The sequence below is a fragment of the Delftia sp. Cs1-4 genome, assembly GCF_000214395.1.
GTDB lineage: Bacteria > Pseudomonadota > Gammaproteobacteria > Burkholderiales > Burkholderiaceae_C > Comamonas > Comamonas acidovorans.
Genome location: NC_015563.1, coordinates 1,628,432 through 1,856,409 on the forward strand (window position 1 = coordinate 1,628,432; position 227,978 = coordinate 1,856,409).

At 67.2% G+C, this 227,978-nt stretch carries 198 protein-coding genes (2 of these 198 running past the window's edge); 125 read left to right on the forward strand and 73 right to left on the reverse strand.

All coding sequences use genetic code 11. From position 1 onward, the window contains the following. From nuoH to DELCS14_RS07285, 14 genes are all read left to right on the forward strand, one after another. Window positions 1-603, forward strand: partial view of an NADH-quinone oxidoreductase subunit NuoH gene (gene nuoH / locus DELCS14_RS07220; RefSeq protein ID WP_013801064.1) — the 3' portion only. It extends 474 nt beyond the left edge of the window; only the last 603 of its 1,077 coding nucleotides appear in the window; the start codon falls outside the window, past its left edge; its stop codon occupies window positions 601-603. 11 nt (window positions 604-614) lie between these two features. After that, window positions 615-1,124, forward strand: a complete 510-nt coding sequence (gene nuoI / locus DELCS14_RS07225; protein WP_012206971.1) for an NADH-quinone oxidoreductase subunit NuoI — start codon at window positions 615-617, stop codon at window positions 1,122-1,124. A 34-nt stretch (window positions 1,125-1,158) separates the two neighbouring features. Beyond that, window positions 1,159-1,827, forward strand: a complete 669-nt coding sequence (locus DELCS14_RS07230) for an NADH-quinone oxidoreductase subunit J (RefSeq protein WP_012206970.1) — start codon at window positions 1,159-1,161, stop codon at window positions 1,825-1,827. Next, window positions 1,824-2,132, forward strand: coding sequence for an NADH-quinone oxidoreductase subunit NuoK (nuoK, locus tag DELCS14_RS07235; protein ID WP_012206969.1), 309 nt, complete (start codon window positions 1,824-1,826; stop codon window positions 2,130-2,132). The genes DELCS14_RS07230 and nuoK overlap by 4 nt, the downstream gene beginning before the upstream one ends. A gap of 29 nt (window positions 2,133-2,161) precedes the next feature. Further along, a complete protein-coding gene (gene nuoL / locus DELCS14_RS07240; protein WP_013801065.1) occupies window positions 2,162-4,201 on the forward strand; it encodes an NADH-quinone oxidoreductase subunit L in 2,040 nt (679 codons plus the stop codon). A gap of 16 nt (window positions 4,202-4,217) precedes the next feature. After that, window positions 4,218-5,693 carry an NADH-quinone oxidoreductase subunit M gene (locus DELCS14_RS07245; RefSeq protein ID WP_012206967.1) on the forward strand — a complete coding sequence of 492 codons (1,476 nt, stop codon included), beginning with the start codon at window positions 4,218-4,220 and terminating at the stop codon, window positions 5,691-5,693. A 24-nt stretch (window positions 5,694-5,717) separates the two neighbouring features. Next, complete coding sequence (gene nuoN / locus DELCS14_RS07250; protein WP_012206966.1) at window positions 5,718-7,211, forward strand: NADH-quinone oxidoreductase subunit NuoN; 1,494 nt, start codon at window positions 5,718-5,720, stop codon at window positions 7,209-7,211. A gap of 55 nt (window positions 7,212-7,266) precedes the next feature. Continuing rightward, entirely contained in the window at window positions 7,267-7,572 is a 306-nt protein-coding gene (locus DELCS14_RS07255) for a DUF2818 family protein (protein WP_012206965.1), read from the forward strand. A gap of 38 nt (window positions 7,573-7,610) precedes the next feature. After that, complete coding sequence (locus DELCS14_RS07260) at window positions 7,611-8,120, forward strand: DUF1178 family protein (protein ID WP_013801066.1); 510 nt, start codon at window positions 7,611-7,613, stop codon at window positions 8,118-8,120. Between the two features lie 613 nt (window positions 8,121-8,733). Next, the gene (locus tag DELCS14_RS07265) at window positions 8,734-9,504 is read left to right on the forward strand and encodes an ABC transporter ATP-binding protein (protein WP_012206963.1); all 771 of its coding nucleotides are present in this window, start codon (window positions 8,734-8,736) and stop codon (window positions 9,502-9,504) included. Between the two features lies 1 nt (window position 9,505). Further along, window positions 9,506-10,216, forward strand: a complete 711-nt coding sequence (locus tag DELCS14_RS07270) for an ABC transporter ATP-binding protein (RefSeq protein WP_012206962.1) — start codon at window positions 9,506-9,508, stop codon at window positions 10,214-10,216. A gap of 99 nt (window positions 10,217-10,315) precedes the next feature. Next, window positions 10,316-11,512, forward strand: a complete 1,197-nt coding sequence (locus DELCS14_RS07275) for an ABC transporter substrate-binding protein (protein WP_012206961.1) — start codon at window positions 10,316-10,318, stop codon at window positions 11,510-11,512. 57 nt (window positions 11,513-11,569) lie between these two features. Then, window positions 11,570-12,454, forward strand: a complete 885-nt coding sequence (locus tag DELCS14_RS07280; RefSeq protein ID WP_012206960.1) for a branched-chain amino acid ABC transporter permease — start codon at window positions 11,570-11,572, stop codon at window positions 12,452-12,454. Window positions 12,455-12,481: 27 nt separating this feature from the next. Then, entirely contained in the window at window positions 12,482-13,480 is a 999-nt protein-coding gene (locus tag DELCS14_RS07285; protein WP_012206959.1) for a branched-chain amino acid ABC transporter permease, read from the forward strand. A gap of 72 nt (window positions 13,481-13,552) precedes the next feature. On the opposite strand, the gene DELCS14_RS07290 is transcribed toward DELCS14_RS07285, so the two are convergent. From DELCS14_RS07290 to DELCS14_RS07325, 8 genes are all read right to left on the reverse strand, one after another. After that, complete coding sequence (locus DELCS14_RS07290; RefSeq protein ID WP_012206958.1) at window positions 13,553-13,882, reverse strand: type II toxin-antitoxin system RelE/ParE family toxin; 330 nt, start codon at window positions 13,880-13,882, stop codon at window positions 13,553-13,555. Then, complete coding sequence (locus DELCS14_RS07295) at window positions 13,879-14,112, reverse strand: type II toxin-antitoxin system ParD family antitoxin (protein ID WP_013801067.1); 234 nt, start codon at window positions 14,110-14,112, stop codon at window positions 13,879-13,881. Before DELCS14_RS07295 ends, DELCS14_RS07290 begins: the two co-directional genes overlap by 4 nt. A 70-nt stretch (window positions 14,113-14,182) precedes the next feature. Beyond that, the gene (locus tag DELCS14_RS07300; RefSeq protein WP_043795798.1) at window positions 14,183-15,307 is read right to left on the reverse strand and encodes a carotenoid 1,2-hydratase; all 1,125 of its coding nucleotides are present in this window, start codon (window positions 15,305-15,307) and stop codon (window positions 14,183-14,185) included. 3 nt (window positions 15,308-15,310) lie between these two features. Beyond that, window positions 15,311-16,378 (reverse strand): PLP-dependent cysteine synthase family protein, encoded by a 1,068-nt coding sequence (locus DELCS14_RS07305; protein ID WP_013801069.1) that lies wholly within the window; start codon window positions 16,376-16,378, stop codon window positions 15,311-15,313. A gap of 16 nt (window positions 16,379-16,394) precedes the next feature. Then, entirely contained in the window at window positions 16,395-18,962 is a 2,568-nt protein-coding gene (locus tag DELCS14_RS07310) for an ABC transporter permease (RefSeq protein ID WP_013801070.1), read from the reverse strand. A 19-nt stretch (window positions 18,963-18,981) separates the two neighbouring features. Further along, entirely contained in the window at window positions 18,982-19,698 is a 717-nt protein-coding gene (locus tag DELCS14_RS07315) for an ABC transporter ATP-binding protein (protein WP_013801071.1), read from the reverse strand. A gap of 31 nt (window positions 19,699-19,729) precedes the next feature. Next, entirely contained in the window at window positions 19,730-20,704 is a 975-nt protein-coding gene (miaA, locus tag DELCS14_RS07320; protein WP_013801072.1) for a tRNA (adenosine(37)-N6)-dimethylallyltransferase MiaA, read from the reverse strand. A gap of 29 nt (window positions 20,705-20,733) precedes the next feature. Further along, window positions 20,734-21,930 (reverse strand): multidrug effflux MFS transporter, encoded by a 1,197-nt coding sequence (locus DELCS14_RS07325; RefSeq protein WP_043795801.1) that lies wholly within the window; start codon window positions 21,928-21,930, stop codon window positions 20,734-20,736. 204 nt (window positions 21,931-22,134) lie between these two features. On the opposite strand from DELCS14_RS07325, the gene DELCS14_RS07330 reads away from it, so the two are divergent. Both DELCS14_RS07330 and DELCS14_RS07335 read left to right on the forward strand, forming a co-directional pair. Beyond that, the gene (locus tag DELCS14_RS07330) at window positions 22,135-23,100 is read left to right on the forward strand and encodes a sulfurtransferase (RefSeq protein WP_013801074.1); all 966 of its coding nucleotides are present in this window, start codon (window positions 22,135-22,137) and stop codon (window positions 23,098-23,100) included. A 175-nt stretch (window positions 23,101-23,275) separates the two neighbouring features. Beyond that, window positions 23,276-24,526, forward strand: a complete 1,251-nt coding sequence (locus DELCS14_RS07335) for a YeeE/YedE family protein (protein ID WP_013801075.1) — start codon at window positions 23,276-23,278, stop codon at window positions 24,524-24,526. A 6-nt stretch (window positions 24,527-24,532) separates the two neighbouring features. Here the strand turns inward: DELCS14_RS07335 and DELCS14_RS07340 are convergent, their stop codons facing one another. Beyond that, window positions 24,533-26,203, reverse strand: a complete 1,671-nt coding sequence (locus DELCS14_RS07340; RefSeq protein WP_013801076.1) for an ankyrin repeat domain-containing protein — start codon at window positions 26,201-26,203, stop codon at window positions 24,533-24,535. A 311-nt stretch (window positions 26,204-26,514) separates the two neighbouring features. Here DELCS14_RS07340 and DELCS14_RS07345 point away from each other — a divergent pair, with 311 nt between their 5' ends. Further along, a complete protein-coding gene (locus DELCS14_RS07345; RefSeq protein WP_013801077.1) occupies window positions 26,515-27,954 on the forward strand; it encodes an alpha/beta hydrolase in 1,440 nt (479 codons plus the stop codon). Between the two features lie 27 nt (window positions 27,955-27,981). Here the strand turns inward: DELCS14_RS07345 and DELCS14_RS07350 are convergent, their stop codons facing one another. Next, the gene (locus tag DELCS14_RS07350) at window positions 27,982-28,884 is read right to left on the reverse strand and encodes an alpha/beta fold hydrolase (RefSeq protein ID WP_043795804.1); all 903 of its coding nucleotides are present in this window, start codon (window positions 28,882-28,884) and stop codon (window positions 27,982-27,984) included. A gap of 149 nt (window positions 28,885-29,033) precedes the next feature. Here DELCS14_RS07350 and DELCS14_RS07355 point away from each other — a divergent pair, with 149 nt between their 5' ends. After that, window positions 29,034-29,906, forward strand: a complete 873-nt coding sequence (locus DELCS14_RS07355) for a hypothetical protein (RefSeq protein WP_012206945.1) — start codon at window positions 29,034-29,036, stop codon at window positions 29,904-29,906. Window positions 29,907-30,015: 109 nt separating this feature from the next. Further along, on the forward strand, window positions 30,016-31,335 hold the full coding sequence (locus DELCS14_RS07360; RefSeq protein ID WP_013801079.1) for a serine hydrolase: 1,320 nt from the start codon (window positions 30,016-30,018) through the stop codon (window positions 31,333-31,335). 117 nt (window positions 31,336-31,452) lie between these two features. Here the strand turns inward: DELCS14_RS07360 and DELCS14_RS07365 are convergent, their stop codons facing one another. The 3 genes from DELCS14_RS07365 to DELCS14_RS07375 all read right to left on the reverse strand — a co-directional run bounded on the left by DELCS14_RS07365 (window position 31,453) and on the right by DELCS14_RS07375 (window position 35,787). Then, on the reverse strand, window positions 31,453-32,991 hold the full coding sequence (locus DELCS14_RS07365; RefSeq protein WP_013801080.1) for an IPTL-CTERM sorting domain-containing protein: 1,539 nt from the start codon (window positions 32,989-32,991) through the stop codon (window positions 31,453-31,455). A 185-nt stretch (window positions 32,992-33,176) separates the two neighbouring features. Continuing rightward, entirely contained in the window at window positions 33,177-34,520 is a 1,344-nt protein-coding gene (gene gdhA, locus DELCS14_RS07370) for an NADP-specific glutamate dehydrogenase (RefSeq protein WP_013801081.1), read from the reverse strand. Between the two features lie 352 nt (window positions 34,521-34,872). Next, window positions 34,873-35,787, reverse strand: coding sequence for a LysR family transcriptional regulator (locus tag DELCS14_RS07375; protein WP_012206938.1), 915 nt, complete (start codon window positions 35,785-35,787; stop codon window positions 34,873-34,875). A 175-nt stretch (window positions 35,788-35,962) separates the two neighbouring features. On the opposite strand from DELCS14_RS07375, the gene DELCS14_RS07380 reads away from it, so the two are divergent. The 4 genes from DELCS14_RS07380 to DELCS14_RS07395 all read left to right on the forward strand — a co-directional run bounded on the left by DELCS14_RS07380 (window position 35,963) and on the right by DELCS14_RS07395 (window position 43,045). Next, on the forward strand, window positions 35,963-36,823 hold the full coding sequence (locus DELCS14_RS07380; protein WP_012206937.1) for an alpha/beta hydrolase: 861 nt from the start codon (window positions 35,963-35,965) through the stop codon (window positions 36,821-36,823). Between the two features lie 114 nt (window positions 36,824-36,937). After that, window positions 36,938-38,221, forward strand: a complete 1,284-nt coding sequence (locus tag DELCS14_RS07385) for an efflux RND transporter periplasmic adaptor subunit (RefSeq protein ID WP_013801082.1) — start codon at window positions 36,938-36,940, stop codon at window positions 38,219-38,221. Window positions 38,222-38,307: 86 nt separating this feature from the next. Then, on the forward strand, window positions 38,308-41,559 hold the full coding sequence (locus DELCS14_RS07390; protein ID WP_013801083.1) for an efflux RND transporter permease subunit: 3,252 nt from the start codon (window positions 38,308-38,310) through the stop codon (window positions 41,557-41,559). 28 nt (window positions 41,560-41,587) lie between these two features. Next, entirely contained in the window at window positions 41,588-43,045 is a 1,458-nt protein-coding gene (locus DELCS14_RS07395; protein ID WP_013801084.1) for an efflux transporter outer membrane subunit, read from the forward strand. A gap of 7 nt (window positions 43,046-43,052) precedes the next feature. Here DELCS14_RS07395 and DELCS14_RS07400 read toward each other — a convergent pair whose 3' ends face one another. Then, window positions 43,053-44,045: a LysR substrate-binding domain-containing protein gene (locus DELCS14_RS07400; RefSeq protein ID WP_013801085.1), complete on the reverse strand. Its 993-nt coding sequence runs from the start codon at window positions 44,043-44,045 to the stop codon at window positions 43,053-43,055. 143 nt (window positions 44,046-44,188) lie between these two features. On the opposite strand from DELCS14_RS07400, the gene DELCS14_RS07405 reads away from it, so the two are divergent. Both DELCS14_RS07405 and DELCS14_RS07410 read left to right on the forward strand, forming a co-directional pair. After that, window positions 44,189-45,412: a M20 aminoacylase family protein gene (locus DELCS14_RS07405; protein WP_013801086.1), complete on the forward strand. Its 1,224-nt coding sequence runs from the start codon at window positions 44,189-44,191 to the stop codon at window positions 45,410-45,412. Window positions 45,413-45,464: 52 nt separating this feature from the next. After that, the gene (locus DELCS14_RS07410) at window positions 45,465-46,469 is read left to right on the forward strand and encodes a tripartite tricarboxylate transporter substrate binding protein (protein ID WP_013801087.1); all 1,005 of its coding nucleotides are present in this window, start codon (window positions 45,465-45,467) and stop codon (window positions 46,467-46,469) included. A 52-nt stretch (window positions 46,470-46,521) separates the two neighbouring features. Here the strand turns inward: DELCS14_RS07410 and mutL are convergent, their stop codons facing one another. Next, a complete protein-coding gene (gene mutL, locus DELCS14_RS07415) occupies window positions 46,522-48,546 on the reverse strand; it encodes a DNA mismatch repair endonuclease MutL (RefSeq protein WP_013801088.1) in 2,025 nt (674 codons plus the stop codon). A 164-nt stretch (window positions 48,547-48,710) separates the two neighbouring features. Beyond that, entirely contained in the window at window positions 48,711-49,001 is a 291-nt protein-coding gene (locus tag DELCS14_RS07420; RefSeq protein ID WP_013801089.1) for a glycine zipper 2TM domain-containing protein, read from the reverse strand. 273 nt (window positions 49,002-49,274) lie between these two features. On the opposite strand from DELCS14_RS07420, the gene DELCS14_RS07425 reads away from it, so the two are divergent. Next, window positions 49,275-49,925, forward strand: a complete 651-nt coding sequence (locus DELCS14_RS07425) for a DedA family protein (RefSeq protein WP_013801090.1) — start codon at window positions 49,275-49,277, stop codon at window positions 49,923-49,925. 72 nt (window positions 49,926-49,997) lie between these two features. Here DELCS14_RS07425 and DELCS14_RS07430 read toward each other — a convergent pair whose 3' ends face one another. From DELCS14_RS07430 to tsaE, 3 genes are all read right to left on the reverse strand, one after another. Next, the gene (locus DELCS14_RS07430) at window positions 49,998-50,222 is read right to left on the reverse strand and encodes a glycine zipper 2TM domain-containing protein (protein WP_012206927.1); all 225 of its coding nucleotides are present in this window, start codon (window positions 50,220-50,222) and stop codon (window positions 49,998-50,000) included. A 207-nt stretch (window positions 50,223-50,429) separates the two neighbouring features. Then, window positions 50,430-51,923: an N-acetylmuramoyl-L-alanine amidase gene (locus DELCS14_RS07435; RefSeq protein ID WP_013801091.1), complete on the reverse strand. Its 1,494-nt coding sequence runs from the start codon at window positions 51,921-51,923 to the stop codon at window positions 50,430-50,432. Next, complete coding sequence (gene tsaE, locus DELCS14_RS07440; RefSeq protein WP_013801092.1) at window positions 51,920-52,447, reverse strand: tRNA (adenosine(37)-N6)-threonylcarbamoyltransferase complex ATPase subunit type 1 TsaE; 528 nt, start codon at window positions 52,445-52,447, stop codon at window positions 51,920-51,922. The genes DELCS14_RS07435 and tsaE overlap by 4 nt, the downstream gene beginning before the upstream one ends. A gap of 12 nt (window positions 52,448-52,459) precedes the next feature. Here tsaE and queG point away from each other — a divergent pair, with 12 nt between their 5' ends. The 3 genes from queG (at window position 52,460) to DELCS14_RS07455 (ending at window position 57,950) form a co-directional block, all read left to right on the forward strand. Then, the gene (gene queG, locus DELCS14_RS07445) at window positions 52,460-53,515 is read left to right on the forward strand and encodes a tRNA epoxyqueuosine(34) reductase QueG (protein WP_012206924.1); all 1,056 of its coding nucleotides are present in this window, start codon (window positions 52,460-52,462) and stop codon (window positions 53,513-53,515) included. 115 nt (window positions 53,516-53,630) lie between these two features. Next, window positions 53,631-56,678: a diguanylate cyclase gene (locus DELCS14_RS07450; RefSeq protein WP_013801093.1), complete on the forward strand. Its 3,048-nt coding sequence runs from the start codon at window positions 53,631-53,633 to the stop codon at window positions 56,676-56,678. A gap of 225 nt (window positions 56,679-56,903) precedes the next feature. Beyond that, complete coding sequence (locus DELCS14_RS07455) at window positions 56,904-57,950, forward strand: AraC family transcriptional regulator (RefSeq protein ID WP_013801094.1); 1,047 nt, start codon at window positions 56,904-56,906, stop codon at window positions 57,948-57,950. Here DELCS14_RS07455 and speB read toward each other — a convergent pair. After that, window positions 57,947-59,017, reverse strand: coding sequence for an agmatinase (gene speB, locus DELCS14_RS07460; RefSeq protein WP_013801095.1), 1,071 nt, complete (start codon window positions 59,015-59,017; stop codon window positions 57,947-57,949). The two genes, DELCS14_RS07455 and speB, sit on opposite strands and share 4 nt — an antisense overlap. 24 nt (window positions 59,018-59,041) lie before the next feature. Next, entirely contained in the window at window positions 59,042-60,430 is a 1,389-nt protein-coding gene (locus tag DELCS14_RS07465) for a sodium:solute symporter (RefSeq protein ID WP_013801096.1), read from the reverse strand. A gap of 230 nt (window positions 60,431-60,660) precedes the next feature. On the opposite strand from DELCS14_RS07465, the gene DELCS14_RS07470 reads away from it, so the two are divergent. Continuing rightward, a complete protein-coding gene (locus tag DELCS14_RS07470; protein WP_013801097.1) occupies window positions 60,661-61,554 on the forward strand; it encodes a LysR family transcriptional regulator in 894 nt (297 codons plus the stop codon). Between the two features lie 21 nt (window positions 61,555-61,575). On the opposite strand, the gene DELCS14_RS07475 is transcribed toward DELCS14_RS07470, so the two are convergent. Further along, window positions 61,576-62,484, reverse strand: a complete 909-nt coding sequence (locus tag DELCS14_RS07475) for an AEC family transporter (RefSeq protein WP_043782648.1) — start codon at window positions 62,482-62,484, stop codon at window positions 61,576-61,578. A 327-nt stretch (window positions 62,485-62,811) separates the two neighbouring features. Here DELCS14_RS07475 and DELCS14_RS07480 point away from each other — a divergent pair, with 327 nt between their 5' ends. The 3 genes from DELCS14_RS07480 (at window position 62,812) to DELCS14_RS07490 (ending at window position 65,964) form a co-directional block, all read left to right on the forward strand. Then, a complete protein-coding gene (locus DELCS14_RS07480) occupies window positions 62,812-63,774 on the forward strand; it encodes a tripartite tricarboxylate transporter substrate binding protein BugE (RefSeq protein WP_012206917.1) in 963 nt (320 codons plus the stop codon). A 76-nt stretch (window positions 63,775-63,850) separates the two neighbouring features. Further along, window positions 63,851-64,834, forward strand: coding sequence for a site-specific tyrosine recombinase XerD (xerD, locus tag DELCS14_RS07485; RefSeq protein WP_012206916.1), 984 nt, complete (start codon window positions 63,851-63,853; stop codon window positions 64,832-64,834). 131 nt (window positions 64,835-64,965) lie between these two features. Further along, window positions 64,966-65,964 (forward strand): tripartite tricarboxylate transporter substrate binding protein, encoded by a 999-nt coding sequence (locus tag DELCS14_RS07490; protein WP_013801099.1) that lies wholly within the window; start codon window positions 64,966-64,968, stop codon window positions 65,962-65,964. Between the two features lie 78 nt (window positions 65,965-66,042). Here DELCS14_RS07490 and DELCS14_RS07495 read toward each other — a convergent pair whose 3' ends face one another. The 3 genes from DELCS14_RS07495 to DELCS14_RS07505 form a co-directional block, all read right to left on the reverse strand. After that, the gene (locus DELCS14_RS07495; protein WP_012206914.1) at window positions 66,043-67,332 is read right to left on the reverse strand and encodes an HDOD domain-containing protein; all 1,290 of its coding nucleotides are present in this window, start codon (window positions 67,330-67,332) and stop codon (window positions 66,043-66,045) included. Between the two features lie 58 nt (window positions 67,333-67,390). Further along, window positions 67,391-68,668, reverse strand: coding sequence for an HDOD domain-containing protein (locus DELCS14_RS07500; protein ID WP_013801100.1), 1,278 nt, complete (start codon window positions 68,666-68,668; stop codon window positions 67,391-67,393). 188 nt (window positions 68,669-68,856) lie between these two features. Then, window positions 68,857-69,663, reverse strand: a complete 807-nt coding sequence (locus tag DELCS14_RS07505; RefSeq protein WP_013801101.1) for a ferritin-like domain-containing protein — start codon at window positions 69,661-69,663, stop codon at window positions 68,857-68,859. 54 nt (window positions 69,664-69,717) lie between these two features. Between DELCS14_RS07505 and DELCS14_RS07510 the strand changes: the two genes are divergently transcribed. Both DELCS14_RS07510 and DELCS14_RS07515 read left to right on the forward strand, forming a co-directional pair. Then, window positions 69,718-70,242, forward strand: coding sequence for a gamma carbonic anhydrase family protein (locus DELCS14_RS07510; protein WP_012206911.1), 525 nt, complete (start codon window positions 69,718-69,720; stop codon window positions 70,240-70,242). A 35-nt stretch (window positions 70,243-70,277) separates the two neighbouring features. Further along, a complete protein-coding gene (locus tag DELCS14_RS07515; protein WP_012206910.1) occupies window positions 70,278-71,270 on the forward strand; it encodes an Hsp33 family molecular chaperone HslO in 993 nt (330 codons plus the stop codon). A 12-nt stretch (window positions 71,271-71,282) separates the two neighbouring features. Here the strand turns inward: DELCS14_RS07515 and DELCS14_RS31145 are convergent, their stop codons facing one another. The 6 genes from DELCS14_RS31145 to DELCS14_RS07545 all read right to left on the reverse strand — a co-directional run bounded on the left by DELCS14_RS31145 (window position 71,283) and on the right by DELCS14_RS07545 (window position 76,602). Next, window positions 71,283-71,555 carry a hypothetical protein gene (locus tag DELCS14_RS31145; RefSeq protein ID WP_228676859.1) on the reverse strand — a complete coding sequence of 91 codons (273 nt, stop codon included), beginning with the start codon at window positions 71,553-71,555 and terminating at the stop codon, window positions 71,283-71,285. A 331-nt stretch (window positions 71,556-71,886) separates the two neighbouring features. Then, window positions 71,887-72,165 carry a cell division protein FtsB gene (ftsB, locus tag DELCS14_RS07525; RefSeq protein ID WP_012206908.1) on the reverse strand — a complete coding sequence of 93 codons (279 nt, stop codon included), beginning with the start codon at window positions 72,163-72,165 and terminating at the stop codon, window positions 71,887-71,889. A 64-nt stretch (window positions 72,166-72,229) separates the two neighbouring features. Continuing rightward, window positions 72,230-73,516 (reverse strand): phosphopyruvate hydratase, encoded by a 1,287-nt coding sequence (gene eno / locus DELCS14_RS07530; protein WP_013801103.1) that lies wholly within the window; start codon window positions 73,514-73,516, stop codon window positions 72,230-72,232. Between the two features lie 234 nt (window positions 73,517-73,750). Then, window positions 73,751-74,041 carry a DUF1330 domain-containing protein gene (locus tag DELCS14_RS07535; protein ID WP_013801104.1) on the reverse strand — a complete coding sequence of 97 codons (291 nt, stop codon included), beginning with the start codon at window positions 74,039-74,041 and terminating at the stop codon, window positions 73,751-73,753. A gap of 3 nt (window positions 74,042-74,044) precedes the next feature. Further along, window positions 74,045-74,902, reverse strand: a complete 858-nt coding sequence (gene kdsA / locus DELCS14_RS07540; RefSeq protein ID WP_013801105.1) for a 3-deoxy-8-phosphooctulonate synthase — start codon at window positions 74,900-74,902, stop codon at window positions 74,045-74,047. A 41-nt stretch (window positions 74,903-74,943) separates the two neighbouring features. Continuing rightward, complete coding sequence (locus tag DELCS14_RS07545; RefSeq protein ID WP_012206904.1) at window positions 74,944-76,602, reverse strand: CTP synthase; 1,659 nt, start codon at window positions 76,600-76,602, stop codon at window positions 74,944-74,946. Between the two features lie 102 nt (window positions 76,603-76,704). On the opposite strand from DELCS14_RS07545, the gene coaBC reads away from it, so the two are divergent. The 4 genes from coaBC to DELCS14_RS07565 all read left to right on the forward strand — a co-directional run bounded on the left by coaBC (window position 76,705) and on the right by DELCS14_RS07565 (window position 79,899). Further along, window positions 76,705-77,928, forward strand: a complete 1,224-nt coding sequence (coaBC, locus tag DELCS14_RS07550; protein ID WP_013801106.1) for a bifunctional phosphopantothenoylcysteine decarboxylase/phosphopantothenate--cysteine ligase CoaBC — start codon at window positions 76,705-76,707, stop codon at window positions 77,926-77,928. Window positions 77,929-77,945: 17 nt separating this feature from the next. Next, window positions 77,946-78,491 (forward strand): hypothetical protein, encoded by a 546-nt coding sequence (locus tag DELCS14_RS07555; RefSeq protein ID WP_013801107.1) that lies wholly within the window; start codon window positions 77,946-77,948, stop codon window positions 78,489-78,491. A 70-nt stretch (window positions 78,492-78,561) separates the two neighbouring features. Then, window positions 78,562-79,011, forward strand: coding sequence for a dUTP diphosphatase (gene dut, locus DELCS14_RS07560; protein ID WP_013801108.1), 450 nt, complete (start codon window positions 78,562-78,564; stop codon window positions 79,009-79,011). A gap of 63 nt (window positions 79,012-79,074) precedes the next feature. Then, entirely contained in the window at window positions 79,075-79,899 is an 825-nt protein-coding gene (locus tag DELCS14_RS07565) for a hypothetical protein (RefSeq protein WP_013801109.1), read from the forward strand. Window positions 79,900-79,945: 46 nt separating this feature from the next. Here DELCS14_RS07565 and DELCS14_RS07570 read toward each other — a convergent pair whose 3' ends face one another. From DELCS14_RS07570 to DELCS14_RS07580, 3 genes are read right to left on the reverse strand one after another with little or no spacing between them, the layout of a single operon-like run. Next, a complete protein-coding gene (locus DELCS14_RS07570) occupies window positions 79,946-81,394 on the reverse strand; it encodes a sensor histidine kinase (protein WP_013801110.1) in 1,449 nt (482 codons plus the stop codon). Further along, entirely contained in the window at window positions 81,391-82,062 is a 672-nt protein-coding gene (locus DELCS14_RS07575) for a response regulator transcription factor (RefSeq protein WP_012206898.1), read from the reverse strand. Before DELCS14_RS07575 ends, DELCS14_RS07570 begins: the two co-directional genes overlap by 4 nt. Before the next feature lie 6 nt (window positions 82,063-82,068). Next, window positions 82,069-82,374 (reverse strand): PepSY domain-containing protein, encoded by a 306-nt coding sequence (locus tag DELCS14_RS07580; RefSeq protein WP_012206897.1) that lies wholly within the window; start codon window positions 82,372-82,374, stop codon window positions 82,069-82,071. Window positions 82,375-82,630: 256 nt separating this feature from the next. On the opposite strand from DELCS14_RS07580, the gene DELCS14_RS07585 reads away from it, so the two are divergent. Then, window positions 82,631-83,011, forward strand: coding sequence for a PepSY domain-containing protein (locus DELCS14_RS07585; protein WP_013801111.1), 381 nt, complete (start codon window positions 82,631-82,633; stop codon window positions 83,009-83,011). Window positions 83,012-83,156: 145 nt separating this feature from the next. After that, the gene (locus DELCS14_RS07590; RefSeq protein WP_013801112.1) at window positions 83,157-83,744 is read left to right on the forward strand and encodes a glycine zipper 2TM domain-containing protein; all 588 of its coding nucleotides are present in this window, start codon (window positions 83,157-83,159) and stop codon (window positions 83,742-83,744) included. Between the two features lie 67 nt (window positions 83,745-83,811). Here the strand turns inward: DELCS14_RS07590 and DELCS14_RS07595 are convergent, their stop codons facing one another. Beyond that, window positions 83,812-84,333 carry an FKBP-type peptidyl-prolyl cis-trans isomerase gene (locus tag DELCS14_RS07595; protein WP_012206894.1) on the reverse strand — a complete coding sequence of 174 codons (522 nt, stop codon included), beginning with the start codon at window positions 84,331-84,333 and terminating at the stop codon, window positions 83,812-83,814. Between the two features lie 152 nt (window positions 84,334-84,485). Then, window positions 84,486-85,937, reverse strand: a complete 1,452-nt coding sequence (locus tag DELCS14_RS07600) for an aldehyde dehydrogenase (protein ID WP_013801113.1) — start codon at window positions 85,935-85,937, stop codon at window positions 84,486-84,488. A 260-nt stretch (window positions 85,938-86,197) separates the two neighbouring features. Here DELCS14_RS07600 and DELCS14_RS07605 point away from each other — a divergent pair, with 260 nt between their 5' ends. The 3 genes from DELCS14_RS07605 (at window position 86,198) to DELCS14_RS29740 (ending at window position 89,063) form a co-directional block, all read left to right on the forward strand. Beyond that, window positions 86,198-87,157, forward strand: a complete 960-nt coding sequence (locus DELCS14_RS07605) for a helix-turn-helix domain-containing protein (protein ID WP_013801114.1) — start codon at window positions 86,198-86,200, stop codon at window positions 87,155-87,157. A gap of 103 nt (window positions 87,158-87,260) precedes the next feature. Beyond that, entirely contained in the window at window positions 87,261-88,391 is a 1,131-nt protein-coding gene (locus tag DELCS14_RS07610; protein ID WP_013801115.1) for a cupin domain-containing protein, read from the forward strand. A gap of 387 nt (window positions 88,392-88,778) precedes the next feature. Next, complete coding sequence (locus DELCS14_RS29740) at window positions 88,779-89,063, forward strand: hypothetical protein (protein ID WP_012206890.1); 285 nt, start codon at window positions 88,779-88,781, stop codon at window positions 89,061-89,063. 183 nt (window positions 89,064-89,246) lie between these two features. On the opposite strand, the gene bamC is transcribed toward DELCS14_RS29740, so the two are convergent. The 5 genes from bamC to DELCS14_RS07635 all read right to left on the reverse strand — a co-directional run bounded on the left by bamC (window position 89,247) and on the right by DELCS14_RS07635 (window position 93,382). After that, window positions 89,247-90,359, reverse strand: coding sequence for an outer membrane protein assembly factor BamC (gene bamC, locus DELCS14_RS07620; protein WP_013801116.1), 1,113 nt, complete (start codon window positions 90,357-90,359; stop codon window positions 89,247-89,249). Window positions 90,360-90,400: 41 nt separating this feature from the next. Beyond that, complete coding sequence (dapA, locus tag DELCS14_RS07625; RefSeq protein ID WP_012206888.1) at window positions 90,401-91,297, reverse strand: 4-hydroxy-tetrahydrodipicolinate synthase; 897 nt, start codon at window positions 91,295-91,297, stop codon at window positions 90,401-90,403. A gap of 75 nt (window positions 91,298-91,372) precedes the next feature. Beyond that, window positions 91,373-91,942 (reverse strand): class I SAM-dependent methyltransferase, encoded by a 570-nt coding sequence (locus DELCS14_RS07630; RefSeq protein WP_013801117.1) that lies wholly within the window; start codon window positions 91,940-91,942, stop codon window positions 91,373-91,375. 71 nt (window positions 91,943-92,013) lie between these two features. Continuing rightward, on the reverse strand, window positions 92,014-92,163 hold the full coding sequence (locus DELCS14_RS30965) for a hypothetical protein (protein WP_013801118.1): 150 nt from the start codon (window positions 92,161-92,163) through the stop codon (window positions 92,014-92,016). Between the two features lie 13 nt (window positions 92,164-92,176). Beyond that, window positions 92,177-93,382: an MFS transporter gene (locus tag DELCS14_RS07635; protein WP_172642978.1), complete on the reverse strand. Its 1,206-nt coding sequence runs from the start codon at window positions 93,380-93,382 to the stop codon at window positions 92,177-92,179. A gap of 181 nt (window positions 93,383-93,563) precedes the next feature. Here DELCS14_RS07635 and DELCS14_RS07640 point away from each other — a divergent pair, with 181 nt between their 5' ends. The 4 genes from DELCS14_RS07640 to DELCS14_RS07655 all read left to right on the forward strand — a co-directional run bounded on the left by DELCS14_RS07640 (window position 93,564) and on the right by DELCS14_RS07655 (window position 100,746). Beyond that, entirely contained in the window at window positions 93,564-95,546 is a 1,983-nt protein-coding gene (locus tag DELCS14_RS07640; protein ID WP_012206884.1) for a DNA topoisomerase IV subunit B, read from the forward strand. Window positions 95,547-95,549: 3 nt separating this feature from the next. After that, the gene (locus DELCS14_RS07645) at window positions 95,550-96,422 is read left to right on the forward strand and encodes a lytic transglycosylase domain-containing protein (protein WP_013801120.1); all 873 of its coding nucleotides are present in this window, start codon (window positions 95,550-95,552) and stop codon (window positions 96,420-96,422) included. 39 nt (window positions 96,423-96,461) lie between these two features. Further along, complete coding sequence (parC, locus tag DELCS14_RS07650; RefSeq protein WP_013801121.1) at window positions 96,462-98,849, forward strand: DNA topoisomerase IV subunit A; 2,388 nt, start codon at window positions 96,462-96,464, stop codon at window positions 98,847-98,849. A 127-nt stretch (window positions 98,850-98,976) separates the two neighbouring features. Beyond that, window positions 98,977-100,746 carry a methyl-accepting chemotaxis protein gene (locus DELCS14_RS07655; protein WP_013801122.1) on the forward strand — a complete coding sequence of 590 codons (1,770 nt, stop codon included), beginning with the start codon at window positions 98,977-98,979 and terminating at the stop codon, window positions 100,744-100,746. A 40-nt stretch (window positions 100,747-100,786) separates the two neighbouring features. Here the strand turns inward: DELCS14_RS07655 and DELCS14_RS07660 are convergent, their stop codons facing one another. Then, on the reverse strand, window positions 100,787-101,245 hold the full coding sequence (locus DELCS14_RS07660; RefSeq protein WP_012206880.1) for a RidA family protein: 459 nt from the start codon (window positions 101,243-101,245) through the stop codon (window positions 100,787-100,789). Window positions 101,246-101,418: 173 nt separating this feature from the next. Here DELCS14_RS07660 and DELCS14_RS07665 point away from each other — a divergent pair, with 173 nt between their 5' ends. From DELCS14_RS07665 to DELCS14_RS07675, 3 genes are all read left to right on the forward strand, one after another. After that, on the forward strand, window positions 101,419-103,908 hold the full coding sequence (locus tag DELCS14_RS07665; protein ID WP_013801123.1) for a DNA internalization-related competence protein ComEC/Rec2: 2,490 nt from the start codon (window positions 101,419-101,421) through the stop codon (window positions 103,906-103,908). 143 nt (window positions 103,909-104,051) lie between these two features. After that, on the forward strand, window positions 104,052-105,521 hold the full coding sequence (locus DELCS14_RS07670) for a circularly permuted type 2 ATP-grasp protein (RefSeq protein ID WP_012206878.1): 1,470 nt from the start codon (window positions 104,052-104,054) through the stop codon (window positions 105,519-105,521). Beyond that, window positions 105,522-106,490, forward strand: coding sequence for an alpha-E domain-containing protein (locus DELCS14_RS07675; RefSeq protein WP_012206877.1), 969 nt, complete (start codon window positions 105,522-105,524; stop codon window positions 106,488-106,490). A gap of 73 nt (window positions 106,491-106,563) precedes the next feature. Here the strand turns inward: DELCS14_RS07675 and DELCS14_RS07680 are convergent, their stop codons facing one another. After that, window positions 106,564-107,106, reverse strand: coding sequence for an ureidoglycolate lyase (locus DELCS14_RS07680; RefSeq protein WP_013801124.1), 543 nt, complete (start codon window positions 107,104-107,106; stop codon window positions 106,564-106,566). Window positions 107,107-107,309: 203 nt separating this feature from the next. Here DELCS14_RS07680 and DELCS14_RS07685 point away from each other — a divergent pair, with 203 nt between their 5' ends. The 3 genes from DELCS14_RS07685 to DELCS14_RS07695 all read left to right on the forward strand — a co-directional run bounded on the left by DELCS14_RS07685 (window position 107,310) and on the right by DELCS14_RS07695 (window position 110,867). Then, window positions 107,310-108,644 (forward strand): MFS transporter, encoded by a 1,335-nt coding sequence (locus DELCS14_RS07685; protein WP_013801125.1) that lies wholly within the window; start codon window positions 107,310-107,312, stop codon window positions 108,642-108,644. A 106-nt stretch (window positions 108,645-108,750) separates the two neighbouring features. Beyond that, window positions 108,751-109,470 (forward strand): FadR/GntR family transcriptional regulator, encoded by a 720-nt coding sequence (locus DELCS14_RS07690; RefSeq protein WP_043795813.1) that lies wholly within the window; start codon window positions 108,751-108,753, stop codon window positions 109,468-109,470. Between the two features lie 98 nt (window positions 109,471-109,568). After that, window positions 109,569-110,867: a sensor histidine kinase gene (locus DELCS14_RS07695; protein WP_013801127.1), complete on the forward strand. Its 1,299-nt coding sequence runs from the start codon at window positions 109,569-109,571 to the stop codon at window positions 110,865-110,867. 94 nt (window positions 110,868-110,961) lie between these two features. Here DELCS14_RS07695 and bfr read toward each other — a convergent pair whose 3' ends face one another. Continuing rightward, the gene (gene bfr, locus DELCS14_RS07700; RefSeq protein WP_012206872.1) at window positions 110,962-111,438 is read right to left on the reverse strand and encodes a bacterioferritin; all 477 of its coding nucleotides are present in this window, start codon (window positions 111,436-111,438) and stop codon (window positions 110,962-110,964) included. Between the two features lie 368 nt (window positions 111,439-111,806). Here bfr and ahpC point away from each other — a divergent pair, with 368 nt between their 5' ends. The 5 genes from ahpC to DELCS14_RS07725 all read left to right on the forward strand — a co-directional run bounded on the left by ahpC (window position 111,807) and on the right by DELCS14_RS07725 (window position 118,271). Continuing rightward, window positions 111,807-112,370 (forward strand): alkyl hydroperoxide reductase subunit C, encoded by a 564-nt coding sequence (ahpC, locus tag DELCS14_RS07705; RefSeq protein ID WP_012206871.1) that lies wholly within the window; start codon window positions 111,807-111,809, stop codon window positions 112,368-112,370. A gap of 103 nt (window positions 112,371-112,473) precedes the next feature. Next, a complete protein-coding gene (gene ahpF, locus DELCS14_RS07710) occupies window positions 112,474-114,030 on the forward strand; it encodes an alkyl hydroperoxide reductase subunit F (protein ID WP_013801128.1) in 1,557 nt (518 codons plus the stop codon). Between the two features lie 420 nt (window positions 114,031-114,450). After that, window positions 114,451-116,712 (forward strand): TonB-dependent hemoglobin/transferrin/lactoferrin family receptor, encoded by a 2,262-nt coding sequence (locus DELCS14_RS07715; protein WP_228676860.1) that lies wholly within the window; start codon window positions 114,451-114,453, stop codon window positions 116,710-116,712. A 66-nt stretch (window positions 116,713-116,778) separates the two neighbouring features. Beyond that, on the forward strand, window positions 116,779-117,150 hold the full coding sequence (locus DELCS14_RS07720) for a hypothetical protein (protein WP_043796613.1): 372 nt from the start codon (window positions 116,779-116,781) through the stop codon (window positions 117,148-117,150). After that, window positions 117,147-118,271, forward strand: a complete 1,125-nt coding sequence (locus DELCS14_RS07725; RefSeq protein WP_013801131.1) for a hemin-degrading factor — start codon at window positions 117,147-117,149, stop codon at window positions 118,269-118,271. Before DELCS14_RS07720 ends, DELCS14_RS07725 begins: the two co-directional genes overlap by 4 nt. Before the next feature lie 48 nt (window positions 118,272-118,319). Here DELCS14_RS07725 and DELCS14_RS07730 read toward each other — a convergent pair whose 3' ends face one another. Continuing rightward, complete coding sequence (locus DELCS14_RS07730) at window positions 118,320-118,598, reverse strand: DUF2798 domain-containing protein (RefSeq protein ID WP_013801132.1); 279 nt, start codon at window positions 118,596-118,598, stop codon at window positions 118,320-118,322. A 144-nt stretch (window positions 118,599-118,742) separates the two neighbouring features. Between DELCS14_RS07730 and DELCS14_RS07735 the strand changes: the two genes are divergently transcribed. Then, window positions 118,743-119,687: a LysR family transcriptional regulator gene (locus DELCS14_RS07735; protein WP_013801133.1), complete on the forward strand. Its 945-nt coding sequence runs from the start codon at window positions 118,743-118,745 to the stop codon at window positions 119,685-119,687. Between the two features lie 15 nt (window positions 119,688-119,702). Here the strand turns inward: DELCS14_RS07735 and DELCS14_RS07740 are convergent, their stop codons facing one another. After that, window positions 119,703-120,524 (reverse strand): pyruvate, water dikinase regulatory protein, encoded by an 822-nt coding sequence (locus DELCS14_RS07740; protein ID WP_012206864.1) that lies wholly within the window; start codon window positions 120,522-120,524, stop codon window positions 119,703-119,705. A 209-nt stretch (window positions 120,525-120,733) separates the two neighbouring features. Between DELCS14_RS07740 and ppsA the strand changes: the two genes are divergently transcribed. From ppsA to DELCS14_RS07760, 4 genes are all read left to right on the forward strand, one after another. Beyond that, the gene (gene ppsA, locus DELCS14_RS07745; RefSeq protein ID WP_012206863.1) at window positions 120,734-123,124 is read left to right on the forward strand and encodes a phosphoenolpyruvate synthase; all 2,391 of its coding nucleotides are present in this window, start codon (window positions 120,734-120,736) and stop codon (window positions 123,122-123,124) included. Between the two features lie 17 nt (window positions 123,125-123,141). Then, window positions 123,142-123,522, forward strand: coding sequence for a DUF4212 domain-containing protein (locus tag DELCS14_RS07750; protein WP_012206862.1), 381 nt, complete (start codon window positions 123,142-123,144; stop codon window positions 123,520-123,522). Next, window positions 123,515-125,614, forward strand: a complete 2,100-nt coding sequence (locus tag DELCS14_RS07755; protein ID WP_013801134.1) for a VC_2705 family sodium/solute symporter — start codon at window positions 123,515-123,517, stop codon at window positions 125,612-125,614. The genes DELCS14_RS07750 and DELCS14_RS07755 overlap by 8 nt, the downstream gene beginning before the upstream one ends. A gap of 186 nt (window positions 125,615-125,800) precedes the next feature. Continuing rightward, window positions 125,801-126,325 (forward strand): hypothetical protein, encoded by a 525-nt coding sequence (locus DELCS14_RS07760; RefSeq protein WP_013801135.1) that lies wholly within the window; start codon window positions 125,801-125,803, stop codon window positions 126,323-126,325. Window positions 126,326-126,442: 117 nt separating this feature from the next. On the opposite strand, the gene DELCS14_RS07765 is transcribed toward DELCS14_RS07760, so the two are convergent. The 6 genes from DELCS14_RS07765 to DELCS14_RS07790 all read right to left on the reverse strand — a co-directional run bounded on the left by DELCS14_RS07765 (window position 126,443) and on the right by DELCS14_RS07790 (window position 132,899). Continuing rightward, entirely contained in the window at window positions 126,443-126,796 is a 354-nt protein-coding gene (locus DELCS14_RS07765; RefSeq protein ID WP_012206859.1) for an FKBP-type peptidyl-prolyl cis-trans isomerase, read from the reverse strand. A 109-nt stretch (window positions 126,797-126,905) separates the two neighbouring features. Continuing rightward, window positions 126,906-127,211, reverse strand: a complete 306-nt coding sequence (locus DELCS14_RS07770) for a winged helix-turn-helix transcriptional regulator (RefSeq protein WP_012206858.1) — start codon at window positions 127,209-127,211, stop codon at window positions 126,906-126,908. A 220-nt stretch (window positions 127,212-127,431) separates the two neighbouring features. Continuing rightward, entirely contained in the window at window positions 127,432-128,520 is a 1,089-nt protein-coding gene (locus DELCS14_RS07775) for a tripartite tricarboxylate transporter substrate-binding protein (RefSeq protein ID WP_013801136.1), read from the reverse strand. A 156-nt stretch (window positions 128,521-128,676) separates the two neighbouring features. Continuing rightward, window positions 128,677-131,193 (reverse strand): TonB-dependent siderophore receptor, encoded by a 2,517-nt coding sequence (locus DELCS14_RS07780; protein ID WP_013801137.1) that lies wholly within the window; start codon window positions 131,191-131,193, stop codon window positions 128,677-128,679. 126 nt (window positions 131,194-131,319) lie between these two features. After that, window positions 131,320-132,363: a FecR domain-containing protein gene (locus tag DELCS14_RS07785; protein WP_013801138.1), complete on the reverse strand. Its 1,044-nt coding sequence runs from the start codon at window positions 132,361-132,363 to the stop codon at window positions 131,320-131,322. After that, entirely contained in the window at window positions 132,360-132,899 is a 540-nt protein-coding gene (locus tag DELCS14_RS07790) for a sigma-70 family RNA polymerase sigma factor (protein WP_275450221.1), read from the reverse strand. Before DELCS14_RS07790 ends, DELCS14_RS07785 begins: the two co-directional genes overlap by 4 nt. Before the next feature lie 201 nt (window positions 132,900-133,100). Between DELCS14_RS07790 and DELCS14_RS07795 the strand changes: the two genes are divergently transcribed. The 6 genes from DELCS14_RS07795 (at window position 133,101) to DELCS14_RS07820 (ending at window position 140,164) form a co-directional block, all read left to right on the forward strand. Then, window positions 133,101-133,739, forward strand: coding sequence for a PepSY-associated TM helix domain-containing protein (locus tag DELCS14_RS07795; protein ID WP_013801140.1), 639 nt, complete (start codon window positions 133,101-133,103; stop codon window positions 133,737-133,739). A 20-nt stretch (window positions 133,740-133,759) separates the two neighbouring features. After that, window positions 133,760-134,287 carry a DUF2271 domain-containing protein gene (locus DELCS14_RS07800; protein WP_013801141.1) on the forward strand — a complete coding sequence of 176 codons (528 nt, stop codon included), beginning with the start codon at window positions 133,760-133,762 and terminating at the stop codon, window positions 134,285-134,287. Between the two features lie 100 nt (window positions 134,288-134,387). Next, window positions 134,388-135,206 (forward strand): DUF4198 domain-containing protein, encoded by an 819-nt coding sequence (locus DELCS14_RS07805; protein ID WP_013801142.1) that lies wholly within the window; start codon window positions 134,388-134,390, stop codon window positions 135,204-135,206. Between the two features lie 41 nt (window positions 135,207-135,247). Further along, the gene (locus DELCS14_RS07810) at window positions 135,248-136,324 is read left to right on the forward strand and encodes an FAD:protein FMN transferase (RefSeq protein ID WP_013801143.1); all 1,077 of its coding nucleotides are present in this window, start codon (window positions 135,248-135,250) and stop codon (window positions 136,322-136,324) included. Between the two features lie 44 nt (window positions 136,325-136,368). Next, window positions 136,369-137,754, forward strand: a complete 1,386-nt coding sequence (locus tag DELCS14_RS07815; RefSeq protein ID WP_013801144.1) for a sulfite reductase subunit alpha — start codon at window positions 136,369-136,371, stop codon at window positions 137,752-137,754. 229 nt (window positions 137,755-137,983) lie between these two features. Continuing rightward, the gene (locus tag DELCS14_RS07820; RefSeq protein ID WP_013801145.1) at window positions 137,984-140,164 is read left to right on the forward strand and encodes a TonB-dependent receptor; all 2,181 of its coding nucleotides are present in this window, start codon (window positions 137,984-137,986) and stop codon (window positions 140,162-140,164) included. On the opposite strand, the gene DELCS14_RS07825 is transcribed toward DELCS14_RS07820, so the two are convergent. From DELCS14_RS07825 to gabT, 3 genes are all read right to left on the reverse strand, one after another. Continuing rightward, window positions 140,152-141,129: a ketopantoate reductase family protein gene (locus DELCS14_RS07825; protein ID WP_013801146.1), complete on the reverse strand. Its 978-nt coding sequence runs from the start codon at window positions 141,127-141,129 to the stop codon at window positions 140,152-140,154. The two genes, DELCS14_RS07820 and DELCS14_RS07825, sit on opposite strands and share 13 nt — an antisense overlap. A gap of 116 nt (window positions 141,130-141,245) precedes the next feature. Then, entirely contained in the window at window positions 141,246-142,703 is a 1,458-nt protein-coding gene (locus DELCS14_RS07830; RefSeq protein WP_013801147.1) for an NAD-dependent succinate-semialdehyde dehydrogenase, read from the reverse strand. 30 nt (window positions 142,704-142,733) lie between these two features. Beyond that, a complete protein-coding gene (gene gabT, locus DELCS14_RS07835) occupies window positions 142,734-144,044 on the reverse strand; it encodes a 4-aminobutyrate--2-oxoglutarate transaminase (RefSeq protein WP_013801148.1) in 1,311 nt (436 codons plus the stop codon). Between the two features lie 145 nt (window positions 144,045-144,189). Between gabT and DELCS14_RS07840 the strand changes: the two genes are divergently transcribed. Further along, window positions 144,190-145,698 carry a PLP-dependent aminotransferase family protein gene (locus DELCS14_RS07840; protein WP_013801149.1) on the forward strand — a complete coding sequence of 503 codons (1,509 nt, stop codon included), beginning with the start codon at window positions 144,190-144,192 and terminating at the stop codon, window positions 145,696-145,698. Between the two features lie 41 nt (window positions 145,699-145,739). Further along, window positions 145,740-146,246: a GNAT family N-acetyltransferase gene (locus DELCS14_RS07845; RefSeq protein WP_013801150.1), complete on the forward strand. Its 507-nt coding sequence runs from the start codon at window positions 145,740-145,742 to the stop codon at window positions 146,244-146,246. Between the two features lie 27 nt (window positions 146,247-146,273). Here the strand turns inward: DELCS14_RS07845 and DELCS14_RS07850 are convergent, their stop codons facing one another. The 5 genes from DELCS14_RS07850 to DELCS14_RS07870 form a co-directional block, all read right to left on the reverse strand. After that, a complete protein-coding gene (locus tag DELCS14_RS07850) occupies window positions 146,274-146,753 on the reverse strand; it encodes a CYTH domain-containing protein (protein WP_013801151.1) in 480 nt (159 codons plus the stop codon). A 150-nt stretch (window positions 146,754-146,903) separates the two neighbouring features. Further along, a complete protein-coding gene (rpoD, locus tag DELCS14_RS07855) occupies window positions 146,904-149,345 on the reverse strand; it encodes an RNA polymerase sigma factor RpoD (RefSeq protein ID WP_013801152.1) in 2,442 nt (813 codons plus the stop codon). Window positions 149,346-149,608: 263 nt separating this feature from the next. Then, window positions 149,609-151,642, reverse strand: a complete 2,034-nt coding sequence (gene dnaG / locus DELCS14_RS07860) for a DNA primase (protein WP_013801153.1) — start codon at window positions 151,640-151,642, stop codon at window positions 149,609-149,611. A gap of 41 nt (window positions 151,643-151,683) precedes the next feature. Beyond that, window positions 151,684-153,906: a HAMP domain-containing sensor histidine kinase gene (locus tag DELCS14_RS07865; RefSeq protein WP_013801154.1), complete on the reverse strand. Its 2,223-nt coding sequence runs from the start codon at window positions 153,904-153,906 to the stop codon at window positions 151,684-151,686. Continuing rightward, window positions 153,903-154,628 carry a response regulator gene (locus DELCS14_RS07870; RefSeq protein WP_012206841.1) on the reverse strand — a complete coding sequence of 242 codons (726 nt, stop codon included), beginning with the start codon at window positions 154,626-154,628 and terminating at the stop codon, window positions 153,903-153,905. Before DELCS14_RS07870 ends, DELCS14_RS07865 begins: the two co-directional genes overlap by 4 nt. A gap of 276 nt (window positions 154,629-154,904) precedes the next feature. Between DELCS14_RS07870 and DELCS14_RS07875 the strand changes: the two genes are divergently transcribed. From DELCS14_RS07875 to DELCS14_RS07885, 3 genes are all read left to right on the forward strand, one after another. Then, entirely contained in the window at window positions 154,905-156,239 is a 1,335-nt protein-coding gene (locus DELCS14_RS07875; protein ID WP_013801155.1) for an SPFH domain-containing protein, read from the forward strand. A gap of 3 nt (window positions 156,240-156,242) precedes the next feature. Beyond that, on the forward strand, window positions 156,243-157,715 hold the full coding sequence (locus DELCS14_RS07880) for a hypothetical protein (RefSeq protein ID WP_013801156.1): 1,473 nt from the start codon (window positions 156,243-156,245) through the stop codon (window positions 157,713-157,715). Window positions 157,716-158,186: 471 nt separating this feature from the next. Beyond that, window positions 158,187-159,833, forward strand: a complete 1,647-nt coding sequence (locus DELCS14_RS07885; RefSeq protein ID WP_013801157.1) for an acyl-CoA synthetase — start codon at window positions 158,187-158,189, stop codon at window positions 159,831-159,833. 27 nt (window positions 159,834-159,860) lie between these two features. Here DELCS14_RS07885 and DELCS14_RS07890 read toward each other — a convergent pair whose 3' ends face one another. Genes DELCS14_RS07890 through DELCS14_RS07900 form a run of 3 tightly spaced genes read right to left on the reverse strand, consistent with a single transcriptional unit; the run spans window position 159,861 to window position 161,277 of the window. Next, the gene (locus DELCS14_RS07890) at window positions 159,861-160,196 is read right to left on the reverse strand and encodes an SMR family transporter (RefSeq protein ID WP_012206837.1); all 336 of its coding nucleotides are present in this window, start codon (window positions 160,194-160,196) and stop codon (window positions 159,861-159,863) included. A gap of 2 nt (window positions 160,197-160,198) precedes the next feature. Next, a complete protein-coding gene (gene map / locus DELCS14_RS07895) occupies window positions 160,199-161,005 on the reverse strand; it encodes a type I methionyl aminopeptidase (RefSeq protein ID WP_013801158.1) in 807 nt (268 codons plus the stop codon). Further along, a complete protein-coding gene (locus tag DELCS14_RS07900; protein WP_012206835.1) occupies window positions 161,002-161,277 on the reverse strand; it encodes a ParD-like family protein in 276 nt (91 codons plus the stop codon). Before DELCS14_RS07900 ends, map begins: the two co-directional genes overlap by 4 nt. Before the next feature lie 397 nt (window positions 161,278-161,674). Between DELCS14_RS07900 and DELCS14_RS07905 the strand changes: the two genes are divergently transcribed. After that, window positions 161,675-162,997, forward strand: a complete 1,323-nt coding sequence (locus DELCS14_RS07905) for an FAD-dependent oxidoreductase (protein WP_013801159.1) — start codon at window positions 161,675-161,677, stop codon at window positions 162,995-162,997. 16 nt (window positions 162,998-163,013) lie between these two features. On the opposite strand, the gene DELCS14_RS07910 is transcribed toward DELCS14_RS07905, so the two are convergent. The 5 genes from DELCS14_RS07910 to DELCS14_RS07930 form a co-directional block, all read right to left on the reverse strand. Next, window positions 163,014-164,657, reverse strand: a complete 1,644-nt coding sequence (locus DELCS14_RS07910; protein ID WP_013801160.1) for a phospholipase D family protein — start codon at window positions 164,655-164,657, stop codon at window positions 163,014-163,016. A 23-nt stretch (window positions 164,658-164,680) separates the two neighbouring features. Next, window positions 164,681-165,910 (reverse strand): sodium/glutamate symporter, encoded by a 1,230-nt coding sequence (gltS, locus tag DELCS14_RS07915; RefSeq protein WP_013801161.1) that lies wholly within the window; start codon window positions 165,908-165,910, stop codon window positions 164,681-164,683. A 137-nt stretch (window positions 165,911-166,047) separates the two neighbouring features. Then, window positions 166,048-167,682 (reverse strand): alkaline phosphatase D family protein, encoded by a 1,635-nt coding sequence (locus DELCS14_RS07920; protein ID WP_013801162.1) that lies wholly within the window; start codon window positions 167,680-167,682, stop codon window positions 166,048-166,050. A 60-nt stretch (window positions 167,683-167,742) separates the two neighbouring features. Next, entirely contained in the window at window positions 167,743-169,341 is a 1,599-nt protein-coding gene (locus DELCS14_RS07925) for a GGDEF domain-containing protein (protein WP_013801163.1), read from the reverse strand. 58 nt (window positions 169,342-169,399) lie between these two features. Continuing rightward, window positions 169,400-170,380, reverse strand: a complete 981-nt coding sequence (locus DELCS14_RS07930; RefSeq protein ID WP_013801164.1) for an NADPH:quinone oxidoreductase family protein — start codon at window positions 170,378-170,380, stop codon at window positions 169,400-169,402. A 117-nt stretch (window positions 170,381-170,497) separates the two neighbouring features. Here DELCS14_RS07930 and surE point away from each other — a divergent pair, with 117 nt between their 5' ends. The 32 genes from surE to DELCS14_RS08090 all read left to right on the forward strand — a co-directional run bounded on the left by surE (window position 170,498) and on the right by DELCS14_RS08090 (window position 204,465). Continuing rightward, the gene (surE, locus tag DELCS14_RS07935) at window positions 170,498-171,301 is read left to right on the forward strand and encodes a 5'/3'-nucleotidase SurE (protein ID WP_013801165.1); all 804 of its coding nucleotides are present in this window, start codon (window positions 170,498-170,500) and stop codon (window positions 171,299-171,301) included. After that, entirely contained in the window at window positions 171,298-172,086 is a 789-nt protein-coding gene (locus tag DELCS14_RS07940; RefSeq protein ID WP_013801166.1) for a protein-L-isoaspartate(D-aspartate) O-methyltransferase, read from the forward strand. The genes surE and DELCS14_RS07940 overlap by 4 nt, the downstream gene beginning before the upstream one ends. A gap of 13 nt (window positions 172,087-172,099) precedes the next feature. Next, window positions 172,100-172,978, forward strand: a complete 879-nt coding sequence (locus DELCS14_RS07945) for a peptidoglycan DD-metalloendopeptidase family protein (protein WP_012206826.1) — start codon at window positions 172,100-172,102, stop codon at window positions 172,976-172,978. Then, complete coding sequence (locus DELCS14_RS07950; RefSeq protein ID WP_013801167.1) at window positions 172,978-174,048, forward strand: RluA family pseudouridine synthase; 1,071 nt, start codon at window positions 172,978-172,980, stop codon at window positions 174,046-174,048. Before DELCS14_RS07945 ends, DELCS14_RS07950 begins: the two co-directional genes overlap by 1 nt. Window positions 174,049-174,158: 110 nt before the next feature. Continuing rightward, window positions 174,159-174,968, forward strand: a complete 810-nt coding sequence (gene scpB, locus DELCS14_RS07955; protein WP_013801168.1) for an SMC-Scp complex subunit ScpB — start codon at window positions 174,159-174,161, stop codon at window positions 174,966-174,968. Continuing rightward, window positions 174,965-176,368: a pseudouridine synthase gene (locus DELCS14_RS07960; RefSeq protein ID WP_013801169.1), complete on the forward strand. Its 1,404-nt coding sequence runs from the start codon at window positions 174,965-174,967 to the stop codon at window positions 176,366-176,368. The genes scpB and DELCS14_RS07960 overlap by 4 nt, the downstream gene beginning before the upstream one ends. 169 nt (window positions 176,369-176,537) lie before the next feature. Next, a complete protein-coding gene (ndk, locus tag DELCS14_RS07965; RefSeq protein ID WP_012206822.1) occupies window positions 176,538-176,963 on the forward strand; it encodes a nucleoside-diphosphate kinase in 426 nt (141 codons plus the stop codon). Between the two features lie 92 nt (window positions 176,964-177,055). After that, complete coding sequence (gene rlmN / locus DELCS14_RS07970) at window positions 177,056-178,180, forward strand: 23S rRNA (adenine(2503)-C(2))-methyltransferase RlmN (protein ID WP_034396288.1); 1,125 nt, start codon at window positions 177,056-177,058, stop codon at window positions 178,178-178,180. Between the two features lie 97 nt (window positions 178,181-178,277). Then, window positions 178,278-179,090 carry a type IV pilus biogenesis/stability protein PilW gene (gene pilW, locus DELCS14_RS07975; protein ID WP_083829063.1) on the forward strand — a complete coding sequence of 271 codons (813 nt, stop codon included), beginning with the start codon at window positions 178,278-178,280 and terminating at the stop codon, window positions 179,088-179,090. Next, entirely contained in the window at window positions 179,083-180,102 is a 1,020-nt protein-coding gene (locus tag DELCS14_RS07980; RefSeq protein WP_013801172.1) for a RodZ domain-containing protein, read from the forward strand. Before pilW ends, DELCS14_RS07980 begins: the two co-directional genes overlap by 8 nt. 2 nt (window positions 180,103-180,104) lie before the next feature. After that, window positions 180,105-181,388: a flavodoxin-dependent (E)-4-hydroxy-3-methylbut-2-enyl-diphosphate synthase gene (ispG, locus tag DELCS14_RS07985; protein ID WP_012206818.1), complete on the forward strand. Its 1,284-nt coding sequence runs from the start codon at window positions 180,105-180,107 to the stop codon at window positions 181,386-181,388. Window positions 181,389-181,573: 185 nt separating this feature from the next. Continuing rightward, window positions 181,574-182,833 (forward strand): histidine--tRNA ligase, encoded by a 1,260-nt coding sequence (hisS, locus tag DELCS14_RS07990; protein WP_216595210.1) that lies wholly within the window; start codon window positions 181,574-181,576, stop codon window positions 182,831-182,833. 70 nt (window positions 182,834-182,903) lie between these two features. Further along, window positions 182,904-183,587: a tetratricopeptide repeat protein gene (locus tag DELCS14_RS07995; RefSeq protein ID WP_012206816.1), complete on the forward strand. Its 684-nt coding sequence runs from the start codon at window positions 182,904-182,906 to the stop codon at window positions 183,585-183,587. Between the two features lie 20 nt (window positions 183,588-183,607). Then, complete coding sequence (bamB, locus tag DELCS14_RS08000) at window positions 183,608-184,765, forward strand: outer membrane protein assembly factor BamB (RefSeq protein WP_013801174.1); 1,158 nt, start codon at window positions 183,608-183,610, stop codon at window positions 184,763-184,765. 15 nt (window positions 184,766-184,780) lie between these two features. Then, window positions 184,781-186,127, forward strand: coding sequence for a ribosome biogenesis GTPase Der (gene der / locus DELCS14_RS08005; RefSeq protein ID WP_012206814.1), 1,347 nt, complete (start codon window positions 184,781-184,783; stop codon window positions 186,125-186,127). A gap of 102 nt (window positions 186,128-186,229) precedes the next feature. After that, window positions 186,230-186,481, forward strand: a complete 252-nt coding sequence (gene hfq, locus DELCS14_RS08010; RefSeq protein WP_012206813.1) for an RNA chaperone Hfq — start codon at window positions 186,230-186,232, stop codon at window positions 186,479-186,481. A 67-nt stretch (window positions 186,482-186,548) separates the two neighbouring features. After that, window positions 186,549-187,763 carry a GTPase HflX gene (hflX, locus tag DELCS14_RS08015; RefSeq protein ID WP_012206812.1) on the forward strand — a complete coding sequence of 405 codons (1,215 nt, stop codon included), beginning with the start codon at window positions 186,549-186,551 and terminating at the stop codon, window positions 187,761-187,763. Window positions 187,764-187,834: 71 nt separating this feature from the next. Further along, window positions 187,835-189,229, forward strand: a complete 1,395-nt coding sequence (gene hflK, locus DELCS14_RS08020) for an FtsH protease activity modulator HflK (protein WP_012206811.1) — start codon at window positions 187,835-187,837, stop codon at window positions 189,227-189,229. A 12-nt stretch (window positions 189,230-189,241) separates the two neighbouring features. After that, complete coding sequence (gene hflC / locus DELCS14_RS08025) at window positions 189,242-190,132, forward strand: protease modulator HflC (protein ID WP_012206810.1); 891 nt, start codon at window positions 189,242-189,244, stop codon at window positions 190,130-190,132. Between the two features lie 200 nt (window positions 190,133-190,332). Continuing rightward, window positions 190,333-191,481: an ATP phosphoribosyltransferase regulatory subunit gene (locus DELCS14_RS08030; RefSeq protein ID WP_013801175.1), complete on the forward strand. Its 1,149-nt coding sequence runs from the start codon at window positions 190,333-190,335 to the stop codon at window positions 191,479-191,481. A gap of 39 nt (window positions 191,482-191,520) precedes the next feature. Next, window positions 191,521-192,897 (forward strand): adenylosuccinate synthase, encoded by a 1,377-nt coding sequence (locus DELCS14_RS08035; RefSeq protein ID WP_012206808.1) that lies wholly within the window; start codon window positions 191,521-191,523, stop codon window positions 192,895-192,897. Window positions 192,898-192,940: 43 nt separating this feature from the next. After that, a complete protein-coding gene (locus DELCS14_RS08040; protein WP_012206807.1) occupies window positions 192,941-193,465 on the forward strand; it encodes a phosphoribosyltransferase in 525 nt (174 codons plus the stop codon). A gap of 287 nt (window positions 193,466-193,752) precedes the next feature. Beyond that, window positions 193,753-194,880, forward strand: a complete 1,128-nt coding sequence (locus tag DELCS14_RS08045; RefSeq protein ID WP_325100473.1) for a beta-propeller fold lactonase family protein — start codon at window positions 193,753-193,755, stop codon at window positions 194,878-194,880. Beyond that, window positions 194,880-195,698, forward strand: coding sequence for a polysaccharide deacetylase family protein (locus DELCS14_RS08050; protein WP_013801176.1), 819 nt, complete (start codon window positions 194,880-194,882; stop codon window positions 195,696-195,698). Before DELCS14_RS08045 ends, DELCS14_RS08050 begins: the two co-directional genes overlap by 1 nt. Before the next feature lie 39 nt (window positions 195,699-195,737). Continuing rightward, on the forward strand, window positions 195,738-196,718 hold the full coding sequence (locus DELCS14_RS08055; RefSeq protein WP_013801177.1) for a sterol desaturase family protein: 981 nt from the start codon (window positions 195,738-195,740) through the stop codon (window positions 196,716-196,718). 15 nt (window positions 196,719-196,733) lie between these two features. Continuing rightward, a complete protein-coding gene (locus DELCS14_RS08060; RefSeq protein WP_013801178.1) occupies window positions 196,734-197,633 on the forward strand; it encodes an EI24 domain-containing protein in 900 nt (299 codons plus the stop codon). After that, the gene (locus DELCS14_RS08065; RefSeq protein WP_013801179.1) at window positions 197,630-198,448 is read left to right on the forward strand and encodes a molybdopterin-binding protein; all 819 of its coding nucleotides are present in this window, start codon (window positions 197,630-197,632) and stop codon (window positions 198,446-198,448) included. The genes DELCS14_RS08060 and DELCS14_RS08065 overlap by 4 nt, the downstream gene beginning before the upstream one ends. A 236-nt stretch (window positions 198,449-198,684) precedes the next feature. Further along, a complete protein-coding gene (glnA, locus tag DELCS14_RS08070; RefSeq protein WP_012206801.1) occupies window positions 198,685-200,100 on the forward strand; it encodes a type I glutamate--ammonia ligase in 1,416 nt (471 codons plus the stop codon). A gap of 180 nt (window positions 200,101-200,280) precedes the next feature. Continuing rightward, complete coding sequence (locus DELCS14_RS08075; protein WP_013801180.1) at window positions 200,281-200,784, forward strand: hypothetical protein; 504 nt, start codon at window positions 200,281-200,283, stop codon at window positions 200,782-200,784. A 30-nt stretch (window positions 200,785-200,814) separates the two neighbouring features. Next, on the forward strand, window positions 200,815-201,891 hold the full coding sequence (glnL, locus tag DELCS14_RS08080) for a nitrogen regulation protein NR(II) (RefSeq protein WP_012206799.1): 1,077 nt from the start codon (window positions 200,815-200,817) through the stop codon (window positions 201,889-201,891). Window positions 201,892-201,936: 45 nt separating this feature from the next. Continuing rightward, window positions 201,937-203,508: a nitrogen regulation protein NR(I) gene (ntrC, locus tag DELCS14_RS08085; protein ID WP_013801181.1), complete on the forward strand. Its 1,572-nt coding sequence runs from the start codon at window positions 201,937-201,939 to the stop codon at window positions 203,506-203,508. Window positions 203,509-203,652: 144 nt separating this feature from the next. Continuing rightward, a complete protein-coding gene (locus DELCS14_RS08090) occupies window positions 203,653-204,465 on the forward strand; it encodes a hypothetical protein (protein ID WP_224986152.1) in 813 nt (270 codons plus the stop codon). A gap of 15 nt (window positions 204,466-204,480) precedes the next feature. On the opposite strand, the gene xth is transcribed toward DELCS14_RS08090, so the two are convergent. Further along, entirely contained in the window at window positions 204,481-205,257 is a 777-nt protein-coding gene (gene xth, locus DELCS14_RS08095) for an exodeoxyribonuclease III (protein WP_043796617.1), read from the reverse strand. 288 nt (window positions 205,258-205,545) lie between these two features. Between xth and DELCS14_RS29460 the strand changes: the two genes are divergently transcribed. Next, a complete protein-coding gene (locus DELCS14_RS29460) occupies window positions 205,546-206,169 on the forward strand; it encodes a hypothetical protein (RefSeq protein ID WP_013801184.1) in 624 nt (207 codons plus the stop codon). 1,140 nt (window positions 206,170-207,309) lie between these two features. Here the strand turns inward: DELCS14_RS29460 and DELCS14_RS08105 are convergent. From DELCS14_RS08105 to DELCS14_RS08120, 4 genes are all read right to left on the reverse strand, one after another. After that, on the reverse strand, window positions 207,310-208,809 hold the full coding sequence (locus tag DELCS14_RS08105; protein ID WP_013801185.1) for an aldehyde dehydrogenase family protein: 1,500 nt from the start codon (window positions 208,807-208,809) through the stop codon (window positions 207,310-207,312). A 572-nt stretch (window positions 208,810-209,381) separates the two neighbouring features. Next, a complete protein-coding gene (locus DELCS14_RS08110; protein ID WP_013801186.1) occupies window positions 209,382-209,843 on the reverse strand; it encodes a MarR family transcriptional regulator in 462 nt (153 codons plus the stop codon). A gap of 288 nt (window positions 209,844-210,131) precedes the next feature. Further along, a complete protein-coding gene (locus DELCS14_RS08115) occupies window positions 210,132-211,205 on the reverse strand; it encodes a LacI family DNA-binding transcriptional regulator (RefSeq protein WP_172642949.1) in 1,074 nt (357 codons plus the stop codon). A gap of 187 nt (window positions 211,206-211,392) precedes the next feature. Beyond that, a complete protein-coding gene (locus tag DELCS14_RS08120; protein ID WP_013801188.1) occupies window positions 211,393-212,361 on the reverse strand; it encodes a tripartite tricarboxylate transporter substrate binding protein in 969 nt (322 codons plus the stop codon). 286 nt (window positions 212,362-212,647) lie between these two features. Here DELCS14_RS08120 and DELCS14_RS08125 point away from each other — a divergent pair, with 286 nt between their 5' ends. The 16 genes from DELCS14_RS08125 to DELCS14_RS08200 form a co-directional block, all read left to right on the forward strand. Beyond that, window positions 212,648-214,024: an MmgE/PrpD family protein gene (locus DELCS14_RS08125; RefSeq protein ID WP_013801189.1), complete on the forward strand. Its 1,377-nt coding sequence runs from the start codon at window positions 212,648-212,650 to the stop codon at window positions 214,022-214,024. A gap of 19 nt (window positions 214,025-214,043) precedes the next feature. Then, the gene (locus DELCS14_RS08130) at window positions 214,044-214,532 is read left to right on the forward strand and encodes a MaoC family dehydratase (protein ID WP_013801190.1); all 489 of its coding nucleotides are present in this window, start codon (window positions 214,044-214,046) and stop codon (window positions 214,530-214,532) included. A 2-nt stretch (window positions 214,533-214,534) separates the two neighbouring features. Continuing rightward, the gene (locus DELCS14_RS08135) at window positions 214,535-215,695 is read left to right on the forward strand and encodes an acyl-CoA dehydrogenase family protein (RefSeq protein WP_013801191.1); all 1,161 of its coding nucleotides are present in this window, start codon (window positions 214,535-214,537) and stop codon (window positions 215,693-215,695) included. Further along, a complete protein-coding gene (locus tag DELCS14_RS08140; RefSeq protein WP_013801192.1) occupies window positions 215,692-216,171 on the forward strand; it encodes a MaoC family dehydratase in 480 nt (159 codons plus the stop codon). Before DELCS14_RS08135 ends, DELCS14_RS08140 begins: the two co-directional genes overlap by 4 nt. Then, a complete protein-coding gene (locus DELCS14_RS08145; protein WP_013801193.1) occupies window positions 216,168-217,394 on the forward strand; it encodes a CoA transferase in 1,227 nt (408 codons plus the stop codon). The genes DELCS14_RS08140 and DELCS14_RS08145 overlap by 4 nt, the downstream gene beginning before the upstream one ends. Before the next feature lie 61 nt (window positions 217,395-217,455). Next, the gene (locus tag DELCS14_RS08150) at window positions 217,456-218,325 is read left to right on the forward strand and encodes a CoA ester lyase (RefSeq protein ID WP_267234559.1); all 870 of its coding nucleotides are present in this window, start codon (window positions 217,456-217,458) and stop codon (window positions 218,323-218,325) included. A 69-nt stretch (window positions 218,326-218,394) separates the two neighbouring features. Further along, window positions 218,395-219,579, forward strand: a complete 1,185-nt coding sequence (locus DELCS14_RS08155; RefSeq protein ID WP_013801195.1) for an ABC transporter substrate-binding protein — start codon at window positions 218,395-218,397, stop codon at window positions 219,577-219,579. A gap of 25 nt (window positions 219,580-219,604) precedes the next feature. Beyond that, window positions 219,605-220,471, forward strand: coding sequence for a branched-chain amino acid ABC transporter permease (locus DELCS14_RS08160; protein WP_013801196.1), 867 nt, complete (start codon window positions 219,605-219,607; stop codon window positions 220,469-220,471). Continuing rightward, window positions 220,468-221,493, forward strand: coding sequence for a branched-chain amino acid ABC transporter permease (locus DELCS14_RS08165; RefSeq protein WP_013801197.1), 1,026 nt, complete (start codon window positions 220,468-220,470; stop codon window positions 221,491-221,493). The genes DELCS14_RS08160 and DELCS14_RS08165 overlap by 4 nt, the downstream gene beginning before the upstream one ends. Before the next feature lie 4 nt (window positions 221,494-221,497). After that, entirely contained in the window at window positions 221,498-222,331 is an 834-nt protein-coding gene (locus tag DELCS14_RS08170; protein ID WP_013801198.1) for an ABC transporter ATP-binding protein, read from the forward strand. After that, entirely contained in the window at window positions 222,331-223,023 is a 693-nt protein-coding gene (locus DELCS14_RS08175) for an ABC transporter ATP-binding protein (protein WP_013801199.1), read from the forward strand. Before DELCS14_RS08170 ends, DELCS14_RS08175 begins: the two co-directional genes overlap by 1 nt. Window positions 223,024-223,047: 24 nt before the next feature. Then, entirely contained in the window at window positions 223,048-224,415 is a 1,368-nt protein-coding gene (locus DELCS14_RS08180; protein ID WP_013801200.1) for an MmgE/PrpD family protein, read from the forward strand. 21 nt (window positions 224,416-224,436) lie between these two features. Further along, window positions 224,437-225,249, forward strand: a complete 813-nt coding sequence (locus DELCS14_RS08185) for an SDR family oxidoreductase (protein WP_013801201.1) — start codon at window positions 224,437-224,439, stop codon at window positions 225,247-225,249. Window positions 225,250-225,275: 26 nt separating this feature from the next. After that, on the forward strand, window positions 225,276-226,253 hold the full coding sequence (locus tag DELCS14_RS08190) for an NAD(P)H-quinone oxidoreductase (RefSeq protein WP_157158330.1): 978 nt from the start codon (window positions 225,276-225,278) through the stop codon (window positions 226,251-226,253). Between the two features lie 30 nt (window positions 226,254-226,283). Then, complete coding sequence (locus DELCS14_RS08195) at window positions 226,284-227,417, forward strand: amidohydrolase family protein (protein WP_013801203.1); 1,134 nt, start codon at window positions 226,284-226,286, stop codon at window positions 227,415-227,417. Then, window positions 227,414-227,978, forward strand: partial view of a CoA ester lyase gene (locus DELCS14_RS08200; protein ID WP_013801204.1) — the 5' portion only. Its footprint extends 344 nt past the window's final position; only the first 565 of its 909 coding nucleotides appear in the window; its start codon is at window positions 227,414-227,416; its stop codon lies beyond the right edge, outside the window. Before DELCS14_RS08195 ends, DELCS14_RS08200 begins: the two co-directional genes overlap by 4 nt.

The window sequence follows — 227,978 nt, forward strand, 5'->3', positions numbered from 1 at the left end:
GGTGCGCTGCGCGCCTCGGCACAGATGGTCAGCTATGAAATCGCGCTGGGCTTCTGCTTCCTGGTGGTGATCATGGTCACGGGCAGCATGAATCTGACGCAGATCGTGCTGAGCCAGGGCCAGGGCCAATTCGCCAGCATGGGTGTCAGCGTCCTGTCGTGGAACTGGCTGCCGCTGCTGCCGATCTTCGTGGTCTACCTGATCTCGGCCGTGGCCGAGACCAACCGCCACCCCTTCGACGTGGTCGAAGGCGAAGCCGAAATCGTGGCCGGCCACATGGTCGAGTACTCGGGCATGGGCTTTGCCATCTTCTTCCTGGCCGAATACGCCAGCATGTGGCTGGTGTCCATCCTGGCCGTGGTGATGTTCCTGGGCGGTTGGCTGCCTCCGTTCGACTTCCTGTCGTTCATCCCCGGATGGATCTGGCTGGCGGCGAAGACTTTCCTGGTCGTGTCCATGTTCATCTGGATCCGTGCCACCTTCCCGCGCTTTCGCTATGACCAGATCATGCGTCTGGGCTGGAAGATCTTCATTCCCGTCACCCTGGTGTGGCTGGTCGTCGTGGGTGGCTGGATGCACTCGCCTTGGAACATCTGGAACTGAGCGGAGCAAGAATGTCTGCGGTTGCTGCTACCCCATTTTCGATCAAAGATTTCCTCAAGAGCTTCATGCTCTGGGAACTGGCCAAGGGCATGGCCCTGACTGGCCGCTACACCTTCCGCCGCAAGGTCACGGTGCAGTTCCCCGAGGAAAAGACACCCCTGTCGCCGCGTTTTCGCGGACTGCACGCCCTGCGTCGTTATGACAACGGCGAAGAGCGCTGCATTGCCTGCAAGCTGTGCGAGGCGGTGTGCCCGGCCATGGCCATCACCATCGAGTCCGATGTGCGTGACGACGGCTCGCGCCGCACCACGCGCTACGACATCGACCTGACCAAGTGCATCTTCTGCGGCTTCTGCGAGGAAAGCTGCCCGGTGGACTCGATCGTCGAGACGCATATCTTCGAATACCACGGAGAAAAGCGCGGCGACCTGTACTTCACCAAGGACATGCTGCTGGCCGTTGGCGATCGCTACGAACCCGAGATTGCCGCCGCCAAGGCTGCGGACGCCAAGTACCGCTGAAGCGGCTCCTTGATCACTTGAAAAGATTCGATCCATGGACGCCAAAACTGGTTTCTTCTATCTGTTCTCGGTCGTGCTGCTGTTTGCAGCCTTCCGGGTCGTCACGGCACGCAACCCCGTGCATGCCGTGCTCAACCTGATCCTGGCCTTCTCGCAGGCTGCCGGCATCTGGCTTCTGCTCAAGGCCGAGTTCCTGGGCGTGACCCTGGTGCTGGTCTACCTGGGCGCCGTGATGGTGCTGTTCCTGTTCGTGGTGATGATGCTGGACATCCGCATCGACGCCGTGCGCCAGGGGTTCTGGAAGCATTTCCCCTTCGCTGCCCTGATCGGTGCACTGATTGCCTTTGAAATGGGCATGGTGCTGATGGGCGGCTTCAGCGGCGTCGAGGAGCCCAAGGCCATTGCGGCCACGGTCAACGCTGCCGGCCAGACCGTGCAGTACTCCAACACCCAGGCCCTGGGCAAGCTGCTGTACACCGAATACCTGTACCCCGTCGAGATCGCTGCCGTGATCCTGCTGGTGGCCATGATCGCCGCCATCGCCCTGACCCTGCGCAAGCGCAAGGACAGCAAGGCAGTGAACCCGGCCCAGCAGATCCGCGTGCGCGCAAAGGATCGCCTCGAGCTGGTCAAGGTGCCGGTCACCCAGGCGCCGCAGGCACCGGCCGCCGAGGCAACCCCCGCCGTGGAGACAAAAGCATGACGTTGACTTTGGGCCATTATTTGACGCTGGGCGCCATGCTGTTCGCGCTCTCCGTCGTTGGCATTTTTCTGAACCGCAAGAACCTGATCGTGCTGCTGATGGCCATCGAGCTGATGCTCCTGGCCGTCAACACCAACTTCGTGGCGTTCTCCAGCTATCTGGGTGACATGCACGGCCAGGTGTTCGTGTTCTTCATCCTGACAGTGGCAGCCGCCGAGTCGGCCATCGGTCTGGCGATCCTGGTGCTTCTGTTCCGCAACAAGACCAGCATCAATGCGGAAGATCTCAACTCCCTCAAGGGTTGAGTCCGCCGTAACTTGCAAGGTTCTTAAGAATGAGTCAAACACTCTCTGCATCCATGCTCCTGGCGGTGCCGCTGGCACCGCTGGCGGGCTCCGTGCTCGCGGGCATCTGGGGCACGGCCTTCGGCGGCAACAAGATCGGTCGCGGCGGCAGCCATACCCTCACCATCGCGGGCGTGCTGATCGCCTTCATCCTGTCGGCCATCACGTTCAACAGCGTGATCTTCGACGGCGCGCGTTTCGACCAGTCCATCTACACCTGGATGGAAATCGGCGGCCTGAAGATGGAGGTCGGTTTCCTGATCGACAGCATCACGGCCATGATGATGTGCGTGGTGACCTTTGTGTCGCTGATGGTGCACATCTACACCATCGGCTACATGCAGGAAGATGACGGCTACAACCGTTTCTTCTCCTACATCTCGCTGTTCACCTTCTCCATGTTGATGCTCGTCATGAGCAACAACCTGCTGCAGCTGTTCTTCGGCTGGGAAGCTGTGGGCCTGGTGTCCTACCTGCTGATCGGCTTCTACTACAACAAGCCCACGGCCATCTTCGCCAACATGAAGGCCTTCCTGGTCAACCGTGTGGGTGACTTCGGCTTCATCCTGGGCATCGGCCTGATCGCTGCCTACACCGGCACCATGAACTACGGCGAAATTTTCGCCAAGCTGCCCGAGATCCAGAACACCCTGCTGCCGGGCACCGGCTGGCTGCTGGTGACGGTGACGGCCATCTGCCTGTTCATCGGCGCCATGGGCAAGTCGGCACAGTTCCCGCTGCACGCCTGGCTGCCCGATTCGATGGAAGGCCCGACCCCCATCTCGGCACTGATCCACGCCGCCACCATGGTGACGGCCGGCATCTTCATGGTCTCGCGCATGTCGCCGCTGTACGAGCTGTCGGACACGGCACTGAGCTTCATCCTGGTGATCGGCTCCATCACGGCGCTGTTCATGGGCGTGCTGGGCATCATCCAGAACGACATCAAGCGGGTGATCGCGTACTCCACGCTGTCGCAGCTGGGCTACATGACCGTGGCCCTGGGCGCCTCCGCCTACTCGGTGGCCGTGTTCCACCTGATGACCCACGCCTTCTTCAAGGCCCTGCTGTTCCTTGGCGCCGGCTCGGTGATCATGGGCATGCACCACAACCAGGACATCCGCTGGATGGGTGGCGTGCGCAAGTACATGCCCATCACCTGGATCACCTTCCTGCTGGGCAACCTGGCTCTGATCGGTACGCCGTTCTTCTCGGGCTTCTACTCGAAGGACGCCATCATCGAAGCCGTGCACGCCACGAACCTGCCGGGCGCAGGCTTCGCGAACTTCGCGGTGCTGGCCGGCGTGTTCATCACGGCCTTCTACTCCTTCCGCCTGTACTTCATCGTCTTCCACGGCAAGGAGCGCTACGACCAGAACCCGGACGCGCACCACGATGACCATCATGCCCATGACGACCACCACGGCCATGGCCACGATGCCAAGCCGCACGAGTCGCCCCTGGTCGTGACCGGTCCGCTGATGCTGCTGGCCATCCCCTCGGTGGTGATCGGTGCCATCGCGCTGATGCCCATGCTGTTCGGTGACTTCTTCAAGGGCGTGATCCACGTCGATGGCGCAAAGCACGGCGCCATGGCCGAACTGGCCGAGAAGATCCACGGTTGGGTGCCCATGGCACTGCACGGCTTCACGGCCGCGCCGTTCTGGCTGGCACTGGCAGGCGTTGTCGTCTCCTACCTGTTCTACATGGTCAAGCCCGAAGTTCCTGCGGCCATCAAGTCGGCCATGCAGAAGATCGGTGTCTACCAGGCACTGGAAGGCAAGTACGGCGTGGACTGGGTCTACGAAAACATCTTCGCCCGTGGTGCTCGCGCCTTCGGCAGCTTCTTCTGGAAGGTCGGCGACCAGGCCATCATCGATGGCGCCATCGTCAACGGTTCGTGGAAGCTCATCGGCCGCATCGGCCAGTGGGTGCGCAAGCTGCAGTCGGGCTATCTCTATCACTACGCGTTGGTCATGCTGCTGGGCGTGTTCGCTCTCATGACGTATTTCGTGTGGCTCAACAAGTAGTAGAGGAAGAACAAAAATGCATTGGTTGAGTCTTTCAATCTGGGTGCCGATCGCATTCGGCGCCCTCCTGCTGGCCCTGGGCCGCGAGGACCAGGTCAAGGCAGTGCGCTGGCTGGCCCTGGTCGGCGCCCTGGCCGGCCTGGCGGTCACGCTGCCGCTGATCCAGCAGTTCGACAACAGCACGGCTGCGATGCAGTTCGTGGAGAAGGCGCTGTGGATCGAGCGCTTCAACATCTACTACCACCTGGGCGTGGATGGCATCTCGTTCTGGTTCGTGCCGCTGACAGCCTTCATCACCGTGATCGTCGTGATCGCGTCGTGGGAAAACATCACCGAGCGCGTGAACCAGTACATGGGCGCGTTCCTGATCCTGTCCGGCCTGATGGTCGGCGTGTTCAGCGCACTGGACGGCCTGCTGTTCTACGTGTTCTTCGAAGCCACGCTGATCCCGATGTACCTGATCATCGGTATCTGGGGCGGACCCAACCGCATCTATGCGGCCTTCAAGTTCTTCCTGTACACGCTGATGGGTTCGCTGCTGACCCTGATCGCGATCATCTATCTGTACACCCAGTCCGGTGGCAGCTTCGAGATCCTCGACTGGCACAAGCTGCCGCTGTCCATGACGGCCCAGACGCTGATCTTCTTCGCCTTCTTCGCGGCCTTCGCCGTGAAGGTGCCGATGTGGCCGGTGCACACTTGGCTGCCCGACGTGCACGTGGAAGCGCCCACCGGCGGCTCCGCCGTGCTGGCCGCCATCATGCTGAAGCTCGGTGCCTACGGTTTCCTGCGCTTTTCCATGCCCATCGCCCCTGATGCATCGCACAAGTGGGCCTGGCTGGTCATCGCGCTATCGCTGGTCGCCGTGATCTACGTGGGCGTGGTCGCCCTGGTGCAAAAGGACATGAAGAAGCTGGTGGCCTACTCGTCCGTGGCCCACATGGGCTTCGTGACCCTGGGCTTCTTCATCTTCAATCCGCTGGGCGTTGCCGGCGGCATCGTGCAGATGATTGCCCACGGCTTCGTGTCGGGCGCCATGTTCCTGTGCATCGGCGTGCTCTACGACCGCGTGCACTCGCGTGAAATCGCCTCCTACGGCGGCGTGGTCAACACCATGCCCAAGTTCGCGGCCTTCGCACTGCTGTTCGCCATGGCCAACTGCGGCCTGCCCGCAACGGCCGGCTTCGTGGGCGAGTGGATGGTGATCCTGGGTGCCGTCCAGTACAACTTCTGGATCGGCCTGGGCGCTGCCACGGCGCTGATCTTCGGCGCCGCCTACACCCTGTGGATGTACAAGCGCGTCTACCTGGGTCCGGTCACCAACGACAATGTGCGCGGCCTGACCGACATCGGCAACCGCGAGTTCCTGGTGCTGGGTCTGCTGGCCATCGCCGTGCTGTACATGGGTCTGTATCCCAAGCCCTTCACTGACGTGATGGATGTGTCCGTGGCCGAGCTGCTCAAGCATGTGGCCATGAGCAAGCTGCAGTGACCAGACTGAAACGAGAGAATCGAGATGATTGACAACATCAGCTGGCTGGCCATCTATCCGGAGATCCTTCTCCTGGTCATGGCCTGCGTGATCGCCCTGGTGGACCTGGGCGTCAAAAGCCCGCGCCGCACGGGCACCTATGTTCTGACGCTGCTGACCCTGGGCGTGGTGGCCGTGCTGCAAGGCATGTACGCCTCCAGTGGCAACACCTTCTATGGCTGGGGCAACATGGTGGTCTCCGACGCCATGGGCAACTGGCTCAAGTGCTTCGCCACCGTGGCCATGATGGTCACCCTGGTCTACGGCCGCCCCTACGCCGCCGACCGCGACATGCTGCGCGGCGGCGAGCTGTTCACGCTGGCCATGCTCGCGCTGCTGGGCATGTTCATCATGATCTCGGGCAACAACTTCCTGGTCATCTACCTGGGCCTGGAGCTGCTGACGCTGTCCAGCTACGCCCTGGTGGCCCTGCGCCGCGACCACACGGCGTCGGTCGAGGCTGCGATGAAGTACTTCGTGCTCGGCGCCATGGCCAGCGGCTTCCTGCTGTACGGCATGTCCATGCTCTACGGTGCGACCGGCTCGCTGGACATCGGCCAGGTCTTCAAGGCCATCAACTCGGGCGAGATCAAGCACCAGGTGCTGGTGTTCGGCCTGGTCTTCGTGGTCTCCGGCCTGGCCTTCAAGCTGGGCGTGGTTCCCTTCCACATGTGGGTTCCTGACGTCTACCAGGGCGCTCCCACGGCCATCACCACCATGATCGGTGGCGCCCCCAAGCTGGCCGCCTTCGCCATCGTCATCCGCCTGCTGGTGGACGGCCTGCTGCCGCTGGCCATCGACTGGCAGCAGATGCTGGCGGTGCTTGCCATTGCCTCGCTGCTGGTCGGCAACCTGGCCGGCCTGCAGCAGACCAACCTCAAGCGCATGCTGGCCTACTCGACCATCTCGCAGATGGGCTTCGTGCTGCTGGGCCTGATGTCGGGTGTGGTGGATGGCAAGGTCGATCCGGCCACCATCGAGAACGCCTACAGCTCGGCCATGTTCTACGTGGTGACCTACGTGCTGACCACGCTGGCCGCCTTCGGCGTGATCCAGCTGCTGGCCCGCGAAGGCTTCGAAAGCGAAGAGGTCGCCGACTTTGCCGGCCTCAACCAGCGCAGCCCGCTGTATGCCGGCGTGATGGCGATCTGCCTGTTCTCCATGGCCGGTATCCCCCCCCTGGTGGGCTTCTACGCCAAGCTGTCGGTGCTGCAGGCGCTCGTGGCATCGGGCCACAGCCTGTACATCGCGCTGGCCGTGTTTGCCGTGGTCATGTCGCTGATCGGCGCCTTCTACTATCTGCGCGTCGTCAAGGTCATGTACTTTGACGAACCCATCACCGCCACCAGCGTTTCCGCTTCGCTGGACGTGCGCGTGGTGCTGACCCTCAACGGCGCCCTGGTGCTGGGGCTGGGCCTTCTGCCGGGTGGCCTGATGGCCCTGTGCGCCGACGCCGTCGTGCGCGCCCTGGCTTCCTGATCCACTTTCCCGATGCGGGGCCCTGCACGCAGGGCTCCGCGGTGAGGACATCGGCTTGTCGCAAACCGCTTCGATCTGGCTCGTGATATTGGCTGCCCTTGTGGCAGCCAATTTGCCTTTCTTCAACGCCCGCTGGCTTCAACTGGGGCCGCTGCGCGCCCAGCGCAAGCCGCTGGCCATGTGCCTGCTGGAGATGGTGCTGCTGTACTTCATCGTCGGCGGCGTGGCGCTGCTGCTGGAGCGCCGTGTGGGGCAGATCGCGCCCCAGGGCTGGGAGTTCTATGCCGTCACGGGAGCGTTGTTCCTGACGCTGGCCTTCCCCGGTTTCGTCTATCGTTTCCTGATTCACCGCCGCGGCTGAGGCTGCGGTGCCGGTTGTCTCATGGGTGGGGGTGCGTGATGAAAGTGCTCGACCTGCATTGCCCGCACGGCCATCTGTTCGAGGGCTGGTTCGCCTCGGAAGATGATTTCCAGGGCCAGCTGCAGCGCCAGCTGGTGCTGTGCCCCGTCTGCGGCCACAGCGACATCACCAAGCGACTGAGCGCCCCCCGCATCAATCTTGGCGCCAAGCCAGCAGCCTCGCCCCCGACTGCGGCGGCTGAGCCTGCTGCAGCCGCCTCGGCTGCCAGTGCGGCAGCCGCTCCCTCACCGTCCATGCCGCCCCAGGCGCGCGAGCAGCTGCAGGCCATGCAGGCCGCCTGGCTGAAATGGTCGCGCCAGGTGGCGCAGCAGACCGAGGATGTGGGCGAGCGCTTCGCCGATGAAGCCCGCCGCATGCACTATGGCGAGACGGACGAGCGCGCCATCCGCGGCAAGGCCAGCCCCGAGCAGGCCATGCAATTGCTGGATGAAGGCATTGCCGTCCTTCCATTGGCCTTGCCCGAAGGCAGCAAGGAAACGCTGCAGTAAGTGGCGACTGGCACGTGCTGTCTTGGCGACGACAATTGCGCCCATTGCAATGGATTGGCAATTTCCAGGCCAGGCCTTTGCTTGTTGCTATTGATTGAGTAGCGCTAAAGCTGACTTTGTCGCCCTTCAATTGAAGAGGCGACAAACTCAAGCATATCCGCGGCTTTTCGCATAGTGACTGAGCAGGCCACAGGGAGATTGCCGACCTGGGTGTTTCCCGTAAGGCAGCGGACATTGGCCGCTGCCCTGTAAGTCGCAAAAAGGGTAGTTTGCTATCGCTTTGGAAGCGCTCTGGCCTTCCGTGTGGGCCGCGCCGGGCCGAGATGCTGGAGAACCCTAGGCCCTGCCTGCCACCGCGGCACCTTACAGCCCCGTCTGTGCTTGATTATTTCAAGTGTGAGTGGTTGCTTCTTTCGTTTGCGAAGGCCAGGCTTGATGCGCCATGCTGCAGTGCGGGGCAGGGCCTGTGCTTAGGAGCACCTACGTAGGCGTTTTCCCGCTGCGGTGCACAACGTCGGCAAGCCTACGATGCGTCCGACCCTGCACAACGCCCGCCAGAGCCTCTGGCGACGCGTTGGGGGCTGGCAGCATCAACGGAGCAGGCGAAGCGCACATGAGCGACGTTATTCTCGAAACCCGGAACCTGACCAAAGAGTTCAAGGGATTTACGGCGGTGAGCAAGGTGGACCTTTCGGTGCGCCGTGGCTCCATCCATGCCTTGATCGGCCCCAATGGCGCAGGCAAGACCACCTGCTTCAATCTGCTGACCAAGTTCCTGGAGCCCACCTCCGGCACCATCCGTTTCAATGGCGAGGACATCACGCGGGAAGCACCGGCGCAGATTGCGCGCCGTGGCGTGATCCGGTCCTTCCAGATCTCGGCCGTGTTCCCGCATTGCACGCTGCTGGAGAACGTGCGCATCGGCCTGCAGCGCAAGCTGGGCACCGAGTTCCATTTCTGGCGCAGCGAGAAGAGCCTATCGCAGCTCGATGACCGCGCCATGCAGTTGCTGGCCGAAGTGGGCCTGCAGGATCTGGCCGACGAGGTCACGGTCAACCTGCCCTATGGCCGCAAGCGCGCGCTGGAGATTGCCACCACGCTGGCCATGGAGCCCGAGCTGATGCTGCTGGACGAACCCACGCAGGGCATGGGCCACGAAGACGTGGACCGCGTGACCCAGCTGATCAAGAAGGTCTCGGCAGGCCGCACGATTCTCATGGTGGAGCACAACATGAAGGTGATCTCCACCATTGCCGACCGCATCACGGTGCTGCAGCGCGGCGCCGTGCTGGCCGAGGGGCCGTACGAGGAAGTTTCGCGCAACCCGCAAGTGATGGAAGCGTATATGGGCACCACCGACGGCCAGTTGCAGGGAGCGCATTGAGATGACTGCACCGGCATTGGAAATCAAGGGCCTGCAGGCCTGGTACGGCGAATCCCATGTGCTGCACGGCATGGACCTGGTGGTCCAGCCCGGCGAGGTGGTCACGCTGCTGGGGCGCAACGGCGCGGGCCGCACGTCCACGCTGCGCGCCATCATGGGTCTGACGGGCGCGCGCAAGGGCTCCATCCGGATCAACGGCGTGGAGGCCATCCACCTGCCCACGCACCGCATTGCCCACCTGGGCGTGGGCTACTGCCCTGAAGAGCGCGGCATCTTCTCCAGCCTCTCGTGCGAAGAGAACCTGATGCTGCCGCCGCCGCTCAAGACCGGCCAGCCGGGCATGAGCGTGGATGAGATCTACGCCATGTTCCCCAACCTGGCCGAGCGCCGCCACAGCCAGGGCACGCGCCTGTCGGGTGGCGAGCAGCAGATGCTGGCGGTGGCGCGCATCCTGCGCACGGGCGCGCGGCTGCTGCTGCTCGACGAAATCTCGGAAGGCCTGGCACCCGTCATCGTGCAGGCGCTGGCCCGCATGATCACCATGCTGCGCACCAAGGGCTACACCGTGGTCATGGTGGAGCAGAACTTCCACTTCGCGGCGCCCCTGGCCGACCGCTTCTACGTGGTCGAGCACGGCCATGTGGTCGAGCGTTTCGGCGCGTCCGAGCTGCAGGCCAAGATGCCCGTGCTCAACGAACTGCTCGGAGTCTGACCCGGATATCCATCGTGGCCGGCGCCTGGGGCTCGCCGGCTGCATTCCTGCCATGGCCCTGTGACAAAAACCCAAGACATCAACGCGAAGGAGACACCAATGAAAGCAAAACTGACCGCACTGTCGTGCATGCTGGCTGCGGCCGGCCTGGCCAGCCCGCTTGCCATGGCACAGGAGAAGGTGAAGATCGGCTTCGTGACCGACATGTCCAGCCTGTATGCGGACGTGGAAGGCAAGAACGCCGTCACCGCCATGCAGATGGCCATCGATGACTTCGGTGGCAAGGTGCTGGGCCAGCCCATCGAGCTGCTGAGCGCCGACCACCAGAACAAGGCCGACATCGCCGCCTCCAAGGTGCGCGAGTGGGTGGACACGCAAGGTATCTCGCTGGTGTTCAGCGGCACCAACTCCGGCACGGCCCTGGCGGTGTCGCAGGTGGCCAATGAGAAAAAGCGCGTGCACTTCAACAGCGGTGCGGGTTCCTCGGCACTGACCAACGAGCAGTGCAACGCCTATACCGTTCACTACGCCTATGACACCGTGGCCCTGGCCAAGGGCACGGGTACGGCCGTGGTCGAGCGCGGCGGCAAGGACTGGTTCTTCCTGACGGCCGACTACGCCTTCGGCCATGCGCTGGAGAACGACACCACGGCCGTGATCAAGGCCAAGGGCGGCAAGGTGGTGGGCGGCGTCAAGCACCCGCTCAATGCCTCGGACTTCTCGTCCTTCCTGCTGCAGGCGCAGGCCTCCAAGGCCCAGATCCTGGGCCTGGCCAATGCCGGTGGCGACACCATCAACGCCATCAAGGCGGCCAAGGAATTTGGCATCAACAAGAGCATGAAGACCGTGGGCCTGCTGGTGTTCCTGACCGACATCCACAGCCTGGGCCTGAAGAACACCGAAGGCATGCAGTTCACAACCAGCTGGTACTGGGACCAGAACGATGCCACGCGCAAGTTCGGCGAGCGCTTCTTCGCCAAGACCAAGCGCATGCCCACCTCCATCCAGGCTGCCGACTACTCGGCCGTGACCAGCTACCTCAAGGCCGTGCAGGCCGTGAAGTCCACGGATGCCGACAAGGTCATGGCCTACCTCAAGAGCACGCCCATCGACGACTTCTACGGCAAGGGCTCGATCCGTCCCGATGGCACCTTTGCCCACGACATGTACCTGGTCGAGGTCAAGAAGCCCGCCGAGTCCAAGAAGCCCTGGGACTACCTGAAGGTCGTGGCCACGCTGCCCGCCGACCAGGTCTGGACCACCAAGGCCGAGACCAAGTGCGCGCTGTGGAAGTAACGCTGCGCCGCCACTGACCCCCAACCGCCACCCGGCCAACCACGACAGCTGCATCCCATGGAAATCTTTGGTGTTTCCCTGCCAGGCCTGATGAGCCAGCTCCTTCTGGGGCTGGTCAACGGCTCGTTCTACGCCATCCTCAGCCTGGGGCTGGCGGTGATCTTCGGCCTGCTCAACGTGATCAACTTCGCCCACGGCGCGTTGTTCATGCTGGGCGCCATGGTCACCTGGATGGCCATGAGCTACTTCAACATCAACTACTGGGTGATGCTGGTGCTGTCGCCGTTGCTGGTGGGCCTGCTGGGCGTGCTGATCGAGCGCTTTTTATTGCGCTGGATCTACAAGCTCGACCACCTCTACGGCCTGTTGCTGACCCTGGGCCTGTCGCTGCTGATCGAGGGCCTGTTCCGCTCGGTCTACGGCGTCTCGGGCCTGGGCTACGACACGCCTGAGCTGCTGGAAGGCGCGACCAACCTGGGCTTCATGATCCTGCCCAACTACCGCGCCTGGGTGGTGCTGGCCTCCATCGTGGTCTGCGTGGCCACCTGGTTCATGATCGAGAAGACGCGCATCGGCGCCTACCTGCGGGCCGGCACCGAGAACCCGCGCCTGGTCGAGGCCTTCGGCGTCAACGTGCCCGTGATGATCACGCTGACCTATGCCTTCGGCGCGGCGCTGGCGGCGTTTGCCGGCGTGCTGGCGGCGCCCGTCTACCAGGTCACGCCGCTGATGGGGCAGAACCTCATCATCGTGGTCTTCGCCGTGGTGGTGATCGGGGGCATGGGCTCCATCATGGGCTCCATCCTCACCGGCCTGGGCCTGGGCGTGATCGAGGGCCTGACCAAGGTCTTCTGGCCCGAGGCTTCGTCCACCGTGGTGTTCTTCATCATGGTCATCGTTTTGCTCATCCGCCCCGCCGGCCTGTTCGGCAAAGAGAAATAACAAGAACGAGGACAAGGGGCCGACCACATGAAATCCAAGACTCTCGTTCAACGCATCGCCCCCTGGGGCTATGGCCTGCTGCTGCTGGGCCTGCTGGCGGCGCCCATGCTGGGTGCCTACCCGGTGTTCGTGATGAAGCTCATGTGCTTCGCACTGTTCGCCTCGGCCTTCAACCTGCTGCTGGGCTACACGGGCCTGCTGTCCTTCGGCCACGCGGCCTTCCTGGGCGGCGCAGCCTATGTGACGGGCTACGCCATCAAGGGCTGGGGCTTCACGCCCGAGCTGGCCATGCTGGCCGGCACGGCCGGGGGCGCGCTGCTGGGGCTGATCTTCGGCTGGCTGGCCATCCGCCGCCAGGGCATTTATTTCTCGATGATCACGCTGGCGCTGGCCCAGATGCTGTTCTTCGTGTGCCTGCAGGCGCCCTTCACGGGCGGCGAGGACGGACTGCAGGGCGTACCGCGCGGCAAGCTGTTCGGCCTCATCGACCTGACCAGCGACCTGACCATGTACTACGTCACGCTGGTCATCGTGGTCCTGGCCTTCCTGCTGATCGTGCGCACCATCCACTCGCCCTTCGGCCAGGTGCTCAAGGCCATCAAGGAGAACGAGCCGCGCGCGACCTCGCTGGGCTATGACGTGGCGCGCTTCAAGCTGCTGGCCTTCGTGATCTCGGCCGCGCTCACGGGCCTGGCCGGTTCGCTCAAGACCGTGGTGCTGGGCTTTGCCACGCTGTCGGATGTGCACTGGACCACCTCCGGCCATGTGATCCTGATGACGCTGATGGGCGGCCTGGGCACGCTGTCCGGCCCCATCCTGGGCTCGGCCGTGGTGGTCATGCTGGAGAACAAGATCGGCGAGTTCGGCAGCTTCCTTCAGCGCCTCACGGGCGTGGAGTGGTTCTCCACGCTGGGCGAGTCGGTGACCATCGTCACCGGCCTGATCTTCGTGGTCTGCGTGCTGCTGTTCCGCAAGGGCATCATGGGCGAGCTGATCGCCTGGCTGCAGAAAAAGCGTACCCCTTGAGATCCTGAAGACCGCACCGAGCGGCGGGAAGGGCAGGCCACCAGGACCGCATCTGATCCTGGCGGCCTGCCCTTATCCGTTGTCGGGTTCCTGCATCCATGCCGGCAGGTCCCGCTGGCCGTGCAGCACACGCCATACATCGACGTGATGGGCGTGCTCCACATAGAACACCATGTACGGGTAGCGCGTCAGCGGCCAGGCGCGCAGACCGGGCAGATGGAGTTCATGGGCATAGCGCAGCGAGCCTGTGGCGGGGTGGCGGCCTATGTGTGCGTAGGCCTTCTCCAGCGCGTCGATGAAGCCCAGGGCTGCGTTTGCTGCCTCCTCGCCCAGGTACCAGGCAAGTATCTCTTCGACGTCCCGGTTGGCCTGCTCGCGGGGGACGATGGCCTTGGCCTTCACCTCCTGGCCTTTGCCCGCTCACGCAGTCCATCGAAATAGCCCACATCCACCGCGGCAGCCGGCGCCGAACCCGCTCCAGCCAACAGCAGGTTGCGCAGTTGCAGGCGCTCCTGATCCCTGCGGATCAGCTCGCGGACATACTCGCTGCTTGTGCCGTAGCCACGCTGGCTGACCTGCTCATCCACAAAGGACTTGAGGGTGTCAGGCAGGGAAATGTTCATGGTGCTCATGGCGCCAGTGTGGGTCGCTTGGCAAAATTTGGCAAGATTCCCATTCAGCCACTGCAGTTTGAAGAGGTTCTCATAGCTGCAGCGGCCGGGCGTAGCCCGTCATCTCCAGGTATCCCTGACCGGCTCGCGCCTCCTGGCCCGGGCCGGACAGCTTTTGGAGGCTGCACAGGCCCTCCCAGTAGATGGCGCCGGTGGAGACGCTGCTGTCCAGCTCCTGGTCATCGACCAGGGCGTTCACGGTGAAGCGGCCAGCGGGCGTGTCCACCTGCCATTGCACGGGGTAGCGCGCGCCGCTGGCGGGGCTGCTCCAGTGGCGCAGCGGTGTGAACCGCACGGCATCGTGGGCGAAGACCTGTACCTTGCCATCGGCGCCGCGCAGCGAGCCTCCGGCCCACAGCGCGCTGCCATCGCTGCGGCGCACTCGGAAGGCCGTGAGCGCACCGCCGTCGAACAGGTTCATGCCTATCCAGTCCCAGCCCACGGCCTCGGGGTGCATCAGGGCCTGGCTCCATTCATGGTCCAGCCAGGCGCGGTTGTCACCGGGTTCGCGTGCGGCTTCTATCGCCATGCGCTGGCCTGCCAGCTCCAGCGTGCCGCTCACCTGCAGCTGCGGGCGGCTGTAGTAGTAGCTGGCCTGATCGGGTTCGGGACCCTTGCGCGAGAGGCCTGCGCGGCCCTGCAGCAGCGGGTGCTCGCGGGTCTCGAAGCGCAGGTCCAGTGCGAATGCGGTGCTGCGTATGCGGGTGGTGTATCGTTCGGCCTCGCCGTTACCGGTGTCTTCATCGGTGCGCTGCAGCGACCAGTCCTGCAGCCGCACGTCGGCATCGGTCTCGCTGGCCTGGGCAATGCCAAAGCCTGCGCGCGCGATGCGCTGGTCGTGGTGCAGGCGGGCGCCCTGCACATCGCACAGCGCCGCATGGGCAAACAGCAGCTGGCGCGCCGCGAAGGCAGAGCGCAGCTCCTGCGTGGCCTGCACGCGTGACCGGAAGAAGGTGATCTGGAAACCCCAGGCCCGGCCCGCCGCGCGTGCCTGGCCGGTGATGTACCACCACTCGGTGCGCAGCCCGGGATGGCTGCCATGGTCGCGCGGGAAGACCAGCGTGCGTGGCGGCAGTGCCTGGGCGGGCAGTCCTGCCGCCCCCAGGCCCAGGCCTGCAGCCAGGCCCAGCAGATGGCGGCGGGGCAGGGGCATCACGGATCAGCTTTGCAACTGCGCGATGCGCGCCTGGGCCGGCCCGCAGTCGCCGATGCGCTGCATCACCCAGTCCGCATCATGGTAGGTGGGCAGGTAGCGCTCGCCCGCATCGCACAGCAGCGAGAGGATGGAGCCCTGCTCGCCGCGCTGGCGCATCTCGCTGGCCAGCCTGAGCATGGCCACGTAGTTGGTGCCCGTGGACGGCCCCACGCGCCGGCCCAGCAGTGCGGACAGGCTGCGCATGGCGGCCAGGGAATCGCAGTCAGCCACCTCCTCCATGCGGTCCACCAGGGTGCGCACAAAGCTGGGCTCCACGCGCGGGCGGCCTATGCCCTCGATGCGCGAGCCTGGCGCGGTGAGGGTGGAATCGCCCGTGCGGTGGTAGGCGGCGAACACCGAGCCCTCGGGGTCGGCCACGCAGATGCCCGTGGCATGGCGCTGGAAACGCACGTAGCGGCCAATGGTGGCGCTGGTGCCGCCCGTGCCCGCGCCCACCACGATCCAGCGCGGCACGGCATGGCGCTCGCGCCGCATCTGGGTGAACATGCTCTCCGCAATATTGTTGTTGCCACGCCAGTCGGTGGCGCGCTCGGCATAGGTGAACTGGTCCATGTAGTGGCCGCCGGTCTGCGCGGCCACGGCGCGTGCCTCGTCGTAGACCTGGCCTGCGCTGTCCACCAGATGGCAGCGGCCGCCGTAGAACTCGATCAGCGCAATCTTCTCGGCCGAGGTGCTGCGCGGCATCACGGCCACGAAGGGCAGGCCCAGCAGGCGCGCGAAATACGCCTCGCTCACGGCGGTCGATCCGCTCGATGCCTCGACGATGGTCGAGCCCTCATGCACCCAGCCATTGCACAGCGCATAGAGAAACAGCGAGCGCGCCAGGCGGTGCTTGAGGCTGCCCGTGGGGTGGGTGGATTCGTCCTTGAGGTAGAGGTCGATCCCCAGGTCGGCAAAGCCGGGCAGGGGCAGCGGGATCAGGTGCGTGTCGGCACTGCGCTGGTAATCGGCCTCGATGCGGTTGATGGCCTCGTGCAGCCAGGAAGAGGTGGTGTGCGGCATGGCGGCCATTGTCGCAGGCTGCCTCTTACCAATCCTCCTTGACCGCCAGCACCGCCTCGCGCCCTGCAGCCGCACGCCCGGCCAGCCAGGCCGTCAGCGTGCCTGCTGCGATCACGCTGGCAGCCAGCGCCAAAAGGCGGGACCACGGCAGGGACAGCTCCATGGTCCAGTGAAAGCTTTGCGGATTCACCACGTGCACCAGGATCACGGCCACGCCCAGGCCCAGCAGGCTGCCGGCGATGGCGCCCGCCGTGGTCCAGGCCATGCCTTCGCCAGCCACCACGGCCAGGATGTCGCGCCGCGTCAGGCCCAGGTGGGCCAGCAGGCCGAATTCCTTGCGCCGCGCCAGAACCTGGGCGCTGAAGCTGGCGGCAATGCCGAACAGGCCGATGCCGATGGCCACGGCCTGCAGCCAGTAGGTCACGGCAAAGCTGCGGTCGAAGATGCGCATGGAGCGCTCGCGCAGCGCGCCGCTGCTGGCGAACTCCAGTGCCCGCGCGGCGCCCGGCCCGGTCATCAGCGACTGGATGCGCGCCTGAAGCTGCTGCGCCGTGGCTGTGTCGTCGCCGTCCGGCCAGATGGCAATTTCGGTGGGGCCTGCCGTGGTGGCGCTGCCCTTGGCGAGCTGTTGGTAGTCGTCCCAGTCCATGGCGATGGCGCCGAACTGGCGCACATAGTCGCGCCAGATGCCGGCCACAAACACGCGGGAATCTTCGGACGGCAGGGCCTGGGCCAGCAGAGGCCACTCCTGGCCCGGCCGCACGCCATAGAGTTGGGCCACGGCTTCACTGACATAGACGGGCGTGCTGCCAGCGGGCGCTTGCACGGGGCCTTGTATCCACGGCAACTGCTGGCCCTGGGGGCCATGCAGCGGACGCAGCAGCAGGCTAACGGCGGGGCGATCCGGGCTGAGCCACAGGCTGGTGCTGCGCATGGGCTGGGCGCGCTGCGCGCCAGGCAGGGCGGCAATGCGCGCGGCCAGATCGGCGGGCAGGGGTGCGGCATCGGCACGGCCTGCGCTGCCGGCGGTGCGCAGGTACAGCGGGGCGGGCAGCACGGCGTCCAGCCAGGCGATCATGCTGTCCCTGAAGCTGGCCACCATCACGGTCAGTGCCACGGCCAGGCTCAGGCTGGCCACTACGCCGCCCACGGCCACGGTGGTGCTGCGGCGCATGCGCCGCGCACGCTCCACGGGCAGCAGGGCCAGCGGCTGGCGCAGCAGCGATTGCGGCACCAGGCGCAACAGCTGGCCCAGCAACCAGGGCAGGGCGGCCATGCCGCCCAGCAGCAGCAGGGCCACGGCGGCATAGGCGGCCAGGGGAATGCCGGCCACGGGCGGCACAAAGGCCAGGGCCACGCTGGCTGCCATCAGCAGCAGGGCCGGCAGGCCGCGCGCCGCGCGTTCGGAGCCCGCGCCCTGGCCCTTGAGCGTGGCGGCGGGCGGCAACTCCATGGCTTGGCGCGCCGGCCACCAGCCTCCGGCCACGGTGGCGGCCACGCCCAGCAGGCCAAAGGTCAGCGCGGCGCTGGCGCTCCACTGCAGCGCGGGCTGCACGCCGGCAAAGTAGCCGCCGCCCAGGTCACCGCCCAGCAGGTGCAGGGCCAGCCAGGCCAGGCCCGCTCCCAGCGCAATGCCGGCCGCGCTGCCCACCATGCCCAGCAGCAGCGATTCCAGCAGCACCAGGCCCAGGCGCTGGCGCGGCGTCAATCCCAGCACGGCCAGCAGGGCGAACTGCGGCGCGCGCTGGGCCACGCTGAGCGCCAGCACCGAGAACACCAGGAACGCCCCCGTGAACAGCGCCACCAGGGCCAGCACCGTGAGGTTGACGCGGTAGGCGCGCGACATCTCGGCAATTCGCTGCTGATCGTCGCCGGGGCGGCTGGCCAGGGCCTGGGCGGGCCAGTCGGGCAGGCGGCGCAGCTCGGCCAGCAGGGACTCGCGCGTGGCGCCTTCGGCCAGCAGCACATCGATGCGGTCCACCTGGCCCCAGCGCTGCAGGCTGTCCTGCAGCGCGCCGATGTCCATCACGGCCAGCGGCGGGCCGGATGCGGCCACCGTGCCCGCGATGCGCAGGGTCTGCGCGCGCCCGCCCAGCTGCCATGGCAGAGGCGTGTGCCGCGCCTGCTCCGGCGTCAGGCCCAGGGCTTCGAGTGCCGTTGCATTGAGGAAGACCGCATCGGGCGCGAACAGGTCCAGCCGCCCGCCGCCATCGAACAGCCGGGGCATGAGCGCAGGCGCCACGGGCGCCAGCCGCAGCGCATCGCCGCCCAGCACGCGCAACTGCACCGGCGTGGCGGTGCCGGCCAGGGCCGTGGCTTCGATCCAGGGGGCGGCCAGGCTGACCTGGGGCTGCTGCGCAACACGGCCATACAGCGTTTCGGGCAGGCCGCCCTGCATGGCACGCAGCTCCAGGTCCGGTTGGCCGCTGACCGTGCGCACGGCACGCGAGAACTCATCGAGCGCGGACTGGTTGATCACATGCACGGCAAAGCCCAGGGCCACGCCCAGCATGATGGCCACCAGGGCGGTGGCCGTGCGCCAGGGATGCTGGCGCAGCTCCTGCCAGGAAAAGGTGCGAAGCAGGGCGAGCATGGGCGGGCGATCTTTGGCGCTAGGCGGGCTGCATGCCCTGTGCGGTCAGGCGCAGCACGCGGTCGGCACGGCGAGCGGCCTCGATGGAGTGCGTGACCAGCACCAGGGCGGCCTGGTGTTCCCGGGTCTGCTGCAGCAGCAGTTCCATGACCTGTGCGGCCGTGCCGGGGTCCAGGTTGCCGGTGGGCTCGTCGGCCAGCAGCAGGGCCGGTCCGTGGACCAGGGCGCGTGCAATGGCCACGCGCTGCAGCTGGCCGCCGCTGAGCTGCCAGGGCAGGCGCTGCTCCAGCCCCTGCAGCCCGACGGCCTGCAGCAGTTGCTGCACGCGCTGGCGGCCCGCCGCATCCAGCCGCTGCAGCAGCATCAGCGGCAGGGCCACGTTGTGCCAGACATCCAGATGGGGCAGTACATGGAAGGCCTGGAACACGAAGCCCACATGGCTGCGCCGCCACAGCGCACGGCCGGTTTCATCCAGGGCCGACAGGTCCTGGCCTTCGTGCAGCACGCGGCCCTGCTGCCATTCATCGAGCCCGGCCAGGCAGTTGAGAAAGGTGGACTTGCCCACGCCCGAGTCACCCACGATGGCCACGAACTCGCCGCGCGCCACGCTGCAGTCCACGTTCTCGAAGACGGCGGTTTCCGTGCCGCCGTCGTTGCGGTAGCGCCGCGCCAGGCCCTGGACCTGAAGCAGCGGCGGCTGAGTCAGTGGCGTGTTGTCCCGGGGCGCAGCAGTCATGAAGGCGGTTTCCTGTTCAGCCGTTGCGGGCCTAGGTTGCTGCGGCCACCACGGCCATCGCAGCCTGCAGCAGTTGCTGCTGGGCATCGGGCGCATCGCAGGCAATGGCATGGCGGGCGGGCATGCTGCGCAGCCAGGTGATCTGGCGCTTGGCCAGCTGGCGCGTGGCGGCAATGCCGCGTTCGCGCAGCGAGTTCATGGAGTACAGGCCGTCCAGCGATTCCCAGGCCTGGCGGTAGCCCACGCAGCGGATGGAGGGCAGGTCCAGGTGCAGGTCGCCGCGCGCGCGCAGTTGCTGCACTTCGTCGATGAAGCCGGCGTCCAGCATGGCGTCGAACCGCTGGGCAATGCGTGCATGCAGCCAGGCGCGGTCCTGCGGCTCCAGCGAGAAGAAGCCGCCGGGGCTGATCAGGCCCTGTGCCGCATCCTTGCCCGCCCGCGTATGAAAGCTGGACAGCGGTTTGCCCGACACATGCCAGACCTCCAGCGCGCGCTGTATGCGCTGGCTGTCGGCCGGCGCCAGGCGTGCTGCCGTGGTGGGATCGACCTGGGCCAGCAGCGCATGCATGGCGGGCCAGCCGATCTGCGCGGCCTGGGCGTCCAGCCGCTCGCGCACGGCGGGGTCGGCGGCCGGCATGTCGTCAATGCCATCCTGCAGGGCCTTGAAATACAGCATGGTGCCGCCCACCAGCAGCGGCAGGGCGCCGCGCGCGCGGATCTCGGCCACCAGGCGCTGCGTGTCCTGCACGAATTCGGCCGCGCTGTAGGCCTGCAGCGGGTCGCGGATATCGATCAGGTGATGGGGGCAGGCAGCCAGTTCTTCGGGCGTGGGCTTGGCCGTGCCGATGTCCATGCCGCGATAGACCAGGGCCGAGTCCACGCTGATGATTTCTGCGGCCTGGCCGCGTTCGGCCAGCAGCCTGGCCAGGGCCAGGGCGGCAGCGGTCTTGCCGGAAGCGGTGGGGCCGGCGATGGCCAGGCAGGGGAGCGGGGAAGCGGTGGACATTCGAGAAACGGGAACGCAGGAAAGTGGAATCAGCGGTGGCCATCGACCCGGCCGTGGCGGCGCACCAGCCCCCAGGCGACCAGGGCCGTGCACACGCCCCAGAACCAGATGCCGAAGGCCATGGGCCGGGTGGACTGGCCGTCCAGGTGCAGGCCCAGCCAGTGTCCCATGGCAAAGGCGATGAGCATCATGGTGAAGCCGTTCAGCGCCGAGGCCGTGCCCGCCGACTGCGGGAAGGGCGCGATGGCATTGCTCTGGCCGCAGGGCATGTGCACGCCATGGGCGATCTGGAAGATATAGAAGGGCAGGGCATAGGCCCAGAGGCTGCGCGCATCGGCCAGCGCCGCAATGCCGATGGCCGTGGCCGACAGCAGGCTGGCCAGCCCGGCAATCTGCACGGCGCGCCGCACATCCATGCGCTGCAGCAGCCAGCGGCACAGGAAGGTGCCCGCGATGTAGCACAGCGCATTGCTGCCCATCAGCAGGCCGTAGCCCGTGCGGCTCACGCCCAGCACATGGATATAGGTGAAGGAAGATGCGGCCAGATTGGTGAACAGGGCCGCATAGGTGCAGCAGGTCAGCAACTGGTAGGACTGGAATCCCGGGTGGCGCACGATGGTGATCCAGTTGCGCGCCAGGGCCAGCGGCTGCAGCGCCGTGGGATTGGTGCGGGCCAGTGTCTCCGTGAAGCGCAGGGCCACCAGCAGCAGGGCCAGCGCACCCATCACGGCCTGGGCCAGCATGGTCGAGCGCCAGCCCAGCGAATCCACCAGCAGGCTGCCGCTGACGGGGCTCAGGAAGGCGATCACGCCCAGCCCGGTCAGCGCCTTGGACATGACCTGGGCGCCCAGGTGCGGAGCGAACAGGTCGCGCACCATGGCGCGTGCACACATCACGCCGGCGCCCAGCGATGCCCCCTGCAGCGCGCGCCAGGCGATCAGCGACTCCATGGTCTCGGCGCTGGCGCTGCCCAGCGCGGCCAGCACGTAGATGGACATGCCCGCCAGCAGGATGGGCCGGCGCCCGAAGCGGTCGGACAGCGGCCCCCAGGCCAGTTGCGAGCAGCCGAAGGCCAGCAGGAACGCCGTCAGCGTGAGCTGCACCTGTGACACCTGGGTGGAGAAGGCCGCCTGTATCGACGGCAGGGCCGGCAGGTACAGGTCGGTGGCCAGCGGCTGAAGTCCCAGCAGCAGGCCGAGCAGGACGACGACCAGGACGGGGGACATTGCCGGCTGCGCTTGCGCGGCGGCGGGAGACAGGGGCGCTGACATAGGCGACCGAGGGTAGCAGAGAACAAGGGGTGCCGCTGTCCATGTTCGGGCGGTGCATATCCATCTGCGGATTGCGCAGTTGGGAACCGGCCGGGCCCTGCCTACATTGCATTGCAGAGGAATCAACCCGATCAACGCAACTGTGAACAAAGGACCGCAATGGCAACGCTGACCGCTTTCTCCTCCCTTCCCGCCGCGCTGCGCCAGGGGGCGTGCACCCTGCTGTGGAGCGTGGCCCTGGTCGGTGGTGCGGCCCATGCCAATGCGCCTGTGCCCGAAGGCCCGCTGGTCAGCACCGAATGGCTGGCGGCCAACCTCAACCGCGCCGATGTGCGCATCGTCGAGGTCAGCGTCAACCCCGGCCTGTACGAGCGCTCCCATGTGCCGGGCGCCGTCAACTTCTCTTGGCACAACGACCTCAATGACAAGGTGCGCCGCGACATCGTGGGCAAGGAGCAGTTCGAGAAGCTGCTGTCCCAGGCCGGCGTGAAGGAAGGCAACACGGTCGTGCTGTACGGCGATACCAACAACTGGTTCGCGGCCTGGGGGGCCTGGGTCTTCGACATCTATGGCGTGCAGAACGTCAAGCTGCTGGACGGTGGCCGCAAGAAGTGGGAGGCCGAGAACCGCCCCCTCAACAACCGCGCCCCGGAATATGCGGCCACCACCTACCGTGTGGGCAAGGTCAACACCGCGCTGCGCGCGCGCCTGACCGATGCGCTGGCCTCGGCCGAAGGGCGCAGCGACGCCAAGCTCGTCGACATCCGCTCGGCCGACGAATACCAGGGCAAGGTCTTCGCCCCGGCCGGCGTGCCGGAGCTGGCCATCCGCGCCGGCCACATCCCCGGTGCCGTCAACGTGCCTTGGGGGCAGGCCGTGCGCGAGGACGGCAGCTTCAAGTCCGCCGAAGAACTCAAGAAGCTCTATGCGGGCGTGGGCATCGACGGCAGCAAGCCCGTCATCACCTACTGCCGCATTGGCGAGCGCTCCAGCCATACCTGGTTTGCGCTGTCCAAGATCCTGGGCTACCAGGTGCGCAACTACGACGGCTCGTGGACCGAGTACGGCAACTCCGTGGGTGTGCCGATCAACAACCCGGCCGGCACGGTCTGGGCCGCGAAATGATTCTGCAGTCGATCAACCTGTCTTGAAGGCGGGGGCCGGGCGAGGGGTGTCGGTGCTCTTGGTTTGACGGATCAGGGGTGGTGACGAGTGGCTTTGGCAAAAGCTCGGCTCCTTTGGGGCCCGCAGACTGCGGGCCCCTTTTTTTTATGCGTGGATGGCAACAAAGGGGGCAGGAATGACAAGCGTGACCGGTGAGCACACGCAGAACGTGAATGGCAGGCACAGGGCAAGGGACTGGACCAGATGGCTGCCCTTGGCCGCCGTGCTGGCCGCAGCCTGGCCTGTGGCGGCGCAGCTGCAGCTGCAAGGCGGCGGGCGCACCCTGGTCTTTGCGCTGGCGCTGGGCCTGCTGCTGGGGCTGGTGCTGCAGCGCTCGCGCTTTTGCTTTTACTGCCATGCGCGCGACTGGTTCGAGTTCGGCGATCCGCGCGGCGTGCTCTCCATCCTGCTGGCGCTGGCCGTGGGATCGGCGGGCATGACCGTGGTGCTGGGCAGCTGGGTGGCCGTGCCCCAGCCGGGCCAGTTGCCGCCTGACATGCACATAGGTCCCGTGAGCTGGGTGCTGGTCCTTGCGGGCCTGGCCTTTGGAGCGGGCATGTCGGTCTCGGGCTCGTGCATCAGCGCCCACTGGTATCGGCTGGGCGAGGGCTCGCCCGTGGCGCCGTTTGCCCTGATCGGCACGGGCCTGGGTTTCGTGCTCGGTTTTCGCAGCTGGAACCCGCTGTACAGCCTGGCCATTGCCGATGCGCCCGTCATCTGGCTGCCGGCCCATCTGGGCTATGGCGGCGCGCTGGCGCTGCAACTGGCCGTGCTGGGCCTCCTGGCGGCCTGGGTCTGGCGCATTCATGGGCGCTCGGGCCGTGCACAGCCCCGGCCTGCAGCAGAACCGGCGCAGCCACCGGGCCTGCGCCAGCTGTGGCTGTCACTGTGGCAAGGCCGCTGGAATGCCGCGCTGGGCGGCCTGGCCGTGGGCCTGATTGCGGCCGCCGCCATCGTGCGCATGCGGCCACTGGGCGTGACCACCACGCTGGGCAGCACCGTGCGCGGCTGGGCCCAGGCGGGCGGCTGGGTGCCCGAGCGCCTGCATGGCCTGGATACCCTGGGCGGATGCGCCACGGCCGTACTCAACAGCCTGCTCACGCCCCATGCCGTGCTGCTGCTGGGCCTGGTGGCCGGTGCCTGGGGCGCTGCCGTGGCCAGCCGCCAGTGGACGCCGCGCCGCCCCACCTGGCGCGATGCGGCACGCGGCCTGGCCGGTGGCGCCTTGCTGGGCTGGGGCGCCATGACAGGGCTGGGCTGCACCATCGGCACGCTGCTGTCGGGCAGCATGGCGGGCGCGCTGTCGGGCTGGGTCTTTGGCGCGGCCGTGTTCACGGCGTTGTGGGCGGGTTTCGTGCTGCGGCGCTGGCAGGCCAGCCGGGACTGAGGGCCTTCAGCCGGCAGCCACACCCAGCAGCAGATCCGCGATCTCCTCCGGATATCGCTGCCGGCTTCCGTCGATGAGCACGCAGCCGGGCGCCTCGGGGTCGGGCCTGGCCAGGGACATGCCGTGGTCGATGAGGGCCTGGGCGCAGCCCAGCCAGTCGCCGCCGCCGGGTTCCGTGGATTCGGGCCGGTTCAGCGAAGCCCAGCACAGGGTGCCTGCGCAGTTGTCGCCATAGGCGTGGCGTTCGGTCCACTGTGCGCCGTGCTCCAGCAGGAAGCGCGCCATGGCGGCATCGCCACGGAACACGGCCTGGTTCAGTGCGGATGCATCCCAGTCGCCGCCGCGCGCGGCGATGGGCCAGCCCAGTTCCACCATGCAGCGCACGGCGTCCATGCAGGCCAGGGCCGCCAGTTCGGGCAGCATGCGCAGTTGTTCGGGTGCCAGGCCCTGGAGCAGCCCGGGGTGGGCTGCGGCAAGACGGCGAGCCTGTGCTGCGTCGCCCACGGCGCAGGCGGCCAGGAGCTGCTCCTGCGGCGTGGTGGGCTCGCTGCCCGCCGCCTGTTCCAGCAGGGCGGCCACGTCGGCCAGGCCAAAGCGCCGCGCCAGTGCAGCGGCACGCAGGCCCTGCGGCGTGCGGACCGACGGATCGGCGCCGGCATCCAGCAGCGCCTGCACATGGGCGGGCGAGCGGCGCCGGCGGATGGCCCACAGCAGCGGGCGGCCCCATTCGCCCTGGCCGTTGTCCTCGTTCGGATCGGCGCCGTGGTCCAGCAGCAGGCGCAGGGCCTGCACATCGTCCAGGTCCAGCACGCGGAACAGGGCATTGCTGCCGTCCACGCGTGCGCCGGCTTGCAGCAGCAGCCGCGTGCATTCGCGGCTGGCGGGCGTGCCTTCCAGAGAGTGGTAGAGCGATTCGCCATCGTTGGGGTCGGCGCCGGCCTGTAGCAGCATCTGCGTCAGTTGCGCATCATGGTTCTGGCCCGCTGCGCCATAGAGGGCCGACAGCCGCTCGGTATCGGAGGGGGACTGCAGCGAGGCGGGTGGCCAGCGGCTGCCTATGGTCTGCAGCGGGTCGGCGCCCGCGTCCAGCAGCCAGCGCGCGCATGCGTGCAGGTGCTCGGTGAATTCGGGCAGGCGCAGCAGGCAGGAATGGGTGACGGCCATCAGCGGCGGCAGCGCCAACGGCCCGCCTGCACGGCGCAGCCAGCCGGGGTCGTTGCGCCCGGCCTCGCGCAGCACGGCCAGATTGCCGGTGGCGCAGGCCACCCAGGGATCACTGCCATCACTGCCCGCAAGTTCCGGCCGCTCGTCCAGCAGGCGCCGGGCCAGCGCGGGCTGCGCGCGGTGCGTGCCGCCCGCCACATCGCCGGCATAGACCAGGGCCAGCCAGTGCAGCCGGGATTTCTCGGGGTCCGCCGCCAGGCGCTGGCATGCCTCGACGTAGCCTGACAACTCGCTCCATGAAGCGAAACCGTGCTCGCGCGCCACGGCGGACTGGGCGTCGTGCAGCCGCAGGTCCATGGCGGCCAGCGCCTCATCCGTGCGGCCCCGGGCAGCCGGCAGTTGGGCGCGCAATTGCTCCATGGCCTGGGCCGAGCCTGCGCGATAGGCGGCCAGCAGTTGCTTGGCCTGTTTCTTGAGATGGCCCATGTCGGGCCGGGCGGGGATGCGTTTCACAGGGATACCTCCGTGCACGAAGGCCAATGACCTGCAGCTTGGCGCACAAAGGCATGTGGCAAGAGAAAAACGCCGGGAGGCGCATACAGGTGGGTTCAACCCTTCCCGCAGGTCCGGGTGCGGCCTGCACCGCAAGCGCGGATGTTAGCGCAAGGCGACAGTCATCTGGGTGACAGCCGGCAGCCCCTGCTTGCGGGTTCCTACCCGCATGGCGGGCCAGTTGTCTGGCATAGGCTGCGTCGGCAATCCCGCTTGAACCTGATTTTTTGCGCGCGTTTCCCTCAACACCTTCATCCCAAGGAGACAGTCTTATGCGAGCCCTGCGTTGGAATCGTTGGAAGTATCTCGGTCTGCTGGCGGCCACGGGCCTTGCGGCCTGCGGCGGGGGGGACGGTGATGCGCCCGAGGAGACGCGGGCACAGGACAGCCGCAGCTTTGCGCCGGCCAATCCTTCGGCCACCAGCTTCGACGCGCTGGCCGCCGCTTCGGGCGATGTGGTCGACAACGCCAGCACCAGCCGCTGGGCCGGTGTGCTGGAAGGCGCGGCCTACCGCATCGAGGTGCCGGCCAACTGGAATGGCCGCCTGGTGATGTATGCCCACGGCTATGCGGGCGAGGGCAGTGCGCTCAACGTCACCAATCCGTCCATACGCCGGTACCTGATCCAGAACGGCTATGCCTGGGCGGCGTCCAGCTACAGCAAGAACTACTACGACGTGCGCGCCGGCGTGGAGGACACGAATGCGCTGGCGCTGGCCTTCAACCGCCTGGCCGCATCCCACGGCCGGCCGCTGGCGCAGCCGCAGCGCCTGTACATCACCGGCCATTCCATGGGCGGCCATGTCACGGCGGCGGCCATCGAGGCCGAGGCCCAGGCCACCGCGAGGAACAAGGTGCGCTACCAGGGCGCCGTGCCCATGTGCGGCGTGACGGGAGATACCGAACTGTTCGACTACTTCGCCGCGGCCCAGGTCACCGCGCAGGCCATGGCCGGCGTGGCCCAGCGCCCTGTCACCGAGTGGGCCGCCATCCAGGGCCAGGTGACCTCGGCCCTGTTCACCACCTTTCCGGCGGCTCCCACCGCGACGGGGCGCGCCTATCTGTCGGTCATCCAGAACCTCACGGGTGGCCCGCGCCCGCTGTTCGATCTGGGCGTGGCCGTGGGCGGCTCGTTCGCGCCGGTCTGGGGCGTGTTCGGCAGCGATGGCTCGGTCAACGGCATCCTGAACCGCAACGTGACCGACACCAACCGCTTCACCTACCGCATCGACGGGGATGCAGCGGCCTCGGCCGTGCTCAATGCCGCTGCGCAAAAGCGCACGGCCGCGCCCGATGCCAACCGGCCGCGCCGCGACGGCCTGCGCTGGATTCCCGTGACTTCCGGCGATATCAACATTCCCGTGGTGACCCTGCATACGCTGGGCGATCTGTATGTGCCCTTCAGCATGGAGCAGATCTACCAGCGCCGCGTGGCCGACAAGGGCCGGAGCCAGTGGCTGGTGCAGCGCGCCATCCGCGGCGCATCGCACTGCGACTTCACCGTGGCCGAACAGGTGGAAGCCTTCGATGCCATGGTGCAGTGGGAGCAGGGCGGCGCCAAGCCGGGCGGTGACGATGTGCAGACGGCCGCCACGGTGGCCGCGCCCACCTATGGCTGCCGCTACACGCGCAACACGCTGGGCCCGGATGACAGCACCACCACGCGGCAGTTGCGCGCCGTGATCTCGCAGAACGCGGCAAGCTGCCCGTAGCGCGGAAGGCGGCGCAGGCTGCGCCGCTCAGCGCGGGCTTGCTGGCGCTGTGGGCGCCTGTGCGAGCAGGCGCAGCCCGAACAGCTCGTCCAGCGCCTGCCGGTATTGCTCCATGGCGCGCGACTGCGTGTTGTGGTGGTTGCCGCCTTCGATGAGCACGAAGCGCTTGGGCTCGCTGGCCGCGTCGAAAAGCTGGCGGCCCAGCGTGGCAGGGATCAGCGGGTCGGCGCTGCCGTGCACGACCAGCAGCGGCGAGCCTATGCCGGCCACCTTGTCGATGGAGGCAAAGCGCTGCGTGATCAGCGGCCCCACGGGCAGCCAGCCCCAGCGGAAGCTGCGGACCACGTCGGGAATGCTGGTGAAGGTGGCCTCGACCATGACGCCGGCCTCATCCTGGACGCTGCGCGCCAGGTCGATGGCGATGGCACCGCCCAGCGAATGGCCGAAGATGAAGCGCGGCCGGCCCGGAGCGTGCCGGCCCAGCCAGTCCCAGCCTGCGCGTGCGTCCTCGGCGGCCGATTCCTCGGACGGCAGGCCGGCGCTGCTCTTGCCAAAGCCCCGGTAGTCGATGGCCAGCACCGAAAAGCCCAGTTCGTGCAGCCGCCGGATGCGCGGCGAGGAGCCGGCAACGTTCCAGCGCGCGCCATGCAGGTACAGCAGCACGGGGGCGTTGCCGGCCGTGGCCGGCTGGGGCAGCCACAGCGCGTGCAGGCGGGCGCCGTCCTGCGCTGGCATGTCGATCCAGACATCTTCCATGCCGGCCGTGTTGGCGCCGGGCCAGCTGCGGTCGCTGGGCTGGAAGATCCATTCGCGCTGCTTGGTGTCCAGCACGGAGCAGCCGCTGGCCGCCAGCAGCGCGGCCACGCCCAGCGCCGCCGTGATCCGGTGCAGGCGCCTTCGGGGCCACAGAAAGGGAAGCATTGAGAGCATGACGCAACAATGGATGCACGGGCCGGCCAAAAGTTCAGCGCCGCTGCCCTGCGGGCCGGCGCTGTCATGGATTGGCGCTATTCTTGCCGCTGGTTCGCGGGCCGACAAGGCGATGCGGACCTCTCCCCACTGTTGATGAGTGAACCTGTATGCCGATACGCCTGGGCCTGGCCGCCAACCGAATCCACCACCAAACCGAGGATGCCGCACTGTTCGGCTGGCTGCGCGCCTGCGAGTCCGGCATCCGCGAGCTGCAGCTGGGCCTGCATGCCGTGGGCCGTACCTTCGACGCCATCCAGGCCGCCGGCATGCTGGCGTCCTACCGGGGCCTGCGCCGCTATCCCTATGGCCGCGAAGGCGGGCTGATGAAGCTGGTGGCTGAGGTGGTGGGCGTGGAAGGCGACGAGCGCACGATTGACGGCGCCATTTATCTGACCGACCCGGTCGATCCGTCCTCCATCTTCCCCGAGGCCGTGGCGCTCAAGCGCCAATGCGTGATCCACGGCAAGCCCTTCCTGTCCACCGTGGCCTCGGCGCGCGACTGGATCGAGATGGAGCGCATCCATGCCGGCCTTCCCAGGGATGCGGGCGCGCAGCGCTTCCACGACTATGCGCAGCAGACGCTGGCGCTGATCGCCCACGATGCGCTCAAGCCCACCATGCTGGATTTCGCGGCGCGCAACTTCGAGCTGCTGTCGCGCTTTGGCCGGCGCGTGGGCACGGGCACCACGGGCCAGCGGCTCAACGAAATGGCCTGGAGCCGTGGCTGGCCCGAGGACCGGCCCTGGGTGGACCGCTACAACAGCGGCCCGCTGGGTGGCGATGCGCAGATCGCCGACCTGGTACTGGACCGCCGCTGCCAGCGCGTGATCTTCTTCGAGGACCCGCATGTGGCGCGCCAGCACGAGGCCGACATCCAGCTGCTGGAGCGCGCCGTGACCACGGTGACGCACGACACGGTCTGCACCACTTCTCCGGCCGTGGCGCAGCGCTGGTGCGATGCGGCCTTGATGCGCCGCTGAAACCTTCGTCACGCAGACGACAGCCCGCCGGCCTGCGGGTGGGCGAACACCCGTGACCGGCCGAGGGCTTTCTGCAAGACTGGCCGTTTCCAAAACCAAGGAGACAACGATGGTCAGTCCGCTCTTTCGGCGTTCCCGGTATGCCATGGCCCTGCTGGCGCTGCTGCCCGGCTGGGCTGCAGCCCAGGCCCCCGCAGCGCCCGCGCTGCCGCCGCCCGACAGCGTGCGCCTGGAGCAACTGGGGCTGATGCAGGGCTTTCCTCCGGCCGCAGACAAGCGTGTGGATGTGTCCAACGGCTACCGCTATCCGCAACTGCGCTGGGTGGTGCAGCACCTGCGCGAAATCCAGCCCACGCAGAACATCCGGCGTGGCGCGGCGGCGCCCTCGGCCCTGCCCGAAGCGCCCATGGCCCTGGGCGGCCTGCGCTTTGACGACGACAAGGGCCAGCCCGTCACCGTGGACCAGTGGCTGGACCGCACCTATACCGACGCCATCGTGGTGCTGCACAAGGGGCGGGTGGTCTTCGAGCGTTACCAGAACCAGATGCAGGCCAGCTCGCCGCACCTGCTGTTCTCGGTCACCAAATCGTTCACCGGCCTGATGGCCGCGCAACTGGCCCACGAAGGGCGCATCGACCCCCAGGCGCTGGTGACGAAGTACGTGCCTGAGCTGGAAGGCTCGGCCTGGGGCGACATGACGGTGCGCCAGGTCATGGACATGACGGGCGCCGTGCGCTTTCGTGAGGACTACACCGACCCCAAGACCGAGATCTTCGGCTACTCCTGGGCCTCGGGCATGCTGCCGCGTCCGCCCGGCTACGCGGGGCCGACCAATGTGTACGACTTCCTCAAGACGCTGCCCAAGGAAGGCACGCATGGCGAGGGCTTTGTCTACCGCACCGTGCACTCCGAGGTGCTGGGCTGGATCGTCTCGCGCGTCACGGGCCGGCGCTGGAGCGATCTCATGAGCGAGAACATTTGGCAGAAGCTGGGCATGCAGGAAGACGCCTATGTGATGGTGGACAGCACCGGCACGCCGCTGCAGGGCGCGGGCCTGAACGCCACGGCGCGTGACTTGGCGCGCGTGGGCGAGATGCTGCGCCTGGGCGGCAGCTTCAACGGCCAGAAGATCTTCGACAAGGCAGTGCTGGACGACATTGCGCGCGGCGGCGACCGCGAGCAGTTCAAGTTCCGCGGCATCCAGGCCGCGCGGCCCGGCTACAGCTACCGCAACCAGTGGTGGGTGCTGCACAACGCCGATGGCGCCTACGAGGCCGCCGGCATACACGGCCAGTTCATCCACGTGAACCCGGCCGCGCAGATGGTGGTGGTCAAGCTGTCATCGCACCCGGTGGCGGGCGCTGCCTTCACGCATGCGCTGACGCTCAAGGCCTGGGCGGCGCTGGCCGATGCGGTGCGCGACAGGTAGCAGGAACAGGTAGCAGGCAGGAAAAAAGGCAGCGTGCGCAAACACGTTGCCTTCGGCCCGTGGGCAGGCCGGGCCGGCTTCTGACCGCCTGGCACGGCCCGCAATGGAGCGCATGCGTCAGACCTGGCGGCGCCGCATCCGGGTCATGCCGAACAGGGCCAGCAGGGCCGACATGGCTATCAGGCACCACTGCGACAGGGTGGGCACCGCGGTGGTGGTGGCGGCTGCCGCAGGCATGGCCACGACCACGGGGTCGAGGATGGCGCCGTCCTGGGCTCCGTCATCGTCGCCATCGCCGCCGTCCGTGACGGTGTAGCTGGCAGTGCCACCATTGAAGCTGGAAATCTTCACCCACTGGGCAGGCGTTGCCAGCGGCTTCCATTTCAGCAGAACGGCACCAGCGGGCACGTCTGCATGCGTCACCTGCATGGTCAGCGTGTCGCCGATGGTGCAGTCCCGGGTCTCAAACTCCAGCACGGGCCTGGGCATGTCGGGCACGGCTGTGAAGCCGGCGGGCAAGGGGCCGGGCAGGGCGCTGGTGAATGCGACATGGCGGAAGGTGCAGGTGCCATTGGGCTGGCCTTGCGTGAACTGTGTCCTGCTCGTTCCATCGGCGTGCTGTGTGAGGCCGAGAACAGTCACGGAGACGGTGCCGGTTGCGGCTGCGTAGTTCAAGGGATCGCTGCTGGCCTTGGTCCCCCGCACGACGCAGGTGCCGGTGGCCGTGCCGGTCAGATGGTTGCCGCTGACCGTGCATGGCCCGCTCAGGAGCTGGAAGGCGGGGACGGCATTGCCTATGCCGCCGCTCAGGGCCAAGGTAGTGGTTTCGCCCACGGCGACGGCTGTCGGCGTCGCGGTCACGGTGGCTGCCTGGGGCTCGGGGATCTTGATGGGATTGAGCGTGTAGCTGCGGTCCAGCGTATTGGCTTTGCTGTCGGTGACCCGGACCGTGAACGAGGTGCTGCCTGCGGCCGTGGGCATGCCGCTGATCGTGCCTGTGGCGGGGTCCAGTTCAAGGCCTGCAGGCAGCGCTCCGCTTTGCAGTGCAAACGTGTAGGGTGCGCCCAGGCCGCCGGTTGCCGTCAGCGTCCGGGAGTACAGGCTGCCGACCTGGGGGCTGGGCAAGGTCGAGGGGCTGATGCTCAGGGGAGTGAAGGGTTCGACGGAAACGGACTGCAGGTCCACGCCCACGATGTCGGTGGCCGAGAAAGTGATCTTCACGGCGCCGCTGTTGGTGATGGGCTCGTCCAGCGTGATGGTGGAGATGCCCACAGGCGCCGTCTTGCTGTACGTCACGGCGCCCGATGTGATGGTCAGTGGCAACGGATTGGCCGTGCTGTTGCGCATCACGAATGACTGGAAATTGATCTTTCCGGAGAGAGCGGTCACGGACCAGGAGGCAAAGGGATAGGCCGCGCCGCTGATGCGAAAGCTCATCCAGCCGCTGCTGTCGGTTCCGCAGCGGATGACGCCACTGGTCATCTGTGCAGAGAAAAGATAGCTGGGCGATGAAGGCGTCGTGTCAGTCGTGGATATGCAGTAGCCGTTGGCATCCAGATTGGGTTTGAAGCCGAGGGATTCATAGGCGAAGGCATTGCCCAGTGACAGGGCAGCGGCGCCGACGAGCAGCGCTTTGGTGATGGGTCCAGGGAGCATAGGGAACGGGGGTGGAGACAGGGCGCGCTGAGTGTCCTCTCCCGTTAGCCGGCGAATCTGAGCAATTCTGAGAATTGGCTTTCAGTGGCCAAGGCCGTCGCACTTTCTGTGGTGCGGCCCAGCCATGAAAAAAGCCCATGCAGCAGGCTGCATGGGCTTTCGTCAGGGATGGGGAGCGCTGATGCTCAGATCACGCCCTGGGCCAGCATGGCGTCGGCCACCTTGACGAAACCGGCGATGTTGGCGCCGTCGATGTAGCTGACCGTGCCGTCCTCGCGCTTGCCGTACTTCAGGCAGGCGGCGTGGATGCCTTGCATGATCTGCAGCAGGCGGGCATCGACTTCCTCGGCCGGCCAGGACAGGCGGGCCGCGTTCTGGCTCATCTCCAGGCCCGAGGTGGCCACGCCACCGGCGTTGCTGGCCTTGCCCGGGGCGTACAGCACGCCGGCCTTCTCGAAGGCCTTGGCGGCTTCGATGGTCGAGGGCATGTTGGCGCCTTCGGCCACGCAGACCACGCCGTTGGCGATCAGCACCTTGGCGTCTTCCTCGGTCAGTTCGTTCTGCGTGGCGCAGGGCAGGGCCACGTCCACCTTCAGGTGCCACGGCGTCTTGCCGCGCAGGAATTCGGCGCCCACCAGCTTGGCGTACTCGTCCACGCGGCCGTAGCGGTGGTTCTTCACATCCATCAGGATGGCCAGCTTCTCGGTGGTGAAGCCGTCCTGGTCATACACGGTGCCCGAGGAGTCGGAGACCGACACCACCTTGGCGCCCAGTTGCAGGGCCTTCTCCACGGCGTACTGGGCCACATTGCCCGAACCCGAGACGGAGACGGTCTTGCCTGCGAAGGACTGGCCGCGCGTGGCCAGCATTTCCTGGGCGAAGTAGACGGTGCCGTAGCCGGTGGCTTCGGGGCGGATCAGCGAGCCGCCGAAGGACAGGCCCTTGCCCGTGAACACGCTGGCGGCGCTGTTGGACAGCTTCTTGTACATGCCGGCCATGAAGCCCACTTCGCGGCCGCCCACGCCGATGTCGCCTGCCGGCACGTCGGTGTCCGGGCCCACGTGGCGGAACAGCTCGGTGACGAAGGCCTGGCAAAAGCGCATGACTTCAGCGGGGCTCTTGCCCTTGGGATCGAAGTCCGAGCCGCCCTTGCCGCCGCCCATGGGCAGCGTGGTCAGCGCGTTCTTGAAGGTCTGCTCGAAGGCCAGGAACTTGAGCACGGACAGCGTGACCGAGGGGTGGAAACGCAGGCCGCCCTTGTAGGGGCCGATGGCCATGCTGTGCTGGATGCGGAAGCCGCGGTTGACCTGCACATGGCCCTTGTCGTCGGTCCAGCTCACGCGGAACATGACCACGCGCTCGGGCTCGACCAGACGCTCCAGCAGGCCGAGTTCGGCGTACTTGGGGTTCTTCTCGATGAAGGGCCAGAGGCTTTCCATCACTTCGGTGACGGCTTGCAGGAATTCGGGCTGGCCGGGGTTGCGTTGCGCCACTTCTTCAAGGAATTGGCCGACGGACTCGTACTTCATGGAAAAACCTCTGACTAAAAAACGGCTGCGGGAAGGGGTGAGTGCAAACCAAAATTATGCCAAAAAGTTATGCCGTCATGCATCGTTTTGGTGAACGGTGCCCGTGCTTGGTGCCTGAATGCCGTTTTTCGGTGCATTTCCAGAGAGGTGCCGACGGTATTTGGTGCATGGGCAGGGCCTGCGTGCCGCAGTGAGCGGGCAGGCCGCGGCCTGGATCAGCCGTATCCGGTGGCGTGCATGGTCATGGTGAATGGGAATGGCTGGCGCCATGCCAGCTGACATGAAGAGTGGCTAGGAAGGCCTTGCAGCCGGACGGGGCTTGGGCCCGCCCGGCCCTCTCATCTCCGGCCTTTCAGCTGCGCTGCAGCTGGGGATGGCGCGCGAACAGGTCGGCCGCCCAGTCCACGAAGGCCCGCACCTTGGCGCTGAGGTGGCGGTTGGGCGGATAGACGACGTGAATGGGCAGCGGCGGCTGGGTCCATTCGGGCAGGACCTCGACCAGTTCGCCGCTGTCGATCAGCGGCTGGGCAAAGGCCGTGACCAGCTGCGCGATGCCAAAGCCCGCCAGCACGGCGGCCGTGTAGGCATTGCTGTCGTTGGCCGCGATGCGGTAGTTGCCCGCCACCTCGATGGATTCATCGCCCCGCTGGAATTCCAGCGGGTACATGCGCCGCGTATGGCCCGAGAAGAAGGCGACGATCTGGTGCTTCGTATCCAGCTCGGAAGGGTGCTGGGGCACGCCGTGGCGTGCCAGGTAGGCGGGCGAGGCCACGGTGACCCAGTTCATCGAGCCGATGCGCCGCGCCACCAGGGACTGGTCGCTGAGCTCGCCCCCGCGGATCACGCAGTCCACGTTGTCGCTGATCAGGTCCACCAGGCGGTCGCCCACGCCCAGGTCGATCTGTATGTCGGGGTAGCGTTCGCAGAATTCGGTCAGCGCCGGAATGATGATCAGCCGGGCCATGGAGCTGCCCACGTCCAGCCGCAGCCGCCCGCTGGGCGCGGTCTGGGTGTTGACCATGCTGGCTTCGAGATCGTCGAAGTCGTTGAGCAGGCGTGCCGCGCGTTCGTAGTAGGCCGCGCCATCGGGCGTGACGGTGACGCGCCGCGTCGTGCGGTTGAGCAGCTTGACGCGCACGCGCGCCTCCAGCGCCTGTATCTGTTTGGTGACCGTGCCCTTGGGCAGGTCGAGCGAATCGGCGGCGCGGGTGAAGTTGCCGGCTTCCACCACGCGAACGAAGACACGCATGGCCTGGATCTGGTCCATGGAAAGTTGCTCCTGCAGCGCCCGGCAAGGGAATGCCGGCTCGGCGGAATTCTCACATGCGCGGTATCGGGCGATTGTTCGTGAAACGGAAACAGAGCGATGGCTGCGTTGCTATTTCAGACATGGCCGGCGCCGCCTATATTCCAACCATCGACCATTGCCGCAGGTTCGCGCCATGTCCACTTCCCCGTCGCTTCCGAATGGCCCCGCCGCCGGGGCGCAGATTGCCGAAACAGAATTCTCCATCGAGCTGCCCGAGCACGGCACCGTGGCTGCGCGCGCCTATGGCCAGCGCAGGCCCGGCACGGTCTCGCCGCTGGTGCTGCATTTCCATGGCGGCACCTTTGTCTGCGGCACGCTGGACAACGGGCGCTACATCGGCCGGCTGCTGGCCGAGGCGGGCGCCGTCGTGGTGTCGCTGGCCTACCCGCTGGCGCCCGAGCATCCGTTTCCCCAGCCCATCGAGGTGGGCTACGCCGTGCTGCAGTGGCTGTACAAGCACCGCGTGAAGATGGCGGGCAAGGGCGCGCCGCTGTTCCTCGCGGGTGAAGAAGCCGGCGGCAACCTGGCCGCCGCCGTGGCCGTGATCTCGCGCGACCGCGGCCATCCGCCGCTGGCGGGCCAGATCCTGGTGTCGCCCATGCTCGATCCCTGCACCGGCACCGCCTCGCAGCGCGAGGCCACGCCCGAGGCCGGCGAATGCCGCTGGGCCACGGGCTGGCGCGAGTACCTGAGCTGCCCCAAGGACGCCATGCATCCCTATGCCGTGCCCGGCAGCTCGCTGCGCCTGGCCCAGCTGCCGCCGGCCCTGGTGCTGGTGGGTGGTGACGACCCGCTGCGCGACGAGGCCCAGGCCTATGCGGCCCGCCTGCGCGCGGCCGGGGTGACGGCCAGCAGCCATGTGCTGCCCAGCGCGTCGAACTGGCCGCAGGCCCTGTCCGAGGCCGAGGCCTGTACGGCCTGCAGCGCCGCCGTGTTCCAGCATGTGCATGACTTCTTCGAGGCCACCATGAACAAGCCCGCAGCACCGGGCTAGGCCCCGCGCCGCCGCAGCCGGCGACACCTGCTGCCCCGTTTTCCCCTTCCGCCTTCCCGGCGCGTTCAGGCGCCGGGCGGGCATCGTGTTCCCTGAATTTCGCAAAAAAACACCATGTCCACCGAATCCACCTCATCCTCTTCTTCCCCTTCTTTCGCTTCGGCCCAGCGCAAGGGCTGGAGGCTGCCTGCCGCCGCTGCGGCCATCCTCGCCGTCAGCGCCGGCCTGTTCGGCCTGCATGGCTTCGACGCCAAGGCCGATGACGCGCCCGCCAGCGCCCAGCCCGCCGCCACGCCCGTGTCGGTGGCCACGGTCGCCGAAAGCGAGGTCACCGCCTGGGACGAGTTCTCGGGCCGCCTTGAAGCCGTGGAGCGCGTGGACATCCGCTCGCGCGTGGCTGGCGCCGTGCAGGCCGTGCACTTTCGCGAGGGCGCGCTGGTCAAGCAGGGCGATCTGCTGATCACCATCGACCCCGCACCGTATGCGGCCGAGGTCGAACGTGCCGAAGCCCAGGTGGCCTCGGCCCAGGCGCGCCAGTCCTATGCGCGCAGCGAGCAGGAGCGCGCACGCCGACTGTGGGACGAGCGGGCGATTGCCCAGCGTGAGCTGGACGAGCGCATCAACGCAGGCAGCGAGGCCGAGGCCAATCTGCGCGCGGCCCAGGCGTCCCTGCAATCGGCGCGGCTGAACCTGGGCTACACCCAGGTGCGCGCCCCCGTGTCGGGCCGCATCGGCAAGCGCGAGATCACCGTGGGCAACCTGGTGGCCGCAGGCCCGGGCGCGCCGGTGCTGACCACGCTGGTCTCGGTCAGCCCCATCTATGCGAGCTTCGATGCCGATGAGCAGGTCATCACGCGCGCACTCAAGGAGCTGGGCGGCGGCGCGGGCAACCGCGCCAAGATCGACAGCATTCCCGTGCAGATGGGCACGGCCACGGCCGGCAGCACGCCCTTCGAAGGCCGGCTGCAGCTGATCGACAACCAGGTCGATGCCCGAAGCGGCACGGTGCGCGTGCGCGCGGCCTTCGACAACAAGGACGGCGCCCTCATGCCCGGCCAGTTCGCCCGCATCCGCATGGGCCAGGCGCGCGACAGCAGCATGCTGCTGGTCAGCGAGCGCGCCATCGGCACGGACCAGAGCAAGAAGTACGTGATGGTGGTGGGCGGCGACAACAAGGCCGTCTACCGCGAGGTGGCCCTGGGCGCCTCGGTCAACGGCCTGCGCAACGTGACCCAGGGCCTGCAGCCCGGCGAGCGCGTGGTCGTCAACGGCCTGCAGCACATCCGCCCCGGCGCCCTGGTCGCGCCCAAGGAGGTGTCCATGGATGCGCGGGCCGATGCCCGCCAGCCGGGCACCCGGCAGGCAGCCGAACAAGTGGCTGACGCAACCAAGTCCTGATCTAGCCGCACACCTTTCCTGCCTCTGAAATGCCGCCTGACCGCAGGCGGCATGGGCCGCGCTTTGCCGTGGCGGAGCCAAACACCATGAACCTATCCAAATTCTTCATTGACCGGCCGATCTTCGCAGGCGTGCTTTCGCTGCTGATGCTGATCGCCGGCCTGATCGCCATGGGCGGGCTGCCGATCTCGGAATACCCCGAGGTCGCGCCGCCGTCCGTGGTGGTGCGCGCCCAGTACCCGGGCGCCAATCCCAAGGTGATCGCCGAGACCGTGGCCACGCCGCTGGAAGAGCAGATCAACGGCGTCGAAGGCATGCTCTACATGGGCAGCCAGGCCACCAGCGACGGCGTGATGACGCTGACCGTCACCTTCCGCCTGGGCACCGACCCCGACAAGGCGCAGCAGATGGTGCAAAACCGCGTCTCGCAGGCCGAGCCGCGCCTGCCGGAAGAGGTGCGCCGCCTGGGCATCACCACGGTCAAGAGCGCACCCGACCTGACCATGGTGGTGCACCTGGTCTCGCCCAACCAGCGCTATGACATCAACTACCTGCGCAACTACGCGGTGCTGAACGTGAAGGACCCGCTGGCGCGCATCGAAGGCGTGGGCCAGATCCAGATCTTCGGCGGCGGCGACTACGCCATGCGCGTGTGGCTGGACCCGCAGAAGGTGGCGCAGCGCGGCCTGTCGGCCAGCGATGTGGTGGCTGCCATCCGCGGCCAGAACGTGCAGGCTGCGGCCGGCGTGGTCGGCGCCTCGCCGGGGCTGCCGGGCGTGGACATGCAACTGTCCATCAACGCCCAGGGCCGCCTGCAAAGCGAGGAGGACTTCGGCGACATCATCGTCAAGAGCGGCTCCGACGGCGCCGTGACCCGCCTGCGCGACATCGGCCGCCTGGAGATGGGCGCGGCCGACTATTCGCTGCGCTCGCTGCTGAACAACGACCCGGCCGTGGGCATGGGCGTGTTCCAGGCGCCGGGCTCCAATGCGCTGGAGATCTCGGCCAACGTGCGCAAGACCATGGAGGCCCTGAACAAGAACATGCCCGAGGGCCTGGAGTACCGCATCGCCTACGACCCCACGCAGTTCGTGCGCGCCTCCATCGAATCGGTGGTGCACACGCTGCTGGAGGCCATCGTGCTCGTGGTGCTGGTGGTGATCCTGTTCCTGCAGACCTGGCGCGCCTCCATCATCCCGCTGCTGGCCGTGCCGGTGTCGGTGATCGGCACCTTCGCCGTGCTGCATCTGCTGGGCTTTTCCATCAACGCGCTGAGCCTGTTCGGCCTGGTGCTGGCCATCGGCATCGTGGTGGATGACGCCATCGTCGTGGTCGAGAACGTGGAGCGCAACATCGAGGCGGGCCTCACGCCGCGCAACGCCACCTACCGCGCCATGCGCGAAGTGTCCGGGCCCATCATCGCCATCGCCCTGGTGCTGGTGGCGGTGTTCGTGCCGCTGGCCTTCATCAGCGGCCTCACGGGCCAGTTCTACAAGCAGTTTGCGGTGACCATCGCCATCTCCACGGTGATCTCGGCCATCAACTCGCTGACGCTGTCGCCCGCGCTGGCGGCCCTGCTGCTGCGCGGCCACGATGCGCCCAAGGACGCGCTGACGCGCGGCATGGACCGGGCCTTCGGCTGGCTGTTCCGCGGCTTCAACCGCATGTTCCACCGGGGCTCCGAGGCCTACAGCGGCGGCGTGGGCCGCGTGATCTCGCGCAAGGCGCTGATGCTGGCCATCTACCTGGCGCTGATCGCCGTGACCTTCGGTCTGTTCAAGGCCGTGCCTTCGGGCTTCGTGCCCGCGCAGGACAAGCAGTACCTGATCGGCTTTGCCCAGTTGCCCGACGGCGCCACGCTGGACCGCACGGACGAGGTGATCCGCCGCATGGGCGAGATCATGAAGGACAACCCCAACGTGGAGGACACCATCGCCTTCCCGGGCCTGTCCATCAACGGCTTCACCAACAGCTCCAACTCGGGCATCGTCTTCGCCACGCTCAAGCCCTTCGACGAGCGCAAGCGCGCCGACCAGAGCGGCGGCGCCGTGGCCGGCCAGCTCAACCAGGCCTTCGCGGGCATCCAGGACGCCTTCATCGTCATGTTCCCGCCGCCACCCGTGGCGGGCCTGGGCACGACGGGCGGCTTCAAGCTGCAGCTGGAAGACCGCGCCTCCCTGGGCTATGACCAGATGGATGCGGCCGTGAAGGCCTTCATGGCCAAGGCCTACCAGACGCCCGAGCTGACCGGCATGTTCACCAGCTGGCAGGTCAACGTGCCCCAGCTGTATGCCGACATCGACCGCACCAAGGCGCGCCAGCTCGGCGTGCCGGTGACGGACATCTTCGACACCATGCAGATCTACCTGGGCAGCCTGTATGCGAACGACTTCAACAAGTTCGGCCGCACCTACAGCGTCCGCGTCCAGGCCGACGCGCCCTACCGCGCGCGTGCCGAGGACGTGGGCATGCTCAAAGTGCGCTCCAGCTCGGGCGAGATGATTCCGCTGTCGGCGCTGATGAAGGTGGACTCCAGCTTCGGCCCCGAGCGCGCCATGCGCTACAACGGCTACCTCACGGCCGACATCAACGGCGGTGCCGCACCGGGCTTCTCTTCGGGCCAGGCGCAGGACGCCATCAAACGCATCGCGGCCGAGACCCTGCCCAAGGGCATCGACTTCGAATGGACCGACCTGACCTACCAGGAAATCCTGGCCGGCAATTCGGCGGTGATCGTGTTCCCGCTGGCCCTGCTGCTGGTCTTCCTGGTGCTGGCTGCGCAGTACGAGAGCCTGACCCTGCCGATTGCCATCATCCTGATCGTTCCGATGGGTCTGCTGGCGGCCATGACCGGCGTGTGGCTGTCGGGCGGGGACAGCAATGTCTTCACGCAGATCGGGCTCATCGTGCTGGTGGGGCTGAGTGCGAAGAACGCCATCCTGATCGTGGAGTTCGCACGGGAGCTGGAGTTCGAGGGCCGCACGCCCATACAGGCCGCCATCGAGGCCAGCCGGCTGCGCCTGCGCCCCATCCTGATGACTTCGCTGGCCTTCGTCATGGGCGTGCTGCCCCTGGTGCTGTCCACGGGCGCCGGCTCGGAAATGCGCCGTGCCATGGGCGTGGCCGTGTTCTCGGGAATGATCGGGGTGACGGCCTTCGGCCTGTTCCTGACGCCCGTGTTCTACGTGCTGATGCGCCGCCTGGCAGGCAACCGGCCGCTCAAGCAGCATGGTCCAGAGATGGAGGAAGAGGCCCCTGCACATGCACCCGCCCACGGCCATGCCTCGGGTGGCGGCGCGCTACCCATGCCCTCTGCTGCGCGTGGCGAGCATGAATGAGCCCACACCACAAGAACAGGAACCGATCATGAAGATCCCATCGCTTTCGAAACTGTCCAGGCGTCTGCTGCCCCTGGTGGCGGCGCTGGCCCTGGCCGGCTGCGCCAGCGTGTCCCAGAGCCTGCCAGAGCTGCCGGCCGCCCCTGCCTTCAAGGAGCAGGGCGCCGCGCCGCAGGCGGGCTGGACCCAGGCCCTGCCTGCCGAAGCCCAGGCACGCGGCCAATGGTGGCTGGCCTTTGCCGATCCGGCGCTGGACGCGCTGGTGGACAAGGCCACGCTGGACAACCAGAGCATCCAGGCCGCGGCCGCACGCCTGGCCGAGGCCCGCGCCCTGGCGCGCAGCGCCAATGCCGAGCGCCTGCCCCAACTGGGCCTGGGCGCAGGGGCCACGCGTGGCGCGGGGCTGGACAAGGCCTCGGGCACGCGGCCTGCCACCCTGGTCAATGCGGGGCTGAACCTGTCCTATGAGGTCGATCTGTTCGGCCGCATTTCCCAGGCGGCCGACGCATCGAGGCTGGACGCCGAGGGCCGCGAGGCCCTGCTGCAAAGCACGCGGCTGGCCGTGCAGGCCGAGGTCGCGCAGACCTATCTGCAGCTGCGCGCACTGGACGCCGAGCGCGCCCTGATGCGCGAGACCGTGGAGGCCTACCGCGATACGCTGCGCCTGTCGGAGCGAAGGCTGCAGGCCGGCGACATTGCCGAGCTGGACGTGGCGCGCATCCAGGCCGAGCTGTCGGCCACCGAATCGGATGCGCTGGCGCTGGACCGCCAGCGCGCCCAGGTCGAGCATGCGCTGGCCGTGCTGGTGGGTGACTCGGCCTCGCGCTTCGGCCTGGGCGAAGGCGCCTGGACCACGGCGCTGCCCTCCATCCCAGCCGGCGTGCCGGCCACGGTGCTGATGCGCCGGCCCGACATCTCGGCTGCCCAGCGCGCCGTGTTCGCCGCCCAGTCGCGCGTGGGCGTGGCCAAGACAGCCTGGTTCCCCAGCATCTCGCTGACCGGCGCGGCCGGCCACGCCTCGCCCGAGGTTGGTGACCTGTTCAAGTGGTCCATGCGCTCCTGGGGCGTGGGCGCCTTGCTGTCGCTGCCGCTGTTCGACGGCGGCCGGCGCGAGGCCGGCGTGCAGGCCGCAGGCGCACAGCTCGATGCTGCGCTGGCCGCCTACCGCCAGCAGGCGCTGGTGGCCTTCCAGGAGGTGGAGGACCAGCTGTCGTCCATCCGCATCCTGCAGGAGCAGTCCACCGTGCAGGGCCAGGCCGTGGTGGCCGCCCAGCGTGCCACCAGCCTTTCGGACACGCGCTACCGCAATGGCTACGTCAGCCAGCTGGACCTGCTGGATGCGCGCCGCAGCGAACTGCGCAACCGCCGCCAGGCGCTGCAGGTGAAATCCGCTCAGTACCAGGCCGCCGTGGGCCTGATCCGGGCGCTGGGCGGGGGCTGGGATGTGCCGGCTGACGTGCCGGTGGCCCAGGCCGCGCTGCGCTGAGGCACCCTCAGGCCAGCACGTCGATGGAGCGGAACACGCGCTGCAGCACCGGGTCCGGGCTGTGGCGGCAGGCGTGGACCTGCTCCATGAGGTGGTGCACGAAGCGCTCGGCCACCCAGGGCAGGGGGCCGTGGCCGCGCTGGACCACGCCCACCGTGTGGGGCTCGAACTGCTCGCGCAGGGACAGCGGCACCAGGGTGCCCTGGGGCACGCCCGATTCGATCAGCGGCCAGGGGCACAACGAGAGCATGTCGCTGTGCGCGATCAGGTGCAGCAGCAGCGATGCCGAATGCACCAGGTGGATGTGGCCCACGGGCACGGGCAGGCCATGGCGCAGGAACAGGCGCCGCACCAGGTCATCCTCTTCGGGCGGGGTGTAGTTGAGCAGCCAGTCGCAGTCCATCAGCTCGGCCAGCGAGCGCGCGCCTGCCAGCGGATGGCCGGTGCGGGCCACGACGGTGGCGTCATAGCGGAACAGCGGCGTGCCATGCAGGTCGCCGCCTGAGGGCCCCGAGGGCACGCGGCCGATCAGCAGGTCCAGCGTGCCTTCGCGCAGGCGCGGATGGGCCACGGCCGACAGGCCCTCGAACAGCTCCAGCCGCACCTGGGGCAGTTCGGCGCGGAAGGCGCGCAGCACATGGGGCAGCAGGCTCTGGCCCACCCAGGGCGTCACGCCCACGGACAGGCGCGCCACGGCGCAGGTGTCGCGCAGGCGGGCCATTTCATCCTCGGCCTGGGCCATCTGCCCGGTGATCAGTTGGGCGTGGCGCAGCAGCGTGCGCCCGGCCGGCGTGAGGACGATGCCGCTGCTCTGGCGCTCGAACAGCGCAAGGCGGTGGCCTTCCTCCAGTTCGCGCAGGGCCTGGGTGATGGCCGACTGCGTGATGCCCAGCGCGCGTGACGCGGCGCGCACGCTGCCGCAGCCAGCCACGGCGACGAGGTAGCGCATCTGGTGCAGCTTCATGGCGGGACCGGCATCGGGGTGGGGCTGGGAATGCATGGGCCGATCTTGCAGGTTTCGTGCCATGTCTGCCATCCCTGCCATTGCTGTGATCGGCGCATGCCGGGGGATGACCGGCAATGCCTGGCAGGGCAGGCGCTGGCGGTCTTCCACCCGCTGCCCACGCTTCCTAGACTGCGGGCATGAACATTGACCCGCCCGTTTCCACCATGGCCGAAGCCGCCGATCCGGTGCTTGCCGGCATTCGTGCCACGCAGGCCGAGATGGTGGCCCTGCGCCATCACCTGCATGCCCATCCCGAGCTGGCCTTCGAGGAGTTCGCCACCAGCGACTTGGTGGCCGAGCGCCTGGCCTCCTGGGGCTATGAAGTGCACCGGGGCCTGGGAGGCACGGGCGTGGTCGGCACGCTGCGGGTCGGGGCAGGCACGCGCCGGCTGGGCCTGCGCGCCGACATGGACGCGCTGCCCATCCACGAGCAGACCGGCCTGCCCTACGCCAGCCGCCACGCGGGCCGCATGCATGCCTGCGGGCATGACGGCCACACCGCCATCCTGCTGGCCGCCGCGCGCGAGCTGGCCCAGGCGCACGGCTTCGACGGCACGCTGCACCTGATCTTCCAGCCGGCCGAGGAGGGCCTGGGCGGGGGCCGCAAGATGGTGGAGGATGGCCTGTTCGATCTGTTCCCCTGCGATGCCATCTTTGCGCTGCACAACATGCCGGGCTTTGCCGAGGGGCAGTTCGGCTTTCGCGAGGGATCGTTCATGGCTTCGTCGGACACGGTGATCATCACCGTGCGCGGCAAGGGCGGCCATGGCTCGGCCCCCCATCTGTCGGCTGACCCGGTGGTGGCGGCGGCCCACCTGGTGCTGGCGCTGCAGACCGTGGTCTCGCGCAATGTCGATCCGCGCGACATGGCCGTGGTCAGCGTGGGCGCCATCCATGGCGGCGATGCGCCCAACGTGATCCCTGGCGAGGTGGAGCTGCGCCTGTCCGTGCGCGCCTACCGGCCCGAGGTGCGTGCCCTGCTGCGCGAACGCATCACCGCGCTGGCCCATGCCCAGGCCGCCACGCTGGGGGCCGAGGCCGTGGTGGACTACCGCTGGCGCTATCCGGCCTTGGTCAACGATGCGGCCAGCACGGCCTTTGCCCGCGAGGTGGCGCGCGACTGGCTGGGCGAGCAGGGGCTGATCGCCGACCTGCAGCCACTGACGGGCAGCGAGGACTTCTCCTTCATGCTCGAACAATGCCCGGGCAGCTACCTGATCGTGGGCAACGGCGTGGGCGACACGCATGGCACGGGCGGCTGCATGGTCCACAACCCCGGCTACGACTTCAACGACCGCATCCTGCCGCTGGCAGCCACCTACTGGGTGAAGCTGGCCCGGCGTTTTCTGTCCGCCGCCTGAGGCGCCGCGCCCGCACCGGATTCCTTTCACGACTTCACCTGCGATTGCCACCATGCGCACTGCATTTCCTCTCTCCTCCGAGGCCCGCCAGGTCCTGAGCCGCCGCAGCCTTCTGGGCGCCGCTGCGCTGGGGCTGGCCCTGCCGGCTGCTGCACAGGTCGGCTTTCCTGCCAAGCCCTTGAAGCTGGTCGTCGGATACCCGGCCGGTGGTTCGGTGGACCTGGTCGCCCGCGTGGTGGGCGATGCGCTGGCCGCGCGGCTGCGCGGCACGGCGGTGGTGGACAACGTGGGCGGGGCGGCGGGTGCCATTGCGGCCCAGCGCGTGACCTCGGCACCGACCGATGGCTATACGCTGCTGGTGGGGGCCAGCAACGAGCTGGTGGCCACGCGCATCGTCAACCCCGCGCAGCGCTACGACGGCCGCCGCGATTTCACGCCGCTGGGCCTGGTGGCCACCGGCCCGCTGATCCTGGCCGCACGCCCGGGCCTGGGCGTGAAGAGCATGGCCGACTTGCTGGAGCTGGCGAAGCGCCAGCCCGGCAAGCTCAGCTACGGCAGCTCGGGCGTGGGATCGACCCTGCATTTCGCGGGAGAGCTGTTCAAGCAGCGCGCGGGTGTTTCCATCACCCATGTGCCCTACCGCGGCGTGGCGCCGTTGACCAGCGACCTGGCGGGCGGCAGCCTGGACCTGGCCATGCTCTCGCCCACGGCGGCGCAGCCGTTTTTGCAGAGCGGGCGCATCGTGCCGCTGGCGGTCACCAGCGCGCAGCGCCTGTCCGCCTTGCCCCAGGTTCCAGCCATGGCCGAACTGGCGCCGCTGCGCGGTTATGAATTGGTGGGCTGGTTTGCGCTGATGGCGCCGCGCGGGCTGCCCGCCGCCACCGCGCAGCGCATCACGGCGGCCCTGCAGGAGGCGCTGGCCGAGCCCGCCGTGCGCAAGCGCCTGGAAGATGCAGGCATGGTGCCCGCCTCCGGCCGCGAGGACCTGGCGCGCCTGATCGCCGAGGAAGACCGCAAGTACGAGCAGCTCGCGGCCTTCGCGAACATGCGCGACTGACGGTGTAGACGGTGTAGACGGTGCTGACGGCGCTGGCGGCAGCCGCGCAGGTTCAGCGACCGCGCAGGAACAGCGCGTCCAATTCCTTCATGCTCATCTGCCGCCAGGTGGGGCGGCCGTGGTTGCATTGGTCGGAGCGCTCGGTGACTTCCATCTGGCGCAGCAGGGCGTTCATCTCGTCCAGCGTCAGGCGGCGGTTGGCGCGCACGGCGCCGTGGCAGGCCATGGTGGCCAGGATCTCATTGCGCGCGCGCTGCACCACGGTGCTGGCGTCGTGCTGGGCCAGTTCGGCCAGCACGCTGCGCGCCAGCTCCACGGCATCGCCCTGGGCCAGGGTGGCGGGCACGGCACGCACGGCCAGCGTCTTGGGCGAGAAGGGGGAAACCTCCATGCCCAGGGCCTGCAGCGTGTCGCCATGGGCCTCGGCCGTGGCCACTTCCTCGGGTGTGGCGGCGAAGGTGGCGGGAATCAGCAGCGGCTGGCTGGGGATCTGCTCTGCCGCGTTGACGGCATTCTTGAGCTGCTCGTAGACGATGCGCTCGTGCGCCGCATGCATGTCCACCACGACCATGCCCTGGGCGTTCTCGGCCAGGATGTAGACGCCGTGGATCTGGGCGACGGCGCGACCCAGGGGCCAGATGGTTTCCTCGGCAGCGGCAGGGGTGTCCGCTGCCGGGGGCGTGAAGTTCGCAGGTGAAGGCTCGGAGACGGTGACTGGCCGGGGCTGTGCGGCGGGTGCGTAGCTGGCGGGCACATCGCCGGCAGGCCATTGCACGCCGGGCGTGTCCACCCCGACTTCGGCAGCACCGGCAGCCTGCATGGCCGTCTGGGCAGGAAGCGCCACAGGGGCCGGCGCGGGTTCACGCATGGGTGCCCACAGGCCCGCCATGTTGCTGACCTTGTGGCCGCCCTGTTCATCGCCAAAGCTCATGCGCGCCTGGGGCCAGGCGGGAGCCGCCACCTTGGGCGCGGTGGCCGGTGCGGCAGGGGCCAGCTCCGGGGTGCGGGCGGCTTCCTCGGCGGCAGCGGCGGCGGCGGCGGCCGCGCGCGGGGCCGCCAGCGCATTCTCTATGGCGTGGCGCACGGCCTGGTGCACCTCGCGGCTGTCGCGAAAGCGCACCTCGATCTTGGTGGGGTGCACGTTCACGTCCACGCGCGCAGGGTCGATCTCCACATACAGCGCATAGACAGGCTGCTTGTGGCCGTGCAGCACATCCTCGTAGGCGCTGCGCGAGGCGTGGGTCAGCACCTTGTCGCGCACGAAGCGGCCATTGACGTAGCAGAACTGGTGATCGGGCCGGGAGCGCGCCGCATCGGGAATGCCCGCGCGGCCCGTGACGTGGACGGCGCCCGACCAGTGCTCCACCGTCACGGAGTTCTGCACGAAGGCGTCGCCCAGCACATCGCCCAGGCGGCGCGCAAGGGCTTCATCCGACATGCTGCCGGCGGCACGCCACTGCTCGACCAGCTTGCCCTCGTGCCAGATGGCAAAGCCCACGTCGGGCCGGGCCAGCGCATGGCGGCGCACGGACTCGATGCAGTGGGCCAGCTCCGTGGCGTCGCTCTTGAGGAATTTGCGGCGGGCCGGCGTGGAGAAGAACAGCTCCTTGACCTCGACCGTCGTGCCCTGGTTGCGGGCGGCCGGGCGCAGCTCGCCGCTGCGCGCATCGAGCAGATAGGCCGAGTCCTGGCCCGCAGGGCGCGAGAGGATGGACGCCTCCGACACCGAGCAGATGGCCGCCAGCGCCTCGCCGCGAAAGCCCATGGTGGCCACGGTCTCCAGGTCGTGCAGGTCGGTGATCTTGCTGGTGGCATGGCGGCGCAATGCCACGGGCAGCTCATCGCGCGGGATGCCGCCGCCGTCGTCCTCCACCGAGATCAGCCGCACGCCGCCGGCCAGCAGCCGCACGTTGATCTGGCGGGCGCCCGCATCCAGTGCGTTGTCCACGAGTTCGCGCACCACCGAGGCAGGGCGCTCGACGACTTCGCCGGCCGCGATCTGGCTGATCAGCTCGTCGGGCAGGTCGCGGATGGGGCGGCGGGGGAGGGTGTCGGAGGAGGGGATGGATGCGTTCACGCGGCAATTCTAGAGGCTGGCATCCACCGCTTGCGGGCTGTGGGAATGGGGTGTGCGGCGTCGGCGCCCGCAAAAAAAAGGAGCCGCGAAAGCGGCTCCAAGAGGCGTCCCCGGCAACAAAGGCCGGAGCCGGGGGCACTCTTTGAATGAGGGTGGCTGCAGGGTCAGCGGCGGCGGCCTGCGCGGTCGCTGTTGCTGCCCATCTGGTTGCCGACCAGCGCACCGGCAGCGGCGCCGCCCACGGTGCCCAGCGTGGTGCCGAACAGCGCGCTGCCCAGCACGCCACCGGCCACGGCGCCCACGCCCGTGCCCAGTTGCGCATTGTTGGGGCGGTGGGCGCAGCCGCCCATCGCGAGCGCGCCGGTCAGCAGGGCGGCGATGGCCAGGGTGCGGCCCATCGTGGAGCCGGACTGGCGTTCGGACTTGTGCGCGAAAGTGCGAAGGGTCTTGTTCATGGCTTGCTTCCTTGTGTCTTGGCGATGGTGGTGAGGCCGGGCCGGCATTGCCGACGGCATGGAAGCACTTTGCCTGCAAAAAGCTGACGCACTCATGAGTTTTTCGTAGAGTTTTATCAAGTTGTGTAACAAAACAAGCTTGATTTCAAGCATTTGTAGATTCCTGCAAGCGCCGGTGTGTGCGATGGCGTGAACCGCTCCGGCTCGGCCGTGGGGGCATGTCGGCGAAGTACAGTACGGGCCGGTGCGGCGCCCGCCGCGGAGGACTCTCTTTTGGAAATCATTCAGTTCCTGATCGACTTCATCCTGCACATCGACAAGCATCTGGAGGCCTTTGTCGTGGCCTATGGACCCTGGGTGTATGCGCTGCTGTTTCTCATCGTCTTCGTGGAGACGGGCGTGGTGGTCATGCCCTTTCTGCCCGGCGACTCGCTGCTGTTCATCGTCGGCGCGCTGTGCGGCGTGGGGCTCATGGACTATTCGATCGCCTGCACCGTGCTGCTGGTGGCGGCCGTGCTGGGCGACCAGTGCAACTACACCATCGGCCGCTACATAGGGCCCAAGGTGTTCCAGTGGGAGGGCTCGCGCTGGTTCAACCGCCGCGCCTTCGACCAGGCCCACGCGTTCTACGAGCGCTATGGCGGCATCACCATCGTGCTGGCCCGCTTCATGCCGTTCATCCGCACCTTTGCGCCCTTCGTGGCCGGGGTGGCCGCGATGAACCGGGGCAAGTTCACTGCCTTCAATGTGGGCGGGGCGATTGTCTGGGTGTTCGGCATCAGCGCAGCCGGCTATTTCTTCGGCAACCTGCCCTGGGTGCGCGAGAACCTGGAGAAGATCATCTGGGGCCTGATCCTGGTGCCGGGCCTGATCGCGATCTTTGGCGCCTGGCGCGCAGGGCGCGCGCCCAAGACGGCCGCCTGAGCTTTCAGCGCATAGAAAAACCCCTTGCACCTTCATGGCGCAAGGGGTTTTTTCATGGAGCGGGAGTGGGGATCAGCGGCGGTCGTTGCGCTTGCCCACCTCGTTACCGATCAGTGCACCGGCGGCTGCACCGCCCACGGTGCCCAGCGTGCTGCCGAACAGGGCATCCCCCACGACACCACCGGCCACGGCGCCTACGCCGGTACCGATCTGTGCACTGCTGGGATTGGTGGAACAGCCGGCAGAGAACAGGGCAATGGCTGCTGCGGCGGCAATGGAATAAAGGCGTGTCTTCATGTTCATCTCCTGTGATGGCCTGCCTTGTCGCCGTGAGTGGCGTGTGGCGCAAGCACTGTGTGGAACATGTTTGCATGCTCTCATTCAGGGCTTGCGGCAGCGGTAGGAGATCTGCCCGAGCTGCCGCCGGGCGGCTCGGAAGTGTCGCGTCTTTACCGTCCGACAGCGGCTGCGGGCGGCATCGCCCGCGGCCTTCGCTTGGCTCTGTCAGACGGAGCGGCTGCGTGCCAGCGGCGGGTTGTGCGCGAAGTAGTTGCGGATGCCGCGCATCAGCGCGTCGGCCAGTTGCACCTGGTAGGCGCTGCTGCGCAGCCGGGCCTCTTCCTCGGGGTTGCTGATGAAGGCGGTTTCCACCAGCACGCTGGGAATGTCGGGCGCCTTGAGCACGGCAAACCCGGCCTGCTCCACGCGCGGCTTGTGCAGCTTGGCCATGTTGCCGATCTCGCCCAGCAGGGCGCCGCCGAGCTTGAGGCTGTCCTTGATCTGGGCCGTGGTGCTCATGTCCAGCAGCATGCGCTGCACATGCTGGTCCTGCGAGCCCATGTTCAGGCCACCGACGATGTCGGACTGGTTTTCCTTGTTGGCCAGCCAGCGCGCGGCCGTGCTGGAGGCGCCCTTGTCGCTGAGCGCAAAGACGCTGGCCCCACGCGCGGCCGGCGTGGTGAAGGCGTCGGCGTGGATGCTGATGAACAGGTCGGCCTGCACGCGCCGGGCCTTTTCCACGCGCGTGGCCAGGGGCACGAAGAAGTCGGCATCGCGCGTCATAAAGGCGCGCATGGGGCTGCCGCCGATGCGGGTGTCGTTGATGCGGTCGCGCAGCAGGTGGGCGATCTTGAGCACCACGTCCTTTTCGCGCGTGCCGCTGGGGCCGGTGGCGCCGGGGTCCTCGCCGCCGTGGCCGGGGTCCAGCGCCACGATGATGATGCGGTCGGTCTGGCGCGAGGTGGCGATGTTGGGCGCGGCAATGGGGGCAGGAGCCGGAACGGGCGCAGGCGCGGGAGGGCGAGGCGCCGGGGCCGGAGCGGCAGGGGAAGGTGCCTGTGCCACCACGGCGGGCGGTGCAGGCGTCTTGCCGCCGGAGCCGCTGCTGTGCTGGGCGATCAGGTCGCCCAACGGGTCGGGGGCTGGCGCCGTGGGGCCTGAGGGCCGGGGCAGCGGTGGTGGAGGCGGCGGCGGTGCCGATGCGACAGCGGTATCGTCGCCGGAGGCATCGCGCAGGCGCTCGCTGATCAGCGCCTCCAGCGGGTCCACGGCCTTGGCGGGGTACAGGTCGAACACCAGCCTGTGCTTGTAGGCCGCCACGGGCTGCAGCGTGAAGACCTGGGGCTTGGCGGGCTGCTTGAGGTCGATGACCAGGCGCACCACGCTGGGCGAGTTCTGGCCCACGCGGATGGAGGCGATGTTGGGATCGTCGGAGCGGACCTTGGCCACCAGTTCACGCAGCGCGGGATTGAGGTCGATGCCCTCGATGTCCACGGCCAGCCGCGGAGGCTGGTCCACGAAGAACTGCTTGGCAGCCAGCGGCCGGTCGGACTCTATGGTCACGCGCGTGTATTCGGGCGCGGGCCAGACGCGCACGGCCACGATGGTGGCGCCATGCGCGATGTGCTGGCGGCCCAGCAGCAGCACGATGGAGCCCGCCTGCAAAAGATTGCGGCGCGACAGGCCGGACGGATAGGAGGAGGAGTTGGCGTCGCTCATGCCTTGAGTGCTTGGATCACGGCGCGTCCGACGGGCGTGCCGGCGAGCAAGGTCACCTGGCGCTGCGTCTCGTCGATTGCTTCGATATGAATAGCTATATCTGCCGCAGGCGTAAGCGCTGCGGCCTTTTCGGGCCATTCTGCCAGCTTGAGACCTGGGCTGGCGAAAATATCGCGAAATCCTGCATCCTCCCACTCGCGCGGATCATCGAAGCGGTAGAAGTCGAAGTGCCAGATGGCCAGGTCCGGCGCATCATGCGGCTCCACCACGGCATAGGTGGGGCTTTTGATGCGGCCCTGCACGCCCAGTGCGCGCAGCCAGTGCCGCACCAGCGTGGTCTTGCCTGCGCCCAGGTCGCCGTGCAGCGTGACGTAGGCGTTGCGCAGCGCGGGATGGTCCGCGAGCTGCTGCGCAAACCGCTGCGTGTCTTCCTCGCTGCCCCATATCCAGCGACGGCCCGCAGTTTCCGCATCCTGCGGCTGGGCGCTTTCTACAATCGAGGGAGTATGTTGTGCAGCAGTCAATTGGTTCCTTTGATGCAAGGCTGGGCCCGCGAGCTGGGATTTTCCCAAATTGGCGTGGCCGGCGTGGATTTGTCTTCTGCGGAGCCGGGTTTGATGCAGTGGCTGGCCCAAGGGTTCCATGGCGAGATGGACTATATGCAGGCCCACGGCCTGCGCCGCGCCCGGCCTGCCGAGCTGGTGCCGGGCACGGTCAGCGTGATCACGGCGCGCATGGACTACCTGCCGCGCGACACGCCTGCCGATGCGCCGGGCGCCTGGCAAGCGGTGGAGTGGGCGCGGCTGCAGCGGCCCGACGAGGGCATTGTCTCCGTCTATGCCCGGGGGCGCGACTATCACAAGGTGCTGCGCAACCGGCTGCAGAAGCTGGCCGAGCGCATTGCACAGGAAGTCGGCCCCTTCGGGCACCGCGCCTTCACCGATTCCGCGCCCGTGCTGGAGGCCGAACTGGCCCGGCGCAGCGGCCAGGGCTGGCGCGGCAAGCACACGCTGGTGCTCAATCGCGAAGCGGGCTCCATGTTCTTCCTGGGCGAGATCTATGTGGACCTTGCGCTGGAGCCCACGGCGCCGGTGACCGCGCACTGCGGCAGCTGCGCGGCCTGCATCACGGCCTGCCCCACGGGCGCCATCGTGGCGCCGCACCGGGTGGACGCGCGGCGCTGCATCTCCTATCTGACCATCGAGCATGCGGGCGCCATTCCCGAGGAGCTGCGGCCGCTGATGGCCAACCGCATCTATGGCTGCGACGACTGCCAGCTGGCCTGCCCCTGGAACAAGTTCGCCCAGCCCAGCCGCCTGCCCGACTTCGATGCGCGCGAGGCCCTGTCCGGCGGGCAGCTGGTGCACTTCTTTGCCTGGGACGAGCCGACCTTTCTGCGCCTGACCGAAGGCAGCCCCATCCGGCGCATAGGCCATGCGCGCTGGCTGCGCAATGTGGCCGTGGCGCTGGGCAATGCCTGGCGTGAAACCGGCAACGCGGCATTGCAGCAGGCGCTGGCCAGCCGCGCCGAACATCCGGACGCCCTGGTGCGCGAGCACGTGGCCTGGGCGCTGTCGCAAAGATCGGATTGAGCTGATAAGACCAGGGCGCTTGTGTGTGAAACAATTGTTGCGCTCTGTCGGAGTGCCCCCCGGCGGCCTGTTGCGGGCCACTGCCCTTGAAGGCGCGGGGCCTGTGTGACTCAACATGATGTTTGATATGCGCGCAAAGCCTCCCCGCAGCCTGTCCCGCCTGCTGAACGCAGAACCGCTGACCCAGACCACTGTGGCCGTCTGGGTGGGCCTGTGCTGCGTGCTGCTGGCCACGGTGGCGTACTGGACGGTGCTGGTGGACAGCCACCGCACGCAGCGCAGCTTTACCGAGTCCCAGTCCTGGCTGCGGGTGGGGCAAATGTCGCATGCGGTGTCGGTGCAGGTGCAGACCCTGCTGTCCGGCCTGGACTACACCATGCGCGGCCTGGAGTCCGACTTTGCCGATGGCGATGTCGACGGGTTCCGGCGTGCCGTGCAGACCACGTTCGACGCCTACCCGGCCGGCACCTTCCTGCAGATCGCCGTGGCCGACGAGAAAGGGGACATCGTGTACTCCAACCTCCAGCAGGAGGTGCAGACGCGGGCTGCCAAGGTCTCCATCCGGGACCGCGAGCATTTCCAGGTGCATGCCAACCGCGAGAACATGGGCATGTTCATCGGCCGCCCCGTGCAGGGGCGTGTCTCCCACAAATGGACCATACAGCTGAGCCGCGCGCTGTACCGCCAGGGGCAGTTCTCGGGCGTGCTGGTGCTGTCGCTGTCGCCCGAATACATTTCGCGCTATTTCCAGTCCATCTTCGATGGCGCCAACGACGTCATCCTGCTGCTGCGCACCGATGGCGCCTACCTGGCGCGCTCGCAGGGGCAGGAGCAGGTGATGGGCCGCTCGGTCTCCGATGTGCGCGTGGCGCTGTTCGCACCGGCCCTGGAGCGCGGCACCTACGAGGCCGAATCGTCCGTCGATGGCGTGCAGCGCATGTATGCCTGGAGCCGGGTGGAGGGCTATCCGCTGATCGTCAGTGCAGGGCTGGACAAGAAAGCCATCTTCGAGTCGCTGGAGGCATCGCTGGAGCGCGGCCTGCTGCGCAACGGCATAGGCACGGCCGTGCTGCTGCTGGGCATGCTGCTGACGCTGTGGCTGGCGCGCCAGCGCCAGCTCAGCGAGCGCATGCGGCTGCAGGGTGAGCGGCGCTTCGCGCGGCTGGCGCAGGAGGTGCCGGGCGGGCTGTTCCAGTTCCGCATAGGCGCGGATGGACAGTTCCGGTTCCCTTTCACCAGCCCCGGATTCTTCGAACTGCATGGCGCCAAGGCCGATGCCGCCAGGTTTGCCGACCATGAACTGCTCAAGCGGGTCCACCCCGAGGATTTGCCGGCCCTGGCGGCCTCGGTGCAGGCCAGCGTGGGCAGCAAGGGTGTCTGGGAGCACAAGTACCGCGTCTACGGCCCTGCAGGCGAGCTGCGCTGGCTGCATGGTCACGCCCGGCCGCAGCAGGAGGAAGACGGCTCCCTGCTGTGGCATGGCTATGTGCACGATGTGACGCAGGACCAGGCCATGCAGGAATCCATACGCCACAGCGAGGAACGCCTGCGCCTGACCGTGGGCGCCGTGCGCGACGGCCTGTGGCAGTGGGACTGCCGCAGCGGCCATGTGGAATGGGATGCCCGCTGCTACCAGATGCTGGGCTTCGAGGCCGCGCAGTTCCCCATGAACTATGACGCCTTCTGCGCCATGGTCCATCCCTCGGACAGGGCGCGGATGCTGGCGCGGCTGCAGCGCCATGCCGAGGCCGGGGCCGATTTCCGCGTGGAGATGCGGCTGCGCAGCTCGGCCGACAGCTGGCTGTGGGTGGAGTCGCGTGGCGAAATCACCCAGCGCGATGCCGACGGCAAGCCCGTGCGCATGCTGGGCACGCACACCGACATACAGCAGCGCGTGGAGCAGTCCCGGCTCATCAAGGCCTTGCTGGACCGGGGAAGCGCCCTGATCGTCATGGCCGGTCCCCAGCGCGAAATCCTCTATGCCAACGAGCGCGCGGTGCAGACCTTCGAGATCGAGACAGACCGGCTGCCCGGCGGCGTGAACTTTCGCTCCCTGCATGTCAGCGACGAGAGCTCCGAGCGCTTCGGCCAGCTCTACGGACAGCTCAACGCACGCGGCACGGTGCGCACGGAATGGATTTTGCGCATGCCTTCGGGCTCGGGCCACTGGTTCGACATGCAGGGCTCGCTGCTGGACCCCGACGAGGACGACGGCCGCGTCATCTGGACCATGATCGATACCGACGCGCGCCGGCGCGCCGAGACCGCGTTGGCCGAGACCCAGCACCGGCTGGAGGCCATCATCGACCGCTTTCCCGCAGGCATTCTGGTCACCGACGCCCAGGGCCGCCAGGTGCTGGCCGCCAACCGCATGCTGGCGGCCGCGCTGCGGCTGGACATGGCGCCTGCCGCCCTGGTGGGGCTGGGCATGCCGGCGCTGATCCAGTTGCTGCCGCCTTCGGTGGCTGGCGTGCTCAGCGCGGGGCCCGTGGCTGGCCGGTCCCTGCATGCGCTGCCCGACGACCACTATGTGGAGATCGAGGGCATGCAGCTGCGCGACGGTGACCGCTCCATCGGCCACTGCTGGGTCTTCCACGATGCGACGGAGCGGCAGCAGCGCGAATCCCAGCTGGAGACCCTGGCGCTGACCGACGCGCTGACCGGCATTCCCAACCGCCGCGCCTTCATGGAGCGGCTGGCGATGGAGCTGGACCATCTGCGCAGCGGACTGGTGGCGCACTCCACGCTGATCATGCTGGACATAGACCACTTCAAGCAGGTGAACGACGGCTACGGCCACGCGGTGGGCGATATCGTGCTCAAGGAGCTGCTGGCCTCGGTGGCGCAGGAAATGCGCAAGGAAGACATGGTGGGCCGGCTGGGCGGCGAGGAGTTTGCCGTGCTGCTGTCCGACACCGATGCCGAGGTGGGCCTGCGCCGCGCCGAAAGCCTGCGCGAAACCGTTGCCGCGCGCGCCATCGATGCGGGCATGGCCGGCGACCTGCGCATCACCATCAGCCTGGGCGTGTACGAGCTGCAGCGCAGCGATGCCTCGGCCCAGGGCTGCCTGGAGCGTGCCGACGCCGCGCTGTACTACTCCAAGCGCAACGGCCGCAACCAGTCCACGCTGTGGAGCGAGCGGCTGCCTGCCATCGCGCGCTGATACGCGCTGATCCGGGCTGGTGCGGCGCACAGGCCTAGGAATTCACCCCGGTGAATTTTCAGAATCATCCAATGGCCTGATCGGGCCGCAATCCCGAAAATCCTGGGTTCATGCTGTCGCGTGGACCTGCCGCCTCTTGCCTGGCCCCAACACTCGGGTGCGGCCGACTCTCCGTGCAACCCATCACAAAAAGAGGCTGCGCGCCGAGCGCAGGGCGAGGAATGTATGACGTACAACCGCTGGTCCACGGTGCATATCGCGCCGCTTTCGCGAGCGCAGTTCTGGAGCGATGCCAGCCGCGAGGCGCAGATGCCGCACACGCCCTTGGTCGCTCAGCCCGAGCGCTTCGAGGCCGTGCTGACATCGCGCGGCGTGGGCGCGGTGGTGCTCAACCGCATCCAGATGGCGGCCGAACATGGCATGGAGCGCCTGCATGACGATGGCCAGCGCGCAGGCCCGCCCTGCCTGCTGTGCGTGCTCTATGCCAAAGGTGGAGCCCAGGTATTCGCACCGGATGCACCTGACGTGCCGGACGTGCCGGACGTACCGGATGCCTCGGCGTCATCCGGGGAGCCGGGCATGGCGGTTGCGGGCAGGAGGCTGCAGGCGCAACCCGGCCAGCTGTTCCTGCTGGATGAGCGGCGCGGCTACCGCATCTGGCAGAAAGAGGCCGTGGACCTGGTGGTGCTGGCCGTGCCGTTGGCACTGATCGATTCGCGTGGCAGCCTGGCTTCGCAACTGCTGGCACGCAGCCTGCCCGACTGTGCATCGCTTCAACTGCTGGTCCAGCAGATGCAATTGCTGGCCGCGTGGCAGGACCCCTTGCCCGAGGCCGAATCCGCCAGGCTGTCCGACTTGGTCATCAACACCGTGAAGACCGTGCTGCAGGCCAGCGCCGACATGGCGACGGCCCGACCCGGCGCGCCCATGCACGTGCTGTTGCGCAGGGTGCGCCAGCTCATTGCCCGCCAGTACCCGGACCCGGCGCTGGGGCCCGAGCGCGTGGCGTCCAGGCTGGGGCTGTCCGTGCGCTCGCTGCAATCCCAGCTGTCGCGCGAAGGCACCAGCCTCAGCGCCGAACTCATGGCCTATCGCCTGGAACGCGCCCATGCGCTGCTGCGTGGCACGGAGCCGGGAACGCTGGGCATTGCGGAGATCTCGCAGCACTGCGGTTTCAGCTCACCCGCGCATTTTTCCCGCCGGTTCAGGGCACGCTACGGCAGCACGCCGCTGGGGCTGCTGCGGGATGCGGAGGGCGGGCAGGGGGCCTAGGCAGGCTGGGCGGCGCCGCGCCCGGCGTGGCGTGCGCAGATCAGGCCGAGGATTTCGAACATCATCTGCGCGCCTGCGTGGGCGGTGTTGGTGGTGGCGTCGTAGGCGGGCGACACCTCCACCACATCGCCGCCCACGATGTGGATGCCGGCCAGGCCGCGCACCATGGCCTGTGCCTCGCGCACGGTGAGTCCACCGACCTCGGGCGTGCCCGTGCCGGGCGCAAAGGCCGGGTCTAGGCAGTCGATGTCGAAGGAGACGTAGACGGGCGCATCGCCCACCACCTCGCGTGCGCGGGCAATGACGCCGTCCACGCCCAGCGCGGGAAGCTCCTCTGCGTGGATCACGGTCATGCCCGACTCATAGGAAAACTCCCAGAGATATTCGGCCGCGCCGCGTATGCCGATCTGAATGGTCCGCGTGGGGTCGAGCACGCCGTCCAGCACGGCCTGGCGAAACGGGCCGCCGTGGTGGAAGCGGCTGCCGTCGAAGGGGCCCCCGGTGTCGCAGTGGGCGTCGAAATGCACCAGGGCCAGTGGCCGCTCGCGGCCCAGTGCGCGCAATATGGGCAGGGTGATGGAATGGTCTCCGCCAGCGGCCAGCGGAATCACGCCGGCCGCATGGATCTTTGCGAAGGCCGACTCTATGTCGCGGTGCGACTGCTCCAGGCTGTAGCGGCTGGACAGCGGCACGTCGCCGATGTCCGCCACGCGCAGCTCGCGTGTGGGAGCGGATCGAAGCACATGGTTGTAGGGGCCCACGCGTTCGATGGAACGCAGGGCCCGGGGGCCGAAGCGGCAGCCGCTGCGGTTGCTGATGCCCAGGTCCATGGGCACGCCGATCAGTGCAGCCTGGAGGTCGCCAAAATCCGGGCGGCTCCAGTCCATGGGACGCATGGGCGCGTCCAGCAGCGTGGGCATCCCTGCGTAGGGCGCGTTGCGCGTGCCGCTGGCATCGATGATGTGGGCGGCCACGGCGCGGAAATGCGGGTCGTGTATCACGGACTCGTTGGCGCCGCCGAAGCGTGCGCGCAGCGCCTGCAGCCTGTCTGGTGTGAAAAGCGTCATGTCGTCTCCGATTCAGTGCCGGGATCAGGATTGAATGCCCGACAGCGAACGCTGCTGCGTGCGCTGTGCCAGGCTGATGAGGATGAAGCTGGCCGTGCTCACGGCCAGGCTGGCATAGATGGGCGTGTTGGCGGCCAGGCCGTCCCTGACCATGAAGGCGACGGCCGTGGTGCAGCCCAGCAGCATGCTGGCGATGGCGCCCGCCGTGGTGGCCCGGCGCCAGTAGATGGCGCCGATCAGCGGCACCAGCATGCCGCCCACCAGCAGGTTGTAGGCGGTGGTCAGGGCATTGAGCACATCGTCCACCACCAGGGCGATGCCGAGCACGGCCAGCCCCACCAGCAGCGTCAGCAGCCGGTGCCAGCGCACATCGACCAGCGGTCGGCCGCCCCGCAGCAGGGGCACGAGGTCCTCGGCCAGCACGGTGGAACCGGCCAGCATGGCGGCGCTGGCGGTGGACATCATGGCCGCCAGTGCGGCAGCGATCACCAGGCCGCGGATGCCGTCCGGCAGGCTGGCCTGCACGATGGCGGCAAAGGCATTGTTGGCGTTGTCCAGGTCCGGCAGCAGCACGCGCGCTGTCATGCCCACCAGGGCGCCGACCAGTCCGTAGACCACGCAGTACACGCCGGCGAGGCTGCCGGCCACGGCGGCCACCCGTTCGCTGCGGGCCGTGAACACGCGCTGCCACACGTCCTGGCCGATCATGATTCCGAAGAAATAGATGACGAAGTAGGTGGCGATGGTGTCCCAGCCGATGTGTGTGACATCGAAGCTGGACGCAGGCAGCCGTGCAACCAGCTGGTCCCAGCCGCCCACGCGGTACAGGCAGATGGGCAGCAGGATCAGCATCAGGCCCGCGGTCTTGATCACGAACTGCACGATGTCCGTCAGCGTCAGCGACCACATGCCGCCCACGGCCGAGTAGATGACCACGACGCCTCCGCCCACCAGGATGGAGATCCACAGCGGCAGGTCGAACAGCACCTGCATCACGGTGCCGATGGCGATCACCGACGTGGCCGCCAGCATCAGCGAGTAGGCCAGCATCACCAGGGCGCTGGCCTGCTTGGTGCGGGCGCTGTAGCGCCGCTCCAGCACCTGGGTCACGGTGCAGATGCGCAGCCTGAGCAGGGGCTTGGCCAGGAACAGGTTGAGCACCAGCAGGCCCGCGCCCAGCGCCGCGCACAGCCAGAATCCGGAGATACCGTACACATAGCCCAGCCTCACCGTGCCCACGGTGCTGGCGCCGCCTATCACCGTGGCGGCCATGGTGCCCATGTACAGGCCCGGCCCGAGGTTGCGGCCGGCCACGAGAAAGTCCTCCTGCGTCTTCGCGCGGCGCATGCCGTACCAGCCCAGCAGCAGCATGGCCGCCGCGTAGATCACCACGACCGAGATATCGAGCAACATGGTTTGTCTCCCTTTTGTTGCGGCCCTGTTGGCAGGGGCCTCTTGAAACAGCGGTATCCATGGAAGTGAATTCCATGGCCCGCCCCTCTTGTTCTGTATTGCAGTCCCTCTTTGTTCAATCCAGATGTGCTGCAACAGCCGTGGATGCTAGACAGCAGCCCGGATTGCATCCATTTCAAGTTCCATTTACAAACATCGATAAGAATCGATCTTTTCCGAGTGAAAACCCCATGCTCCATACCGTTTCAGATCTGGACCTGCGGCTGCTGCGCGTGTTTCTGGCCATCGTTGACGCGGGCGGCGTGTCGGCGGCACAGGCCAGCCTTGGCGTAGGGCAGTCCACGCTCAGCAGTCAGCTGTCCACGCTGGAGACGCGGCTGGGTTTCAGTTTGTGCGAACGCGGGCGCGGCGGCTTTCGCCTGACGGCCAAGGGCCGGCGCTTCGTCGATATGGCTCGCACGGCCCTGCAGGGACTGGAGGGCTTCAGTGCGCAGGCGCGCAACATGCACCGGCAGCTGGTCGGCAGCCTGGCCATCGGCCTGATCGGCAATGCACCCATGGAATACAACGCGTTGATGGGGCGGGCCATACAGCGCTTTCGCCAGCGCGACGAGGCCGTACGCCTGTCTGTGCTGGTGCGCGGGCCGCGCGAGCTGGAAGAGATGCTGCTGCGCGACGAGCTGCAGGTCGCCGTGGGCTATTTCCTGCACCGTGCGCCGGCGCTGGAATACACGCTGCTGTTCAGCGAAAGGCAGGTGGCCTATTGCAGTGCCAGCCATCCCTTTGCCGCACGCGCGGGCCGCATCGGCGCGCAGGAGGCGGGCGAGGCCGACTGGACCTGGCGCACCTATCCGCTGCCGCAGGCACCGCTGACGGGGCGTCCGCGCTATGTCACCTCAGAGGCGGACAACATGGAGGCGGCCGCCATCCTCATCCTGTCAGGCGCCCACCTGGGCTACCTGCCCGAGCACTACGCGGCGCCCTATGTGGCTGCCGGCCTGCTGCATGCGCTGGACGAATCCCTCTTCAGCTATGACGTGGACATCACCATGGTGGCCAAGAAGCGCGCACGCCAGGATGACATCACGGCCGCCTTCACGGACGACATGCGTGCCGTGCTGTAGGGGCGCCGCGGCACAGCGGCATCAGTACTGCAGCAGGCTCAGAGCAAACGGCAGGCTGAGCACGCCCAGCAGCGTGGACAGCGTGACCAGCCCCGCCACATACGAGCCGTTGTAGCCCATGCGCGCGGCCAGCACATAGCACGACGATGCGGTGGGCAGGGCAGAGAAGGCCATGAGGATCAGCGCCTGCGCACCGCTCAGGCCAAACGCCCGCACCATGGCATAGGCGATCAGCGGCTGCACCAGATGCCGCACGGCCAGCAGACACACGGCCAGCAGCTTGCCGGCGGCCAGCGCGCCGAACTGCATGCCGGCGCCGGCCGACATCAGGCCCAGCGCGATGGAGGCTGCGCCTATGCGGGAGATCGACGGCTCGATCAGCGCCGGCAGCTTCAGCCCCAGCGCGCTGAACACCAGACCCGACAGCGTGCCCACGATCAGCGGATTGCGCACCAGCTGCCCCAGGAAGTGCTGGTTGCTGCCGCGCGCCATGGGCCAGACGGCCGCGATATTGCACAGCGGCACGCTCACGCCGATCAGCACCGAGATGAACAGCAGGCCCTCAGGCCCCGCCAGCCGGCTGGCCAGCGCCAGGCCGATGAAGGAGTTGAAGCGAAACGCCACCTGCACGGCGCCGGCATGCTCGCGTGTGTCGATCCGGCCGCGCAGGCCCGGCCACCAGGGCAGGCTGTAGGCCAGGCCGATGCCGACCAGGGCAGCACACACGCCAGCGGCCAGCAAGTGGGAGGTGGCACCCCAGTCCACCGGGCTCTTGACGATGGAGTGGAACAGCAGCACGGGGAACAGCAGGTAGTACACCAGCGCTTCCACCGCCTGCCAGACCGTGCGGTTGAGCTGTGTGAAGCGGCACAGCACGTAGCCAAGCACGATGAGCGAAAAATCGGGGAAGAGCAGCACGGCGTAGTTCACGGGGGCAGAGCATAAGCGCAACCCCGCAGTCGCCGCGTCTCCCGAGAAACCATGGCGCGAGGCTAGGGGTAAACACCGGGAAATCAGTGCTGCGACAAACTGTGACAACCGGGCCCCGGGCCTTAGCATCGCTGGGGTCCACACAGCCGATCCGAAAGCGCAGGTCCTGACGACCGTCAAGCGCGCAGCGGGCTCCAGGCCCCACCATGGCTGTTCCGTGGCAGCGTTTGCGAGCCTTCGTTTCGCAGACCATCCATCCGCAGGCACGGCCTTGCGGATGTCCATGAAACCTTCTTCGTCAACACGACCCCCAAAAGGAGATCTTGTATGAATCGTCGCAGCTGGATGGGCCTGACCCTGGTCCTCGCAAGCACCGGAGCCCTGGCCCAGGCCTATCCCACCAAGCCGATCAAGCTGGTGGTGCCCTTCGCCCCCGGTGGCACGACCGACATCATCGCCCGCGTGATCGCCGAACCCCTGACCAAGGAACTGGGCCAGCCCGTGGTGGTGGACAACCGCGGCGGCGGCGGTGGCGTCATCGGCGCCATGGAAACCGCGCGCTCGCAGCCCGATGGCTACAGCCTGGGCATCGCCACGGTCTCGACCACGGCGACCAACCCCGCGATCAATCCCAAGATCTCGTACAACACGCTGACGGACTTCACGCCCATCATCAACGTGGCGGCCACGCCCAACGTGATCGCGGTGAACCCCAAGTTCCCCGCCAAGGACTACAAGAGCTTCGAGGCCGAACTCAAGAAGTCCCAGGGCAAGTACTCCTATGCCTCCTCGGGCACGGGCGGCATCCAGCACATGCTGATGGAGCTGTACAAGAGCCTGACCAACACCTTCGTCACCCACATCCCCTACCGCGGTGCCGGCCCGGCGCTCAACGACGTGGTGGCGGGCCAGGTGCCCATGGTGCTGGACAACCTGCCCTCGGCCCTGCCGTTCATCAAGGACAACCGCCTGGTGCCCATCGTGGTGGCCGCGCCCCAGCGCCTGGCCGTGCTGCCCAATGTGCCCACCTTCAAGGAAGTGGGCCTGGAGCCGGTGAACCGCATGGCCTACTACGGCATCCTGGGCCCCAAGAACATGCCCAAGGACGTGGTGGACAAGATCAACGCCGCCGTGCGCAAGGTGCTGCAGGACCCGGCCGTGCGCAAGCGCATCGAGGACACGGGCTCCCTGGTCATCGGCAACTCGCCTGAAGAGTTCGCCAAGCAGATCAAGGACGAGTACGAGACCTACAAGAAGGTGGTTGCTCAGCAGAAACTCACGCTGGAGTAAGCACCGCATTGAGCGGTTGGCTCAGAACCCGAGGCTGCTTGCGGACCTCGGGTTTTTTCGTTGTAGGCTTGATGGGATGTCCCAAGTGCCTGTTGCTTCCATCGCTTCCCCATCGGCTGCCGAAGCCGAATCTGCTGCCGATCCTGCATCCTGGCCGGCGCCGCTGCCTGCCAGCCTGGATGCGCTGGACCTGTTCATGGATGCGCTGCTGCTGGAGGACGGGCTGTCGCGCAATACGCTGGCGGCCTATCGCCGGGATCTGACGGCCTGGGGGCGGTGGCTGGCGCACCAGCAGCCGCCGCTGGCGCTGGATGCGGCGGGCGAGCTGGAGCTGCAGGGCTATTTCGCGGTGCGGGTGGAGCAGACCAAGGCCAGTTCTTCCAACCGGCGGCTGACGGTGCTGCGCCGCTACTACCACTGGGCGCTGCGCGAGCAGCGCATTGCCGCCGATCCCACGGCACGCATGCTGGCGGCCCGGCAGCCCCCGCGCGTGCCGCATACGCTGACGCAGGCGCAGGTGGAGGCACTGCTCAGGGCGCCCGATGTCGATACGCCACTGGGCCTGCGTGACCGTGCCATGCTGGAGCTGATGTATGCCAGCGGCCTGCGCGTGAGCGAGCTGGTGGATCTGCCCTTGCATGGCATCGATCTGCGCTCGGGCGTGTTGCGCGTGACGGGCAAGGGGCAAAAGGAAAGGCTGGTGCCCTTCGGCCAGGAGGCGCACTGGTGGCTGGAGCGCTACCTGGCCACGGCGCGCGGTGCCATCCTGGGCGGGCAGCGCAGCGATGCGGTCTTCGTGACCCAGCGCGGAGCGGCCATGAGCCGCGTGATGTTCTGGGTCATCGTCAAGCGCTGCGCGCAGGTTGCGGGCGTCACGGCACCGCTGTCGCCGCACACGCTGCGCCATGCCTTCGCCACCCACCTGCTCAACCATGGCGCAGACCTGCGCGTAGTGCAGATGCTGCTGGGCCATGCCGACATCTCCACCACCACCATCTACACCCATGTGGCGCGCGAGCGGCTCAAGGCATTGCACGCTTTGCACCATCCGCGTGGTTGATTGGATGTGGAAGGTTCGCCGGTTTGGGTGTTTCTGCCGTTGAAATCGTCGAAGTGGCAAAGCCTGTTCCGGGGATATGCGCCTTGCAGAACAATCACCGCCGTGTTCGATGTGTTTCTGCGGAGTTTTCGATGACTGATTTCCTGCGCCGGCATGTGCTGGTGACTTCCATGCTGGCGGCGACGGTCGCTGCTGCGGCCTTGCCGATGTCCGCGTCGGCCGCCGATGCCGCCTGGCCCAGCCGGCCCATCCGCGTGGTGGTTTCCTATCCGGCCGGTGGCGTCAGCGACGTGGTGGCGCGCGCCCTGGGCGAGAAGCTGGCCGCCCGCCTGGGCCAGCCCGTGGTGGTGGACAACAAGGCCGGCGCGGGTGGCGCCATCGGTCTGGACCTGGTGGCCAAGGCCGCACCTGATGGCTATACGCTGGGCTTTTCCTCCATCAGCCCGCTGACGCTGAGCCCGCACCTGGGCAAGCCGCTGTTCGATCCGCAGCGCGATCTCGTGCCCGTGACCAGCGTGATGTATTCGCCCGTGCTGCTGCTGGGCACGGCCCGCTCCACGGCGACCGATTTCAAGGCACTGGTGGCGCAGGCCAAGGCCCAACCCGGCGAAGTCCGTTGGGCCACGGCCGGCCTGGCCTCGCTGGGCCACATCATGCTCGAGCAGATCATGTATGCCTCGCAGGCCAAGATCACGCACATCCCCTACAAGGGCGGCGGCCAGCAGCTCAATGATGGCCTGAGCGCCCAGTTCGAGGTGCTCTCCACCAACGCCGGGCCGGCCGTGCTGCAGCACATCAAGGCGGGCAAGTTCAAGGCCCTGGCCGTGGGTGCCCCCCAGCGCCTGGAGTCGCTGCCCGGCGTGCCCACGCTGGCCGAGCTGGGCTACAAGAGCGCCAACATGACCTCGGTGTTCGGCATCTTCGCGCCCGCAGGAACGCCCGCGCCCGTGCTGCAAAGGCTCAATGCCGAGATCAACCAGGTGCTGACCCAGCCCGACATGCGTGCCAAGCTGGAGGCCACCGACAACGTGGCCACGGGCGGCAAGGCCGAGGATTTCGCGCGCCAGATCGAGGCCGAGTCCCAGTCCAACGCGCGCATCATCCAGGCTGCAGGCATCAAGCTGAACTGATACCGCTGCGGCGCGTGGCATGCAAAAAGGGCTTGCGGCTTCCCGGCCGCAAGCCCTTTGCCATGGTGGCTGACCCGTTCAGACCGTGGCGTCGTCCGCCGTGAGGTTGTCGGCCCAGGCCAGGGCCTGCAGGTGCGCCCAGTTGACCTGGTGGTTGGACAGCTGCAAGGCGTTGGCGGCGCGCGCAAATCCTTCGTCGTCGCCGCTTTCGCAGGCGCGCGTCAGCTCCAGGAAGGGCGCGAACACGCCCTTGTTGTGCACCAGCGCATCGATCACGGGCTGGGGCAGGGCGATGGATTCCAGCGCCTTTTCCATGGGCTGGCCCAGCATCACGTCCAGCAGCGAGAACACGCCCACCACGAAGGCGTTGTCGCATTCCTCGGGCGAGAGCAGCTCGGCCGTCAGCAGCTCCATCAGGCGTCCGCGCACCACGGCGGTCTGGCCCACGGCCGGTGGCGTGCCGCCCGCGCGCGAGGTGGTCAGCAGCAGCGCGGCCCAGCGGAACAGCTTCTTGAGGCCCAGGATCATCACCGCATGGCGGAACGAGGTGATCTCACAGGACAGGCCGAAGCCCGAGGAGTTGATGAAGCGCAGCAGGTTGAAGGACAGCGTGGGGTCCTTCTTGAGCAGGGCCTCGATCTCGTCCGTGCTCGCCTGCTGGCGCACCAGGTTGATCAGCTGGATGATGGTGGCCTGCGTGGGGCGGATGGTGCGTGCCTGCACGAGTTGCGGCTGGGCGAACCAGAAGCCCTGGAACAGCCGCACGCCCAGGTCGCGCATGCGCTCGAACTGCTCGGAGGTCTCGACCTTTTCGGCCACGATCTGGGCATTGGTATGGGCGCGCGCGAAATTCACCAGGGTCTCGGCATCGGCCAGTGCAAAGGTCTGCATGTCCAGCTTGATGAATGCGGCCGCAGGCAGCCAGCTGGCATAGGCGCGGCGCAGCAGGTGCTGGTTGAAGGCCAGGCGGAAGCCGCGCTGGCGCAGGGCCTGGAAGGTGGGCAGGCGCTCTTCGATATCGGCTGTGGTGGCGTTCTCGCCCAGCGTGGTCACTTCCAGCACCACCTTGTCGGGGTGGATCAGTTCCAGGTGGCCGCCTGCCAGGCTGTCATGCGTGCAGTTGATGAAGACCGTCTTCTTGCCTACCAGCGCCTCGGCTCCCGCATACGACAGTGCGTTGAACAGCAGGGCGGCATCGGAGGCCGCCGTGTGCGCATGCTGGGCTGTGGAGCGATCGAAGAGTTCATAGCCGAAGACATCGCGCGCCTCGTTGACGATGGCCTGGCGCGCAATGACGGCCACCTGTCCGTCCTCCACTCCTTCTGGCAGGGGTGGTGGCGGAGCGGAGGAGTTGTCGTTGGTAGTCATTTGGAAGCTGAGAAAGATGAAGGAGCGGCGGCGTTGAGTTGCGTGCGATAGCTCATGACTATAGCGAGCTGTCTGCCAGTTGATCGGTCCAGGCCAGGGCCTGCAGATGGGCCCAGTTGATCTGTTGGCTGCTCAGGCGCAGTGCGTCTGCGCTGCGGTTGAAGGCTGCGTCGTCGCTGGCTTCGCAGGCCTGGGCCAGGATCAGCAGCTCGCCCAGCACGCCTTCGTGGCGCAGCACGGCTGCGGAGACGGCATCGGGCACGGGGATCAGGCTCATGGCCACGTCCTGGGGCAGGTCCAGCATGCTGCCCAGCAGCGAGAAGATGCCGACGACGAAGGCCTGGTCGGAGTCTTCCTCGCTCAGCGATTCCTGGGCCAGCAGCTCCATCAGCCGCCCGCGGATCACGGCGGTCTGGCCGATGGCCGGCGGCGGGCCGCCGTTGCGCGATGCGGTCAGCAGCATGGCCGCCCAGCGGAACAGCTTCTTGAGGCCCATGAGCATCACGGCCTGGCGGAAGGAGGTGATCTCGCGTTGCACGCCAAAACCCACGGAATTGATCAGGCGCATCAGGTTGAAGGCCAGGCCCGCATCCTTCTTGAGCACATCCTCGATGGCATCGGTGCTGGCCTGCTGGCGCACCAGATTCAGCAGCTGGACGATGCTTTGCTGCGAGGGCGACAGCAGCTTGGTGCGCACCACCGTGGGCCGCGCAAACCAGAAGCCCTGGAACAGCTGAATGCCCAGGCGGCCCACCTGCTCGTACTGCTGTGCGCTTTCCACCTTCTCGGCGATCAGCTCGGCACGCGTGTGGCGGCCAGCGAAGTTGACCAGCACGGCCAACTGGTCAGGGGCCAGCACGGACAGGTCGAACTTGATGTAGTCGGCCAGGGGCAGCCAGGCCGCATAGGCGGACTCCAGCACCGTGTGATTGAAGGCCAGGTTGAAGCCGCGCGCGCGCAGATTGCTGAGGATGGGCAGGCGGGCCTGCACCTCTTGCTGTGCGGCCAGGCCCAGCGGCGGTATCTCCAGCACCACCTTGTCGGGGTTGAGCAGCTCCAGATGTCCGCCGGCCAGGCTTTCATGCGTGCAGTTGACGAACATCAACTTGGTGCCGACCAGATCCTCTTCGCCGGCATGCGACAGGGCCGTGAACACCAGGGACACGTCCGACGCCGCCGTATGGTCCGGGTAGGCGCGCGAACGGTTGAAAAGCTCATAGCCGATGATCTGCTGCACCCCGTTGACGATGGCCTGGCGCGCGATCATTCCCCGGTCTGTGGACGCGGGGCTGGCCGCAGGGGCATCGTTGAAGAGATGGACAGGCAATTCGGTCATGGAGTGTTCGGTCGAAGAGGCACGGTAAGCAGCAGATCTGATTGTAGGAATGTTCTGAATAAATATGCCGACAGGCAGTGTCTGCTGGGACAAGTCCGATTGCGGAGTCGGACCCATCCTAGTTTGTAAACCATTGTGCGGCCATGCGGACGGGACGGGCCTGTCCGCGCGGCTGTGGCGGTCTTTCTTCAGACCTGCTGCAGCCAGGCCAGTTCGGTATCGGTGAAGCCAGCGGCGCGGCGTGCGCGCTCGTTGAAGGGCGGGCGCAGGCGCGGTGCCTCGTAGCGCTGCGTCAGGTGCTGGTAGTGCGCCTCCGGCTCCAGGCCTTCACGCTCGCACAGCCAGCGGTACCAGTGGTTGCCTATGGCCACGTGGCCCACTTCCTCGCGCAGGATGATGTCGAGGATGTCCACGGCCGCCAGCGCATCGGGCGCGCGCGTGTTGCGCAGCTTGTTCTGGATCTGGGGCGTGGCGTCCAGGCCCCGTGCCTCCAGCGTGCGTGGCACCAGGGCCATGCGGGCCACCACGTCATGCGCGGTCTTCTCGCACATGGTCCACAGGCCCTGGTGGGCCGGGAAATCGCCATAGTCGTGGCCCAAGTGCGCGCGCAGATGCTCGCGCAGCAGGCGAAAGTGCTTGGCCTCCTCGGCGGCCACCTGCAGCCAGTCCAGGTAGTACTGCTGCGGCATGCCGTCAAAGCGCCAGACGGCATCCAGCGCCAGATTGATGGCGTTGAACTCGATGTGGGCAATGGCGTGGATCAGCACGGCCCGGCCTTCGGGCGTGGCCGGCGAGCGCCTTGCAACTGCAGTGTGGTGGCGCAGCTCGGGCCGCAGCGGGCGGCCCGGCAGGTCCGGTGCGGGATCGGGCAGGGCCGGTGCCTGCGCTGCTATTGAATAAAGCGCCTGCCGTGCATACATGTCCAACGCGGCGGCGGCCTTTTCTTCGGGGTCCGGGAGGCACAAAACCTCAAGGGCGCGGTGACGTAACTCCATCCCTACAATTCTAGGTTTCCTGCCATCACCAATAATTGACGGAGACAAAGACCCATGGCGATTTATGAACTGGATGGAGTGGCCCCTGAAGTGGCAGCATCGGCCTGGGTGGCCGACAGCGCCGAGGTCATGGGCAATGTGCAGCTGGCCGAAGACGCCAGCATCTGGTTCGGCGCCGTGCTGCGCGGCGACTGCGAGAGCATTTCCATCGGCGAGGGAAGCAACATCCAGGACGCCAGCGTGCTGCATGCCGACCTGGGCAAGCCGCTGGTCGTGGGGCGCCATGTGACCGTGGGCCACCAGGTCATGCTGCATGGCTGCACCATCGGCGACGAATCGCTGATCGGCATCGGTGCCGTGGTGCTCAACGGCGCGAAGATCGGCAGGAACTGCCTGGTCGGCGCAGGTGCCCTCATCACCGAGGGCAAGGAGTTTCCCGATGGCTCGATGATCATCGGCAGCCCGGCCAAGGCCGTGCGCCAATTGACGCCCGAGCAGATCGAAGGCTTGCGCCGCAGCGCCCAACACTATGTCGATAATGCGCGCCGGTTCAAGACCGGGTTGCGCAAGCTGGGCTGAGCGAGGCCCGGCACTTTTTTACGGAATCCATCAGCGTGTCTGAACTGCATAAATTCATCTTCGAAGGCCTGCCCGTGCGCGGCTCCATCGTCCGCCTCACCGACGCCTGGCAGGAAATCCTGCAACGCCGCGCGGGCAACGGCGAGACCGGCGCCTACCCCGCCGCCGTGCGCGAACTGCTGGGCGAAATGGCGGCTGCCGGCGTGCTCATGCAGTCCAACATCAAGTTCAACGGCGCACTGGTCTTCCAGGTCATGGGCGACGGCCCGGTCAAGCTGGCCGTGGCCGAGGTGCAGTCCGACTTCGGCCTGCGCGCCACCGCCACCCTGATCGGGGAGGCGCCCGAAGGCGCAACGCTGGAGCAATTGCTCAATGTGAACGGTGGTGGCCGTTGCGCCATCACGCTGGACCCCAAGGGACGCCAGCCGGGCCAGCAGCCCTACCAGGGCGTGGTGCCGCTGCAGGATGCGCAAGGCCGCAGGTTCTCCAAGGTGTCCGATGCACTGCAGCACTACATGCTGCAGTCCGAGCAGCTGGACACCGTGCTGGTGCTGGCCGCCAATGACCAGTTGGCTGCCGGCCTGCTGATCCAGCGCATGCCGGTCAAGGGCGAGGCCAACCTGGCCTCCGCTACCGAAAGCGAGCAATCGGGCCAGGACGCCATCGGCCTGAACGAGGACTACAACCGCATCGCCACGCTGGCCGCCAGCCTGACGCGCGACGAACTGCTCACGCTGGATGTGGAAACCATCCTGCGGCGCCTGTTCTGGGAAGAGAAGCTGATGCGCTTCGTCCCCCAGCAGGACGAAGAGCGCCCGCGCTTTGCCTGCACCTGCAGCCGTGAGCGCGTGGGGGCCATGCTGGTCTCGCTGGGCATTGAAGAGGTGGACAGCATCCTGGAGGAGCGCGGCAATATCGAGGTGGGCTGCGACTTCTGCGGCAAGCAGTACGAGTTCGATCCCATCGATGCCGCCCAGCTGTTCACCGAGGCCGGCAAGCAGCCACCGACCTCGACGAACGTGCAGTAAATACGCTCGGAGTCAGTCCCGCCCGCTGCGCAGCGCGTCGAACAATCGCCGCTCGCAGTCCGGGTCGCTGCATTGCTCGCAGCCGTAGGGGCGAAGGCGCGCGCTGCGTTGCGCGGGGCTTGCGGGCAGCCAGGACCAGTCCATTTGCGGAGCCTTGAGCCTGAGCGACTCGGCCAGCTGTTGCCATTGCCGGGCGGTATTGCCGTAGAGCACCACGTAGTCGCGCGACTGGCTTTGCAATTGGTCGCGCCAATGCTGGAGCTGTGCGGCAGGGCCATTGCTCACTCCTTCGTGCTCGGAGACGGAGGCTCTCCAATCCAGTCCCAGCAGGTAGACGGCTCCATGTTCCGGTAGAGACTGCCCCGGCTCGGCCGCCAGGCATTGCCAGTCAGCAGGAGATGTTCCGTGGTGCCGCCAGGCCTGGCGCAGTGCATGGGCCATGGAAAGCGCGAGCGCGGGCGGCGATCCCAGAAGAATCACCGGGGGCGGGGGCAAGCGGGCTGTGTCCAAGTACCTGTCTCGGCTTGCGCGCAGGCCCGGTTAAGGGGCGCAGGCGCCTTGTTGCAAAAGCACAAGGCCGGCATGAAGCCGGCCCTGATGCAAAAAATCCCAACCCTCAGCGCCGCACGATCTGCACGAAGATCTCGTTGGGCTTGACCATGCCCAGCTCGCTGCGGGCCTTTTCCTCGACCATGGCCAGGCCGTCCTTGAGATCGTTGACCTCGGAGGCCAGGCGGTCGTTCTCGGCCTTTTCCAGGGCATTGGCCACGTTCTGGTCGTGGATCTGCTGCTGCAGTTCCTTGACGTAGGCCACGCTGCCATGGCCCAGCCACAACTGCGCGTGCACGGCGGCGAGCAGGGCGAGCAGGACAAGGGGGACGACGCGGTTGACCATGGCAGCAGATGTTGCGGAAAGGAAAAAGGCTTGCAGGCCGGATGGCTTGCAAGCCTAACGCTTTTCAGCGCAGGTTGTAGAAAGCCTCGCGGCCGGGGTAGTGGGCGATGTCACCCAGGTCTTCCTCGATGCGCAGCAGCTGGTTGTACTTGGCGATGCGGTCCGAACGGCTCAGCGAGCCGGTCTTGATCTGGCCGGCATTGGTGCCCACCGAGATGTCGGCAATCGTCGAATCCTCGGTTTCACCGGAGCGGTGCGAGATCACGGCCGTGTAGCCTGCGCGCTTGGCCATTTCGATGGCGGCGAAGGTTTCGGTCAGCGTGCCGATCTGGTTGATCTTGATCAGGATGGAGTTGGCGATCTTCTTGTCGATGCCTTCCTTCAGGATCTTGGTGTTGGTGACGAACAGGTCGTCGCCCACCAGCTGGACCTTGGCGGCCAGGCGGTCGGTCAGGATCTTCCAGCCATCCCAGTCGCCTTCGGCCATGCCGTCCTCGATGGAGATGATGGGGTACTTGTCGCACCAGCCGGCCAGCATGTCGGTCCACTGGGTGGCGGTCAGCGTCAGGTTGCCTTCACCAGCCAGCACGTACATGCCGTCCTTGTGGAACTCGCTGGCGGCGCAGTCCAGGCCCAGGGCGATCTGTTCGCCGGCCTTGTAGCCTGCATTTTCGATGGCCTGCAGGATCAGCTGGATGGCGGCTTCGTGGTTTTCCACGGAAGGCGCAAAACCGCCTTCGTCGCCCACGGCCGTGCTCATGCCCTTGTCGTGGATGATCTTCTTGAGCGCGTGGAAGACTTCGGCACCCCAGCGCACGGCTTCGCGGAACGAAGGCGCGCCCACGGGGATGATCATGAATTCCTGCAGGTCCAGGCTGTTGTTGGCGTGCGCGCCGCCGTTGATGACGTTCATCATCGGCACGGGCAGCTGCATGCCGCCCATGCCGCCCAGGTAGCGGTACAGCGGCAGGCCGGCTTCTTCGGCAGCGGCGCGGGCCACGGCCATCGAGACGGCCAGCATGGCGTTGGCGCCCAGGCGGCCCTTGTTGTCCGTGCCGTCCAGGTCGATCAGGGTCTTGTCCAGGAAGGCCTGCTCGGAGGCGTCCAGGCCCAGAACGGCTTCGGAGATCTCGGTGTTGATGTGCTCGACGGCCTTGAGCACGCCCTTGCCCAGGTAGCGGCTCTTGTCGCCGTCACGCAGTTCGATGGCTTCGCGCGAGCCGGTGGACGCGCCCGAAGGCACGGCGGCGCGGCCCATCACGCCCGATTCCAGCAGCACGTCGCATTCGACGGTGGGGTTGCCGCGGCTGTCCAGCACTTCGCGGCCTACGATGTCAACGATTGCACTCATGGCATTTCCTTTGCGGTTTTTGAAATCGGTGTGCAGGCGGGTTCCGGTGAGGTTGCGCCCTGGTGCTTGCCGGGCAAGCGGTATGGGTGGTCGATGGCGTGGCTGGCTGCCGTGCCACCGGGCACAGCCGTGCTCCGCGGCGCAGTATCTGCGATCGGGCGGCGGCTATTGTGCACAAATTGGTTGTATGGCTTTGTATGCGCTGTGCTCTTGACGGGCCGGGGTGGTTGGCCGTCAGACGCCTTCCACGCAGACCATGCGCATGATGGATGCGCCTTCACGCGCCTCGCGGGCACGCAGGTACTCGGGCGTGTCGTAGAAAGCCTTGGCGGCCTCGAAGCTGGGGAACTTGAGGATCACGGTGCGGCCGGGGTTCCAGTCGCCTTCGAGCACTTCGACCTTGCCGCCGCGCACGCAGACTTCGGCGCCATGCACGCGCATGGCCTCGGTGCTCCACTTGCGGTATTCCTCGTACTGCTCGGGCTTGGTGACGGTGACGGACGCAATGATGTAGCCGCTGGCCATGGGTCAGACTCCAAAGTCGTTTTCGAGGAAGCCGTTCTTCTTGGTCACGTCGTCGAGCGCGACCAGGGTTTCGAGCAGTGCCTTCATGTGCTTGAGCGGCACGGCGTTGGGGCCGTCGCTGAGAGCGCAGGGAGGATTGGGATGGGTTTCCATGAACAGGCCCGCCACGCCCACGGCCACTGCCGCGCGCGAGAGCACGGGCACCATCTCGCGCATGCCGCCGCTGCTGGTGCCGTTGCCGCCGGGCAGCTGCACGCTGTGCGTGGCGTCGAAGACGACGGGCGCGCCGGTCTCGCGCATGATGGACAGGCTGCGCATGTCCGAGACCAGGTTGTTGTAGCCGAAGCTGGCGCCGCGCTCGCAGGCCATGAAACTGTCCTCGGGCAGGCCGGCTTCCCTTGCAGCCGCGCGGGCCTTGTCGATGACATTCTTCATGTCATGCGGGGCCAGGAACTGGCCCTTCTTGATGTTCACCGGCCGGCCCGACTGGGCCACGGCGCGGATGAAGTCGGTCTGTCGGCACAGGAAGGCCGGCGTCTGCAGCACGTCCACGACCTGGGACACGGCCGGGATTTCGGACTCGGTGTGCACGTCGGTCAGGATGGGGACCTGCAGGTCCTTCTTCACCTTGGCCAGGATCTCCAGGCCCTTGTCCATGCCCGGGCCGCGAAAGCTGGCGCCCGAGCTGCGGTTGGCCTTGTCGTAGCTGCTCTTGAAGATGAAGTGGATGCCCAGGGCCGCCGTGATTTCCTTGAGATGCCCCGCCACGTCCATCTGCAGCTGTTCGGACTCGACGACGCAGGGGCCTGCAATGAGAAAGAAGCGCCGGTCGAGGCCGACATCGAAGCCGCAGAGTTTCATGGTGGGGATTCCTTGGGAAATGGTGGGCGGCGTTGCGGGGATCAGGGCTTGCGCGGCGCCTTCTGGCGTTCGATCGCAGCCTTCACGAAGGCATTGAACAGCGGGTGGCCGCTCCACGGCGTGGACTTGAACTCGGGGTGGAACTGCACGCCGATGTACCAGGGGTGAACTTCCTTGGGCAGCTCGACGATCTCGGTCAGCTGCTCGCGCTGCGTCAGCGCCGAGATCACCAGGCCCGCTTCGCGCAGCTGGTCCAGATACTGGACGTTGGCTTCGTAGCGGTGGCGGTGGCGCTCGGTGACCACATCACCGTAGATGCTGTGGGCCAGCGTGCCGGCCTGCACGTCGGAGGACTGCGCGCCCAGGCGCATGGTGCCGCCCAGGTCGGAGTTCTCGTCGCGGGTCTTGACCGTGCCGTCGGCATCCTTCCACTCGGTGATCAGGGCGATCACGGGGTTGGCGGACTTGGGGTCGAACTCGGTGGAATTGGCGCCTTCGAGGCCGGCCACATGGCGGGCGTATTCGATGGTGGCCACCTGCATGCCCAGGCAGATGCCCAGGTAGGGCACCTTGTTCTCGCGGGCGTAGCGGGCCGTGGAGATCTTGCCTTCCACGCCGCGCGAGCCGAAGCCGCCGGGCACGAGGATGGCGTCGTACTGCGAGAGCTTGTCGCGCGCGTTGGCGTCGCTGATGGTCTCGGAATCGACGTGGGTGATCTTCACTGCCACATGGCTTTGCATGCCGGCGTGCTTGAGCGCCTCGTTGACGGACTTGTAGGCGTCCGACAGCTCGACGTACTTGCCGACCATGGCGATCTTGACCTCGCCCTGCGGGTGCTCGGTCTCGTGGACCAGGTCGTCCCAGCGCTTGAGGTTGGTGGGTGGCGTGTTCAGGCGCAGCTTGTCGCAGATCAGGCCGTCCAGGCCCTGCTCGTGCAGCATGCGGGGCACCTTGTAGATGGTGTCCACGTCCCACATGGAGATCACGCCCCACTCGGGAACGTTGGTGAACAGCGAGATCTTTTCCTTCTCCTCTTCCGGCACCTGGTGCTGCGCGCGGCACAGCAGGGCGTCGGGCTGGATGCCGATCTCGCGCAGCTTCTGCACGGTGTGCTGCGTGGGCTTGGTCTTGAGCTCGCCGGCCGTGGCAATCCAGGGCAGGTAGGTCAGGTGCACGAAGGCCGTGTTGTTGGGGCCCTGCTTGAGGGCCAGCTGGCGAACGGCTTCGAGGAAGGGCAGGGACTCGATATCGCCCACCGTGCCGCCGACTTCGCAGATGGCGACATCGACAGCGTCAGGCGTGCCCAGGCCGGCGCCGCGCTTGATGTACTCCTGGATTTCGTTGGTCACGTGCGGGATCACCTGCACGGTCTTGCCCAGGTAGTCGCCGCGGCGCTCCTTTTCCAGAACGCTCTGGTAGATGCGGCCGGTGGTGAAGTTGTTGGACTGCTTCATGCGCGTTTCGATGAAACGCTCGTAGTGGCCAAGGTCCAGATCGGTCTCGGCGCCATCATCGGTCACGAACACTTCACCGTGCTGGAAGGGCGACATGGTGCCCGGGTCCACGTTGATGTAGGGATCCAGCTTGATGAGGGTGACTTTGAGGCCGCGCGATTCGAGGATCGCAGCAAGGGAGGCTGAGGCGATTCCCTTGCCCAGGGAAGACACCACACCGCCTGTGACGAAGACAAATTTGGTCATGTCTTTTATTGGTGGTGGTAAAGCAGGATTATAGATGCGCCGCCGAATTCGCCGCGCCGCGCGGGGCTGCTCGGATGCTCCGGCTCTGCTAAATTGCGCGCCATGACTGAAGTGTTCGCAGGTAAACATCTGGTGCTCGGCCTCTCCGGAGGCGTGGCTTGTTACAAATCTGCCCAGCTGGTGCGCCTGCTGGTGCAGGCCGGGGCCACCGTGCAGGTGGTGATGACCGAGGCGGCAGAGCAGTTCATCACGCCGGTGACCATGCAGGCGCTGTCGGGCCGTCCGGTCTATGGTTCGCAGTGGGACGCGCGCGAGCCCAACAACATGCCCCACATCAACCTCAGTCGCGAGGCCGATGCCATGCTGATCGCGCCCTGCAGCGCCGACTTCATCGCACGCCTGGTGCAGGGCCGTTCCGACGAGCTGCTGAGCCTGATGTGCCTGGCTCGCCCCATGGACCGCGTGCCCCTGTTGCTGGCGCCTGCCATGAACCGCGAGATGTGGGCGCACCCGGCCACGCAGCGCAATCTGGCGCAGGTGGCGGCCGACGGTGCGCTGGTGCTGGGCGTGGGAACGGGCGACCAGGCCTGTGGCGAGGTGGGCGACGGCCGCATGCTGGAGCCCGAGGAAATCATGGAGGAGCTGGCTGCCTTCTTCACGCCCAAGCTGCTGCAGGGCCGCCAGGTGCTGGTCACGGCGGGCCCGACCTTCGAGGCCATCGACCCCGTGCGCGGCATCACCAACCATTCCAGCGGAAAGATGGGCTTTGCCATTGCGCGCGCCGCCCGCGAGGCGGGCGCCCAGGTGACCCTGGTGGCCGGGCCCGTGCACCTGCGCACGCCGCGCGGCGTGCAGCGCATCGACGTGCAATCGGCGCAGCAGATGTTTGACGCCGTGCACCAGCAATTGCCGCAAGCCGGCGTGTTCATCGCCACGGCGGCCGTGGCCGACTGGCGCCCGGCCACGGCGTCAGACCAGAAGATCAAGAAGGACGGCTCGGGCCAGACCCCCACGCTGACCTTCGTCGAGAACCCCGACATCCTGGCGGCCGCCGCGCAGTCCGAGCCTGCGCGCAGCGGCCGGCTGTACTGCGTGGGCTTCGCCGCCGAAAGCCATGACCTGCTGCAGCACGCCAGCGCCAAGCGCCTGCGCAAGCAGGTGCCGCTGCTGGTGGGCAATATCGGTCCCGCAACCTTTGGGCGGGATGACAATGCCCTGCTGCTGATCGACGAGGCTGGCACCATGGAGCTGCCGCACGCCTCCAAGTCCCTGCTGGCGCGCCAGCTGGTGGCCGAGATCGCCCGGCGCCTGCCGCCCGTCCGTTGACACCACCGAAGGCCCGCATGTCACAGAACACCTACGAAGGCCCCCGCCACGGCGACTATGTGCGCTATGTGGACGAGCTGCTGCGCGCCAGCCCCCTGTACCGCTCGGCGGCCCACGGCTGGATGGCGCAGGGACGCAGCGATTTCACCGATGCCGTGGCCACGCCGGGCGCGCAGTCCCAGTCCGTGGTCGAGCGCGTGCGCGAGCAGGTGCAGGCTGCGGCCGAGAAGGCGCGCATCGCCGCGCAGCAGGCTTCGGTGCCTGCCCTGCCGGGACGCCAGCCGTCTGCAGGCGATAGGCATGGCGACAGGAACGGCGATAGAAATGGTGGCAGGGCCGATCGCGGCCGGCAGGCGGCGCGGGCACAGCAAGCCCAGGCGTCCTCCGCCGCCAAGGCCGTCAAGAAGACGGTCTTCAAGATAGGTCCGGGCCAGTTGCTGGGTATCGTGATCGGCCTGATCCTGGCCGTGGTGATTCCGGGCATCGGCCCCTTCATCCTGCTGCTCACCATCATCAATGCCATCGTCAAAGGCTTTCGCAGCGGGCTCAAGTCGTCCGGGTGACGGCGCGGGGCACAATGCGCGCTTTGCTTTTCAAGAGAGCCTGCCGTGAGGCGCTCCCCAGATTGTTTCCATGAACGTTGATATCAAGATCCTTGACGCGCGCCTGCGCGAGAACATGCCCGCCTACGCCACGCCGGGAAGCGCGGGACTGGACCTGCGCGCCTGCATCGATGCGCCGCTAACGCTGGAGCCCGGCCAATGGCAACTGGTGCCCACGGGCATGGCCATGTACCTCAAGGCCCCCGGCTACGCGGCCATGATCCTGCCGCGCTCGGGCATGGGCCACAAGCACGGCATCGTGCTGGGCAACCTGGTCGGCCTGATCGACAGCGACTACCAGGGCCAGCTCATGGTCAGCGCTTGGAACCGCTCGACCACGGCCTTCACGCTGCAGCCCATGGACCGCCTGGCCCAGCTGATCATCGTGCCCGTGGTGCAGCCCAGCTTCAATGTGGTCGAGGAGTTCGAGTCGGCTTCCGAGCGCGGCGCGGGCGGCTACGGCTCTACAGGCAAGCAATAAGGCGCTCAGCCAGAAAACGCCCGCAGCCGCGCTGCCCGGGCATCGCTCCAGGGAGGAATCCGCATGGCCAGGCCATCCCGGCGCACGCGCCACCGCCCATCCGCGTCATGGACGCGCGTGATGCTGACGCAGGAAGACCGCATGCGCCGCCGCCTGCAGCAGCGCCACTGGCTGCGCCTGCATGCGGCACTGACGGGCGGGTTGAGCCTGGCCGGCATGTCGCTGTTGAGCCTGGGCCTGCTGCACGCGGGCATGCACAGCATGGCGCTGCGCTATGGCGTGGCCCTGGCCTGCGGCTATCTGCTGTACCTGCTGCTGCTGCGCCTGTGGGCCGAGTGCATGCTGCGCCGAGACTGGGAGGTGTCCGATGTTCCCGATGTGACGCCCGGCGGCAGCGGTTCTTCACCGGCCCGCACGCCGGAGGCTGGCGGATTCGACAGCGGGCAGGGCGGCTCGTATGGCGGCGGTGGCTCCAGCGGCAGCTGGGATGACGGCGGCGCGCTGTCCGAGGCTGCTTCCTCGGCCTCGCAAGGCTTTGATCTGCCGGGCATCGATGGGCTGGACGACGGAGCCGTCGTCCTGGTCCCCGTGCTGCTGGTGTTTGCGGCGCTGCTGGTCGCGGTCACGGGGGCAGGGTCGCTGCTGTGGCTGGTCTTTGGGGCCGACCTGTTCCTGGCCGTGGCGGTGGAGGTGGCCTTTGCGCTGCTGATGGCGCGCACGCTCTATGTTGTGGAGCGCGAGGGCTGGCTGCTGGCCGCGCTGCGCCTGAGCTGGAAGCCGGTGCTGGGCGCACTGGTGGCCGCCGTGGCGCTTGGCGCGCTGGCCGACTGGCTGTTTCCCCAGGCAGACACCCTGGTGCAGGTGCTGCGTGCGCTGAGAGGACACTGAAAGGCCCCTGAGAGGGCACTGAGCCGCTGCTGCGCGGCTCCTGCCGTCACGCCTGTCTTTTTGCCCCCGGCAGGCGCAGTTGCATGCGCAGGCCGCCCAGTGGCGAGCGGCTGGCCGCGATGCTGCCGCCATAGGTCTGCACCAGGTCACGCACGATATCCAGGCCCAGCCCTGCGCCGGGCCTGCGTTCGTCCAGGCGCTCGCCGCGCTCGAAGATGCGGCCAAGGTCGGCGTCTTCGATGCCGGGGCCGTCATCGTCCACCGTCAGCAGCAAGGGGCCGCCGGCCTGATCGTGCTCCAGGCCCTGGACTTCCAGGCTCACGGCCTGGGCCGCCCACTTGCCGGCGTTGTCAAGCAGGTTGCCCAGGATTTCCATGAGGTCCTGGCCATCGCCCAGAAAGTCCCAAGGCTGCGCATCGCCCTTCAGCGCGAAGCGGATGCCGCGGCCGGCGTGCAGCCGCTCCATGGTGCGCACCAGCGAGGCCAGCGGCGGCTGCAGCGGCGTGCGCAGGCCTGTGGCCTGGCGGGCCGCAGCGCGGGCGCGTGCCAGATGGTGGTCCACCTGGCGGCTGGCGCTGGCGACCTGCTCGCGGACCAGTTCGGCCAGCGCCCCGCCTTCCTGCGCGGCGGCATTGCCGAGGATGGACAGCGGCGTGTTCACCGCATGGGCCAGGTTGCCTGCCTGTGTGCGCGCGCGCTGCACCATGTCGGCGTTCACATCCAGCACATGGTTGAATTCCTGCACCAGGGGGCGCAGTTCCTGCGGAAACCGGCCTTCGAGGCGCGGCGTTGCCCCCTTGCGCACGTCGGACAGGCCCTTGCGCAGCAGCTGCAGCGGCCGCAGCGCCAGGCGCAGCTGCAGCACCACGGCCAGCACCAGCCCGGCCGCCAGCGTGCCCAGTGCGGCGATCAGCATGGTGGTGAAGCGCTGCATGGGTTCGGCCAGCAGGGCGCTGTCGGCCGCAACGATCAGGCGCAGCGGCGGCGCGTCGGCTTCGGGCAATTGCAGGGGGCGTGCCACGGCCACGAGCTGGTGGCCCTGGCCATCGGGCAGCATGCCGGTGTTCAGCGCCGTGTCCTCGTGGTGCTCATCCGGGCGACCGGCATCGGCACGGAACTGGTGCCAGTCCAGCGTCTGGTCCCACAGCGAACGAGAGCGCAGCAAGCCGGCCTTCTCGGGTGGACCCGCGCCATCGCTCACCTGGTCGATCTGCCAGTACAGGCCTGACAGCGGCTGCGCCAGGCGCGGATCGCCCACGGCCAGTCCGACTTCGATGCGCCCGCCGGGCAGGCTGTTGACGGCTGCGCTGAGCTGGTCGAGCTGCAGCACCAACTGCGCCTGCAACTGCTGCGCGATGTGGTCGCGGAACAGTCCGCGCAGTCCCCAGCCGGCCAGCAGCACGGCCGCCAGCACCCAGGCCAGCGTGCCGGCCAGCAGGCGCAGGCGCAGCGAATCGCCAAGCCGGGATACCTGTCTTTCCTGTGGCGCGTTCATGCAGCGGGCGCGCCTTCCACCAGCCGGTAGCCCAGGCCGCGCACGGTCTCTATGCTGCCGGCCGGCAGCTTCTTGCGCAGGCGGCCGACGAAGACCTCGATGGTGTTGGAGTCGCGGTCGCTGTCCTGCGGGTAGATGTGTTCTGACAGTTCGGTGCGCGATATCACCTGCCCCACGCGCTGCATCAGCAGGGCCAGCACCTTGAATTCATGGCTCGTGAGCGTGAGCGGCTGGCCGGCGACGCTCACGCGGGCATGGCGCGAGTCCAGCACGATGGGGCCGCATTGCCACTGGGCGCTGGCGTGCGGGCTGAGCCGACGCAGCAGGGCGCGAAGGCGGGCCATCAGCTCTTCCATGTGGAAGGGCTTGGCCAGATAGTCGTCGGCGCCGGCATCCATGCCGGCCACCTTCTCATGCCAGGCGCCGCGCGCCGTGAGGATCATCACGGGCATGACCCGGCCCTGCGCACGCCAGGCGCGCAGCACGGTGAGCCCGTCGCGCACGGGCAGGCCCAGGTCCAGCACGGCGGCGTCGAATTCCTCGACCTCGCCCAGGTACTGGGCCGTTGCGCCGTCCGCGGCCGTCTCCACCGTATGGCCTGCCTGCTGCAAGGCCTGTACCAGTTGCCCGCAGAGCGTGGGCTCGTCTTCCACCACGAGGATTCGCATCTGCGTCTAGTCCTTGCGCTTGAAACTCAGCACCTTGCCATCGCGTGCATCGATCTTGAGCTTGGCTACGCGGCCGCCCGATTGCAGCAGCCGGATCTCGTAGATGAAGCGGCCGTCGTCATGCTCGAACTCGACCTTGATGACCTGGCCCTGGTAGTCGCGCTCGACCTGATCGAGCACGGTGCGCAGCGGCAGCACGCGGCCTTGCTGCAGGGCCTGGCGAGCGAGTTCATGGTCGCTGTCGCCGGCGTCCGAGGGCGTGGTCCAGGAGGCCAGGGCCGCCGCCATCAGCAGCAGTGCGGCCAGCAGCATCCAGGACCTGCGAGGAATGGAGAAGGATGGAGTGGGCATGGAAAACTTTATAGCCCAGCGTGGATGAACCTCGGATGAACGGCTGCTTCAGCTTGCGTTCATGGCCTGCATCGAACAATGGCTGCACGCCGTCGCAATTCAACGGAAACGAAGGCGCAGCAGCCGGCAGATGCGGCCTTTTCAGATGCATCGCCAGCCCAATCGCCGACCCAATCGCCGGCCCAGTCGCCGACCTTCACATGCCAAGGAGAACCTCATGCCTTCCATCCGACAACTGATTTCCCGCGCTGCACGCCATGGCCTGACGGGCCTGGGCATTGTGCTGATCGCCACTGCCGGGCTGGTCGCCCAGGTGCAGGCCCAGGCCGCCGCCACGGGCGGGCCTTCCGTGACCGTACAGGCCGGCGAGGCCGTGGCCACCACGGTGGCCTCCGTGCGCGGCGCCTTCCAGGGGCCGGGCCTGAGCATCCGCGAAATCTTCGAGCGCATGGAAGTCCTGGGCTACCGCGACCTGCGTGAGATCGAGTGGGAGGACGGCCTCTACCAGGTCAAGGGCCAGACCGGCGATGGCCGCCCTGTGAAGCTCTACGTCGATGGCAACAACGGCAACGTGCTCAGCATCCGCGCACGCAATTGAGGCCGGGTGGGCAGGCTGATTTTTGTCAGCAAGTGTTCTGTCCGGTCGGCAGGCATGCGGCCTGGGACGTTGAAGCGGTATGCAGCCGCCGGCCGGTCCGGTGGCTGCCCTTGATCGATCCACGGACAGTACACAGGAGATTCTCATGCCTTCCATTCATCGCTTGAGCGCCATGGGCGCCGGCTGCATTGCCGCGCTGCTGCTCAGCGCCTGCGCGGGCTACCCCCAGCAGGGCGGATACCCGGGTGGCGGCTACCCTGCCGGTGGCTATCCGGCTGGCGGCTATCCAGCCGGGGGCTATCCGACCAGCGGCTACCCCAGCGGTGGCTATCCCAACGGCGGCCAGCCCGGCACGGCCTACCCGGGAGGCGGTGGCTATGTGCAGCAGGGGCGTGTGACCAATGTGCAACTGGTGCAGATCCAGCAGCCCAGCGGCATTGGCGGCTCGGGCATAGGCGCCGGGGCCGTGGTGGGCGGCGTGGTCGGCGGGGTGCTGGGCCGCCAGGTGGGCAAGGGCAGTGGGCGCGACATCGCCACCATTGCGGGCGTGGTGGGCGGTGCCATGGCGGGCAATGCCATCGAGAAGAACACCGGCCCTGGCGATCTGCGCGATGTCTACCGCGTCACCGTGCAGTTGAACGACGGCAGCACGCGCGTGTTCGACTACCAGAACAATCCGCAGCTGCGCATAGGCGAGAGCGTGCGCGTGGACAACAACCAGCTGATTCGCTGAGTACCAGGCTCGCTCCATGCAAAAGGGCTCCCCGCAGGGAGCCCTTTGCCATTTCAGCGCGGCAATTTCAGTGCAGCGTGTCGTTGCCCGGTGCCATGGGCTGGATGCGGAAGAAGCCGGTACCGGCCGAGCCGCGGCCGATTTCTTCCTCGGTGGCTTCGCGCACGCCTTCGACCTTCAGGTGCAGGCGCAGCGCAATGCCGGCCAGCGGGTGGTTGCCGTCCAGCACCACATGCTCGGGATAGATTTCCGTGACGGTGTAGAGCAGGTCGGGCTGCACGGCGCTGCAGCCCTTGGGCAGGGCGCTGGCCTCGAAGCTCATGCCTTCCTCCAGCTCGGCCGGGAACAGGGCGCGCGGCTCCAGGAAGATCAGGCTTTCGTTGTAGTCGCCAAAGGCTTCCTCGGGCTCCAGGTGCAGGTCCAGGGTCTTGCCCTGGCCGTGGCCCTGCAGGGCTTCCTCGATGCGCTTGAGCAGATCGTCGCCGCCGACCAGGAACTCCACGGGCTCATCGAGCACGTCCAGTTCCTCGCCCAGGGTGTCCTTGAGGGTCCAGGTCAGAGCGACCACGCATTGTTCTGTGATTTCCATGGTGTGCAGCTTGTGCGGCCCATGCCGCAGTGGGGAAAAGGAAAGACCGCCGCGCGCGCCCTTGTTTGACGAAGGCGTGCCGGCGGCCGCGTTGGCGCGATTTTCCCACGGCTGCCCGGCTGCTGCGCAGGCCGGGCGGCGAGTCCTGCCGATCAGAACGGATAGTGGCGGGGTGCGGTCTGCATGGTGATCCAGCGCGTCTCGGTGAAGGCATCGATGCCTGCCTGGCCGCCGAAGTGGCCGTAGCCCGAGTTTTTCACGCCGCCAAAGGGCATCTGGGCCTCGTCATGCACGGTGGGGCCGTTGACGTGGCAGATGCCGGCCTCGATGCGCGCGGCCACGCGCCAGCCGCGCGCGGTGTCGCGGGTGTAGACGGACGAGGACAGGCCGAATTCGTTGTCATTGGCCATGGCGATGGCCTGCTCCTCGCCGCGCACGCGCACGATGGCCTTGACGGGGGCGAAGGTTTCCTCGCGGAAGATGTCCATCTCGGGCGTGACGCCGTCGATCAGCGTGGCGGCCATCAGGGTGTTGGTGGCCTTGCCGCCGCACAGCAGTTTTGCGCCCTTGGCCAGCGCGTCGTCGATCAGGCGGTTGGCACGCTCCACGGTGGCCATGTCCACCACCGAGCCCAGCACCACGGGGCCCTTGCGCGGATCGCCCAGCGGCAGCGAGGTGGCACGGGCCACCAGCTTGTCCAGGAAATCGCCGGCCACGGACTCATCCACGATGATGCGTTCGGTGGACATGCAGATCTGGCCCGAGTTGGCGAAGGCACCGAAGGTGCAGCCGGCCACGGCGGCGTCGATGTCGGCATCGTCCAGCACCAGGAAGGGCGCCTTGCCGCCCAGCTCCAGGATGGCGGGCTTGAGGTACTTGGCGCAGGTCTGGCCGAGGATGCGGCCCACGCGCGTGGAGCCCGTGAAGTTCACGCGGCGCACGGCCGGGTGGGCCACCATGGCTTCGACCACGGCGCCGGCATCTTCGGGCGCATTGGTCACGAAGTTGACCACGCCGGGCGGCAGGCCGCCTTCCTGCAGGGCCTCGATGATCAGGCCGTGCGTGGCGGGGCACAGTTCCGAGCCCTTGAGCACCACGGTGTTGCCGCAGGCCAGCGGCGTGGCAATGGCGCGCACGGCCAGGATGACGGGCGCATTCCAGGGCGCAATGCCCAGCACCACGCCAGCGGGCTGGCGCACGGCCATGGCCAGGCTGCCGGGCACGTCAGAGGGAATGATCTGGCCATTGATCTGGGTGGTCAGCGAGGCGGCCTCCAGGAACATGTTGGCGGCCAGGTGCACGTTGAAGCCGGCCCAGATGCCCGAGGCGCCGGTCTCGGCGGCCATGGCGGCGGCAAACGCCTCGGTCTTGGCCTCCAGCGCCTGCGATGCCTTCATCAGCATCTGGCGGCGTTCGGTCGGGCCCAGTGCGGCCCAGGCGGGGAAGGCCTTTTGCGCGGCCTCGACGGCGCGCACGGCATCTTCGGGCGTGGCGGCCGGGGCGCGCGTGGCCACCGATCCGTCCAGCGGATTGCGGCGCTCGAAGGTGGCGCCATTGCCGGCCTGTGCGGCCTGGCCTGCGATGAGCATGGTTTGTTCGATCATGACTGTCTCCTTGGTATGCGGTTGTGGCGTTGGCGTTGGCGCTGCCGGGCGTGCCGGTCATCGTAGAAGCAGGCGATGGCGCAGGCAGCCCGCTGCGCGCACAAAGCGCATGACGGATCGTGCACAGGCTCCGGGGTTTACCCTTGTCCTGGCTGTCCGCGGGGAAAGCCATGGGGCGCGACGGGCCTGCACTTTCCCATAATCACGTCCATGGCCGCACACAGATCCTTCACCCGTGCGGCGAGCAGGAGAGACCGCACATGACCGATGCCATGGTGTTGAGCACCGACGGACTGCCGCCCGGCGAGACGGCGTCGGCCTGGCACGCCTGGATGTCGCGCCTGTTTGCGGGCCTGGACACCGATGTCTATGGCGATCGCCTGTTCGAAGGCCATGTGCGCGTGGCCAATGCCGGCGATGTGGTGCTGACCCGTCTGGAGGCGGGCCGCCACCGCGTCATGCGCAGCATGCAGGGCCTGCGCGCCCATGAGTCCCCCTATCTGAAGATCGTCGCGCCCTGGGAGGGCGTGGCCAGCGTGCGCCAGCACAACCGCGAGGCCAGCGTGCGCAAGGGCAGCTGGGTGATCTATGACACGGCGCAGGAGTACGAGGTCACCAACCCCGAATGGTCCGAACACCTCATCGTGATGCTGCCGCGCCAGGCCATCGTGGAACGGGGCATCCGGCTGGAAGGGCTGATGGGGCGCAACGTGGGCGGCAGCTCGGGCATTGCCCGCATCGCGCTGGAAACCATGCGCAGCACCTACCAGGAGTTGCCCGGCATGGCGCCGCATCTGGCGCGCCGCGCGGGCGAGCTGCTGGTGGACATGGTCCATCTGTCGCTGCAGGAACTGGCCGGGCAGGGCACGGCAGGCACGCAGCAACTGGCGCTGCAGGACCGCATCCGCGCCCATGTGGCGGCCCATCTGCGCGACCCGGGCCTGTCGGTGGAGTCCGTGGCCGCCGCGCTCAACTGCAGCAAGCGCCATTTGCACAACGCCTTCGCGGACAGCCAGACCAGCCTGGGCGCCTTCATACAGCACAGCCGCCTGGAGCTGTGCATGCGCGAGTTGCTGCAGCCCGCCCAGGCGCAGCGCACCATCACCGAGGTCGCCATGGATTGCGGCTTTGGCAGCACCGCGCATTTCAGCCGCGCTTTCAAGATCTATACGGGTCTGTCGCCCTCGGATTTCAGGGCCATGCGCAAGCCGGCCGGCTGACTGCCACGAAGCCATTGCGGGGCAGCTTGCGCTGGCGCCAGGACAGGGCAATGCCCGCATAGGACAATGCCGCCCTGTCTCTTCGCTCACTTCGGACCATTTCATGGACACCAACACACCGCTTGCCCTGCTGGGCGGGCTTACCGCTTCCCAATTCATGCGCCGCCACTGGCACAAGAAGCCCTTGCTGGTGCGCCAGGCAATCCCGGGCTTCAAGCCCCTGATTCCCCGCGCCAGGCTGCTGGCCATGGCAGGCGAGGACGGTGTGGAATCGCGCCTGATCCAGCAGCAGGACGGTGGCCACTGGAAGCTCAGCCACGGCCCGCTGTCGCGCCGCAGCCTGCCCTCGCTGCAAAAGCCCGGATGGACCGTGCTCGTGCAGGGCGTGGACCTGCACGACGACGGCGTGCACCAGCTGATGCAGCAGTTCCGCTTCGTGCCCGAGGCGCGGCTGGACGATCTGATGATCAGCTTTGCCACCGACCAGGGCGGCGTGGGCCCGCATTTCGACAGCTACGACGTCTTCCTGCTGCAGGCGCATGGCCGCCGGCGCTGGCGCATCGGCCGCCAGAAGGACCTGTCGCTGCAGCCCGATGTGCCGCTGAAGGTGCTCTCGAATTTCGAGCCCGAGGAGGAGTTCGTGCTCGAGCCCGGCGACATGCTCTACCTGCCGCCCAAGTGGGCCCATGACGGCATCGCCGAGGGCGAGTGCATGACCTACTCCATCGGCTTTCGCTCGCCCGCGCGCGACGAACTGGCCCGCGAGTTGCTGCTGCGCATGTCCGACGAGCCCGATGAACCCGAAGCGCCCATGGTCTACCGCGATCCCGACCAGCCCGCCGTCGAGGCTCCGGGCGAGATTCCGTCGAGCCTGCACGACTTCGCGCGCAAGGCGCTGGAGCGCGCGCTGGCCGAGCCGCTGGCGCTGGAGCGCGCGCTGGGCGAGTACATGACCGAGCCCAAGGCCAATGTCTGGTTCGAGCATGGCGAGGAACACGGCATGTTCGAGAGCGTGGTCCTCGACCGCCGCACGCGCATGATGTATGACGCAAAACACATCTTCATCAACGGCGAAAGCTATCTGGCCGGTGGCCGCGATGCCACCCTGATGCGCAAGCTGGCCGATACGCGTGCCCTGTCACGCGCCGATCTGGCCAAGGCCAGCGATGACGCGCTGGAGCTGCTGTCCTCCTGGTTTGACGCCGGCTGGGTGCGAGGCGGGCCGCTGTCCTGAACCGGGTAGACGCTGTGACGCAGTCATGCTAAGTTCGGGCATTCACCGTTGACAGCGTTCTGCTGATTCAAGGCGGACTCCGATAGATTTGTAAAGAATTGTCTTGGATTCGTCAGTAAATTGACAGCAACCTGGTTTTGTTACACAGTGGACGCCAAGGCAGCTTCCTGCTGCCCCATTCGGACTTGGCAAGAGGATTTGTGCGGAATTGTTCAGAGGTTGTCAGTTTCAGTCAGCCTCGAAAAAATCTCCCTATAATTCCCTCCAAGTCGAATGAATGTGTTTGACGTGGCCTGGCCGCCGCGTACCGGTTGCCCGCATCCGGTGGCGCAAGTGGCGGGGCCCCTCCTGTGTACTGTCTTCTTACCTACTCTCTAGGAAACTGTGATGAAGAACTCTCTGATCCTGGCTACCGTGATCGCTGCTGCAGCTCTGGCCGCTTGCGGCAAGAAGGAAGAGGCTCCGGCCCCCGCTCCCGCACCCGCCGTTGAAGCTCCCGCACCGGCAGCTCCCGCTCCCGCAGAAGCTCCTGCTGCTCCTGCCGCCGACGCTGCTGCTCCCGCAGCGCCTGCCGCCGACGCTGCAGCACCTGCTCCCGCTGCTGACGCTGCCGCTGCAGACGCCGCCAAGGCTGCTGCCGACGCTGCCGCCAAGGAAGCCACCAAGCAGTAATTCGGCCCTCGCCGATGGCAGAGGTTTCGGCCTCTGCCGCGAAAGAACCGCATCCTTCGGGCTGCGGTTTTTTTTCGTCTTCGCTTTGCTTTGATCCAGTAAAAAAGCCACCGGCAAATGACTGCGCGGTGGCTGCAAGCCAAGGGCGGACGCTGCCGCCCCAAGGCCCGAAAAGAGGCTTGCTTACTTCATGTCGTCGGTGATGACGCGCACGATGCGCTGGGCATTGGCCGATGTCTCGGGCTGGCCCTGGGTGTTGAGCACGGTGACGGTGGACTTGTCACCTTCGCTGCGCACCTGGATCTGGTACTTGACCGGCGCGGCCGCATCGGGCGAGCGGCTGAACAGCTTGCCGAAGAAGCCCTTGGGCTCGACCTTGGCGTCAGGCGCGACATAGCGCACGAAGTAGATGCCGCGGCTGCGGTCACGGTCTTCCACGGTGAAGCCCGTGCGGTCCAGGGCCACGCCGACACGGCGCCATGCGCGGTCAAAGCCTTCGTCGATCTGCAGCACGGGCTGTCCGTTGGCGGATTCCATGCGCACGCTGCCGGTGGCGGCTGCCGTGGTGGTGTTGGCCTTGGCCACGGCATCGGCCTGCTCCTGGCTCACACCGAGCTTGACCATCAGGCGGCGCAGGAATTCGGTTTCCAGTTCCGGATCGGAGGGGCGCGGCTGCCAGATGGTCTGGTCCTTCTGGGCGCTGGTGTAGACCTCCTGCATGCCGCGGTGCGTGATGTAGACCTCGGTGGAGCCGTCGGCTGAGCGCTCCAGGCGTGTGCGGAAGCGGTCGCGCTCGCTGGTGGAGTACAGGCCGTCGAAGACCTTGCCCAGCGTCTTGCGGATCACGTCCTGCGGGATCTTGGCGCGGTTCTCGGCCCAGTCGGTCTCGATGATGCCCAGCTGGCGGTCTTCGGTGGTGAAGATGAAGCCGTTTTCCAGCCAGAAGTCACGCACGGGCTCCCACAGCTGGTCGGCCGGGCGCTTGATCACCAGCCAGCGCTGTTCGCCATTGCGCTCGATGCGCACATCGCCCATTGCAACGGTGGCCGTGCGGCCTTCGCTGGGCTTTTGCGCCTTGGAGTTGGCTTCCATGGCTGCGGCGGAGACCACGCCGCCGGGCACGGCATAGCGCGAATCCGTGGACAGCTGGGTCAGATCCGGGGGGACTTCCAGGGTGGGCGCCTGCTGCTTGCCGGCGCTCTTGTAGTCGATCTTGCTCTCTTGGAACGTGGTCGTGCAGGCTGTCAGGCCGATGGCCAGGCTCAGCAGGCTCAGACGTGCAATGGGCTGTTTCACGCGAATATCCTTGGTGCGTTCGGTCGGTGGGGCGGGGCGCCTCACAGCAGGCCAGCGGAGCCCAGGGCGGCTTCCACGGTGGCTTCCAGGTTCTTGCTCAGAGGTGTCATCGGCAGGCGCATGGCCGGGCCGCACAGGCCCAGGCGCGCTGCGGCCCACTTGACGGGAATGGGGTTGGCCTCGACGAAGAGGTTCTTGTGCACGGGCATCAGGCGCAGCTGGATGTCCATGGCGGTGCGCACATCGCCGGCCAGGGCCGCCTTGCACAGATCGCTCATCAGGCGTGGCGCCACGTTGGCCGTGACGCTGATGTTGCCATGGCCGCCGCACAGCATCAGGGCCACAGCGGTCGGATCATCGCCGGAGTACACGCCGAAGTCCTTGGGCACTTCGCGGATCAGCCATTGGGCGCGCTCGATGTTGCCCGTGGCTTCCTTGATGCCGATGATGGCGGGGATCTGCGCCAGGCGCAGCACGGTGTCGTGCTGCATGTCGGCCACGGAGCGGCCGGGCACGTTGTAGAGCACCACCGGCAGGTCGCCCACCGCTTCGGCAATCGCCTTGAAGTGCTGGTACTGGCCTTCCTGCGTGGGCTTGTTGTAGTAGGGCACGACCTGCAGCTGGCTGTCGGCGCCGACCTTCTTGGCGTAGCGGGCCAGCTCGATGGCTTCGTGCGTGCTGTTGGCGCCGCAGCCGGCCATCACGGGCACGCGGCCTGCGGCCTGCTCGACGGACACGCGGATGATTTCGCAGTGCTCCTCCACGTTGACGGTGGGGGATTCACCTGTCGTTCCCACCACGCCGATGCAGTCCGTGCCTTCGGCCACATGCCAATCGATGAGTTTTCGCAGCGCCGGGTAGTCAACACTACCGTCCTCGTGCATGGGCGTGATGAGGGCAACGATGCTGCCAGTGAGAGCGACGGAGGAGGATGTCATGTCCGCAAGAAAAAACGGGAAAGGATCATTCTAACGAGTGTCGGAGGCAGGCCCAAGGCGGGCGCCTGTAGGGATTCAGGCGATTGCAGACCCTGACGCCTTCTGATGCGCCAGCATGGCCACGGGTTCCCGGCCTGTTGCATCGGGGCGCAGTGCCGCAATGCGCTGGACCATGCGATCGGGCTCGCCCAGCTGGCCGTGCTCGTAGGCCACGATGTGCCAGCCCGCGCAGGCCTGCAGCAGCTCGCCGGGCGCCAGCAGGAAATCGGGGCGGGAAGGCTTGCCGAAAGCCTCATTGCCCTGGGCAAAGGTTTCGTACAGCAGCGCGCCGCCGGGGGCCACACTGTCCAGCAGTGCCGGCCACAGCGGGCGCCACAGATAGTGGGTCACGACCACGGCGCCGAACTGCCGGCCGGGCAGGGGCCAGGGGCCGTTTTCGATGTCGGCGCACAGCAGCTCGCCCACGCCCTGCAGGCCGGCCAGGGCCTGGGCGTCGCGGTCCACGCCGGTGACGGCGTGGCCACGCGCATGGAACCAGCGCATGTGCCGGCCGGGCCCGCAGGCCACGTCAAGCACCGAGGCCTGGGGCGCCAGAAGGTGCGACCAGCGTTGGATCCAGGACGAGGGCGGCGTGGCTGCGTGCATGTGCAATTTTGGAAATAAAGTGAAAGCGGCCGACATTGTGCCGGCAGGCCTTCGCCGCTGCCGCTTCCATTTCAGAAGCAGGCCCAGATCTGGTCTGCCATGCCCAGCATGAACTGCGGCTGCAGGTAGAGCATGAAGACCAGGCCCAGCACCAGCAGCACGGCGGCCCACAGCGCCAGCCTGCGCAGGATGCGTGGGCGGGGCCTGGTGGATGTGGTCATGGATGTCGTCATGTCAGGCAGCGGCCTGGGCCGCGCGCAACCGTGCCACCGGGGCTTCGCGGATGGGCAGGTTCAGCAGGCCGGCGGCCACGCCCAGGCCGATGGCCAGGTACCAGACCACCTGGTAGCTGCCCGTGTGGTCATAGAGATAGCCGCCCAGCCAGACGCCCAGGAAGCTGCCCACCTGGTGGCTGAAGAACACCATGCCGCTCAACATGGACAGATGCTGCACGCCGAAGATCTGGGCCACGGTGGCGTTGGTCAGCGGCACGGTGGACAGCCACAGCAGGCCCATGGCGGCAGAGAAGATGTAGACCGACCAGGGCGTCAGCGGCGCCAGCAGGAAGAGCACGATCACCACCGAGCGCGTGAAGTAGATGGTGGACAGCAGGTAGCGCTTGGGCAGGCGCTGGCCGAGGTTGCCGGCCACGTAGGTGCCAACGATGTTGAACAGCCCCACCAGCGCCAGCGACACGCTGGCCACTTGTGGCGCCAGCCCGTAGTCCTTGAGGTAGCTGGGCATGTGCACTCCGATGAACATCACCTGGAAGCCGCAGACGAAGTAGCCGGCCGTCAGCAGCACGAAGCTGGGCGTGCGCAGCGCTTCGGCGACGGCCTGGCCCGCGCTCTGGTCGCGCACGGGACGGGCGTTGCCGGGCTGGAAGCCCGGCTCGCGCAGGCCGAAGGCCAGCGGAATGATCATCAGCGCGCACAGCGACAGCAGCAGCAGGGCGTTGGACCAGCCGAAGCTCGAGATCAGGCTGCCTTCCACGGGCACCATGAAGAACTGGCCGAAGGAGCCCGCCGCCGCCGTCACGCCCATGGCCCAGCTGCGCCGCGCCACGGGAATCTGGCGGCCCAGCACACCGTAGATCACGGCATAGGTGGTGCCTGCCTGGGCTGCGCCTATCACCACGCCGGCCGTCAGGGCGAACCAGGTTGTCGTGGGTGCCATGGCCATGCCGGCCAGGCCCAGCGCATACAGCAGCGCGCCCACCAGGAGCACGCGGAAGGCGCCGAAGCGGTCGGCCAGCATGCCGCCGAAGATGCCGAGCACGCCCCAGGACAGGTTCTGGATGGCGATGGCCAGCGCGAAGGACTCGCGCGTCCAGCCCATCTCCTGGGTGATGGGCTGCAGCCACAGGCCGAAGCCATGGCGGATTCCCATGGACAGCGTCACGACTGCGCCCCCGCACAGCAGTATCTGCACCATGGACATGGGTTGGTTGTTTTTTTGCATGCGGCAAACTTTAGCGAAACTCCGGGTTTTGCGCTGTGCCGCTTGGGTCGCCCATGCGCCAGCGCGGCCCTTGATGGCAGCGGCTTTTTCGGGATAGTCAATGTCAATGACTGTGAATGCATCCAGCACTGAGCCGGGCCGCGCACTACAATCCGCCCCCATGGCAGTCAAACCATCTCCCACTTCCGCCAGCGAATACTCCGAAGGCTCGATACGCGTGCTCAAGGGCCTTGAGCCCGTCAAGCAGCGTCCCGGCATGTACACGCGCACCGACAACCCCCTGCATGTGCTGCAGGAGGTGATCGACAACGCGGCCGACGAGGCACTGGCCGGCTTCGGCAAGAAAATCCGCTTCACCCTGCATTCCGACGGCTCCTACAGCGTCGAAGACGACGGCCGGGGCATCCCCTTCGGCATGCATCCCGAGGAAAAGGCGCCCGTGGTGGAGCTGGTCTTCACGCGGCTGCATGCGGGCGGCAAGTTCGACAAGGGCAAGGGCGGCGCCTACAGCTTCTCGGGCGGCCTGCACGGCGTGGGCGTCTCGGTCACGAACGCGCTGGCCACGCGCCTTGAGGCCTGCATCCACCGCGAGGGCAAGGTGGCCACCATCGCCTTTTCAGGCGGTGACGTGGTCGAGCCCCTGCAGTCGCGGCCGCTGGCCGCGGGCGAACGCAAGCAGGGCACGACCGTGCGCGTGTGGCCCGATGCCCGCTATTTCGAATCGCCCCAGCTGCCCATGGGCGAGCTGATGCACCTTCTGCGCAGCAAGGCCGTGCTCATGCCCGGCGTCTCGGTGACCCTGGTCAACGAGAAGACGCGCGACACCCAGACCTGGCAGTTCAAGGGCGGCCTGCGCGACTACCTGCAGCAAAGCCTGCATGGCGAGGCGGTCATCCCCCTGTTCGAGGGCGAGGGCTTTGCCGACCGCCACCACGACAGCTTTGCCGAAGGCGAGGGCGCCGCCTGGTGCGTGGCCTTCACCGAGGACGGCGCACCGCTGCGCGAAAGCTATGTCAACCTGATCCCGACCACCGCCGGCGGCACGCATGACAGCGGCCTGCGCGACGGCCTGTTCCAGGCGGTCAAGGCCTTCATCGAGATGCACTCGCTGCTGCCCAAGGGCGTCAAGCTCATGCCGGATGACGTCTTTGCGCGCGCCAGCTATGTGCTCAACGCCAAGGTGCTGGACCCGCAGTTCCAGGGCCAGATCAAGGAGCGCCTGAACTCGCGCGATGCCGTGCGCCTGGTCAGCGGCTATGTGCGCCCCGCGCTGGAGCTGTGGCTCAACGAGCACGTGGAATGGGGCCGCAAGCTGGCCGAGATCGCCATCAAGGCCGCGCAGACCCGCCAGAAGGCGGGCCAGAAGGTCGAAAAGCGCAAGGGCTCGGGCGTGGCCGTGCTGCCGGGCAAGCTCACCGATTGCGAAAGCCGCGACCTGAGCCTGAACGAGGTCTTCCTGGTCGAGGGCGACTCGGCCGGCGGCAGCGCCAAGATGGGCCGCAACAAGGAAACCCAGGCCGTGCTGCCCCTGCGCGGCAAGGTGCTCAACACCTGGGAGGTGGACCGCGACCGGCTGTTCGCCAACAACGAAATCCATGACATCTCGGTGGCCATCGGCGTGGACCCCCATGGCCCCAACGACACGCCCGACCTGTCGGGCCTGCGCTACGGCAAGGTCTGCATTCTTTCGGATGCCGACGTGGACGGCTCGCACATCCAGGTGCTGCTGCTGACGCTGTTCTTCCGCCATTTCCCCAAGCTCATCGAGGCCGGCCACATCCATGTGGCGCTGCCGCCGCTGTTCCGTGTGGACGTGCCTGCGCGCGGCAAGAAGCCTGCGGCCAAGATGTACGCGCTGGACGAGGGCGAGCTGACCGCCATCCTGGACAAATCGGCCAAGGACGGCGTGCCGCGCGAGAAATGCCAGATCAGCCGCTTCAAGGGCCTGGGCGAGATGAATGCGGAGCAGCTGTGGGAGACCACGCTCAACCCCGACACGCGCCGCCTGCTGCCCGTGCAGTTCATGAACCTGGACTTCGCGGCGGCCGAGCAGGTCGTCACCAAGCTCATGGGCAAGGGCGAGGCCGCAGCGCGCCGCGAGCTCATGGAGCTCCATGGCGACGCCATTGAAGTCGATATCTGACCCATGACTGTGCTCCGTGCCGCCCTGAAGCACCGCCCGCACCTGGCGCGCGGCGCCGGGGTGCGCGCGCTGGCGGCGCTGGGCCTGGCCCTGGCGCTGTGGGGGCTGGCGCGGCCGGCGCATGCCGATCTCTGGGCCTTCGTGGACGAGCGCGGCATCACGCACTTCGCTGCCGAGGCGCTGGACGAGCGCTACAGGCTGTACTTTCGCGGCTCGGTCTATGACAGCACCGAGCAGGGGCTCAAGCCCCCGATGGTGCAGGCCGAGGCCGCTGCCGACACTGACGGCAGCGGCGATGCCGGCCGCAGGCTGCAGGCGCATACGCGGCTGCAAAGCTTCTTCGACATCTCGCCGCGCTACAAGAGCGTGCGCGGCCATCTGCGCAAGGCGGCGGACCACACGGGCGTGGACTACGACCTGCTCAAGGCCGTGATCGCCGTCGAGTCGGGCTTTGACGCGCAGGCCATCTCGCCCAAGGGGGCGGTCGGCCTGATGCAGCTGATGCCGGCCACGGCCCAGCGCTTCGGCGTGGAGGCCAGCCGCCAGCGCAGCGTGCAGCAGCAACTGGCCGATCCGGCCGTCAACGTGCCGGCCGGCGCGCGCTACCTCAACCATCTGATGGGGCTGTTCCCCGGCCGGCTGGACCTGGTGCTGGCCGCCTACAACGCAGGCGAGGGCGCCGTGCGGCGCGCGGGCCAGGCCATCCCTCCCTTCCAGGAAACCCGCAATTACGTGAAGGCCGTGCTCGGCATCTACGAGCAGCTGCAGGGCGGGCGCGAGCGCGCGGGCCCTGCAGCGCCTGCAGCAGCGGCGTTGCCGGGCACCACGCCCCGGGTGCGCATGACGCTGCCCACAGGACTGCCCACGCCGCAATGAGCGGCATTCATTGCATTTTTTGAGATCACGAATTTCTTCATGAGCGACCAAACCTCTCTGGATCTGGCACAACAGGCGGCCGGCGATGCACTGGACCTGGGCCAGTACGCGCAACGGGCCTATCTCGAATACGCACTGTCCGTGGTCAAGGGCCGGGCACTGCCCGATGTGACCGACGGCCTCAAGCCCGTGCAGCGGCGCATTCTGTACGCCATGGACCGCATGGGCCTGAGCTACAGCGGTCCCAACCACAACACGGCAGCCAAGCCCGTCAAGAGCGCACGCGTGGTCGGCGATGTGCTGGGCCGCTTTCACCCGCACGGCGACCAGTCGGCCTACGACGCGCTGGTGCGCATGGCGCAGGACTTCAACCAGCGCTATCCGCTGGTCGATGGCCAAGGCAACTTCGGCAGCCGCGACGGCGACGGCGCAGCCGCCATGCGCTACACCGAGGCGCGCCTGTCCAAGATCACGGGCCTGCTGCTCGACGAGATCGACATGGGCACGGTGGACTTCGTGCCCAACTACGACGGCAGCACGCAGGAGCCGCAGCAACTGCCCGCGCGCCTGCCGTTCGCCCTGCTCAATGGCGCCAGCGGCATTGCCGTGGGCCTGGCCACGGAAATCCCCAGCCACAACCTGCGCGAGGTGGCCGACGCCTGCGTGGCCCTGATCAAGCGGCCCCAGCTCAGCGACGAGGAACTGTTCCAGATCATCCCCGGCCCCGACTATCCGGGTGGCGGGCAGATCATCAGCAGCGCCTCCGACATCCAGGACGCCTATCGCACGGGCCGTGGCAGCCTCAAGCTGCGCGCGCGCTGGAAGATCGAGGAGCTGGCGCGCGGCCAGTGGCAGATGGTGGTGACCGAGCTGCCGCCCGGCGTCTCTGCGCAGAAGGTGCTCGAAGAGATCGAGGACATCACCAACCCCAAGGTCAAGACCGGCAAGAAGGCGTTGAGCCAGGAACAGACCCAGCTCAAGGCCAGCATGCTGGCCGTGCTCGACGGCGTGCGCGACGAGTCCAGCAAGGATGCGCCGGTGCGCCTGGTCTTCGAGCCCAAGACCGGCAAGGTGCCGCAGCAGGAGCTGATCACGGCGCTGCTGGCGCATACCAGCCTGGAGTCGTCCAGCTCCATCAACCTGACCATGATCGGCCTCGATGGCCGCCCGGTGCAGAAAAGCCTGCGCCTGATGCTCGAGGAATGGATCGCCTTCCGCCAGACCACGGTCACGCGGCGCAGCCAGCACCGGCTGGCCAAGGTGCTGGACCGCATCCACATCCTCGAAGGCCGCCAGGCCGTGCTGCTGAACATCGACAAGGTCATCGCCATCATCCGGGCCAGCGACGAGCCCCGGCAGGCGCTGATCGATGCCTTTGCGCTGTCCGAGCGCCAGGCCGACGACATTCTTGAAATCCGCCTGCGCCAGCTGGCGCGGCTGGAGGCCATCAAGATCGAGCAGGAACTCAAGGAACTGCGCACGGAGCAAGGCAAGCTCGAAGACATCCTGGGCAGCGAAAGCACCATGCGTCGCCTGATCTGCAAGGAGATCGAGGCCGATGCCAAGCAGTTCGCCGATGCGCGCCGCACGCTGATCCAGGAAGAAAAGAAGGTCGTCGCCGAAGTCAAGGTGGTCGATGAACCCACCACGGTCATCATCTCGGACAAGGGCTGGGTGCGCACGCGCCAGGGCCATGGCGTCGATGCGGGCACGCTGAGCTTCAAGGCCGGCGACAGCCTGCACGGCACCTTCGAGTGCCGCACCGTGGACCAGTTGCTGGCCTTTGGCAGCAACGGCCGCATCTATTCGGTGCCGGTGGCGCAACTGCCCGGCGGGCGCGGCGATGGCCAGCCCGTGACCACGCTCATCGAGCTGGAGGCCGGCACCCAGATCCTGTACTACTTCGCCGGTGCCGAGGGCACGGCGCTGCTGCTGTCGGGGTCGGGTGGCTACGGCTTCGTGGCCATGGTGAGCGACATGGTCTCGCGCCAGAAGGCGGGCAAGGCCTTCGTCACGCTGGCCGACGGCGAGACGCTGTGCGCCCCGTCCACGGCCTACGGCGTGCCCATGGGCGCACGTGCGGAGCCGCAGGAAGGCGAGCAGGGCGCGGGCCTGCTGCTGCCGGCCACGCATGTGATCTGCGCCTCCACGGGCGGGCGCATCCTCACCTTCGAGATCGCCAGCCTCAAGCACATGGCCAAGGGCGGGCGCGGCCTCATGCTGCTCGACTTGGAGGACAAGGACACGCTGGCGGGCGCTGCCGCCTACACGCGCAGCATCCGCATCGATGGCCTGGGCCGCGGCGGCAAGGAGCGCAGCGAGACGCTGGAGATCCGCAGTCTCAACAATGCCCGTGGCACGCGCGGCCGCAAGGGCAAGTCGGCCGACCTGGGCTTCAAGCCGCAAAGCGTGACGCGCGTGGAGTAAGAGCGCGGCCGCCCCTGCAATGCACTCCGCGAAAGGGGCGGATCAGGGGTTTCCTCTGGGTTTTTCCGCCCACCAGGCCTTCTTCCAGGCCTCAACATGGAGTCTTCCAAAATGAGGGAGACTGGATATGCTGCGACTTCGCATGGCACACAAGCTGTGGCTTGCAGTGGCCGCCATCGTGGTGGCGCTGGTGGGCGTGGTCGGCTTGTCGGGCTATCGCTCGGCCCAGGTCCAGGCCCGGTCCGAGGCGGTGACCCAGGAGATGCAGGCGCGGGTCCAGGCCGCCGTGCGTTGGATGGGGCTGACCGAAACCAACGCGGCCCGCACCCAGGCCGTGGTGGTCAGCAGTGATGCCGCCGTCGAGGCCGAGTTCAAGGACGTGATCAGCGCCACCTCGGCGCGGATCACCGAGGTGCAGAAATCACTGGAAGCCATGCCCCTGTCCGACGCAGACAAGGCGCAGATGGCCAGGATTGCGGCAGCCCGCAAGACCATGATCGAACTGCGTGCCCAGGCACGCCAGCTCAAGGCCGACGGCCGGCAGGACCAGGCAATGGTCCTGGTCAAGCAGTCCTACAACCCCGCCGTGGATGCCTACCTGCAGTCGCTGCGCGACTTCGTGCAGATGCAGGAGCAAGTGGCGCGTACCAGCCAGCAAGAGATGGCCGCCTCGCGCAGGCTCACCGTGGGCTTTGCCGCTGCGGCCGTGGGCCTGCTGCTGCTGGGCATCGTCATCGGCGCCCATTTCCTGATTGCCAGCATCCGCCGGCCCCTGGCCGAGGCCAGCAAACTGGCCGAACGCATTGCCGCAGGCGACCTGAGCGCAGGCGTGCAGGGACAGGCACAGCGTGCTGATGAATTCGGCGACCTGCTGCGCTCGCTGCAGGCCATGAGCGAATCGCTGTCGGGCATGGTGCAGCAGGTGCGCCAGAGCACGGACAGCATCGCCATCGCCAGCGCCGAGATTGCCACCGGCAACCAGGACCTGTCCGTGCGCACCGAGCAGACCTCCAGCAACCTGCAGGAGACGGCTGCCGCCATGGAGCAGTTCACCAGCACGCTGCAGCAAAGCGCCAGCAGTGCCCAGCAGGCCAGCAGCCTGGCGGCGGGCGCGTCACAGGTGGCGCAGCGCGGCGGTGAGGTCGTGGCCCGGGTGGTCGAGACCATGAAGGGCATCAACGACAGCAGCAGGCAGATTGCCGACATCGTCGGCGTCATCGACTCCATTGCCTTCCAGACCAACATCCTGGCGCTGAACGCCGCCGTGGAGGCGGCCCGCGCCGGAGAGCAGGGCCGGGGCTTTGCCGTGGTGGCCAGCGAGGTGCGCACGCTGGCACAGCGCAGCGCGGCGGCTGCCAAGGAAATCCGCCAGCTCATCGGCGCCTCGGTGGAGCGGGTGGAGGACGGCGCCCGCCTGGTGGGCGACGCGGGCACCACCATGGAGGGCATCGTGCAGTCCGTGCAGCGTGTGGCCGACACCATCGGCGAGATCACGGCGGCCTCTTCGGAGCAAAGCGCGGGCGTGGCCCAGGTCAACCAGGCCGTGGGACAACTGGACCAGATGACGCAGCAGAACGCGGCCCTGGTCGAGCAAAGCGCAGCCGCGGCGCAAAGCCTGCGGGAGCAGGCCGAGCAGCTGTCGCGCACGGTGGCGGTGTTCAAGGTGGCGCACCTGGCGCCTTCGCCGACGACGCTCGCAAGGCAGGCTGCGCCGGCGGCGCGCACTGCGCACAGCGCGGCCGCAGCGCCAAGGCGGCCGGCAGCAGCCGTGGCGCCTGCGGCTGCCGGGCCGGTTGCCGCGCGGCCTGCCGCAGCAAGGGCGGCGGCGCCCAAGCTGGCCTCGGCGCCCCGGCCTGCCGCACCGGCAGCCGAGGATGGCCAATGGGAGAGTTTCTAGCCGCCTGCGAGCACGGCGGCGCCGTGCGGCGGCATGCCGATCAGGCCAGTTCGGCGATCAGCTCGATTTCCACGCAGGAGCCCAGCGGGATCTGGGCCACGCCGAAGGCGCTGCGCGCATGCGTGCCGGCATCGCCGAAGACCTGGCCCAGCAGCTCGCTGCAGCCGTTGGCCACCAGGTGCTGCTCGGTGTAGTCGCCCGTGGAGTTGACCAGGCACATCAGCTTGACGATGCGGCGCACGCGGCCGAGGTCGCCGCCGGCGGCATGCTGCAGCGTGCCCATCAGGTCGATGGCGATGGCGCGCGCGGCCTGCTGGCCGTCGGCAGTCTGCAGATCACGGCCCAGCTGGCCGGCCCAGACCTTGCCGTCCTTGCGCGCGATATGGCCGCTCAGGAACACCAGATTGCCCGTCTGCACATAGGGCACGTAGGCCGCCGCCGGGATGGCAGGCGACGGCAGTTCGATGTTCAGGGCCTTCAGTTGTTCGTAAACGCTCATCGTTGATTCCTTCGAGACAAGAAAAATCCGGCACCAGTGCCGGGGTGGCGGACAGTGTGACACAGCCCCTTGCACCCTGGCATGTCAGGGTCTGGGCTTCCGTCAGTCTGATTGTTGTCTGAATCCGAGGCGGTGCATGGTGGCTGCGCGGCATCCGCTCCTAGCATGTGTGGATGCACCCTGCGGCACCTGCCCAAACCCTCTCGCCGTCTTCCTGGACGCCCCTGCTGCTCGGCTGCGTGGCCGGTGCGGCCTGGCAGGTCACGCAGCCGCGCCTGTGGCCGTTGTGGATGTATCTGCTCTTGGCGGGCATGGGGCTGGCAGGCCTGGCATGGAGGGCATGGGCAGGCCGGCGTTGCCTTGTTGTGCACCGCCTGTGGGCCGCTGTCTGCGCTGCCTTGCTGGTGGGCGGGTTGACCGGCTGGCGGGCCCAGGACTTTGCGGGCCAGGCGCTGTCTGCGCCGTTGGAGGGGCGTGACCTGCGCATCGTCGGCGTCGTGGCATCGCTTCCCCAGAACATGGCCCAGGGCATACGCTGGCGCATGGAGGTGGAGCAGGCTCGGATCGTCGGCAGCGAAGAGGTCTTGGCGCCGTTTCCTGCACTGATCGAACTGTCCTGGTATGCCCCCCGGGGCCGGCAGTCCAGGGGTGTTGCCATGCTGCCCGATCTGCGGCCGGGCCAGCGCTGGGCGCTGACCGTGCGCCTCAAGCGCCCGCATGGCGCGCGCAATCCCCATGGTTTCGACTATGAGCTGTGGCAGTGGGAGCAGAGCGTGCAGGCCACGGGCCATGTGCGCGAACAGCCCGCAGCACGCCAACTGGCCGACACCGGCAGCCATGCCCTGCAGCGCTGGCGCCAGCAGATGCGCGACGCCATCTTGGGCCGCACATCCGCGCTTGCGGTATCCCTGCAGCGCATCGGCCTGGACCCCGCCCATGCGCCGCGCATGCTGGGTGTGGTGGCCGCCCTGGCCATGGGTGATCAGCAGGCCATTGCGCGGGATGACTGGGCGCTGTTTAGGCATACCGGCGTGGCCCATCTGATGAGCATTTCTGGCCTGCACATCACCTTGTTCGCCTGGCTGGCAGCACTGGTGGTTGGGCGGCTGTGGCGCTGCAGCGCACGGGCCTGCCTGTGGTGCCCGGCGCCGCAGGCGGCCCTGCTGGCCGGCGTGCTGCTGGCGGGCGGCTATGCGCTGTTCAGCGGCTGGGGCCTGCCGGCACAGCGCACCGTCTGCATGCTGGCCAGCGTGGCTGCGTTGCGCGGCGCCGGACTGCGCTGGCCCTGGCCCGCCGTGTGGTGCCTGGCGCTGGCCGTGGTCGTGGTGCTGGACCCCTGGGCCCTGTGGCAGGCCGGCTTCTGGCTGAGCTTTGTGGCCGTGGGCGTGCTGCTGGCCACCGATGCGCGCATGCAGGGCGCGCAGCGGCCTTCGCTGCCTGCCCGTGCGCTGGCCTTGTGGGGCGAGCAATGGCGCATCTCGCTGGCGCTGGCGCCGCTGGGCCTGATGCTGTTCGGCCAGCTGTCGCTGTCGGGGCTGCTGGCCAATCTGGCGGCCATTCCCTGGGTGACCTTCGTGGTCACGCCGCTGGCCCTGCTGGGTGCCTTGTGGCCGCCCTTGTGGACAGGTGCGGCGCTGGCGCTGGCCCCGCTGCTGGAGCTGCTGCAATGGCTGGACCAGTGGGCATGGGCCGTGGTGCAACTGCCGCAGCCGCCGCTGTGGGCAGGGCTGGCTGCGCTGTGCGGAGGCCTGGCGCTGGTGGCTCCGGTGCCTGCCGGATGGCGCTGCTGGGGCCTGGCCATGTGCCTGCCGGCCCTGTGGTGGCCGTCGCCAGCACCGGCGCATGGCGAGTTCGACCTGATGGCCGTGGACATAGGCCAGGGCAATGCCGTGCTGGTGCGCACGGCGCGGCATGCCTTGCTGTATGACACGGGGCCGCAATACGGCCTGGACAGCAATGCCGGCGACCGGGTGCTGGTGCCGCTGCTGCAGGCTCTGGGTCTGAGGCTGGATGCCCTGTGGCTCAGCCACCGCGACAATGACCACACGGGCGGTGCATTGGCCGTGCATGCCGCGCAGCCGCAGGCGGAGGTCTGGGGATCGGATTCCGTGAGCCTCGACCCTGCGCTGGCCGGCCTGGGCGCTGTGCGCCGCTGCCAGGCGGGCCAGCACTGGGAATGGGATGGCGTGCGGCTGGAGGTGCTGCATCCGCCTGCCGGCGAACGGTTGCCCTCCGCACGGGCGCTGGCCCATGCCAATGCGGGCAGCTGCGTGCTGTTGCTGCGCTCGGCATCTGGCGTGCAGGCCTTGCTGGCCGGTGACATCGAGGCTGCGCAGGAGCGGTCACTGGCAAGGGCCGGCGCCCTCACGCCCGTGCAGTGGCTGCTGGTGCCCCACCACGGCAGCCGCACTTCATCGAGCACCGCCCTGGTGCAGGCCCTGGCACCGCGCTGGGCCATGGTGCAGGCGGGATATCGCAGCCGTTATGGCCATCCTGTCCCCGAGGTGGTGCGCCGCTATGAGGCCCATGGCGCCGGCGTGGTGCAGTCGGCCCGCTGCGGCGCGGCGCACTGGCGCTCTTCGGACCCCATGCACCTGGTCTGCGAGCGGGAAAGGGCGCGCCGCTATTGGGATGTGCACGTCACGCAGGGGCAGGGCGGATAGGGCGTGCGCCGATGGCGGAGCAGGATGCATATGCTGGATACCGCTTGTCCGGATTGAGGTTACCTATCGCTACACTGGTGCGATACGAGGGCTGGCCCGTAGCTTGCTAGACCCCGTACACATGCAGCGACAGGAGGTGACGAATGCATCCATTTGACGAGATGTACACGATGACGCCGTTCGACGGCAGCGATGTGCGCCTGCACTACAAGGACTACGCGCAATGGCTTGCGCGCCAGTCCGAACAGACCCTGCGAGCGCGCAGCGCCGAGGCCGAGATCATCTTCCGGCGCGTCGGCATCACGTTCGCCGTCTACGGCGACAAGGACGAAAGCGGCGCCGGCAACGAGCGCCTCATCCCCTTCGACCTGATACCGCGCGTCATTCCCGCACATGAGTGGTCGCGAATGCAGGCGGGCCTGGTGCAGCGCGTGACGGCGCTCAACCGCTTCCTGCACGATGTCTATCACGACCAGGAGATCCTGCGCGCGGGCCTTGTGCCGCGCGAGCTGGTGCTGAACAACAGCCAGTACCGGCCCGAGATGCGGGGTCTGGCGGTGCAGGGCGGCATCTACGCCCACATTGCCGGCATCGACATCGTGCGCGCTGCCAATGCCCAGGGCGAGGGCGTGTACTACGTGCTGGAGGACAACCTGCGCGTGCCCTCGGGCGTGTCGTACATGCTGGAGAACCGGCGCATGATGATGCGGCTGTTCCCGGACCTGTTCTCGCGCCATCCCGTGGAGCCCGTGGCCCACTATCCCGACATGCTGCTGGAGACGCTGCGCGCCAGCGCACCTGCCGGCACGCCCGAGCCCACGGTGGTGGTGCTGACGCCCGGCATGCACAACAGCGCCTACTTCGAGCATGCCTTCCTGGCCCAGCAAATGGGCGTGGAGCTGGTCGAGGGCCAGGACCTGGTGGTGGACAAGGACGTTGTCTACATGCGCACCACGCGCGGCCCGCAGCGCGTGGACGTGATCTACCGGCGCGTGGACGATGATTTTCTCGACCCCGAAGTCTTTCGCCCCACCTCCACGCTGGGCTGCCCCGGCCTCATGCGCGCCTACCGTGCCGGCAACGTGAGCATCTGCAATGCAGCGGGCACGGGTGTGGCCGATGACAAATCGGTCTACCCCTATGTGCCGGAGATGATCCGCTTCTACCTGGGCGAGGAGCCCATCCTGCAGAACGTGCCGACCTGGCTGTGCCGCAAGCCCGATGACCTGCGCTACGTGCTCGACCACCTGGACGAGCTGGTGGTCAAGGAAGTCCACGGCGCCGGTGGCTACGGGATGCTGATCGGGCCTGCCGCCTCGCGCGGCGAGATCGAGGATTTCCGCCGCGCGCTCATCGCCAATCCCGGCGGCTATATCGCGCAGCCCACGCTGGCGCTGTCCACCTGCCCCACCCTGGTGGAGCAGGGCATCGCACCAAGGCATATCGATCTGCGGCCCTTCGTGCTCAGCGGCAATCAGGTGCGCATGGTGGCCGGCGGCCTCACGCGCGTGGCGCTCAAGGAGGGCTCGCTGGTGGTCAATTCATCACAGGGCGGCGGCACCAAGGACACCTGGGTGCTCGGGGCCGGTGAGTCAAACGAGGGAGGACATTGAATGCTCAGCCGTACTGCCGATCATCTGTATTGGATGTCCCGCTACACGGAGCGTGCGGAGAACACCGCCCGCATGCTCAACGTCTCCTATGACACCTCCATGCTGCCCCAGGCGCCGCAGGTGGCGCGCAAGGCCTGGCAGGGCGTGCTGTCCATCAGCGAGCTGATCCCCTCCTACGCCGCCCGCCACGGCGAGGTGCAGCGCGAAGCCGTGCTGCACTTCATGGTGCGCGACGAGAGCAACTCCTCGTCCATCGCCTCCTGCCTGCGCGCTGCGCGGGAGAATGCGCGCGCCGTGCGCGGCGCGCTGACCACCGAGGCCTGGGAGACCCAGAACCAGACCTGGCTGGAGCTCAAGCGCCTGCTGGCCGAGGGCGACTGGGAGCGCGATCCGGGCCAGTTCTTCGAATGGGTCAAGCACCGCTCGCACCTGTCGCGCGGCGTGACGCTGGGCACCATGCTGCAGGACGAGGCCTTCCACTTCCTGCGGCTGGGCACCTTCATCGAGCGCGCCGACAACACGGCACGCCTGCTGGACGTGAAGTTCCACGCCATCGAGCGCGACTACCACGGCAGCGCACGCAACGGCGCATCGGGCAAGGCGGCCACGCCGTTCGACTTCTACCACTGGAGCGCGCTGCTGCGCAGCGTCTCGGCCTTCGAGGTCTACCGCAAGGTCTACCGCGACGTGATCACGCCCGAGCGCGTGGCCGAGTTGCTGATGCTGCGCAGCGACATGCCGCGCTCGCTGCTGGCCAGCATGCTGGAGGTGGTGGCCAACCTGGAAAGCGTGGCCAACGCCCAGTCGCGCGAGACCCAGCGCAAGGCAGGCCGCCTGCTGGCCGACCTGCGCTATGCGCGCATCGACGAAATCCTGGCCACGGGCCTGCACGCCTATCTCACGCAGTTCCTGGACCGCGTGCACGACCTGGGCCAGGGCATCAGCCGGGACTTTCTGGTGCCGGCCTGAGGCCGCCGGCCGCCATGCAGCACAAAGCCGCCCTCGGGCGGCTTTGTTCATTGGTTCATTGGGCGGGCCGAATTCAGGCCTGCGCGCTGTCCAGGTCCAGCACAACGCCCTCGGCGCCGCCGATGGGCAGCACGTCGCAGTTGTCGCCAGGGCCGCCACGGTCGATCACGATGAAGCGCGCCGGCGCATTCAACGCGATCAGCGAGTGGTGCCAGACACCGCGCCGGTAGTTCACGCCCTGGCGGCCGTTGGTGATGAAGGCGCGCAGGTCGGCGGTTGCCACCTGTTCGCCCAGGGGGGCCACCACCACGATGAAGGGCTGTGCATCCAGCGGCATGAAGGCCTGGCTGCCCAGGGGGTGGCGCTCCATGCTGGTCAGCCGCAGGGGCAGCGCATAGGGCCGGGCATGGAACAGATTGATCAGCCCATGGCCTTCGCTGCCGCCCGTGTCCACGCGGGCCAGGGCGTGGTAGCGCTCAGTCATGCCATCGTTGATGAGCAGCGGTGTGTGGCCTGTGCTGTCCAGGACCTCGCCAAACTCGGCAAAGGCCTTGGCGGTCAGCGGCTGGGCGCGCAGGCAAAGGCTGGCGGGGCGGGTCTCTGACAAGGTGTTCACGAAGTTTTGCCTCTTGTTTTCGTACTGGTAATACCAGTTTGCAGTTGGACCGGATTTTTGTCAAACCTCGGGGAATTAGTTTTGCTTGCGTTGAATTGGGGTAAATGCGAGTGCACATGGCAAAGCGCTGGGGGTACCGTTCGCTTCGTAATTTCATACCGGTAATACCAGTTGGTCGCAACTCCTCAACCAAGGACTCCCTGATGTCATCTCTTCCCGCATCTGCCGAGGTCGCCGGCGCGGCGCCGGCGCTGGCCAGCGAAACGCCGGCCGAGGCCGCCGTCTACCGCAAGGTGGCCTGGCGCCTGCTGCCCTTCATCATGGCCTGCTATGTGGCGGCCTACCTGGACCGGGTGAACGTGGGCTTCGCCAAGCTGCACATGCTGGCCGACCTGCAGTTCAGCGAGGCCATGTACGGCCTGGGTGCGGGGCTGTTCTTCATCGGCTACTTCTTCTTCGAGGTGCCCAGCAACATGCTGATGCACCGCATAGGCGCCAAGGCCACCATCTCGCGGATCATGATCATGTGGAGCCTGATCTCGGCGGCCATGATGTTCGTGAGCACGCCCACGCAGTTCTACGTGCTGCGCTTTCTGCTGGGCGCGGCCGAGGCAGGCTTCTACCCCGGCATGATCCTGTACATGACCTACTGGTTTCCGTCGTACCGGCGCGCCCGCATGGTGGCGCTGTTCATGTGCGCGATTCCGGTCTCGGGCATCCTGGGCGGCCCGCTGTCGGGCGGCATCATGGACCTGATGCAGGGCGTGGCGGGGCTGCGCGGCTGGCAGTGGCTGTTCCTGCTCGAGGCCATCCCCTCGATGATCCTGGGCCTGGCCGTGCTCTGGTACCTGGACAACGGCATCCGCGCCGCACGCTGGTTGACCGAGGCGGAAAAGACCCTGCTGGAGCGCAACATCGCCCGCGAGAACGCCAGCAAGAGCGATAGCCATGTGACGCTGCGCGCGCTGTTCTCCGACCCGCGCATCATCAAGATGGCCCTGATCTGCTTTTGCACCGTCATGGGCCAGTACGGCCTCACGTTCTGGCTGCCCAGCCTGATCCGCCAGTCGGGCGTGGAAGGCGCCTTTCACATCGGCCTGCTGACGGCCGTGCCGTTCTCGGTGGCCGTGGTGTCCATGAACCTGGTCAGCCGCAGTTCGGACCGCATGCGCGAGCGCCGCTGGCACCTGATCGTGCCGTTCTGCGTGGGCGCAGCGGGCCTGATGCTGTCGGCCATCTTCAGCGGCAACGTCTATCTGTCGCTGGCCGCCCTGGCGCTGGCCGCGGGCGGCAGCCTGGCGACCTCTCCGCTGTTCTGGAGCCTGCCCACGGCCATCCTGTCCAGCGCGGGTGCGGCAGCCGGCATTGCGCTGATCAACTCCTTTGCCAACCTGGCCGGCTTCATCAGTCCCTACATGATCGGCCTCATCAAGGATGCGACACAGAGCACCAATGCCGCCATGTTCGTGCTGGCCGGCGTGCTGCTGTTCGGCGCCTTCCTGACCTATACGGTGCCGGCCAAGCTGGTCAACAAGTAGAGGCACCAACGCCGCACGACCACACGACCATGCGACCATGCGGCAGCGGTGCGCAGTCGCTAAGATCAGCGCACCTGCCGCCCCCGACCCCGAGACCTGCCAACGCATGGAACCCAGCACCGCTTCCAGTCCTTCCGCCAGCACCGCCGTTGCCGGCAATGCCGCCCGCGTGATCCGCGAGTGGATCGAGGGCGGCGTGTACCCGGTGGGCGCGCTGCTGCCGTCGCAGCGCGACCTGTCGGAGCAACTGGGCATCAGCCGGACCTCGCTGCGCGAAGCGCTGTCCACGCTGCAGGGGCTGGGCCTGGTCGTGGCGCGGCCCGGCAAGGGCATGTACGTGACGGAGGCCACCGACGCCCCGGCCTCTGCCGCAGAGGCCTGGCGCTTTGCCGACTCGCATGCGCTCACCGATGTCTATCAGCTGCGCTATGCACTGGAGGGCTTTGTCGCACGCCTGGCAGCCCTGGTGGTGCAGCCCGAAGACGTGGCGGCCCTGCAGGCCAACCTGCAGGCCATGCAGCAGAGCATCGAGCTGGCCGATTTCGTGCAGGCCACGCGCCTGGATTTCGAGTTTCACCTGCAGATCGCCACCATCTCGGGCAACCATGCGATTGCCGACGTGCTGCGCGGCAGCGGCGAGGTCATGCAGGAAAGCCAGCGCCTGCCGTACTACAAGCGCGGCGCGCGCCATGCGACCGCCGAGGAGCATGCCGCCATCATCGAGGCCCTGTCCCAGGGCCGGCCCGAGCTGGCGCAGCAGGCCATGGCCACGCACATCGTGCAGGCTGCCCAGCGCGCGGGCGTGCACTTTCCCACCGGCCTGTAGGCGCGCTGGCACGAGCCCGATCGGCCGGGTTTTTGGCCTTACCATCCTTGGCGCAACGCATTTTTTCCCTCTCTACAGACCGCCACGGATGCCGATCCATGACAAGCCAAGGAAATGAACTCTGCATACTGGCAGACGCCCTCGCGGCGCAGCGCGAAGGACTCTTGCAGACATGGCGCAAGGCCGTCAGGCGGGACCCGGCACTGACCGCCGGCGAGGCGCTTCCCCGCACCCAGTTGAACGATCACATTCCGGCCGTGCTGGCTGCGTTCGAGCAGCAATTGCGGGCCCTCGGCGGTGCCCCGGCAGGCGCTGCCGAGCCGCCGGTCGATGGCGAGCAGGCCGCCGCCCACGGCCTGCACCGCTGGCAACAGGGCTATGACCTGCATGAAGTCGTGCGCGAGCTGGGCCTGCTCAACGAAGTCATGGTGGCGCAACTGGAGGCCTATGCCGAGGAGCATCCCGATGCGCATGGCGCCATGCCCGTTGCGCGCAAGGCCTGGGCCGCCACCTACACGCGCGACGTGCAGGACAGCAGCACCCAGTATTTCCGCCTGCAGCAGCAGGAGGCCGAGGGCCATGTGCGGGACCTGGAAGCGGCGCTGCATGACGTGAGCACGCTGGACCTGCAGCGCTCGCAACTGTGGGAGCAGGTCGCGCATGACCTGCGCAGCAACGTCGGCGTGGTGGCCAATGTGACGCATGGCCTGGGCATGCAGCATGCGCCGGCGCAGTCGCGCGAGAAACTCCTGCGCATGCTGGACCGCAACGTCCAGTCGCTGCGCCATCTGCTGGATGACGTGACGGAACTGGCCAAGCTGCACGCCGGGCGCGAGCATCGCCAACTGACCTCCTTTGACGCAGCCGAGGTGATCACCCATCTGTGCGAGGGACTGCAGGCCCTGGCCAACGATCGCGGCCTGTACCTGCACCTGCAGGGGCCGGGGACGATGCCGGTGGAAGGCGATGCCTTGAAACTGCGCCGCATCGCGCAGAACCTGATACTCAATGCGCTCAAGTACACCCAGGAGGGCGGTGTCACGGTGAAGTGGGCTCTGGGCGATGGGGAGGACCGGCGCCGCTGGATGCTCTCCATCGGGGACACGGGCCCTGGCATGGCGCCTGCGGCGCCTTTGGTCGCCGCCCTCAAGCAGGCCACGGATATGGACCCTTCGGGCCACCTGGGGACGGCGGCGTCCGGGGAGGTCCGCACCGGGGGCGCGCCGCAGCAAGGCGGTGCGGCGGCCAGCTACCGCAGCGGCGCAGGCGAGGGGATCGGCCTGTCCATCGTCAAGCGGCTGGCGGAATTGCTGGACGCCACGATCGAGGTGCAGTCGGCCGCGCAGACCGGCACGACCTTTCTTCTGTTGTTTCCGCTGCGGTATGCCGACGAGTGACCGATAGCCGGGCCAGAAGATGAAAAAACGGGCACACAGGCCCGTCGTTTCGAGTGCGGGGTGCGGCCTGTGCCGCCGCCCCTGAGTCCGATGCTCAGGACTCTTCGTCCATCTGCGACTGCAGGTAGTTCTGGATGCCGACTTTGTCGATCAGGTCCAGCTGGGTTTCGAGGTAGTCGATGTGCTCCTCGGTATCGTCCAGGATCTTTTGCAGCAGATCGCGCGAGACATAGTCGCGCACGCTTTCGCAGTGGGCGATGCCGTCCTTGATGGTCTGCTGCGCGGTTTTCTCGCTGCTCAGGTCGCAAGCCAGGGCTTCGGGAACGTCCTCGCCGACTTGCAGCTTGCCCAGGTCCTGCAGGTTGGGCAGGCCGTCGAGCACGAAGATGCGGTCCATGAGCCAGTCGGCGTGCTTCATCTCGCCGATGGACTCCTTGTATTCCTTCTTGGCCAGCCTGTCGAAGCCCCAGTGCTTGTACATGCGGTAGTGCAGGAAGTACTGGTTGATGGCCGTCAGCTCGTTCTTGAGCTGGGCTTGCAGCCAGGTGATGACTTGTGCGTCGCCTTGCATGGGGAACTCCTTTGTTGTACGTGGGGGACCGCGCCGATCGCCGGCCGCTATAGGGGTGGATTGTCTAGGGTTTCTGCGTCAGATCAAGCAAACCCCTGTTATCGCGCATTGGCTGCTTATGAGGCGCGTTCTCGTTTGCGGGCCGGCTGCCGACGCGGCTGCGGGGTTGCTGCATTGCCTTGTCATATTTCGGCCCAAAATAGCCTCTTCAGGCCAGTGGCGGGCTGGTCAAGCCCGCAGGCCTGGAGACCAAGGATGTTCACATAGTTTTTGGCAATCGGATGAATTCAATCAATTCATTGGATCAATCGATTGCCTGGGCCTAGACTTCGTCCTGTGTTCACTCACCAACCACAAAGGAAACAGCAATGTCCGTGATCAACACCCAAATCAAGCCCTTCAAGACGCAGGCCTTCAAGAATGGCAAGTTCATCGAAGTGACCGAAAAGGACGTCCTGGGCAAGTGGGCCGTGTTCTTCTTCTACCCCGCTGACTTCACCTTCGTGTGCCCCACCGAACTGGGCGACGTGGCCGACCATTACGACGAACTGCAAAAGCTGGGCGTGGAAGTCTTCTCCGTGTCCACCGACACCCACTTCGTGCACAAGGCATGGCACGACACGTCGGACACCATCCGCAAGATCAAGTACACGATGCTGGGCGACCCCACCTGGGAAATCAGCAACAACTTCGAAGTCCTGCGTCCCGGCCAGGGCCTGGCTGACCGCGGCACCTTCATCGTCGATCCCGATGGCGTGATCCAGGCCGTGGAAATCACCGCCGAAGGCATTGGCCGCAACGCCGTCGATCTGCTGCGCAAGGTCAAGGCGGCCCAGTACGTCCGCAACCACCCCGGTGAAGTCTGCCCCGCCAAGTGGGAAGAAGGCGACAAGACCCTGGCTCCTTCGCTCGACCTGGTCGGCAAGATCTAAGCGGTACACCGCTTCCTGTTCACAGTTGAACTGTTGAAGACGCCCGGGTGCCTGGCGCCCGGGCTTTTTTTTCCGAAAATTCGTATTTCCCTAGGAGTCCGACATGCTTGACAACAACCTGAAAGCCCAATTGCAGGCCTACCTGGAGCGCCTGCAGCGTCCGGTGGAGCTGGTGGCTTCGCTGGATGACAGCCAGGGTGCGCGCGAGCTGAAGGAACTGCTGCTGGAAATCCGCGAGCTGAGCGACAAGATCACCGTCGTCGAGCACAACGACGCCGAGGTGCGCAAGCCCTCGTTCTTGATCACCAATCCCGGCGTGGACAGCGGCGTGCGTTTCGCAGGCGTCCCCCTGGGCCATGAATTCACCTCGCTGGTGCTGGCCCTGCTGCAGGTCGGCGGCCATCCGTCCAAGGAATCGGCCGAGCTGCTGGAGCAGGTGCGCAATATCGACGTGCCGCTGCACTTCGAGACCTATTACTCGCTGTCCTGCCACAACTGTCCCGACGTGGTGCAGGCGCTGAACCTGATGTCCGTGCTCAACCCCAAGATCAGCCATACCGCCATCGACGGCGGGCTGTTCCAGAAGGAAGTCGAGCAGCGCGAAGTCATGGGCGTGCCCACCGTCTTTGTGAACGGCGAGCGCTTCGGCCAGGGCCGCATGGAGCTGGCCGAGATCGTGGCCAAGGTCGATACCGGCGCCGCTTCGCGTGAAGCGGCCAAGATTTCCGCCAAGGATGCCTTCGACGTGCTGATCGTCGGCGGCGGCCCGGCCGGCGCCGCGGCTGCCATCTATGCGGCACGCAAGGGCATCCGCACCGGCATCGCCGCCGAGCGCTTCGGTGGTCAGGTGCTGGACACCGTGGACATCGAGAACTTCATCTCGGTCTCCAAGACCGAAGGCCCGCAACTGGCCGCCGCCATGGAGCGCCATGTGCGCGACTACGAGGTGGACATCATGAACCTGCAGACGGCGTCCAAACTGATTCCGGCTACCACGGAAGGCGGGCTGATCGAGGTGCAGACCGCCTCGGGCGCCAGCCTCAAGGCCAAGACCGTCATCCTCTCGACCGGCGCGCGCTGGCGCAACATGAACGTGCCGGGCGAGGACAAGTACCGCACCAAGGGCGTGACCTACTGCCCGCACTGCGACGGTCCCTTGTTCAAGGGCAAGAATGTGGCCGTCATCGGCGGCGGCAACTCGGGCGTGGAAGCGGCCATCGACCTGGCCGGCATCGTGCGCAGCGTGACGCTGCTGGAGTTCGCCAGCGAGCTCAAGGCCGACGCCGTGCTGCAAAAGAAGCTGCGCAGCCTGCCCAACGTCACGGTCATCCTCAACGCCCAGACCACCGAGGTCAACGGCGATGGCAAGAAGGTCACCGGCCTGACCTACAAGGACCGCACGACGGAAGAGCTCAAGACCGTGGCGCTGGAAGGCATCTTCGTGCAGATCGGCCTGCTGCCCAACACCGACTGGCTCAAGGGCACGGTGGAGCTGACACGCTTCGGCGAGATCGTGATCGACGCCAAGGGCCACACCAGCGTGCCCGGCGTGTTCGGCGCAGGCGACTGCACCAATGTGCCGTACAAGCAGATCATCATTGCTGCCGGTGCCGGCTCCACGGCTGCGCTGTCGGCCTTCGACCACCTGATCCGCCACTGACCAGCCATTGACCAGTTGCTGCTCCGCCATGGTGCGGAGCAAGCCGGAGAAAGGGCCCGGATGCCATGGCATCCAGGCCCTTTTTTCATCGCCCGACCAGGGGCGGAAGGCCTGGCGCAGCAAGGGGGGGGCGGGGGCTGTTTTTCATGCCCGCGTCTTCAGGCGCGGGCCTTGTCGCTGTGGGTGTCGCGCAGATAGCTGCCTGGCGGCACGCAGCGCCAGCAGGGTTTGTTCCGGGGCCCATGCGCCAGATCAAACTAATAAATGAGAACTATTCGCATATAATTTTTCTTCATCCAGCCAGCACATGACGCGCCAACGGCTGGCGGGCCACCCGCCAGCCGCTGCAAGCAGAAGCCAGCTCTCGCACATCCATGTTGATCAGAGAGAGAGGGCTTCGCAATGGCTTACGACTTCGCAATGCAATCAAGCGCCCGGCGGGCGCGCCATCCCCTGGCCGCCGCCTGCGCGCTGCTGTGCGCCTCCGCTGCCCTGGCCCAGGATCCGGGGCAGGCTGCCGCAAACGTTGCAAATGCCGGGGATGCCGACACGCAATTGCTGGCGCAGGCCGCGTCCGGGGCACGGACCCGTGCCCCGGCCCTCAAGGAGATGGTGATCAGCGCGTCGCGCGAGGTGCAGGACCCTGACACCCTGCCCATGAGCATCGACGTGATCGACGCCGGCCGCATGGAACGCGAGCAGGCCAGCGACATCCGCGAGATGGTCAACCTGCTGCCCAATGTCGAGGTGCCGCGTGCCCCGGCCCGCTTCTCGCTGGCGGCCTCGTCGGCCGGGCGTGACCAGAACAGCGGCTTCAACATCCGTGGCCTGGACGGCAACCGCGTGCTCATGCTGGTCGATGGCGTGCGCCTGCCGCGCAGCTACAGCTTCAGCGCCAACAGCTTCGGCCGCGACTACCTGGACCTGGGTCTGGTGCAGCGCGTGGAAATCCTGCGCGGCTCCACGCCCGCGCTCTATGGCTCGGACGGCATGGGCGGCCTGGTCAACTTCGTGACCGTGCAGCCGGACGATCTGCTGGGCAAGGACAAGCGCATCGCCGGCCGCGTGGCTGCCGGCTATGACGGCTCGGACAACGGCCGCAAGCTGGGCGCCACCGTGGCGGGCCGTGCCAGCCCCGAATGGGCATGGCTGCTGTCGGCGGGCCTGGGCCGCTCGCACGCGCTGGAGAACATGGGCACGAACAACGTGACGGGCGCGGCGCGCACCACGCCCAATCCCGAGAAAGACCGCAGCGAGTCGCTGATGGGTCGCCTGGTCTTCACGCCCAGTGCCGTGCAAAAGCATGTCTTCACCTTCGAGAATGTGGACAAGCGCGCCGACTACGCCCTGCTGTCCGCGCGCTCGGCCACCGTGGCCAATTCCGACTCGCGCACTGACATGAAGCGCTGGCGGGCCAGCTGGCAGGGCCAGTGGCAGCAGCTGGGCACGGCGCTGGCCGACGAACTGCAGCTGATGGCCAGCTACCAGAAGTCCGACGCGCGCGAATTCGTCACCGAGACGCGCATCGGCCTGCCCTACCGCGAGCGCGACGTGACCTATGACGAGGACGCGATCCAGCTGCACGCCCAGGCCAGCCGCCTGCTGCGCTGGAGTTCTTCGGCCAGCGGCAAGTTCACCTACGGGCTGGACTACCTCCGCAATAAGGTGGTCAACGCGCAAAACGGCATCACGCCGCCCGTGGGCGAGAGCTTCCCGCTCAAGCGCTTCCCCGACACCACCGAAAGCGCCACCGCCCTGTTCGCCCAGGCCGAACTGCACAACGGCCCCTGGAGCGTGACCCCGGGCCTGCGCGCCGAGCACTACAGCATCAAGCCCCGGCAGAACGGCTTTGTGCCCACCGTGGTCAGCAACTCCGACTCCGCGCTCTCGCCCAAGCTGGGCGTGATGCTGCAGGCCAGCCCGGTCTGGTCCGTCTACGGCAACTACGCGGCGGGCTTCCGGGCGCCCAATGCCGGGCAGATCAATGCCTTCTTCGAGAACCCGGTGGCGTTCTACCGGAACATTCCCAACCCCAATCTGCGGCCCGAAAAGAGCCAGACCTTCGAGCTGGGCCTGCGCGGGCGCATGGACAGGCTGCGCCTGGACGCCGCCGTGTTCACGGGGCGCTACAAGGACTTCATCGTCGACCAGCAACTGGTTGCGGGCCAGCCCGGCAACGCGGCCAACCCCGCCATCTACCAGTCCATCAACGTGGGCCGTGCCCGCATCAGCGGCTTCGAACTCAAGGCCGACTACGACTGGGGCCGCTGGGCCGGCGGCGACTGGCAGACGCGCCTGGCCTATGGCTATACCGACGGCAAGGACACGCAGTCCGACAAGCCGCTGGACACCATCTCGCCCCAGCAACTGGTGCTGGGCGTGCGCTATGAGCGCTCTGCCGTGGGCGTGCAGTTCAACGTCTCGCACTGGAGCGGCAAGAAAGCCGGCGACGTGTCCAACGGCAACGCCGCCTGGCTCAGCCCCTCGGCCACCGTCGCCGACCTGAGCGCCCAGTGGCGCATACGTCCCGACCTGCGCCTGAACGCCGGCATCTACAACCTGACCGACAAGAAGTATTGGCGCTGGGCCGATGTGCGCGGCCTGGCTGCCAGCACGGCGATTGCCGACGCCTACAGCCAGCCCGGCCGCCATGTGCGGGTGTCGATGGTCAAGGATTTCTGAAGCATGCGCCTGTGGCGCGGGCGCATGCATGTGCAACGCTGCCAACTGAAACGCAAGGAGAACCCCATGCATCCATCCAAGAGTGAGAGCCTTGCCCAGGACGAGGAATACCTGCTGCCCGAGAACGAGGCAGCGCTGGCTGCCACGCTGGCCCTGATGACCGGCTTCGGCCACGGCTGCTGCGACACCCATAGGCCGGCCATGGCCGCCCGGGTGGCCGAGCAGCTCGAAAACCTGGCCTGCGCGGGCGGCTTGTCCCATGACATGCGCGCCCTGCTGGGGCGCCTGCAGCAACGCTGGCAGGCAGTGGCCGATGCGGGCGCGCCATCGCGCTCGCACCGCGCCGTGCCCGATGCCGGAGTTGCCCTGCCTGGAGTCCATGCAGCCCAGCCGGTACCCCATGCGCTCTGGCACGCACCGCTGGACACCTTGCAATGAGCAGCGCCGTCCACGATGCCGAGGAGAGCGGGCTCCTGATTCCCGTCGATGCTCCCGCAGTCCGCCAGCGCTTTGCGCGGGCGCGCCAGGGTGGCCTGCGCGCCAAGGAGGCAGCCGATTCCCTGGGCCTGCCGGAAGGCGCCGCCATTGCCGCGCATGCGGGCCAGCATGAGGGCAGCCTCCAGGCCGTGCCGCTGCGCGCCGAATGGCTGGCCATCCTGAAGGGCTTGCAGGACTGCGGCCCCGTGATGGCGCTGACGCGCAACGAGTCCACGGTCCACGAAAAGACCGGGGTCTACCAGAAGCTTTCGGCCAACGGCGGCGTGGGCCTTGCCCTGGGCCGCGACATCGACCTGCGAATGTTCTTTGCCCAATGGCATGCCGGCTATGCCGTGACCGAGCAGCCTGCCCAGGCCGGCAGGCCGGCCATGCGCAGCCTGCAGTTCTTCAATGCGCAGGGCCGTGCCGTGCACAAGGTCCATGCGCGCGAGTCCACCGACCTGCAGGCATGGGAGGCGCTGGTGCAGCGTTTCGCCGAGCCCAGCGCTGGTTACCTGTTCCGCCATGCCCGCCCGCGTGTGCTGCCGCAGGCCGACGAGGCCATCGACGTGCCCGGCCTGAGCACTGCCTGGGCCGCCATGCAGGACACGCATGAATTCTTCGATCTGCTGCGCCGGTTTGGCGCCGAGCGCCAGCAGGCCTTCCGCCTGGTGCCCGGCCACTGCGCGCGGCTGGCGCCCGAGTCCGTGGCCCAGTTGCTGGGCGATGCGGCCATGGACGGCCTGCCCATCATGGTCTTCGTAGACAGCGGCGGCTGCATACAGATCCACACCGGCCCCGTGCACAACATCCAGCCCATGGACACGCCCGGCGGCGCACAGTGGATCAATGTGATGGACCCGAATTTCAACCTGCATCTACGCTGCGACCTGATCGCCAGCGTCTGGGCCGTGCAAAAGCCCACGGCCGATGGCGTGGTCACTTCGGTCGAGGCCTTCGATGCCCAGGGCGACCTGATGGTCATGTTCTTTGGCGAGCGCAAGCCGGGCCGGGCCGAGCTGCCGGGTTGGCGCGAACTGGTGGCAGGCCTGCCGCGCCTGGCAGCGCAGGCGCTGGCCTGAACGCACCCAGGCCCTGAAAACAAAGATCCGGCCCTGCGACGGGCCGCGTCAGAGATGCACGGTGGCGGCCACCAGCTTGCCCACCAGCGGACGCACAACCATCACGCAGACAAAGGCCACGGGCATGGCCAGCACATAGGCCTGTATCACGCGCCGCAGGTAGTCGGCGCCCAGGCCGCTGTTGGCGCCGACGATGGCGCAGCACATCAGAAACGCCATGATGGCCGACATGTAGAAGGCAAAGACGATGGGTGCGAAGCGGCGGTGCAGCTTGCGGCTGCGGGGGGCTGCAGGGGAAATGGAGGCAGAGGCAGAGGTAGGAGGCATGGACGCGGATCCGGTCAGGCCGCTTGTCGATTCGGCGCGGCAAGTGCAGGACTGTAGGCAAGGCCCGTGCTGCTGTGTAGAGGGCTGCAGCTTGGTGCACTCGTAAGCTATATTGATGAATTGATTTTTCATCCATAGTTTTTTGTGCCTAATCTGCGCTCCATCGAGACCTTCGTCAAAGCCCTGGAAGGCGGCTCCATTGCCTCGGCTGCGCGCCAGCTGGGCATTTCTCCGGCGGCGGCCAGCCAGAACATCGCCCGGCTGGAGCGCGAGCTGGGCACGCGGCTGATCACGCGCACCACGCGATCCATGGCGCTGACCGAGGCGGGCGAGCGCTATCTGGCGCGCGTGGGCCCCGTGCTGCAGGAGCTGGACAAAGCGCAGTCCGACCTGTCCCAGCTGCACGGCGAGTTGCAGGGCCGGCTGCGCATCGCCTGCATGGCAGCCTTTGGCCGCCATGTGCTGGCGCCGCTGCTGCCGGCCTTTGCCGCGCAGCATCCCCGGCTGGAGCTGGAGTTGCTGGTGGTGGACAGGCAGGTGGATGTGCTCAAGGAAGACGTGGACATCAGCGTGCGTTACCGCGATGTACTGGAGCCCGGCATGGCCGTGCGCCAGCTGGCGGCCGTGCCGCGCGTGCTGTGTGCATCACCGGCCTATCTGCAGGCCCATGGCAGGCCACGGACGGCCCAGGATCTGCTGGACCATGCCTGCCTGCTGTACCGGCGCGAGGCCGATGGCCGCTTCATGCGCTGGCCGTTTTCACGCGACGGCAAGCGTGTGGACCCGCAGCTGCGCGTGACCGCCATCGCCAGCGACGTGGATGCCCTGACCGAGATGGCCGTGGCCGGGGGCGGCATTGTCTGGATCGGCAGCTTCATTGCCCACCGTTACATGCGCGAAGGACTGCTGCAGCCGCTGGCCCTGGGCCCGGCGCGCAAGGGGCAGCTGCATTTCGAGGACACCACGCTGGATTTCTTCGCCTGCTTTCGCGACCGCCAGTACGTGCCGACCAAGGTGCGTGCCCTGGTGGACTACCTGGTCGAGACGCTGCCGCAGCAGCCCATGCTGCGCTGGAACGTACCGGCCTGAGCAGCGCAGGGGAGGCTAGTGCCCCAGGTGCTGGGGCAGCACCTCCTGCAGGATGGTGGTGGCGATTTCCTCGATGGACTTGGTCGTGCTCGACAGCCACGGTATGCCGCTGCGGCGCATCATGGATTCGGCCTCGGCCACCTCGTAGCGGCAATTGACGAGGCTGGCGTACTTGGAGTCGGGCCGGCGTTCGTTGCGGATGCTGGACAGGCGCTGCGGATCGATGGTCAGGCCGAACAGCTTCTTGCGCGAGGGCACCAGGGCGGGCGGCAGCTGCTTGCGCTCGAAATCCTCGGGGATCAGCGGGTAGTTGGCCACCTTGAGGCCGAACTGCATGGCCAGGTACAGGCTGGTGGGGGTCTTGCCGCTGCGCGAGACGCCGACCAGGATCACGTCGGCGCCCGTCAGGTCCTGGTGGGTCTGGCCGTCATCATGGGCCAGCGTGTAGTTGATGGCCTCCATGCGCTCCAGGTATTCCTTGCTCTCGCTGATGTCGGCGAAGCGGCCCACGCGGTGCAGCGATTTCTGACCCAGCTCCAGCTCCAGCGGCCGCACGAAGGTGCCGAACATGTCGAACACCTTGCCCTTGCACTGGCTCTCGATCAGGTCGAGCATGTCCTGGTTGACCAGGGTGGTGAAGACGATGGGCTTGTGGCTTTCCGACTCGGCCACATGGTTGATCTGGCGCACGGCCTGGTGCACCTTGTCCATGGTGTCCACGAAGGGGATGCGGACCAGGCGCGACTTGGTGTCGAACTGGGCCATGATGGCCGTGCCGAAGGTCTCGGCTGTAATGCCAGTGCCATCGGAGATGACGAAGATGGTGTGGGTGTGCATGGTGGTCGGACTCTGGACAGGGGGGCTGCCGTCGGTTCACGGCAAACGCCTACAATGGCGCCCATTATTCCCAATTTCCCATCCATGCTCGCTGCCGGCCTCCAACCAGAACAGCAAAGCCTCGCGCATGCCTGCGTGGATGGATCGACCGTGCCCGGCTTTGGCAGCCGGGGCGGCGCACGACGGTTTTCAACTTCTGGAGCTTTCCCATGTCTCAACTGTTCGAGGCCACCGCCCTCGTCGTTCCGTTTGAACAACTGAGGATGACCGATGTCGAGTCCGTAGGCGGCAAGAACGCCTCGCTCGGCGAAATGATCTCGCAGCTGCCGCAGGGCGTGCGCGTTCCCACGGGCTTTGCCACCACGGCCCACGCCTTCCGCCAGTTCCTGGCCCACGACGGCCTGGCCGACAAGATCAGTGCCAAGCTGGCCGCCCTGGACGTGGAAGACGTCCGCGCCCTGGCCCAGGTCGGTGCCGAAATCCGTGCCCTGGTCGAGAACCAGCCCTTCCCTGCCGATCTGGAGCAGGCCATCCGCGAGGAATTCGTGCGCCTGCAGGGCGGCAACGAGGCAGCCTCGTTCGCCGTGCGCTCCTCGGCCACGGCCGAAGACCTGCCCGACGCTTCGTTCGCCGGCCAGCAGGAAACCTTCCTGAACGTGGTGGGCATCGAGTCGGTGCTGCACAAGATGAAGGAAGTGTTCGCCTCGCTGTACAACGACCGCGCCATCTCCTATCGCGTGCACAAGGGCTTTGCCCACGACGTGGTGGCCCTGTCGGCCGGCGTGCAGCGCATGGTGCGCTCCGACCTGGGCGCGGCCGGCGTGATGTTCACCATCGACACCGAATCGGGCTTCGAGGAAGTCGTCTTCATCACCTCCAGCTACGGCCTGGGCGAGACCGTGGTGCAGGGCGCCGTCAATCCTGACGAGTTCTATGTGCACAAGCCCATGCTCAAGGCCGGCAAGAAGGCCCTGATCCGCCGCAACCTGGGCTCCAAGCTGATCCAGATGGTCTTTGCCTCGCCCGAGGAAAAGGCCGCCAGCGGCAAGCTGGTCAAGACCACCGACGTCGCCCATGAGCTGCGCAACCGCTACTCGCTGTCCGACGAGGACGTGCAGCAGCTGGCCCACTATGCCCTGGTCATCGAGCAGCACTATGGCCGCCCCATGGACATCGAGTGGGGCAAGGACGGCACGGACGGCCAGCTCTACATCCTGCAGGCCCGCCCCGAGACCGTGAAGAGCCAGGCCAAGGGCCAGGCCGAGCAGCGCTACGCCCTCAAGGGCACCGGCAATGTGCTGGCCGAAGGCCGCGCCATTGGCCAGAAGATCGGCACGGGCCCCGTGCGCCTGGTCAATGACATCGCCAACATGGACCAGGTCCAGCCCGGCGACGTGCTGGTGACCGACATGACCGATCCCAACTGGGAGCCGGTGATGAAGCGCGCCTCGGCCATCGTCACCAACCGTGGCGGCCGTACCTGCCACGCGGCCATCATTGCGCGCGAACTGGGCATTCCGGCCGTGGTCGGCTGCGGCAATGCCACCGACCTGCTCAAGGACGGCACCCTGGTCACCGTCAGCTGCGCCGAAGGCGATACCGGCAAGATCTACGACGGCCTGATCGAGACCGAGATCACCGAAGTGCAGCGTGGCGAGATGCCCGCCATCAAGACCAAGATCATGATGAACGTGGGCAACCCCCAGCTGGCCTTCGACTTCGCCCAGCTGCCCAACGAGGGCGTGGGCCTGGCCCGCCTGGAGTTCATCATCAACAACAACATCGGCGTGCACCCCAAGGCCATCCTGGACTACCCCGCCGTCGATGCCGACCTCAAGAAGGCCGTCGAGTCCGTGGCCCGCGGCCATGCCTCGCCGCGTGCCTTCTATGTGGACAAGGTTGCCGAAGGCGTGGCCACGATTGCCGCCGCCTTCTGGCCCAAGCCCGTCATCGTGCGCATGTCGGACTTCAAGTCCAACGAGTACCGCAAGCTCATCGGCGGCAGCCGCTACGAGCCCGAGGAAGAGAACCCCATGCTGGGCTTCCGTGGCGCCGCGCGCTACATCTCCGAGGACTTCGGCGAGGCCTTCCGCATGGAGTGCGAGGCACTGCGCCGCGTGCGCGAGGACATGGGCCTGACCAACGTGCAGATCATGATTCCCTTCGTGCGCACGCTCAAGCAGGCCGAGCGCGTCACCCAGCTGCTGGCGGCCAACGGCCTCAAGCGCGGCGACAACGAACTCAAGCTCATCATGATGTGCGAGGTGCCCTCCAACGCCATCCTGGCCGACGAGTTCCTCGAGTTCTTCGACGGCTTCTCCATCGGCTCCAACGACCTGACCCAGCTGACGCTGGGCCTGGACCGCGACTCCGGCCTGGAGCTGCTGGCTGCCGACTTCGACGAGCGCGACCCCGCCGTGCGCAAGATGCTGTCGCGCGCCATCAAGGCCTGCCTGGACCAGGGCAAGTACGTGGGCATCTGCGGCCAGGGCCCTTCGGACCACCCGGACTTCGCCCAATGGCTGGCTGACGAAGGCATTGCCTCCATCTCGCTGAATCCCGACAGCGTGGTCGCCACCTGGCAGCGCCTGGCGCAGTAAGGGCTGACAGCGTCGCCATGCATACGCCGAAAGCGCACTTGCATGACGACGCGGTCGGGGGACCGTCCGAAGGCGAGACCTTCGCCCCCGACCTGCACGACATCCGCCATCTGTGGCTCAAGGCCGTGCTGTTCGCGGTCTGGGTGGCCGTCTCCTTTGGTGCCTGCTACTACGCGCGCGACCTGCAGGCGCTGATGCCGGACTGGCCGCTGGCCTACTGGTTCGCGGCCCAGGGGGCAGTCCTGATGTTCCTGGCCATCGTCATCGTCTATTGTCTGTCCATGGACCATTTCGAGCGCCGCGAGGCCCGGGCCGCTTTTGCGACGGCACCGGCTCCCGCATCCCCATCGGCCGATACGCAACCGTCCGCACCGCCATCGCCTCCCGGCCATGGCTGAGCGCGCCCCGCTGACGGCGGCCTCCCACTCCTCCCACTGGCGGCTGCACCGCATCGTGGCCCTGTACACGCTGGGCGTGCTGGGTTTTCTGGCCCTCATGTTCTGGGCCGAGCAGCAAGGCCTGTCGCGCCACTGGATAGGCCCCATCTTCCTGTTCTTCACCGTCATGGTCTATGCGGCCATCGGCGTGTACCTGCGCACCAGCGACCCCGAGGAGTACTACGTCGCGGGCCGGCGCATTCCGCCCTTCTACAACGGCATGGCGGCTGCGGCGGACTGGGTCAGCGCGGCCTCGTTCATCAGCCTGTCGGGGGCGCTGTACCTGCAGGGCTTTGCCGGCGTGCCGGGCCAGGCCGGCGGACTGGCCTACCTGCTGGGCTGGACGGGCGGCTTTTGCCTGGTCGCCATGCTGATCGCGCCGCACCTGCGGGCGATGAAGCTCTACACCATTCCCGATTTCTTCCAGCAGCGCTACGGCGGGCGCTGGCCGCGCGTGATCGCGGCGCTGGCGGCCGTGATCTGCTCGTTCACCTATGTGGTGGCGCAGATCTACGGCGTGGGGCTGATCGCCTCGCGGCTGACGGGCGTGCAGTTCGAGATCGGCATCATGCTGGGCCTGGGCGGCGTGCTGCTGTGCTCCTTCCTGGGCGGCATGCGCGCCATCACCTGGACCCAGGTCGCGCAGTACGTGGTGATCCTGCTGGCCTTTCTGATCCCCGTGTCCTGGCTGGCCTACCGGCAGATGGGCAATCCCGTGGCGCCGCTGGCCTATACGGCCCAGCTCAGCCAGATTGCGGAGATGGAGCAGCGCCTGCTGGACTCGCCGGCCGAGCAGGAGGTGATCGCCGCCTACCGCCTGCGCGCCGAGGTGCTGGAGGACAAGCTCAAGGACGTGCCGCGCGTTCTGGCCGCCGAGCGCCAGGCGCTGGCCGAGCGCATACGCGATCTGCGCACGCGCAGCGGCGATATCGGCGCCATCATGGCCGCCAGCCGTGAACTGGCCGCCATGCCGCGTGACGAAGCCGCCGCGCGCGCGCTGTGGACACGCCAACTGCAGGAAATGCGCGAGCGCGAGAAGCCGCTGGGCGGCATCCCGCTGCACAGCCTGCCATTCGCCGGCAACCCCGACGGATCGCCCCAGGAGCAGCAGATCTACGAGGACAGCCGGCGCAACTTCCTGGCGCTGATGTTCTGCCTCATGGCCGGCACGGCCGGCCTGCCGCATTTGCTCACGCGCTACTACACGGCGCCCTCGGTGTCGGGGGCGCGGGCCTCGGTGGGCTGGACGCTGTTCTTCATCGGCGTGCTGTACATGAGCGCGCCGGCCCTGGCCGTGCTGGTCAAGTTCGAGGTCATGAACAACCTCGTGGGCATCCGCTTTGACGAGCTGCCCAACTGGATGGCGCAGTGGGCCAGGGTGGATGCCTCCTTGCTGGCCGTGGAGGATGTCAACGGCGATGGCGTGCTGCAGTTCGGCGAGATCCGCATGGGCGCCGACCTCATCATGCTGGCCACGCCCGAGCTGGGCGGCATGCCCTACGTGGTCTCCGGCCTGGTGGCGGCCGGCGGCCTGGCTGCGGCGCTGTCCACGGCCGATGGACTGCTGCTGACCATCAGCAACGCGCTGGTGCGCGACCTGTACTTTCGCGAGCGCCGCCGCCGCGCCTCGCCCGAGCAGCGCGTGATCCTGTCCAAGTTCGCGCTGCTGGTGATGGCGCTGTCGGCCGCCTTCGTGGCCTCGCGCCGTTCCTCGGACATCCTGCCCATGGTCACGGCATCGTTCTCGCTGGCGGCCTCGGCCTTCGTGCCGGCCATGGTGCTGGGCATCTTCTGGCGTGGCACCACGCGCCGGGGCGCCGTGGCCGGCATGCTGGCCGGGCTGGGCGTCACGCTGTACTACATGGTCTCGCATGTGCCGGCACTGCAGCCCGTGCTGCCCGAAGCGCTGCACGCGCGCCTGTGGTGGGGCATACAGCCGATTTCATCGGGCGTCTTCGGCGTGCCGGCTGGCCTGCTGGTGACCTGGCTGGTCAGCTGCCTGGACCCGCGCCGCCGGGCCCCGGCACGTTCCGTGCCCACAAAAGCGTCCTGACGGCAGAGGCCGCCGGGCGGGAGAATGGCCATTTTCTGCCCCGTTTTTGCGCTTTTGGCAGATCTGGATCATTGCCGGCCCCACTGAAGCCCGTGCGTGCTGGAAAACCCGCTTTTGGGAGCCGGAGGCTCATGACACGCTGCGAGCCGTGTCCGATCCGATCCCTTGCAGAGAATCCCGTCCGCCATGCATTTTGTGAAAACGTCCGCCGGCCAACAGGCATTCAAGGAACGCCATGCCGATCTCTCGCCCCGGTTGCGCTCGGCCTTTTTGCTGTTTGACGGGCAACGCAGCCTGGCGCAGGTGCTGCAGGCCGTGGCCGGCATGGGCGTGACGCAGGACGAGATCCTGGCGCTGGTGGAGCGCGAATGGCTGGCACCGCGCGACGCGGCCGAGCCCCGGCTGGGCGTGGTGGCCGTTGCGGTGCCTTCGGTCCCTGCCGCGCCTGCTGCAGCGGCTTCGCCCACGGATTCGACTGGCGATGGCCCCGCGCAGTCCGAGCCTTCGCTGGCCGTGCGCTATCGCAATGCCTATCCGCTGGCCGTGGCCATCACGGCCAACCTGGGCCTGAAGGGGTTCCGGCTCAACCTTGCTGTGGAAGCGGCCATGGGTTACGACCAGCTGGTGGCGCTGGCGCCGCGCCTGCGCGAGGCGGCCAGTCCTGCCAGCTACCTGCCGCTGCACGAGGCGCTGTTCGGCAAGGCACCTTGAATGAGGAATGGCCCGCACGCTCGCCGAGGGTGCGCTTTTCATCTTGGGGCGGCGCGGCAATGAAAAAGGGCAAGGCGCCTTCGCGCCTTGCCCTTGCATGAATCCGTGGGTGCAGGCTCAGACGGCCAGCAGCTCCACGTCGAACTTCAGCGTGGCATTGGGGGGGATCACGCCGCCAGCGCCGCGGGCGCCATAGCCCAGCTCGGCCGGGATGATCAGGGTGCGCTGGCCGCCCACCTTCATGCCTTGCACGCCTTCGTCCCAGCCCTTGATCACCATGCCGCCGCCCAGGGGGAAGACGAAGGGATCGTTGCGGTCCTTGCTGGAGTCGAACTTGGCGCCCTGCACGCCGTTGTTGTAGAGCCAGCCCGTGTAGTGCACGGTCACGCTGCGGCCGCGCTGGGCTTCGGCGCCGTCGCCCACGACGGTGTCTTCATACTGCAGGCCGGATGCGGTGGTGGTGAAAGCCATGGTGGTATTCCTTGAGAGAGAAACGGTAGGGGGAAAGGAGACGACCCGGCGGGCCGGTGGCCCTGCGCGGGAAGAGGCCGTGGCGCCTGGTGCCGCGCCCGGCCTGACATCACTTCTTGGCGCGCGCGGCCACCCAGCGGTTGGCAAAGGCCTGCACATCGGACAGGCGCTTGAGCAGGTCCTGGCCGGCCAGCGTCACGGTGTAGCCGTCGGAGCCATGCTCCAGCAGCCCGCACTCGCGCAGCTCCTTGATGCGGGTGTTCAGCGTGTTGGGCGTGATGCCGCCCACGCTGTCTTGCAGCAGTCGAAAGGTCTGAGGATGGCCGTCACGCAGCGCCCACAGCACGCGCAACGCGTAGCGGCATTCGAGTTTCTCGAACAGCTGGTTGATGGCGGCGTTTTCCTTGGAGCTCATGACGCTTCTCCTTGCGCAATGGTATGGGTGAGCCGGCGGGTGCGTCCGGGTGGGACGCGCGCCGAGCCAAGTCCCGGGGAACTATAGCTCTGGATCCATTCTGCTACAAGTTTGGTAGCTCAAAACCCACAGCGGCAATGCCCCACGCTAGAGGAATACGCGTATGACCAAGCCAGTGTTGCAGGCCCGCCACGTGGCCTGCCCGCTGCGCGGCGGTTTCTCAGCTCTTGAGTTTGAGCAGATAGGTCATCACGCTGGCCGTGGTGTGCTCCAGCTCCAGAAAGCCGTTGAAATCGCGGCCCGCCTGCCAGGAAGGCTCCCAGCGGTTCTGGCGCAGGGCGCGTTGCCAGCTCTCGTGCTGCGTGGCCTGCTCCACGGCGCCCAGCAGGGCCTGGACACGTGCGGCGCTGACCTGCTTGCCAGTGAAGACGGCGCGCCAGTTGGCCATGTCCGCATCCAGCCCCTGCTCGCGGAACGAGGGCAGGCCGAACAGGCTGCGGCGCGAGGACACGCCGATGGCGCGCAGCTTGCCGCTGGCCAGCGCCTCGCTGAACTCGCTGTAGCCGGACACGCCCATGCGCGCATCGCCCTTGAGCAAGGCCTCCACCACCTGGGCGCCGCCAGGAAAGGGCTTGTAGACCAGTTGCTCGGGCGCCGCCTTGGCCGCGCGCGTGAGCAGGCCGGCGAACATGTGGTCCACGCCACCGGCCGAGCCACCCGCAAACGACTGGTGGGCCAGGTCGCTGCGCAGCGCGGCCACCAGGTCCTTGGCATTGCGGATGGGGGAGTCGGCAGGTACGGCCACGACGAGGTAGTCGCTGGTCAGGCGGGCAATCGGCTGTACATGCGACATGTTGACGGCCGGCTTTTGCAGTGCCACCGCGCCGACCATCACCATGCCACCGATCAGCAGGGCGTCGGGGTCCTTGCCATGGCGCTCGGCAAACTGGGCCAGGCCGATGGTGCCTCCCTTGCCGCCCACGTTTTCATACTCCACGCGCTCGGTCGCGCCGCTGGCCACCAGCGCCGCGCCCAATGCGCGGCCGGTCTGGTCCCAGCCGCCGCCGGCATTGGCCGGAATGACGATGCGCAGGCTGGTCGCCACGCGCTGGGCGCTGCCGGCAGCCCGTGGCGCATGGACTGCAGGTGCGGCCGCTGGCGGTGCGGCATGGGCCAGAGGAGAGCACAGCATGGCCAGGGCAGCGCCCTGGGCCAGCATCTGGCGGCGGTTCTGGCGCGTTCCATCGGCGGTATGGGCGGCGGTATGGGCGGCGTTGGCGGCGGTTTGCGAAAAGCTCGGAAGGCGCATGCAGTCTCCAATCGGGTTCGCGCGCCATTGTGGGCGCAAATGAATCAGAAAAGCAGATTATGTAAGCATGTGCGTCAGCTGCTTGACACAACACAGTACAGCGCAGTCCGGCCCGCGCGGCTCTGGGGTTCCTGGGTCGGTGCGGTCCTTCAACGCTCAGAAGTCGTAACGCATGCTCACGTTGACGCTGCGCGGCGCACCCCAGGTGTAGTACAGGCCCTGGGCATTGAAGTTGGTCACGCCAGAGAAGTAGTGCTTGTCGAACAGGTTGTTGACGTTGGCCGCGATGCTGAGATGGCGGTTGATCTGGTAGCGCGCCATCAGGTCCATCACCCAGTAGGCGTCCTGGCGCAGCGTGGCGGCGCCGCGGCTGGTGGAGATGGCGCTTTGCCAGCGCGCGGCGCCACCCACGGTCAGGCCGGACAGCGCGCCCTGCGCGAAGCGGTAGGTGGTGCCCAGCTTGAACTGGTGGCGCGGGCTGGTGGCGGCGTTGTCCAGATTGCTGTTGATGGTCACGTAGCTGCCCTGGGTCTGCCAGCCCTTGGCCAGCTCGCCGGACAGTTCCAGTTCGAAGCCGCGCCTGCGCGCGCCCTGGACCGCGCGGTAGGCCGTTTCGCCATTGGGCATGAGCCCGTCTTCCACGGCCGTGTTGTCGGTGCGCATCCAGAAATGGGCGACGCTGGCGTTCAACCGCTTGTCGAAGAATTCGCCCTTGGCGCCGATCTCGTAGGTCAGGCCCTCCTCGGGCGGCAGGGTGCGTTCCTGCAGATCCTTGGCGCTTTGCGCCTTGAAGATGCTGGCGTAGCTGCCATACAGCGAGATGTTCGGGCTGACGTCATACACCAGGCCCGCATAGGGCGTGACCACGCCGTGCTCGCGCATGTTGTAGTTGTACCAGCTGATGTCGGTCACATCCTTCTGGTCATAGTTGGTCACGCGCAGGCCGGCGATCAGCTTCAGCGGATCGGCCAGATTGAGGCGTGCCGCGCTGTAGAGATAGCTGCGCTTGTTGCTGAACAGGTCGTTGGAATAGGGGATGTTGTCCGCTGGCGCCGGGATGGCTGCGCCGCCCTGGCTGAAGTCCACCTGCGGCAGGTCCAGGCCGGGGCGCGCGCCGCGCAGCAGCGTGGTGCGGTTGCGTGCGGCGCCCGCGCCCACCAGCAACTCATGCTGGCGGCCGAACAGCGTGAACGGGCCCTGCACGTCGATGCTGATGTTCTGGTTGCGGGACTCGATGTCCTTGTAGGCCGCGAACTGGGCCGAGCTGGGCAGGGCGTAGCGCAGCAGGCCGATCTGCATGTCGGGCGTCTTCACCTCTTCATGCGACATCTGCAGCTTGGCCTTCCAGCCGCTGGCAAAGCGGTGCTCCAGGCGCGCGAAGCTGTTGAGCGACTCCTGCTCGTAGCCCGACCAGGGCGCGGCGATGTTCAGCGAGCGCGGCATCCAGCCGACGAACTGGCCGGTGCCCGTGTAGCCCTGGATGGGCGTGGTGCCGCCCGAGCCGCGCAGCTCGCGCTGGCGGTAGGTGATGCCGGCGCTCAGCAGGGTGTCGGGGGTGAGGTCGTATTCCAGCGTGCCGTACAGCATGGAGCTGTTGCTGTGCTGGTGGTCGCGGAAGCTGTCGCCGCTCTTGCGCGAGGCCACCAGGCGGCCGCGCAGGCTGCCTTCCTGGTTCAGCGGACCGGCAATGTCGGCATCGGCACGGTAGGTGCCCCAGCTGCCCGCGCTGGCCATTGCGCTGGCCTGGAAGTCGCGCGTGGGGCGCTTGCGGATCAGGTTGACCGTGGCTCCGTAGGCGCCGTCGCCATTGATCAGGCCCGACGAGCCCTTGAGCACTTCAACGCGGTCGATCTCGGCCAGATCGTCCAGCGAGTACATGATGTGCGTGTTCCAGCCCCAGCCATTGGTGAGCTGGCGGCTGCCATCGGTCTGCAGGTTGACGCTGGAGCCGCGCACGTTGAAGGTGGTCATCTCGCTTTGGCGGACCACGGCCACGCCGGGCGTCTGCTCCAGCACGTCGGTCAGCGTCTCCAGCTTGAAGTCGTCCATGCGCTGGCGCGTCATCACGCTCACCGACTGCGGCGTCTCGCGCAGCGACAGGCCCAGGCCCGTGGCCGTGCTGCTGGGTCCCGTCGCGGTGTAGGCGCCCGTGCCTTCCGTGGCGCTGCCGACCTCGGCCTTGGCGGTGACGTGCACCTCGCCCAGCGTGGTGGCGCCCACGGCTGATGCGGCAGGCGCTGTCGAGGACGCAGGCGATGCCTGCGAGCGGCGCAGCGTATAGCCGCCGTTGCCCGAGGTCGCGGCCGCCAGGCCCGAGCCCGCCAGCAGGCGGGTCAGCGCCTCGGCCGGCGCATGGCTGCCCTGCAGGCCCGGGCTTTGCAGATCGCGCACCAGCTCGGGCGTATAGGCCAGCAGCACGCCCGAGGCCTTGGCGAAGCGCGTGAGCGCGGCCTCCAGCGGTCCTGCCGGAATGTCGTAGGCCTGGGCGCGCTCGGTACCTGTCTGGGCCTGGGCCTGGGCATTCGCGGGCAAGGGCAGGGCGGACAGGCTGGCCAGTGCGGCGGCCAGGGCCAGGGTCAATGCGGACAGGTGGAACGCAGGCGCAGGCTGCGCGGGGCGGAGGACGCGTGCCGCCGCGGTAGCGAGGCGGTGCTGGTGATGGAGGTCGGACATGTTGGTGCGGTCTTTGGATCAGGGAGGAAACATGGCGCCGCAAAGCGCCTCTCCCCTGCTTGTCACGCGAGATGGGAAAAGGTACAGACCGATGTCACCGGGCCGGGTTGTCCCGCCGCCTTCTCTTCACGCCGGACCTATGCGCACCCAGTAGCGCACCGGCACATGGATGCGCACGGGCAGCACCTGTACCAGGGACTGCAGGATCCGGTCCGTATCGGCGAGCGGGAAGACGCCCGACAGGCGCAACCCGGCCACCTCGGGTGCCAGCGTGATCAGCCCGGGTCGGTAGCGGCGCAGTTCGTCGATGAAGCGGTCCAGGCGCATGTCCGAGGCCACGAGCACGCCTTCGTCCCAGCCCGGCCCCTCGCCGGCCGCGCCGGCCGGCAGCGCCTGCGTGGCACTGAGCCTTGCGGCTTCGCCGCTGTCGACACGCAGCAACTCGCCCGTGCGGCTGCGGGCCTCGACCGCACCCTCGAAAACGGCCACGCGCGTATCCGCAGTCTCCATGTCATGGCGCACCGTGAAACGCGTGCCCAGGGCGCGCAGCCTGCCCGCGGGCGTGTCCACCACAAAGGGGCGCGCGGGCTGGGCCGTGTCATGGGCGGTGGTGACCATCAGCTCGCCGCGCAACAGCAGCACGCGGCGCAGCTGGTCGTCGAAGGCAAGGTCCACGGACGTCTCGGTGTTGAGCAGCAGCTGCGTGCCATCGGGCAACTGCAGGGAGCGCCGCTCGCCCTTGGCGGTGCTGACATCGGCATTCCAGGCCTGCCAGGGCAGGCGCTCATGCGCAGTCCATGCCGCAGCCCCTGCGCCGGCCAGGCCAGCGACGCTGGCCAGCAGGCGGCGGCGTGACTGGGCGGTCTTGAGGCTGCGCGCCAGCGTGGCCGTGGCAAGGGGGCCATTGAGGGGACCGCTGTCCGGGCGTGCGTCAGGCAGCCTGAGCCGCGCATTCGTGGCCTCGATGCGCTGCCAGGCCCGCTCATGCAGCGGATGGGCCGCGCGCCAGTCCAGCCATTGCGCGCGTTGTTCCTCTGTGCACTCGCCTGACCACAGCTGCACCAGCCAGTCCACGGCGCTGTGGACCACGTCAGGCGGCAGCGCGGGGTCGGCACTATGGGTGGAGCCATCGGCGCCATGGACGCGCCCGGCAGCGCAGCGCTGTGTCATGCCGCATGTTCCGGGAAGTAGCAATGCCGGATGGCGCGCGCCATGTACTGCTTGACCGAGCTGACCGAGACCTGCAGCAGCAAGGCGATCTCGGCATAGGCCATGCCGTCCAGCTGGGCGTGCAAAAAGGCCGCGCGCACCTTGGGCGGCAGGCCGTCGAGCAGGCGGTCCAGCTCGCACAGCGTCTCCAGCACGATGGCGCGTTCCTCGGGCGAGGGCGCCAGCGGCTCGGGCTGCAGCGCCAGCGTGTCCAGATAGGCACGTTCAATTTCTCGGCGGCGCAGATGGTTGGCCATCACGCGCTTGGCCACCGTGGTGAGGAAGGCGCGGGGCTCCCGGATCTCGGACAGTTCGGTGCGGGACTCCATCACGCGCACGTAGGTGTCCTGTGCGAAATCTGCCGCATCGCCTGCATGGCCCAGCCGGCGCTGCAGCCAGGTGCGCAGCCAGCCATGGTGCTGCTGGTAGAGATGGGCAAGGGCCTGGTGGGGAGTCACGGCGGGACAGGACACGAAGGGTGAAGAGAAGAGATGCAAGTGATAAGCATTCTTATTTTACTTTGGGTGATGCTGGCACCGCCTTGGCGTGGCGCACGATTAAGCCGGTAAAGCTTGTGTAAATGCGATCAATTCTTATTTGTGGGCGGTAGAATCCCCGGGCCTTTCCTTTCCTGGGCTCCCGTGCCCGCCATCCGTGATGGTTGACGCCGCGTGGCGCTGCCGCCTTTTTCTGTTGCGATGACATCCCCCAAACCGGACCCTCGGCGCCGTTCCTACTGGCTCAAGACACTGCACGAGTGGCACTGGGTCAGCTCCGCGCTGTGCCTGATCGGCATGCTGCTGTTCGCCGTCACGGGGTTCACGCTCAACCATGCGGGGCAGATCGAGTCCAAGCCGCGCATCGTGCGGGGCGAGGCGGCATTGCCCGATGCGCTGCGCGTGCAGTTGGTCCAGCAGCAGGCCAGCCAGCCGCGCGACCGGGCGCCCGTGCCTGCGCCGTTTGCGGACTGGGTGCGCGGCCAGTGGGGCCTTGAGGCCGAGGGCCGCGAGGCCGAATGGACGGCCGACGAACTCTATGTCTCCCTGCCACGCCCTGGCGGCGATGCCTGGGTGCGCGTTGCCCTGGCCGATGGCGAGGCCGAATACGAGCGCACCGACCGGGGCTGGATCGCCTATCTGAACGACCTGCACAAGGGCCGCAACACGGGCGCCGCCTGGAGCTGGTTCATCGACATCTTTGCCGCAGCCTGCCTGGTGTTCACCGTCACGGGCCTGTTCATCCTGAAGATGCATGCAGGCAACCGCCCCTTCACCTGGCCCATGGTCGGCATGGGGCTGGTGATTCCCATGCTGCTGGCCCTCCTGTTGATCCACTGAGAACCGAAAGAGCCTTGCCAATGAATCCGCACTTCTCTCTGCGCTACACCATGGCGCTTGGCGCCTGCCTGGGCGCGGTCCCGGTCTTTGCCGCCGGCCTGAACGTGGGCGTGGAAATTCCGCGCCTGGATGTCGCCGAATACCACCGCCCCTACGTGGCCGTGTGGATCGAGCGCGCCGACGCCTCGGTGGCCTCCACGCTGTCGGTCTGGTACGACGTGAAGATGCGCAATGCCGAAGGCACGAAGTGGCTCAAGGACATGCGCCAGTGGTGGCGCCGCACGGGCCGTGACCTGACGTTGCCGATCGATGGCGTGACCAGTCCCACGCGTCCCGTGGGCAAGCACCAGCTGAGCTTCACCGAAGGCTCCAATCCCTTCGCCAAGCTGCCGCCCGGTGAATACAAGCTCGTGGTCGAGGCCGCGCGCGAAGTCGGCGGCCGCGAAGTGGTTACTGTGCCCTTCAAGTGGCCCGCGGCCAAGGCCGAGCAACTGAGCGCCAAGGGCAGCAGCGAGCTGGGCGAGATCAGCGTCGAACTCAAGCCTTGAAATTGAAAGCCGCCGAGGCGCTGTGCGCCTTCCCCCTCACGAGGGGGACGACGCCATCGCTGCACGTGCCAGACCCATCCACGAACCAAGGAGATTTTTCATGAAGTCCAAGACCCGCTTTGCCGTCCGTCTGGCTGCCAGCCTCGCCATTGCCTGCGGCGCCTTCCAGGCCGCCCAGGCCCACAACCTGTGGCTGCTGCCCTCGACCACGGTGCTGTCCAAGGCCGAATGGATCACGGTGGATGCCGCTGTCTCCAACGACCTGTTCTTCTTCAACCACGTGCCGCTGGGCCTGGACAACCTCGTTGTCTCGGCACCGGACGGCTCGGCCGTCGCGCCGCAGAATGCCCATCGCGGCAAGCTGCGCAGCGTGTTCGATCTGGACCTGCAGCAAAGCGGCACCTACCGCCTGGCCATCGTCAACGACGGCCTGTTTGCCTCCTGGAAGGACAAGGCCACAGGCCAGAACCGCCGCTGGCGCGGCTCGCCCGAGAAGTTCGCCGCCGATGTGCCCGCCGACGCGCAGGACCTGAAGGTGACCCAGTCCGTGGGCCGCATCGAGACCTTCGTGACCGTGGGCAAGCCCAGTGCCGTCAAGCCTTCCGGCAAGGGGCTGGAGCTGGTGCCCGTGACCCATCCCAACGACCTGGTCAAGGGCGAGAAGGCCACCTTCGCCTTCCATGTGGACGGCAAGCCCGCCGCCAACCTGGAAGTCGTGCTGGTGCCCGGCGCCACGCGCTACCGCGACAACAAGGGCGAGATCAAGGCCACGACCGACGCCAAGGGCGAGTTCAGCGTGACCTGGCCCACCGCCGGCATGTACTGGGTGGATGCCGACGCCCAGGACAACAAGACATCGCTGCCCCAGGCCAAGGAGCGCCGCCTGTCCTACGTGGGCACGTTCGAGGTGCTGCCCTGAGCCTTGCGTCCCCGCCCGGGGCTCCGTCTGCGCCCGCGCCCGTGCGCGTGAGCTTCGCGCCCGCCCTGTTGCAGGGCAGCGCAGGCCGGGGCCTTGCCGCGCCCGTGTCCACAGGCGCGGCGTCCTTTGCCGTCTCCGGCTACGCGCCGCAGGCGGTGCGGCGGGCAGATCCGGCCGCGCTGCAAACACTCACCGGCGAGGCCATGGGCACGACCTGGAGCGTGCGCCTGCACAACCCGGATTTCCGCCCGCTCGATGAGGCGTGCCAGGCCATAGAGGCTGCACTGGCCCTGGTCGTGCGCCAGATGAGCAACTGGGAAGCCGACTCCGACATCTCGCGCTTCAACCGCGCCGAGCCCGGCAACTGGCATGCACTGCCGCCCGAATTCTTCACCGTGCTGACCTGTGCACTCGAGTGGGCACAGGCCAGCGGCGGCGCCTGGGACCCTACCGTGGGGCCGCTGGTCGATCTGTGGGGCTTCGGCCCGCGTGCGGAAAAGTCGCAGGGCGCCGGCATCCCCGATGCCGATGCGCTGCGGCGGGTGCGCGAGCGCGTGGGCTACCAGCGCATCGTGCTGGACCTGGCGGGCCGGCGCGCGCTGCAGCCCGGCGCCGTCCATGTGGACTTCAGCGGCATCGCCAAAGGCTATTCGGTGGACCTGGTCGCCGAGCGCCTGCAGGCGCTGGGCCATACCGATTTCCTCGTCGAGGTGGGCGGCGAGCTGCGTGCCTGCGGTCAGCGCCCTGGCAACCAGCCCTGGCGCGTGGCCGTGGCCAGCATGGCGGACCCGTCCACGCCGCTGGCGCTGCCGCTGCGCGACATGACCATCGCCACCTCGGGCGACCACTGGCATGCCTTCGAGCAGGGCGGGCGCCGCTACTCCCACACCATCGATCCGCGCAGCGGCGAGCCCGTGGCGCATGGCCTGACCAGCGTCACCGTGCTGCATGCCGAATGCATGCAGGCCGACGCCCTGGCCACCGTGCTCACCGTGCTGGGGCCGCGCGAGGGCCTGGACTTTGCCGAGCAGCGCGGCGTGGCGGCGCTGCTGTGCGAGCGCACTGCGCAAGGCCCTGCCATGGCGATGACAACGGCTTTTGCCGCGCTGCTGCCGTGAGCGTTTCCTTCCCTTTTTCCGTCGTGTAGATTCCCGGTCCTGCCATGACCTTGTCCGAACCTGGGCTGCGCGTACTCGCAGCCGCCGTGCTGGTCCTGCTCTATGCGGCCATGTGCGCCGCCATCTGGTGGCGCGAGCGCCGCCAGCGCATGCGGGCCCGGCAGGAAGCGGCTGCGCTGACCAGCGCACGCGAGGGCGCGCTGCCCCTGCTTGTGGCCTATGCCAGCCAGACCGGCCAGGCCGAGGAGCTGGCGCGCGAGACCGCCCGGCTGCTGCACACGGCCGGAGAAAGCGTGCACCTGTGCGCCCTGGACGCTGTGGATGCCGACCTGCTGGCGCGCACGCAAAGGGCGCTGTTCATCGCCAGCACCTATGGCGAGGGCGATCCGCCCGACAACGCGGCGCTGTTCCTGGCGCACGCCATGGCGCAGGCGCAGGACCTGTCCCATCTGCAATACGGTCTGCTGGCGCTGGGCGATCGGCAGTACGCGCAGTTCTGCGGCTTTGGCCGCGCGCTGGACAGCTGGCTGCGTGCCGGTGGCGCCAGGCCCTGGTTCGAGCGCGTCGAAATGGACAACGGCGCGCCGCAGGCGCTGACCGCCTGGCAGCACCAGCTGACCCAGATCAGCAGCCTGGGCGACATGCCGGCATGGGAGCAGCCTGTCTTCAGCGAATGGACGCTGGCCGCGCGCCGGCACATGAACCCGGGCAGCGCAGGCGAGCCGGTGTTCCACATCGAGCTGCAGCCCCCTGCAACGGAGCCCGCGCTGTGGGAGTCCGGCGACCTGGCGCAGGTCTGCATTCCTGCGGACCCGCAGCATCCGCGCGAGTACTCCATCGCCTCCATCGCCCAGGATGGCTGCGTGCACCTGCTGGTGCGCCAGGCGCGGCGCGAGGATGGCTCGCCGGGCCTGGCCTCGGGCTGGCTCACGCAGGGCGCGCCCCTGGGGGCTGCCATCACCCTGAGGCTGCGTGCGCACCGCAATTTCCGGCTGGAAGACAACCTGCAGCGCCCGCTGGTGCTGATCGGCAACGGCACGGGCCTGGCCGGCCTGCGCAGCCACCTGCGCGCGCGTGCTGCGGCGGGCCTGGGTCCCAACTGGCTGCTGTTCGGCGAGCGCAATGCGGCGCACGACCGGCTGTACGGCGACGAGCTTCAGGCATGGTGCGATGGCGGCGTGCTGCAGCGCCTGGAGCTGGCCTTCTCGCGCGACCGCAGCGAAGGCGCGCCGCGCGCCTATGTGCAGGACCTGCTGGCGCAGTCCAGCGATGTCTTGCGCCAATGGGTGGCGCAGGGCGCAGCCATCTACGTGTGCGGCAGCCTGCAGGGCATGGCCCAGGGCGTGGACCAGGCGCTGCACGCCGTGCTGGGCGAGGCGCGGATGGACCAGCTGGTGCGCAGCGGCCGCTACCGGCGTGATGTGTATTGAGGTGGTGAGAGCAGCTTGCGCCAGCGCAAGCATTGGTGCCGTCAGCGCTTTCTGCTCCTAGGAACGTAGCATCCGTGCGACAGATAAATCCTATTGTGATCATGAGAATGGAAATGATTCTCAATGTTCATATAATTTCGTTACATATCCCCATCCCATCGCATAACCAAACATTTCAAAGCGAGTTTCACGGGCCTCCCGGCCCGTTTTCCGTTTCTGGAGTGTTTGCATGTCGTATCGCGATCTGCGCGGAGTTCTTCCGTCGCGTCCTTCCCATCTGGCCCTTGTGGTGGCTGCCGTCTGCGCTTCGGGTGCCGTCTCTGCACAGACGGCAACAGGCAATGCCGCGCCCGCCACGGAGCTGCGCGAAGTCGTGGTCTCCGCCTCGGGTTTCGAGCAGGACATCAAGGAGGCGCCGGCCTCCATCACCGTCATCCCGCGTGAGGAACTGGCCAAGGGCCGCTTCGGCAGCCTGACCGACGCGCTGGAAAGCGTGGAAGGCATCGACGTGGGCGCCCCCGCAGGCAAGACCGGCGGCCTGAACATCAGCATCCGCGGCATGCCCAGCGACTACACGCTGGTGCTCATCGACGGCCGCCGCCAGAACTCGGCCGGCAACGTCACGCCCAACGGCTTTGGCGAGACGCAGACCAGCTTCATGCCGCCCATCGGCGCCATCGAGCGCATCGAGGTCATCCGCGGCCCCATGTCCACGCTCTACGGCTCCGACGCCATGGGCGGCGTGATCAACATCATCACCCGCAAGGTCGGCAAGACCTGGACGGGCAGCGTCAGCGCCGACTACACGCTGCAGGAAGAGTCGGAGTTCGGCGACATCAAATCCGGCAAGTTCTACCTGAGCGGCCCCATCAAGGAGGACCTGCTGGGCCTGTCGATCCGCGGCAGCACGCAGCGCCGGGCCGCTTCGGACATCACCTATGCGGGCGCCAACGGCCAGCCCGCCGTTCCCCTCATGGGCGGCAACCCCGTCAAGTCCGAGATCAACAACCTGGGCCTGCGCCTGGCGCTCACGCCCAACAGGTACCACGACATCACGCTGGATCTGGACTCGGGCCGCCAGACCTATGACAACTCGCGCGGCCAGCTCGGCACGCTGGGGCTGCAGGGCGGCTACGGCCCCGAGCAGAAATACAACCGCGACCAGCTCACGCTGGCGCACACGGGCCGCTTCGGCTTCGGAACCTGGGACACCAGCTTCATGGTCAACCGCACCGAAACCATGGGCCGCACCGTTCCCCCGGGAACGCCGGGCGCGACACCGGGCGCTGCGCGCACGCTGGAGGTGGAAAGCAAGGTGCTGGACAGCAAGCTGGTCCTGCCCTGGGGCGCCCACCTGACCACGCTGGGCGGCCAGTGGTGGGATGCCGAGATGAAGGACGGCGTGGCGCCGAACAAGTTCGCCTTCACTCAGAAGGCCCTGTTTGCCGAGGACGAATGGAGCCTGACCGACGCCTTCAAGCTCACCATGGGCGCGCGCTATGACCGCCACAGTCTCTTCGGCGGCAAGCTCAGCCCGCGCATCTACGGCGTGTGGAATGCCGCGCCGCAGTGGACCGTGAAGGGCGGTATCAGCAACGGCTACAAGACGCCGCGCGTGGAACAGCTGGCGCCCGGCATCAACGGCTTTGGCCAGCAGGGCCGCCTGCCGCTGGTGGGCAGCCCCAACCTCAAGCCCGAAACCAGCCGCACCACCGAACTGGGCGTCTATTTCGACAGCCCCACGGGCTTTGCGGGCAGCGCCACGGTGTTCAACAACGAGTTCAAGGACAAGATCACCAGCGGCCCGGGCCTGATCAACTGCGACTTTGCGGCAGCGCCCAACCGCCCCGGCTGCGTGAGCTTCGGCAACTGGCCCCTGGTGGATGCCTTCGGCCAGTCCATCAACGTGGACGAGGCCGTCACGCGCGGCCTGGAGCTGAGCGCGCGCATGCCGCTGGCGCGCGGCTGGAATGCCAGCGCCAACTACACCTTCACCAGGAGCGAGCAAAAGAGCGGCCCCAACCGGGGCAACCCGCTGAGCGACACGCCCAAGCATGCGCTCAACGCCCGCCTGAACTGGGAGCCGGGTGCCCAGTGGAACCTGTGGCTGCGCGCCGAATACCGCAGCGAACGCTTCCGCGACCCCGGCACCAGCGCCAGCTCCCAGGCCGCCAAGGCCGCGCTGGGCAACTACAAGGCCTATACCCAGTTCCACCTGGGTGGCAGCTACCGCGTGAGCAAGCAGTTCACCATCAACGCGGCCATCTACAACCTGTTCAACAAGGATTTCGTGGACTACCAGCCCTACAACGTACCGGGCCAGGTCCAGGGTACCGTGATCTTTGGCAACCGCTACGCGAACAACCAGGAAGGCCGCCGGCTGTGGGTGTCCGCCAACTACGAGTTCTGAGGCGGGTTCCGGGGCGCCTGGCTGGCCTGCACGCGTGACGGGGCCAGCCTGACCAGCACCTGCAGCGTGCGGTTCAGCGGCACGGGCACGCCCAGGGCCTCGCCGCGCCGCACCACGTAGCCGTTCAGGTGGTCGATTTCGCTGGGCTTGCCCAGCGCCAGATCCTGGGCGGTGGATGAGAACTGGCCCGGCATGGTGGCCGGCAGGCCCCGCACGGCAGCGGGCACGTCGCCGGGCAGGGCCACGCCATCGGCCCTTGCCACGGCCAGGCATTCGGCCACCACGTCGTCCACCACGTGCGCCACGCCGGGCGCCTGCACCAGCGGGCCGTAGGGCAGCTGGCACAGCGCCGACAGCGCGTTGTAGGCGCAGTTGATCACCAGCTTGGCCCACAGCGCGCCGCGCACATCGGGCGATACCTGCACGGCAATGCCCGCCGCGCCAAATTGCCGGGCCACCTGTTCGCTGAGTGCAGAGGGCGCGATGACCAGCTCGCCACGCCCGAAGTGGCGCACATGGCCGGGACCGGCCATGGCCGTGGCCACATAGACCACGGCGGCCGCCACGGCAACGGACGGGCCCAGCACGGCGCGCACGCGCTCGTCGTTGTCCACGCCGTTTTGCATGGTCAGCACCAGGGCGCCCGGCGCCAGGTGCGGCTGCATCTCGCGGGCCGCTTCCTCGGTGGCCGTGGACTTGACGCAGAACATCACCACATCGGCATCGCGCACGGCGCTGGCCTCGGTCGATGCCTGCATGGGCACCTGGATGTCCAGCGCCGCCGTCTCCAGCCGCAGGCCATGCTGCTGCACGGCCTGCACATGGGCGGGACGGCCGATCAGCGTGACCTGGTGGCCGGCGCGTGCCAGCAGTGCGCCGAAATAGCAGCCCACGGCGCCTGCGCCCATGACGGCGATGCGCAGCGGCGCGGTGGGGGAGGAGGGGCTGGCGGAAGAAGCGTCCATGGTGCGAATCGGATAGGCCTTTGATGGCGCCCAGTCTAGCCAGGCTGCCGTCAAGGGCCCATGCTGTCTTCCCTGCCGGGGGGCACTGCGGACTTCAGGCCGTCCTCATGCCGTGCTCATGCCGTCTGCAGGCACAGGTACTTGGTTTCCAGGTATTCCTCGATGCCGTGGCGCGAGCCCTCGCGGCCCAGGCCGGACTGCTTGACGCCGCCGAAGGGCGCGACCTCGTTGGAGATCAGGCCGGTATTGATGCCCACCATGCCGTACTCCAGCGCACGCGATACGCGCCAGATGCGGCGGTTGTCGTTGGTGAACAGATAGGCGGCCAGGCCGTAGATGGTGTCGTTGGCGCGGCGCACCACTTCGTCCTCGTCGTGGAAACGGAACAGCGGCGCCAGCGGGCCGAAGGTCTCTTCCTCGCAGACCCGCATGCTGTCGTTCACATCGGCCAGCAGCGTGGGCTCGAAGAACAGCTTGCCCGGCACCGGGCGCCTGCCACCGGCCAGCAGGCGTGCGCCCTTGGACAGCGCGTCGGCCACATGGCTTTCCACCTTCTGCACGGCGGCCTCGTTGATCAGCGGGCCATGCGTCACGCCGGGCTCCAGGCCGTTGCCGACCTTGAACTCCGCCATGGCCCGCGCCAGGCGGCGGGCCAGTTCGTCATGGATGCGGTCGTGCACATAGATGCGGTTGGCGCATACGCAGGTCTGGCCCGCGTTGCGGAACTTGGAGGCCAGGATGCCGGCCACGGCCTGGTCGATATCGGCATCGTCGAACACGATCAACGGCGCATTGCCGCCCAGCTCCAGCGACAGCTTCTTGACCGTGTCGCTGCACTGGCGCATCAGCAGCCGCCCGGTGGCCGTGGAGCCCGTGAAGCTGAGCTTGCGCACCACGGGGCTTTGGGTCAGCGCCTGGCCGATGTCCTGCGGATGGCCGGTCAGCACCTGGAACACACCGGCTGGAATGCCGGCCTCCTCGGCCAGCACGGCCAGGGCCAGGGCCGTGAAGGGCGTGCTTTCGGCCGGCTTGACCAGCATGGTGCAGCCGGCGGCCAGCGCCGGGCCGGCCTTGCGCGTGATCATGGCGGCCGGGAAGTTCCAGGGCGTGATGGCGGCGCACACGCCAATGGGCTCGCGCAGCGTCAGCAGTTGCTGGCCGGCCGTGGGCGACTGCAGCAGTTCTCCGTCCACGCGCTTGCCTTCCTCGGCAAACCATTCGATGAAGGAGGCCGCGTAGGCGATCTCGCCGCGTGCCTCGGCCAGGGGCTTGCCCTGCTCCAGGGTCATCAGCCGCGCCAGATCGTCCTGGTGCGCCAGCATCAGGTCGAACCAGCGGCGCAGGATGCCTGCGCGCTGCTTGCCCGTCAGCGCGGCCCAGGCGGGCAGGGCGCGCTGTGCGGCGGCAATGGCGGCTTCGGTCTCGCCGGCCTGCAGGGCAGGCACCTGGCCCAGGCGCTCGCCCGTGGCGGGGTTGAAGACGTCGATGGCGGGGCCGGAGCCCACGGCTCGCCAGCCCTCGGCGAGCAGGCAGGCCTGGCGGAACAGATCGGGGCGTTGCAGTGAAAGACTCATGGTGCGGCAGGGTGTGGCTGGGATGGGGATTCAGGCGGCGACTGGCTGGGACGCGCTCTGGGTGATGGCGCTGTCGATGATGTCCAGGGCTCTGGCGAACAGCGGCTGTGGAATCGTCAGCGGATAGAGAAAGCGGATGGCGTTGCCGTACAGGCCGCAGGTCAGCAGCAGCAGGCCCTGCTCCTGCGCGTGCCGGACGACGGCGGCCACGCGCTGCGCATCGGGCTCGCCGCTGCCGGGAAGGCGGAACTCCACGGCCAGCATCGAGCCCAGTCCGCGCACGTCGGCAATGCCGGCATCCTGCGCCTGCAGGGCTTGCAGGCGCGCGCGCAGCTGGTTGCCCAGTGCGTGGGCGCGCTCGCACAGCCGTTCTTCATCGATCACGTCGAGCACGGCATGGGCCGCGGCCACGGCCAGCGGGTTGGCGGCATAGGTGCCGCCCAGGCCGCCGGGGTGGGGTGCGTCCATGACGGCCGCGCGGCCCACCACGCCCGAGATCGGCAGGCCGCCGCCCAGGCTCTTGGCCATGGTGATCAGGTCGGGCTGCACGCCGTAGTGCTCCATGGCAAACAGCTTGCCCGTGCGAGCGAAGCCGGTCTGCACCTCGTCGGCGATCAGCAGCATGCCGTGCTGGTCGCACAGCTGGCGCAGGCCGGTGAACAGGGCGGCAGGCACGGGGTGGAAGCCCCCTTCGCCCTGTACGGGCTCCACGATGATGGCGGCCACGCGCTGCGGGTCCACCGAGGTTTTGAGCAGCATGGCAATGGCGTCCAGCGACTGCTGCACGCTCACGCCCGCCTGCTCGCTGGGGAAGGGCGCGTGGAAGACTTCGCCCGGCATGGGGCCGAAGCCCTGCTTGTAGGGCGCCACCTTGCCCGTCAGTGCCATGCCCAGCTGGGTGCGGCCATGGAAGGCGCCCTGGAAGGCGATCACGGCCGAGCGGCCCGTGGCGTGGCGCGCGATCTTGACGGCGTTCTCCACGGCCTCGGCGCCCGTGGTGAAGAAGGCGGTCTTGGCCGGGCCGTCGATGGGCGCCAGCGCATTGATGCGCTCGGCCAGTGCAATCGCGCTTTCGTAGGGAACGATCTGGAAGGCCGTGTGCGTGAAGCGCTCCAGTTGCTGCTGCACGGCCTGGACCACGCGCGGATGGCGGTGGCCCGTGTTGAGCACGGCAATGCCGGCCGCGAAATCGATGTACTGGCGGCCCTCGGCATCGGTCAGCAGGGCGTTGTCGGCCTGCACGGCATGGAAGCCGCACATCACGCCCACGCCGCGCGGCATGGCGGCGTTGCGCCGGTTCTGGAGTTGCTGGTTCGGGGAAGAGGCGGTGGCGCTGGACATGAGAGGGTTCTCCGTTGATGGGGATGCAAGGCTTCCCGTTATAGTGGTCATTGGTTCCATGACTGGAGCCATCTTTTGAAAAGATGGTGGTGCCAATTGAGCGCGCCTCCACTTCCACCTCTATCCTCACTCCCCCAAGGCAGGCATGGCAAAACCCTCCGTGTGCGCGGATCTCATCCTCCAGATGGACTGGCGCGGGCTGGGCGGCGACCGCACCCATCTCAACCGGGGCCTGTACCTGGCCATCCGCCAGGCCATAGACAGCGGGGCCCTGTTGCCGCGCAGCCGTCTGCCTGCCTCGCGTGACCTGGCGCGCGAGCTGGGCGTGTCGCGCAACACCGTCAACCACGCCTACGAGCAGCTGCAGGTGGAGGGCTATGTGCGCAGCCAGGTGGGGCGGGGCACGCATGTGGTGGACACCCTGCCTGCGGCCTTGCTGCTGAGCGGCGGGCGTGCGCCCGCACGCCGCGCCACCGCCGCGGCGCCCGCACCGGGCGGCGGCCTGTCTGCACAGGCGCAGGCCCTGCTGAAAACGGCCCAGGCCTCCGAGCAGCAATGGGGCGCCTTCATGCCCGGCGTGCCCGACGTGACCGAATTTCCGCGCGCCACCTATGCGCGCATCCACAACCGCCTGCTGCGCCACGCCGGGCCGCAACTGCTGACCTACGGCACGCGCGGCGGCGTGGACGCGCTCAAGCAGGCCCTGGCCGAGCACCTGCGCGTGGCGCGCTCGGTGGACTGCGGGCCGGGCCAGGTGCTGATCACCGAAGGCGTGCACCAGGCCATCGACCTGGTGGTGCGCAGCCTTGCCGATCCCGGCGACTGCGTGTGGATGGAGGAGCCCGGCTACTGGGGCATTGCCAACGTGCTGCGCATGCAGCACGGGCTGCACCTGCACAGCGTGCCCGTGGACGAGGAGGGCATGCAACTGCCCGAAGGCCTGCCCGCGCCCCGGCTGATTTTCGTCACGCCCTCGCACCAATATCCCCTGGGCGCCGTCATGAGCATGGCCCGGCGCCGTGCGCTGATTGACTATGCGCGCCGCGTGGGCGCCTGGATCGTGGAGGACGACTACGACAGCGAATTCCGCTTCTCCGGCAGTCCCGTGCCCAGCATGCAGGGCATGGAGGAAGGTGCGCCCGTGATCTACATAGGCACCTTCAGCAAAACCCTCTATCCGGGGCTGCGCATGGGCTACATGGTGCTGCCACCGGCGCTGGCCGAGCCCCTGCGGCGCATCCATTCCGAGCTGTACCGCGAGGGGCACCAGCTGCCCCAGCAGGTGATTGCCGAGTTGATCACCGAAGGCCATTACGCCGCCCACATCCGCAAGATGCGCCTGCTCTACGGCAAGCGCCGCCGCATGCTGCTGTCCCTGATCGAGCGCTACCTGGGCGCCGACCACCTGCCCTGGGTGGAAAGCAGCGCAGGCCTGCATTTCGTGATGCAGCTGCCGGGCCAGGACGACGATGTGGCGCTTGCCGAGGATCTCCGGCAGGCGGGCATCTTCGTCAAGCCGCTGTCGCGCTATTACGCAGGCCCGCACAAGCGGCGCGGCCTGCTGCTGGGATACGCCTGCGTCTGCGAGGAGGAGATCGGTGCCGCCTTCTTCCGTATGCTGGCGGTGCTCGCAGCCCGGCATGGCCGGGGCTGAGGTTCTCTTTCCCAACCCCTTTGTCCGACGCAGAAAGCTCCATGATCTCCATCCGCCCCGTTGATCCCCATGAATGGCCGCAGTACCGCGATATCCGCCTGCGTGCCCTGCGCGATGCCCCCGACGCCTTCGGCAGCACCTGGGCGGCAGAGGCTGCAAGGGCTGACCCGGACTGGGCTGCACGGCTGCAGGCCGCTGCTGCCGGGGGCAGGGACAGGGTGCTCTTCGCCGTCAACGGCGAACAGGCCTGCGGCCTGGTCTGGTGCAAGCTGTGTGCCGACGAGCCCGGCGTGGCCGACCTCTTTCAGATGTGGGTCGATCCTGCCGCGCGTGGCCGGGGCGCGGGCCAGGCGCTGCTGGCGCAGGCCGTCGCCTGGGCCTGGCAGATGGGCATGCGGCGTGTGCGGCTGGGCGTGACCGCAGCAGACTCTCCCGCCATGCGGCTGTATTTGGCGCATGGCTTCCGGGCGCAGGGCGATCTGCAGCCGCTGCGCGAGGGCTCCGGATTGCAGGTGCAGGCCATGGCCCTGGACCGCGCCGGCGGCTGAACCGCCGCGGCACAGGGCCGTCCTGTTTCAACCCGGCAGCAGTGCCGGCGAAGGCAACTGCCGGGTCTTGGCCAGTTGCGAATTGCTGTAGCGCAGGTCGGAGGTGACCTCCGCACCCAGCCAGGCGGGCGATGGCGGCTGGATATCCTCGCTCGCCAGTTCGATCTCGGCCGTGACCAGGCCGGCCAGGGGGCCTTCGAACACATCGACCTCGAAGTTGAAGCCGTCGACCGGCACGACGTAGCGCACCTTGTCGATGGCGCCATGTGCGCAGTGCTGGGCCAGCAGCGTCTCGGCATCGGCCAGCGGGATCTGGTATTCGAATTCGGCCCGGCTCATGCCGCGTGCCGGGCCCTTGAGCGTGAGAAATCCGGTGTCTCCGGCGATGCGCACCCGCACCCACATGCCGTTGTCGGCGATGTATCCCTGCGCCATGCGCACGCCGGTCAGGCCTGCCACGATGCCAGGGTCGGCCACCAGGTATTTGCGTTCGATTTCGAGAGCCATGCTGTTGCCCGTGCAGACAAAGGCGGCAGTCTATCGCGCCGCCGTCGCCCTGCCCGGCAGATGGCCCGCCACAAACAAAAAGCCCCGCAGGGGAGTGCGGGGCTTTCCAGGAGGCGGTTGCCGGCCCGGGGGGGCGGCATCCACAGCGCCTTACAGCGAGTCGATGAAGCTGCGCAGCTTGTCCGAGCGGCTCGGGTGCTTGAGCTTGCGCAGGGCCTTGGCCTCGATCTGGCGGATGCGTTCGCGCGTGACGTCGAACTGCTTGCCCACTTCTTCCAGCGTGTGGTCGGTGGACATTTCGATGCCGAAGCGCATGCGCAGCACCTTGGCTTCGCGCGGGGTGAGGCCGTCGAGGATGTCCTTGACCACGTCGCGCAGGCCGGCCTGCATGGCGGCGTCCACGGGAGCGGTGTTGTTGGTGTCCTCGATGAAGTCGCCCAGGTGCGAATCGTCGTCGTCGCCGATCGGCGTTTCCATGGAGATCGGCTCCTTGGCGATCTTCATGATCTTGCGGATCTTGTCCTCGGGGATCTCCATCTTGGCCGCCAGGATGGACGCATCGGGCTCGAAGCCGAACTCCTGCAGATGCTGGCGCGAGATGCGGTTCATCTTGTTGATGGTCTCGATCATGTGCACCGGGATGCGGATGGTGCGCGCCTGGTCGGCGATCGAGCGCGTGATGGCCTGGCGGATCCACCACGTGGCATAGGTCGAGAACTTGTAGCCGCGACGGTATTCGAACTTGTCCACCGCCTTCATCAGGCCGATGTTGCCTTCCTGGATCAGATCCAGGAACTGCAGGCCGCGGTTCGTGTACTTCTTGGCGATGGAGATCACCAGGCGCAGGTTGGCCTCGATCATCTCCTTCTTGGCGTCACGGCTGGCGCGCTCGCCATCGTTCATGCGCTTGTTGATGCGCTTGAGCTCGTCCAGCGGCACGACCACGCGCGATTGCAGGTCGATCAGGTTCTGCTGCAGCTCCTGCACGGGCGGGATGTTGCGCTCCAGCACATTGCTCCAGGGCTTGCCGGCCGCGACCTGCTGCACCACCCACTGCAGGTTCAGCAGGTTGGGCGGGAACTGGGCGATGAAGGTCTCCTGCGGCATGCCGCACTTGTCCACGATGATCTTGCGCAGCTCGCGTTCCTTCTTGCGCACGTCATCCACCTGGGCGCGCACAAGGTCGCACAGCTTCTCGATGGTCTTGGCCGTGAAGCGGATGGTCATCAGCTCTTCGGTCAGGGCCTTCTGCACCTTCATGTACACGGGCGTGCCGTAGCCGTCCTTGTCGTACACCTTGTGCATCTTGTCGAAGTTCTCGCGCATGGCGTCGAAGCGGCGCAGCGCCTCGTTCTTGAGTTCTTCGAGCTTCTTGGTCAGCGCCTTGGAGCCGCCCTTGCCGTCGTCGTCATCCTCTTCGTCGTATTCGTCGAAGTCTTCTTCGGCCACGTAGTCGTCGTTCTCATTGGCGTTGACGAAGCCGTCGACGATGGTGGAGATGACAACCTTGCCTTCGCGGATTTCCTCGGACATGGCCAGGATTTCGGCGATGGTGGCAGGCGAGGCCGAGATGGCCTCCATCATGTCCATCAGGCCGCCTTCGATGCGCTTGGCGATTTCGATTTCGCCTTCGCGCGTCAGCAGCTCGACCGTGCCCATTTCGCGCATGTACATGCGCACGGGGTCGGTGGTGCGGCCGAACTCGGAGTCCACCGTGGACAGGGCGGCTTCGGCCTCTTCCTCGGCTTCCTCTTCGGTGGTGGCGGACTGGCCCGTGTTGTTCAGCAGCAGGGTTTCCGCATCGGGAGTCTGCTCGTAGACGGCCACGCCCATGTCGTTGAGCATGGAGATCACGACTTCCAGCGTCTCGGCATCGACCAGCTTGTCGGGCAGGTGGTCGTTGATTTCGCTGTGCGTCAGGTAGCCGCGCGTCTTGCCCAGCTTGATCAGCGCCTTCAGGCGCTGGCGGCGGGTGGACATTTCCTCTTCGGTCAGGACGGTTTCGTCCAGGCCGAATTCCTTCATCAAGGCGCGTTCCTTGGCCTTGCTGATCTTCATGCGCAGGGGCTTGACCTTTTCGGCCGGGGCCGAAGTGGTCTCGACCTCGACTTCCACTTCGGTCTCGACCTCGGACTCGCCTTCACCTTCGCCGTCGATGTCGCCATCGATGTCGGACAGGTCGGCATCATCGATGTCGTCGCCGCCTTCCTTGGCCTTGGGCTTGCGGCCGCGCTTGGCGGGGGTCTTGGCAGCGGCGGTGGAGCTTGCGGCTGCCTTGGCCGGCGCCTTCTTGGCGGCGGCAGGCTTCTTTTCGGTCTGGGCGGGGGCGTCGTCGCCTTCGGCTGCCTTCTTGCGGCCGCGCTTGGGGGTCGCGGCGGCGAGCAGCTCGTCGGCCATGGCTTTGAGTTCGGCTTGGGACTTGGTTACCACGTCGGTATCTTTCTTTGCTTTGGCCGCAGATGCGGCGCTCTTCGGTCCTGCAGCGGCTTTGCCGGCACCGGCCTTGGCCGGGGCTGAAGAGGTTGTCGAAGTCTTGGGCTTCGCTGGAGCTTCGGGGGCCTGCTTGGACTTCACGGACTTTGAAACGGGCATGAACACCTCACGGTCAGGAGCGAACACACACAAAGGGAAACTCAAACAAGCGCCGCCTAGGCGCACGCGCGGACGGACTAGGTCCGCCAGGGAAGCGAAAAACGTTCCAGGCAAGATGTCTGGGCGAACATTTGGTGTGCAGTCCTTGCGGGAAATTGGGCCGTGCAGTTGCTGCAATCACGTGAGTTCTTCACGGGGCCCGGTCCGGAGGTGCTGCTGTCGCTCTTGCCGATAGCCCCTAATTATATCTGCTTACCTCGATTTCAAGAGGAAGTGCGCATCTGGTTTTCCAGGACCTGCTGTCGGGCAAAGAGATCGCGATAGCGCTGGGCGGCGCTGGGGTCCCGTGCCATGTCGCGCACGGCTTCGTCGATCTGGGCCTTGATGTGGTCGATGACGATGCGGTTGAGCACGCCGCGCAGCTCGCGGCGCAGCTCGGACAGCTCGCCTTCGGGGTGGGCGTGGGGGCCGCTCATCAGCTTGTCGGCCAGCACTTCATGGGGCAGGCCGCGCAGCTGCTCGCGCAGTACGGCGAAGGGCCGGGGGCCGGATTCCTGGAACTGTGCTTCCATCCAGCGGAACAGCGCGCCGTGCCCGGCGGCGCAGCGCGCCAGCGCCTCGAAGTCCTCGTGGGTGAGTTCTTCCATGAACTCCATGTGCGCCATGAGCAGGCGCGCCGCCTGGTCCGTGCGCGTGGCGGGGGCTACGCGCGGCCCCATGGGCGGCGGGTTGAAGTCGCTGCGGCCATTTTTGTCCCAGGGCTTGCGCGGCCAGGGCTTTTTGCCGCCGCGCCCGGGCTCGCCGCCGCGCCAGCCGCCTGCGCCGCCGCCCTGGCTGCTCCCCTCGGGCCAGCCCGAAGGGGCGTTGTATTCGGCCGGCTGGCCCCAGTCGGGCGCGGCCGGTGCATGGCTGGCCTGGCCCGGATGGTGGGCGCCACCGGCCATGGAGCCCCTTGCGGGGCCGCTGCGGGCGGCTTCCTGCGACCACAGGTCCGAGAGATCGCGCGCATCCAACTGCACGAGTTCGGCGATCTCGCCCAGCAGCTGGCGCTTGAGGGCGCCGTCGGGCAGTGCTGTCCACAGCGGGCGGGCATTGCTGGCCATGTGGGCGCGGCCTTCGGCCTGGCCCAGGTCGCAGCCTTCGCTGGCCGCCTCGATGAGAAAGCGGCTCAACGGCAGCGCGTCGCCCACGTAGCGGGCAAAGGCTTCGCTGCCGTACTCGCGGATGAAGCTGTCCGGGTCATGCTCGGCGGGCAGGAAGAGGAATTTGACGCTGCGCGTGTCGCTGGCATAGGGCAGGGCGGCATCGAGCGCCTTGCGCGCGGCGCGCCGACCCGCCGCGTCTCCGTCGAAGCTGAAGACGACGGCTTCGGTAAATCGAAACAGTTTGTGAATATGGTCGGGCGTGCAGGCCGTGCCCAGCGTGGCGACGGCGTTGGCAAAGCCCAGCTGGGCCAGGGCCACCACGTCCATATAGCCTTCGGTGACCAGGGCATAGCCCATGTCGCGCAGGGCGGTGCGGGCCTCGAAGAGGCCGTAGAGCTCGCGCCCCTTGTGAAAGACCGGGGTTTCGGGCGAATTCAGGTATTTGGGCTTCTCGTCGCCGAAGACGCGGCCGCCGAAGCCGATGCACTCGCCCTTGACGTTGCGGATGGGAAACATCAGCCGGTCGCGGAAGCGGTCGTAGCGCTTGTCGTCGCCCTCGCCAACGATGACCAGGCCCGATTCTTCGAGCTGGGGATCGTCGTACTGCGGGAACACGCTGGCCAGCGACCGCCAGCCCGCAGGCGCGTAGCCCAGGCCGAAGCGCTTGGCGGTCTCGCCCGAGACGCCGCGGCGCTTGAGGTAGTCGATGGCCTGGGGCGATGCCTTGAGGTGCCTGCGGTAGGCGTCGCCTGCCTTCTCCAGCACGTCGGTGAGGGTGGCCTGTTTCTGCTTTTGCGCGGCCTGGCGCTCGCGCTCGGCGGGGCTGATGTCGTCCTGCGGCACCTGCAGGCCGACCTGGCCGGCAAGATCCTGCACGGCTTCGACGAAGCCCATGCCGGCATGGTCCATCAGAAAGCCGATGGCGTTGCCATTCTTGCCGCAGCCAAAGCAGTGATAGAACTGCTTGCTGGGACTGACGGTGAAGGAGGGCGACTTCTCGCTGTGGAACGGGCACAGGCCCATGAAGTTGGCGCCGCCCTTCCTGAGCTGCACGTAGCGTCCCACGATATCGACCACGTCGACGCGCGAGAGCAATTCCTGGATGAACGATTGGGGAATGGACACCCGCGTATTGTGCCTTCGCGGGGCCATCCGGCCGTGCCCCGGGGGCACTGGCCGGCGGTGCCCGGCCCTCAGCCCAGGCGCTGGAAGGTCAGCGTGAAGGCCACGCCACCGCGCGTGTTGTGCGCCTTGATCGTGCCGCCCATCTTGGCCATGTAGGTCCTGGCCACGAACAGGCCCTGGCCCCGGTGCTCGGCGCCGCCGGCGGCCGCCGGCTCCTGGGGGGCGGACACGCCCAGCTCGAAGATGCGCTCCAGCAGGTCCTCCGCAATGGTGGCGCCCTGGTTGTGCAGCGTGGCGCTGGCGGCGGACTCCGAGGCCGACAGCGACAGCGTGATGGCCGTGCCTGCGGGCCGGTAGCTGTCGGCATTGCGCAGGATGTGGGTGACCACGTCTTCCAGCGCAAACTCGTCGGCGCGCACGATCACGGCGCCCGTGACGTCCCTGTTCCCGCCCCCGCTCCCGCTCCCGCCTTCGTAGACCACGTTGGCAATGCCCGCAAAGTGCGCGTTGGCGGCCACGTGGGACAGAAAGGCGTTCAGGTCCAGCCGGCCTTCGGGCACGTTGGCGGCCTGCAGCGCCTCGGCCGGCGATGCCGTGCCGTAGAGCACATGCACGGCCTGCTGCATGCGCTGCACGTAGCGGTGGCCGGGGTCGTCGGGGCCGTACAGCACCATCAGCGATTGCAGGGGCGACATGATTTCGTGGCCCACGGCATGCCACATGTCGCGTTCCTGCTGGGCGCGCAGTTGCTCGCGCTGCAGGTCGTCCTTCACGCGTTGCAGCAGGTCCGCCAGGCCGCCGGCCAGAATGCCCAGCTCGTCGGAACCACGAAGGTCCGACACTTCGAGGTCGCCCAGGCGCGGGCCGACATGGCCGTCCTGCACGTTGTACGACACGGCGGCGGCGCGCCGGGTGAGGGCGGTCACGCGGCGGATCAGCCCCAGCTCGACGATCAGCCAGGCCAGCGCAATGGCGGCCAGCATGGCGCCCAGGTACCAGGACAGGCGCGTGGCCACGGCGGCCAGGCCCTGCTCCACATCGCGCGGGTGGCCGGTGAAGCTGACGGTGTAATTGCCCGTGGGCGTGTCCAGAATGTCCTGGCCCGTGGGCACGGCCGGGGTCATGGTGGCGGCGGAGACGCCGGCTGCATCCAGCGGCAGCCAGCTGATCAGGCGCAGCAGCCAGGGCGCCGACGGCGCGGCCTGCACATCCACGCCCTTGAGGGTGATGGCGCTGGCCTCGTCGGCGCCCACCTTGCGGATCTGCACGCGCTCGCCCGGCAGCAGGCTACGCGAGATGTCGTTGAGCGAGGCTGCCAGCTGCGCCCCAGGCGAGTTGCTGTCGAACAGCGGCGGCTCCGTGTCCCCGGGGGCCAGCATTTCCACGCGCACACGCATGCTGCCCAGGTCTTCAGGCGGCCAGACGGGGCGCACGTCCCTGCGGAACAGGGCTTCGCGGAACAGCTCGACCGGCAGGCGGATGGAGTAGTGCGTGCGGCGCAGGCAGTCGGCTGCAGGGGGCGTCTTGTCATTGCCCGCACTGCCCTGCACGCCAGGCGGCAGGTCGCGGCAATGGCCGTTCTGCCAGAGCCAGCCACGGAAATCGCGCACGGGCCGCGCGCGGGCCTCAAGCTGGGGCGTGCCGTTGTTCACAAAGCCGGTGAGCCGGCCGTGCTCGCCGTTGCCGGACTTGTTGCCCTGCTGCGGCATGGCCTCATAGGGCGCGATCCAGCGGTAGGTGCTGCCGCGCATGTCCAGCGTGATGCGGGCGCGGTGCGCCTGGGCGGGCTCGCGCGAGCCGCGTTCGCGCGGTGTCAGCTCGCCTGCGAAGAAGCTGCCCACCAGATAGATGAATCCGCCTGCGTAGGGATTGTTGCCAATGGCTGCGCACAGCGAGGCGCCATCGGAGTACTGGACCGAGCAGCCGGCCATCTCCACGGCCTGCTGGGATTTTTGCGGATCGTCGAAGTCGATGGCCGCGTAGGGCAGCAGCAGCGGCGCCAGCGGCGTCACGCCCTGGCCCAGGTGGCCGGCGTTGAGCAGGGCCAGCCGGCCCGAAGGATGGCGCAGCCGCGCCATGACCTCGGCCTGGCTGCGCACAAAGCCGTGCTGGTAGGCCTGCCAGGCGCGTTCCTTCTCGTCCTTGAGCACCACCACGCTCAGCGCCACCGTGGCCACTGCCAGCAGCACGAACACGCCGCGCAGCAGGATGCGCTGGCGGAAGGCGGCCAGGCCCAGGCGAGGCACCTCCAGCCGGGGCAGCTCCAGCCTGGGGTTGAGCAGGCGCTTCATGTGCGGACGGCGGCGCCGGCCTGGCCCACCCAGCGAAAGCCGCGCATGGGCACGTTCTCTATGCCTTCGAAGCCCGGGTCCACCTCGCGCAGGGCCTCGCGGATGGTGCTGACGTGCTTGCGCACGTTGTCGCGGTTGCGGCCGCTTTTGACCACCTCGAACAGCTCGTCGTAGGACACCACTTCGCCGCTGCGCTGGTGCAGCGTGGCAAGGATGCGCTGGGCAGTCAGCGGCAGGTTGATGCGCTCGCCGCGCCAGGTGGGCGTGCGCTGCCACAGCGGGTCCAGCACCAGGGCGTCGCCTGCGGGCGCTGCGGCGGCCTGCGCGGCCACGGGCGCCGCGCGCTGCGTGGTGCGCAGGATGTCCAGGAAGGTCTCGATGAAGTCCGCCTCCTCGAAGGTGGTCTTTTGCAGGTAGTCCCAGGCGTCCAGCGCCTTCATGATGCTGCGGTAGATGGCGGCCGGCATGGCCGACACCACCAGCACCGGCGTGCCCTGGCCCAGCTTGTTGATGGCGTTGATCAGGGCCACGCCCGCATGGCGCTCGCGGCCCAGCTCGATGTCCAGCACCACGGCGTCGTAGTGCTCGCGCGCCAGGGCGGCCTCGGCCTCGTCGCGCGTGAACCACTGGTCGATCACGATGCCGCTGCGCGCACTGCGTATCCATCCCGCCAACTGGTTGCTGGTGGGCAGGTCGTCTTCGATCACGGCGATACGGGTCATGGGGCTGTGCAGTGGTGGGGTCGGGGGAGGCCGCCGTGGCGGTGTTCGCGGGATTATCTCGGCCCTGCGCCGGCTCGGGTGTGAGTTTTTCTTCCGGGGCCGGAGCGTTTGCGCTGGCGCCGTGAACGCATTGGGCCGCCCGCCGCGTTGTTGCTTCCGGGGTGGATCCGAACAATCGGTCCTCAATGAGCCACCCCTGTTTCCGGTGCCTCAGAAACAGCCAACAACAGCCAACAACAGCCAACAACAGCCATCACAGCCGAGAGAGAGAACACCATGAAAGCCACCTGGAACCGCATCATGCAGGCCCTGACGGGCCGCAAGTCCGCCCGCCTGGACGAAGCCGGCACTGCCGCGCCCGCAGCCGGGTCCGATGCTGCAACGCTGCCGGGCAACGCGCCCCGCCGCCAGCCCGTGGACTGGGCAGTCCTGCTGCCCACGGCACGTACCGTGCGCTGGCTGGCCATCGGCGCCGTGGTGGTGGCGGCAGGTCTGGTGGTGGTGCGCAACCCGCCCGTGCAGCACCTGGAGCAGGGCACGCTGGGCGTGCGCCTGAACCAGTTCACGGGCTCCGTCAGCCTGTGGCGCGATGGCAGCGTGTGGGTGGTGCCGGGCCTGCACACGGTGCGCGTGTTCTCCCTGCGCGACCAGAGCTACCGTCCGGAGGCCATGCGCCAGGCCAATGGCAGCGCACCCCTGCAGTCGGTCGAGGGCCTGTCCCTGGGTCTGGACCTGAACGTGCGCTATGCGCTTGATCCCGCATCGCCCGCCGTCAAGGCCGGCAACCTGCCTCTGGACATAGGCGGCGACATCGTGGAGCCCGCCGTGCAGGGCCTGGTCTACAAGGTGTTTGCGCGCTACACCGTGCGCGAAATCTTCTCGACCAAGCGCGCCGAGATCGCCCAGATCATGGAGACCGAACTGCGCACACGCCTGGCGGCCGACGGCGTCACGCTGCGCAGCATCCAGATCGGCAAGGTGGACCTGCCCGCCGAGTACCGCCGCGGCATGGACAGCCTGCTGGCCGAGGAGCTGGCCTCCGAGAAGATGCGCTACACGCTGGAGCTCAAGGACAAGCGCGTCAAGGAAACCGAGCTGGACGCCAATGCCGACAAGGTGCGCCGCGAAGTGGCCGCCGAAGCCGCCGCACGCGAGCAGGTGATTGCGGCGCGTGCCCAGGAAGAGGCCATGAAGCATGTGCTGCCCTTCAAGCAGCGCCAGATCGAGCAGCGCCAGCTGGAGGCCGAGGCCGAGCGCGTGGCCCGCGTGAAAGCTGCCGAGGGCAGCGCCCAGGCCCGCCGCATCGAGGCCAACGGCGAAGCCGATGCACGCCAGAAGCTGGCCGAGGCCGAGGCCTTCCGCATGGACCGCCTGGGCAAGGTCAACGCCGAGCAGATGGCGCGCGAAGGCACCCTGGTCACGCGCTACCCGCTGCTCATCCAGAAGACGCTGGCCGACAAGCTCTCGGACAAGATCCAGGTCATCATCGCGCCCCCGCCGACCAATGGCGACTTCATCGGCGCGGCCCTGCTGGGCGGCAGCCGCAATGCACAGGCCGGCGCAGCCTCCGTGGCGGCCGAAGATGCCAACGCAGCCGTTCAGGAGCAATAAGCCATGCTGACCGTATCGACCTTGGCCGCCGCAGCGCTGGCCACCGGCATGGGCAGCGCCATCGTGGTGCAGGACCAGGCCAGCCTGCGCGCCGCGCCGCGCGATGGCGCCCAGCAGCAGGCCAGCCTGTGGCAGGGCGAGGTGCTGGAGATCAGGGGCGAACGCCTGGACTACCTCCAGGTCTGGGACCACAAGCGCGAGCGCGGCGGCTTCATCCGCGCCGGCGATGTGCGCCGCGTGGCCATGACCGAGGCCGATGCCCCCGCCTTGCTGGCCGTGCTGCGCTTCGTGCAGGACACGCCCGGTGCCGAGGCGCTGGGCATCGGCCTGGCGGCGGCCTACCTGCAGGCCGCGCCCGCCAGGACCCTGGCTGGCGCCGAAGGCGCGCAGGCCTTCGACGCACTGGGCGGCTTTGCCGACCGGCTGGCGCGGCGCGCCTCCGCCGCTGCGCCCGGCAAGGCCTCGGGCGCCACGCTGTCGGCCCACCTGGATGTGGCCAACGGCTACGGCCTGCGCTTTGCGGCCTATGAGGTCGAAGGCCGCATGCAGGTCTGCTATGAAGGCGAATTCTTCCGCCGCGTGCTGGCCATGCCCGCCGCCGACGCGCCGCAGCGCGCCCGCGCCGCCCTGGCGCTGACACGGCCCGAATGCGTGGATCCCGATCTGCCGGCCCATGAGCGCGCCCGCATGCATGCCTGGCAGGCCGATGTGCTGGAGCGCGTGGACGTGACCGGCCTGCCGCCCTACCTGCGCGGCCGCGTGCAGATGCGCCGCGCCAGCGTGTGGGCGGCGCTGGCCTTTCAGCAGGCGCGCAAGAGCATGGCCGACCCTGCCGTGGCGGCATCGGCCGCCCGGGCGCTGGCCGAGTTCACGGGCGTCAGCAAGTCCGAGCTGCCCGATGAAGACCAGAGCGCCTACAACGACGCGGCCATGCGGGTGAGCGCCGTGCGCTGGGCGCTGTCGCCTGTTGCTGCTGCGGCTCCTGCTGCCGGAGCCCGCCCGACGCTGCTGACCGAGCCCGGTGCTGCCGGCGAAACCTGCGTGCTGCTGGTGGACGCCCAGCACGGCGCCAAGGCCCCGCTGCTGCGCCGCTGCACCTATGGCGTGGTGTGGGCTGCATCGGCCAGCACCAACCGCGAGGGCACGGCCGTGGCCCTGGCCGTGCAGCCGCTGGAAGGCTGGCGAGAACTGTGGGTGCTGCGCAAGACCGAAGGCGGCTGGCTGGCCGACGTGCTGCCCCCGGCCGCCACCGCCCCGGAGACCGGCGTGGCCGAATGGGCGGGCTGGGTGCCTGGCGGCCAGCTGATGCTGGTGGCGCGCGAGGCCCGTGGCCAGGGCCGCTACCGCAAGAGCTTCGAAGTGGTGCGGCTGGACGGCCTGGCCACCGAGCGCGTGACCGGCGATGTATCGGCCCTGCCGCTGTTCCAGCGCTGGCAGGACCCAGCCTGGAAGCGCCAGTCCCTGAGCCTGCGCTGAAGCAAAAAAAAGCCTGCACCGGTGGGGTGCAGGCTCGTCTCCAACGATGCCTGGAGCGTTGCCAGGCGACTCCTCTAGGAACTCCTTGTTCGCCTTCCAGCGGTGCTGGCCGGCGAATCCAAGCGGCGATTCTACGAGTGAAGCCGGGGCCGTGCGGCCGAGTCATCTGATAAATGATGTCTTATAGAGGACTGTGGTTGTGCAGTCGCCTGGGGGACAGGCTGGGGCGCGTCTGCAGGCAGCTCAAGTGATTGTTCTGCATAGGTATTTCCAATTTCCATGAAATTCTGAAAGTCGTGATGCCCTGCAAAGACCATGCATGCCGCTTTGGTTATCCGGGCCTGTGCGGTGGCGAGCCGGGTGGATGCGCATCAAGCTTGTGTAAGCCTGTCTTGCTATATCTTCAGGTTTCCCCAGCCTGCGGCGGCAGGCGGGCATCTCACCAGAAAACCCAGCGAACCGGAGACCACGATGACCCACATTTACGACCAGCATCTGGAGCGCAACAGCGCCAACCATGCGCCGCTCAGCCCCTTGGGCTTCATCGCCCGCACGGCCGAGGTCTATCCCGAGCGGCTGGCCGTGGTCCACGGCACGCTGCGCCGCAACTGGGGCGAGACCTATTCGCGCTGCCGCCAGCTGGCCAGCAGCCTGCACAAGGCGGGCGTGGGCAAGAACGACACCGTGGCCGTGATGCTGCCCAATACGCCGCCCATGGTGGAGGCGCATTTCGGCGTGCCCATGGCGGGGGCCGTGCTCAATGCGCTGAACACGCGGCTGGATGCGGAAACCATTGCCTTCATGCTGGACCACGGCGAGGCCAAGGTGCTGATCGTGGACCCGGAGTTCACGGGCGTGGTGGCCAAGGCGCTGAAGCTGCGCCAGCGCAGCGCGCCGCTGCTGGTGATCCAGGTCGAGGACGCACTGTACGGCCCAGCCGCCGAGCAGGTGGGCAGCCTGGACTACGACGATTTCGTGGCCGGTGGCGATGCCGGTTTCGACTGGCAGCTGCCTGCCGACGAGTGGGATGCCATCGCGCTGAACTACACCAGCGGCACCACGGGCAACCCCAAGGGCGTGGTCTACCACCACCGGGGTGCGGCCATCAATGCCATCAGCAATGTGCTGGAGTGGGACATGCCCAAGCACGCCGTCTACCTGTGGACCCTGCCCATGTTCCATTGCAACGGCTGGTGCTTTCCGTGGACAGTGGCGGCGCGCGCGGGCGTCAACGTCTGCCTGCGTCGGGTGGAGGCGCAGGCCATCTTCGACGCCATCCGCAACCACGGCGTCACGCATTACTGCGGCGCGCCCATCGTGCACGGCCTGCTGGTCAATGCGCCGGCCGCCATGAAGGAGGGCGTGCCCGCCGGAGTCAAGGCCATGGTGGCAGGCGCGGCGCCACCGGCGTCGATGATCGAGGGCATGGAGCAGCTGGGCTTCGACATCACCCATGTCTACGGCCTGACCGAGGTCTATGGCCCGGCCACGGTCTGCGCCAAGCACGCAGCCTGGGATGCGCTGGACATCGGCGAACGCGCGCGCCTCAATTCCCGCCAGGGCGTGCGCTACCACCTGCAGCGCTCGGCCAGCGTGCTCGATCCGGAGACCATGGAACCCGTGCCCCATGACGGCCAGACCATGGGCGAGATCATGTTCCAGGGCAACATCGCCATGAAGGGCTATCTGAAGAACCCGCAGGCCACGGACGAGGCCTTCCGCGGCGGCTGGTTCCACACGGGCGACCTGGCCGTGCAGCATCCGGACGGCTATATACAGATCAAGGACCGCAGCAAGGACATCATCATCTCGGGCGGGGAGAACATCTCGTCCATCGAGGTTGAGGACGTGCTCTACCGCCACCCGGCCGTGCTGGCCGCCGCCGTGGTGGCCAAGCCCGATCCCAAGTGGGGCGAGACGCCCTGCGCCTTCATCGAACTGAAGGCCGGCGCGCAGACCACGGCCGAAGACATCGTGGCCCACTGCAAGAAGCACCTGGCCGGCTACAAGGTGCCGCGCGCCGTGGTCTTTGGCGAGCTGCCCAAGACCAGCACGGGCAAGATCCAGAAGTTCGAGCTGCGCCGCCAGGCCGGATCGGTCCAGGCCATCACGGGCTGAGGGCCGGGCCGCAGCGCGGGCAGCGGCTCAGTGTCCGGCCGTCTTGGAAAACAGCTGGATGACCAGCACGCCCGCCACGATCAGGCCCATGCCCGCCAGCGCGGGCAGGTCCAGCGTCTGGCCCTGCCAGAGCCATCCGACCAGGGAGATCAGCACGATGCCCGCGCCGGACCAGATCGCATAGGCCACGCCCGTGGGCACGGTGCGCAGCGTCAGCGACAGGAAGTAGAAGGCCAGCGCGTAGCCCAGGACCGTGACCACGCTGGGCCACAGCCGCGTGAAGCCTTCGGACTGCTTGAGGCAGGACGTGGCCGCCACCTCGGCGACGATGGCCAGGCCCAGGTACAGGTAGTTGGACGCCATGCTCAGATGGCCGCGTAGCTGCCCGTGCCCTCGGGCCAGCGTGTGAGCACGTCGAAGCCCGTGTCGGTCACCACCACCATGTGCTCCCACTGGGCGGACAGCGACTTGTCGTTGGTGATCACCGTCCAGCCGTCGGCCAGTTCGCGCGTGGCCGCCTTGCCGGCGTTGAGCATGGGCTCGATGGTGAAGATCATGCCGGCCTCCAGCACCATGCCCTGGCCGGGCTGGCCGTAATGCAGCACCTGGGGGTCGTCGTGGTAGACCTTGCCGATGCCGTGGCCGCAGTACTCGCGCACCACGCTGAAGCGCTCGCGCTGGGCCACGGTCTGGATGGCATGGCCGATGTCGCCCAGCGTGGCGCCGGGGCGCACGGCGCGGATGCCGGCCAGCAGGGCCTCGTAGGTGGTCTCCACCAGGCGGCGCGCCTGGTTGGAGGGCTGGCCCACGTAGTACATGCGGCTGGTGTCGCCGATCCAGCCCTCGGGCGTGGTCACGGCCACATCGACATTGAGGATGTCGCCCTCGCGCAGGATCTGCCGGGCGTCGGGGATGCCGTGGCAGACCACGTGGTTGGGCGAGGTGCAGACCGTCTTCGGAAAGCCGTGGTAGCCCACATTGGTGGGCACGCAGCGCAGTTCATCGACGATGAAGTCATGGCAGAGCTTGTCCAGGTGCTCGGTGCTGACGCCCGGCTGCACGTAGGGCACCAGCATCTGCAGGACACGGGCGGCCAGGCCACCGGCCTTGCGTGATTGCCCGATATCGAGGGCATCGTGCAGCGGGACGCTGCGCAGCTTGGCGCCCCTCATTGCAGGCCTCCCGACAGGCGCACGGGGCGCGGGCGGCGTGCTGCCGTATCGGCGGGAGCCGGTGCCGCTTCGGGCTCGCCCAGCTTCAGCGTGGCCGCGGCCTCCTGCAGCAGCAGGGCGCAGATGCCTGCGTAGTCGAGATGGGGATGGTGTTCGGCCAGCTGGCCGACACGCAGCCAATGCTCGGCCTGGGCGTTGATGGATCGACCCAGGGCCGCGCTGGACAGGCGGATCTGGTCGTGCAATTGGTCGGATATTTTGACGATTCCCATGGGGTGGCGATCATACGGGGAATATACGTTTCGTATATTGACAATCGCAAATCGCGGGCCCGGCGGCGGGACATTCGTGCAGGCCTGCAGATGCAGGCCGTCATGTCGTCGGCAATACTGCGTGACGGACGGGGCGGATGCTCTTGTGTTGATAGCGCAATGATCACGTCCGGCTGGCCATCCGGCAGGGATGATGTTTTTCCTGCAGCGCGGTCCTGTACAAGACTGGGCCTTGCGCGATCGGCGGTCTTCTATCAGATATCTGTTGCAGATCTGGGGCTTACCCCTAGCAAGTCGCCTGCTACCCAAACTGACAAGAATCAAGACTGTCTGGAAGCGAATGTCCTGCAAGCCGGCGCATGGTGCGGCCGGCCGGGCCTTCCGGCAGGGAGCAGCAATGGGCAAGGAACAAGAAGCGGGTTCGGCAACGGGATCGGGCGGGGCGCGCATCGTCGTCGTGGGCGGTGGCGTGGCGGGGCTGGAGATTGCCACGGCGCTGGGCAAGGGACGCACGGACGCCATCGGCTCCGTGACCCTGGTGGACAGCGATTCGGCCCATGTCTGGAAGCCCATGCTGCACACCATTGCAGCCGGCACGCGCGACCTGGCCCAGCAGCAGACCACCTACCTGGCCCAGGCCAGCGACGCCAGCTTTGCCTATCAGCCCGGCGAAATGTGCGGCCTGGACCGCGAGGCGCGCGAGGTGCTGCTGGCCCCCATCGAGGCGCCCGATGGCCGCGAGATCGTGCCGGGCCGGCGCATTGCCTACGACCGGCTGGTGATCGCCGTGGGCAGCGGCGCCAATGATTTCGGCACGCCGGGCGTGGACGAGCACTGCTTCATGATCGACTCGCGCCGCAAGGCCGATGCCTTCAACAGCGAGATCCGCCTGCGCATGGTGCGCTGCATGACCAGCGGCGAGCAGCTGCGCGTGGCCATCGTGGGCGGCGGCGCCACGGGCGTGGAGCTGGCGGCCGAGCTGGTGCAGCTGGCCGAGAGCGCCCGCGCCTACGGCGCGCTGGGCGAGGCCGCGCGCTTCGGCATCGTGCTCATCGAGGCCGGGCCGCGCCTGCTGCCCGGCTTTCCTGAAGAGATTTCCGAAGCCACGCGCCTGCGGCTGCAGGCCCTGGGCGTTTCGGTGATCGTCAACGGCCGCGTGCAGTCGGCCAGCGAAGAGGGGTTCGTGCTGGCCAGCGGCGAGTTCGTCCCCGCAGGCCTGCGCGTCTGGGCAGCGGGCGTGAAGGCCCCGGCCTTCCTGGCGCAGCTGGGACTGGAGACCACGCAAGGCAACCAGCTCAAGGTCAACGGCCAGCTGCAGACCAGCGACCCCCATGTCTACGCCGTGGGGGATTGCGCCAGCTTCACCCTGCCCGGTGCCAGCGTGCCGCTGCCGCCCACCGCCCAGGTGGCGCACCAGCAGGCCCGCTATCTGGTGGAGACGCTGCCGCGCCTGCTGAAGGAGCCGGGTTTCCGCCCCGAAGGCTTTGCCTACCGCGACTTTGGCGCCCTGGTGTCATTGGCCCATTACGACGCCTATGGATCGCTGGGCAAATTCGGCCTGTTCAACGGCGGCGTGATCCGCGGGCGCATGGCCATGCTGAGCCACATCATGCTGTACCGCTCGCACCAGGCCCGCATCTACGGCTTTTGGCGCGGGGGGCTGCTGTGGCTGATCGATTTGATGAATTCGCGCCTGCGCCCGTCGATCCGGCTGGACTGAGCGGCCGGGCCCGGCATCAAAGCAGCCCCTCGATGGGCAGCCAGCCCAGCACGCGCAGCATCAGGCGCTTGAATGCACTACTGCCGGGCTCGGTGGTGGTGGTGAGTGGCTCAGGCGGCGTGCCGCTTTCCGTGGTCCAGCTCAGGCGGCCCTGTGCATCGATCTGCACGTGGTAGGCGGCGGACGGCAGGCTCTGGTCGAGCATGCGGCTCATCTGCGAAGCCATCTCGGGGCTGTCGATCAGCAGGCCCATTTCGGTGTTGAGGTGGGCCGAGCGCGGGTCGAAGTTGAACGAGCCCACGAAGATGCGCTCGCCATCGACCGCAAAAGTCTTCGCATGCAGGCTGGAGCCCGAGCTGCCGGGGCGGCTGCCAGAACCCACGCCCGCCTTCCCGCCCGACTTCCCGCCCGAGGACGCGGCGGGCGACGGTAGCCCCTGCCGGGGTGTGCCTGCATCGGCGGTGGGCGTGTCCGGCTCGCCGATCTGGCGGCGCAGTTCGTACAGCTGCACGCCTTCCTCGATCAGCGGGCGCCGGTACCGGGCATAGCCGGCGTGGACCACGGCCACGTCGGTCGCCTCCAGGCTGTTGGTGAGCACGCGCACGGCAATGCCCTGGCGGCGCAGGCCGGCCAGGGCGCGCACACCGGCCTCGGTGGGCACGAAGTAGGGCGAGACCAGGTCCAGCTGGCGCTGCGGCTGGCCGATGGCGGGTGCCAGCTGCGTGATCAGCAGCCCCTGCCTGGGCACCTGGCCCAGCACCTTGGCCGGGTCGTCGCTGACCAGGGTGGCGCGGGCCCAGCGCAGCGGCAGGCGGCCGGCCAGCAGCTCTTGCGTGAACGGGCTTTGCGCCACGGCGCGCACATAGGCCTGGGCCTCGGGGCGCTGCACCTCGGTGGCCAGGGCCTCGCTGGCACGCGCCACCGCATAGTCGGGCAGCGGCGGCAGCAGGCTGGCCACGGGGTAGGCCGAGGCGCTGGCCCAGTACTGGTCGAACGAGTGCGCGATATCGGCCACCACCGGCCCCATGGCGACCACGTCCAGGTCGGCGAACAGCACGCCGTCGGTGGCCGCGAAGTACTCGTCGCCGATGTTGCGTCCACCCACGATGCTGGCCTGGCTGTCGGCCGTGAAGCTCTTGTTGTGCATGCGCCGCTGCGTGCGCGAGAAATCCGTCACATAGCCCAGCGCCTTGGGCGTGCGCTGCGCAAAGGGGTTGAACAGCCGTACCTCGATCTGCGGATGCCGGTCCAGCGCGCTGAGCTGCGTGTCCAGCCCCGCCGTGCCGCCGTCGTCCAACAGCAGGCGCACGCGCACGCCCCGGTCGGCGGCCTGGCGCAGTTCGTCGAGCAGCAGGTGGCCCGTGGTGTCGTCACGCCAGATGTAGTACTGCACATCCAGCGTGCGCTGGGCCACGCGGGCCAGCAGTGCACGCGCCGCGTAGGCGTTGCGTGCATCGGAAAGCGCGTGGATGCCGGTAAGCCCCGGATGCTGGTCCAGCAGCGGTGCCAGCGCCTGGCCCAGCAGCGTGGCCTGGGCGGCCTCGGGCGGCAGCGCCGTGGATTCGCTGCGGCCGGCCAGCGGTGGCAGGCTGCAGCCTGCCAGCAGCAGGGCCAGGACGAGCGCCTGGGTGGTGGCAAGGGCGCGGCGCAGCAGGGGCATGGGGCGTTCGGTGTTTGCGGTGGTCAGTGCAGCCAGCGGAGGAACAGCTGGATCACCGTGGCATTGACGATGTCGACGAAGAAGGCGCCCACCATCGGCACGATGAGGAAGGCCTTGTGCGAGGGGCCGTACTGGTTGGTGATGGCCTGCATGTTGGCCACGGCCGTGGGCGTGGCACCCATGCCGAAACCGCAGTGGCCGGCGGCCAGCACGGCCGCATCGTAGTTGCTGCCCATGATGCGGAAGGTCACCAGCGCGGCATACAGGCCCATCACCAGGGTCTGGGCCGCCAGGATCACCATCAGCGGCGCCGCCAGCCCCGCCAGCTCCCACAGCTTGAGCGACAGCAGGGCCATGGCCAGGTAGATGGACAGCGAGGCATTGCCGAAGACGTCGATGGCCCGGTCGAATACCTGGAAGTGAAAGACATAGTCCAGCGTATTGCGGATCACGACGCCGCCTGCCAGCGCCCAGACGAAGGTGGGCAGGGAGAACAGGGTGCCGGCGGTGAACTGCGCCATGAACTCGGCAAAGCCCAGGCAGCCTGCGAACAGGGCCAGTGTTTCTATGGCCGCGCTGGTGGTGATCAGGCGCGTCTGCTCGGGGTTCTCGAAGCCGCCGTGGCTTGCACTTTCGCCCAGCGGGGGCTGTTTTTCGGGGGCGGCTGCAGGGTCGTGCACGGCAAGCCTGCGGCGCGTGATCAGGGCCTTGGCCAGCGGGCCGCCGATCAGGCCGCCGATCACCAGTCCGAAGGTGGCACAGGCAATGCCCAGCGTGACGGCGCCCTGGATACCGTATTCGCGCTCGAAAACCTGGCCCCAGGCGCCTGCCGTGCCATGGCCGCCCGTCAGGGTGACGGAGCCTGCGATCAGCCCGAACAGCGGGTCGAGCCCGAGCATCGTGGCCAGGCTCACGCCCACCAGGTCCTGCAGGCCGATGAAGACGGCGACCACGGCCAGGAACAGCAGCAGCGAACGGCCGCCTTCGCGCAGCTTGGCGAAATTGGCGCTCAGCCCGATGGAGGAGAAAAACACCAGCATGAAGGCCATCTGCAGCTCGCTGCTGAAGCTGAAGGTGTAGCCCAGGGTCTGGTTGAGCACGAACAGGGCGACGGCGACGACCAGACCGCCGGCCACGGGCTCGGGGATGTTGAATTCGCGCAGCAGGCGCAGGTGCTGCACCAGCCATTTGCCCAGCAAAAGGACGAGGGCGGCGAAGATCAGGGTGTAGTAGGCGCTGAAAGTCAGGTGCATGGCTTCCGTGTTCTGGTGGGCGGGGCAAGGCAGCTCACCATACGATAGGCGGCATGCCGGGTGGCGATGTCAGGATAGCCACTGATTCCGAGGCCTGCTGAAAGTGCCCTTCGGTCGTGCCCTGTGTCAGTGCCCTGTCAGCTGGCTACAGGGCCGGGCCGCCTGTCCTCGACGGTGAAGCGGGCCAGCGTGTAGATGCGGCTGTCGGCGCGCATGGGGTTGGCCACGGCACGCAGCTCGCTGGTCCAGCGTTCGGGCGTGATGTCTGCCAGGCCATAGCCGCGTTCCTCGCAGCGTGCGTACAGCACCTGCGGGTTGTGGGCGACGATGGCATCGACCTTGGCCTGTGTGGTGCCGCTGCGCGAGGTGATCGAGGTGCTGCAGAACTCGCTGGCCACGATGGGGTTGCGCCGTTCGGGCGCGGCCTCGGGATCGGCATGCACGGCGCAGACGTAGTTCTGGTGCAGGTCGCCGCCCAGCAGCACGCTGTTGCGCGGCGTGGGCTGGGCGCCCGGCGTGAGGTGGCGCACCAGGCGCTGGCGCGCGGCCGGGTAGCCGTCCCAGCTGTCCGTGGCCTGCGATCCCGAGGGCGGCCGGTGCGCCGACAGCAGGGTGGGCTGGGCCAGGATGCTCCAGCGCGGCCCCTCGCTGCCCTGGTGGCGTGCGTCCTCGGCCAGTTGGCGGTACAGCCACTGCTCCTGCGTCCAGCCCAGGAAGCTGCGCGCCGTATCCGACAGGGCCGCACATTGCGCAGGGCGCACGCTGCCCTTGTCTGCCTCGCCCTCGATGCGGCAGGCCTGGGCGCTGCGGTACTGGCGGCCGTCCAGCAGATGCAGCCGGGCCAGCCGGCCCCATTGCAGGCTGCGGTACAGCTGCAGGCCGCCGCCGCCATGCGATGCCCCGGCGCCCGTCAGCGCGCTGGCACGCAGCGGCATGTTTTCGTAGAAGGCCTGCCAGGCGGCCATGCGCCGGGCCAGGAAACGCGCGGCATCGCCCTGGCCCTGGTCGCCCGCGTAGTTGTTCTCCACCTCATGGTCGTCCCAGCCCACGGACCAGTTGCACAGGGCGTGCGCGGCCTGCAGCAGCGGGTCGCTCTTGTGCAGGGCGTAGCGGTCGCGGTAGTCCTGCAGGGTCTGCGCGGCGCGCAGGTTGTGCGTGCGGGCCAGGCCCAGCGTCATGGCGGGCGTGGCGTATTCGTAGATGTAGTCGCCCAGGAAGATCACCAGGTCCGGCGCATCCTGCACCACCTGGCGCCAGGCCGCGTAGTAGCCGTGCTCCCAGCGCTGGCAGGAGGCATAGGCCAGGCGCAGGCGCTGCGGCATGCTGCCGGGGGCGGGCGCCGTGCGGCAGCGGCCCGTGCCGCTGACCGCCTGTCCCAGCATGAAGCGGTAGTGGTACCAGCGGTCGGGCGCCAGTCCTCCCACCTGAACATGCACGCCGTGGCCCCATTCGGGCTGGGCCATGGCCTCGCCGCTGCGCACGATCTGGCGGAACAGCGGGTCGTGCGCCAGCTCCCAGCGGATCTTGAGCGCAGGCATGGCCGTGGTGTCGGTCTCGCCCAGCTGGGCCAGCGGTGGCGTCAGCCGCGTCCACAGCAGCACGTTGTCGGGTTCGGGGTCGCCGCTGGCCACGCCCAGCGTGAAGGGGTTGTGCGCAGGCCGCTCGCCCAGCCGGGCCCAGGCAGGCAACTGGCCCAGCGCCGTGGCCAGGCCCGAGCCGACCAGAAACTGGCGCCGCGGTGCAGGGACGGAGGCGCTGAAGGGCAGGTGCATGGCGGTTCGGGGCAGGTGGCGCAAAAAAGCGGGGAAAGACGGGGCGTGGCCTTGGGTGGATCAAAGGCCGGCGCCTGCATTTCCAACTGGCTGCCATTGTGCGCCTGATGCCGTGGCAATGCAGTGCTTGCCGCGCTCCTTGGCCTGCAGCATGGCGGTGTCGGCGCGGCGCAGCACGTCCATGCCGTTTTCGTGGCTTTGCAACTGGGCCACGCCCGCGCTGAAGCTCAGGGGCCGGGGTGCGGGCTGGCCTGGGGTCTGCGCAGATGCGGGCAAAGGCGCCTGCTCCAGCAGCTGCAGAAGGCGCTGCAGCGCCTGGGCGCCCGCCGTCTCCGGGGTCTGCGGCAGCAGCAGCACGAAGGCCTGGCCTTCATAGCGGCCCACCACGTCTTCCGGGCGCAGCCCTTGGCGCGCCAACTGGGCCACATGCACCAGCGCGGCATCGCCCATGGCATGCCCCAGCTCGGCATTGAGGGCCTGCATGCCGTCCATGTCGACCAGGGCAACGCTCAGCGGCTGGCCATGGCGCTGTGCGCGTGCCACCTCGCGGTCCAGTGCCTCGCTCACGCCCAGGCGGTTGAGCTGGCCGGTCAGCGGGTCGTGGCGTGCGCGGCGCGCGGCCTCGTCCAGCTCCTGCTGCAGTGTTTCGATGCGGGCCTCGCAGGCATCGACATGGGCGCGCAGCGCCTGCAGCTCCTCCTGGGCCACGCGGCTGCCGGCGGCCATGGTGCGCGTGGCCTCCAGCACCTGCTGCAGCAGCGGGGCTGCGTCTTCCAGGCGCTGGATGCCGTCCAGCTGGCGTGCCGCCTCTTCCATGCGGGCGCCCAGCGTTTCGTTGCTGCTCGTGATCTGCGCCAGGTGCTGGACGAAGCCGCCCAGCATGTCCCTGAGCGCCTGCTGCGCGGCGGCCATGCCGTCCTGCAGCTGCAGGCGCCGGTGGATCACGGTCTGCAGCTCGCGCCGTGCATCGGCCAGGGGCGCGGGCGACAGCGGCGGGGTGATGGCCTGCTCGATGGCCGTGAGCTGCTGCACCAGCCAGCTGCCATGCGTGGGGTCCTGGGCCAGGTGCTGCACCAGGGTCTGCAGCAACTCCTGCATCAACTGCAGGACCTGAAGCTGGTCGGCGATGGCGAACGACAGCTGGTAGTGCTGGTCGTGCAGGCGCCGCGCCAGGGCCTTGGCATCCACGGGCGGCGATTGCAGCTGCTCCATCAGCTGCTGGTGCAGTTGCCGGGTTTTGGTGTCCTGGGTGTCCAGCAGCGTGGACAAGGCCTCGAAGCGCCGCGCCAACTGCTGGGTCAGGTCGTCGGGCAGGGCCTGAACGGGCGGCGGCACGGGCAGCTCCACGGGCCGGGCCTCATGGGCGGGCGGCTGCAGGGCCGCGTTGGCATAGGCGGTGATGACCTGCTGCAGCCCTTGCCAGTCGCTGCGCTCTATGGCGGCGCCCAACTGGTCGCGCAGGCGCTTCTGTCCGGGCGTCTGCGCTGGCAAAAGCGCATGGACATGGCGCAGCGGGCCCTGGGGAAAGCTGGCGGGGCCGGGCTCGCCGGCCGCCTGTTCATAAAGGCGGGTGTAGTTTTCCGGGGTGGGCGGCAGGCGGTTCAGCGCCAGTTGCCGCAGGGTTTCGCGTGCCAGTTCGGAAGCGGAGCGCTCGGCCATGGGTGGGCAGTTGTTTCAGAATGCAATGCCCTCCAGTGTGGCATGGCCAGCGCCCGGTTCACTGCTCGTTGACCATCACCAGCTTGCCCTGCACCTGGCGCGATCCCATGCGCGCATAGGCGGCGTGCAGCTCGGCCATGGGCATGGTGCGGTCGATCACGGGCTTGATCTTTCCCTGGCCGTACCACTGTGCCAGCTCCTGCATCATGGCCGCATTGGCCTTGGGCTCGCGCCGGGAGAACTCGCCCCAGAAGACGCCCACCAGCGATGCGCCCTTGAGCAGCGGCAGGTTCAGCGGCAGGGCAGGAATCGGGCCTGCGGCAAAGCCCACGATCAGATAGCGGCCGCGCCAGGCGATGGAGCGGAAGGCCGGCTCGGCGAAGTCGCCGCCCACGGGGTCGTAGACCACGTCGGGGCCCTTGCCGTCGGTGGCTTGCTTGATGGCGGCGCGCAGATCGCCCTGGCTGTAGTTGATGGTGGCGTCGGCGCCCTGTGCCTTGCACAGCGCGCACTTTTCGTCGGTGGAGGCCGCTGCGATCACACGCGCACCCGCCGCCTTGGCGATCTGGATGGCGGCCGTGCCCACGCCGCCCGCCGCGCCCAGCACCAGCACGGTCTCGCCCGCGCGCAGCTGGCCGCGGTCGATCAGCGCATGGTGCGAGGTGGCATAGGTCATGATGAAGGCCGCAGCATCGACAAAGCTGAAACCGTCTGGCAGCGGCATGCACAGCGCGGCCGGCGCCAGCGTATGGGTGCCGAAGCCACCCGTGCCCGACAGGCAGGCCACGCGCTGGCCCACGGCCAGGTGGCTCACGCCCTCACCCACGGCCTGGACCACGCCCGCGTATTCCGAGCCCGGCACGAACGGCAGCTCAGGCTTCATTTGGTACTTGTTCTGCACGATCAGCAGATCGGGAAAGTTCAGGCTGGCCGCCTTCACTTCGAGCAGTACCTGCCCAGGGCCCGGCGTGGGCGTGGGCAGCTGCGTCCACTGCAGTTGATCGACGCCTGTGGGCGTGGTGCAAAGCCAAGCGTGCATGGTGGTTGTCTCCTGTGATTGAATGCCTGGCCGATGATAGGAGTGTGGTGGGAATGCCTCCTGTCCCTCGGGCGACGAGACGCCCGCCTACAATCGCCCGCAATCCCTGCTGTATCCATGAAGATTCTCATTTGTAACGACGACGGCTACCAGGCGCCCGGCATCCAGGCCCTGTACGAGGCGCTGCGCACGGTGGCAGACGTCGAGGTGGTGGCACCGGAGCACAACAACAGTGCCAAGTCCAACGCCCTGACGCTGAACGCGCCGCTGTATGTGCACCAGGCCCACAACGGCTTTCGCTATGTCAATGGCACGCCTGCGGACTGCGTGCACATCGCCCTGACCGGCCTGCTGGGCTACCGGCCCGACCTGGTGGTCTCCGGCATCAACAACGGCGCCAACATGGGCGACGACACCATCTATTCCGGCACCGTGGGCGCCGCCATGGAAGGCTTTCTGTTCGGCATTCCCTCCATTGCCTTCTCGCAGGTGGACAAGGGCTGGTCCGAGATCGAGGCCGCTGCCGCCGCCGCGCGCCAGCTGGTCATGGACATGCAATCGCAGGAACTGATCGGCCTGTCGCCCTGGCTGCTCAACGTGAACATTCCCAACATGCCCTTGTCCGCGCTCAAGCCCCTCAAGCTGTGCCGGCTGGGCCGCCGCCATGCGGCCGAACGCGTCATCACCCAGGAGAGCCCGCGCGGCGAAATGATGTACTGGATAGGCAGCGCAGGCGCGGCCAAGGATGACTCGGAGGGCACGGACTTCCACGCCACGGCGCACGGCCATGTGTCCGTCACGCCGCTGAAGGTGGACCTGACCGACCACGACAACCTGGGCTACTGGGCACAGACGGCGGCCAGGCTGGCGTCGGCCGGCCAGGGCGTGCAGGCAGCCCAGGGCGGGGCGGTGCAACCGTGAGCGAGCGCCGTCCCGGAGTTCCCTCGTGGGTGGCGCGCTCGGTGCAGACCCCTGCGCCGGCCTCGCGCGCGGCGCCTGCGCGCTCTGCGCTGGCGCCGGCCGGTGCCCGTGTCCCGCAACAGCCTTCGGGCATCGGCCTGGACTCGGCCGCCGTGCGCGCCCGCATGGTGCAGCGGCTGGCTGCCACCGGCATACAGTCGCCGGCCGTGCTGGCCGCCATGGGATCGGTGGAGCGCCACCGCTTTGTGGACAGCGCCCTGGTCAACCAGGCCTATGAAGACACCAGCCTGCCCATTGGCCTGGGCCAGACGATCTCCAAGCCCAGCGTGGTCGCCCGCATGACCGAGCTGCTGCTGGGTTCGGAAGCCGCGAAGTCGGGCCTGGGCCGCGTGCTGGAAATCGGCACGGGCTGCGGCTATCAGGCGGCGGTGCTGGCGCGCGTGGCACGCGAGGTCTATTCGATCGAGCGCCTGCGCGGCCTGCACGAGAAGGCACGCAGCAACCTGCGTCCCTGGCGGCTGACCAATGTCCATCTGATCTTTGGAGATGGCATGGAAGGCTATGGCAGCGGCGCGCCGTATGCGGGCATCATCTCGGCCGCTGGCGGCGAGAGCATGCCCTCGGCCTGGTGCGACCAGCTGGCCGTGGGCGGGCGGCTTGTCGCCCCCATGGTGGTTACGGGTGGTAAGCAGGCACTGCTGGTGATTGACAAGAGTTCACACGGGTTTACGCAGTCGATTTTGGAGGCCGTGAACTTTGTCCCCCTAAAATCGGGCATCGCCTAGAAGGGAATAACTTATGTTGGTATCGCGAAGTCTTGGGGCTTGGGGAACGGTGGTGCTGGCCGGCATGGTTCTGGCAGGCTGCACATCCCAAGTGAACAGGGCTCCCGTGGAGGACCGTGGAACGACCACCACCTCCTCCACCTCTTCCTCGCCATCGGCAGCCGTCAAGCCGCTGCCCGGCGTCGAAAACGCCGGCAAGCCCGGCTACTACACGATCAAGCCCGGTGACACGCTGATCCGCATCGGCCTGGAAACCGGCCAGAGCTGGAAGGACATCGCGCGCTGGAACAATCTGGAGAACCCCAACCTGATCGAAGTCGGTCAGGTGGTGCGCGTCGTGCCGCCGACCAGCTCGGACAGCGTCGGCACGCGCCCGTCGTCCACTGCCTCCTCCACGCCCAGCGGCTCGCCCGTGGTGGCAACGCCGCTGCCACCCGTGGCATCGTCGGGCGGCTCCACGGCAACGCCTGCACCCGCACCGACCCCGGCACCCGCCCCTGCACCCGCAGCCGGCAAGGGCGCCGACGATGTGGACTTCATCTGGCCTGCATCGGGCAGCCTGATCGCCGGTTTTGACGAGGCGCGCAACAAGGGTTACGACATCGCAGGCAAGGCCGGCGATCCCGTGATGGCCGCTGCCGATGGCCGCGTGGTCTATGCCGGCGCCGGCCTGCGTGGCTATGGCAACCTGATCATCCTCAAGCACAACAACACCTACCTCACGGCCTACGCGCACAACCAGACGCTGCTGGTCAAGGAAGACCAGACCGTGCGCAAGGGCCAGAAGATCGCCGAGATGGGCAGCACCGACGCGGACCGCGTGAAGCTGCACTTCGAGGTGCGTCGCCAGGGCAAGCCTGTCGATCCTTCGCGCTACCTGCCTTCTCGCTGATGAGCCGCAGCACCAGGCAAACCGGACAAGCCCCTGCCCCGCAGGGGCTTGTTTCTTCTGCGCCCGGCGAATCGCCGTGGGAGCCGGTCGAGGACGAGGCCGAAGGCGGCGAGGTCGAGGCCGGCGCAGCCGAGCTGCGCGAGATCACCGTGCCGCCGGCCCAGCACGGCCTGCGCGCCGACAAGGTGCTGGCCGAATGCGTGGCCGAGTTCTCCCGCAGCTATCTGCAGCAACTGCTGGCGCAGGGCGCGGTCACGCTCAATGGGCGTGTGCTGGTCAAGCCGGCCACCAAGGTGGCCGCCGGCGACCGGATGGTGCTGGAGATGCGGCCCACGCAGCAGAGCATGGCCTTCCAGCCCGAAGACATGGCGCTGGACGTGGTGTATGAGGACGAGCACCTGCTGGTCGTCAACAAGCCGGCTGGCCTGGTCGTGCACCCGGCTCCGGGCAATTGGACTGGAACCCTGCTCAACGGCCTGCTGGGGCGCGACCCCAAGGCGCGGGAGGTGCCGCGCGCCGGCATCGTCCACCGCCTGGACAAGGACACCAGCGGGCTCATGGTGGTGGCACGCAGCCGCGCCGCCATGGACGCGCTGGTGGCCATGATCGCCGCGCGCGATGTCAGCCGCCAGTACCTGGCGCTGGCCCACAAGGCCTGGGGCCCGCGCAAGCGCCGCGAGGTCGATGCGCCCATCGGCCGCGACCCGCGCAATCGCCTGCGCATGGCCGTGGTCGACCTGGCGCAGCATGCAGGCAAGACCGCGCGCACCGACATCGACCTGCTGGCCGGCAACGAGGAAGTCAGTCTGGTGCGCTGCACGCTGCACACGGGCCGCACCCACCAGATCCGCGTGCACATGGCATCGCTGGGCCACCCGCTGGTGGCTGATGCCGTCTACGGCGGCAAGGAGGCTGGCGGCATGGCGCGCCAGGCGCTGCACGCCTTCCGGCTGGCCTTCACCCATCCCATGACAGGCCAGGCCCTGGTGCTGCGCGCGCCGCTGCCGCCCGATATGGCACAGGCGCTGGAAAATTGGGGGCTGAGCTACAATCCCGCCGAAAGCCTCTGACCATCTCTCGCATGGCATCCGTGGAGCGCTTGCTTCCTCTTCTTTGATTCGGCGCACCCTGGCTGCCACCTCTGGTGGCACGCGCGCCTTTGTTCCCGAGACGCTGAGCCATGAATACGGTAGATGCCAAGCGGGTCCTGGAAACTGCATTGATCTGTGCGCCGCAGCCTGTCACGCTGCGTGAGCTGCGCTCGCTGTTCGATGACGTGCTGGGCTCCGACACGCTGAAGGACCTGCTGCTGGACCTGCAGAAAGACTGGGCGCAAAAGGGTGTGGAGCTGGTGCAGGTGGCGTCTGGATGGCGCTTCCAGAGCCGGCCCGAGATGCGGGTCTATCTGGACCGGCTGCATCCCGAAAAGCCGCCACGCTACACCCGCGCGACCCTGGAGACGCTGGCGATCATCGCCTACCGCCAGCCAGTGACGCGTGGCGACATCGAGGACATACGCGGCGTGACGGTCAACAGCCTGCTGATCAAGCAACTGGAAGACCGGGGATGGATCGAGGTCATTGGCCACCGGGAAACCGTGGGCCGGCCCTCTTTGTTCGCCACCACGCGCCAGTTTCTGGACGACCTGGGCCTGCAGTCGCTGGACCAGTTGCCCATGCTCGAGGAGCCCGAATCCCAGCAAAGCCTGTTCAAGGCGCTGGAAGAGTCGGGTGCGCAGGAATTGGCAGCGGACGAGGCCGCGCCAGCCGGTGACGCTCCCTTGCCCGAAGAGCCCCAGGGCGAGACAGATGCCACGGAATCGGACGGGGCAGATGCCGCAATGGCAGCAGATACGGCTCAAGCAGATGCAGCAGACCTGGCGGATGCGGCAGATGCAGCGGATGCGGCAGAGGCAACAGACGCAACGGATACAGCGGATACAACGGATACGGACGGCGCTGCAAAGCAGGCCGAAGAAGGAAAGCCATGACGGGTAGTGATATCTCCAAAGACCAGGACGCCCAGCCGGCGTCCGATGAGGCCGGCGCGCAGCGCAAGGCCCGCCCCGCGCGCTCGCGCGCTCCCAAGGCCGGGCCGCGGCCCGGCGCCAAGCCTGTGCGCAAGCCGCGTCCGGCCGCCGAGGCGGTGCATGCCGAAGACACCGTGCAAGAGCTGGTGACGGCTGACGCATCAGAGTCAAGCGACTCGGGGTCTGTCGAAGGCTACGGTTTTGCGGACGTCATCTCGGGCGAACTCGACGCTGCCGAAGAACGCGACGATGCCGCGCCTGCCAAGCGCGTGCTGCTGCCCCAGGTCGATTCGCCCAAGCTGCACAAGGTGCTGGCCCAGGCCGGGCTGGGATCGCGCCTCGAAATGGAGCAGCTCATTCTTGAAGGCCGCATCTCGGTCAACAACGAGCCTGCCCACGTGGGCCAGCGCATCCAGTTCGGCGACCAGATCAAGGTCAATGGCCAGCCCATCCGCTTTCGCATCGACCCGCCGCCGGCGCGTGTCATCGCCTATCACAAGCCCGTGGGCGAGGTCGTCACGCATGACGATCCGCAAAACCGTCCCACGGTGTTCCGCAAGCTGCCTCGCCTGCAGCATGGCAAATGGCAATCGGTGGGTCGCCTGGACCTGAACACCGAAGGCCTGCTGCTGTTCACCAGCTCGGGCGAGCTGGCCAACTCCCTGATGCACCCGCGCTTCGGCCTGGAGCGCGAATACGCAGCCCGCGTGCTGGGCGCGCTCAGCAAGGAAGAAAAGCAGCGCCTGACCGACGGCGTGCAGCTGGAAGACGGCGTGGCCGCCTTCGGCTCCATTGAGGACGGCGGTGGTGAAGGCGCCAACTGCTGGTACCGCGTGACCATTTCCGAAGGCCGCAACCGCGAAGTGCGCCGCATGTTCGAGGCGGTGGGCCATGCCGTGAGCCGGCTGATCCGCATCCGCTACGGCGCCATGGTGCTGCCGCGCGGCCTCAAGCGCGGCGCCTGGGTGGAGCTGGACCAGGCCGATATCCAGTCCCTGGCTTCGGCAGCCGGCATGCAGGCGCGTGCGCCCGCTGCACCCAAGCCACCGGCCGGAGGCCGCCGTGGTGGCCCGGCAGACCGCAACACCGTTCGCCGCGAAGGCGGCGGCCGCTACTTCGACGGCAATCGCCCGGCGCCCAACGCCATGCTCGACGGCCCGCGTGCCAAGCCTGCCGCCAAGGGCGGCAAGGCTGACGGCGGCCAGGGACAGGGCAAGGGGCAGGGCGGCGCAGGCGGGCGGGGCAAGGGCGGCGGCAGCCAGCAGCCCGATCCGATGCGTACATCGGTGGGCTACATCGGCTCCGACAGCCTGTCGCGTGCACGCCAGAACGCCAAGCGCAAGCCGGGAGGACGCCGCTGAAAGGCGGCCGGGCGGTCCGCCTTCTGGTTCATCCAGCGGCGGTCGGCCCGCCCTGTAAGCCTGCCATTTGGCAGCACCATGTCATCAAGGACTTTGATGGCACAGCTAGAATCAACGGTTTTGTCCAATTGACAAAAATCCATAGTAACCCTGATTAGGAACCATTCAAATGGCCATCGAACGCACTCTTTCCATCATCAAGCCCGACGCCGTTGCCAAGAACGTGATCGGCCAGATCTACGCACGCTTCGAAGGCGCTGGCCTGAAGGTCATCGCTGCCAAGATGGTGCACCTGTCGCGCGGCGAAGCCGAGCAGTTCTACGGCGTCCACAAGGAGCGTCCTTTCTTCAAGGACCTGGTGGACTTCATGGTCTCCGGCCCCGTGATGATCCAGGCTCTGGAAGGCGAGAACGCCATCCTGAAGAACCGCGAACTGATGGGCGCCACCGACCCCAAGAAGGCTGAGAAGGGCACGATCCGCGCCGACTTCGCCGACAGCATCGACGCCAACGCCGTGCACGGCTCTGACGCCGCTGAAACTGCAGCCGTGGAAGTGGCTTTCTTCTTCCCCGGCATGAACGTCTACTCGCGCTAATCCCCGCGTCTTCCGCGGCCGTCATGGTCTGTCCGGTGCAGGCCGTGCCTGCCGCGGAAGAGCCGAGAGCGGCGTGGCACCGGCCTGCCGACATGAATACCAATTTGCTAGATTTTGATCTCGACGGACTTGCCGCTTACTGCGAACAACTCGGCGAGAAGCGTTTCCGCGCGACGCAGCTGTTCCGCTGGATCCACCAGCGAGGCGCCAGCGACTTCGACCAGATGAGCGATCTGGCCAAGTCCCTGCGCGAAAAGCTCAAGGCGTGTGCCCACATCACGGCCCTGCCGGTTCTGACCGAGCATGTGTCTGCCGATGGAACAGTCAAGTGGCTGTTCGACGTGGGGGGCGGCGATGCCGTCGAAGCCGTTTTCATTCCCGAAGATGATCGGGGCACGCTGTGCGTGTCATCCCAGGCGGGCTGCGCCGTGGGCTGCCGCTTCTGCTCCACGGGTCACCAGGGCTTCAGCCGCAACCTCAGCACGGGCGAGATCCTGGCTCAGCTGTGGTATGCCGAGCATGCGCTGCGCAAGCGCCTGGGCACGGGCGGCGAGCGCGTCATCTCCAACGTGGTGATGATGGGCATGGGCGAGCCGCTGCAGAACTACACGGCCCTGGTGCCGGCGCTGCGCGCCATGCTCGATGACCATGGCTACGGCCTCTCGCGCCGCCGTGTGACCGTGTCCACCTCGGGCGTGGTGCCGATGATCGACCGGCTGTCCCAGGACTGCGCCGTGGCCATGGCCGTGTCGCTGCATGCGCCCAATGACGAGCTGCGCGACCCGCTGGTGCCGTTGAACCGCAAGTACCCCATCCACGAGCTGCTCGATGCCTGCGAGCGCTACCTGGAATTCGCGCCCCGTGACTTCATCACGTTCGAATACTGCATGCTCGATGGCGTCAATGACCAGCCTGAGCATGCGCGCCAACTGATAGAGTTGGTCCGCGCGCGTGGCGATGGCCGCAGCTGGTGCAAGTTCAACCTGATTCCGTTCAATCCGTTCCCGGCCTCGGGGCTGCTGCGTTCACCCGCAGCGCGGGTGACGGAGTTCGCCAGCCTGCTGAGCAATGCCGGCATCGTGACCACGGTGCGCAAGACACGTGGCGACGACATCGACGCAGCCTGCGGACAGCTGGCTGGCGATGTCAAGGACCGCACGCGCGCTGCCGAGCGCATGGCCAGGCAGCGCACCATTGTTCTCAAGCAGGTGCCTTGAGAAGACCTGGGGCATGCCTGGCATGCCCCGACGGAACAAAGGACAGTTCATGAAGTCAGTGGCTCGGCGGCTGCGAACGGGGGATATCGGTACAGGCATGCGCTGGGCAGTGCCCGCGCTGGTTCTTTTCTTGGCGGGCTGCGCAGGCAAGCAGCCTTTGGTGCCCCCGACGAATTCTGGCTCCGGCAACGCTTCCTCCGTCTCCAATGCCTCGATGGCTTCTGCCGCCGAGGCCGATCCCCGCCGCCGCGCAAGCATCCGCCTGGAGCTGGCGGCTTCCTATTTCCAGGCTGGCCGCATCGATGTGGCCCTGGAAGAGGTGAACCAGGCGCTGGCCGCTGACCCCAGTTCCGCCGACGGCTACGGCCTGCTGGCCCTGATCTACATGCGCAACCAGGACTGGGATCAGGCCGACGTCAGCCTGCGCAAGGCGATGTCGCTGCGTCCCCAGGACGGCGACCTGCAGCACAACTACGGCTGGCTGCTGTGCCAGCGCAAGCAATACGCGCAAGCCCAGGAATGGCTGGACAAGGCCCTGGCCCAGCCCGGCTACCTGGAGCGCCCCAAGACCTGGATGGCCAAGGGCCTGTGCCTGCAGCAGGCCGGCCTGCTGGTCGAGGCCCAGCAGGCGCTGCTCAAGGGCTATGAACTCGATCCCGCCAACCCGGTGATCGCCTACCACCTGAGCAACGTGATGCTGCAGGGCGGCGATGCCAAGAGGGCGCAGTTCTACATCCGGCGCCTGAACAGCAGTCCCCAGTCCAATGCGGAAAGCCTGTGGCTGGGGATCAAGATAGAGAGGGCGCTGCAGCAATCTGCAGCGATGCGGCAGCTGGCTGACCAGCTGCACCAGCGCTTCCCCGAGTCCCGCCAATGGCTGGCCTACGAGCGTGGAGCATTCAATGAGTGAGGTGTTGGCGGTGCATGACGAAGCAGGTACGCAAGGCGAGAACGCACAAACTTCCATGACGGCGGGCACGCTGCTGCGCCAGGCGCGCGAGGCGGCGGGTCTGTCTCTGGCCGGGCTGGCGGCGGCACTCAAGGTGCCAGCCCCCAAGCTGGAGGCGCTGGAGGCGGATGACTACGCCGCATTCCAGGACCATGTCTTCATGCGGGCGCTGGCGCAAAGCGTCTGCCGCACGCTGCGCATGGACTCGGCATCGGTGCTGGCCCTGCTGCCGCGCACCCAGCTCAAGAGCCTGGCCGATGATCGCGGCAGCATCAACGCCACGTTCAAGGAGCGCTCCTTCAAGGCCACCGGAACATCGCTGGGACGTGAAAACGGCTCGCGCAAGGTGGCCATCATCGTGCTGCTGCTGCTGGCCGCTGCCGCTGCCGTCTACTTCCTGCCCAAGCATGAAGGCGACGCCGAAGAGCCGCAGGCCGGCGCTTCCGATGCCGCTGCCCTGGTGCAGCCTGCAGGGACTGTGTCCGAGCCCGTGGCCGCCCAGGAGCCCGTTGCGCCTGCGGCGACGACGCCGGCCGATGTGCCGGCTGCATCTGCCCCTGCACCTGCACCTGCACCTGCACCTGCATCTGCATCTGCATCTGCACCGGCAACTTCAGCGCCTGCAGCGGCAGCCGTTCCGGCTCCTGCGTCCACCACAACGCCTGCTGCCCCTGCCGCCGATGCGCCTGCCGAGGGCGCAGCAGCGACATCGGCAGCCACCGCAGGGCAAACGCCTGGTGGCGTGCTGGTCATGAAGGCCAACGCACAATCGTGGGTACAGGTCAAGGATTCCAGCGGCCGCGTGGTGCTGCAAAAGACGCTGGCGGCCGGTGAATCCATTGGCGCCGAGGGCGCGCTGCCGCTGTCGGTCATCGTCGGCAATGCCAGCGGCACCGAGGTGCGTGTGCGTGGCGAATTGCTGGAAGTCGCCAAGACCACCCGCGACAATGTGGCCCGCTTTGAGGTGAAGTGACCGTGCAAGATCTCCCCATCACGCAGCAGCCGATAGCGATTGCCTCGCCGCTGCCGCGCAAGTCCCGCCAGGCCCGTGTGGTCTGGCGCAACAACGTCGTCACCGTGGGTGGCGATGCGCCTGTGCGCGTGCAGTCCATGACCAACACCGATACGGTGGACGCGGTCGAGACGGCCATCCAGGTGCGCCAGCTGGCCCAGGCCGGCTCGGAGATGGTGCGCATCACCGTCAACACGCCCGAGGCGGCCGCCGCCGTGCCCTACATCCGCGAGCAGCTGGACCGCATGGGCGAGTACGTGCCGCTGGTGGGTGACTTCCACTACAACGGCCACCGCCTGCTCACCGAATACCCGGCCTGTGCCGAGGCGCTGTCCAAGTACCGCATCAACCCCGGCAACGTGGGCAAGGGCGACAAGAAGGACAAGCAGTTCGGCCAGATGATCGAGGCGGCGGCCCGCTACGACAAGGCCGTGCGCATCGGTGTCAACTGGGGCTCGCTGGACCAGGAATTGATGGCCCGGCTGATGGACGAGAACTCGCGCCGCGCCCAGCCCTGGGACACGCGCCAGGTCATGTTCGAGGCGCTGATTTCCTCTGCCGTCGATTCCGCGCGCCTGGCCGAGTCCATGGGGCTGAACGGCGACAACATCATCCTGTCGTGCAAGGTCAGCGGCGTGCAGGACCTGATCTCGGTCTACCGGGCCCTTGCGCAACGCTGCGACTATGCGCTGCACCTGGGCCTGACCGAAGCCGGCATGGGCACCAAGGGCACGGTGGCCTCGGCCGCCGCGCTGTCCGTGCTGCTGCAGGAAGGCATTGGCGACACCATCCGCGTCTCGCTCACGCCCCAGCCCGGCGAGGCGCGCACGCAGGAAGTGGTGGTCGCCTCCGAAATCCTGCAGGCCCTGGGCCTGCGCATCTTCGTGCCCAGCGTCACGGCCTGCCCGGGCTGCGGCCGCACCACCAGCACCACCTTCCAGGAACTGGCCAAGCAGATCGATGACTATCTGCGTGGCCAGATGCCGCTGTGGCGCATGAAGTATCCCGGTGTCGAGGCGATGAAGGTGGCCGTGATGGGCTGCATCGTCAACGGCCCCGGCGAGAGCAAGCACGCCAACATCGGCATCAGCCTTCCCGGCACGGGCGAGGCGCCCGCCGCCCCGGTCTACATCGACGGGGAAAAGGCGCTCACGCTGCGCGGCGAGCGGATTGCCGAGGAATTCCAGGCACTGGTCGAAAATTATGTGGCGCGCACCTATGGCGCCACCGCCGCTGCACCCGCCTGATCGGCTGCACCGAGCATTGCAGTTATTGCAAAATAGATAGCGCACCACGCTTTGCCTCATTGGCTCTCACGCGAAACAGGCGTTGAGAGCATGGGGCGAAAAAAGCGGGGTCAGCGCCTGTTTCCGAGCATTCATCGAACGAGAACAACGTGGCCAAACCCGAAAAACTTTCCGCCGTCAAAGGCATGAACGACATTCTTCCCGCCGAGTCCGCTCGCTGGGAATGGCTGGAAGCGCAGGTGCGTGAATTGATGGCGCGCTTTGCCTACCGCAACGTGCGCACGCCCATCGTCGAGCATACGCAGCTGTTCGTTCGTGGCATCGGCGAGGTGACGGACATTGTCGAGAAGGAGATGTACTCCTTCGAGGACAAGCTCAACGGCGAGCGCCTGACGCTGCGCCCCGAAGGCACGGCCAGCCTGGTGCGCGCCACCATCGAGAACAATCTGCTGTACGACGGCGGCAAGCGCATGTGGTACATGGGGCCCATGTTCCGCCATGAGCGCCCGCAGCGCGGCCGTTACCGCCAGTTCCACCAGATCGGCGCCGAGGCCCTGGGCTTTGCCGGCCCCGATGTCGATGCCGAACTCATCATGCTGGCCGTTTCCCTGTGGAAGCAGCTGGGCCTGACCCAGTGGCGCCTGGAAATCAACAGCCTGGGCCAGCCCGAGGAGCGCCAGGCACACCGCCAGGCCCTGATCGCCTACCTGGAGCAGCACCAGGACGTGATGGACGAAGAGGCCAAGCGCCGCATGTACAGCAACCCGCTGCGCGTGCTGGACACCAAGAACCCCGCCATGCAGGACATGGTCAACGGCGCGCCGCGCCTGCTGGACTTCCTGGGCGAGGGCTCGCTGGCCCACTTCGACGGGCTCAAGGCCATCCTGGACGCCAACGGCGTGCCCTGGACCGTGAACCCGCGCCTGGTGCGCGGCCTGGACTACTACAACCTGACGGTGTTCGAGTTCATCACCGACATGCTGGGCTCGCAGGGCACCATCTGCGCGGGCGGCCGCTACGACTACCTGATCGAACAGGTGGGCGGCAAGAGCGCGCCTGCCGTGGGCTGGGCATTGGGTGTGGAGCGCGTGCTGGAACTCGTCAAGGAGCTCGGCACCGACATTCCCGCGCCCACGCTGCATGCCTATGCCATCGTCCCCGATGTGGCGGCCATGCCCGTGGCGCTGCGCACCCTGCAGCAGCTGCGCGAGGCCGGTGTGCGCGTGCAGATGCACGCGGCCAGCGCCGAAGGCATGGGCAGCATGAAGTCGCAGTTCAAGAAGGCCGATGCCAGCGGCGCACATTTCGCGCTGATCTTCGGCTCCGATGAGCTGCAGCAGGGCCTGGTCACCGTCAAGTCGCTGCGCGACGGCGCGGGCCAGCAGGTGCAGCAAGCCCTGGCTGATGCGGCCCAATGGGCTGCCACCCTACAATCGGCGGTTTGACCAGCATCCGCAGCTTTTCAAGCGACCGCTCCAGCGGCGACCTCCATACATAAAGCGACACAGGCGATCCATGGCAAACCATTTCGATCTCGAAGAACAAGAGCAGATAGAGCAGCTCAAGCATTTCTGGAATACCTGGGGCACGTTGATCACCGGCGTGCTCGTGGTCATCTTCGTCGGCTTTGCCGGCTGGAATGGCTACCAGTACTGGGAAAAGCGCCAGGCCACGCAGGCTGCCGCTCTGGCGCATGCCGTTGACGTGGCGCTGGCTGGCAAGGACGCGGCGCGCGCTGGCCAGGCCTTCGCCGATCTCAAGGACAAGTACGCCGGCACCACGCAGGCGGCCCAGGCCGGCCTGCTGCTGGCCAAGGCTGCAGTGGACGAAGGCAAGCTCGATGACGCCAAGGCAGCCCTGAGCTGGGTGGCCGACAAGGGCGACGAAGGCTATAAGGCCCTGGCCAAGCTGCGCCTGAGCGCCGTGCTGGAGCAGCAAAAGCAATACGACGAAGCCCTCAAGGCGCTGGAAGGCAGCATGCCCGAATCCTTCGCCGGCATCGTGGCCGATCGCCGTGGCGACATTCTTGCGGCCCAGGGCAAGCAGGCCGAGGCCATTGACGCCTACCAGCGCGCCCATGCCGCCCTGGACAAGGGCGTGGACTATGGCCGTCTGATCGAGTTCAAGCTCAATGCGCTGGGTGCTGAACCCACCGTGCTGGCACAGGCCAAGACGTCGACTTCGGAGAAGCAACCTTGAAAACCTCGGCTGATCAATTGATGGCGATTTCGCGCCCGCGCGGCGTTGCGCGCTGGATGGCTCTGAGCCTGCTGGCCGGTGCCCTGGGTGGCTGCTCCACCGTGTCCTCGTGGTTCAGCAGCGACACCAAGCCCAAGCCCCAGGAGCTGGGTGCCAACCCCGGCCTGCTGGCCGTGCACCAGGCCTGGACCGCCAAGCTCGGCGCCGAAGTGCCGCTGGCCACCGACATCCATGTGCAGGGCGACACGCTGCTGATCGCTGCCAAGGACGGCAGCGTCACGGCCCTCGATGCACGCAACGGAAGCCAGCTGTCGCGCTTCACTGTGGGCGAGCCGCTGACCGCAGGCGTGGGCGGTGACGCCGAGCGCCAGGCCGTGCTGACGCGCAGCAACCAGGTCATCGTCTACTCGCAAGGCAAGCAGCTGTGGAAGCAGCCGCTGCCCGCAGCCGCCTACACGCCGCCGCTGGTCGCGGGAGGCCGCGTCTTCGTGCTGGCAGCCGACCGCTCGCTGGCCGCTTTCGATGCCGCCAACGGCCGCAAGCTGTGGACCGCACAGCGCCCGGGCGAGCCCCTGGTGCTGCGCCAGCCCGGCGTGCTGATCGCCGTGGGCAACACGCTGGTGGCCGGCCTGTCGGGCCGCATGGTGGGTATCGATCCCGACACCGGCGCCGTGCGCTGGGAGGCCCCGCTGGCCAGCCCGCGCGGCACCAATGACGTGGAGCGCCTGGTGGACCTCGTGGGCCGCGTCAGCCGTGTCGGTGACAGCGTCTGCGCGCGTGCCTTCCAGGCTGCCGTGGGCTGTGTGGATACGCAAAACGCATCGGTGCGCTGGACCCAGCCGTCCAAGGGTGCCGATGGCATCGACGGCGATGGTGATTCCGTGTTCGGCGCCGAGAGCAATGGCACCGTCCAGGCCTGGCGCCGCGGCGACGGCTCGCGCGTGTGGTCCATCGACCAGCTGCAGCACCGCCGCCTGACGGCGCCGTTGATGCTGGGCCGCTCGGTGGTGTTTGGTGATGACTATGGTGTGGTGCACCTGCTGTCCAAGACGGACGGACAGGCGCTGGCACGATTGAAGACGGACGACTCCGGCGTGGCCTCGCCCCCGGTATCGGCTGCCAATACGCTGGTGGTGGTAAGCCGCAGCGGAACTGTGTACGGCTTCAGGCCGGATTGATAGGTATTTTCGGGAATGAAGCCAGTTATTGCCCTGGTAGGGCGACCCAATGTGGGCAAATCGACGCTGTTCAATCGGCTGACCAAGTCGAGGGATGCAATCGTCGCGGATTTCGCGGGCCTCACGCGTGACCGCCACTATGGACAGGGCCGCCAGGGTAAGCACGAGTACATCGTGATCGATACCGGCGGTTTTGAGCCAGATGCATCCAGCGGCATCTTCAAGGAGATGGCGCGCCAGACGCAGCAGGCTGTTGCCGAGGCTGACGTCGTGGTCTTCGTTGTCGATGCGCGCCTGGGCATGTCCGCCCAGGACCACGACATCGCCAAGTACCTGCGCCGGCTGGGCAAGCCCTGCGTGCTCGTGGCCAACAAGGCCGAGGGCATGAAGGAAGGCGTGCAGCTGACCGAGTTCTACGAACTGGGCCTGGGCGACGTGCTGCCGGTTTCCGCAGCACACGGGCAGGGCGTGCGCGACCTGCTCGACCTGGCCCTGGGCCAGCTCAACCTGCCCGAGCCCGAGGAAGACGACCCCTTCGACGATGTGGCCCAGAAGCCCATCCGCCTCACCGTGGCAGGGCGCCCCAATGTCGGCAAATCCACGCTGATCAACACCTGGCTGGGTGAGGAGCGGCTGGTCGCCTTCGACATGCCGGGCACTACGCGCGACGCCATCTCGGTGCCCTTCGAGCGCGCCGGCCAGAAGTTCGAGCTGATCGACACGGCAGGCCTGCGCCGCAAGGGCCGGGTGTTCGAGGCGATCGAGAAGTTCTCCGTGGTCAAGACGCTGCAGGCCATCGAGAGCGCCAACGTCGTGCTGCTGCTCATCGATGCCACGCAGGGCGTGACCGACCAGGATGCGCACATTGCCGGCTACGTGCTGGAAAGCGGCCGTGCCGTGGTGCTGGCCGTGAACAAATGGGATGCGGTGGACGACTACCAGCGCCAGATGCTGGAGCGCTCGATCGAGACGCGCCTGTCCTTCCTCAAGTTCGCTCCCATGCATTTCATCTCGGCGGAAAAGCGCCAGGGCCTGGGTCCGCTGTGGAACTCCATCATCCAGGCGCACAAGGCTGCCACCTGCAAGATGCCCACGCCGGTGCTCACGCGCCTGCTGATGGAGGCCGTACAGTTCCAGACGCCCAAGAAGACGGGTATCTACCGCCCCAAGATGCGCTATGCGCACCAGGGTGGCATGAACCCTCCGGTCATCGTCATACACGGCAATTCGCTCGAGCATGTGACGGAGGCCTACAAGCGCTTCCTCGAAGGGCGATTCCGGAAGGAATTCAATTTGGTCGGCACGCCGTTGCGGATCGAGTTGAAAACCTCTCATAATCCTTTTGCCGACAAGGACAAGTAACAAGCTACGGGATTTCGGGAAAACCCTTGTGCGAACAAGGGCCCCAAAACACTGTGGTAAGGTGTCGGTTTACAACAACACTCTTCGAACACGGAGAATATCGTGAGCAACAAAGGCCAACTCCTCCAAGACCCGTTCCTGAACGCGCTTCGCCGCGAACATGTTCCGGTGTCCATCTACCTCGTCAACGGCATCAAGCTGCAAGGCCAGATCGAATCCTTCGACCAGTACGTGGTTCTGCTTCGCAACACCGTCACGCAGATGGTTTACAAGCACGCCATCTCCACCATTGTTCCCGGCCGCGCCGTGAACTTCTCCACGGCCGAAGCTGCCGGCAGCGACGCCAGCGCTTGAGCTCGCTGCGCCCTGATGCCTCCCCGCACCGCCGGGGAGCTTCCTCACCCTTCGGGAGAGGTTTTTCTTGAGTTCTGAATCTTTTGACCGGTCCACGCCAACGCCAGTGCTGCTGGTGGGCGTGGATTTCGGCTTTCCCCATTTCGATGGCGAGTTGGAAGAGCTGGGCCTGCTGGCCGGCACGGCCGGCCTGCGTCCCGTTGCACGCCTGACCTGCAAGCGCAAGGTGCCCGATGCGGCGCTGTTCGTGGGCAGCGGCAAGGCCGACGAAATCCGCATGCTCGCCCAGATGCACGGTGCCCAGGAGGTGCTGTTCGACCAGGCCCTGAGCCCGGCCCAGCAGCGCAACCTGGAACGCCATCTGCAGATGCCGGTCAACGACCGCACCCTGTTGATCCTGGAGATCTTCGCCCAGCGCGCGCGCAGCCATGAAGGCAAGCTGCAGGTGGAGCTGGCGCGCCTGCAATACGTGGCCACGCGCCTCGTGCGGCGCTGGACCCACCTGGAGCGGCAGATGGGCGGCATCGGCGGCCGTGGCGGCCCTGGCGAGAAGCAGATCGAGCTGGACCGCCGCATGATCGACGAGTCGATCAAGCGCACCAAGGAGCGGCTGCAGAAGGTCAAGAAGCAGCGCGCCACGCAGCGTCGGCGGCGCGAGCGCCATGGCATCTTCAATATCTCTCTGGTTGGCTACACCAACGCCGGCAAGTCCACGCTGTTCAATGCGCTGGTCAAGGCGCGCGCCTATGCGGCCGACCAGCTGTTCGCCACGCTGGACACGACCACGCGCCAGCTGTACCTGAATGAAGCCCAGCAATCGGTGTCCCTGTCGGATACCGTGGGGTTCATCCGCGACCTGCCGCATGGCCTGGTCGATGCATTCCAGGCCACGTTGCAGGAGGCGATCGATGCCGATCTTCTGCTGCATGTGGTCGACGCCTCCAATCCGAATTTCCCAGAGCAAATCCAACAAGTCCAGAAAGTTCTGAAGGAAATCGGTGCCCAGGAGGTGCCTCTGGTACTGGTTTTCAACAAATTGGACGCCGTCGATCCGGAGCGGCTTCCAGCGCAGTTGCAGGACCAGTACGAGCTTGACGGGCTGCCTGTTTCACGGGTGTTCGTCAGCGCCCGCTCCGGCGAGGGACTGCCACAGCTGCGGCAGTTGCTGGCCGAGCATGCGCTGCGCGCGGAGGCGGAACACGCCGAAGCGCACGGTGGTGATGAGCGGGATCAGGAGGAGGTGGATGGCGCGATGCCCCCTGGGCAGGACGCCGAATACTAGGGGCTAGCGCCCTGATTGGGCAAAATGCCGATTGGGTCCCTGTCTTTACCGAAGAAACCGAGACTTCTCGCATGAATCTTTCACAACGCGCCCATCGCTGGGCGATGCTGCCGCAGCGCCTTCGCGGGATGTTCAACCTGAATGATCCGCGATGGGGACGTGGCGACGACAAGAACGACGATGCTTCGCGCCCCGATGCCGACCGTCCCGCGCCGCCGCCCCCGCCTGCGGAGCCTGCACGCGACAACCGCGACAGCCGTGACAACCGCCCCTCGTCGGGCGGCGGCCAGCCGCCTGATCTGGATGAGCTGTGGCGCGACCTCAACCGCAAGCTCTCGGGCCTGTTCGGCGGCAAGCCGGGCGGCGGTCGTGGCCAGCCGCCCATCCGCAATGGCGGTGGCAGCCAGCCGCCGGACATGCGCAGCGCCGGCATGGGCGTGGGCCTGATCGCCGGCATTGCCTTCATCATCTGGATGGGCACGGGCATCTTCATCGTCCAGGAAGGCCAGCAGGCCGTCATCACCCAGTTCGGCAAGTACAAGAGCACGGTGGGCGCCGGCATCAACTGGCGGCTGCCGTACCCGATCCAGCGCCATGAACTGGTCTTCGTGACGCAGATCCGCTCGGCCGACGTGGGGCGCGACACCATCATCAAGAGCACGGGCCTGCGCGAGTCGGCCATGCTCACCGAGGACGAGAACATCGTCGAGATCAAGTTCGCCGTTCAGTACCGCCTGAGCGACGCGCGCGCCTGGCTGTTCGAGAGCAAGAACCCGTCCGAGGCCGTGGTCCAGGCCGCAGAGACTGCCGTGCGCGAAGTCGTCGGCAAGATGAAGATGGATACGGCGCTGGCCGAGGAGCGCGACCAGATCGCCCCGCGCGTGCGCGACCTGATGCAGACCATCCTGGACCGCTACAAGGTGGGCGTGGAAGTCGTGGGCATCAACCTGCAGCAAGGCGGCGTGCGTCCGCCCGAGCAGGTCCAGGCGGCCTTCGACGACGTGCTGCGTGCCGGCCAGGAGCGTGAGCGTGCCAAGAACGAAGCGCAGGCCTACGCCAACGACGTGGTGCCGCGCGCAGCCGGCTCGGCAGCGCGCCTGCTGGAAGAGTCCAACGGCTACAAGGCCCGCATCGTGGCCCAGGCCCAGGGTGATGCGCAGCGCTTCAGCTCGGTGTTCACCGAGTACCAGAAGGCGCCCCAGGTCACGCGCGACCGCATGTACCTGGAAACCATGCAGCAGATCTACGGCAACGTGACCAAGGTGCTGGTTGAATCGCGCCAGGGCTCCAACCTGCTGTACCTGCCGCTGGACAAGATCATGCAAGGCGTGAGCGGCAATGTGCCGGCAGCCGACAGCTCGGCGGCCCCCAGCACCCAGGCGCCTGCGCCTGCCGCCATTCCCGGCCTTTCGAACGATGCGCGCAGCCGCGACAGCAGTCGCAGCCGTGACCGCGAAGCACGCTGAGGAGCAGCCCAAGTGAACCGAGTTGGATTTTTCATCACCAGCATTCTTCTGGCGCTCGCGCTGCTCAGCTCCATGCTGTTCGTCGTCGATCAGCGCCAGTTCGGCGTGGTCTATGCCCTGGGTCAGATCAAGGAAGTGATCACCGAGCCGGGCCTGAACATCAAGATGCCGCCGCCGTTCCAGAACGTGCGCTACATCGACAAGCGCCTGCTCACGCTGGACAGCACCGACACCGAGCCCATGCTCACTGCCGAAAAGCAGCGCGTGGTCATCGACTGGTACGTGCGCTGGCGCATCTCCGATCCGTCGGAGTACATCCGCAATGTGGGCCTGGACGAGTCGGCTGGCGCCATGCAGCTCAACCGCGTGGTGCGCAATGCCTTCCAGGAGGAAATCAACCGCCGCACCGTGCGCGAACTGCTGTCCAGCAAGCGCGATGCGCTGATGAACGACGTCAAGCGCGAAGTGCTGGAGACCGTGCGCGGCGCCAAGCCCTGGGGCGTGGACGTGGTCGATGTGCGCATCACGCGCGTGGACTATGCCGAGACGATCACGGAATCGGTCTACCGCCGCATGGAGGCCGAGCGCAAGCGCGTGGCCAACGAGCTGCGCTCCACCGGCGCCGCCGAAGGCGAGAAGATCCGCGCCGAGGCCGATCGCCAGCGCGAGATCACCATCGCCAATGCCTACCGTGATGCCCAGAAGATCAAGGGCGAGGGCGATGCCGAGGCCGCCCGGACCTACGCCGAGGCCTTTGGCAAGGACCCGCAGTTTGCGCAGTTCTACCGCAGCCTGGAGGCCTACAAGGCCAGCTTTGCCAAGAAGAGCGATGTGCTCGTGCTCGATCCTTCGCAGACCGATTTCTTCAAGGCCTACCGCAGTGGTGGAAGCTCTGGAAAATAAGCGCGCCTGAGCGGCAATGCCGCCCGGCCCCTGCACGGCGCCCCTGTTGGGGCGCCTTTTTTTCTTGCGCCGCCGCTGTCGCCCCTGCACCGAATCGATTCGGAATACCGAACACCCGCCGTGGGCCTTGGGTCACCCCCAATTTGGGCTGGCCCGCAACAGCCGGTAGAATCACGTTTTTAACAGCCTCCCCCTTTTCCATGTCTGCTTGGGTCCTGCCGGATCACATCGCCGATGTCTTGCCTTCCGAGGCCCGGCACATCGAAGAATTGCGTCGAGGCCTGCTCGATACAGCGCGTGGCTATGGCTATGAACTGGTCATGCCGCCCATGCTGGAGTACCTCGAATCCCTGCTCACCGGCACAGGGGAGGCGCTGGACCTGCAGACCTGCAAGCTCATCGACCAGCTGACAGGCCGCACCATGGGTCTGCGTGCAGACACCACGCAGCAGGTGGCCCGCATCGACGCCCATCTGCTCAACCGCAAGGGCCTCACGCGCCTGTGCTACTGCGGCCCCGTCGTCCATGCCCGCCCTGACCGCCCCCGCGCCACGCGCGAGCCGCTGCAGTTCGGTGCCGAGATCTACGGCCACCAGGGCATGGAAGCCGACCTGGAGGCACTGCACCTGGCGCTGGACTGCCTGCGCAGCGCAGGCGTCACCAACATCAATGTCGATCTGGCCGATGTGCGCATCGTGCGCAGCCTGCTGGCTGGCGTGATGGTGGACATGCAGGTGCTGCGCGGCGTGCACGCTGCGCTGGCCGCCAAGGATGCGAGCGAGCTCGAGCGCCTCACGCGCGACTTCCCTGCCTCCTCGCGCGAAGGCCTGATGGCCCTGCTGCAGCTGTACGGCGGCATCGAGGTGCTGGACCGCGCCGAGAAGCTGCTGGCCCGCACCGCAGGCGTGCAGCCTCTGCTGGATCAGCTGCGCTGGCTGGCGCAGCGCCTCGAAGGCGTGAGCGTGAGCTTCGATCTGGCCGATCTGCGCGGCTATGCCTACTACAGCGGCACGCGCTTCGCCATCTATGTGCCGGGTGCCAGCGATGCGCTGGTGCGCGGCGGCCGCTATGACGAGGTGGGTGCGGTCTTTGGCCGCAACCGGCCCGCCGCCGGCTTCAGCCTGGACATCAAGCAGCTCGTCGCCGTCGTGCCCGAGCGCCCGCTCAAGGCTGCCATCCGCGCGCCCTGGGGCGACGATCCCCAGGTTGCGGCTGCCATTGCTGCATTGCGCCGGCAGGGCGAGACCGTGGTCTGCGTGCTGCCAGGGCATGAAAGCGAAGTGGACGAATTCCACTGCGACCGCGAGCTCGTGCAGGTTGCCGGGCAGTGGGCCGTGCAAGCCATCTGACGCATTTGTCAATTTCTTCGGATTTCATCGGATTTGAATATGAAAGCTACCAAAGGTCGCAACGTGGTCGTGGTCGGCACCCAGTGGGGTGACGAAGGCAAGGGCAAGCTGGTGGACTGGCTGACCGAAAGCGCCCAGGGCGTGGTCCGCTTCCAGGGTGGCCACAACGCTGGCCACACGCTGGTCATCAACGGCGTGAAGACCGCACTGCACCTGATCCCCAGCGGCATCATGCGCCCCGGCGTGAAGTGCTATATCGGCAACGGCGTGGTGCTCTCTGCCGCCAAGCTGTTCGAGGAAATCGAAGGTCTGGAGAAGGCCGGCGTGCAGGTGCGTGACCGTCTGCGCGTGTCCGAAGCCTGCCCGCTGATCCTGCCCTTCCACTCGGCGCTGGACGTGGCGCGCGAAGCTGCGCGCGAGCAGGGCGGCACCGAGAAGATCGGCACCACCGGCCGTGGCATCGGCCCCGCCTACGAGGACAAGATTGCCCGCCGCGCACTGCGTGTGCAGGACCTCAAGTACCCCGAGCGCTTCGCCACCAAGCTGCGCGAACTGCTGGCCCTGCACAACCACATCCTGGTCAACGTACTGGGTTCGAAGAACTTCACCTTCGGTGACGCGCTCAAGCCGTACATCAAGGATGGCGAAGTGCAATTCGACGCGGTGTACGAAGAGGCCATGCGCCATGCCGAGCTGCTCAAGCCCATGATGGCTGATGTCTCCCGCGAGCTGAACGCCGCGCACGCCGAAGGCGCCAACCTGCTGTTCGAAGGCGCGCAGGGCACGCTGCTGGACGTGGACCACGGCACCTATCCCTATGTCACCTCGTCCAACTGCGTCGCCGGCAATGCGGCTGCAGGCTCGGGCGTGGGCCCCGGCATGCTGCACTACATCCTGGGCATCACCAAGGCCTACTGCACCCGCGTGGGCGGCGGTCCTTTCCCCACCGAACTGGATTGGGAAAAGGAAGGCACGCCGGGCTGGCACATGAGCACCGTGGGCGCCGAAAAGGGCGTGACCACCGGCCGCTCGCGCCGCTGCGGCTGGTTTGACGCCGCGCTGCTCAAGCGCAGCGCCCAGGTCAACGGCCTGTCGGGCCTGTGCATCACCAAGCTCGACGTGCTCGACGGCCTGCAGGAACTGCTGCTGTGCGTGGGCTACGAGCTCGATGGCGAGAAGATCGACCTGCTGCCCATGGGCGCCGACGAGATCGCCCGCTGCAAGCCCATCTATGAGTCCATCCCCGGCTGGACCGATTCCACCGTGGGCGTGACCGACTACGACAAGCTGCCGGCCAATGCCCGCCGCTATCTGGAGCGCATCGAGGAAGTGACGGGCGTGCCCATCGCCATGGTTTCGACCAGCCCCGACCGGGATCACACCATCCTGATGCAAAACCCCTACGCTGCCCAGTGAACCACTGGCGGCTGAACCCCAAGATTGAACCAGGAGCCATTCCATGCTGACGGAAGACGGTCAACACCTGTATGTGAGCTACGACGAATACCACGGACTGATCGAAAAGCTCGCGATCAAAGTGCACCAGTCCGGCTGGGAATTCGACACCATTCTCTGCCTGGCCCGTGGCGGCCTGCGTCCCGGTGACATGCTCAGCCGCATCTTCGACAAGCCGCTGGCCATCATGTCCACCAGCTCCTACCGCGCCGAAGCCGGCACGGTGCAGGGCCATCTGGACATCGCTCGCTTCATCACCACGCCCAAGGGAGAGATCGCCGGCCGCGTGCTGCTGGTCGATGACCTGGCCGATTCGGGCCACACGCTGAACGCCGTGATCGCCATGCTCAAGACCAACTACCCGCCGATCACCGAGCTGCGCAGCGCCGTGATCTGGACCAAGGGCCTGTCGGCTTTCACGCCCGACTACTCGGTGGACTATCTGCCGACCAACCCCTGGATCCACCAGCCCTTCGAGCACTACGACACCCTGCGTCCCGAAAAGCTCATGGAGAAGTGGAAGATCTGATCGCCACTGCGCCTTTGGGTGCATGCCAGCGAAGGGAGCCTGTCGGCTCCCTTTTTCGTTGTGGCGGGTATTTCCATGCGCCGTTGTCATGCCTTGATGCAAGTCATGGATTGGCGCGCTTGCCGCGATATCTCGGGCCAACGTCGCGCAAATGTCGGTTTTTTGCACAGCAGCAAAAGCCGATGCCCCAGAGCGTCCGAGGGGCTGATTGGCGCAGCTACACTGCGCAGATTCTCAGAAGGTGGTGCTTTGTGAAACGTCTTTCCGTCGGGCGCTTGAGCGCGGCTGTGGCTTTGGTTGTGGGCGGCGGTGCGCTGGCCTGGCTGGCCGTGGCATCCCTGCCCGGATCCAAATCGGCCCGCGCGGCCTCGGCCACGTCTGCTGCCGTGCAGGCGCAAGCCGCATCGGCCCAGGCGGCCGCCGTTCCTGCCGCGCCTTCCGTTCCCTCGGCTACGGCAGCTCCTGCGGCCCCGGTCGCGCGTGTCACGCCGCCACCGCAGACTCAGGGCCCCACGCCCATCTTTGTGCTCAACTCGCTTGATGCCAACATCAGCATCGTGGACCCGGTCACCTGGCAGGAGACGGCACGCATTCCCACGGGCAAGGAGCCGCATCACCTGTACCTCACGCCGGACGAGAAATCGTTGGTCGTGGCCAATGCGCTGGGCGACACCCTGACCCTGGTCGATCCGCGCACGGGCGAGGTGCAGCGCGTGATCCGCGACATCATCGACCCCTATCACCTGCGCTTCAGCCCGGACATGAAGTGGTTCGTCACGGCGGCCAACCGCCTCAACCACATCGACATCTACCGCTGGGATGGCCAGAACCCGCAGCTGGTCAAGCGCGTGCCCACGGGCAAGACGCCCAGCCATCTCTGGATCGATGCCAAGAGCACGACCATCTATTCCACCATGCAGGACAGCGATGCCCTGGTGGCCATCGACATCGCCACCCAGACCATCAAGGCCCGCGTGCCCACCGGCCCCATGCCGGCCGATCTCTATGGCAGCCCGGACGGCACCAAGCTGTTCATCGGCCTGACCGGCAGCGATGGCGTGGAAGTGTTCGACATCACCGGCCCCGAGCCGCGCAGCGTGGCCCGCATCAAGACAGCCGCTGGCGCCCACGCCATGCGCGCGGCCGGCGACGGCCGCCACCTGTATGTGAGCAACCGCGTGGCCAACACCATCAGCAAGATCGACATGCAGACCAACCAGGTCGTGGCCAACTACCCGGCACCGGGCGGTCCCGACTGCATGGACGTCTCCGCCGACGGCCGCTACCTGCTGGTCAGCTCGCGCTGGGCGCGCAAGCTGTCGGTGATCGACACCGTGGAAAAGAAGGTGGTCCAGCAGGTCAAGGTCGGCAAGTCGCCGCACGGCGTGTGGACGCTGGCCCACGCGCAACGCTGATGGACCGCCGTCTCTTTGCGCAATCGCTGGCCGGTGCGGCGGCTTTCGGCCTGCTGCGCCCCGCGCTGGCGGCAGGGCAGGGCACAGGCTGTGCCAAGACCGTGTATCTGACCTTCGACACGGGCCACATGGGCATTGCCGACCTGGTGGCCGATGTGCTCAAGCGCCATGCGGTGCCAGTGACGTTTTTCGCGGCCAACGAGCCCACCCAGCAAGGCGATGGCAGCCTGGGCGAGACTTGGGCGCCCTGGTGGCGCGCACGCGCTGCCGAAGGCCATGAATTCGCCTCGCACACCTACGACCACATGTACTGGCGCGGTGATCTGCGCGCCTCGAAGAACGGGCCGGTCACGGGTTTTCGCGTGCGCCCCTCGGCAGGGCCTCGCGCCAACGAGAACTTCACGGTCGATGCGGCAGGCTATTGCGACGAGATCCGCCGATCCGCACAGCGGCTGCAGCAGATCACGGGGCGCAAGCCCCTGCCGCTGTTCCGTGCGCCCGGCGGCAAGACCTCGCCCGCGCTGCTGGATGCTGCGCGGCAGGGCGGCTACATGCATGTGGGCTGGGCCAGCGCGGGTTTTCTGGGCGATGAGCTGCCCAGCGACCGCTACCCGAATGCGCAACTGCTGGCCCAGGCGCTCAAGAACATCCGCAGCGGAGACATCCTGCTGGCCCATCTGGGCATCTGGTCACGCAAGGACCCCTGGGCACCGGCCGTGCTGGAACCTTTGGTCACGGGCCTGCTCAAGCAGGGGTTCTGCTTCCGCACACTGCGGGAGCATCCCGACTATCGGGATTGGGTAGCAAAATTCGCATAGTGTCCGCGCGCGCAGCGCGGCGGGCGATGGGAGCGTGGTGTGGACTGGTGGATTCAGTGGTTCGGTAATGCGCAGCAGCGCCTGTTCGAGGGCGTTGTCCAGCCTGTGCTCTTTTGGCTGGGACAGGCCAGCCTGCTGGAGGATGCCTACGACGCCACAGGCTGGCTGCTGGTGGGCCTGCTGCAGATCTTCATCATGGTGGCCGTGATCGCGCCGCTGCAGTACTGGCGGCCCGTCGAGCCCGTTACCGACCGGCGCGCCATCCATGTGGACATCATCTATACCGTGGTGCACCGGCTGGGCCTGTTCCGGCTGGCCCTGTTCTTCACGCTGGATCCGCTGTGGGACGAGCTCATGGGCCGCCTGCATGTCTGGGGGCTGCCGAGCTTTCACCTCGACGGCGTGTGGCCCGGCGTCACCGACCTGGCCTGGGTCAGCCTGATCATTTATCTGCTGGCCTTCGACTTCCTGGACTACTGGATACACCGCGGCCAGCACAGCATCGGCTGGTGGTGGAAGCTGCATGCGCTGCACCACTCGCAGCGCCAGATGACGGTGTGGAGCGACAACCGCAACCACCTGCTCGACGATGTGATCCGCGACACCATCATCGTGCTCGTGGCCCAGCTCATCGGCGTGGCTCCAGGCCAGTTCGTGGCCATCGTGGCCTTCACCCAGCTCAGCGAGAGCTTCCAGCATGCCAACCTGCGCGTCTGGTTCGGCACCATCGGCGAGCGGCTGTGGATCAGCCCGCGCTTTCACCGCCGCCACCACGCCATCGGCATAGGCCACGAGCCCATGGCGCCCGTGCGCAACAAGAAGGCGCATGGCAACAACTTCGGCGTGCTGCTGCCCTGGTGGGACATGCTGTTCGGCACCGCCAACTTCGAGCTGCGCTTCGATCCCACCGGCGTGCGCGACCAGGTCCAGCCCAATGCCCAGGGCCAGCTGCGCGACTACGGCCAGGGCTTTTGGGCCCAGCAATGGCGTGGGTTCCTAAGGTTGATGGGTCGCGCTTGAGGCTGGGCTCGGGGTATGCTTGCCGGCATGGGCTTGCTACTCGATTCCTTCTGGCGTGCGACGGCGTATTGCCTGCATAAGCGGGTGATTGCATGGTCGCTGTTTCCCTTGCTGTTCATGGCCATCACGGCCTGGCTGCTGGGCTATTTCTTCTGGGCCGATGCCGTCGTCTGGACGGAAGGGGTCCTGCAGGGCGTGGGCTGGCTGCACACCGTCTGGTCCTGGATGGGCGTGCAATCGCTGCCCGAGCTGGTGGCGCCGGTGCTGGTCGTGCTCTCGGTCACGCCGGTGCTGGTCGTGGTCTCGCTGCTGCTGGTGGCGCTGTTCATGACGCCGGCCCTGGTCGAGCTGGTGGCCCAGCGGCGTTTTCCCGCGCTGGAGCGCAGGCAGGGCGCCACCCTGGTCGGCAGCCTGGTGTGGTCCGCAGGCTCTTCGCTGATTGCCTTGATCGCGCTGCTGGTGTCGGTGCCGCTGTGGTTCGTGCCGCCCCTGGTGGTGGTGATCCCGCCGCTGATCTGGGGCTGGCTGACCTACCGCGTCATGGCCTTTGACGCGCTCTCTGCCCACGCCAGCAAGCCCGAGCGCCGCAGCCTGTTCCTGCGCCACCGCCTGGCGCTGATGCTCATGGGCGTGGTCTGCGGCTATCTGGGCGCGGCGCCGGCCATTGTCTGGGCCTCCGGCGTGGTCTTCATCGCGGCCTTCTGGATACTGATTCCGGTGGCCATCTGGATCTATGCGCTGATCTTCGCTTTCTCCTCGCTGTGGTTTGCCCACTTCTGCCTGGCCGCGCTGCAGCGCATGCGGGAGGAGGAACCGGCGCTGCCCGACACCCCCATCGTGCCCTACGCTCCCGACGCGCCGCTCGGAGCCGGCGCGGCCTCTCCCCCCACCACCCCGCAAGAAAAGACCTCATGACCCTTCAAGTAGGCGCACTCATCATCGGAGACGAAATCCTGTCGGGCAAGCGTGCCGACAAGCACCTTCCCAAGCTGATCGAGCTGCTGGGCGCGCGTGGCCTGTCCCTGGCCCATGCCGAGTACGTGGGCGATGACAGGGCGCGCATCACCGACGCCCTGCGCCGCGCCTTCGCATCGCAGGCCGTGGTCTTCAGCTTTGGCGGCATAGGCGCCACCCCCGACGACCACACGCGCCAATGCGCGGCCGAGGCCCTGGGCGTGCCGCTGGCACTGCACCCGGAAGCCGTGGCCCTCATCCGCGAGCGCATGCGCGATGTGGCCACCGAAGAAGGCAAGCCCTACGAACCCCAGCGCGCCGACAACCTGCACCGGCTGCAGATGGGCAACTTCCCAGAAGGCGCGCGCATCATCCCCAACGTCTACAACAAGATCCCGGGCTTTTCATGCTCGGGCGCAACGGGCACCGTGCACTTCGTGCCCGGTTTCCCTGTCATGGCCTGGCCCATGGTCGAGTGGGTGCTGGAGCAGCGCTACGCCAAGCATTTCCACAGCACGGTGCAGCGGGAGCATTCGGTCATCGTCTACGGCGGCATGGAGGCCACGCTGACGCCGCTGATGGTGGCCATAGAGCGCGACCACCCGGGCGTCAAGGTGTTCAGCCTGCCCAGCGTGGATGATTCCAAGCACGGCCGGCACATAGAACTTGGTGTCAAGGGCGAAGCTGGTGCCGTCACCAAGGCCTGGCCCACGCTGCTGGAAGGATTGCACTCATTTGGTGCAAGTCTTGGCCCTGAATTGGTGCGCAATATCTGATTTACGGGCCGGCCCCTGAATCTGCACCGATTTGGTGAAGATGCCGGGCGGTGGATCGAATGCCGACAGAGGCCTCAATGTCATCCACAAGCCCTTCCCAAGGCGGCAGAATCACGGGGCTGGCGCGCCAAGCAGGTGCCAGTCTGCAGGCATGCACTCAATGGATGCAGCCTGGCACGCAAACTGCTTAAGAGTATTTATCTTTTTTGATCAGCCAGATTGGCAGGAGAGATCTGATGGCAAAGACCGTTGCAGACGTGTTGAACATGGTGAAGGAGAACGAGGTCAAATTCGTGGACCTTCGTTTTACGGACACCCGTGGCAAGGAGCAGCACGTCACGGTGCCGGTGTCGCACTTCGACGAAGACAAGTTCACCTCGGGCCACGCCTTCGACGGCTCGTCGGTGGCAGGCTGGAAGGGCATTGAAGCATCTGACATGCAGCTGATGCCCGATCCCGCTACCGCGAACATCGACCCCTTCTTTGAAGAGACCACGCTGTTCCTGCAGTGCGATGTGATCGAACCCGGTGATGGCAAGGCCTACGACCGCGATCCCCGCTCCGTGGCCAAGCGCGCCGAAGCCTATCTGAAGGCATCGGGCCTGGGCGACACCGCCTACTTCGGACCCGAACCCGAATTCTTCATCTTCGACGGCGTGCGCTGGAACACCGAACCCGGCAGCACCTTCTACGAAATCGAAGAGTACGAAGCACCCTGGAATTCGGGCGCCAAGTTCGAATCCGGCAACCGCGGCCACCGTCCGCGCAACAAGGGCGGCTACTTCCCCGTGCCCCCCGTGGACAGCACCCAGGATCTGCGCGCCGAAATGGTGCTGCTGCTCGAACAGCTGGGCATTCCCGTCGAAGTGTTCCACCACGAAGTGGCAGGCGCCGGCCAGAACGAGATCGGCACCCGCTTCAGCACCCTGGTGGAGCGCGCCGACTGGACACAGGTCATGAAGTACGTGATCTGGAACGTGGCCAACACCTACGGCAAGACCGCCACCTTCATGCCCAAGCCCTATCCGGGCGACAACGGCTCGGGCATGCACGTGCACCAGTCCGTCTGGAAGGATGGCAAGAACCTGTTCGCAGGTGACGGCTACGCCGGCCTGTCCGACTTCGCGCTGTACTACATCGGCGGCATCATCAAGCACGCCCGTGCCCTGAACGCCATCACCAACCCCGGTACCAACAGCTACAAGCGCCTGGTGCCCGGCTTCGAGGCTCCGGTCAAGCTGGCCTACTCGGCCAAGAACCGCTCGGCATCGATCCGCATCCCCTACGTGGCCAACCCCAAGGGCCGCCGCGTCGAGGCACGCTTCCCCGATCCGCTGATGAACCCCTACCTGGGCTTCTCGGCCCTGCTGATGGCAGGTCTGGACGGCGTGGAAAACAAGATCCATCCCGGCGAAGCCGCGACCAAGGATCTGTACCACCTGCCCCCGGAAGAGGACAAGCTGGTGCCCACGGTCTGCCACAGCCTGGACCAGGCCCTGGAAGCGCTGGACGCGGACCGCTCGTTCCTGACCAAGGGCGGCGTGTTCTCGGACAGCATGCTCGATGCCTACATCGAGCTGAAGATGGGCGAAGTGACCCGTTACCGTCAGGCCGTGCATCCGGTCGAGTACGACATGTACTTCTCGCTGTAAGGCGAGTCGGCAAAAAGGCGGCGCAAGCCGCCTTTTTTGCTTTCGGCCAGGACCTGGGTATGCTGGGCGCGGAACCAAAAGGGGTTGGCCCGCTCAAGAAATGACGTCCAGCCCGGAAGATGGAGCGATACTTGCCCGGATAAGCTGGGCCCTTCCGATCTGGCTACCCGAGGGAATGGAATGAAGAAACTGTTTGTGTCACTGCTGCTGCCCCTGCTGTCGGTGGGAGCCTGGTCCCAGGACGTGATCTACCGCTGCGGCAACGAGTACACCAACAACGTCAGCCAGGCCAAGGCCAAGGACTGCAAGCCGGTGGATGGCGGGCATGTGACGGTGATCCATGGCGGCAGCAAGCCGGCGGCCTCGGGCGGCAGCCAGGCACCGCGCACCTCCGCCGCTCCGGCCGCAGGATCGCCCGCTCCGGCCAAGGTCAACAGCAGCGCCCAGAAGGCCCGCGACTCCGACGCGCGGACCATTCTGGAAAGCGAGCTGGCCCGCGCCCAGGAGAAGCTGACACAGCTGCGTCAGGAGTACAACGATGGCAATCCCCAGCGCACCGCATTGGAGTTGCGCAATCCCCAGGGCTATCTGGAACGTGTCGAGCAGCTCAAGAGCAGCATCTCGCGGCAGGAAGGCGATGTCGCCGGCATCCGCCGTGAGCTGGATCGACTTCCCAAGAACTGACGGGCCCGCGCGGCCCACCGGAGCCCGGCCATGATCCAGGACGACCGGCCGGCGCCCCCGGCCTCCTATCAGGCGCTTGACCTGCTGTGCACGCTGATGACCGTGCTCGACGAGCAGGGTGCCGTGCTTTTCGCCAACGCCGCCCTTGAAAACGCATTGGGCCTGTCGCGCCGCATGCTCGAAGGCAGCGAGCTGGCGGCCTGCTTCACCGAGCCTGCCTTGCTGGACAAGGCCTTGCGTGGCGCCCAGGACAACGACTTCGCGGCCTTGCGCTTCGAGGCCAGCCTGCACCGCGTGGGCGGCGATGCGCTGCCCGTGCACGTCACGGTCTCGCTGGCCGAGCGGCCCGGCCATGTGCTGGTCGAGTTCTGGCCGCTGGAGCAGCAGGCCCGCCAGGACCGCGAGGAGCGGCTGCGCGAGCAGGCCCAGGCACACAAGGAGCTGATCCGCAACCTGGCCCACGAGATCAAGAACCCGCTGGGCGGCATCCGTGGCGCAGCCCAGCTGCTGCAGATGGATCTGGACGCCCCCGAGCTGCGCGAGTACACCGAAGTCATCATCCACGAGGCCGACCGGCTGCAGGCGCTGGTGGACCGGCTGCTGGCGCCGCACCGCCATCCGCATGAGGTGGGCGACGTCAACATCCACGAAGTCTGCGAGCGCGTGCGCTCGCTGGTGCTGGTCGAGCACCCTGCCGGGCTGACCATCACGCGCGACTACGACATCTCCATCCCGGAGTTCCGGGGCGACAGCGCCCAGCTGATCCAGGCCGTGCTCAACATCGTCCAGAACGCGGCGCAGGCGCTGCAGGAGCGCATCGCCGCCGGTGATGCCGAGATCATTTTGCGAACGCGTGTGGCCCGGCAGGTAACTTTTGGTCGCCAGCGCTATCGGTTGGCATTGGAATTGCATGTGATCGACAACGGGCCAGGCGTTCCCGATGCCATCAAGGAGCGGATCTTCTATCCGCTGGTATCGGGAAGGGATGGCGGTTCGGGACTGGGGCTGACGCTGGCGCAGACCTTCGTGCAGCGCCACCAGGGGCTGATCGAATGTGAAAGCCAGCCGGGCCGCACGGATTTCCGCATCCTCATTCCCCTGCCTTGAGGCCCACGGAAGTCAACACTGCAACAAGGGAAGGATGCACCACCAATGAAACCGATCTGGATCGTGGATGATGACCCTTCCATCCGCTTCGTGCTGGAAAAGGCACTGGGCCGGGAAGGCTGGGCAACGCGCAGCTTCATCCAGGCGCGCGATGTGCTCACGGCACTGTCCGATGTCGATGCCGGCGACCCGGCGCGCCAGCCACCCCAGGTGCTGGTGAGCGACATCCGCATGCCCGGCGGCTCGGGGCTGGAGCTGCTCGAGCAGATCCGCGCCCAGCAGCCGGGCCTGCCCGTCATCATCATGACCGCGTACTCCGACCTGGACAGTGCCGTCTCGGCCTTCCAGCGCGGAGCCTTCGAATACCTGCCCAAACCCTTCGACCTGCCCAAGGCGGTGGAACTCATCCGGCGCGCCGTCGAGGAAAGCCTGCGCGAGGATGTGGCGGAGGCCCAGGCCCCGCTGCAGGCCGAGATGCTGGGCCAGGCGCCTGCCATGCAGGACGTGTTCCGCGCCATCGGCCGGCTCAGCCAGAGCCAGGTCACGGTGCTGATCACCGGCGAGTCGGGCTCGGGCAAAGAGCTGGTGGCGCGCGCGCTGCACAAGCACTCGCCCGTGGCGGGTGGCCCCTTCGTGGCCATCAACACCGCCGCCATCCCCAAGGACCTGCTGGAGTCCGAACTGTTCGGCCACGAGCGCGGCGCCTTCACGGGCGCCCAGACGCAACGGCGCGGACGCTTCGAGCAGGCCGAGGGCGGCACGCTCTTTCTCGATGAAATCGGCGACATGCCCTTCGACCTGCAGACGCGCCTGCTGCGTGTGCTGTCGGACGGGCACTTCTACCGCGTGGGCGGCCACCAGGCCGTCAAGGCCCATGTGCGCGTCATCGCCGCCACCCACCAGGACCTGGAGCAGCGCGTGCGCAACGGCGGCTTCCGCGAGGATCTGTTCCACCGCCTCAACGTCATCCGCCTGCGCCTGCCCGCGCTGCGCGAGCGCAATGAAGACGTGCCCATGCTGGCGCGCCACTTCCTGCAGCAAAGCGCGCGGCAACTGGGCGTGGAGCCCAAGCGCATGGGGGTCGATGCCATGCAGCGGCTGCAGACCTTCGCCTTCCCCGGCAACGTGCGACAGCTGGAGAACATCTGCCATTGGCTGACCGTCATGGCCCCTGCCCAGGTCATCTCGGTCAAGGACCTGCCCCCCGAGGTGCTGGGCGAAGCCGCCCCGCCCGTGGGCGGTGGCAACGGCGGCGTGCCTGCACCGGCCACGCTGCCGCATGCGCCGGCACCCCTGGCGGAAGAGGGCCTTGGCCGACTGCCCGTGCCCGTGTCCGCGCTGGCCCCGCCGCATGACGCGGCCCTGGCCGCTTCCGACCTGGACTGGGTCCATCTGCTGGGGCAACAGGCGCGCCAGCTGCTGGAGCACACCCACGCCCAGGGGCATGGTGAAGTCTGGGACCAGCTGTCCCGCCGCTTCGAGGCGCAGCTGATCCGCTCGGCCCTGGCCGTCACCCATGGCCGCCGGGTCGAGGCCGCCCAGCGCCTGGGCATTGGCCGCAACACCATCACCCGCAAGCTGCAGGAGCTGGGCATGGACGAGGACGCCTTCGAGTAAGGCAAGCCGGTGGGCGGCCGGGCCCTTGCCTCGGCAAGGGTCCGGCTCCTACAGGCCGGCGCCCGGGGGGCTGACGGGGCCGGGTCGCCCGGGCTTGGGACAATGGAGTCCTCTTCGCTGGAACGGCCTACGTCCCGACCTATCGTGCCCACAGTCCTCTCCAACCTCTGGCAAAAAGCCAAGCCCGCTCGTCCGGGCCTGATGTATCCATCGACACCGCGCACGCTTGGCGAGCCGGTCGATGCGTACTGGCATGACCGCTACTTCCTGGAGCCTTACTTCGTTGCAGGGCGTGGTTACGACCAATACCGTCCCGCCTACGCACTGGGCTGGAAAGCGTCACTTGAACCCGAGCACGCGCAGCAGGATTTCGACGATGTCGAATTCGAGCTCGAAGAGCGCTGGGAGCAGGTTCGGGGCAGCAGCCTGCTGCGCTGGAGCCAGGTACGCGAGGCCGTGGAGGCCTCATGGCTGCAGGCGCGCCAGCGCACGCCCACACAGCCAGTGGCCACCACGCTGGAATTGCAGAGCACGGCCCTGCTCAATGCCGTGCTGGCCCTGGGCCGCCAGGCCCATGCACGCCTGGGTGAATGCATGAATCCCATGCCCCAGGGGCTGATCGGACAGGTGCTGGCGCGGCACTTCAATGCCAGCCAGATCCTGGTCGAGGACCTGGAACGTGCCATCGGCTCCAGCGGCGGCGTGGTCCTGCCCGTGCGCGACAGCCGTGCCGCACTGCGTCGCAACGCCTTCTGGGACGGGCTGCTGGGCAGGGAAGAGGGCGCTGACTACGTGCTGGACCAGGCCGAGTCCTGCCAGCAGCAATGGCTGAGCGCCTATGAGGCTGCCGAGCAGGTACGTCTGCCCAGGGCGCTCAGCGAGATTCTTCACCGCCAGTCCCTGATGCTGCGCGGCCATATTGAGGCCATCCACTGGCTGCGCCGGTACATGCTGTAGCCGGCTGGCTGCAATTCAGCCCAAGGTCACGACCACGGGCGCGTGGTCGCTGGGCTGCGGGTTCTTGCGCGGCGCACGGTCCACGCTGCAGGCGGTGACGCTGGGACGCAATGCCTCGCTGACCAGGATATGGTCGATGCGCAGGCCCCGGTTCTTCTGGAAACCCAGCATCCGGTAGTCCCACCACGAATAGCTTTTCTCGGGCTGGTCGAACATGCGGAAGGCATCGGTCAGGCCCAGTTGCAGCAGCGCCTGGAAATGCGTGCGCTCTTCCACCGTGTGGTGGATCGTGTCCTTCAGGCCTATGGGATCGTAGGAGTCGCGGTCCTCGGGCGCCACGTTGAAGTCGCCCACCAGCACCAGGCGCGGGTGGGCCGCCATTTCGCTTTTCACCCAGTCCTGCAGCGCCTGCAGCCAGCGCATCTTGTAGGCGAACTTGTCGGTGCCCGGCGCCTGCCCATTCACGAAGTAGCCATTGATCAGGCGCACCGGGCCGCCTTCGGCATCGAGGGTGGCGGCAATGATGCGGGCCTGCTCGTCATCCAGGCCCGGGATATTGCGCACCACGTCGCGCACCGGCGTGCGCGTCAGCCAGGCCACGCCGTTGTAGGTCTTTTGCCCATGGCTGACCGCGTGGTAGCCGGCCTCCTGCAGCGCCTGCAGCGGAAACTTGTCGTCGGTGAGCTTGAGTTCCTGCAGCGCCAGCGCATCGACAGGATTGGCCTGCAGCCAGGCCAGCACCTGCGGCAGGCGCACGGACAGGGAGTTGACGTTCCAGGTGGCAATCTTCATCATGTTGTCTAACTTGTTGATTTATATAGAAATTCTTCGGAAACAATGCCTGCAAAAATGCGCTAGCTACCAGCCTAGCTACCAGAAAAAGCGGCGGTAGGACCAGCACAAGGATGGAAGTGTCATGAAGCTCCATACTAAACAGCTGCGTCTCGTCTCCGAGCTCCAACTGGCCCTTTGCGCAGATTCCCGCGCGGAATGGGTCCATCTGGCACCGATCATGATGCCGCTCGGCGCTACCACTTGTGGCCGTCGGGTCGGGTTCAGGCGATGGAGCGAGGCTCGATCATGACGCAGGGCCCGCAGGACCTCATCGGTCCCTTGTACCTTGGCGCCAAAGAAGATGTCATCCCGCCGTTTCTCAGGCCGAGCTTTGACGGCGAACGTCCCCGCCGCTCAGCGGCGCCTCCCGTGCTCCTGTCATCGAACTTCGCGCAAGCGTATGCGCAAGGCACGTATGAGGAGGATGGCAGTGTCCTTGAGGTGTGGCTGCACAAGGGCACGCGATGGCGCTACCGGCCGACGCCGTTTGAGTTCGGATGCGGCGAGCCGCCCATTGCGCCCCCCGCGGGTGAGAGGCGCGGGCTGGATTGCATCCGACTTGGCGCCGGCGAGCTGTGGTACGTGTGGGACCCTGCGGTCGTCACCCTTGTTCGCCGCCTTCGCCACAGCGAGGCCATTCCGCTGCTTTGCGCAGCCTTCGACGAGGCGGGCGCGGGGGCGACTTACAAGGAGGGCGTGGTAGCCGACTATGCCAGCATCTGGTGGGATCGTGCGCACGAGAATCCCCGTCTCTCCGTGCTGAAGTACCGCCAGCGGCTTGAGGCTGTACTGCGTCGCCACATGGGGCGCAAGCGGGCGCAGGCATACCTGCATGGCGAACTCCTGACGGCCGGGCATGGCGCGCCGTAGCGGCGCAGGCTCGTCCCGCGGCGTGTTGGCGGTGGGCATGCGTGCTCGCCAGTGTGAATGGCGCCAGTGCAAGGCGAGCGCATGTTCTGGCAAATGGATGGCGAACCGCTGCTGACCTGGCGCGGGGAAGCATCTTGAAATCATGGGTCGTGTCTCCTGAATCTATTTCTCTTGTGGCTTGGAACGCTACCTGGCCTACGCTGCGACCGACGTGTTCAATGCGGACGGCAGAGCCCCTGGAAGGCGCGCGGGCTGCATCCCATCGCCACTGACCACCGTTTGACCGGCCCTGCCGTCGATCGACCTTGCTCGGCGTCTCGAAGGCGGCGAGCCCGTCCCGCGGCACTCCGCTTCGTCGCGCCAGGCGGCGGCAACCGCCTTCCCGTACGACGTCGCCCGGTGAAGGCTGCGGTCTCCCGGGCGGCACGCCAGGGCGGCATGTTGTCGCGGGTCGTCACGAACATTCCACAAAGTGGACATATTCAGGCGATTTCAGCCCTGTCCAGCCTCTTCCTTGCGCTATCCAAGCCGACTTCATCATAACAACTGCAGCGCAGGACAGCATATTCAAACGCAATGAAAGGCGTCCATATATTGGTATGTGTTTGCCAGAAGTGCCGATGCATGGCGGCACTGGCCTGCAACCGGCTGCGCGCTGCCGGCGGGCGCGAAGAAATGGTCCGATGCGATGCGTCTGATCGCATGTGTCTGTAGGGGGCTTGCGCCCATCGCATGTCGGTGGACGGGTTTGATAAGGAACGCTGTCTGAGCGTCATGGCGGCGTGCCTGGGCGGCCGCCGCGCGTTCGGGCCCGCGCACGGCCCGTTCGCTGGGGGCGGTCCGCGCGCGTCAGGCGCCCGCACTGCGGATATTTCCCGGCTGCGCCCACGCAGCCGGTGTGTCTTGCGCTCTGGATGCGCAAGCGGCCATCGGCAGGCTGTTGTACAGGGCCGCCTGGACGGGCCGCTGCACGCGGCGCCTCGCGCATGGCAGCCGCTGCCCAGGCCATTGCCGGGACGGCAGATCCCAAGGGCTTCCCCCGGCGAAGCGGCGAGGCACGGGGCTACGCCGGAGCCCTGCATCGCATGAGCGCAGCCAGCGCCGACGGCTGCACATTGCGGGCCCTGGCTGGCCGCCTAGCTAGCCGTGCAGCTTCACGTTGAGGTTCACGTTCTTGACGTGGGTGAACTCGAACAGCTCGTCCTTGGACTCTTCCCGGCCCAGGCCCGATTGCTTGATGCCACCGAACGGCGCGCCAAGGATGTGCGCGGAGCAGTCATTGACCCAGACATAGCCCGCTTGCAGCCGCGCAGCGTTGCGGTGGGCCGTCTGCAGGTCGCGGGTCCAGATCGAACCCGTCAGCCCGTAAGGAACGCCGTTCACGGCGTCGAACAACGCGTCCTCGTCGCGCCAGCGCAGCACGGACAGCACCGGGCCGAAGATCTCTTCCTGCGCGATCCGCATGGAGGGCGTGACGTCAACGAAGACCGTCGGCTCGACGAAGAAGCCATTCGCCAATGCCGGATCGTCGGGATGGCGCCCACCCGCCGCGAGCGTGGCCCCGTCAGCGCGCCCGACGTCCACGTAGTGCAGGGTACGGTCGTACTGGGCGCGGTTGACCAGCGCCCCCATCGTCGTGCGCATGTCGGTGGCCAGGCCGGGGCGGTGCGCGGCGTGCAGGCGCGCCAGCAGTGCGTCGACGAAGCGATCGTGCAGGCTCTCGTGCAGGAAAAGGCGGCTGGTCGAGCCACAGGACTGACCGCACCAGGTGAAGTTCATGCCACGGACCGCTCCGTCGACCGCGGCATCGAAATCCGCGTCAGGATGGATGATCATGGCGTTCTTGCCGCCGAGTTCCAAGACCGTCCGCTTCATGGTGTCGGCCGATGCCCGAAGCACGGCCTTGCCGGCCGCGACGCTGCCGATGATGCCGACGGCAGCCACATCCGGATGGCTGGCGAGGGCAGCGCCGGTTTCGCGATCGCCGCTGACACAGTTGAGGACGCCCGGAGGGAAGATGCCGTCCAGCAACTCGAACAGCCGGATGGTGGAAAGCGGCGCCTGCTCCGGCGGCTTCACGATCACGGTGTTGCCAGCGGCCAGGGGCGCCGCGATCTTGCCGGCCGCAAACATGAACGGATGGTTGAACGCGCAGATGCGCACCACCACGCCGACCGGCTCCCGAACGGTGTAGTTCAGCGACCCGTTCGCGGTCGGCAGCGTCTCGCCCTTCAACTCCAGCACGAGCCCGGCGAAGTATTCCAGCTGCGCAGCCGCCAGCTCGGCGTCCATGAGCATGGCGCGCACCGGATTTCCACAGTCAGCGGCGTCGATCAGGGCGAGGTCGGCGGAATGCTCGCGCAACCGGCGAGCCGCTTCGCGCAGTCTGCGGGCCCGCTCGAGCGGCGCGGTGCGCGACCAGGCGGGCAGGGCGGCACGCGCCGCTTGGACTGCCGCATCCGCCTCCGCTTCGCCGCCCAACAGAAACTCGCCCAGCGTCGCGCCGGTCGAGGGATTGATCGTCGATGCCGACCGTGCGGTGGCCGGCGCGTGCCAGCGCCCGCCCCAGTACAGTCCGCGCTCGCGCGGTAGCACGGACGGCACACGTGCGGAAAGATCGTGCTCGGAGGCATCGCTCATGGTCGTTCGGGCTTCAGTGGTCATGGGGCTGGAATTTGACTGGGTTGATCGAAGGGGTTGCTCCAATTATAGTTAGGCGTCTACGCATTTGGCGGCTTGCGACGCCGCCGGCGGCTATCGTTTGCCCGAGGAGGTTGCGTGCGCTGGGAGCGGACCGGGCGCGGCGCTCTCGGTTGTGGCTGCGCGCCTGCGACCTGGCGCGCGCTGTCTGCGCCCAGGCCAGGCTGGCCCGCGTCGCGGGGCCACATGAAAGCAGGGTACGGTTGGACGGCCGCTCGGGCGACGTCGGCCCTCGCGGACCCAGGTGAGGCTGCGGGAAGAGAGCGCATGGCCGTCGCCGAAAGCAATGACGCTGCGCCGGCGACGCGCCGGGGTTTCATCGCGAGCATCCGCTCACTGCATCGCCAGTGTGGTCGAAACGGCTGCTGGTTGCAGCGTCCGATCAGGCAGCCGGCTCCGCGCGGACCATGGGGCGGGATTCCCGTTGCTCAGGGGACCCGATCCGTTCCCCGGTGGTCCTTCGCACGGTAGAGAGATCGCGACATCTCCGAGCCCGCGCGTGGGATGGCGGATCAGTCCTCGAGCTGCTCGTCGTTGGCGAGGTTTTCGATCATCTTGAGCAACGAGCGCCGGACGATTGAAATGTGGGCATCGGACAAGGAGCTGACCGCGATGGAGTTCACCTCCTCGGCCAGCGGAACGAGCTTGGTCTTGAGCCGCTTGCCGGCCGGGGTGAGGAACACGTAGAGACTCTTGCGGTTGTCGGGGCGCCGCTTGCGCACGATGTAACCCAGCTCCTCCATGCCCCTCAGTGCGATGGCGGTGGTGGGCGCCATGACCCCTGCCTCATCGCTGAGCTCGATCTGCGTCAGGCCATCCTTTTCCCACAGGATGCGCAGGAAAGTCCAGTGCCCGAGCTGCACACCGTGGCGCGCGAGACGATGCTGGAGCGAACGCAGAAATGCGCGTGTGGCGTCCTTGACCAGATGGGCCAAGCGATCGTCAGGAACGCCCTCGTGCCAGTGCTGCAGCATCCGGGCTGCTCCCTCGATCGACTCAGCCGCCTTTTTCGCCAATTTGTGAATCCTCGAATCGTGATTGAAACCATTCCTGGGGTCGCGCGCATCGCCCCCTCACCGGGCTTGCGCGTATCCAGCAACGGGCTGGCGCACCGACTGCGAGCAGGAAAAGCACGCGGCAGCGCCCCCGTCGATCTGCTGATCAACGTGCGTTGAAATATAGCATTGCCCCTTCCGAAGATTTCCGACGTGCGTGGCTGCGCGAGCGCGCTGGCGCTCCTGTCACTGGCACCGGGAGACGGGCTATTTCGCCCTCTTTCTCTTGGAGCCCTTATCTGCTGCCGGTGGGGCGCCGCACGATTCGCGGTGGATCAACTGGGTATCGAAATGGAGAACGCGGGGCGGTCCGGTGATACTGCCTTGCAGGCGTCCCAGGATGAGCTTGGAGGCCTCGATGCCCATGGCCGCAAAATCGACCTGAAGCTCGGTGATCGTCGGGGTAATCAGTTCGGCGATCTCCGGATTCGTGGAAGAGATGACGGAGATATCCGCCGGAATGCGCAGTCCGGCCGCCCGAATGGCTCGCAGAACGCCAGGCAGCATGAGAACGCCTCCGGCGAGGATGGCGGTAGGCGGCTCGGGGAGGGCCAACAGCTCGGCAGTCTGCTGCCGCGCGAATTCCGCGGAAAAGCTTCCAGCGCGGATGAGCGCGGTATCGACGCGGTGGCCTGCCGCGGTATGCGCCTTACGATAGGCGGCGACGCGCTCCTTGGCTGGACGCACCTGCAAGGGCCCCGTCACCAGCGCCACCCGCGCATGCCCCAGGCCGAACAGATACGCGAGGGCTCGTTGGATACCGGTCCGGTGGTCTATCGCAATGGTGTCCTGCTCCTTGTCCGCATCGCGATCGAGGAAGACGGTGGGCACGCCCAGTGCCTTGCGCGCCTTGGAGAGCGTCTCGTTCTTGTCCGTGGATGTCGTGATGATGAGGCCGTCGATGCGTCGGCCCGCGAAGGCCCGCATGATCTCCAGCTCCCGCCGCGGCTCATCGTCGTAGGTGGCGAGCAGCGGCACGTAGCCTTCCCGGTACAGGATGCTCTGTGCCGCAGCCGCGAAATGCACGAAGGCCGGGGCGGAGAAATCCCTGATCAGGATGCCGATGGTCCGGGTGGTTCGCAGCCGCATGCCCTGCGCGACGGCGTCCGGGGTGTACCCCAGCTTCGCGATGGCGCGCTCCACCCGCTGCTTCATCTCCGGATTGACGTCGCTGTAGTTATTGATCACGCGGGAGGCGGTACCCAGGGATACCCCCGCCTCTGACGCGACGTCTTTGATAGTTGGTTTCACTGCACGCCAAAAGTTGTTGCTGGCGACCATTTTAGAAGCGCCCCCCATGGCCGTCGCCGAGGAACATGGCTTCGCCCTGAGAACGGCGAAGTGCAAGGGATGGGGACGGCGAGGCCCGTGCGCCGAAGGCGTGCGAGCCGACCGCCCGGGGGGGACGGTTAGGAAAAGGCTGCGCGGCGGGCCGCTCCCCAACCCGCAGGCCGGCCCCGCGGCACAGTTAGCTGATCTTGATGTTGGCCTTGCGGATCACCTCGCCCCATTTCTGGTACTCGGCGACCGCGTAGGATTTCGTGGCGGAAGCGGAGGTGCCTGGCGTTGCCTCGAGCCCTGTCGTGCTGAGCGCGCTCACCACGGCGGGATTCGCCAGCGCGCGGTTGACGTGGGCGGCGAGCGCACTTCTGACCGCATCGGGTGTTCCCTTCGGGACTGCGAACATCGCCCAGCTGCTGGCGTCGAACCCGGGATACGTCTCTGAGATCGCCGGAACTTCAGGGCGACTCTTCCAACGCGTCGCCGACGCAACGGCGAGGACCTTCACCCGGCCGGAGTTCACGAAGGCGCTGGCGCTGGTGGAGGACGCGAAGACGAGGTCCAGCCGGCGCCCGACCAGGTCAGCCAGGGACCCCGACGAGCCCTTGTAGGGCACGTGGTTCAGCCGGGCGCCCGAGCGCAGCTTGAGCATCTCGATGGTCAGGTGGTCGGTGATGCCATAGCCACTTGAGCCGCAGTCCAGCTCGCGCTCCTTGGACATCCGCACCAGCTCCGGGATAGTGTTGGCAGGAAAGTCGGGGTTCGCGACCAGCAGCGTGGGCGAGGTTCCGACCATCGCCACACCCTCGAGATCGGTGATCGAGTCGAAGCCCTGGTTGCCGTACAGATGCGGGGAGATGGTGAAGGGACCGGAGGACGTGAAGAGCAGGACGTTGCCATCCGGCGCGGACTTGGCGACGATGCCCGCGGCCAGCATCCCGCCCACACCGGGGCGGTTGTCGACGATGAAAGGCACGCCCGTGGTCTTCTGAAGTTCGTCAGTCAGGATGCGCGCGACCAGGTCGCTTCCCTGCCCGGGCGGGAACCCCACCAACACGCGCACGAGCTGGCTGGGCCAACTCCCGGAGGGAGGCTGGGCCCGGGCAACCAAGGGGGCGAGCATCGCGCTCGCGAGAAACTGGCGTCGCTGAGTCATGGATCGTTCTCCGGCGGGGCATGCGGCCTCCGCATCGCTGTTGGAAAGGGTGGTGCGCTTGCCTTGTTTTTCAGCGCAATGAATCGTTTCATGGCAATGGATGCGTTGTCAATCGAGGCGGCTAGGGGTTTGTCCTAGACATCGCGTGTTGACATTGAAACTTGATCCATATAACGTTTCATGACCTTGCGAGATCCGCCCGAAAAAACGACGCGGATCTTATTTTTACCCTGTCCATGAAACGTTATATAAACTTTTCGCGGGCATACGAAAGAGGCTTTTGCGCATGACTGACGAAGCGGCTGCGGGTGCCACGGAAGCGATTGCACGGCGGGTGCTCCAGGTGGACTACGACACGCTGTCGCCAGCGGTCGTTCTGGTGGCTAAGCAGTGCATCCTGGACTGGGTGTCCATCACCCTTCGGGCTGTCGATGAACCGCTCGTGCGGATCCTCGTCGACCACGCGCTCTCCGAGGGTGGTCACACCCAGGCCGCGGTGCTTGGACGCGGCCATTGGGTCAGCGCGCGGCAGGCAGCGCTGGTGAATGGTGCAGCGTCCCACGCACTGGACTACGACGACGTCAATATTCGAATGACGGGTCATCCAACGGTCGCGGTATTGCCCGCGGCCCTGGCCCTGGCACAGGCGCGCAACGCCAGCGGCAAGGATCTCATCGCAGCCTTCGTGGCGGGTTACGAAGCGGTTTGCGCCGTCGGTGGGCTGGTCTCGCCGTCCCACTACGCACGGGGCTTCCACGTTACGGGCACGGTTGGCACATTCGGGGCGGCGGCGGCGTGCGCGAAGCTGCTCGGCCTGGACCTCGAGCGCACCCGGACGGCGCTGGGGATCGCAGCCACGCAGGCGGCTGGTCTGAAGGCAATGTTCGGCACGATGTGCAAGCCGCTGCATGCCGGCAAGGCCTGTGAAAGCGGAACGCTATCTGCCCAGCTCGCCGAACAGGGATTCACAAGCAGGAATGACGCCATCGAATGTGCCTCGGGGTTCGCGGCAACGCAGTCCGACGGCCTCACGGGCAGTTCGGATGCTTGGAAACAGATCGGCGGCCAAGTGGGAGCGAGTTTGCTCGACAACCTCTTCAAGTACCACGCCTCCTGCTACCAGACGCATGCGCCTATCGAGGCGATCCGCAGCCTCCGGCGCGACGTGGGGTTCGGCCCCGACGATGTCGAGAAGATTTCGCTGCTGCACGACGCCGGCGCCGATTCCGTCTGCAACATTCCCCATCCGACGAGCGGACTCGAAACCAAATTCAGCTTGCGCATGTTGGCCGCCTACGCGGTGGCGGGCATCGACACGGCGGACATCGACAGCTACACGGATGAGCGTGCGCGCGATCCCCGGCTGACGGCCTTGCGCGACAAGGTTCAGGTCGATTTCACGCCTGGCTGGCCGATCACGCGCAGCCGGGTCCAGATTCGCCTCAAGGACGGGCGCTTGCTGGAGGCGGAGCACGACAGCGGGGTGCCGGAGAACGATCTGGCCGCGCAGACGCAACGCCTGCTCGAAAAGCTGCACGCGCTGCTGGATGCACGCATCGGCGTGCGCCGGGCCACCCACATCGCCGACACCCTCCTCGCGCTTGAGCGTCTTCCGGACGTGCGATCGCTGGGGGATCTCCTCTCGTTGACAGACAACCAATGAAAGACCACTAGGCAGAGCTATGGAAACCGACTTCCGACAAAAAGCCGTCCTGCGCACGCGCGGGCACTGGTACGAAGACTTTACGATCGGGCGCGAGTTCACCCATCACTGGGGCAGGACGATCAACGAGGGCGACAACTCGTACTTCACGACGATCACGCTGAACTTCTGCCCGCTGTACTTCAACAAGGAGTACGCGATCGCCCACGGACATCCGCGCGAACAGGTCAATCCGATGCTGGTCTTCACCACGGTCTTCGGCCTCACCGTGGAGGACCTGAGCGAGAACGGCGCCGGCTTCCTCGGGGTCGAGGACCTGACGAACCACCTGCCCGTCTATCCCGGCGACACCTTGACGGCGAAGTCGACCGTCCACGATGCCCGTCCGTCGGGCAAGAACCCGAAGCAGGGTGTGGTGACCTGGCACACCAAGGGCTTCAACCAGCGCGGCGAGATGGTGATCGACTTCAAGCGCACCAACCTGATTTTCAAACGAACCGTCGAATAACCATGACCTACATGACAGAAGAGCGCCGGATGATCCAGGAAGTGGCGCGCGAGTTCGCCATGAAGGAAGTCCTTCCGATCGCGAACAAGCTCGATCCGATCCAGGGCGACATCCCGATGGAACTGCGCGACAAGATGGCCGAGATGGGCTACTTCGGCATCCTGATGCCGGAAGAGTACGGGGGCATGGGCCTGGGCTGCTTCGAGTACTGCCTGGTCACCGAGGAGCTGGCGCGCGCCTGGATGAGTGTGTCCAGCATCATCGCCCGCGGCAACGGGATGATCGGCTGGCAGCACATGTCGCCCGAGCAGAAGAAGCAGTACCTGCCGCGCGTCGCCCGGGGCGAGTTCGTCGGCGCATTCGCGATGTCGGAGCCCGGCACCGGCTCGGACATCTCCAGCATGAGCACGCGGGCCAAGAAGGACGGCGACAGCTACCTGATCACCGGGAACAAGTACTGGTGCACCTTCGCCGACGGCGCGGACTATCTCATGGTGGTCGCACGCACGTCGCCGCCCGAAGGGGGGCGGCGCCATTCGGGCATGAGCATGTTCATCATCCCGAAGAAGCGCGGCGAACTGCCCGAAGGTGTCCAAGGCTCTCCCATTCCCAAGATCGGCTACTTCGGCTTCAAGACCTGGGAGCTGGCCTTCGACAACTTCCGCGTGCCGGCGGAGAACCTGATCGGCGAGGAGGGCAAGGCCTTCTACTACGCGACGGCCGGCCTGGAGGTGCCGCGCGTGCATACCGCGGCGCGCTCGATCGGCCTCGCGCGCGGCGCCCTGGAGGACGCGATCGCCTATTCGAAGGAGCGGGTCCAGTTCGGCCAGCCCATCTCGGAGTTCCAGGTGACCCGATTCAAGATCGGCCAGATGGCCACCGACATCGAGGCCGCCCGCCAGCTCATGTACCACGTGTGCGACGCCGTCGACACCCAGCGCCGCTGCGACATCGAGGCCTCGATGGTGAAGCTGTTCGCCAGCGAGATGTCCGAGCGCGTCACCAGCGAAGGGCTCCAGATCCTCGGCGGAGCGGGCTACACGAAGCTGCACGCCATGGAGCGCCACTGGCGCGACGCGCGGCTGACGAAGATCTTCGAAGGCACCTCGGAGATCCAGCTGCGGATCATCTCCGATCACCTCCTCGGAAAGGTCAAGAAATGAAAACGGCTGCACTCACGAGCAACGACAACTACTTCGAGGACTTCCGGGTGGGGGACGTGATGCGCCACTGCCGCGGCAAGACCATCGAGCCGACGGAGAACGTGGTCATCACGAACATGGTGATGAACTCCTCGTCGGCCCACTTCGACGATGTCGTGATGCGCGATACCCACTTCAAGAAGCGGCTGCAGTTCGGTGGCGTTACCGCCTCCCTCGTGGTGGGTATGGCAAGCCAGGACACGTCCGAGAACGCGATCGCGGAGCTGGGAATGACCCACATCCGCTTCAAGTCGCCGGTGTTCCATGGCGACACGCTGTACGCCTTCACCGAGGTCCTCGAAACGAAGGACTCCGACCGCGAGGACGCGGGCGAGGTGGTGTTCCACCACTGGGGCGTGAACCAGGACGACAAGGTGGTGTTCGAGGGGGATCGCCGGGTTCTCATCAAGAAACGCAGCCACTGGGGCGACCGATGACGGCTTCAGCGGGCCAGGGAGCGCTCGCGGGACTGCGCGTCATCGACATGACGCTCATGCTCGCCGGCCCCTACGCGTCGATGCTGCTGGGCGACCATGGCGCCGAGGTGATCAAGGTCGAGCCGCTCGACGGGGACTACGTGCGCACCGTGGGGCCATACCTGCCCGACGATGAGCAGCGTTCCTTCGGCGGGTACTTCCAGAGCGTGAACCGCAACAAGCAGTCCATCGCCATCGATCTCAAGCAGGCCGAGGGACGCGCGCTCCTCATCGAGCTGGTCAAGCGCTCGGACGTGCTGATCGAGAACTACCGCTCGGGCGTCATGGACCGTCTCGGGCTGTCCTACGAGGAGCTGCGCAAGGTGCGCCCGCAGCTGGTCTATGCCGCCGTGCGTGGATTCGGAGACCCGCGCACGGCCAACAGTCCTTACGTGAACTGGCCCGCCTACGACGTGGTGGCCCAGGCCATGGGCGGCATCATGGGGATCACGGGTGCCGCCGACGGAGAGCCCACGAAGGTCGGACCGGGCGTGGGAGACATCGTCCCCGCGATCATGTGCGCCTTCGGCGTGATGGCGGCTGTCTATCGGGCACGGGAGACGGGGAGGGGGCAGTTCCTGGATGTGTCGATGGTGGACACGGTGCTGGCCTTGTGCGAACGCATCGTCTACCAGTACTCCTACGAACACAAGGTGCCGGGCCCGGAAGGTCCGCGCCACCCCTTTCTTTCGCCCTTCGGCATCGTCCCGTGCAAGGACGGGCACGTCACCCTGGCCTGCCACACCGACGTGTTCTGGTCGCGCCTGTGCGAACTCATCGGGCGACCGGAACTCGGCACAGACCCCCGGCTGGCGACGGAGGCCGCACGGCGGCAGAACTCCGATCTCGTGTACGACTCGGTGGCCGTCTACACGCTCCAGCGGACCAAGCACGAACTGCTTGCCGAGCTGGGCGGACAGGTCCCGTTCAGCCCCGTCTACAACGTGGCGGACATTGCGCAGGACCCGCATTTCGCGGCCCGCGAGATGCTCGTCGAGCTGGAGCATCCGGGGAGCAAGCACCGGCCCATGGTGGCGGGCGTGCCTGTGAAGATGACAGAGACGCCCGGCGGCGTGCACCGCCGCGCGCCGCTGCTGTCGGAGCACGCCGAGGAAATCCTTGCCGGCATCGGCATCGGCGCGGAACAGCTGGCGTCGCTGCGCGAGCGCCGCATCGTAGGTTAAGACAACTTAGGAGAGAACTGTGAGCAATGTGAAGAAGCGCGTGCGCCGGGTGGAACTGGCAGTGCCTGGCTCGAACGAACGCATGATGGCGAAGGCCGCCGCGAGCAAGGCCGACATGGTGTTCCTGGACCTGGAGGATGCCGTCGCGCCCAACGCGAAGGTGGCGGCCCGCTCCAAGATCGTGACGGCACTGCGCGAACTCGATTGGACGGGCAAGACCACCTGCGTGCGCATCAACGACCTGGGCACCGAGTGGGCCTTCGAGGACATCATCTCGATCGTCGAGGGCGCGCACGAGCACCTGGATCTCATCATGGTGCCCAAGGTGCTGCGCGCGAGCGATGTGCACTTCGTGGACACGCTGCTGTCGCAGCTCGAGAAGAAGCTCAAGACGACGCGGCGCATCGGGCTGGAGGTGCTGATCGAGGAGGTCGAGGCGATGATGAACGTCGAGGAGATCGCGCGCTCGTCGTCCCGTCTCGAGGCGCTCATCTACGGCGTGGGCGATTATTCGGCGTCCCAGGGCATCGAGCTGTCCTCGATCGGCGGGCCCACGGGCTACCCGGGCGACATGTGGCATTACGGCCGCCACAAGATCACCATCGCCGCGCGCGTCAACGGTCTGGACGCGATCGACGGGCCGATGGGCAACTTCAAGGACACCGAGGCGTACTCGGAAGAGTGCCGCCGGGCGCGCCTCGTGGGCATGGTCGGCAAGTGGGCGATCCATCCCGCGCAGATCGAGCCGGCGTTGGCGGTGTTCACGCCCAGCCAGTCGTCCGTGGACAACGCGCGCGCCATGACCCAGGCCTACCGCGAGGCCGAAGCCCAGGGACTGGGCGCGGTCACCTTCAACGGCGAAATGATCGATGCGGCCACGGTGCGCATGGTGAAGAACGTCCTCGACATGGCCGACCGCATCGGCATGTGAAGCGCGCCATCGAAGGGCGCCGCGAGGTGCCTGCCCTGTTGATTCTTTAAACACACAGAAGGAGACATCATGAACAATTCTTCCATGCGACGCCAGCTCGCGTCCTGGGGCGCCTCGTTGCTGGTGCTGGCCACCGTCAGTGTTGCGGCCACGGCCCAGGAGTGCGAGACCAAGCTCGGCGTGCTCGGGCCGATGTCCGGCGGCGCGGCGGCCTGGGGCCTGGCGATGAAGGCCGGCGTCGAGTTCGCCGCGGCCCAGGCCAACGAGGCCGGCGGCGTGCAGGCAGGCAACCGCAAGTGCAAGGTCTCCGTGGTCGGCTACGACAGCAAGTACACGGCCGACGGCGCCGCCGCGGGCGCCAACTACCTGGCCAGCCAGAACGTCAAGCTCATCGTCGGCCCGGTCGGCTCGCCCGAGGCGACGGGCGTGAAGCCGGTGGCCCAGCGCAACGGGCAGCTGACCTTCACCAGCGCCTATGCCAAGGACGCGATCGGCCCGCAGTGGCCCCTGGCGTTCCACCAGATCGCGGGGCCGTCTGCCTGGGCGCCCGTGCTGACCAAGGCGGCCAAGGAGCGCTTCAAGATCTCGTCGGCGGTCGTGGTCGCGCCCAACGACCAGGGCGGCACCGACGTGGCCAGCGTGAATGCGCAGGCGTACAAGGCGCAGGGCGTCAAGACGACCGAGGAGTACTACCAGCGCGGCACGACCAACTTCGCGCCCATCGTCACGCGCATCATGAACCTGAGGCCCGACGCGGTCGACACGGCGTCATCGCCTCCGGCGGACGGCGCGACCATCGTCAAGCAGTTGCTCGAGGCCGGCTTCGACGGCGTGATCGGGCGCCTCGGTGGACCCGGCACGCAGGAGATCATCCGCGCGGCCGGCGGCGTCGAGAAGATCAAGGGCTTCTACTGGCTGGAGCTCGTTGCCGTCGACGACCCGCAAGTGAAGTCGCTGCTCAATGATTACCAGCGCGTGATGAAGGGCCCGGCCCCGGACAACACGCTGGTGTTCACGGCGGCCGCGGCGGCGCGCATGGTGCTCAAGGCCGTCACCACCGCGGGAACCTCGGACGATGCGGAGAAGGTCGCCGCAGCGTTGCGCCAGCTGCCGCCCACCGACCCCTATCTGGGCCAGGGCGTGTGGACGGGCAAGGCGAGCTTCGGCATCAACCAGGAGCTCGTGTTTCCCGTGGGAATGGGGCTCGTGGTGGGCGGCAAGCACGTCGGCGTGAACAAGATCGACCTGCACTAGGTCGCGCAGCGAAAAGGCCTATCCCATGGAAAGCGTCATCTCCACCGGCGTGATCGGACTGAGTCTGGGGACGCAGTACGCGCTGCTCAGTCTTGGCTTCACATTGATCTTCGGCATTCTCGGCGTGATCAACTTCGCGCACGGCGGGTTCTACGTCCTTGGGGGTTACGCGGCCTATTCGCTGTCTCACCTGGCGGGCCTGCCCTTCCCACTGGCCGTCGCAGCCGCTGCGCTGGCCTGCGGGATCGTGGGCTACGTCATGGAGCTTCTCTTCGTCGAGCCTCGCGTAAACGACCACCTCACGACCATGATGATCACGCTCGGCATGTATCTCATCATGACGACGGCCGTCACCGTGGTCTTCGGTCCCGAGCCGCCCGAGTTCCGGTTCCCGGTCTCTGGGTCCTACCGGGCGCACGGCTTCTACATCCCCTATTCGAACATGATCGTCTTCGCGGTCTGCGCACTGGTCATCGGCGGGGTGTACCTCATGATGTTCAAGACCCGGTTCGGCATCGCCCTGCGCGCCATGGCGGACGACAGGGCCGTGGCGATCGCGCAGGGACTGCGGCCTGCGCAGATGTTCCCGATGGCTTTCGGGCTGGCAACCGGCCTCGCCGGCCTGACGGGCGCGCTGGTGACACCGATCCTCGCGCTCGAGCCGCACGCGGGCGACGCCGTGCTGGCCAAGGCGTTCATCGTGGTGATCCTCGGCGGGCTCGGCAGCATCACCGGCGCCACGGTGGCGGCGTTCATCGTCGGCATCGTCGAAGCCTATTCGAGCGTCTACCTGGGCGGCTCGAAGGGGGCTCTGGCGCTCTTCGTCCTGGTCTTGATCATTCTCGTGGTCAAGCCGAACGGGCTCTTTGGCCGCGAGGCAAGAAAAGCATGACCATCCCGACCCGGCCCGGCCGCGGTGCCCTTCTGCGGGACGCCACGGCACTGCTGTTGCTCCTGCCCTTCGTCCTGGTTCCGCTGGTGACGACGAACCAGTTCTACTACTCGCTGACCAATCAGGTCCTCATCGGGATCATGGCGGCATTGAGCGTCTACATCATGCTGCGCATGGACCTGCTGTCCTTCGCCGTGCCCGCCTTCATGGCGATTGGCGGGTACACGGCCGCCATCGCCGCCAAGGCGGGCACCACGGACGTCATGGTGCTGAGCATCCTGAGCTTCGCGGTGCCGGCCCTGGTGGCTCTGCCGCTCGGCGCCCTGGTGCTGCGGCTCAAGGGCGTCTACTTCGTGCTCGTGACCTTCGTGTTCAACGAGATCCTGCAGCTCGCCATCTTCGAAACCCCCGCCTTGACCGGCGGATCCAACGGCATCGCGGGCGTGCCGTCCGTGACGCTGTGGGGCAGCGATCTCGGCAGCAACAGGATGCTGGTGTTCGTGACGCTGGGCCTGGCCCTGCTGGCCGCTGCGATCACGCTGGCCATCACCCACCGTTACCGAGCCGAGTTCGCCTCCATCGAGGAGAACGAAACGCTGGGCGAGAGCCTGGGCCTTGTGATCTGGCGCTACCGCACGGCGGGCTTCGTGGTCGCGGCGGGCGTGGCCGGTCTCGCGGGCTTCGCGCTCGTGAACATGCTGCTGACGGCGCATCCGAGCTCGTTCTCCTCTTTTTCCAGCGTCAACTACATCGCCTACGCCATCGTGGGCGGTCGCGGCGCGCTGCTGGGTCCGGTGCTCGGCGGCACGTTGCTGGTGTCGACCTCCAACCTCTTCAGCAGCCAGGGCGAATACTCGGCCGGCTTGTTCGGCCTGCTCATCATCGGCGTGGTGACGCTCGCGCCGGGTGGCCTGGTCGGAACGGGCGTGAAATGGTGGCGCGCGGCGACGCGGCGCGCGAACGCGCGGCCGGGCGCGCGGGCCTCGGCGGGCGCGCCGCCGCAGCTGAAATCGGGAGGGTGACCTCATGGACCACACCCTTGGAATCACTGGTTCGGCCATGCTTGAGCGCGGATGCGCCGGCGAAGCGGCAGCGGCCCCGGAGCGGGCCGCCCGCGCGGAGCATGGCACCCTGGCCGAGACATCGCTGCGCGTGGAAGGCATCTCCAAGCGCTTCGGCGGCCTGCGCGTGTTCGACGACATCTCGTTCGAGCTGCCGGCCGGCGAGGTGCTCGGCGTCATCGGCCCCAACGGTGCGGGCAAGACCACGCTGATCAACGTCATCTGCAGCATGCTGCGGCCGAGTGCCGGGCGTGTCCTGTTGGGCGGCAAGGAGCTGTCCCGGCTGCCGTTCCACACGGTCAGCCGGCTTGGCGTGATCCGCAGCTTCCAGCAGACGAACACCTTCCGCACGGCCAGCGTCGCCGAGAACCTTGCGCGGGCGTGCCGGTTCAGCGCCGCCGCGGGCCGTGGCACGTCCGACCTGGACGGGCTGCTCGAGGAGTTCGGGCTGACCCCGCACCTGGAGGAGCCCAGCGGCGACCTGCCTTACGGTCTGCAGAAGATGCTGGGGCTGCTGATGACGCTGGCCACGCGCCCGCGGTTCCTGCTGCTGGACGAGCCGGCCGCGGGCCTGGAGCGCCGCGAGCGGATCTACATCGACAGCTTCATCGCGCATGCCCGCGCGTCGCTGGGATGCGGGGTGCTCATCGTCGAGCACGACATGGACCTGATCAAGCGGCTGTGCCCGCACATCCTGGTGCTCGAAGCCGGGCGGTTGCTTGCCAGCGGGGCGCCGGCCGACGTGCTGGCACGACGCGATGTGGTGGATGCCTACCTGGGCGCGGGCGAGGAATCGTGATGCTGAAGATTGAAGACCTGTCGGTTCGTTACGGCGGGATTGCAGCCCTGCGCAACGTGTCCATCGAGGTGCGCCCGGGCGAGACCGTGCTACTCGTAGGCGCCAACGGCGCGGGCAAGTCCAGCCTCATCAACACCATCATGGGACTGGTGCCGATGGCCGGTGGGCGCATCGAGTTCGAGGGCGCGGATCTGTCGGATGTGGCCTGCGCCAACCGTGCGAGGAAAGGCATCGGCTATTCGCCCGAAGGACGGCGGGTGTTCAGGTCCCTGAGCGTGACCGAGAACGTGCTGTCTGGTGCTACGCATCTGGCGAAGCCGCAGGCGCTCGAGAACCTGAAGTGGCTCGAATCGACCCTGCCGTTGCTCGCGGACCGCGCTGCGCAGCCTGCCGGGCAGTTGAGCGGCGGCGAGCAGCAAGTGGTCGCGCTGGCGCGGGCGGTGTGTTCGATGCCCAAGCTGCTGCTCCTGGACGAGCCCTTCCTGGGGCTGGCACCGGTGTGGATAGGCCGGATCAGCGATTCGATCCGCGAACTGCAGCGCCGTGGCACGACGATCCTGATGACTGAGCAGATGGCGCGGCCGGCGCTCAAGCTGGCCGATCGGGCCTATGTCATGCGCGGCGGCGAGGTACGCCGCAGCGGGACCGTGGCCGAGATCCGCGACGTGGCCTTGGCCGACGAATACCTGTGAAGCACACGCACAAGGAGCAAGCGCATGAGTAGCGATCAGCCGACGGCCCTCCTGGGGCGATTCGCCAGCGAGACGGCGGGCAAGCCGCTGGAGGCGCGCGTCGCGGAAAAGGCCGCCTTCTGCCTTCTCGACGGTATCGGCCTGGCGTTGGCCGGCGCGGCGGAGCGCACGGCAGCCGCGGTCCGCACCCTGGTCACGCCCGCGGCGGAGGGCGCCACGGCGGCGACGGTCTGGGCCGACGGTGCGCGGGTCGGTCTGGCCGACGCGGTGCTCGCCAACGCGGTCAGCGTCCATGCCCAATTCCACGACGATTCCGACAACGATTCCTGGAGCCATCCCGGCTGCTTCATCCTCCCCGTCGCCGTTGCGCTGGCTGAACAGCAGGATCAGCCGGTCGAGCGGCTGCTGCGCTCCATTGCGATCGGCTATGCCGCCACGGCCTGGCTCGGCGCAAAGGAGCGCGTTGCGCGCGCGCTCATTGAGCGGGGCATCAGAACGAGTCCCACACTTGGGACGATCGGTGCTGCTGCCGCCGCCGCTGCCGCGCTCGGACTGGACGTCAAGAGGGCGGCGAATGCGATCGGCATTGCCGCCGGCATCACGGGCGGCGTGCTGGAACCCGTGGGCAGCGGAGCCGATGATTGGCGCATCCAGGTGGGTCAGGCGGCCCGCGGCGGATTGCTGGCCGCCCAGTTGGCGCGGATGGACGTGCTGGGGTCGCCGCAAGGTCTCGAAGGCCGCCACGGCCTGTCCCGGGCGCTGGCGGGCCTGCAGGAGACGCCGCCCGAGTGGCTCGCACCGCCAGATCCCGCGCTGATCCTCGGGATTTGCGCGAAGCCCTTCGCAACGCTGGGCGACAACATGTCGGTGGTGCTGGCCGCCAAGGTGCTGCACGAGGCCGGCGTCGACCACCGGCGCATCCGCAAGGCGACTGTCAAGGTCTGGCGCCACTACGCCGAGTACCCCGGCACCAGCTACGGGGGGCCCTTCGAGCGCACCGTGCAGGCGCTGGCGAGCATGCGGTTCTCCACGGCGGCCATGCTCGCTTACGGGGAACTCGAATACGACAAGCCGCAGGACCACCGCCAGGATGCCGACATCCTGCGCCTGGTGCAGCTGATCGAGATCGTTCCCGACGACGACGGGAACCCCTATGACGCGGAGCTCGCATTGGAGCTGGACGACGGCAGCCGACGGGTCGGCACGGCCGCGCAGGCACCGCGCACCCTGCTGTTCCATGACCGCGCCACCGCGGCGGCCCTGCTCGAGCGCCGCTTGAGCGCCGGCGGGCGCCAGGCCGGCGCGGGGACGCGGGCCGCCCAGGATCTGTTCGCCGCGATCGACGGCGGCACCCCTCTCGGCTGCAGGGAGTTCCTGCGCCGTTTCATCTAGAACCTTAATGGAGAAACCGATATGGACTTGGGTCTGAAGGGCAAGAACGCATTCGTGACGGGCGGCAGCAAGGGCATTGGGCTCGAGACCGCGCGCCTGCTGGCCAGCGAGGGTGCGAACGTCGTGATTGCCGCGCGGCGCCCCGAGGCGCTGGAGGAAGCCCAGCGCGACATCCTCGCGACCACGGGCGCGAAGGTGGCGATCCATCCGCTGGACGTGACCCGGCTGGACGAAATCGAGCGTCTGCCGGACTTCGTGCGCAAGGAGCTGGGCGGGCGCCTCGATCTGCTGGTCAACAACGCCGGCACGGGCATCTACAAGCCGTTCCTGGAAGTGACCGACGAAGAACTGCTGTACGGCATGTCGATCAATTTCTTCGCACAGTTCCGCATCTGCCAGCGCATCGTGCCGCTGATGAAGGAGCAGGGCGGCGGCTCGATCGTCAACGTCAGTGGCGCGACCGGCATCCGCGTGACCAGCCCGCCGATGCTGTCCTCGTGCACCGGACCGGCCAAGTCTGCGGAGATCCGGCTGTCGAAGGTGCTGGCCAGCGAACTGGCGCCGTTCAAGATCCGTGTGAACTGCGTGGTGCCGGGCTACGTCTACACGCCCGAGCGGTTCGGCCTGTGGCAGGAGACCATCGTCAAGCGCGAGCTGAACGAAGCGGATGCCGAGGAAGAACGGCTGAAGTGGACGGCGAACCAGGGCATGCTGGACACCCGTTGGGGCACGCCGCAGGAACTGGCCAACGTGATCGTGTACGCCTTGTCGGAGCGCTCGAGCTACGTCAACGGCGCCGTGCTGGTGGCGGACAACGCCATGGACAAGTCATGACCGAGGCCGCCCATCTGCCGCGATCGATGAAGGCGGTGCGCATCGCCCGCCCGGGCGGCACGGAAGTCCTGTCCATCGAGGAGCGCCCGGTGCCCGAGCCGAAGGGGGGCGAGGTGCTGATCAAGGTGGCGGCCGCCGGCGTCAACCGCGCCGACGTGCTGCAGCGCGAGGGCCTCTACCCCATGCCGCCCGGCGCGCCGGCCGAAGTGCCGGGCCTGGAGGCGTCGGGCGTGGTGGTGGCGGTGGGTCCGGACGTGGCGCGCTGGAAGGTCGGCGACGAGGTGTGCGCGCTGCTGATCGGGGAAGGCTACGCCGAGTACGTGGCCGTCCCCGCCGTCCAGTGCATGCCCGTGCCCCAGGGGGTATCGCTCGTGGAAGCCGCCGGCCTGCCCGAGACCTATTGCACCGTGTGGGCGAACCTGTTCGAGCGGGGCCGGCTGGCGGCGGGGGAGGTCGCGCTCATCCAGGGCGGCACCAGCGGCATCGGGGCAACGGCCATCCAGTTGGCCAAGGCGTTCGGCGCCACGGTCATCGCGACCGCGGGCTCCGACGAGAAATGCGCCGCGTGCGGTCGGCTCGGCGCCGACCTGGCGATCAACTACCGCAACCAGGACTTCGCCGAGGCGGTGCGCGCGGCGTATCCGGGCGGCGTGGACGTGATTCTCGACATCGTCGGCGGCGACTACATCCCGAAGGAAGTGGCCCTGCTCCGGCGGGAAGGCCGCCTGGTGTTCGTCGCCCAGATGGCAGGCGGCCGCGCCGAGATCGACTTCTACAAGGTGCTGCTGGGCCACCTGACCATCACGGGCTCCACCTTGCGTTCCCGCTCGGTGCAGGAAAAGGCACGGCTGTGCGCAGCGCTTGAGGCCCAGGCCTGGCCGCTCTTCGCGCAAGGCCGGCTCAAGCCGTCGATCGACCGGACGTTTGCGCTGCACGAGGTGGCGCGCGCGCACCAGTTGATGGAAAGCAGCGCGCACATCGGAAAGATCCTGCTGGTCCCCTGAACGCATTCACAAGAAACGGAGACAAGCGCCATGGCGAACCATTCCTCGGGCGGCGCCCGCCCCACAGAGCCCCTGTTGGGGGGCATGTTCCAGTCGCGACAGGACCGCTCGGGCTCGACGCGATTCGGCAAGATCTATCTGCCCGACCCGGCGTGGCTGTCGAAGGCCGCGCCCGAGCCGGTGCTCGAGCCGGACCTGGCGATCGTCGATACGCACCACCACCTGTGGGATTTCCCGGGCTACCGCTACCTGCTGCAGGAGTTCGCGGTTGACCTGCAGACCGGGCACAAGGTGGTCGCCACGGTGTTCAACGAATGCCAGGCGATGTACCGGGCGAGCGGCCCTGCGGAGATGAAGCCGGTGGGCGAGGTGGAGTTCTGCGCGGGCGTCGCCGCCATGAGCGAAAGCGGCAACTATGGGCCCACGCGGGTCAATGCGGGCATCGTGGGCTTCGCCGACCTCACGCTCGGCGATCGGGTCGCGCCGGTGCTGGAGGCGCAGATCGCGCGCGGCGGTGGGCGCTTCCGCGGGGTGCGACACGCGGCGGCCTGGGATGCGGACCCGGTGATCGGAAACAGCCATACGAGCCCCTCCGAAGGCCAGTACCGGCGACCCGAGTTCCTCACCGGCCTGCGGCACCTGACGCGCCTGGGCCTGTCGCTCGACGCCTGGGTGTTCTATCCACAGATGGACGACGTGGTGAGCGTGGCCCGGGCCTGCCCGGAGGCGAACATCATCATGTGCCACATGGGCGGTCCGCTCGGCTATGGGCGCTATGCGAACAGGAAGGACGAAGTGTTCAGGCAGTGGCGAGAGGCGATGGCGCGGCTCGCGGCCTGCGAGAACGTGTCCGTGAAGCTGGGCGGCGTCATGATGCGGCTGGCCGCCTTCGACTATGGCCAGAGCGATGCGCCGGCGTCCTCCGACCAGCTCGCCGCACTCTGGCGCCCCTACGTCGAGACCTGCGTCGAACTCTTCGGGCCCAGGCGATGCGTGGTCGAAAGCAACTTCCCCGTGGAGAAGATGGGCATCGGCTACGCGGCGCTCTGGAACACGTTCAAGAAGATCCTGAAGGGGCTGTCGCCGGCGGAGAAGAGGGCGGTCTTCAGCGAGACCGCCGCGCGCGTGTACCGGCTCGAGCTGCCCCAGGAGGCCGAAGCATGAGCGCGCCGGACGCAGGTTTTCGCGCGCCGCTGCGCTCCGCATTGTATCTGCCGGCCAGCAACGGGCGGGCGATCGAGAAGGCGCGAACCCTGGATGCCGACGCCGTCATCTTCGACCTCGAAGACGCCGTGGCGCCCCAGAGCAAGGCCGAGGCCCGGCGCAACCTGGTGCAGGCGTTCGCGAACGGGAAGGTGGCGGCGGGCTTGAACGTCATCCGCACCAATGCGCTGGACTCCGAAGAGTTCTCCGCCGACCTGGACATCCTGCGGTCCTGCGTGCCGGATGCGGTGCTGGTGCCCAAGGTTGCTGGGCCCGCAGACGTTGCGAGGGCCCGCCAGCGCGTGGCCGCAGCCGTCGACGGGTTTGTTCCTGCCCTGTGGTGCATGATCGAGACCGCCGAAGGCCTGCAACGGGTGGCGGACATCGCCGGCGCCAGCATCGATGGCGCGGCCTGCGTCGACTGCCTGGTGATCGGGACCAACGACATCGCCCGCGAGACCGGCGTGTCGGCCGGGGAGGGGAGGCGCTATCTGATGCCCTGGCTGATGTCCGCCGTGCTGG

What these genes read in the sequence shown, in the direction of transcription:
- nuoI (WP_012206971.1), top strand. Translation starts at nt 615, where the DNA reads ATGTCTGCGGTTGCTGCTACCCCATTTTCGATCAAAGATTTCCTCAAG.
- DELCS14_RS07230 (WP_012206970.1), top strand. Translation starts at nt 1,159, where the DNA reads ATGGACGCCAAAACTGGTTTCTTCTATCTGTTCTCGGTCGTGCTGCTG.
- nuoK (WP_012206969.1), top strand. Translation starts at nt 1,824, where the DNA reads ATGACGTTGACTTTGGGCCATTATTTGACGCTGGGCGCCATGCTGTTC.
- nuoL (WP_013801065.1), top strand. Translation starts at nt 2,162, where the DNA reads ATGAGTCAAACACTCTCTGCATCCATGCTCCTGGCGGTGCCGCTGGCA.
- DELCS14_RS07245 (WP_012206967.1), top strand. Translation starts at nt 4,218, where the DNA reads ATGCATTGGTTGAGTCTTTCAATCTGGGTGCCGATCGCATTCGGCGCC.
- nuoN (WP_012206966.1), top strand. Translation starts at nt 5,718, where the DNA reads ATGATTGACAACATCAGCTGGCTGGCCATCTATCCGGAGATCCTTCTC.
- DELCS14_RS07260 (WP_013801066.1), top strand. Translation starts at nt 7,611, where the DNA reads ATGAAAGTGCTCGACCTGCATTGCCCGCACGGCCATCTGTTCGAGGGC.
- DELCS14_RS07265 (WP_012206963.1), top strand. Translation starts at nt 8,734, where the DNA reads ATGAGCGACGTTATTCTCGAAACCCGGAACCTGACCAAAGAGTTCAAG.
- DELCS14_RS07270 (WP_012206962.1), top strand. Translation starts at nt 9,506, where the DNA reads ATGACTGCACCGGCATTGGAAATCAAGGGCCTGCAGGCCTGGTACGGC.
- DELCS14_RS07275 (WP_012206961.1), top strand. Translation starts at nt 10,316, where the DNA reads ATGAAAGCAAAACTGACCGCACTGTCGTGCATGCTGGCTGCGGCCGGC.
- DELCS14_RS07280 (WP_012206960.1), top strand. Translation starts at nt 11,570, where the DNA reads ATGGAAATCTTTGGTGTTTCCCTGCCAGGCCTGATGAGCCAGCTCCTT.
- DELCS14_RS07285 (WP_012206959.1), top strand. Translation starts at nt 12,482, where the DNA reads ATGAAATCCAAGACTCTCGTTCAACGCATCGCCCCCTGGGGCTATGGC.
- DELCS14_RS07295 (WP_013801067.1), bottom strand. Translation starts at nt 14,112, where the DNA reads ATGAGCACCATGAACATTTCCCTGCCTGACACCCTCAAGTCCTTTGTG.
- DELCS14_RS07305 (WP_013801069.1), bottom strand. Translation starts at nt 16,378, where the DNA reads ATGGCCGCCATGCCGCACACCACCTCTTCCTGGCTGCACGAGGCCATC.
- DELCS14_RS07310 (WP_013801070.1), bottom strand. Translation starts at nt 18,962, where the DNA reads ATGCTCGCCCTGCTTCGCACCTTTTCCTGGCAGGAGCTGCGCCAGCAT.
- DELCS14_RS07315 (WP_013801071.1), bottom strand. Translation starts at nt 19,698, where the DNA reads ATGACTGCTGCGCCCCGGGACAACACGCCACTGACTCAGCCGCCGCTG.
- miaA (WP_013801072.1), bottom strand. Translation starts at nt 20,704, where the DNA reads ATGTCCACCGCTTCCCCGCTCCCCTGCCTGGCCATCGCCGGCCCCACC.
- DELCS14_RS07325 (WP_043795801.1), bottom strand. Translation starts at nt 21,930, where the DNA reads ATGTCCCCCGTCCTGGTCGTCGTCCTGCTCGGCCTGCTGCTGGGACTT.
- DELCS14_RS07330 (WP_013801074.1), top strand. Translation starts at nt 22,135, where the DNA reads ATGGCAACGCTGACCGCTTTCTCCTCCCTTCCCGCCGCGCTGCGCCAG.
- DELCS14_RS07335 (WP_013801075.1), top strand. Translation starts at nt 23,276, where the DNA reads ATGACAAGCGTGACCGGTGAGCACACGCAGAACGTGAATGGCAGGCAC.
- DELCS14_RS07345 (WP_013801077.1), top strand. Translation starts at nt 26,515, where the DNA reads ATGCGAGCCCTGCGTTGGAATCGTTGGAAGTATCTCGGTCTGCTGGCG.
- DELCS14_RS07350 (WP_043795804.1), bottom strand. Translation starts at nt 28,884, where the DNA reads ATGCTCTCAATGCTTCCCTTTCTGTGGCCCCGAAGGCGCCTGCACCGG.
- DELCS14_RS07355 (WP_012206945.1), top strand. Translation starts at nt 29,034, where the DNA reads ATGCCGATACGCCTGGGCCTGGCCGCCAACCGAATCCACCACCAAACC.
- DELCS14_RS07360 (WP_013801079.1), top strand. Translation starts at nt 30,016, where the DNA reads ATGGTCAGTCCGCTCTTTCGGCGTTCCCGGTATGCCATGGCCCTGCTG.
- DELCS14_RS07365 (WP_013801080.1), bottom strand. Translation starts at nt 32,991, where the DNA reads ATGCTCCCTGGACCCATCACCAAAGCGCTGCTCGTCGGCGCCGCTGCC.
- gdhA (WP_013801081.1), bottom strand. Translation starts at nt 34,520, where the DNA reads ATGAAGTACGAGTCCGTCGGCCAATTCCTTGAAGAAGTGGCGCAACGC.
- DELCS14_RS07375 (WP_012206938.1), bottom strand. Translation starts at nt 35,787, where the DNA reads ATGGACCAGATCCAGGCCATGCGTGTCTTCGTTCGCGTGGTGGAAGCC.
- DELCS14_RS07380 (WP_012206937.1), top strand. Translation starts at nt 35,963, where the DNA reads ATGTCCACTTCCCCGTCGCTTCCGAATGGCCCCGCCGCCGGGGCGCAG.
- DELCS14_RS07385 (WP_013801082.1), top strand. Translation starts at nt 36,938, where the DNA reads ATGTCCACCGAATCCACCTCATCCTCTTCTTCCCCTTCTTTCGCTTCG.
- DELCS14_RS07390 (WP_013801083.1), top strand. Translation starts at nt 38,308, where the DNA reads ATGAACCTATCCAAATTCTTCATTGACCGGCCGATCTTCGCAGGCGTG.
- DELCS14_RS07395 (WP_013801084.1), top strand. Translation starts at nt 41,588, where the DNA reads ATGAAGATCCCATCGCTTTCGAAACTGTCCAGGCGTCTGCTGCCCCTG.
- DELCS14_RS07400 (WP_013801085.1), bottom strand. Translation starts at nt 44,045, where the DNA reads ATGCATTCCCAGCCCCACCCCGATGCCGGTCCCGCCATGAAGCTGCAC.
- DELCS14_RS07405 (WP_013801086.1), top strand. Translation starts at nt 44,189, where the DNA reads ATGAACATTGACCCGCCCGTTTCCACCATGGCCGAAGCCGCCGATCCG.
- DELCS14_RS07410 (WP_013801087.1), top strand. Translation starts at nt 45,465, where the DNA reads ATGCGCACTGCATTTCCTCTCTCCTCCGAGGCCCGCCAGGTCCTGAGC.
- DELCS14_RS07420 (WP_013801089.1), bottom strand. Translation starts at nt 49,001, where the DNA reads ATGAACAAGACCCTTCGCACTTTCGCGCACAAGTCCGAACGCCAGTCC.
- DELCS14_RS07430 (WP_012206927.1), bottom strand. Translation starts at nt 50,222, where the DNA reads ATGAAGACACGCCTTTATTCCATTGCCGCCGCAGCAGCCATTGCCCTG.
- DELCS14_RS07435 (WP_013801091.1), bottom strand. Translation starts at nt 51,923, where the DNA reads ATGAGCGACGCCAACTCCTCCTCCTATCCGTCCGGCCTGTCGCGCCGC.
- queG (WP_012206924.1), top strand. Translation starts at nt 52,460, where the DNA reads ATGCAAGGCTGGGCCCGCGAGCTGGGATTTTCCCAAATTGGCGTGGCC.
- DELCS14_RS07450 (WP_013801093.1), top strand. Translation starts at nt 53,631, where the DNA reads ATGATGTTTGATATGCGCGCAAAGCCTCCCCGCAGCCTGTCCCGCCTG.
- DELCS14_RS07455 (WP_013801094.1), top strand. Translation starts at nt 56,904, where the DNA reads ATGACGTACAACCGCTGGTCCACGGTGCATATCGCGCCGCTTTCGCGA.
- speB (WP_013801095.1), bottom strand. Translation starts at nt 59,017, where the DNA reads ATGACGCTTTTCACACCAGACAGGCTGCAGGCGCTGCGCGCACGCTTC.
- DELCS14_RS07465 (WP_013801096.1), bottom strand. Translation starts at nt 60,430, where the DNA reads ATGTTGCTCGATATCTCGGTCGTGGTGATCTACGCGGCGGCCATGCTG.
- DELCS14_RS07470 (WP_013801097.1), top strand. Translation starts at nt 60,661, where the DNA reads ATGCTCCATACCGTTTCAGATCTGGACCTGCGGCTGCTGCGCGTGTTT.
- DELCS14_RS07480 (WP_012206917.1), top strand. Translation starts at nt 62,812, where the DNA reads ATGAATCGTCGCAGCTGGATGGGCCTGACCCTGGTCCTCGCAAGCACC.
- xerD (WP_012206916.1), top strand. Translation starts at nt 63,851, where the DNA reads ATGTCCCAAGTGCCTGTTGCTTCCATCGCTTCCCCATCGGCTGCCGAA.
- DELCS14_RS07490 (WP_013801099.1), top strand. Translation starts at nt 64,966, where the DNA reads ATGACTGATTTCCTGCGCCGGCATGTGCTGGTGACTTCCATGCTGGCG.
- DELCS14_RS07495 (WP_012206914.1), bottom strand. Translation starts at nt 67,332, where the DNA reads ATGACTACCAACGACAACTCCTCCGCTCCGCCACCACCCCTGCCAGAA.
- DELCS14_RS07500 (WP_013801100.1), bottom strand. Translation starts at nt 68,668, where the DNA reads ATGACCGAATTGCCTGTCCATCTCTTCAACGATGCCCCTGCGGCCAGC.
- DELCS14_RS07505 (WP_013801101.1), bottom strand. Translation starts at nt 69,663, where the DNA reads ATGGAGTTACGTCACCGCGCCCTTGAGGTTTTGTGCCTCCCGGACCCC.
- DELCS14_RS07510 (WP_012206911.1), top strand. Translation starts at nt 69,718, where the DNA reads ATGGCGATTTATGAACTGGATGGAGTGGCCCCTGAAGTGGCAGCATCG.
- ftsB (WP_012206908.1), bottom strand. Translation starts at nt 72,165, where the DNA reads ATGGTCAACCGCGTCGTCCCCCTTGTCCTGCTCGCCCTGCTCGCCGCC.
- eno (WP_013801103.1), bottom strand. Translation starts at nt 73,516, where the DNA reads ATGAGTGCAATCGTTGACATCGTAGGCCGCGAAGTGCTGGACAGCCGC.
- DELCS14_RS07535 (WP_013801104.1), bottom strand. Translation starts at nt 74,041, where the DNA reads ATGGCCAGCGGCTACATCATTGCGTCCGTCACCGTCACCAAGCCCGAG.
- kdsA (WP_013801105.1), bottom strand. Translation starts at nt 74,902, where the DNA reads ATGAAACTCTGCGGCTTCGATGTCGGCCTCGACCGGCGCTTCTTTCTC.
- DELCS14_RS07545 (WP_012206904.1), bottom strand. Translation starts at nt 76,602, where the DNA reads ATGACCAAATTTGTCTTCGTCACAGGCGGTGTGGTGTCTTCCCTGGGC.
- coaBC (WP_013801106.1), top strand. Translation starts at nt 76,705, where the DNA reads ATGACTGAAGTGTTCGCAGGTAAACATCTGGTGCTCGGCCTCTCCGGA.
- DELCS14_RS07555 (WP_013801107.1), top strand. Translation starts at nt 77,946, where the DNA reads ATGTCACAGAACACCTACGAAGGCCCCCGCCACGGCGACTATGTGCGC.
- dut (WP_013801108.1), top strand. Translation starts at nt 78,562, where the DNA reads ATGAACGTTGATATCAAGATCCTTGACGCGCGCCTGCGCGAGAACATG.
- DELCS14_RS07565 (WP_013801109.1), top strand. Translation starts at nt 79,075, where the DNA reads ATGGCCAGGCCATCCCGGCGCACGCGCCACCGCCCATCCGCGTCATGG.
- DELCS14_RS07570 (WP_013801110.1), bottom strand. Translation starts at nt 81,394, where the DNA reads ATGAACGCGCCACAGGAAAGACAGGTATCCCGGCTTGGCGATTCGCTG.
- DELCS14_RS07575 (WP_012206898.1), bottom strand. Translation starts at nt 82,062, where the DNA reads ATGCGAATCCTCGTGGTGGAAGACGAGCCCACGCTCTGCGGGCAACTG.
- DELCS14_RS07580 (WP_012206897.1), bottom strand. Translation starts at nt 82,374, where the DNA reads ATGCTGCTGGCCGCACTGCTGCTGATGGCGGCGGCCCTGGCCTCCTGG.
- DELCS14_RS07585 (WP_013801111.1), top strand. Translation starts at nt 82,631, where the DNA reads ATGCCTTCCATCCGACAACTGATTTCCCGCGCTGCACGCCATGGCCTG.
- DELCS14_RS07590 (WP_013801112.1), top strand. Translation starts at nt 83,157, where the DNA reads ATGCCTTCCATTCATCGCTTGAGCGCCATGGGCGCCGGCTGCATTGCC.
- DELCS14_RS07595 (WP_012206894.1), bottom strand. Translation starts at nt 84,333, where the DNA reads ATGGAAATCACAGAACAATGCGTGGTCGCTCTGACCTGGACCCTCAAG.
- DELCS14_RS07600 (WP_013801113.1), bottom strand. Translation starts at nt 85,937, where the DNA reads ATGATCGAACAAACCATGCTCATCGCAGGCCAGGCCGCACAGGCCGGC.
- DELCS14_RS07605 (WP_013801114.1), top strand. Translation starts at nt 86,198, where the DNA reads ATGACCGATGCCATGGTGTTGAGCACCGACGGACTGCCGCCCGGCGAG.
- DELCS14_RS07610 (WP_013801115.1), top strand. Translation starts at nt 87,261, where the DNA reads ATGGACACCAACACACCGCTTGCCCTGCTGGGCGGGCTTACCGCTTCC.
- DELCS14_RS29740 (WP_012206890.1), top strand. Translation starts at nt 88,779, where the DNA reads ATGAAGAACTCTCTGATCCTGGCTACCGTGATCGCTGCTGCAGCTCTG.
- dapA (WP_012206888.1), bottom strand. Translation starts at nt 91,297, where the DNA reads ATGACATCCTCCTCCGTCGCTCTCACTGGCAGCATCGTTGCCCTCATC.
- DELCS14_RS07630 (WP_013801117.1), bottom strand. Translation starts at nt 91,942, where the DNA reads ATGCACGCAGCCACGCCGCCCTCGTCCTGGATCCAACGCTGGTCGCAC.
- DELCS14_RS30965 (WP_013801118.1), bottom strand. Translation starts at nt 92,163, where the DNA reads ATGACCACATCCACCAGGCCCCGCCCACGCATCCTGCGCAGGCTGGCG.
- DELCS14_RS07635 (WP_172642978.1), bottom strand. Translation starts at nt 93,382, where the DNA reads ATGTCCATGGTGCAGATACTGCTGTGCGGGGGCGCAGTCGTGACGCTG.
- DELCS14_RS07640 (WP_012206884.1), top strand. Translation starts at nt 93,564, where the DNA reads ATGGCAGTCAAACCATCTCCCACTTCCGCCAGCGAATACTCCGAAGGC.
- DELCS14_RS07645 (WP_013801120.1), top strand. Translation starts at nt 95,550, where the DNA reads ATGACTGTGCTCCGTGCCGCCCTGAAGCACCGCCCGCACCTGGCGCGC.
- parC (WP_013801121.1), top strand. Translation starts at nt 96,462, where the DNA reads ATGAGCGACCAAACCTCTCTGGATCTGGCACAACAGGCGGCCGGCGAT.
- DELCS14_RS07655 (WP_013801122.1), top strand. Translation starts at nt 98,977, where the DNA reads ATGCTGCGACTTCGCATGGCACACAAGCTGTGGCTTGCAGTGGCCGCC.
- DELCS14_RS07660 (WP_012206880.1), bottom strand. Translation starts at nt 101,245, where the DNA reads ATGAGCGTTTACGAACAACTGAAGGCCCTGAACATCGAACTGCCGTCG.
- DELCS14_RS07665 (WP_013801123.1), top strand. Translation starts at nt 101,419, where the DNA reads ATGCACCCTGCGGCACCTGCCCAAACCCTCTCGCCGTCTTCCTGGACG.
- DELCS14_RS07670 (WP_012206878.1), top strand. Translation starts at nt 104,052, where the DNA reads ATGCATCCATTTGACGAGATGTACACGATGACGCCGTTCGACGGCAGC.
- DELCS14_RS07675 (WP_012206877.1), top strand. Translation starts at nt 105,522, where the DNA reads ATGCTCAGCCGTACTGCCGATCATCTGTATTGGATGTCCCGCTACACG.
- DELCS14_RS07685 (WP_013801125.1), top strand. Translation starts at nt 107,310, where the DNA reads ATGTCATCTCTTCCCGCATCTGCCGAGGTCGCCGGCGCGGCGCCGGCG.
- DELCS14_RS07690 (WP_043795813.1), top strand. Translation starts at nt 108,751, where the DNA reads ATGGAACCCAGCACCGCTTCCAGTCCTTCCGCCAGCACCGCCGTTGCC.
- DELCS14_RS07695 (WP_013801127.1), top strand. Translation starts at nt 109,569, where the DNA reads ATGACAAGCCAAGGAAATGAACTCTGCATACTGGCAGACGCCCTCGCG.
- bfr (WP_012206872.1), bottom strand. Translation starts at nt 111,438, where the DNA reads ATGCAAGGCGACGCACAAGTCATCACCTGGCTGCAAGCCCAGCTCAAG.
- ahpC (WP_012206871.1), top strand. Translation starts at nt 111,807, where the DNA reads ATGTCCGTGATCAACACCCAAATCAAGCCCTTCAAGACGCAGGCCTTC.
- ahpF (WP_013801128.1), top strand. Translation starts at nt 112,474, where the DNA reads ATGCTTGACAACAACCTGAAAGCCCAATTGCAGGCCTACCTGGAGCGC.
- DELCS14_RS07715 (WP_228676860.1), top strand. Translation starts at nt 114,451, where the DNA reads ATGCAATCAAGCGCCCGGCGGGCGCGCCATCCCCTGGCCGCCGCCTGC.
- DELCS14_RS07720 (WP_043796613.1), top strand. Translation starts at nt 116,779, where the DNA reads ATGCATCCATCCAAGAGTGAGAGCCTTGCCCAGGACGAGGAATACCTG.
- DELCS14_RS07725 (WP_013801131.1), top strand. Translation starts at nt 117,147, where the DNA reads ATGAGCAGCGCCGTCCACGATGCCGAGGAGAGCGGGCTCCTGATTCCC.
- DELCS14_RS07730 (WP_013801132.1), bottom strand. Translation starts at nt 118,598, where the DNA reads ATGCCTCCTACCTCTGCCTCTGCCTCCATTTCCCCTGCAGCCCCCCGC.
- DELCS14_RS07740 (WP_012206864.1), bottom strand. Translation starts at nt 120,524, where the DNA reads ATGCACACCCACACCATCTTCGTCATCTCCGATGGCACTGGCATTACA.
- ppsA (WP_012206863.1), top strand. Translation starts at nt 120,734, where the DNA reads ATGTCTCAACTGTTCGAGGCCACCGCCCTCGTCGTTCCGTTTGAACAA.
- DELCS14_RS07750 (WP_012206862.1), top strand. Translation starts at nt 123,142, where the DNA reads ATGCATACGCCGAAAGCGCACTTGCATGACGACGCGGTCGGGGGACCG.
- DELCS14_RS07755 (WP_013801134.1), top strand. Translation starts at nt 123,515, where the DNA reads ATGGCTGAGCGCGCCCCGCTGACGGCGGCCTCCCACTCCTCCCACTGG.
- DELCS14_RS07760 (WP_013801135.1), top strand. Translation starts at nt 125,801, where the DNA reads ATGCATTTTGTGAAAACGTCCGCCGGCCAACAGGCATTCAAGGAACGC.
- DELCS14_RS07765 (WP_012206859.1), bottom strand. Translation starts at nt 126,796, where the DNA reads ATGGCTTTCACCACCACCGCATCCGGCCTGCAGTATGAAGACACCGTC.
- DELCS14_RS07770 (WP_012206858.1), bottom strand. Translation starts at nt 127,211, where the DNA reads ATGAGCTCCAAGGAAAACGCCGCCATCAACCAGCTGTTCGAGAAACTC.
- DELCS14_RS07775 (WP_013801136.1), bottom strand. Translation starts at nt 128,520, where the DNA reads ATGCGCCTTCCGAGCTTTTCGCAAACCGCCGCCAACGCCGCCCATACC.
- DELCS14_RS07780 (WP_013801137.1), bottom strand. Translation starts at nt 131,193, where the DNA reads ATGTCCGACCTCCATCACCAGCACCGCCTCGCTACCGCGGCGGCACGC.
- DELCS14_RS07785 (WP_013801138.1), bottom strand. Translation starts at nt 132,363, where the DNA reads ATGACACAGCGCTGCGCTGCCGGGCGCGTCCATGGCGCCGATGGCTCC.
- DELCS14_RS07795 (WP_013801140.1), top strand. Translation starts at nt 133,101, where the DNA reads ATGACATCCCCCAAACCGGACCCTCGGCGCCGTTCCTACTGGCTCAAG.
- DELCS14_RS07800 (WP_013801141.1), top strand. Translation starts at nt 133,760, where the DNA reads ATGAATCCGCACTTCTCTCTGCGCTACACCATGGCGCTTGGCGCCTGC.
- DELCS14_RS07805 (WP_013801142.1), top strand. Translation starts at nt 134,388, where the DNA reads ATGAAGTCCAAGACCCGCTTTGCCGTCCGTCTGGCTGCCAGCCTCGCC.
- DELCS14_RS07815 (WP_013801144.1), top strand. Translation starts at nt 136,369, where the DNA reads ATGACCTTGTCCGAACCTGGGCTGCGCGTACTCGCAGCCGCCGTGCTG.
- DELCS14_RS07820 (WP_013801145.1), top strand. Translation starts at nt 137,984, where the DNA reads ATGTCGTATCGCGATCTGCGCGGAGTTCTTCCGTCGCGTCCTTCCCAT.
- DELCS14_RS07825 (WP_013801146.1), bottom strand. Translation starts at nt 141,129, where the DNA reads ATGGACGCTTCTTCCGCCAGCCCCTCCTCCCCCACCGCGCCGCTGCGC.
- DELCS14_RS07830 (WP_013801147.1), bottom strand. Translation starts at nt 142,703, where the DNA reads ATGAGTCTTTCACTGCAACGCCCCGATCTGTTCCGCCAGGCCTGCCTG.
- gabT (WP_013801148.1), bottom strand. Translation starts at nt 144,044, where the DNA reads ATGTCCAGCGCCACCGCCTCTTCCCCGAACCAGCAACTCCAGAACCGG.
- DELCS14_RS07840 (WP_013801149.1), top strand. Translation starts at nt 144,190, where the DNA reads ATGGCAAAACCCTCCGTGTGCGCGGATCTCATCCTCCAGATGGACTGG.
- DELCS14_RS07845 (WP_013801150.1), top strand. Translation starts at nt 145,740, where the DNA reads ATGATCTCCATCCGCCCCGTTGATCCCCATGAATGGCCGCAGTACCGC.
- DELCS14_RS07850 (WP_013801151.1), bottom strand. Translation starts at nt 146,753, where the DNA reads ATGGCTCTCGAAATCGAACGCAAATACCTGGTGGCCGACCCTGGCATC.
- rpoD (WP_013801152.1), bottom strand. Translation starts at nt 149,345, where the DNA reads ATGCCCGTTTCAAAGTCCGTGAAGTCCAAGCAGGCCCCCGAAGCTCCA.
- dnaG (WP_013801153.1), bottom strand. Translation starts at nt 151,642, where the DNA reads ATGGCCCCGCGAAGGCACAATACGCGGGTGTCCATTCCCCAATCGTTC.
- DELCS14_RS07865 (WP_013801154.1), bottom strand. Translation starts at nt 153,906, where the DNA reads ATGAAGCGCCTGCTCAACCCCAGGCTGGAGCTGCCCCGGCTGGAGGTG.
- DELCS14_RS07870 (WP_012206841.1), bottom strand. Translation starts at nt 154,628, where the DNA reads ATGACCCGTATCGCCGTGATCGAAGACGACCTGCCCACCAGCAACCAG.
- DELCS14_RS07875 (WP_013801155.1), top strand. Translation starts at nt 154,905, where the DNA reads ATGAAAGCCACCTGGAACCGCATCATGCAGGCCCTGACGGGCCGCAAG.
- DELCS14_RS07880 (WP_013801156.1), top strand. Translation starts at nt 156,243, where the DNA reads ATGCTGACCGTATCGACCTTGGCCGCCGCAGCGCTGGCCACCGGCATG.
- DELCS14_RS07885 (WP_013801157.1), top strand. Translation starts at nt 158,187, where the DNA reads ATGACCCACATTTACGACCAGCATCTGGAGCGCAACAGCGCCAACCAT.
- DELCS14_RS07890 (WP_012206837.1), bottom strand. Translation starts at nt 160,196, where the DNA reads ATGGCGTCCAACTACCTGTACCTGGGCCTGGCCATCGTCGCCGAGGTG.
- map (WP_013801158.1), bottom strand. Translation starts at nt 161,005, where the DNA reads ATGAGGGGCGCCAAGCTGCGCAGCGTCCCGCTGCACGATGCCCTCGAT.
- DELCS14_RS07900 (WP_012206835.1), bottom strand. Translation starts at nt 161,277, where the DNA reads ATGGGAATCGTCAAAATATCCGACCAATTGCACGACCAGATCCGCCTG.
- DELCS14_RS07905 (WP_013801159.1), top strand. Translation starts at nt 161,675, where the DNA reads ATGGGCAAGGAACAAGAAGCGGGTTCGGCAACGGGATCGGGCGGGGCG.
- DELCS14_RS07910 (WP_013801160.1), bottom strand. Translation starts at nt 164,657, where the DNA reads ATGCCCCTGCTGCGCCGCGCCCTTGCCACCACCCAGGCGCTCGTCCTG.
- gltS (WP_013801161.1), bottom strand. Translation starts at nt 165,910, where the DNA reads ATGCACCTGACTTTCAGCGCCTACTACACCCTGATCTTCGCCGCCCTC.
- DELCS14_RS07920 (WP_013801162.1), bottom strand. Translation starts at nt 167,682, where the DNA reads ATGCACCTGCCCTTCAGCGCCTCCGTCCCTGCACCGCGGCGCCAGTTT.
- DELCS14_RS07925 (WP_013801163.1), bottom strand. Translation starts at nt 169,341, where the DNA reads ATGGCCGAGCGCTCCGCTTCCGAACTGGCACGCGAAACCCTGCGGCAA.
- DELCS14_RS07930 (WP_013801164.1), bottom strand. Translation starts at nt 170,380, where the DNA reads ATGCACGCTTGGCTTTGCACCACGCCCACAGGCGTCGATCAACTGCAG.
- surE (WP_013801165.1), top strand. Translation starts at nt 170,498, where the DNA reads ATGAAGATTCTCATTTGTAACGACGACGGCTACCAGGCGCCCGGCATC.
- DELCS14_RS07945 (WP_012206826.1), top strand. Translation starts at nt 172,100, where the DNA reads ATGTTGGTATCGCGAAGTCTTGGGGCTTGGGGAACGGTGGTGCTGGCC.
- DELCS14_RS07950 (WP_013801167.1), top strand. Translation starts at nt 172,978, where the DNA reads ATGAGCCGCAGCACCAGGCAAACCGGACAAGCCCCTGCCCCGCAGGGG.
- scpB (WP_013801168.1), top strand. Translation starts at nt 174,159, where the DNA reads ATGAATACGGTAGATGCCAAGCGGGTCCTGGAAACTGCATTGATCTGT.
- DELCS14_RS07960 (WP_013801169.1), top strand. Translation starts at nt 174,965, where the DNA reads ATGACGGGTAGTGATATCTCCAAAGACCAGGACGCCCAGCCGGCGTCC.
- ndk (WP_012206822.1), top strand. Translation starts at nt 176,538, where the DNA reads ATGGCCATCGAACGCACTCTTTCCATCATCAAGCCCGACGCCGTTGCC.
- rlmN (WP_034396288.1), top strand. Translation starts at nt 177,056, where the DNA reads ATGAATACCAATTTGCTAGATTTTGATCTCGACGGACTTGCCGCTTAC.
- pilW (WP_083829063.1), top strand. Translation starts at nt 178,278, where the DNA reads ATGCGCTGGGCAGTGCCCGCGCTGGTTCTTTTCTTGGCGGGCTGCGCA.
- DELCS14_RS07980 (WP_013801172.1), top strand. Translation starts at nt 179,083, where the DNA reads ATGAGTGAGGTGTTGGCGGTGCATGACGAAGCAGGTACGCAAGGCGAG.
- hisS (WP_216595210.1), top strand. Translation starts at nt 181,574, where the DNA reads ATGAACGACATTCTTCCCGCCGAGTCCGCTCGCTGGGAATGGCTGGAA.
- DELCS14_RS07995 (WP_012206816.1), top strand. Translation starts at nt 182,904, where the DNA reads ATGGCAAACCATTTCGATCTCGAAGAACAAGAGCAGATAGAGCAGCTC.
- bamB (WP_013801174.1), top strand. Translation starts at nt 183,608, where the DNA reads ATGGCGATTTCGCGCCCGCGCGGCGTTGCGCGCTGGATGGCTCTGAGC.
- der (WP_012206814.1), top strand. Translation starts at nt 184,781, where the DNA reads ATGAAGCCAGTTATTGCCCTGGTAGGGCGACCCAATGTGGGCAAATCG.
- hflK (WP_012206811.1), top strand. Translation starts at nt 187,835, where the DNA reads ATGAATCTTTCACAACGCGCCCATCGCTGGGCGATGCTGCCGCAGCGC.
- DELCS14_RS08030 (WP_013801175.1), top strand. Translation starts at nt 190,333, where the DNA reads ATGTCTGCTTGGGTCCTGCCGGATCACATCGCCGATGTCTTGCCTTCC.
- DELCS14_RS08035 (WP_012206808.1), top strand. Translation starts at nt 191,521, where the DNA reads ATGAAAGCTACCAAAGGTCGCAACGTGGTCGTGGTCGGCACCCAGTGG.
- DELCS14_RS08040 (WP_012206807.1), top strand. Translation starts at nt 192,941, where the DNA reads ATGCTGACGGAAGACGGTCAACACCTGTATGTGAGCTACGACGAATAC.
- DELCS14_RS08050 (WP_013801176.1), top strand. Translation starts at nt 194,880, where the DNA reads ATGGACCGCCGTCTCTTTGCGCAATCGCTGGCCGGTGCGGCGGCTTTC.
- DELCS14_RS08060 (WP_013801178.1), top strand. Translation starts at nt 196,734, where the DNA reads ATGCTTGCCGGCATGGGCTTGCTACTCGATTCCTTCTGGCGTGCGACG.
- DELCS14_RS08065 (WP_013801179.1), top strand. Translation starts at nt 197,630, where the DNA reads ATGACCCTTCAAGTAGGCGCACTCATCATCGGAGACGAAATCCTGTCG.
- glnA (WP_012206801.1), top strand. Translation starts at nt 198,685, where the DNA reads ATGGCAAAGACCGTTGCAGACGTGTTGAACATGGTGAAGGAGAACGAG.
- DELCS14_RS08075 (WP_013801180.1), top strand. Translation starts at nt 200,281, where the DNA reads ATGAAGAAACTGTTTGTGTCACTGCTGCTGCCCCTGCTGTCGGTGGGA.
- glnL (WP_012206799.1), top strand. Translation starts at nt 200,815, where the DNA reads ATGATCCAGGACGACCGGCCGGCGCCCCCGGCCTCCTATCAGGCGCTT.
- ntrC (WP_013801181.1), top strand. Translation starts at nt 201,937, where the DNA reads ATGAAACCGATCTGGATCGTGGATGATGACCCTTCCATCCGCTTCGTG.
- xth (WP_043796617.1), bottom strand. Translation starts at nt 205,257, where the DNA reads ATGAAGATTGCCACCTGGAACGTCAACTCCCTGTCCGTGCGCCTGCCG.
- DELCS14_RS29460 (WP_013801184.1), top strand. Translation starts at nt 205,546, where the DNA reads ATGACGCAGGGCCCGCAGGACCTCATCGGTCCCTTGTACCTTGGCGCC.
- DELCS14_RS08105 (WP_013801185.1), bottom strand. Translation starts at nt 208,809, where the DNA reads ATGAGCGATGCCTCCGAGCACGATCTTTCCGCACGTGTGCCGTCCGTG.
- DELCS14_RS08110 (WP_013801186.1), bottom strand. Translation starts at nt 209,843, where the DNA reads ATGCTGCAGCACTGGCACGAGGGCGTTCCTGACGATCGCTTGGCCCAT.
- DELCS14_RS08115 (WP_172642949.1), bottom strand. Translation starts at nt 211,205, where the DNA reads ATGGTCGCCAGCAACAACTTTTGGCGTGCAGTGAAACCAACTATCAAA.
- DELCS14_RS08120 (WP_013801188.1), bottom strand. Translation starts at nt 212,361, where the DNA reads ATGACTCAGCGACGCCAGTTTCTCGCGAGCGCGATGCTCGCCCCCTTG.
- DELCS14_RS08125 (WP_013801189.1), top strand. Translation starts at nt 212,648, where the DNA reads ATGACTGACGAAGCGGCTGCGGGTGCCACGGAAGCGATTGCACGGCGG.
- DELCS14_RS08130 (WP_013801190.1), top strand. Translation starts at nt 214,044, where the DNA reads ATGGAAACCGACTTCCGACAAAAAGCCGTCCTGCGCACGCGCGGGCAC.
- DELCS14_RS08135 (WP_013801191.1), top strand. Translation starts at nt 214,535, where the DNA reads ATGACCTACATGACAGAAGAGCGCCGGATGATCCAGGAAGTGGCGCGC.
- DELCS14_RS08140 (WP_013801192.1), top strand. Translation starts at nt 215,692, where the DNA reads ATGAAAACGGCTGCACTCACGAGCAACGACAACTACTTCGAGGACTTC.
- DELCS14_RS08145 (WP_013801193.1), top strand. Translation starts at nt 216,168, where the DNA reads ATGACGGCTTCAGCGGGCCAGGGAGCGCTCGCGGGACTGCGCGTCATC.
- DELCS14_RS08155 (WP_013801195.1), top strand. Translation starts at nt 218,395, where the DNA reads ATGAACAATTCTTCCATGCGACGCCAGCTCGCGTCCTGGGGCGCCTCG.
- DELCS14_RS08160 (WP_013801196.1), top strand. Translation starts at nt 219,605, where the DNA reads ATGGAAAGCGTCATCTCCACCGGCGTGATCGGACTGAGTCTGGGGACG.
- DELCS14_RS08165 (WP_013801197.1), top strand. Translation starts at nt 220,468, where the DNA reads ATGACCATCCCGACCCGGCCCGGCCGCGGTGCCCTTCTGCGGGACGCC.
- DELCS14_RS08170 (WP_013801198.1), top strand. Translation starts at nt 221,498, where the DNA reads ATGGACCACACCCTTGGAATCACTGGTTCGGCCATGCTTGAGCGCGGA.
- DELCS14_RS08175 (WP_013801199.1), top strand. Translation starts at nt 222,331, where the DNA reads ATGCTGAAGATTGAAGACCTGTCGGTTCGTTACGGCGGGATTGCAGCC.
- DELCS14_RS08180 (WP_013801200.1), top strand. Translation starts at nt 223,048, where the DNA reads ATGAGTAGCGATCAGCCGACGGCCCTCCTGGGGCGATTCGCCAGCGAG.
- DELCS14_RS08185 (WP_013801201.1), top strand. Translation starts at nt 224,437, where the DNA reads ATGGACTTGGGTCTGAAGGGCAAGAACGCATTCGTGACGGGCGGCAGC.
- DELCS14_RS08190 (WP_157158330.1), top strand. Translation starts at nt 225,276, where the DNA reads ATGAAGGCGGTGCGCATCGCCCGCCCGGGCGGCACGGAAGTCCTGTCC.
- DELCS14_RS08195 (WP_013801203.1), top strand. Translation starts at nt 226,284, where the DNA reads ATGGCGAACCATTCCTCGGGCGGCGCCCGCCCCACAGAGCCCCTGTTG.